Annotated in this window: 203 protein-coding genes and 1 pseudogene (1 of these 204 running past the window's edge); 159 read left to right on the forward strand and 45 right to left on the reverse strand. The window is 46.2% G+C overall.

Translation table 11 applies throughout. The features are described 5' to 3' along the window. Window positions 1–57 precede the first annotated feature (57 nt). From C6P39_RS14900 to C6P39_RS14910, 3 genes are all read left to right on the forward strand, one after another. On the forward strand, window positions 58–540 hold the full coding sequence (locus C6P39_RS14900; RefSeq protein WP_095172043.1) for an RNA polymerase sigma factor: 483 nt from the start codon (window positions 58–60) through the stop codon (window positions 538–540). Beyond that, complete coding sequence (locus C6P39_RS14905; protein ID WP_104804282.1) at window positions 534–1,910, forward strand: DUF4179 domain-containing protein; 1,377 nt, start codon at window positions 534–536, stop codon at window positions 1,908–1,910. Before C6P39_RS14900 ends, C6P39_RS14905 begins: the two co-directional genes overlap by 7 nt. Before the next feature lie 212 nt (window positions 1,911–2,122). Beyond that, on the forward strand, window positions 2,123–3,406 hold the full coding sequence (locus C6P39_RS14910) for an adenylosuccinate synthase (protein ID WP_104804283.1): 1,284 nt from the start codon (window positions 2,123–2,125) through the stop codon (window positions 3,404–3,406). A gap of 95 nt (window positions 3,407–3,501) precedes the next feature. Here the strand turns inward: C6P39_RS14910 and C6P39_RS14915 are convergent, their stop codons facing one another. Next, window positions 3,502–4,335 carry an HAD family hydrolase gene (locus C6P39_RS14915; protein ID WP_104804284.1) on the reverse strand — a complete coding sequence of 278 codons (834 nt, stop codon included), beginning with the start codon at window positions 4,333–4,335 and terminating at the stop codon, window positions 3,502–3,504. A 131-nt stretch (window positions 4,336–4,466) separates the two neighbouring features. Here C6P39_RS14915 and C6P39_RS14920 point away from each other — a divergent pair, with 131 nt between their 5' ends. From C6P39_RS14920 to C6P39_RS14930, 3 genes are all read left to right on the forward strand, one after another. Further along, a complete protein-coding gene (locus tag C6P39_RS14920) occupies window positions 4,467–5,390 on the forward strand; it encodes a M14 family zinc carboxypeptidase (protein ID WP_330407077.1) in 924 nt (307 codons plus the stop codon). 71 nt (window positions 5,391–5,461) lie between these two features. Further along, window positions 5,462–5,818 (forward strand): BlaI/MecI/CopY family transcriptional regulator, encoded by a 357-nt coding sequence (locus C6P39_RS14925; RefSeq protein ID WP_095172030.1) that lies wholly within the window; start codon window positions 5,462–5,464, stop codon window positions 5,816–5,818. Window position 5,819: 1 nt separating this feature from the next. Then, complete coding sequence (locus C6P39_RS14930; protein ID WP_104804286.1) at window positions 5,820–7,094, forward strand: M56 family metallopeptidase; 1,275 nt, start codon at window positions 5,820–5,822, stop codon at window positions 7,092–7,094. Window positions 7,095–7,178: 84 nt separating this feature from the next. Here the strand turns inward: C6P39_RS14930 and C6P39_RS14935 are convergent, their stop codons facing one another. Further along, window positions 7,179–8,069, reverse strand: coding sequence for a LysR family transcriptional regulator (locus C6P39_RS14935; protein WP_158661576.1), 891 nt, complete (start codon window positions 8,067–8,069; stop codon window positions 7,179–7,181). Window positions 8,070–8,278: 209 nt separating this feature from the next. On the opposite strand from C6P39_RS14935, the gene C6P39_RS14940 reads away from it, so the two are divergent. From C6P39_RS14940 to C6P39_RS14995, 12 genes are all read left to right on the forward strand, one after another. After that, window positions 8,279–9,742: an HAL/PAL/TAL family ammonia-lyase gene (locus C6P39_RS14940; protein ID WP_104804288.1), complete on the forward strand. Its 1,464-nt coding sequence runs from the start codon at window positions 8,279–8,281 to the stop codon at window positions 9,740–9,742. Window positions 9,743–9,772: 30 nt separating this feature from the next. Beyond that, window positions 9,773–11,356, forward strand: a complete 1,584-nt coding sequence (locus C6P39_RS14945) for a BCCT family transporter (protein WP_095172022.1) — start codon at window positions 9,773–9,775, stop codon at window positions 11,354–11,356. Between the two features lie 53 nt (window positions 11,357–11,409). Continuing rightward, window positions 11,410–12,402 carry an ornithine cyclodeaminase family protein gene (locus tag C6P39_RS14950; RefSeq protein WP_095172019.1) on the forward strand — a complete coding sequence of 331 codons (993 nt, stop codon included), beginning with the start codon at window positions 11,410–11,412 and terminating at the stop codon, window positions 12,400–12,402. A gap of 184 nt (window positions 12,403–12,586) precedes the next feature. Next, entirely contained in the window at window positions 12,587–12,856 is a 270-nt protein-coding gene (locus C6P39_RS14955) for an acylphosphatase (RefSeq protein WP_095172016.1), read from the forward strand. 145 nt (window positions 12,857–13,001) lie between these two features. Next, window positions 13,002–13,328: a cupin domain-containing protein gene (locus C6P39_RS14960; protein WP_065544801.1), complete on the forward strand. Its 327-nt coding sequence runs from the start codon at window positions 13,002–13,004 to the stop codon at window positions 13,326–13,328. 179 nt (window positions 13,329–13,507) lie between these two features. After that, window positions 13,508–14,536, forward strand: coding sequence for a LacI family DNA-binding transcriptional regulator (locus tag C6P39_RS14965; protein WP_158661577.1), 1,029 nt, complete (start codon window positions 13,508–13,510; stop codon window positions 14,534–14,536). Window positions 14,537–14,651: 115 nt separating this feature from the next. Further along, complete coding sequence (locus C6P39_RS14970; RefSeq protein ID WP_104804289.1) at window positions 14,652–15,923, forward strand: uroporphyrinogen decarboxylase family protein; 1,272 nt, start codon at window positions 14,652–14,654, stop codon at window positions 15,921–15,923. Between the two features lie 27 nt (window positions 15,924–15,950). Then, window positions 15,951–17,288 (forward strand): ABC transporter substrate-binding protein, encoded by a 1,338-nt coding sequence (locus tag C6P39_RS14975; RefSeq protein WP_158661578.1) that lies wholly within the window; start codon window positions 15,951–15,953, stop codon window positions 17,286–17,288. 25 nt (window positions 17,289–17,313) lie between these two features. Then, on the forward strand, window positions 17,314–18,186 hold the full coding sequence (locus C6P39_RS14980) for a carbohydrate ABC transporter permease (protein ID WP_158661579.1): 873 nt from the start codon (window positions 17,314–17,316) through the stop codon (window positions 18,184–18,186). An 11-nt stretch (window positions 18,187–18,197) separates the two neighbouring features. Then, window positions 18,198–19,028, forward strand: coding sequence for a carbohydrate ABC transporter permease (locus tag C6P39_RS14985; protein ID WP_104804292.1), 831 nt, complete (start codon window positions 18,198–18,200; stop codon window positions 19,026–19,028). Window positions 19,029–19,051: 23 nt separating this feature from the next. Next, the gene (locus C6P39_RS14990) at window positions 19,052–21,889 is read left to right on the forward strand and encodes a hypothetical protein (RefSeq protein WP_104804293.1); all 2,838 of its coding nucleotides are present in this window, start codon (window positions 19,052–19,054) and stop codon (window positions 21,887–21,889) included. Between the two features lie 284 nt (window positions 21,890–22,173). After that, complete coding sequence (locus C6P39_RS14995) at window positions 22,174–22,614, forward strand: hypothetical protein (protein WP_104804294.1); 441 nt, start codon at window positions 22,174–22,176, stop codon at window positions 22,612–22,614. Window positions 22,615–22,862: 248 nt separating this feature from the next. On the opposite strand, the gene C6P39_RS15000 is transcribed toward C6P39_RS14995, so the two are convergent. Beyond that, window positions 22,863–23,870 carry a choloylglycine hydrolase family protein gene (locus C6P39_RS15000; RefSeq protein ID WP_104804295.1) on the reverse strand — a complete coding sequence of 336 codons (1,008 nt, stop codon included), beginning with the start codon at window positions 23,868–23,870 and terminating at the stop codon, window positions 22,863–22,865. A 75-nt stretch (window positions 23,871–23,945) separates the two neighbouring features. Then, on the reverse strand, window positions 23,946–24,926 hold the full coding sequence (locus tag C6P39_RS15005) for an AraC family transcriptional regulator (protein ID WP_158661580.1): 981 nt from the start codon (window positions 24,924–24,926) through the stop codon (window positions 23,946–23,948). A gap of 326 nt (window positions 24,927–25,252) precedes the next feature. Between C6P39_RS15005 and C6P39_RS15010 the strand changes: the two genes are divergently transcribed. From C6P39_RS15010 to C6P39_RS15020, 3 genes are all read left to right on the forward strand, one after another. Then, complete coding sequence (locus tag C6P39_RS15010) at window positions 25,253–26,383, forward strand: carbohydrate kinase family protein (RefSeq protein ID WP_242987052.1); 1,131 nt, start codon at window positions 25,253–25,255, stop codon at window positions 26,381–26,383. 3 nt (window positions 26,384–26,386) lie between these two features. Further along, on the forward strand, window positions 26,387–27,259 hold the full coding sequence (locus C6P39_RS15015; protein WP_104804298.1) for a class II fructose-bisphosphate aldolase: 873 nt from the start codon (window positions 26,387–26,389) through the stop codon (window positions 27,257–27,259). Between the two features lie 83 nt (window positions 27,260–27,342). Beyond that, on the forward strand, window positions 27,343–27,768 hold the full coding sequence (locus tag C6P39_RS15020; RefSeq protein WP_095171992.1) for an EamA family transporter: 426 nt from the start codon (window positions 27,343–27,345) through the stop codon (window positions 27,766–27,768). A 61-nt stretch (window positions 27,769–27,829) separates the two neighbouring features. Here the strand turns inward: C6P39_RS15020 and C6P39_RS15025 are convergent, their stop codons facing one another. Both C6P39_RS15025 and C6P39_RS15030 read right to left on the reverse strand, forming a co-directional pair. Next, on the reverse strand, window positions 27,830–28,621 hold the full coding sequence (locus C6P39_RS15025) for a class I SAM-dependent methyltransferase (RefSeq protein ID WP_104804299.1): 792 nt from the start codon (window positions 28,619–28,621) through the stop codon (window positions 27,830–27,832). 28 nt (window positions 28,622–28,649) lie between these two features. Then, window positions 28,650–29,237: a WHG domain-containing protein gene (locus C6P39_RS15030; protein WP_104804300.1), complete on the reverse strand. Its 588-nt coding sequence runs from the start codon at window positions 29,235–29,237 to the stop codon at window positions 28,650–28,652. A 484-nt stretch (window positions 29,238–29,721) separates the two neighbouring features. Between C6P39_RS15030 and C6P39_RS15035 the strand changes: the two genes are divergently transcribed. The 5 genes from C6P39_RS15035 to C6P39_RS15055 all read left to right on the forward strand — a co-directional run bounded on the left by C6P39_RS15035 (window position 29,722) and on the right by C6P39_RS15055 (window position 35,504). Further along, window positions 29,722–30,738: a Gfo/Idh/MocA family protein gene (locus C6P39_RS15035; protein ID WP_104804301.1), complete on the forward strand. Its 1,017-nt coding sequence runs from the start codon at window positions 29,722–29,724 to the stop codon at window positions 30,736–30,738. 85 nt (window positions 30,739–30,823) lie between these two features. Beyond that, complete coding sequence (locus tag C6P39_RS15040; RefSeq protein WP_104804302.1) at window positions 30,824–31,744, forward strand: sugar phosphate isomerase/epimerase family protein; 921 nt, start codon at window positions 30,824–30,826, stop codon at window positions 31,742–31,744. A 20-nt stretch (window positions 31,745–31,764) separates the two neighbouring features. Next, a complete protein-coding gene (locus C6P39_RS15045; RefSeq protein WP_104804303.1) occupies window positions 31,765–32,706 on the forward strand; it encodes a sugar phosphate isomerase/epimerase family protein in 942 nt (313 codons plus the stop codon). A 16-nt stretch (window positions 32,707–32,722) separates the two neighbouring features. Then, the gene (locus C6P39_RS15050) at window positions 32,723–34,135 is read left to right on the forward strand and encodes an MFS transporter (RefSeq protein WP_104804304.1); all 1,413 of its coding nucleotides are present in this window, start codon (window positions 32,723–32,725) and stop codon (window positions 34,133–34,135) included. A 343-nt stretch (window positions 34,136–34,478) separates the two neighbouring features. Then, a complete protein-coding gene (locus tag C6P39_RS15055; protein ID WP_158661581.1) occupies window positions 34,479–35,504 on the forward strand; it encodes a LacI family DNA-binding transcriptional regulator in 1,026 nt (341 codons plus the stop codon). Window positions 35,505–35,540: 36 nt separating this feature from the next. On the opposite strand, the gene C6P39_RS15060 is transcribed toward C6P39_RS15055, so the two are convergent. The 5 genes from C6P39_RS15060 to C6P39_RS15080 form a co-directional block, all read right to left on the reverse strand. Continuing rightward, window positions 35,541–36,776 (reverse strand): sensor histidine kinase, encoded by a 1,236-nt coding sequence (locus C6P39_RS15060; RefSeq protein ID WP_158661582.1) that lies wholly within the window; start codon window positions 36,774–36,776, stop codon window positions 35,541–35,543. A 166-nt stretch (window positions 36,777–36,942) separates the two neighbouring features. After that, window positions 36,943–37,623, reverse strand: a complete 681-nt coding sequence (locus tag C6P39_RS15065; RefSeq protein ID WP_095171969.1) for a response regulator transcription factor — start codon at window positions 37,621–37,623, stop codon at window positions 36,943–36,945. A 99-nt stretch (window positions 37,624–37,722) separates the two neighbouring features. Further along, complete coding sequence (locus C6P39_RS15070; RefSeq protein ID WP_104804307.1) at window positions 37,723–38,352, reverse strand: ABC transporter ATP-binding protein; 630 nt, start codon at window positions 38,350–38,352, stop codon at window positions 37,723–37,725. 12 nt (window positions 38,353–38,364) lie between these two features. Further along, window positions 38,365–39,741: an ABC transporter permease gene (locus C6P39_RS15075; RefSeq protein ID WP_104804308.1), complete on the reverse strand. Its 1,377-nt coding sequence runs from the start codon at window positions 39,739–39,741 to the stop codon at window positions 38,365–38,367. Window positions 39,742–39,752: 11 nt separating this feature from the next. After that, window positions 39,753–41,024, reverse strand: a complete 1,272-nt coding sequence (locus tag C6P39_RS15080; RefSeq protein WP_104804309.1) for an ABC transporter permease — start codon at window positions 41,022–41,024, stop codon at window positions 39,753–39,755. 61 nt (window positions 41,025–41,085) lie between these two features. Between C6P39_RS15080 and C6P39_RS28185 the strand changes: the two genes are divergently transcribed. Beyond that, complete coding sequence (locus tag C6P39_RS28185) at window positions 41,086–41,220, forward strand: hypothetical protein (protein WP_278277974.1); 135 nt, start codon at window positions 41,086–41,088, stop codon at window positions 41,218–41,220. Window positions 41,221–41,330: 110 nt separating this feature from the next. On the opposite strand, the gene C6P39_RS15090 is transcribed toward C6P39_RS28185, so the two are convergent. Then, window positions 41,331–43,547, reverse strand: a complete 2,217-nt coding sequence (locus C6P39_RS15090; RefSeq protein WP_104804311.1) for an alpha-L-rhamnosidase — start codon at window positions 43,545–43,547, stop codon at window positions 41,331–41,333. A 277-nt stretch (window positions 43,548–43,824) separates the two neighbouring features. Here C6P39_RS15090 and C6P39_RS15095 point away from each other — a divergent pair, with 277 nt between their 5' ends. From C6P39_RS15095 to C6P39_RS15140, 10 genes are all read left to right on the forward strand, one after another. Next, a complete protein-coding gene (locus C6P39_RS15095; protein WP_104804312.1) occupies window positions 43,825–44,700 on the forward strand; it encodes an AraC family transcriptional regulator in 876 nt (291 codons plus the stop codon). 596 nt (window positions 44,701–45,296) lie between these two features. Next, complete coding sequence (locus tag C6P39_RS15100) at window positions 45,297–46,574, forward strand: extracellular solute-binding protein (RefSeq protein ID WP_104804313.1); 1,278 nt, start codon at window positions 45,297–45,299, stop codon at window positions 46,572–46,574. Between the two features lie 21 nt (window positions 46,575–46,595). Next, window positions 46,596–47,480 carry a carbohydrate ABC transporter permease gene (locus tag C6P39_RS15105; protein WP_104804314.1) on the forward strand — a complete coding sequence of 295 codons (885 nt, stop codon included), beginning with the start codon at window positions 46,596–46,598 and terminating at the stop codon, window positions 47,478–47,480. 4 nt (window positions 47,481–47,484) lie between these two features. Continuing rightward, entirely contained in the window at window positions 47,485–48,324 is an 840-nt protein-coding gene (locus C6P39_RS15110; protein ID WP_408608513.1) for a carbohydrate ABC transporter permease, read from the forward strand. A 22-nt stretch (window positions 48,325–48,346) separates the two neighbouring features. Next, a complete protein-coding gene (locus C6P39_RS15115; protein ID WP_104804315.1) occupies window positions 48,347–49,522 on the forward strand; it encodes a zinc-dependent alcohol dehydrogenase in 1,176 nt (391 codons plus the stop codon). A gap of 5 nt (window positions 49,523–49,527) precedes the next feature. Further along, window positions 49,528–50,586 carry an alcohol dehydrogenase catalytic domain-containing protein gene (locus C6P39_RS15120; protein ID WP_158661583.1) on the forward strand — a complete coding sequence of 353 codons (1,059 nt, stop codon included), beginning with the start codon at window positions 49,528–49,530 and terminating at the stop codon, window positions 50,584–50,586. Continuing rightward, window positions 50,576–51,616, forward strand: a complete 1,041-nt coding sequence (locus C6P39_RS15125; RefSeq protein ID WP_104804317.1) for an NAD(P)-dependent alcohol dehydrogenase — start codon at window positions 50,576–50,578, stop codon at window positions 51,614–51,616. The genes C6P39_RS15120 and C6P39_RS15125 overlap by 11 nt, the downstream gene beginning before the upstream one ends. Window positions 51,617–51,619: 3 nt before the next feature. Next, the gene (locus C6P39_RS15130) at window positions 51,620–52,576 is read left to right on the forward strand and encodes a carbohydrate kinase family protein (RefSeq protein WP_104804318.1); all 957 of its coding nucleotides are present in this window, start codon (window positions 51,620–51,622) and stop codon (window positions 52,574–52,576) included. A gap of 155 nt (window positions 52,577–52,731) precedes the next feature. After that, window positions 52,732–54,519 (forward strand): sensor histidine kinase, encoded by a 1,788-nt coding sequence (locus C6P39_RS15135; protein WP_104804319.1) that lies wholly within the window; start codon window positions 52,732–52,734, stop codon window positions 54,517–54,519. 15 nt (window positions 54,520–54,534) lie between these two features. Beyond that, window positions 54,535–56,130, forward strand: a complete 1,596-nt coding sequence (locus C6P39_RS15140; RefSeq protein WP_104804320.1) for a response regulator — start codon at window positions 54,535–54,537, stop codon at window positions 56,128–56,130. An 81-nt stretch (window positions 56,131–56,211) separates the two neighbouring features. On the opposite strand, the gene C6P39_RS15145 is transcribed toward C6P39_RS15140, so the two are convergent. Next, window positions 56,212–56,751 (reverse strand): Uma2 family endonuclease, encoded by a 540-nt coding sequence (locus C6P39_RS15145; protein ID WP_104804321.1) that lies wholly within the window; start codon window positions 56,749–56,751, stop codon window positions 56,212–56,214. 231 nt (window positions 56,752–56,982) lie between these two features. Here C6P39_RS15145 and C6P39_RS15150 point away from each other — a divergent pair, with 231 nt between their 5' ends. From C6P39_RS15150 to C6P39_RS15180, 7 genes are all read left to right on the forward strand, one after another. Further along, complete coding sequence (locus tag C6P39_RS15150; RefSeq protein WP_104804322.1) at window positions 56,983–57,873, forward strand: class II fructose-bisphosphate aldolase; 891 nt, start codon at window positions 56,983–56,985, stop codon at window positions 57,871–57,873. A gap of 30 nt (window positions 57,874–57,903) precedes the next feature. Continuing rightward, complete coding sequence (locus C6P39_RS15155; protein WP_104804323.1) at window positions 57,904–58,944, forward strand: 2-hydroxyacid dehydrogenase; 1,041 nt, start codon at window positions 57,904–57,906, stop codon at window positions 58,942–58,944. A 17-nt stretch (window positions 58,945–58,961) separates the two neighbouring features. Continuing rightward, a complete protein-coding gene (locus tag C6P39_RS15160) occupies window positions 58,962–60,449 on the forward strand; it encodes an FGGY-family carbohydrate kinase (RefSeq protein ID WP_104804324.1) in 1,488 nt (495 codons plus the stop codon). Further along, a complete protein-coding gene (locus tag C6P39_RS15165; RefSeq protein WP_104804325.1) occupies window positions 60,419–61,510 on the forward strand; it encodes a mandelate racemase/muconate lactonizing enzyme family protein in 1,092 nt (363 codons plus the stop codon). Before C6P39_RS15160 ends, C6P39_RS15165 begins: the two co-directional genes overlap by 31 nt. A 19-nt stretch (window positions 61,511–61,529) precedes the next feature. Next, window positions 61,530–62,987, forward strand: coding sequence for an aldehyde dehydrogenase family protein (locus tag C6P39_RS15170; protein ID WP_104804326.1), 1,458 nt, complete (start codon window positions 61,530–61,532; stop codon window positions 62,985–62,987). A 23-nt stretch (window positions 62,988–63,010) separates the two neighbouring features. After that, a complete protein-coding gene (locus C6P39_RS15175) occupies window positions 63,011–63,889 on the forward strand; it encodes an N-acetylneuraminate lyase (protein WP_104804327.1) in 879 nt (292 codons plus the stop codon). Window positions 63,890–63,976: 87 nt separating this feature from the next. Then, window positions 63,977–65,575, forward strand: a complete 1,599-nt coding sequence (locus C6P39_RS15180) for a xylulokinase (protein WP_104804328.1) — start codon at window positions 63,977–63,979, stop codon at window positions 65,573–65,575. A 249-nt stretch (window positions 65,576–65,824) separates the two neighbouring features. Here the strand turns inward: C6P39_RS15180 and C6P39_RS15190 are convergent, their stop codons facing one another. Continuing rightward, the gene (locus C6P39_RS15190; protein WP_104804330.1) at window positions 65,825–67,075 is read right to left on the reverse strand and encodes a uroporphyrinogen decarboxylase family protein; all 1,251 of its coding nucleotides are present in this window, start codon (window positions 67,073–67,075) and stop codon (window positions 65,825–65,827) included. A 273-nt stretch (window positions 67,076–67,348) separates the two neighbouring features. Between C6P39_RS15190 and C6P39_RS15195 the strand changes: the two genes are divergently transcribed. Continuing rightward, complete coding sequence (locus tag C6P39_RS15195) at window positions 67,349–67,834, forward strand: GNAT family N-acetyltransferase (protein WP_104804331.1); 486 nt, start codon at window positions 67,349–67,351, stop codon at window positions 67,832–67,834. Window positions 67,835–67,913: 79 nt separating this feature from the next. On the opposite strand, the gene C6P39_RS15200 is transcribed toward C6P39_RS15195, so the two are convergent. Then, the gene (locus C6P39_RS15200) at window positions 67,914–68,864 is read right to left on the reverse strand and encodes an AraC family transcriptional regulator (protein WP_158661584.1); all 951 of its coding nucleotides are present in this window, start codon (window positions 68,862–68,864) and stop codon (window positions 67,914–67,916) included. A gap of 295 nt (window positions 68,865–69,159) precedes the next feature. Between C6P39_RS15200 and C6P39_RS15205 the strand changes: the two genes are divergently transcribed. The 7 genes from C6P39_RS15205 to C6P39_RS15235 all read left to right on the forward strand — a co-directional run bounded on the left by C6P39_RS15205 (window position 69,160) and on the right by C6P39_RS15235 (window position 78,476). Next, entirely contained in the window at window positions 69,160–70,242 is a 1,083-nt protein-coding gene (locus C6P39_RS15205) for a LacI family DNA-binding transcriptional regulator (RefSeq protein WP_104804333.1), read from the forward strand. Window positions 70,243–70,334: 92 nt separating this feature from the next. Beyond that, the gene (locus tag C6P39_RS15210) at window positions 70,335–71,636 is read left to right on the forward strand and encodes an ABC transporter substrate-binding protein (protein WP_158661585.1); all 1,302 of its coding nucleotides are present in this window, start codon (window positions 70,335–70,337) and stop codon (window positions 71,634–71,636) included. A 121-nt stretch (window positions 71,637–71,757) separates the two neighbouring features. Then, window positions 71,758–72,675, forward strand: coding sequence for a carbohydrate ABC transporter permease (locus tag C6P39_RS15215; RefSeq protein ID WP_242987054.1), 918 nt, complete (start codon window positions 71,758–71,760; stop codon window positions 72,673–72,675). A gap of 19 nt (window positions 72,676–72,694) precedes the next feature. After that, window positions 72,695–73,546: a carbohydrate ABC transporter permease gene (locus C6P39_RS15220; protein WP_095171942.1), complete on the forward strand. Its 852-nt coding sequence runs from the start codon at window positions 72,695–72,697 to the stop codon at window positions 73,544–73,546. 51 nt (window positions 73,547–73,597) lie between these two features. Further along, on the forward strand, window positions 73,598–75,133 hold the full coding sequence (locus C6P39_RS15225; protein ID WP_104804335.1) for a glycoside hydrolase family 43 protein: 1,536 nt from the start codon (window positions 73,598–73,600) through the stop codon (window positions 75,131–75,133). A gap of 27 nt (window positions 75,134–75,160) precedes the next feature. Continuing rightward, window positions 75,161–76,663 carry an alpha-N-arabinofuranosidase gene (locus tag C6P39_RS15230; protein ID WP_104804336.1) on the forward strand — a complete coding sequence of 501 codons (1,503 nt, stop codon included), beginning with the start codon at window positions 75,161–75,163 and terminating at the stop codon, window positions 76,661–76,663. Between the two features lie 295 nt (window positions 76,664–76,958). After that, window positions 76,959–78,476 (forward strand): ATP-binding protein, encoded by a 1,518-nt coding sequence (locus C6P39_RS15235; protein ID WP_104804337.1) that lies wholly within the window; start codon window positions 76,959–76,961, stop codon window positions 78,474–78,476. Between the two features lie 216 nt (window positions 78,477–78,692). Here C6P39_RS15235 and C6P39_RS15240 read toward each other — a convergent pair whose 3' ends face one another. From C6P39_RS15240 to C6P39_RS15250, 3 genes are all read right to left on the reverse strand, one after another. Next, complete coding sequence (locus C6P39_RS15240; protein WP_104804338.1) at window positions 78,693–79,124, reverse strand: DUF3788 domain-containing protein; 432 nt, start codon at window positions 79,122–79,124, stop codon at window positions 78,693–78,695. Between the two features lie 374 nt (window positions 79,125–79,498). Next, the gene (locus tag C6P39_RS15245; protein WP_104804339.1) at window positions 79,499–80,248 is read right to left on the reverse strand and encodes a carboxymuconolactone decarboxylase family protein; all 750 of its coding nucleotides are present in this window, start codon (window positions 80,246–80,248) and stop codon (window positions 79,499–79,501) included. Between the two features lie 50 nt (window positions 80,249–80,298). After that, on the reverse strand, window positions 80,299–80,700 hold the full coding sequence (locus tag C6P39_RS15250) for a cupin domain-containing protein (RefSeq protein WP_104804340.1): 402 nt from the start codon (window positions 80,698–80,700) through the stop codon (window positions 80,299–80,301). Window positions 80,701–80,928: 228 nt separating this feature from the next. On the opposite strand from C6P39_RS15250, the gene C6P39_RS15255 reads away from it, so the two are divergent. From C6P39_RS15255 to C6P39_RS27500, 11 genes are all read left to right on the forward strand, one after another. Then, window positions 80,929–81,537, forward strand: coding sequence for a sugar O-acetyltransferase (locus tag C6P39_RS15255; RefSeq protein WP_104804341.1), 609 nt, complete (start codon window positions 80,929–80,931; stop codon window positions 81,535–81,537). A 143-nt stretch (window positions 81,538–81,680) separates the two neighbouring features. Then, on the forward strand, window positions 81,681–82,511 hold the full coding sequence (locus C6P39_RS15260) for an AraC family transcriptional regulator (RefSeq protein ID WP_095171923.1): 831 nt from the start codon (window positions 81,681–81,683) through the stop codon (window positions 82,509–82,511). A 403-nt stretch (window positions 82,512–82,914) separates the two neighbouring features. Next, window positions 82,915–84,300: an ABC transporter substrate-binding protein gene (locus C6P39_RS15265; protein ID WP_104804342.1), complete on the forward strand. Its 1,386-nt coding sequence runs from the start codon at window positions 82,915–82,917 to the stop codon at window positions 84,298–84,300. A gap of 32 nt (window positions 84,301–84,332) precedes the next feature. After that, window positions 84,333–85,232 (forward strand): carbohydrate ABC transporter permease, encoded by a 900-nt coding sequence (locus C6P39_RS15270; RefSeq protein ID WP_104804343.1) that lies wholly within the window; start codon window positions 84,333–84,335, stop codon window positions 85,230–85,232. A gap of 26 nt (window positions 85,233–85,258) precedes the next feature. Continuing rightward, entirely contained in the window at window positions 85,259–86,107 is an 849-nt protein-coding gene (locus C6P39_RS15275) for a carbohydrate ABC transporter permease (protein ID WP_104805944.1), read from the forward strand. 53 nt (window positions 86,108–86,160) lie between these two features. Then, window positions 86,161–87,159, forward strand: coding sequence for a Gfo/Idh/MocA family protein (locus tag C6P39_RS15280; protein WP_104804344.1), 999 nt, complete (start codon window positions 86,161–86,163; stop codon window positions 87,157–87,159). A gap of 15 nt (window positions 87,160–87,174) precedes the next feature. After that, the gene (locus C6P39_RS15285) at window positions 87,175–88,203 is read left to right on the forward strand and encodes a zinc-dependent alcohol dehydrogenase (protein ID WP_104804345.1); all 1,029 of its coding nucleotides are present in this window, start codon (window positions 87,175–87,177) and stop codon (window positions 88,201–88,203) included. A gap of 130 nt (window positions 88,204–88,333) precedes the next feature. Further along, complete coding sequence (locus C6P39_RS15290) at window positions 88,334–88,600, forward strand: type II toxin-antitoxin system Phd/YefM family antitoxin (RefSeq protein WP_104804346.1); 267 nt, start codon at window positions 88,334–88,336, stop codon at window positions 88,598–88,600. A 3-nt stretch (window positions 88,601–88,603) separates the two neighbouring features. Then, window positions 88,604–88,921 carry a type II toxin-antitoxin system RelE/ParE family toxin gene (locus C6P39_RS15295; protein ID WP_104804347.1) on the forward strand — a complete coding sequence of 106 codons (318 nt, stop codon included), beginning with the start codon at window positions 88,604–88,606 and terminating at the stop codon, window positions 88,919–88,921. 75 nt (window positions 88,922–88,996) lie between these two features. After that, window positions 88,997–89,362, forward strand: coding sequence for a PrgI family protein (locus C6P39_RS15300; RefSeq protein WP_104804348.1), 366 nt, complete (start codon window positions 88,997–88,999; stop codon window positions 89,360–89,362). Continuing rightward, entirely contained in the window at window positions 89,355–89,495 is a 141-nt protein-coding gene (locus C6P39_RS27500) for a hypothetical protein (protein WP_158661586.1), read from the forward strand. Before C6P39_RS15300 ends, C6P39_RS27500 begins: the two co-directional genes overlap by 8 nt. A gap of 202 nt (window positions 89,496–89,697) precedes the next feature. Here the strand turns inward: C6P39_RS27500 and C6P39_RS15305 are convergent, their stop codons facing one another. Beyond that, window positions 89,698–90,735, reverse strand: coding sequence for an ROK family protein (locus tag C6P39_RS15305; RefSeq protein WP_104804349.1), 1,038 nt, complete (start codon window positions 90,733–90,735; stop codon window positions 89,698–89,700). A gap of 494 nt (window positions 90,736–91,229) precedes the next feature. Between C6P39_RS15305 and C6P39_RS15310 the strand changes: the two genes are divergently transcribed. The 26 genes and pseudogenes from C6P39_RS15310 to C6P39_RS15440 all read left to right on the forward strand — a co-directional run bounded on the left by C6P39_RS15310 (window position 91,230) and on the right by C6P39_RS15440 (window position 120,355). Beyond that, window positions 91,230–92,285, forward strand: coding sequence for an Ldh family oxidoreductase (locus C6P39_RS15310; RefSeq protein ID WP_158661587.1), 1,056 nt, complete (start codon window positions 91,230–91,232; stop codon window positions 92,283–92,285). 21 nt (window positions 92,286–92,306) lie between these two features. Next, window positions 92,307–93,143: a transketolase gene (locus C6P39_RS15315; RefSeq protein ID WP_104804351.1), complete on the forward strand. Its 837-nt coding sequence runs from the start codon at window positions 92,307–92,309 to the stop codon at window positions 93,141–93,143. 50 nt (window positions 93,144–93,193) lie between these two features. Beyond that, a complete protein-coding gene (locus C6P39_RS15320; RefSeq protein ID WP_158661588.1) occupies window positions 93,194–94,150 on the forward strand; it encodes a transketolase family protein in 957 nt (318 codons plus the stop codon). Window positions 94,151–94,244: 94 nt separating this feature from the next. After that, window positions 94,245–95,213 (forward strand): aldo/keto reductase, encoded by a 969-nt coding sequence (locus tag C6P39_RS15325; protein ID WP_104804353.1) that lies wholly within the window; start codon window positions 94,245–94,247, stop codon window positions 95,211–95,213. A gap of 19 nt (window positions 95,214–95,232) precedes the next feature. After that, on the forward strand, window positions 95,233–96,498 hold the full coding sequence (locus C6P39_RS15330; RefSeq protein WP_158661589.1) for a lactonase family protein: 1,266 nt from the start codon (window positions 95,233–95,235) through the stop codon (window positions 96,496–96,498). Window positions 96,499–96,513: 15 nt separating this feature from the next. Further along, on the forward strand, window positions 96,514–97,392 hold the full coding sequence (locus tag C6P39_RS15335; RefSeq protein WP_104804355.1) for an N-acetylneuraminate lyase: 879 nt from the start codon (window positions 96,514–96,516) through the stop codon (window positions 97,390–97,392). A gap of 33 nt (window positions 97,393–97,425) precedes the next feature. Next, window positions 97,426–98,544: a mandelate racemase/muconate lactonizing enzyme family protein gene (locus C6P39_RS15340; protein WP_104805945.1), complete on the forward strand. Its 1,119-nt coding sequence runs from the start codon at window positions 97,426–97,428 to the stop codon at window positions 98,542–98,544. Between the two features lie 17 nt (window positions 98,545–98,561). Next, the gene (locus tag C6P39_RS15345; protein ID WP_104804356.1) at window positions 98,562–99,632 is read left to right on the forward strand and encodes a zinc-dependent alcohol dehydrogenase; all 1,071 of its coding nucleotides are present in this window, start codon (window positions 98,562–98,564) and stop codon (window positions 99,630–99,632) included. A gap of 22 nt (window positions 99,633–99,654) precedes the next feature. Beyond that, window positions 99,655–100,689 carry a zinc-dependent alcohol dehydrogenase gene (locus tag C6P39_RS15350; RefSeq protein WP_104804357.1) on the forward strand — a complete coding sequence of 345 codons (1,035 nt, stop codon included), beginning with the start codon at window positions 99,655–99,657 and terminating at the stop codon, window positions 100,687–100,689. 54 nt (window positions 100,690–100,743) lie between these two features. Beyond that, window positions 100,744–102,315: an ABC transporter substrate-binding protein gene (locus C6P39_RS15355; RefSeq protein WP_104804358.1), complete on the forward strand. Its 1,572-nt coding sequence runs from the start codon at window positions 100,744–100,746 to the stop codon at window positions 102,313–102,315. A 45-nt stretch (window positions 102,316–102,360) separates the two neighbouring features. After that, window positions 102,361–103,335, forward strand: coding sequence for an ABC transporter permease (locus tag C6P39_RS15360; RefSeq protein ID WP_104804359.1), 975 nt, complete (start codon window positions 102,361–102,363; stop codon window positions 103,333–103,335). Beyond that, on the forward strand, window positions 103,328–104,203 hold the full coding sequence (locus tag C6P39_RS15365; protein WP_104804360.1) for an ABC transporter permease: 876 nt from the start codon (window positions 103,328–103,330) through the stop codon (window positions 104,201–104,203). Before C6P39_RS15360 ends, C6P39_RS15365 begins: the two co-directional genes overlap by 8 nt. Window positions 104,204–104,213: 10 nt before the next feature. After that, window positions 104,214–105,218, forward strand: coding sequence for an ABC transporter ATP-binding protein (locus C6P39_RS15370; protein WP_104804361.1), 1,005 nt, complete (start codon window positions 104,214–104,216; stop codon window positions 105,216–105,218). Continuing rightward, window positions 105,215–106,192, forward strand: coding sequence for an ABC transporter ATP-binding protein (locus C6P39_RS15375; protein WP_104804362.1), 978 nt, complete (start codon window positions 105,215–105,217; stop codon window positions 106,190–106,192). Before C6P39_RS15370 ends, C6P39_RS15375 begins: the two co-directional genes overlap by 4 nt. 23 nt (window positions 106,193–106,215) lie before the next feature. Continuing rightward, on the forward strand, window positions 106,216–106,674 hold the full coding sequence (rpiB, locus tag C6P39_RS15380; RefSeq protein ID WP_104804363.1) for a ribose 5-phosphate isomerase B: 459 nt from the start codon (window positions 106,216–106,218) through the stop codon (window positions 106,672–106,674). Beyond that, window positions 106,671–108,266: a xylulokinase gene (locus C6P39_RS15385; RefSeq protein ID WP_104804364.1), complete on the forward strand. Its 1,596-nt coding sequence runs from the start codon at window positions 106,671–106,673 to the stop codon at window positions 108,264–108,266. The genes rpiB and C6P39_RS15385 overlap by 4 nt, the downstream gene beginning before the upstream one ends. Before the next feature lie 97 nt (window positions 108,267–108,363). Then, window positions 108,364–108,552: pseudogene (fucI, locus tag C6P39_RS28510) on the forward strand (L-fucose isomerase); the annotation flags it as partial. 93 nt (window positions 108,553–108,645) lie between these two features. After that, on the forward strand, window positions 108,646–109,734 hold the full coding sequence (locus tag C6P39_RS15400) for an iron-containing alcohol dehydrogenase family protein (protein ID WP_104804366.1): 1,089 nt from the start codon (window positions 108,646–108,648) through the stop codon (window positions 109,732–109,734). Between the two features lie 23 nt (window positions 109,735–109,757). Then, complete coding sequence (locus tag C6P39_RS15405) at window positions 109,758–109,994, forward strand: polya polymerase (RefSeq protein ID WP_104804367.1); 237 nt, start codon at window positions 109,758–109,760, stop codon at window positions 109,992–109,994. A gap of 532 nt (window positions 109,995–110,526) precedes the next feature. Beyond that, window positions 110,527–111,369 (forward strand): helix-turn-helix domain-containing protein, encoded by an 843-nt coding sequence (locus C6P39_RS15410; RefSeq protein ID WP_104804368.1) that lies wholly within the window; start codon window positions 110,527–110,529, stop codon window positions 111,367–111,369. 160 nt (window positions 111,370–111,529) lie between these two features. Further along, the gene (locus C6P39_RS15415; RefSeq protein WP_104804369.1) at window positions 111,530–112,705 is read left to right on the forward strand and encodes a Gfo/Idh/MocA family protein; all 1,176 of its coding nucleotides are present in this window, start codon (window positions 111,530–111,532) and stop codon (window positions 112,703–112,705) included. 128 nt (window positions 112,706–112,833) lie between these two features. Further along, window positions 112,834–113,340, forward strand: coding sequence for an SEC-C metal-binding domain-containing protein (locus C6P39_RS15420; protein WP_065543013.1), 507 nt, complete (start codon window positions 112,834–112,836; stop codon window positions 113,338–113,340). 194 nt (window positions 113,341–113,534) lie between these two features. Further along, complete coding sequence (locus C6P39_RS15425) at window positions 113,535–114,311, forward strand: YdcF family protein (RefSeq protein ID WP_242987055.1); 777 nt, start codon at window positions 113,535–113,537, stop codon at window positions 114,309–114,311. A gap of 46 nt (window positions 114,312–114,357) precedes the next feature. Next, the gene (locus C6P39_RS15430) at window positions 114,358–117,603 is read left to right on the forward strand and encodes an SNF2 helicase associated domain-containing protein (RefSeq protein ID WP_104804370.1); all 3,246 of its coding nucleotides are present in this window, start codon (window positions 114,358–114,360) and stop codon (window positions 117,601–117,603) included. 419 nt (window positions 117,604–118,022) lie between these two features. Continuing rightward, window positions 118,023–119,954, forward strand: coding sequence for a threonine--tRNA ligase (thrS, locus tag C6P39_RS15435; RefSeq protein ID WP_104804371.1), 1,932 nt, complete (start codon window positions 118,023–118,025; stop codon window positions 119,952–119,954). Between the two features lie 80 nt (window positions 119,955–120,034). Beyond that, on the forward strand, window positions 120,035–120,355 hold the full coding sequence (locus C6P39_RS15440) for a DUF1540 domain-containing protein (RefSeq protein WP_104804372.1): 321 nt from the start codon (window positions 120,035–120,037) through the stop codon (window positions 120,353–120,355). Between the two features lie 54 nt (window positions 120,356–120,409). Here C6P39_RS15440 and C6P39_RS15445 read toward each other — a convergent pair whose 3' ends face one another. Continuing rightward, the gene (locus C6P39_RS15445; protein WP_104804373.1) at window positions 120,410–121,765 is read right to left on the reverse strand and encodes a sodium-dependent transporter; all 1,356 of its coding nucleotides are present in this window, start codon (window positions 121,763–121,765) and stop codon (window positions 120,410–120,412) included. 400 nt (window positions 121,766–122,165) lie between these two features. Between C6P39_RS15445 and infC the strand changes: the two genes are divergently transcribed. From infC to C6P39_RS15470, 5 genes are all read left to right on the forward strand, one after another. Next, window positions 122,166–122,660 (forward strand): translation initiation factor IF-3, encoded by a 495-nt coding sequence (infC, locus tag C6P39_RS15450; RefSeq protein ID WP_104804374.1) that lies wholly within the window; start codon window positions 122,166–122,168, stop codon window positions 122,658–122,660. Window positions 122,661–122,697: 37 nt separating this feature from the next. After that, window positions 122,698–122,895, forward strand: coding sequence for a 50S ribosomal protein L35 (gene rpmI / locus C6P39_RS15455; RefSeq protein WP_033139420.1), 198 nt, complete (start codon window positions 122,698–122,700; stop codon window positions 122,893–122,895). A 36-nt stretch (window positions 122,896–122,931) separates the two neighbouring features. Beyond that, window positions 122,932–123,288, forward strand: coding sequence for a 50S ribosomal protein L20 (gene rplT / locus C6P39_RS15460; protein WP_065543006.1), 357 nt, complete (start codon window positions 122,932–122,934; stop codon window positions 123,286–123,288). A gap of 134 nt (window positions 123,289–123,422) precedes the next feature. After that, window positions 123,423–123,929: a TRAP transporter small permease gene (locus C6P39_RS15465; protein WP_065543005.1), complete on the forward strand. Its 507-nt coding sequence runs from the start codon at window positions 123,423–123,425 to the stop codon at window positions 123,927–123,929. Further along, on the forward strand, window positions 123,930–127,265 hold the full coding sequence (locus C6P39_RS15470) for a TRAP transporter large permease subunit (RefSeq protein ID WP_104804375.1): 3,336 nt from the start codon (window positions 123,930–123,932) through the stop codon (window positions 127,263–127,265). 123 nt (window positions 127,266–127,388) lie between these two features. On the opposite strand, the gene C6P39_RS15475 is transcribed toward C6P39_RS15470, so the two are convergent. Continuing rightward, the gene (locus tag C6P39_RS15475) at window positions 127,389–127,979 is read right to left on the reverse strand and encodes a LysE family transporter (protein ID WP_158661590.1); all 591 of its coding nucleotides are present in this window, start codon (window positions 127,977–127,979) and stop codon (window positions 127,389–127,391) included. A 163-nt stretch (window positions 127,980–128,142) separates the two neighbouring features. Here C6P39_RS15475 and C6P39_RS15480 point away from each other — a divergent pair, with 163 nt between their 5' ends. Together C6P39_RS15480 and C6P39_RS15485 are read left to right on the forward strand one after the other, a co-directional pair. Further along, window positions 128,143–128,829: a polysaccharide deacetylase family protein gene (locus tag C6P39_RS15480; protein ID WP_104804377.1), complete on the forward strand. Its 687-nt coding sequence runs from the start codon at window positions 128,143–128,145 to the stop codon at window positions 128,827–128,829. A 9-nt stretch (window positions 128,830–128,838) separates the two neighbouring features. Then, on the forward strand, window positions 128,839–130,158 hold the full coding sequence (locus tag C6P39_RS15485; RefSeq protein ID WP_104804378.1) for a replication-associated recombination protein A: 1,320 nt from the start codon (window positions 128,839–128,841) through the stop codon (window positions 130,156–130,158). 135 nt (window positions 130,159–130,293) lie between these two features. On the opposite strand, the gene C6P39_RS15490 is transcribed toward C6P39_RS15485, so the two are convergent. Continuing rightward, on the reverse strand, window positions 130,294–130,806 hold the full coding sequence (locus C6P39_RS15490; protein WP_104804379.1) for a DUF4364 family protein: 513 nt from the start codon (window positions 130,804–130,806) through the stop codon (window positions 130,294–130,296). 16 nt (window positions 130,807–130,822) lie between these two features. Next, complete coding sequence (locus tag C6P39_RS15495) at window positions 130,823–131,770, reverse strand: TIGR01212 family radical SAM protein (protein ID WP_095171879.1); 948 nt, start codon at window positions 131,768–131,770, stop codon at window positions 130,823–130,825. Window positions 131,771–132,303: 533 nt separating this feature from the next. Here C6P39_RS15495 and C6P39_RS15505 point away from each other — a divergent pair. From C6P39_RS15505 to C6P39_RS15570, 14 genes are all read left to right on the forward strand, one after another. Continuing rightward, window positions 132,304–132,873 (forward strand): transporter substrate-binding domain-containing protein, encoded by a 570-nt coding sequence (locus C6P39_RS15505; protein WP_158661591.1) that lies wholly within the window; start codon window positions 132,304–132,306, stop codon window positions 132,871–132,873. Window positions 132,874–133,348: 475 nt separating this feature from the next. Next, entirely contained in the window at window positions 133,349–133,972 is a 624-nt protein-coding gene (locus C6P39_RS15510) for a DUF4867 family protein (protein ID WP_104804382.1), read from the forward strand. Between the two features lie 99 nt (window positions 133,973–134,071). Next, window positions 134,072–135,544, forward strand: a complete 1,473-nt coding sequence (locus C6P39_RS15515) for an L-fucose/L-arabinose isomerase family protein (RefSeq protein WP_104804383.1) — start codon at window positions 134,072–134,074, stop codon at window positions 135,542–135,544. A 72-nt stretch (window positions 135,545–135,616) separates the two neighbouring features. Then, a complete protein-coding gene (xylB, locus tag C6P39_RS15520) occupies window positions 135,617–137,086 on the forward strand; it encodes a xylulokinase (RefSeq protein WP_095171870.1) in 1,470 nt (489 codons plus the stop codon). Between the two features lie 268 nt (window positions 137,087–137,354). Continuing rightward, the gene (locus C6P39_RS15525) at window positions 137,355–138,074 is read left to right on the forward strand and encodes a phosphatase (protein ID WP_104804384.1); all 720 of its coding nucleotides are present in this window, start codon (window positions 137,355–137,357) and stop codon (window positions 138,072–138,074) included. Window positions 138,075–138,209: 135 nt separating this feature from the next. Continuing rightward, complete coding sequence (locus C6P39_RS15530; protein WP_095172377.1) at window positions 138,210–138,518, forward strand: YerC/YecD family TrpR-related protein; 309 nt, start codon at window positions 138,210–138,212, stop codon at window positions 138,516–138,518. Between the two features lie 595 nt (window positions 138,519–139,113). Continuing rightward, a complete protein-coding gene (locus C6P39_RS15535) occupies window positions 139,114–139,626 on the forward strand; it encodes a cupin domain-containing protein (protein ID WP_095171866.1) in 513 nt (170 codons plus the stop codon). 17 nt (window positions 139,627–139,643) lie between these two features. Next, window positions 139,644–140,327: a 4Fe-4S dicluster domain-containing protein gene (locus tag C6P39_RS15540; protein WP_095171864.1), complete on the forward strand. Its 684-nt coding sequence runs from the start codon at window positions 139,644–139,646 to the stop codon at window positions 140,325–140,327. Window positions 140,328–140,358: 31 nt separating this feature from the next. After that, entirely contained in the window at window positions 140,359–141,693 is a 1,335-nt protein-coding gene (locus C6P39_RS15545) for an APC family permease (protein ID WP_095171861.1), read from the forward strand. A gap of 38 nt (window positions 141,694–141,731) precedes the next feature. Further along, window positions 141,732–142,433, forward strand: coding sequence for a 4Fe-4S binding protein (locus C6P39_RS15550; RefSeq protein ID WP_104804385.1), 702 nt, complete (start codon window positions 141,732–141,734; stop codon window positions 142,431–142,433). Window positions 142,434–142,699: 266 nt separating this feature from the next. After that, on the forward strand, window positions 142,700–143,413 hold the full coding sequence (locus tag C6P39_RS15555) for a TetR/AcrR family transcriptional regulator (RefSeq protein WP_095171857.1): 714 nt from the start codon (window positions 142,700–142,702) through the stop codon (window positions 143,411–143,413). A gap of 171 nt (window positions 143,414–143,584) precedes the next feature. Beyond that, window positions 143,585–144,049 (forward strand): helix-turn-helix domain-containing protein, encoded by a 465-nt coding sequence (locus tag C6P39_RS15560; protein WP_167388441.1) that lies wholly within the window; start codon window positions 143,585–143,587, stop codon window positions 144,047–144,049. Next, window positions 144,009–144,740 (forward strand): ABC transporter ATP-binding protein, encoded by a 732-nt coding sequence (locus tag C6P39_RS15565; protein WP_104804386.1) that lies wholly within the window; start codon window positions 144,009–144,011, stop codon window positions 144,738–144,740. The genes C6P39_RS15560 and C6P39_RS15565 overlap by 41 nt, the downstream gene beginning before the upstream one ends. Then, entirely contained in the window at window positions 144,737–145,468 is a 732-nt protein-coding gene (locus C6P39_RS15570; protein ID WP_095171851.1) for an ABC transporter permease, read from the forward strand. Before C6P39_RS15565 ends, C6P39_RS15570 begins: the two co-directional genes overlap by 4 nt. A 106-nt stretch (window positions 145,469–145,574) precedes the next feature. Here the strand turns inward: C6P39_RS15570 and C6P39_RS15575 are convergent, their stop codons facing one another. Beyond that, complete coding sequence (locus tag C6P39_RS15575) at window positions 145,575–146,171, reverse strand: DUF1836 domain-containing protein (RefSeq protein ID WP_104804387.1); 597 nt, start codon at window positions 146,169–146,171, stop codon at window positions 145,575–145,577. A 453-nt stretch (window positions 146,172–146,624) separates the two neighbouring features. Between C6P39_RS15575 and pcrA the strand changes: the two genes are divergently transcribed. The 11 genes from pcrA (at window position 146,625) to C6P39_RS27975 (ending at window position 155,679) form a co-directional block, all read left to right on the forward strand. Further along, a complete protein-coding gene (gene pcrA, locus C6P39_RS15585) occupies window positions 146,625–148,838 on the forward strand; it encodes a DNA helicase PcrA (RefSeq protein ID WP_104805947.1) in 2,214 nt (737 codons plus the stop codon). A gap of 448 nt (window positions 148,839–149,286) precedes the next feature. Continuing rightward, entirely contained in the window at window positions 149,287–149,517 is a 231-nt protein-coding gene (locus tag C6P39_RS15590) for a DUF4366 domain-containing protein (protein ID WP_018594181.1), read from the forward strand. Between the two features lie 71 nt (window positions 149,518–149,588). After that, on the forward strand, window positions 149,589–151,037 hold the full coding sequence (gene rlmD, locus C6P39_RS15595) for a 23S rRNA (uracil(1939)-C(5))-methyltransferase RlmD (RefSeq protein WP_104804389.1): 1,449 nt from the start codon (window positions 149,589–149,591) through the stop codon (window positions 151,035–151,037). 246 nt (window positions 151,038–151,283) lie between these two features. After that, entirely contained in the window at window positions 151,284–151,652 is a 369-nt protein-coding gene (locus C6P39_RS28845; RefSeq protein WP_456318617.1) for a DUF7662 domain-containing protein, read from the forward strand. Further along, window positions 151,640–151,984, forward strand: coding sequence for a hypothetical protein (locus C6P39_RS15600; protein WP_104804390.1), 345 nt, complete (start codon window positions 151,640–151,642; stop codon window positions 151,982–151,984). Before C6P39_RS28845 ends, C6P39_RS15600 begins: the two co-directional genes overlap by 13 nt. Window positions 151,985–152,648: 664 nt before the next feature. Then, window positions 152,649–152,867, forward strand: a complete 219-nt coding sequence (cas5, locus tag C6P39_RS28765) for a CRISPR-associated protein Cas5 (RefSeq protein WP_242987188.1) — start codon at window positions 152,649–152,651, stop codon at window positions 152,865–152,867. 348 nt (window positions 152,868–153,215) lie between these two features. Beyond that, entirely contained in the window at window positions 153,216–154,067 is an 852-nt protein-coding gene (locus C6P39_RS15615; RefSeq protein ID WP_104804391.1) for an HNH endonuclease, read from the forward strand. A gap of 28 nt (window positions 154,068–154,095) precedes the next feature. Then, window positions 154,096–154,482: a (deoxy)nucleoside triphosphate pyrophosphohydrolase gene (locus C6P39_RS15620; protein WP_104804392.1), complete on the forward strand. Its 387-nt coding sequence runs from the start codon at window positions 154,096–154,098 to the stop codon at window positions 154,480–154,482. Window positions 154,483–154,763: 281 nt separating this feature from the next. Beyond that, window positions 154,764–154,895: a hypothetical protein gene (locus C6P39_RS28310; RefSeq protein ID WP_330407079.1), complete on the forward strand. Its 132-nt coding sequence runs from the start codon at window positions 154,764–154,766 to the stop codon at window positions 154,893–154,895. A 22-nt stretch (window positions 154,896–154,917) separates the two neighbouring features. Further along, window positions 154,918–155,148 (forward strand): DUF1905 domain-containing protein, encoded by a 231-nt coding sequence (locus tag C6P39_RS28315; protein WP_330407080.1) that lies wholly within the window; start codon window positions 154,918–154,920, stop codon window positions 155,146–155,148. 336 nt (window positions 155,149–155,484) lie between these two features. After that, window positions 155,485–155,679: a hypothetical protein gene (locus tag C6P39_RS27975; RefSeq protein ID WP_242987056.1), complete on the forward strand. Its 195-nt coding sequence runs from the start codon at window positions 155,485–155,487 to the stop codon at window positions 155,677–155,679. Window positions 155,680–155,830: 151 nt separating this feature from the next. Here the strand turns inward: C6P39_RS27975 and C6P39_RS15635 are convergent, their stop codons facing one another. Genes C6P39_RS15635 through C6P39_RS28515 form a run of 5 tightly spaced genes read right to left on the reverse strand, consistent with a single transcriptional unit; the run spans window position 155,831 to window position 158,906 of the window. Next, entirely contained in the window at window positions 155,831–156,250 is a 420-nt protein-coding gene (locus C6P39_RS15635) for a khg/kdpg family aldolase/carbohydrate kinase (RefSeq protein WP_095171834.1), read from the reverse strand. A 34-nt stretch (window positions 156,251–156,284) separates the two neighbouring features. Beyond that, window positions 156,285–156,824 (reverse strand): 2-oxoacid:acceptor oxidoreductase family protein, encoded by a 540-nt coding sequence (locus C6P39_RS15640; RefSeq protein ID WP_104804393.1) that lies wholly within the window; start codon window positions 156,822–156,824, stop codon window positions 156,285–156,287. A 3-nt stretch (window positions 156,825–156,827) separates the two neighbouring features. Then, a complete protein-coding gene (locus C6P39_RS15645; protein ID WP_095171829.1) occupies window positions 156,828–157,577 on the reverse strand; it encodes a thiamine pyrophosphate-dependent enzyme in 750 nt (249 codons plus the stop codon). 1 nt (window position 157,578) lies between these two features. Further along, complete coding sequence (locus C6P39_RS15650; protein WP_104804394.1) at window positions 157,579–158,640, reverse strand: 3-methyl-2-oxobutanoate dehydrogenase subunit beta; 1,062 nt, start codon at window positions 158,638–158,640, stop codon at window positions 157,579–157,581. Then, window positions 158,637–158,906, reverse strand: coding sequence for a 4Fe-4S dicluster domain-containing protein (locus C6P39_RS28515; RefSeq protein ID WP_408608514.1), 270 nt, complete (start codon window positions 158,904–158,906; stop codon window positions 158,637–158,639). Before C6P39_RS28515 ends, C6P39_RS15650 begins: the two co-directional genes overlap by 4 nt. 144 nt (window positions 158,907–159,050) lie before the next feature. Between C6P39_RS28515 and C6P39_RS15660 the strand changes: the two genes are divergently transcribed. The 6 genes from C6P39_RS15660 (at window position 159,051) to C6P39_RS15685 (ending at window position 165,794) form a co-directional block, all read left to right on the forward strand. After that, on the forward strand, window positions 159,051–159,818 hold the full coding sequence (locus C6P39_RS15660; RefSeq protein ID WP_095171821.1) for an IclR family transcriptional regulator: 768 nt from the start codon (window positions 159,051–159,053) through the stop codon (window positions 159,816–159,818). Window positions 159,819–159,989: 171 nt separating this feature from the next. Next, window positions 159,990–161,051, forward strand: coding sequence for a butyrate kinase (gene buk, locus C6P39_RS15665; protein ID WP_104804395.1), 1,062 nt, complete (start codon window positions 159,990–159,992; stop codon window positions 161,049–161,051). 28 nt (window positions 161,052–161,079) lie between these two features. Next, window positions 161,080–162,540, forward strand: coding sequence for a Na+/H+ antiporter NhaC (gene nhaC / locus C6P39_RS15670; protein ID WP_242987057.1), 1,461 nt, complete (start codon window positions 161,080–161,082; stop codon window positions 162,538–162,540). After that, window positions 162,530–163,435: a phosphate acyltransferase gene (locus tag C6P39_RS15675; RefSeq protein WP_104804396.1), complete on the forward strand. Its 906-nt coding sequence runs from the start codon at window positions 162,530–162,532 to the stop codon at window positions 163,433–163,435. Before nhaC (C6P39_RS15670) ends, C6P39_RS15675 begins: the two co-directional genes overlap by 11 nt. A 27-nt stretch (window positions 163,436–163,462) precedes the next feature. Continuing rightward, on the forward strand, window positions 163,463–164,788 hold the full coding sequence (locus tag C6P39_RS15680) for an MFS transporter (protein WP_095171813.1): 1,326 nt from the start codon (window positions 163,463–163,465) through the stop codon (window positions 164,786–164,788). A gap of 16 nt (window positions 164,789–164,804) precedes the next feature. Beyond that, window positions 164,805–165,794 (forward strand): uroporphyrinogen decarboxylase family protein, encoded by a 990-nt coding sequence (locus tag C6P39_RS15685; protein WP_104804397.1) that lies wholly within the window; start codon window positions 164,805–164,807, stop codon window positions 165,792–165,794. 89 nt (window positions 165,795–165,883) lie between these two features. On the opposite strand, the gene C6P39_RS15690 is transcribed toward C6P39_RS15685, so the two are convergent. The 3 genes from C6P39_RS15690 to C6P39_RS15700 all read right to left on the reverse strand — a co-directional run bounded on the left by C6P39_RS15690 (window position 165,884) and on the right by C6P39_RS15700 (window position 170,035). Then, window positions 165,884–167,308: an MATE family efflux transporter gene (locus C6P39_RS15690; protein WP_095171809.1), complete on the reverse strand. Its 1,425-nt coding sequence runs from the start codon at window positions 167,306–167,308 to the stop codon at window positions 165,884–165,886. Between the two features lie 186 nt (window positions 167,309–167,494). Then, window positions 167,495–168,589: a uroporphyrinogen decarboxylase/cobalamine-independent methonine synthase family protein gene (locus C6P39_RS15695; protein WP_104804398.1), complete on the reverse strand. Its 1,095-nt coding sequence runs from the start codon at window positions 168,587–168,589 to the stop codon at window positions 167,495–167,497. Window positions 168,590–168,658: 69 nt separating this feature from the next. Beyond that, window positions 168,659–170,035: an MFS transporter gene (locus tag C6P39_RS15700; protein WP_095171804.1), complete on the reverse strand. Its 1,377-nt coding sequence runs from the start codon at window positions 170,033–170,035 to the stop codon at window positions 168,659–168,661. A 390-nt stretch (window positions 170,036–170,425) separates the two neighbouring features. On the opposite strand from C6P39_RS15700, the gene C6P39_RS15705 reads away from it, so the two are divergent. Together C6P39_RS15705 and C6P39_RS15710 are read left to right on the forward strand one after the other, a co-directional pair. Further along, complete coding sequence (locus tag C6P39_RS15705) at window positions 170,426–171,871, forward strand: DEAD/DEAH box helicase (protein ID WP_104805949.1); 1,446 nt, start codon at window positions 170,426–170,428, stop codon at window positions 171,869–171,871. Between the two features lie 39 nt (window positions 171,872–171,910). Beyond that, window positions 171,911–175,237 carry a hybrid sensor histidine kinase/response regulator gene (locus C6P39_RS15710; protein WP_330407081.1) on the forward strand — a complete coding sequence of 1,109 codons (3,327 nt, stop codon included), beginning with the start codon at window positions 171,911–171,913 and terminating at the stop codon, window positions 175,235–175,237. Here the strand turns inward: C6P39_RS15710 and C6P39_RS15715 are convergent. Next, window positions 175,232–176,131, reverse strand: a complete 900-nt coding sequence (locus tag C6P39_RS15715) for an AraC family transcriptional regulator (protein WP_104804400.1) — start codon at window positions 176,129–176,131, stop codon at window positions 175,232–175,234. The two genes, C6P39_RS15710 and C6P39_RS15715, sit on opposite strands and share 6 nt — an antisense overlap. Before the next feature lie 116 nt (window positions 176,132–176,247). Between C6P39_RS15715 and C6P39_RS15720 the strand changes: the two genes are divergently transcribed. Both C6P39_RS15720 and C6P39_RS15725 read left to right on the forward strand, forming a co-directional pair. Then, complete coding sequence (locus tag C6P39_RS15720) at window positions 176,248–176,883, forward strand: sugar O-acetyltransferase (protein WP_104804401.1); 636 nt, start codon at window positions 176,248–176,250, stop codon at window positions 176,881–176,883. Beyond that, window positions 176,876–178,225: an MATE family efflux transporter gene (locus tag C6P39_RS15725; protein WP_104804402.1), complete on the forward strand. Its 1,350-nt coding sequence runs from the start codon at window positions 176,876–176,878 to the stop codon at window positions 178,223–178,225. The genes C6P39_RS15720 and C6P39_RS15725 overlap by 8 nt, the downstream gene beginning before the upstream one ends. Before the next feature lie 84 nt (window positions 178,226–178,309). On the opposite strand, the gene C6P39_RS15730 is transcribed toward C6P39_RS15725, so the two are convergent. Genes C6P39_RS15730 through C6P39_RS15740 form a run of 3 tightly spaced genes read right to left on the reverse strand, consistent with a single transcriptional unit; the run spans window position 178,310 to window position 182,020 of the window. Further along, window positions 178,310–179,593, reverse strand: coding sequence for a nickel pincer cofactor-dependent isomerase, group 22 (locus C6P39_RS15730; RefSeq protein WP_104804403.1), 1,284 nt, complete (start codon window positions 179,591–179,593; stop codon window positions 178,310–178,312). A 21-nt stretch (window positions 179,594–179,614) separates the two neighbouring features. Next, window positions 179,615–180,979 (reverse strand): GntP family permease, encoded by a 1,365-nt coding sequence (locus C6P39_RS15735; protein WP_104804404.1) that lies wholly within the window; start codon window positions 180,977–180,979, stop codon window positions 179,615–179,617. 21 nt (window positions 180,980–181,000) lie between these two features. After that, window positions 181,001–182,020, reverse strand: coding sequence for a zinc-binding alcohol dehydrogenase family protein (locus C6P39_RS15740; RefSeq protein ID WP_095171789.1), 1,020 nt, complete (start codon window positions 182,018–182,020; stop codon window positions 181,001–181,003). A gap of 371 nt (window positions 182,021–182,391) precedes the next feature. On the opposite strand from C6P39_RS15740, the gene C6P39_RS15745 reads away from it, so the two are divergent. The 10 genes from C6P39_RS15745 (at window position 182,392) to C6P39_RS15790 (ending at window position 194,430) form a co-directional block, all read left to right on the forward strand. Then, complete coding sequence (locus tag C6P39_RS15745) at window positions 182,392–183,048, forward strand: GntR family transcriptional regulator (protein ID WP_095171786.1); 657 nt, start codon at window positions 182,392–182,394, stop codon at window positions 183,046–183,048. A 190-nt stretch (window positions 183,049–183,238) separates the two neighbouring features. Next, window positions 183,239–184,576 carry a tagaturonate reductase gene (locus C6P39_RS15750; protein ID WP_104804405.1) on the forward strand — a complete coding sequence of 446 codons (1,338 nt, stop codon included), beginning with the start codon at window positions 183,239–183,241 and terminating at the stop codon, window positions 184,574–184,576. Between the two features lie 10 nt (window positions 184,577–184,586). Further along, on the forward strand, window positions 184,587–186,071 hold the full coding sequence (locus C6P39_RS15755; protein WP_104804406.1) for a UxaA family hydrolase: 1,485 nt from the start codon (window positions 184,587–184,589) through the stop codon (window positions 186,069–186,071). Window positions 186,072–186,354: 283 nt separating this feature from the next. After that, window positions 186,355–187,038, forward strand: coding sequence for a response regulator transcription factor (locus tag C6P39_RS15760; RefSeq protein WP_104805950.1), 684 nt, complete (start codon window positions 186,355–186,357; stop codon window positions 187,036–187,038). A gap of 1 nt (window position 187,039) precedes the next feature. Continuing rightward, window positions 187,040–188,056 carry a sensor histidine kinase gene (locus C6P39_RS15765; RefSeq protein ID WP_158661592.1) on the forward strand — a complete coding sequence of 339 codons (1,017 nt, stop codon included), beginning with the start codon at window positions 187,040–187,042 and terminating at the stop codon, window positions 188,054–188,056. A gap of 152 nt (window positions 188,057–188,208) precedes the next feature. Further along, window positions 188,209–188,889: an ABC transporter ATP-binding protein gene (locus C6P39_RS15770; RefSeq protein ID WP_104804408.1), complete on the forward strand. Its 681-nt coding sequence runs from the start codon at window positions 188,209–188,211 to the stop codon at window positions 188,887–188,889. Continuing rightward, window positions 188,886–191,273 carry an ABC transporter permease gene (locus tag C6P39_RS15775; protein WP_104804409.1) on the forward strand — a complete coding sequence of 796 codons (2,388 nt, stop codon included), beginning with the start codon at window positions 188,886–188,888 and terminating at the stop codon, window positions 191,271–191,273. The genes C6P39_RS15770 and C6P39_RS15775 overlap by 4 nt, the downstream gene beginning before the upstream one ends. Window positions 191,274–191,422: 149 nt before the next feature. Further along, on the forward strand, window positions 191,423–192,718 hold the full coding sequence (locus C6P39_RS15780; protein ID WP_095171772.1) for an ABC transporter substrate-binding protein: 1,296 nt from the start codon (window positions 191,423–191,425) through the stop codon (window positions 192,716–192,718). A 21-nt stretch (window positions 192,719–192,739) separates the two neighbouring features. Continuing rightward, entirely contained in the window at window positions 192,740–193,531 is a 792-nt protein-coding gene (locus C6P39_RS15785; RefSeq protein WP_104804410.1) for an alpha/beta hydrolase, read from the forward strand. An 8-nt stretch (window positions 193,532–193,539) separates the two neighbouring features. Next, window positions 193,540–194,430 carry an AraC family transcriptional regulator gene (locus C6P39_RS15790; protein ID WP_104804411.1) on the forward strand — a complete coding sequence of 297 codons (891 nt, stop codon included), beginning with the start codon at window positions 193,540–193,542 and terminating at the stop codon, window positions 194,428–194,430. A 53-nt stretch (window positions 194,431–194,483) separates the two neighbouring features. On the opposite strand, the gene C6P39_RS15795 is transcribed toward C6P39_RS15790, so the two are convergent. Further along, window positions 194,484–196,970: a vWA domain-containing protein gene (locus tag C6P39_RS15795; RefSeq protein ID WP_104804412.1), complete on the reverse strand. Its 2,487-nt coding sequence runs from the start codon at window positions 196,968–196,970 to the stop codon at window positions 194,484–194,486. Between the two features lie 157 nt (window positions 196,971–197,127). On the opposite strand from C6P39_RS15795, the gene C6P39_RS15800 reads away from it, so the two are divergent. The 3 genes from C6P39_RS15800 to C6P39_RS15810 all read left to right on the forward strand — a co-directional run bounded on the left by C6P39_RS15800 (window position 197,128) and on the right by C6P39_RS15810 (window position 201,126). Beyond that, window positions 197,128–199,398, forward strand: a complete 2,271-nt coding sequence (locus C6P39_RS15800; protein WP_104804413.1) for an adenosylcobalamin-dependent ribonucleoside-diphosphate reductase — start codon at window positions 197,128–197,130, stop codon at window positions 199,396–199,398. 252 nt (window positions 199,399–199,650) lie between these two features. Further along, window positions 199,651–200,427, forward strand: coding sequence for an EFR1 family ferrodoxin (locus C6P39_RS15805; RefSeq protein ID WP_104804414.1), 777 nt, complete (start codon window positions 199,651–199,653; stop codon window positions 200,425–200,427). 30 nt (window positions 200,428–200,457) lie between these two features. Then, complete coding sequence (locus tag C6P39_RS15810) at window positions 200,458–201,126, forward strand: HAD family hydrolase (RefSeq protein ID WP_104804415.1); 669 nt, start codon at window positions 200,458–200,460, stop codon at window positions 201,124–201,126. Window positions 201,127–201,150: 24 nt separating this feature from the next. Here the strand turns inward: C6P39_RS15810 and C6P39_RS15815 are convergent, their stop codons facing one another. Then, on the reverse strand, window positions 201,151–202,236 hold the full coding sequence (locus C6P39_RS15815) for a CdaR family transcriptional regulator (RefSeq protein ID WP_104804416.1): 1,086 nt from the start codon (window positions 202,234–202,236) through the stop codon (window positions 201,151–201,153). A gap of 291 nt (window positions 202,237–202,527) precedes the next feature. On the opposite strand from C6P39_RS15815, the gene C6P39_RS15820 reads away from it, so the two are divergent. Then, complete coding sequence (locus C6P39_RS15820; RefSeq protein ID WP_104804417.1) at window positions 202,528–203,679, forward strand: glycerate kinase family protein; 1,152 nt, start codon at window positions 202,528–202,530, stop codon at window positions 203,677–203,679. A 335-nt stretch (window positions 203,680–204,014) separates the two neighbouring features. Continuing rightward, on the forward strand, window positions 204,015–204,704 hold the full coding sequence (locus tag C6P39_RS15830) for a FadR/GntR family transcriptional regulator (RefSeq protein WP_104804419.1): 690 nt from the start codon (window positions 204,015–204,017) through the stop codon (window positions 204,702–204,704). A gap of 77 nt (window positions 204,705–204,781) precedes the next feature. On the opposite strand, the gene C6P39_RS15835 is transcribed toward C6P39_RS15830, so the two are convergent. Continuing rightward, a complete protein-coding gene (locus C6P39_RS15835; protein WP_104804420.1) occupies window positions 204,782–207,907 on the reverse strand; it encodes an AAA family ATPase in 3,126 nt (1,041 codons plus the stop codon). A gap of 195 nt (window positions 207,908–208,102) precedes the next feature. Between C6P39_RS15835 and C6P39_RS15840 the strand changes: the two genes are divergently transcribed. The 4 genes from C6P39_RS15840 to nhaC (C6P39_RS15855) are packed head-to-tail and all read left to right on the forward strand — an operon-like array spanning window position 208,103 to window position 213,202. Then, a complete protein-coding gene (locus C6P39_RS15840) occupies window positions 208,103–210,370 on the forward strand; it encodes a xanthine dehydrogenase family protein molybdopterin-binding subunit (protein ID WP_158661593.1) in 2,268 nt (755 codons plus the stop codon). Then, window positions 210,367–210,840, forward strand: coding sequence for a (2Fe-2S)-binding protein (locus C6P39_RS15845; RefSeq protein WP_095171749.1), 474 nt, complete (start codon window positions 210,367–210,369; stop codon window positions 210,838–210,840). Before C6P39_RS15840 ends, C6P39_RS15845 begins: the two co-directional genes overlap by 4 nt. Further along, the gene (locus C6P39_RS15850; RefSeq protein WP_158661594.1) at window positions 210,837–211,778 is read left to right on the forward strand and encodes an FAD binding domain-containing protein; all 942 of its coding nucleotides are present in this window, start codon (window positions 210,837–210,839) and stop codon (window positions 211,776–211,778) included. The genes C6P39_RS15845 and C6P39_RS15850 overlap by 4 nt, the downstream gene beginning before the upstream one ends. After that, on the forward strand, window positions 211,778–213,202 hold the full coding sequence (nhaC, locus tag C6P39_RS15855) for a Na+/H+ antiporter NhaC (protein WP_104804423.1): 1,425 nt from the start codon (window positions 211,778–211,780) through the stop codon (window positions 213,200–213,202). The genes C6P39_RS15850 and nhaC (C6P39_RS15855) overlap by 1 nt, the downstream gene beginning before the upstream one ends. A gap of 67 nt (window positions 213,203–213,269) precedes the next feature. Here nhaC (C6P39_RS15855) and C6P39_RS15860 read toward each other — a convergent pair whose 3' ends face one another. Then, window positions 213,270–213,869 carry a DUF1062 domain-containing protein gene (locus tag C6P39_RS15860; protein WP_104804424.1) on the reverse strand — a complete coding sequence of 200 codons (600 nt, stop codon included), beginning with the start codon at window positions 213,867–213,869 and terminating at the stop codon, window positions 213,270–213,272. A gap of 250 nt (window positions 213,870–214,119) precedes the next feature. Further along, window positions 214,120–215,373 (reverse strand): DUF6076 domain-containing protein, encoded by a 1,254-nt coding sequence (locus tag C6P39_RS15865; RefSeq protein WP_104804425.1) that lies wholly within the window; start codon window positions 215,371–215,373, stop codon window positions 214,120–214,122. Window positions 215,374–215,670: 297 nt separating this feature from the next. Here C6P39_RS15865 and C6P39_RS15870 point away from each other — a divergent pair, with 297 nt between their 5' ends. The 8 genes from C6P39_RS15870 (at window position 215,671) to C6P39_RS15905 (ending at window position 224,541) form a co-directional block, all read left to right on the forward strand. Then, window positions 215,671–216,813, forward strand: coding sequence for a Glu/Leu/Phe/Val dehydrogenase dimerization domain-containing protein (locus C6P39_RS15870; RefSeq protein ID WP_104804426.1), 1,143 nt, complete (start codon window positions 215,671–215,673; stop codon window positions 216,811–216,813). 72 nt (window positions 216,814–216,885) lie between these two features. Beyond that, on the forward strand, window positions 216,886–217,098 hold the full coding sequence (locus C6P39_RS15875; RefSeq protein WP_104804427.1) for a 4Fe-4S dicluster domain-containing protein: 213 nt from the start codon (window positions 216,886–216,888) through the stop codon (window positions 217,096–217,098). Then, window positions 217,095–218,165, forward strand: coding sequence for a 3-methyl-2-oxobutanoate dehydrogenase subunit VorB (gene vorB, locus C6P39_RS15880; RefSeq protein WP_104804428.1), 1,071 nt, complete (start codon window positions 217,095–217,097; stop codon window positions 218,163–218,165). Before C6P39_RS15875 ends, vorB begins: the two co-directional genes overlap by 4 nt. Further along, window positions 218,166–218,906 carry a thiamine pyrophosphate-dependent enzyme gene (locus C6P39_RS15885; RefSeq protein ID WP_104804429.1) on the forward strand — a complete coding sequence of 247 codons (741 nt, stop codon included), beginning with the start codon at window positions 218,166–218,168 and terminating at the stop codon, window positions 218,904–218,906. Beyond that, window positions 218,906–219,445, forward strand: coding sequence for a 2-oxoacid:acceptor oxidoreductase family protein (locus tag C6P39_RS15890; RefSeq protein WP_104804430.1), 540 nt, complete (start codon window positions 218,906–218,908; stop codon window positions 219,443–219,445). Before C6P39_RS15885 ends, C6P39_RS15890 begins: the two co-directional genes overlap by 1 nt. Before the next feature lie 4 nt (window positions 219,446–219,449). Beyond that, entirely contained in the window at window positions 219,450–221,537 is a 2,088-nt protein-coding gene (locus C6P39_RS15895) for an acetate--CoA ligase family protein (RefSeq protein WP_104804431.1), read from the forward strand. 166 nt (window positions 221,538–221,703) lie between these two features. Further along, the gene (locus tag C6P39_RS15900) at window positions 221,704–222,936 is read left to right on the forward strand and encodes an MFS transporter (RefSeq protein WP_104804432.1); all 1,233 of its coding nucleotides are present in this window, start codon (window positions 221,704–221,706) and stop codon (window positions 222,934–222,936) included. Window positions 222,937–223,134: 198 nt separating this feature from the next. Continuing rightward, window positions 223,135–224,541, forward strand: coding sequence for a sodium:solute symporter family protein (locus tag C6P39_RS15905; RefSeq protein WP_104804433.1), 1,407 nt, complete (start codon window positions 223,135–223,137; stop codon window positions 224,539–224,541). Window positions 224,542–224,670: 129 nt separating this feature from the next. Here C6P39_RS15905 and C6P39_RS15910 read toward each other — a convergent pair whose 3' ends face one another. The 4 genes from C6P39_RS15910 to C6P39_RS15925 form a co-directional block, all read right to left on the reverse strand. Continuing rightward, window positions 224,671–224,943: a CD3324 family protein gene (locus C6P39_RS15910; protein WP_095171718.1), complete on the reverse strand. Its 273-nt coding sequence runs from the start codon at window positions 224,941–224,943 to the stop codon at window positions 224,671–224,673. A 192-nt stretch (window positions 224,944–225,135) separates the two neighbouring features. Further along, window positions 225,136–226,098 (reverse strand): acetylxylan esterase, encoded by a 963-nt coding sequence (locus C6P39_RS15915; protein ID WP_104804434.1) that lies wholly within the window; start codon window positions 226,096–226,098, stop codon window positions 225,136–225,138. Window positions 226,099–226,106: 8 nt separating this feature from the next. Then, window positions 226,107–227,453, reverse strand: a complete 1,347-nt coding sequence (locus tag C6P39_RS15920; protein WP_104804435.1) for an ABC transporter substrate-binding protein — start codon at window positions 227,451–227,453, stop codon at window positions 226,107–226,109. Window positions 227,454–227,624: 171 nt separating this feature from the next. After that, window positions 227,625–228,560 carry a helix-turn-helix domain-containing protein gene (locus C6P39_RS15925; RefSeq protein ID WP_158661595.1) on the reverse strand — a complete coding sequence of 312 codons (936 nt, stop codon included), beginning with the start codon at window positions 228,558–228,560 and terminating at the stop codon, window positions 227,625–227,627. Window positions 228,561–228,697: 137 nt separating this feature from the next. On the opposite strand from C6P39_RS15925, the gene C6P39_RS15930 reads away from it, so the two are divergent. After that, window positions 228,698–230,686, forward strand: the 5' portion of a protein-coding gene (locus C6P39_RS15930; RefSeq protein WP_104804437.1) for an ABC transporter permease. It continues 393 nt past the right edge of the window; 1,989 of the gene's 2,382 nt are visible here — the first part of the coding sequence; it begins with the start codon at window positions 228,698–228,700; the stop codon falls past the right edge of the window.

Consider the following 230,686-nt stretch of genomic DNA (forward strand, 5'->3'; position numbering starts at 1 on the left):
CTCACGTTTTTAGAACCGGGGAGAAGGCCCTTTCCGGTACACAAAAAGGAGGAACCCATGCAGCAGCAGAAGTTTATACAAGCCGTCAGGGAAGCAGAAACTACGCTGTATCATGTAGCCATGTCTATTCTGAGAAACGATGCGGACAGTGCGGATGCAGTTCAGGAGGCGCTTCTGAAGGCTTTTGAAAAATTAGATACGTTAAAGGAAGAGAAATATTTCAAAACCTGGCTGACACGTATCCTGATCCATGAGTGTTATCAGATTCAGAGGAAAAAGAAACGTCTGGTTCCTTACGAAGAGTATGTGGAGAGGGAGCCGGGAAACGAAGATAAATTATATACAGACCTTTATACAGCCATCAAAGATCTGCCGGAGGACCTTCGCATTGCGGTGACATTATTCTATATAGAAGGCTTCTCCATCGCGGAGATCGCCCAGATGCTGGGAATTAAAGAAAATACCGTAAAAACACGTCTGTACAGGGGAAGAAATCAGCTCAGGAAAAGTCTTGGTGATAAGGAGGAAGCATTATGTTAGAACAGGGAAAATGGAAGGATGAGGCACCGAAACCTTCAAAGGAGTTTCACGACAGATTCGAGGAGAGTTTGAAGCTGATAGAACAAAGGGCAGAGCATACAGGGGAGAAGGCTTTGGCCGGCGCAGAGATCGTCAGTATGAATAGAAAGGCAAAACGCAAAACAGGACGTTTAAAAAGGACAGCAATGGGCTGTACAGCCGCGGCTGCTGCAATGGCCGTATTTCTGGGTGCATGTTATCAAAATCCGGTGTGGGCATCCAATCTGCCCCTGATCGGTCACATTTTTGAACGGATGGAAGGAAAATTGTCATACGGAGAAAATTATAAAGACTATGCCGAACCTCTGGAGTCTAAAACAGCAGAAGATCAGGACGGCGGCGGACAGGAGGGCCAGGCCGAAGGCGCCTTTACAAAAACAGTGGACGGTACCACGGTTACCATGTCAGAAAGCTACTGCAGCGGTTCCGCTCTGTATCTGTCTGTGCTGATCGAATCAGAGGAAGCCTTTCAGGATACCTTAAAAAATGAGTCCGGGCAGCCTTCCATCTGCATACAGACAACAGAAAATTACAGTTTTAACCCTCAGGAACAGAAGGATCTGGTTTATCTGGAAGGCGAATTTCTGGATGACAATACCTACACAGGGGTTATGCGCATAGACCTGAATATGAAAAATACGGATGCCACAGAGCTGGAGAAAAAACAGGCCGAAGCGGAAGCTGCCGGGGAAGTATTCATGGTTGATGCGGAGGTATTGAAACAATACAGCACAAAATTAGAGATCCCGGAACAGTTCACCCTGAATCTGGATATCAGCCAGATCATAGGACAACTGGCAGAACCGGACGTCTTTGACACCGGATACACTGACGAAGAACTGGAAGCCATGTCAGATGAAGAGTGGGAACAGGTCATGACAGAAGCGGAAAATGAGGGTGGATGGAACAGCTTCCCAAACAGCCATGAAAACTGGTGGATGGATGGCTCCTGGCAGTTTGAGCTGGATATTAAAGCGGACCATTCCAAAATACAGACCGCAGAAGTGAACCAGATGAATGAAGAGGGCGCAGGTATTGCGTCTGTAGTGAAGACACCCTTTGAGCTGACTGTAAACGAGTTATATGAAGATGAGACGAAACGGGCAGATTATTTTCCTGTGATCCTGGATGCCCAGGGCAGAGCCATGGAGGTTATTTCAGGTGATGTCAATACCGTACCGGTGAAAAATTACGATGTCTCCACCGTCTATGTATATTTATGTGATTACATGGAATATATGGATGAGCTGAAAGGGCACAGGCAGGAGGATGGCTATAAGGCTCTTATAGACGAGAAGGCAAAATTCGCCACAGAAGTGCATTTTGACTAACAATTTTTGATAAAAAGCAGGCAGAGGGGAGTAAGTGATTTCCGTTCTGTGATTGGAAGGAGCTGTTTTCAACCGTCAAAACACGGGGAAAACAGCTCCTTTCCCATAAAAATCCACAATTTTTCGTCCGAAAATACAAATTAGAACTTTATTTCTTAAAAGAAATGTAGTATGATACATGAGTACAAAAAGTTCATTAGGAGGAATGAAAAATGGTAAAAGCAGTAGTAGGGGCTAACTGGGGAGATGAAGGTAAGGGCAAAATCACTGACATGCTCGCACAGGAATCCGATATCATAGTAAGATTCCAGGGCGGTGCCAATGCGGGCCATACAATTGTAAACAATTACGGAAAATTTGCGCTCCATACTCTTCCGTCCGGTGTGTTCTACGACCACACAACCAGTGTCATCGGAAACGGTGTTGCGCTTAATATCCCGGTACTGTTTAAAGAGATCCAGTCTATTGTGGACAAGGGTGTACCTGCACCGAAGATCAAAGTTTCTGACCGTGCGCAGATGGTTATGTCCTATCATATTAAATTCGACGAATATGAGGAAGAGCGTCTGGCAGGAAAATCTTTCGGCTCCACCAAGTCTGGGATCGCACCGTTTTATTCTGATAAATATGCAAAGATCGGTTTCCAGGTCAGCGAGCTTTTCGATGACGACGCGGCACTGAGAGAAAAAGTGGAGCGTGTCTGTGAGACGAAGAACGTGACCTTAGAGCACTTATATCACAAACCGCTTCTGGATCCGGATGATATCATGAAAGAGCTGATGGAGTACAAGGAGATGATCGCCCCCTATGTGTGTGATGTCTCTCTGTATTTGTGGAATGCACTGAAAGAGGGCAGAGAAGTGCTTCTGGAAGGACAGCTGGGTTCCCTGAAAGACCCGGATCACGGAATCTATCCAATGGTTACCTCCTCCTCCACTCTGGCTGCTTACGGCGCAGTGGGCGCAGGTATTCCGCCTTACGAGATCAAGAAGATTATTACAGTCTGCAAGGCATACTCAAGCGCAGTAGGCGCCGGTGCATTTGTATCTGAAATCTTCGGTGATGAGGCAGACGAGCTGAGGAGACGCGGCGGAGACGGCGGAGAGTTTGGCGCCACCACGGGACGTCCGAGACGTATGGGATGGTTTGACTGTGTGGCTTCCAAATATGGCTGCCGTATGCAGGGAACGACAGATGTGGCCTTCACGGTCCTGGATGTTCTGGGATATCTGGAGGAGATTCCCGTATGTGTGGCTTACGAGATCGACGGCGAGATCACAACAGATTTCCCAACAACAGGCAGACTGGAAAAGGCAAAACCGGTTCTGGAAACACTTCCGGGCTGGAACTGCGACATCCGCGGCATTAAAGATTACAATGAGCTTCCGGAAAACTGCCGCAGATATATTGAGTTCGTGGAAGAGAAGATCGGATTCCCGATCACCATGGTTTCCAACGGTCCAAGCCGTGAGGATATCATTTACCGCAATAAATAAAAGCAGTGTGAGCAAATGGAAAAAGAGATGTATTGCTGCAGACAAAAACCGATTGGCCAGTGGACCAATCGGTTTTTGTTATGTTTATCCTTGCCTTAAAGCACATCGTATTCTTCCATCAACTTTTGGATCGTCTCTTTCCTGCCTTTAAAATGAACAGCATTGATTCCCTGCAAACGGGCTTCTGCCACATTTTCCAGGACATCGTCAAGAAATACTGCCTTTTCCGGCTTGATATGAAAGTCTTTCAGCAGTTTCTGGTAGAATTCCGGTTCCGGCTTCAGCATTTTTACCTGCCAGGACATGTAGCCGCCGTCCATCAGATCCAGAAATGCCATTTCCTCCTTGCAGCGTTCATACATGGGCTGTGAAAAATTGGATAGATAATAGAGCTTATATCCTCTCTTTTTCAAATATTTCAGCCAGTCCACTGTGTAAGAGTAGGTATGTATGGCACCGCTCATTTTTGCGAATGCCTCACGTATTTCTTTTTCGTATTCCGGGTCATTGTCAATAAAGGCCTGGAGAATTTCTTCTTCATTCCGCACACCTCGGTCAGCATCCGCCCAATCAGGGCTGTCAAATACAGCATCTCCCACGGCCTGTACTGCTTCAGCGCTGAATCTCAAACTTTTTAGATAGGTTTTCCAGTCATAACGGACCAGCACATTTCCAAGGTCAAAGATAAAAGTATCTACAGAGGAGGATGCAGTGTCTATCTGAGGAATATCATTTTTCTGCCTTGTATAGCGGTATACCAGCAGGCAGGCATACAAAAACACGGGAACGAGTACCGTGCAGTAGATTGCGGCCAGCAGCATATTACCGGCATTTGGGTTGTGCGAAAGAGAAAAAATAAAAGCCAGGACGTACATGCCAAGAAGCAGTACGGCTCCAACCAGTGCAGCGATTTGTTTCAGCTTCTTCACTTCTTATTCTCCCTCCCATAGAATATCTTTAATTATAATGAGTTTTGAGGTATCCGTCAATGTGCATAAATGCTCGAAATCAAAGAGAAAATCGACAATTTGTCCAATTTTCAGGCTATACTTACCGAGAAATGGAGAATGATTTGCACATATTTTCCAAAATTTTCAAAGGAATTATGGAAGTTCAGACAGCAGGCGATACGCTGGACGGCAGAAAGCTGTACCATGTGAGAATGGGGGATGAAAATGCCTCTGACAGGGTTTTGATCTTTGCGGGAATACATGGAAGAGAATACATGACCTGCCAGCTTGTCATGGAACAGATGGGGGAATTTGTGGAGAATCTGCTTCACGAGGACAGAACCTACAAGGGATATTCTTACCGTGAGCTGCTGAAAGACCGTGCCATCCATATCATTCCCATGGCAAATCCGGACGGGGTGACGATCAGCCAGTTTGGAGCTGAGGGTATGCAGTCACCCGGGATTCGGGAACAGGTGTGGGAGATCGCGGACCGGGATGGGGCAAGGATGCCGTGGAAATCTTATTTCAGACGTTGGAAATCCAATGCCGAAGGTGTGGATGTGAACCGGAATTTTGATGCCCTGTGGGAGGATTATGTGGATGGGATCGGCAGACCCTCCAGGGAAAAATACAAGGGGACCGCTCCGGAGAGCACCGGGGAGGCCCAGGCATTGGTAAATCTGACAAAAAAGGAAAACTTTGCGCGCACTGTCAGCTATCATTCCTCCGGCGGCGTCATATACTGGGCCTTCGGGCAGCAGGGGGAGCTGGCAGCCAGGACACAGGCCTTTGCAAACCGCATTGCTGCTGTCACGGGATATGAGCCGGACGGCAATTATGAGGAACTGGACCCCGCAGGATATAAGGACTGGGCCTTAATGAAAAGGGGCATTCCAAGCCTGACCATTGAGATCGGCAGGGCGGATTCCCCGCTGCCCCAGTCTGCATACAAAAAAGTTCTGCGGGAAAACAGATATGTGTGGGAAGAAATCCTGCTGGATATCATAGAAGAAAATAAAATAGTAAAATAACCATTGACAAATTCGGACTATTGTAATAGTCTATATGTAGACGATTGCAATAGTCCAAAGGAGTAAAATTTATGAAATTATTTGAATCAGAACAAAAAGTAATGGAAGTGCTGTGGGAAGAAGGTGAGATACCGGCAAAACAAGTTGTGGAAGTGCTAAAAGAACGATATGGCTGGAACAAGAACACCACGTATACGGTAATAAAAAAGTGTATTGAAAAAGGTGCAGTGCTGCGATCAGAGCCTGGTTTTATATGCAGACATCTGATTGACAGACATGAATTTGAAACCTATGAAGTCAATGAATTGATCTCCAGGACATTCAAGGGTTCCAAGAAAAACTTTATCTCTGCATTTTTTGAGGAACAGGATCTGTCCAAAGAGGATCTGGAAGAAATCGAAGAGCTTATTCATAAGAAGCGGAGGTAGCATGATATTTTTAAAGACGAATCTGGTTCTCGCAGGAATGTGCCTTATATACAGCATTATCCGTCTGGCAGTGAAACACTTCTGCAGCAGGGACAAGTATTGGCTGGACCGGCTTTTTATCAGTACAGGGGTTTTGCTCCTGCCGCTAATGCTGGGCGTCCAAAAGTGCGGGATCCGCAGGATTTCTAAAGGGACAGCCGGGATCATATCACAGCTTCCCGCCAAAAGTCTGACACAGAATATCCGCATAGCCCAGTGGGGAATGACCGCAGCCTTTGGAGCGGGTATGGCTATCTTTTTATTCCTATTTCTCCGTTACTGCTATGAAAGCAAGGTGTTACAGGCGGCTGTTCCTGTGGAAAAAGAAGTGTCCGGGGAGCTGTGTTTAGAGGGATCAGGTATTAACAGATACAGGATTTTGCTGAGCGACCGTATAAACGCGCCGGTGACATGGGGATTTGTAAGGCCAAGGATTCTGATACCTTCCTATTTGGAGACTGACTGCCGCGAAAGCTATACGCAGATTGTTTTACATGAATACATTCATGCAAAAAGAAGAGACAACCTGTGGAAATTTCTTGCATTGTTTCTTTTGTGCATGTATTGGCAGCATCCATACCTGTGGTTTTTCTATTTTACGTTTTTAAAAGAAGTAGAGTTATCCTGTGATGAGGAGGTGCTTCTGCGGATCGGGGAAAACGGAAAAGCTGCATACGCAGGCACGCTAGTGGCCTTTGCGGGTCTGTACCGCCGTTTCAGTCAGATGGCATCACCTTTATCATCAGGTAGTTTAAAGAGGAGAGTGACCGCGATAATGAATTATAAAAAATCAAGCAGAAAAGCAGGGTACGCAAGAAAAATATTAATGGGAAGCATAGTATTATCTTTTGCTCTGCTGTTAGGATATTCCAATCAGATCTTTGCAGGGATGCGTGACGGGGGAGCGTTAGAAAATATTGTTGAAGTAAACAAAGATACCGATAAAGAAGGAACGGAAACCCTCAAAGAAATCAGCGGCAATGGAACGGAAACTTTGGTTCCGCAGAAGGATGCGGAGGAAATATCCTATCTGCAGGAAGAGAATGCGAAAGATGCAGCATTGCAAGAAGAGACATTTGCAGAGGAATTGCAGGAAATACCCGCGGCAGAAGCAGAAAAAGCAACGCTGCAGGAGACAAAGGAAGAGGTGGAAAGTCTCAAGGCGGCAGAGTCTGCTTCCTTGCAGCCGGAAGCAGCGGAGGGTGTATTGTTGCCAAGTATGCAGGAAGCAGAGTGAACCGGCAGAAGGATACGGCGGACTAAAGTATAAAAGAACAGAGAAAAAGGGGTTTCAGGCGTTTGCCTGGAACCCTTTTTTCGGTTAACTGTCAGACTGTCTGCCGGAAGTTTCCCGGCACAGGCGTATAAATTCTTTGACATAGGGAAGAAAGGCCCTGTCCTTTCTCTGTACAATATAAAAAACACGCTTTATGGGCAGGTCTGTGACCGGGCAGGCATGGAGTTTGCGGCTGGAAAGTTCTTCCCGGATCAGCATTTTGGAGATAATGGAGATCCCTTCATTTTCAGCTACAGCTTCCTTCAGGGCATCAATGTTATGATACACATGACTTTTAGTAAGGGAAAGGCCCTGTTTGCTCAGGGCCCGCTCCAGAGCTGCACGGGTACTGTTTCCTTCCTCCCGCAGGAGAAACATCTCATTTTCAAAATCCGCAATGGAAAGATTTTCTCTCCGGGCATAGGGATGGTCAGGACTGCATATGACCACAAAGGTATCATCCAAAAAAGGGGTGTAGACAAGGCTGCTGTGGCTTCCCTTTGTCTCAGTCAGCATCACATCCAGTTCCCCTTGGGCCAGCTTTTTCTCCATAAAATAGGAGTCATCAATGGTAAAACGTGTGCTCACATCCGGGCAGATGATATGGTATGCCCGGATAATATCCTGCAGCAGGCAGGAGGCAGCCACCAGCGTGCTTCCAATATGGATCTGTTTCAGATGGAGTCCCAAAAGTGCGGACTCCATTTCTTTATATAGGGAAATGATCCTGGATGCGTAATCCAGGAGCAGCATACCGGCCTCTGTGAGACGGAGATGTTTGCTCAGGCGGTCAAACAGGCGGACCTTGTAGGTCTTTTCAATCTCAGATATGGCCAGACTGACCGTGGATTGTGAAAGATACAGGTTTTGGGCAGCAATACTCATATTGTTGCAGGCTGCAACTTCCAGAAATATGGACATGTGGCGGAGTGTCATGGGGTATCCTCCTTTACTATTGAAAAAACTCATAACATAACCATATTTTAGTATTTTACAAGAGTAAAATCAAGTGCTATTATGACCATAATAAATGAAAATTCGGCCGAATGAAAAAATATGTTATTACAAATATGTTATTACAATAATCAATATGTAAAGGGGATGAGGAAATCATTGTATTAACTGGGGACAGTCTGACACTCCGTATGGTGGAATCCGCTGCATGGGGGGATCAGAGTGTTTCAATAGAAGAGTCCTTATGGGAAAAACTGGAGGATTCCAGGAGACTTGTCTTTGAACTGGCAGACAGGGGGATCCCCATCTATGGATGCAATACCGGAGTCGGTTGGAATAAAGATAAAAAAGTGACCAGGGAATTCATTACAAAATTCAACAGCAGTATGCTGCATTCCCACGCAGTGGGCGTGGGACCTTATGCGCCGGTGGAAGTGGTCAGGGCAGTGATGCTGGTACGGCTCAATGGGCTTTTAAATATGTGTACCGGCATTTCACCCGGAATTGTCAGGATGTATCAGGAGTTTTTGAACAGGAGGATCCATCCGCTGCTGCCTGTACGGGGGTCAGTGGGGCAGGCGGATATAGGAAACCTGTCACACATAGCACTGGCCATGACCGGTGAAGGCCGTGCGGAATATCACGGTGAGATCCTTCCGGTCCGGGAGATATTAAAAAAGGAGGGGCTGGCAGCTGCAGTTCCCGCAGAGAAAGACGGACTTGCAATGATTAGTTCCAATGCCCTCAGTGCCGGATGGGCCAGCCTTGTCCTTTGCAGGGCGGAAAAAATACGGAAGGCAGCAGATGTGATCAGCTGTATGGCCCTGGAGGGATTTGGAGGCAACACTTCACAGCTCAGAATGGAGTCTGCGAAAAAGAGAAAATATGAAGGGCAGATCAAAACAGCGGAGGCTATGAACCGTTATCTGAAAGGCAGTTTTCTTTATAAAGTCAACAGCAACAGACCGCTGCAGGACCCGCTCTGTTACCGGAGTGTTTCCCAGGTACATGGAGCAGTGTCAGATGCGCTCTCTTTTGCGGAGAAAGAACTGACCGTACAGATAAATTCCTCAGATGACAATCCATGTCTTCTGACGGAAGAGCGGGACATTACACCCAGTGCCAATTTTGAACCCCTGGCCTGGGTACTTCCCCTGGAGATGCTTTCCATTGCTTTCTCACATGTTTCAAAGGCATCCTGTCTGCGGGCCATAAAGCTTGCAAACCCGGCATTTACAAGGCTTACCAGGAATTTATCACCACAGGAGAGTGTCATAGCGTTTTCCACCATCCAGAAGACATTCACGGCTCTGGACGCGGAAATCCGCAGTCTGGCAAACCCCGTATCCATGGATACCTTTCCTCTTGCCGGTGAGATTGAGGACAGGAGCACCAACGCGCCTTTGGCTGTGCAGAGGCTGGATAAAATACTGGACGATCTCTGCTATATCCTGGGGATTGAACTGATGCTCGCAGGCCAGGCGATGGATCTGCGGAGAGGGGAAACATTTGGGGAAATAACAGGGAAAGGACTTGCCGTCCTCAGGGAAAAAATACCGTTTTATGATAAGGATGACCGTATACTGACTGAGGATATAGAGGCAGTTTATGAACTGTTGAAAGAGGGAACATTTCTGCGAAAACTAAACATATAAACAGATTGGAGAAGAATTGGGAGGTTAAAGATGAAAGAAACGAAAGAAAAGACAGGTTCTGCCGGACTTGTGCGGAAGGGTGTATTTATTCCTGCTTTTGCTATCATGGCAATTGTTGTAGCAATCGGTTTTATCAATAATGAGGGGCTGGCAAAGGGAGCCAAAGCCTTCTTCGGTTTTTCCCTTGGGAAATTCGGGTGGCTGTATCAGCTTGTGGCAGTTGTTTCAGTTGTGGTCATAGCCATTGTCACATGTTCTAAGCTGGGAGATATGCGGATCGGCGGAGCCAATGCAAAACCCAAGTATCCCTTCGGAACCTGGTTTGCCATGACGCTGACAGGCGGAATTGCAGTGGGAATCGTAAACTGGGGGATCAATGAACCTTTGATCTACTATGGAAATGTGTATGGTGAGCTGGACCAGCTGGGTATTCAGGCGGGAACCCAGGAGGCGGCACGTTTTGCACTTGGCAGATGCTTTTATAACTGGACATTTGTACCTTATGCCATGTATGCGGTATCAGGCCTTCTCATAGCCTACATGTATTTCAACAAGAAAGAAAAACTGTCTGTGATCTCCACCTTAAAGCCTCTTTTCGGAAAAAAGACAGAGAATCCTATATTTATGAATACAGTAGATACGCTGTGCTCCCTTGCGATCACATTGGGAATGGCTTCCGGTCTGGGAACCGGTCTGGCACTTCTTATCTCCGGGCTGAATGTTGTATATAAAATACCAAATAATACATTTATCTGGGTGCTTCTTGGGGGCATTGCCACTCTTATTTTTACAAGCTCCGCTATCCTGGGCGTGGATAAAGGGATCCGCAGACTGGCATCCCTGAACAGTAAGATTTTCTATGGTCTGCTGATCTTCCTGTTCATCACAGGACCAATGGCGATCATTTTAAGCAATTCCGTATCAGGACTGGGAGAGTGGCTGAATAATTTCTTTATCTGGGGACTGGATTCCGGTGATGTGGGCGGCGAGGCGCTGACAAGATGGTGGACCCTGGCCGACTGGTGTTCCTGGATCGCCTATGCTCCCATCATGGGTATTTTCCTTGGTAAGATTGCCTATGGCAGAACCGTGCGTGAATTTATGATCATCAACTGGGTTATGCCATCCTTATTCGGTATCGTATGGTTTTCCGTATGGGGAGGAACAGGACTGAACTGGCAGATGAACGGTGTTGTGGATATGGTTGGAGTCATCAAGGAAAGCGGCGCCACGGCAGGCGTATGGGCCTTTCTGCAGAATCTTCCGCTGGGGCTTGGGATCATCATCATACCCATCGTTATGATCACCCTCATGCTGTCCTTCTCCACGGCGGCGGACTCCATGACCAGCACCATTGCATCCATCTGTACCAAGGGACAGAACATGGAGGAGGAGCCTCCAAAGTCCCAGAAGCTGATCTGGGGTATCCTGATCGGTTCCATTTCCATTATCATGGGAGCCGTAGCAGGCGGTGTACGTGGTATAGACGGCGTAAAACAGTTGGCTTCGGTGGGAGGTTTTCTGGTACTCTTTGTATTCCTGCTGCAGTTGATCGCATTTATAAAAACATTTTTCGTGGATTTAAAGAAAGAAAAGAATGAGAAAAAAGAATAGCAGTGTTTGCAGAAAACGAGCAGAGTAAAATCTATTAAATTTTGGAGGTGCTTATGGATTTATTATACATAAATGCATTTGATATTGAAAAACTGGAACTGACAAATGAAGAAATCCTGGGAGCAGTGGAGAAAAGCCTGGAGGCCCAGGGAAATGGCAAGACAGTCATTGAGCCCCGGGTGCATCTGATCCCCAATCCGGAATTTCACGGACATTTCAATGTACTCAGAGGATATATAGAGCCTATGGATGTGGCAGGCGTGAAAGTTGTGGGAGACTATGTTTATAACTATAAACAGGATCTGCCTTCAGAAATGGCCCTGTTAAATTTGTACGACCCTAAAACGGGGGCGCCGAGAGCCGTGGTTGATGCTACGGAGATCACATCCATGCGTACGGGTGCTCTGACAGCCATCGGAGCAAAGTATCTGGCAAAAAAAGAAAATAAGATCCTGGGGCATCTGGGTTCCAGAGGAACTGCATGGTGGAACGTGGTGCTTCTTGATTCCATTTATGATTTTGAGGAGATCCGTGTGAACAGCCGCAGAAAAGAATCCATGGAGGATTTTGCGGCACGGCTTACCAAAAAACTGGGCAAGCCGGTTAAAGTGACCCGGAACAGCGAAGAGTGCCTGAAAGGGGCGGATATCATGGTGGAGGCCACCCGCCTTATGGAACCCACGCCTCTATTGAAGACAGAGTGGGTACAGCCGGGGAATTTTGTGGTTCCCTATGGGACAGTCAGCGCGGTGGAACTCTCCCTCACAGATGTGATGGACAAGATCGTGGTGGATGACTGGGGACAGTGCAAAGGCGGTATTCTGGGAAGTCTCCGCAGACATGTGGAGACAGGAAAACTAAGCGAGGATACGTTATATGGAGAACTGGGAGAGATCGTGGCAGGAAAAAAACCGGGCAGACAGCGTGAGGATGAGACCATTTTATTCTGGCACAGAGGACTCTCAACAAATGACATTGCACTGGGACAGTTAGTATATGAAAAAGCATTAAAAATGGGAATAGGCACAACACTGAAATATCGATAGAATACCCTCTTAAAACCGTCCTGCAGCCGGGAAATCTTTACGGCTGCAGGATGGTTTTTTTTGGAAAAAAAGGAAAGTTGCGAAAGATAGTTGCAGACATTTTAAAAAGTGGTATAATGCAAACTGTATAGAGAAAATTTCAAATTTCCAGATATACACATTTATGGAGGAATTAATGTAAAAAATGAAGATCAGAAAGCATTTTATACTGACCGGTTTGGTACAGGGAGTAGGGCTTAGGTACCGGGCGCAGCACCTGGCACGGCTTCTGCAGGTGACCGGATGGGTGAAGAACACCTGGGACGGATGCGTGGAAATGGAACTGCAGGGCGGAGAGCAGGAGATATCAAACTTCCTGGAACGGTTGTCCATGGGGAATTTTATACGGATTGAAGGGGTTGATGCCAAGGATATTCCGGTGCGTGAGGAGAATGGGTTCTGTGTGAAAGGTTAAAACAGAAGAATATTTTTATGCAGGAAAATATTGACAAGCCCGTAAAATTGGTCTAAGATATAAAAAAATAAAATGATAAGAAAAAAAGGTTCTCAAAGGCGAAAACCCACCTTTGGGGACCTTTTTGTATGGAGGATGAAGTATGATGAAAACAGAAACAGTAGAAAATATGTGCGGCGGCAAGGGCCATGTGATCATTAAGCATATTTTAGGAGAGAAGGAACTGAATGGAAAGTGCGGTCTGTACGCAGAGGTTGTCATTGAGCCGGGATGTTCCCTTGGATATCATGAACACCACAATGAGAGCGAGACTTACTATATCCTGTCCGGCCAGGGAGACTATGATGACAATGGCACAGTGCGCCCGGTAAAGGCAGGGGATGTAACCTTTACACCGGATGATCACGGGCATGGCCTGGTGAATACCGGGGAGGAAGACTTAGTGTTTATGGCATTGATCATTTTTGACTGATACAGGATATATAGACAAAGGGGAAGCGGCGGCAGGCGCTTCCTTTTTGTGTGCGGAGAAATTTAGCAAATATGACCAATTATAAGAAGAAAAATTCGCACAATTTTGACAATTGCCAGAATGAATTTTATGGAATATAATGTAATCATAAAACGTGCACGGACACGATGGAGGAAATTATGAAAGTTACAATCCGGGAAGTTGCAGAGGCAGCTAACGTGTCGAGGGGGACTGTGGATCGGGCTTTAAACCACAGGCCAGGCGTAAACCAGCAGGTGGCAGAAAGAATCATTAAGATAGCAGAAGAATTAGGATATAAACCGGATATGGCGGCCAGGACACTGGCAAATAAGAAATATACCAAGACCATAGGCGTGCTGCTCTGTTCAGAGGGGAATCCGTTTTTTAAGGAGGTGATCCAGGGGGTAAATAATGGGCTGGAGGAAATGGGGCATTTTGGCATACAGAGCAGTGTGAAGAAGATCAAAGGATTTGATGCGGAGCTGCAGCTTCAAAAAATTGAAGAGTTGCTGGAAGAGAGAATTTCAGGCCTTGTGATCACCCCCGTCAATTCCAAGAGGGTGGCCCAAAAGATACAGGAATTGGAAGATAAGAATATTCCTGTCGTGACGATTAATACAGACATAGCAAGTGTCAAACATTTAGCCTATGTGGGCTGTGATTATGTTACAAGCGGCTGTGTGGCAGGTGAACTGCTGGGGATGATGAGCAATGGGGCAGAGGAACATATTGCCCTGGTGATAGGTTCAAAGATGGTGATGGCGCAGGCGCAGCGCTTGAAAGGAATAAAAAAAACACTGAAACGGGACTACAGCAATATAATCGTAGACGCTGTATTAGAAAATGAAGATGATGACCGGAAGTCTTATGAACAGCTGAGGACATTGCTTCAGAAGAACCCGGACCTGACGACCATCTGTTTTGCGGCAGCAGGTGTTGAAGGAGGGATAAAAGCTGTCCGTGAGACGGATTACGGGCGCAAATTAAGGATCGTCACATATGACCTGACAGATATCGTCAAGGAAAATTTAAGATCAGGCGTGGTATCTGCAACAGTTTGTCAGGAACCATTCCGGCAAGGCTTTATGGGAGTAGAAATCCTGGGACGGTATTTGCTGTATGGTACCCGTCCGGAAGAGTCTACCGTGAAAACGCATATATTTATCGCAACAAAATATAACTTATGACATATTCTCTTTACTCTGGGGTCTTAAGGAGTAAAGAGAAAAAAATTACCTGTATCGTGCGCGGACACGGTTGCATGATACATAAAATAAAATCAGTTAAGAGGAGGTTAACAAAATGGCGAGCAGCAGAGAAAGGCTGAATCAGACTTTAAATCACATTGAGCCTGAGGAAGTGGTAGTGGATATGGGGGCAACTCCGATCACCGGCATCAATGCCAATGCACTGGACCGGCTGAGAAAAGCGCTGGGGCTGGAGGAAAGGAAGGTAAAGATCAATGAGCCTTTGCAGCTTTTGGGGGAGGTGGAGGAGGATGTCAGGCAGGCCCTGCATCTTGACTGTGTGGAGATCTCCACGGGGATGAACATGTTTGGATTTTCCAATGAGGGCCGTAAGCCCTGGACAATGCAGTCCGGCCTGGAGGTGGATGTTCCGGCAGCTTTTCATACCACAGTGGATGGGACAGGCCGTACCTATCTGTATCCACAAGGGGATTTAAGTGTACCGCCCTCCGGTATGATGCCAAAAGGGGGATTCTTTTTTGACAATATAACCAGAGGCAATATTGAGTTTGACGAGGACACAAACAGCGCAAAAGAGGATTTCAAGGACGATTTTGCCGTGATCACGGAGAAGCAGTTAAAAGAACTGGAAAGACAGTGCAGCTATTACTACAGCAATACGGAATACGGCATCGTGTACAGCGGGGCCATTGCCTCGATAGGTGACTTTGCCATTGTTCCCGGACCAAGTGTAAAGCATCCGAAAGGGATCAGAAATTTGCCGGATTTTATGATGGCGCACCATATCTGCCCGGATTATATCCATGAGGTATTTGAGATGCAGGTGGAAACCGGATTAAAAAATGCAGAGTTGATCCGTCAGGCCTGCGGGGACAAGATACAGGCAGTCTATATTTCAGGGACCGATTTTGGTACACAGAACGGACCGTTTATGTCGCTGGATTCTTTCCGGGAATTTTATAAGCCCTATTACAAGAGAATAAACGACTGGGTTCATAAAAATACAAATTGGAAGACTTTTTATCACACCTGCGGAGCTGTCATGTCGTTTCTTCCTGATTTTTATGAGGCGGGAATGGACATACTGAATCCGGTCCAGCTCTCTGCAAAAGGTATGGACGGCAAAAAACTGAAAGAAGAATGGGGGGATAAGTTTGTTTTCTGGGGCGGAGGCATTGATACACAGCATACCCTGCCCTTTGGCACACCGGAGGAGGTGTACCGGGAGGTAACGCAGCGCCTGGAACTGTTTTCAAAAGGGGGCGGGTTTGTGTTTAATACAACCCATAATATACAAAGTCCCACAAGTGCTGAAAATATGATGGCAATGTTCCAGGCAGTCAGAGATTTTAAGAACAGAAGGTAAATGATCAAGGGAAAGTGGGGAAAAACTATGAGAAAAAAAATTGGGATGTTTTTAAGTACAGTATTGTTAGTCACTGCAGTTTTAACCGGATGCGGAAGCAGCGGGGGAACAGAGGAGAAGGAAAAAAACAACGAGCCTGATACAGGCACAAATACAGAGGAACAGGCGGAGGCGAATCCGGAAGATATTGTGATATGGGCATTCACAGAGCCTCATGCGGAATATTTCAGGTGGGTGACAGAGGAATATAAGAAAGAGCATCAGGATGTAAGTTTTACCATAGAAGTCATGGATATCAATGCGCTGTCAGATCGTCTGGCTGTCATTAACGCATCCGGCGGGGAGGGCGCCCCGGATTTGGTGGACCAGGAGCAGGGATATTTCTCCAGATTCATGTCAGAGGAGCAGATGTGCTATTACCCTCTTGATGAGTTTATAGAGAAGGATAAAGTGACAGAGAAAATGGTTAAAAACCGTCTGGACCTGTATGCGTATGATGGTCACTATTATGGACTTGAACATGCGCTGTGTCCGGTAACCATGGCGTACAGGGCCGATCTATTCGAGGAATATAATATCAAGGTTCCAACAACCTGGGAGGAGTACAAAGCGGCTGCAGAGGAATTTGCAAAACATGATATTTACATCTCTGCCACGAAAGACATGTCTCTGGGCGGTGAGATGGATGAAATAGCCCTTATGCTGCGCGGGGCCGGTCTGGACTATGTGGATAAAAACGGAGAGCTGGATATCACAGAGGAATTCAAAAATATTGTTATGGATTATGTGAATATGCAGCAGAAGGGAATGATGTATGCCTGGGAGACACAGGAGGAAGTATGGCCGGTGGTGGCTGAGGATAAGGTGGCAACCTATTTTGCGGCAGACTGGGCAGCGGGATGGTTGAGAGATAATGTACCGGAACAAAGCGGTAAATGGCAGATGGCAGCGCTTCCAAAGCTGACGGAATCGGCAGCACCGGTTTCAGTAAGGGGCGGCACCGGCCTTTGTATGACAAAATACACCGGGAAAGATAAAGAGCAGTTGTGGGATTTTATGAAGTTTGCACAGCTTGACAAGGATAATTGTGTGAAGAAATACGAGATGATCGCTCTGTATCCGCCGGTTTATGAGGCTATGCCCGAATGCAACAGCCCGGTTGCGTATTACAATGATCAAAATCTTGGAGAACTGTACGAGAGCCTGGCAAATGAGATTCCCATCCAGTATCAGGCAGACTGGAGAAATACTTTTATGGAAACATTCAATTCCAATGCCTATGACCTGGTGGAAGGTAATATCAGCATGGATGAGATGGGAGATATATTGACAGAAGCGGTTGAGGAATACAATCAGACAAAATAGCCGATAGAGAGAAAGGTGCATGTATATGAAGAGTAAGAAACGAAAACTAATGCCTTATCTTTTCATATCCCCATTTTTTATCCTGTATGCAGTTTTTGGACTGTACCCTGCAATTTCAGGTTTGATCTTATCATTTCAGACGAAAACGGGAGGATTTACTGTTTCCAATTACGGAACGGTCTTTATGGACCATAGGTTTTGGAAATCCATATTAAATGCCTGTATTTACATGATGGGAAGTATATTTATTATACTTCCCGTGGCATTGCTTGCAGCGTTGATGCTGAACAGTAAATATATGGGGAGGAAAAGCGGCTTTGTTTCCACAGTCTTTTTTATTCCCAATGTGACCTCCGTTATTGTAGTGGGAATTGTCTTCAAATTGATCCTGAGAACCAACAATGGACTGATCAATACGGTTCTGCAGGATGTTGGCGTGGCGGAAAAGGCGGTCAAGTTTTTAAGTGATCCGGCTTGGGCGATCCCCTCCGTTCTGTTGATCGGCTGCTGGAGGTATTTTGGCATCAACAGCCTTTATTTTCTCAGCGGCCTGCAGGGGATACCAACGGAACTTGGGGAAGCGGCAAGGATAGACGGGGCAGGGAAATGGAAGGAATTTTGGTATGTAACGCTGCCTTTATTAAAACCAATTATGACATATATTGTATTTATTGCTATCACAGGTTCCTTTGCCATGTTTGGGGAGGTTCTTACACTGGTACAGAATTCCTCCTCGGTAGGCTCCAGGGATTCCATGCTGTATCCGGTTATATATCTTTATAATACAATGTTTAAAAATAACCAGGTAAGCAGGGCAGCCACCATGGGATATGTGATCGCTTTGATCCTGCTGATAATTACAACCATACAGAGACGTCTGTTTCGGGAAAAGGACTGAGGTGATGCAGTGTGAAAGAAAAGAAAATAATTTCAGGTATTGTGTTTCATTTAATATTGATAATTGCAGTTATATTTATACTGTATCCCTTTGTATTTATGATCTCAGGCGCTCTTAAGACGGACCTGGAGATGAACAGGCACATACTGCGTCTGATCCCGCGGGAGATTACCTTTGATAACTTTAAAACATTGTTCGATACCATACCATTTTGGAAACAGTTTGCGAACAGTATTTTTGTGGCAGCCATTGCCGCGTTTCTGGCTATGGCGGTTGACGCGCTGGTGGCCTATGGATTTACCAGATTTGAATTTAAGGGGAAAGGGATCCTTTTAAGCTTGATTTTGGCTACCATGCTGATACCGCCTCAAGTTCTCATGGTTCCCCAGTTTCAGATGTACAAAAATATGGGGTTGTTTGGCACCTATGTACCTTTGATCATACCTGCTATGATCAATGCATTTGGTATTTTTCTGCTCTGTCAGATCATGGGGCAGGTGCCGAAGGATTTATATGAAAGCGCAATGATCGACGGATATGGGGAACTTAAGATATTTTTTAAAATAGCAGTGCCTCTGAGCAAAGCGGGGATTGGCATTCAGGGAGTCCTGACATTTATGAATGCCTGGAACGATTTTATGACACCCCTTATTTATCTGAATGCGGAGGAGAAGTACACTTTGCCCATCGGTCTGATGAGACTGCAGAATTTTTACAAGATTTCTTACGGCGCACCCCTTGCAGGAGCATTGCTTTCCTGTATTCCTGTGATCCTCATACTGGCAGTAGTAGGGCAGAAATATTTTGTCAAGGGATTAATGGCAGGAGCCATCAAGGGATAACAGACAGAGGAGGGATAATAGGTATGAAAAACTATATAGTGGCAGAGCAGGGGGACCATGCAGTCCTTCTGGCGGCAAAGGAGCTGAGGCGTTACCTCTATGTTCTGGGGGAAGAGCTGCCGGAGATCGTAAGCAGTATTCCGGAAGAGGGAAATTGTATGATCCTGGCGGTGAAAGGGCATGGTCTTTTAGAAAAGTATACATCCGTGCTGGATCATACCGGCCTTGGCGAAGAGGGATACCTGTTGTACGGCAGGGAGAAGGGTGTGAAAATATTTACAGGGAATACCGGGATATCTGTACTTTATGCGGTATATCGTTTCCTGGAATTACAGGGGATTGGCTTTTACCTGCACGGAGATGTGATCCCCGATAAAAAGTGCAGGGAAGATATTTGGGGGACAGTGCCGGATATCCGTGAAACACCTCTGTTCCGTGAGAGAGGCATTCTTCCCTTCCACGATTTTCCGGAGGGGCCGGATTGGTGGAACAAAGATGACTATTTCGCTGTATTAACACAATTAGCAAAAATGAGGGCCAATTTTTTCGCGCTGCATACATACCCTGAGAATCAGGATGCCCCAAAAGCAATGACAGCCGAACCTTTGGTGTGGATTGGAAAAAAAGAGGACTGCAGGGAGGATGGGACTGTAAAAGCCAGTTATCCTGTACAGCATTTTAAAACAAACGGGAACAGTTGGGGATACCATCCCATGGAGACAGGGGATTATCCCTGCGGAACCGGCAATGTATTTGAGACGGACAGCTACGGTGCGGACTATATGAAGGGATACGAGGAGGATATATACAGCACGGAACTTCATGAAAATACGGTACCTGCGGATAAATACAACCAAATGTTTCATGCTTACGGACAGCTTTTACAGGATACTTTTTCCTATGCAAAAGAGATTGGCGTCAAAACCTGTATCGGAACAGAAGCACCACTTACCATTCCCGAGACAGCCAGGCATCATCTGGCCATAGCCGGGGAAGCGGATGAGGATACCGTGGAGGCGTTGTATGAGGGGATTTTTGAGAGGATCAAAAGGCTGCATCCGTTGGATTATTATTGGATGTGGACACCGGAGGACTGGACGTGGCTTGGAAACACAAAGGAGGATACCCATAAGACAATCCGGGATTTTGCCTGTGCGCTGAGGGCAAAAGAGAGGACAGAGGCTCCCTTTGAACTGGCTGTCTGCGGCTGGACGCTGGGTCCCCGGGAGGACAGGGCTGCTTTTGACAATTATCTGCCAAAATCCATGCCGTTTTCCTGCATTAACAGGAATGTGGGGTTTGACCCCATTGAACCCAAGTTTCAGGACCTGAAGGGAAGACCGGCCTGGGCGATCCCGTGGATGGAAGACGACCCGGCAATGATCTCCCCTCAGTTATGGGCAGGAAGAATGAGAAGAGATGCCTTTGACGCAAAAAGGTATCATTGCAGCGGACTACTGGGGATTCATTGGAGGACAAGAAATATAGCGCCCAATGCCAAGGCTCTCATGGAGTCTGCCTGGGAGCAGCCGTGGGGAAAAGAACTGGATGGGGAGATCAGCCTGGAGGGGTATATCGGGAAGGAATCCTATGCGGTACGATATCCGGATGGCGGGAATCTTTCTGCGACAGCCAGAAAAGGTATGTCAGGATATCAACTGAAGATTCCGGCAGGTAATTACACGGTTCAATTGGATTTCCGTCCGGATACGGCAAAATTGGATATAAAGGTCAATCATCTCACATTGAGGGATCTGGAAATAAATGAAGAGCACACCAGGATCCTGGTACCGGGAATGGAAGTGGAGCAGGATACCAGTCTTAGGATTACGTTTTTTACCAAGGAGGGGAGCCTGGCGCTTACAGCCATAGAAATATTAGGCGCCACAAAAAACAATCAACTTTCAGGAAACGATTTTTCCAGAAAGATCAACTGCGGAGGGGAGGCGTGGAAGGACTATGAGGCGGATTTACCGCCACATAAGGAAAATGGCCGTTATGCGCCGGTGCGTGATTTTTATGAACGCTTTTCCGCCATTGAGTTTGGTGACAGGGCAGGAAATGAGGCAGCACGTATTTTAACAGAAATGGATGGACATTTGCCAAGACCCAGCCGATGGGAAGACGGGCCGGGGAATATATACCAAAATGATATACCTTGGGAGGAGATGCAGAGCCAGTACAAGTTTACGGAGCAGTTTGAGCAGTTGGGAAAATATATAAGTGGAGAAGGGGAAAAGGAGCGGTTCGACTATTGGAACCATACGTTTCAGGCAATGAAAAAAACTGCGGAATTAGGATGTCTCTGGGGCAGTTTTGAAAAGCAGTATAAAGTGGGAGCGCAGGATGCAGCACTGGATGTATACAGAAATATAGTAAGAACCATAGAGGTGTTGGACTTCCACCTTTTGATGGCACTGCAGACATATGGGGATATGGGCGTTCTGGCAAATATCCAGCAAAGATCAGTGGTCCCTATATTAAAAGACTGTCAAAGCAAACTGGGGAACCGGTATGGAGAGCTGCCAAAGCTGAAAGAAAATGTACTGGAAGCCGCTTCCAAATTAGTAGTTCCCACAGTAAGGACCTCTTTAAAAAGAGGGGAAAGTTTAAAGCTTAAAGTGATCGTATTGGGAGGAAGTGATAATGCCCCTGCGATATATTTCAGGAAACTGGGGGAAGGGAAATATAAAGAAAAAACCTTTGAAAAACTGGCGAGGTGGGTCTATATCCTGGAAATCCCTGCAGATGAACTGCAGGCAGATTTTGAGTATCATATCTGTTTGGAGCATAAGGGCAAAAGCTTAGAATTCCCCCGCAGTAGTAGGTGTAAGAATCAGACGGTGATCGTTATGGAGTAGAAGATCCGGCCGTTTATATCAGTCGGCAGAACGTTATTGTTTCCTTCTCTCTGTGCAACACACGTTGCCATGCACAGATATGGAGCATCTGTTCCATATCGCGCTGGCAGCCATGGGGATTTTAATGTATCCTCCATGAAAACACTTTGCAGAATAGCAGATATGTGAATAGTGTGGCAAATCCTCTGTAAGTTCATCTGCAGTAATAATTCTTTGACCCGGTACAGTGAATATAGTGTATAATTGAATTAAAATAAGGGTGAAAGTAAAGATGGGGGGATACTTTGATTAAAAAGGGGTTCATAAAAAGGAATAAATCAAATCTATACATTATTATTATTTTAGCCGGGATAGCTGCAGTTATATATTTTGGACTTCTCAAAAGAGGAGAAAGAGTGGTCCATAGTATTCAGGCAGATGAGGTCGAAAGTATATATCTGTACAGCTATACAGGCGGGGCTCCGCCCGATAATACCTCGGAACATGAGTTTAATGAAGAGGAGATCAGGAGATTTGTTGCTTTACTGCATAAGACGAAATTATTGCCCACTACGAGTAACAGCATTTCAGATGGTGCTTCGTCCCACTATGATATAAAATTAAAAGATGGTACTGATATTTCTATTTCACCCGGCCAATTTTTTGATATAAACGATAAAAAATATAGACTGATGAACGAGAGGGCAGTTTGGAGAGAATATGTTAATTTCAATAGTTTAGAATAAAATGGGTCTGAAAATGAAGTTCCGCAAACTGCCGGCCCATTTTGAGGCATATTTTGACACCGCCTTCTTTCGGGGAAAGTCTCCTATAAATGGTACCGCACATCTTGCGGAATTTAATCTTCAGATACGCTATAGAAAAACTGAGGTGTGGTGATAGAATGTCTGAATCGCATGTGTTGTACTTTATATGGGAGGCTGTGACGGTAGGTTTGCTGCGGATAAAGAAATGACAGTCAGAATTTGCTTTGCTAGTTAGCTGTATTCTTCAAACTGTCAAAGATAAGTGGTCTTGCCAATTTTCCCAGAGAAAGTATCTTTGAAGTACAATCACATTGCGCAGGCAATTTAACTGCGGCAATCTGGCTGTTATCATAAGTTCTGAAATAATACCGGGTTTCCGAGAGGTCAATGAAAGCCGTATATTGCGTAAAATCCGCCGTTCCTTTGTCTGTCATAACAACTCCCTTGGGAATGCTGACACTCTCCATTAAATGAAAACAGGTAAGCAAAGCCTCTTCCTTTTTGTCAGGGAGCATGGCATGGCTTTTTTGGAAGGCAGTTCTGACAAATCTGGACGGAGGTGTGTAATCTCCGGGAAGACCAAAGGTGCCGGTACCCTGGCCAAAAGGGGTTAGTTTTACATCATTCCACTCAGCATTTTGTTTCTGGGGCGGTGTGACATTCATATAATTCCGCAGATTTGTCATATGCCACTGGAAGTCAGGGCTGTTGGCAAAGACACCGATTGGATTGTTATACAGATGCAGTCCGTCTGCAGTCTTTTCTACTACCATGCATTTACCGCTTTTATCAGCAAGAATCCAGTGAAGCGGGGCAACAGAATCTGTAACGGAATCTTTTACCCCCACAATCCGAATCATCCGTAGCATGGAGACAGCTCCGGATACGGAATCACACTGACCAAGCAAAAGATTCACCAGTTCGAGAGCTGCAATTGAGATACGGGGAGCATCTTGCGAAACAATAGGATCGTATTGCGCATATCCCGGAAAATACAGCGCTGCCGCAGCAAATCCTTTTTCATTGACCCCATCTGCCAAGATTACAGGTGAAATATTCTGTCCAATGCCCATGATACGATACTGATTGTGGATTTTGTGGGTTTTCATAAGATTGTTCCATGTATAGCCCTTCGGTATGAAATACATTTCCGGGCTGAGTGGATAAGAAAAATCCATGGTTCGCCCGAAAAAAGCGTCTTTCTGAGGTGATTGTATATATAATGCAGTGCACATAGCTGTCTCCTTTGCTCTGCTTTGTGAAGGATATGATTATGTATATTCCGACTTTTCCCGGGGCATACCGGAAACTCACCGGTAAAATTCCCATATAGTGTAACTGCTGTATTTATCCTGATAGTTTTCACGCAGTGTATGCAGAAGCAGTATACTGTCTCCGGGCGTGAAAATATTCTGTGTATTGGAGGATACCTGCCTGTCCGCAGCGGCCGTCAGCCTTGTTTTTCCGCGCAGTTCGGAGGCCGGGCAGCCATAATACTTCTGGCATAGCTGATTCAGGTACCTCACATCCGAAAACCCGCTTTCAATGCTGATGGTAAGCACTTTCTTATCGGTATGCTGCAGAAGACGGCAGGCGTATTCAAACCGTTTCAGGTTCAGATATTCCTGAAAAGACAGGTCCAGTTCGTCGCGAAACAGGTGTGAGAGATAGGTGAGAGACAGATTTTCATGGGCAGCAATATCCCTCAGCAATAGTTTCTGTCTGAAATTTTTTTCTATATGATCCGTGATACGGCTCATGCGCTCCTGTCTGTGCCTGCGAGTGGTGATCTCTGCATCTGTGTATGTCTTCTTGGGAACATAAGTGTGAAGCGCATATAGGATCATGTTCAGAAGACTCATGCATTTATACTCATAGTTGGCAAATTGTCCGAAATAATTATATGCAAGCTCGATCAGCAGACCCTTCATGATCTCATAACGGGTCTCATGCTGAGAGAAAAAGGAACGGACACTGTTTTCAATGAAGCAGGTATTCTCGTCGTGCTGGAAATAAGAGGTGACAAGCTGCCGTGACATTTGTATGGCCAGTATCAGCGCACCGCCGCTCTGTCCATGTATTTCATGCAGTTCCATGGGATTCAACAGATATATGTCACCGCTTTGCAGGTTCCGTATAGTTCCATTGACGGTGAGCTGCGGATTTCCGTCAAGAACAAGCCCTATTTCCATCTCCCTGTGGGTATGGGGAGCACGGGAAAAGAGGCGTACCAATAGGGCACGGAACGCATGTATCTGCGGGTGGGCAACCAGTTCAAATTCTTTTTCCATTTCTGTCACTGCTTTCTTTTTATTTTCTAACTCTATTCTAATATCATCGGATAGATCAGACAAGAACAATCTCAAAATTATCTGCATAATAACAAAATAATCATTAAATATAAACAAATAAATCGTACCAATTACAAGAAAAACTTTACAATATAGAGGTATTTTCAGCTTTTAGACAAACAAAGGACAAAACGCAAGATTATCGCCCGGTTATCACAAATATGGAAATGCAGTTTCACTGGAAATCGGCTAAACTGAAAGGAAAACAGAGCAAGATTTTTCCGTGTTCTGAAGACGGTAAGAAAAAAAGGAAGACAGGTGATCATATGGGAAAAAAGGTGATCGTAGCGGGACATTCCTGCCTGGATATAACGCCCCTCTTTCCGCAGGGGCAGCAGGTATCAAAACTGGGGGAAATTCTCTCGCCGGGAAGGCTGATACAGATGGAAGGTGTAGATATTCATGCGGGCGGAGCGGTCTCCAACACGGGGCTGGCTATGAAAATGCTGGGAGTTGATGTCTGCCTCATGACAAAGACCGGAAATGATAAATTCGGTAAGATCCTTTCCGATATCTATGCTGCCCGGGGTGCAGATTCCGGGATCATTGTTCAGGAGGGGCAGAATACATCTTATTCCGTGGTGCTTGCGGTTCCGGGGATAGACAGGATATTTCTTCATGATTCCGGATGTAATGACACCTTCTGCTTTGAGGATTTGCCGAAAGAGAAGCTTTGCGGCGCGGACCTGTTTCATTTTGGCTATCCTCCCCTGATGAAGAAAATGTACGAAAATACCGGAAGTGAACTGGTGCGTATGATGAAATATATGAAGTCCCAAGGAACAGCAACCTCCCTTGACCTGGCTTTTGTGGATGGAGACTCTACGGCAGGAAAGGCTGACTGGGAAGGGATCTTAAAAAGTGTGCTCCCTTATGTGGATTTCTTTGTACCAAGTATAGAAGAACTCTGTTTCATGCTGGACAGAAGAAGATATGAGGACTGGAAGCGCAGGGCAGGGGATGAAGACATTTCGTTTATTCTGGATGTACAGAAAGATATCCGGCCTTTGGCAGAGCAGTGTATGGAGTTTGGGGCAAAGGTCCTTTTGCTGAAATGCGGGGCACCCGGTTTATATTACAGGACGGCAGAAGGACATGGGCTGGGGGATCTGGAGGCAAAATTGGGGATTTCCGCAGAAGAATGGTCAGACAGGGAAGGATTTGAGGCCAGTTACCGGCCCGGGAAAGTATTGTCAGGAACAGGAGCGGGCGACACCACCATCGCCGCATTTCTGACAGCCATGCTGAGAGGGTATCCTTTTGAAATGTGTGTCCGCCTGGCTGCCGCTGAGGGGGCGTCCTGTGTGGAAGCATATGACGCGCTGAGCGGCATCCGCCCCCTGGAGGAACTGGAAGAGAAAATTAAAAACGGATGGAAAAAGAGAGAAGGAGTGTAAAAAATGTTAGTAAACCTGAATGATGTGCTGCTGCCGGCCAGAAAAAAAGGCTATGGAGTTGGTCTGTTCAATACCGTGAATCTGGAACTTGCAAGAGGTGTGTTAAAAGCAGCGGAAGAACTTAAATCCCCGGTCATTATCGGAACAGCGGAGATTTTACTACCCTGCGGACCGCTGGAGGATTTGGCGGGACTGCTTGTCCCCATGGCAAAAAAAGCATCCGTTCCTGTGGTGGTCCACTATGACCATGGTCTTACTTTTGAAAAATGTATGGAGGCGCTGAAGCTGGGATTTACCTCTATTATGTATGACTGTTCCACGGACAGTTACGAAGAAAATGTGAGAAAAGTCCGTGAGCTGGTGAGGATCGCACATTGTTTCGGGGCAACGGTGGAGGCAGAATTGGGACATGTGGGAGACAATGAGGAACAGACTGCCCATAATGGTGCAGATGTACCGGAATCATATTACACAGACCCCGCGCAGGCAAAAGAGTTTGCAGAAAAAACACAGGCAGATGCCCTGGCTATCGCTGTGGGAACCGCTCACGGTGCTTATAAATTCAAACCGAAACTGGATTTTGACAGGATAAAGAGAATAGCAGAAATGGTGCATGTCCCCCTGGTACTCCACGGAGGTTCCGGGCTTTCAGAAGAAGATTTTAGAAGGTCCATTGCCTGCGGGATCAGCAAAGTGAATATTTTTACTGACATCAATGAGGCTGCAGGCAAAGCGGCAGAACATGCTATCAGGGAAGGCAAAAACTGTCTGACAGATATGATCCCCTGTCAGGTGGAGGCAGTGGCGGAGGCAGTAAAAGCAAAAATACGGATTTTTGGTTCAGAATATAAGGCATTGACGGATATAAGTATATGACGTAAAATAAAAATTGGGTGGACACCTACCGCAAACTAAGGTCATTTAGTTTGCGGCTTTTTTTGTTTATAAGGAGGAAAAGTATGTGGAATTACATCTGGCCGATTCTTTTGGTGATTGGCTCAAATACGGTCTATAATATCTGTGCAAAATCAACCCCGGCAGAGGCAAATGCATTTGTCTCACTTTCCGTGACTTATTTGGTAGGGGCGTTCCTGTCCATTGTGATGTTTTTATTTACATCATCCGAAAAAGCATATCTTACTGAATTAAGAAAACTGAATTGGGCCTCCGTAGTCCTGGGCGCATCTGTGGTTGCACTGGAATTTGGTTATATTGCCATATACAGAGCCGGATGGAAGGTCAGTGTTGGCTCCCTGGTGGCCAATATTGGGCTTGCGGTTATTTTGATCATTGTGGGTGTGATCTTTTATAAGGAACTGATAACTTTTAAACAGATATGCGGGATCATGCTGTGCCTTGGCGGGCTGCTTTTACTTAATACATAAGCAGCCTGGATCCTCACATTTAGCTTTTGTTTGGCCGGAAGAATTTTTGTCTCTGGGATGCTCATTTTCTGAATATGTCAATAGCGTGGCTTGTAATACCCAATAAATCTTCCCGCTCACAAGTGGCAAAGTGGTATTTCAAGAACAGTTCAAAGGTATCTTGGTCCATCTTGTCGATTGCTTCGCGCATAAATAAGGCGCAGCCGTCTGTTGCCGCGTAATGGAGCCGGGTTACGGGAAATGCAGACATCAGATCATCAATGTCTTCCTTTCGGACAAGTTCAAAAACATTCTCTGGATTGGAATTGGCGGCAAATGTCCGGGCGTCAAGCAGGCCTTTTTCTATATATTCGGAGACACTGATATTGCCCCGATGAAATCCTTCGTCCATGAGACAGCCATCGGATATGACGTAGGCGGCAAAAATTATGCCTCCCTGTTTTGTTACACGAATCGCCTCGCGCAGCGCCTGTTTTTTATCTTCCGTATGATAGAGATGGTACAGGGGACCTAATAAAAGGGTAATGTCATATTTTTGATCCGGGAAGGCAGATAGATCCAAAGCGTTCCCCTGGGTGATGGTTATATTTTCGTTTGACTGCGTGTTTTGGCGGAAAACGGTTATATTATGTTCCACCAGCTCTACCGCATCTACCGTATATCCCTGACGGGCCAGCGCGTGGGAATACCGGCCGGTTCCGGTACCGATTTCAAGCACACGGTCCCCGGGTTTCATATATCTGGCAATATAATGCATAGTAGTAAGGAATTCAACTGAGCCGTGCCTTAAGGTCAGCCTGCTGTCCTCATTGTAAGTATTGTAAAAATCAATTAAATATTGGTTTGTATTCATAATGTCCCCTTTCTGTCAATGGAAAATATTAATCGGTCAAATTCCAATCCGGTTTTTCCTGTTTTATAAAAGCAGATAATATATTTGTCACCATTTTTTCAATACTGTTTCTGTCTAATGCTATTTTTTTAGTGGCTGTTAAGACCGCTATGCCATGAGTATAAAGGAACAAGTCTAAAAATATTACCTTTGCTCGTTCTAATCCTATTCCAACAGCATCTGAGAATGATCTGGCCCTTTTTTCATTGTCCGGTTCTTTGTAAAAATCCGTTGTCTCAGCCATGTTCAAATCCATATCGTTTACAAACAGCAGCTTAAATAAATGTGTTTCTTCCTGCGCAAATGCAATGTAAGAGAGGGGAAGGAGCAAATAGGGACTGATATTTTCAGAATTGCTGTATTCATCCACATACTGCAGGTAGTATTCATACGCAAAGGGAAGAAATTCGCTTTTCAATTCCTCCATGTTTTCATAACAAGTAAAGATTGGGCGGGTAGAACATTGTAATTTGTTTGCAATACTTCTTGCATTTACAGTATGAAATCCTGTTTCTCTTGTAATAGTCAGGACAATATTCAAAATCATTTCTTTGTTTATCTTTGCTTTAGGCGGCATATAAGTTTCCTTCCTGTCAGGGGTACGATGGGTAACTGATGTTACACAACTATTGTTGCATATTAAATAAGATATGTCAAGCATGCGTTTTATCATTTGCTGTGTTGTTATCCGTCAGTCAAACAATGACTCGGTTTCCCGCTTTCGTTTTAAAGGCTGATGAAATATAGCCCGGACTGGACAGTTTTGACCGGATGGGCACTGGTTTGAAATACAAGTGGAAGCAGGGAAATTGTGAAAAATGCATAAAAAGCCATTTTAATATTGGGTAATTATGTCAATAGACATAGAAGAAAGAAAGTTGTACTATTAAGTCATCGAAAAGAGCACGAGCTCGTTGCAAGGACAACAGAAAAAAATAAAACAATATCACAAAAGATGAGAAACCTGCGGTGAGGGCCGCAATCTTTTTTACAGAGTTACGAGCACGAGCTCTTGAAGGCAAAAAACAAAACATTCAGGAATGAAGAAAAGGAGATAAGATATGGCTGGTAAAGATTTAAAAGTTGGCGTTGTAGGTACAGGAGCAATCGGAAGAACACATATTGAGAGGATCAACAACAAACTGCAGGGGGCTAAAGTTGTAGCCTGCGCAGACGTGAATGTGGATTTCGGAAAATCCGTAGCGGAAAAATACGGCTGCAAATTCTATGCCGACGGAGAAGAGATGATAGCATCAGACGACATTGATGCAGTGATTGTCACCACTATTGACCCATATCATGAGCAGTATGTAATGGCAGCCATCAAAGCAGGAAAATATGTATTCTGTGAGAAACCACTGGCACCTGAGGCAGAAGCCTGCAAGAGGATCGTGGAAGCGGAAGCCGCAGGAGGGAAGCAGCTAGTGCAGGTTGGGTTTATGAGGAGATATGATACAGGATACCGTCAGTTGAAAGCTGCAATTGAGAACCGTACCTACGGGGAACCCCTGATGCTGCACTGCGCACACAGAAATCCGGCAGTGGACGAGAGCTACGACACACCTATGGCAGTTGAAAATTCCATGATCCATGAAATAGATGTCCTGCGCTGGCTGCTGAATGAGGACTATGCAACCGCAGAGGTGGTATTTGCTAAGAACACCCGCAGGACCCATGCGAACCTTATGGACCCTCAGATCATGATCCTGACAACAAAATCAGGTGTCCGCATTGATGTGGAAGCCTTTGTGAACACAGGACACTGCTATGATATCAAATGTGAGGTGGTATGCGAGGATGCCATTCTGAACCTGCCTGAGCCATCCAACATTGAAGTATGTGCTAATGCCACAAGAGGTCACGCCATCCACAGTGACTGGTCCACCAGATTTGTAGACGCTTATAATACGGAAATCCAGGAATGGATCGACGCCACAAAAGCAGGCAGAGTGGACGGCCCCACAGCCTGGGACGGATATGTAGGGCAGGTGACAGCAAAAGCAGCATCCAAAGCCCGTGATGAGAAAAAAGTCGTGGAGATCATCTTTGATGAAATGCCGGAGTTTTACAAACGGTGATTCAAGAGCCTATACAATTAAAGAGAAGAATTTTAATACCCCAAAAAGAGCACGAGCTCTTAATTTAGTAAGGAGGATACATACCATGAAAATAGCATTTGATGTGGATGTTCTGGCAAAACAGATGGACATCAACCGCATGGTCCATCAGGTAGCTGACTGGGGATACAAATACATTGAACAATCCCCCCATCCGAGGATCAACCCCTTTTATAAACACCCCTTATTCTCAGAGGAATGTGAGAAGGAATACAGAAAAGCCCTGAGGGAGACCGGGGTGGAGATCTCATCTTTTATCGTTGTGTACCGTTGGTCAGGCCCCACAGAGGAGCAGAGACGATTTGCGGTTGCCAACTGGAAACGCATGATAGAGATCGCAGTGGATATGGGGGTAACGGTCATCAATACGGAGTTGTCCGGAGACCCTAACCAGCAGGAAATCTGTAATGGCATGTGGTTCAGATCCATGGAAGAACTTCTTCCTGTTATAGAAAGGGAAGGCATCCGTGTGGAGATCCAATCCCATCCTTATGATTTCTGTGAGCTGAATAACGAGACCTGCGACCTGGTAAAATCCTTCCGCTCAAAGAATCTTGGGTATGTGTACTCCTCCCCTCACGGCTTTTTCTATGACGAGGGCAAGGGAGATGTGCGTTCCATGTTAAGATATGCAGGTGACGAGCTGACACACGTACTGTTTGCGGATACCTTTAATCAGACTCTGGACTGCCGTTACATTGCCAATCCCCCGTGGCTGAACGGCCGGGGCAAAGCAGATGTGACCATTCACCAGCACCTGGCAATGGGGGAAGGGGATGTGGATTTTGAAGGTATTTTTGAAACCCTGCGTCATATGGATTTTGCAGATAAACAGCGGAAAGAAAATGCGCCGAAAGCAGGCGGCGATAATATAGCCTGTGTTTCCATGTTCGGGTTCCCGGAGAAAATGGACAAACAGGCACCGGAGGCCAGAGAGCGGATAGAGAAAGAACTTTTAGGAAAATAAGAAAGAGAGAGGTATAGATCATGAAATTATCCCTTTGTACAGATGTTTTAGGCGATTTATCTTTTACTGTTATGCTGGATAAGGTAAAATCATTAGGTATAGATGCAGTGGAAATGACAGCAGGAGGCTGGGGCGGCTGTAAGCATGTCCCCACACAGGAACTTTTGGCAGATGAAGGAAAATTAAAAGCGTATAAAGCGGAGATTGATAACAGAGGTATGGAAATTGCAGCACTGAACTGTTCCGGTAATCCCCTGTGCCCCGGTGATATGGGAGAACTTCACACAAAGACAATCTACGATACTGCGGTACTGGCTGGCAGGCTGGGTGTGAAGAAACTGGTCATGATGTCAGGACTTCCTGCAGGCGGACCGGATGACAAAACTCCAAACTGGATCACTTCCACAGTTTCATGGCCGGATTACATGGTGGAGACAGTGAGATACCAGTGGGAGGATGTGGCAATCCCCTGGTGGAAAAAATTTGTGGCGCACTGTAAGGAAAACGGTGTGGAGCAGATTGCCATTGAAGAATTCCCTTGTCAGCTTGTATACAATCCGGAAACCCTATGGAAACTGCGAAATGCAGTGGACCCTATGATCGGAATGAATCTGGACCCCTCCCATCTTATGGTCATGGGCGCAGACCCCATTGCAGCGGCAAGAGCATTAAAAGGTGCACTGTATCACATTCACGGCAAGGATGCCCGTATTGAGAGGGGCCTGTGCGATGTGAACGGGCTTCCGGAGTCAAAACCGGTAACAGACTGTGAAAACAGAACATGGAACTATGTGGCAGTGGGATGCGGCAAAGATCTGCAGTGGTGGAAAGAATTCTTCTCGGTATGCCACATGATGGGATATGATGGATATGTTTCCCTGGAAATGGAAGATCTGACCATGAGTGTGGAGGCTGGCCTGAACACTTCCATTGACGCTCTGAATCAGACAATAAGTAAATAAGGAAAGAGGTGCCCGGATGAATCTCAACGGATTTAACAAACTGGTACAGAAAGACAGGGTAACAGGATTTGAAAAATTTGCGTATGGCTGTGGTGAAATCTCCACGAATATTGTATTTACCATTGCAACAAGCCTTCTCGTCATGTTCTATACAGACGTAGCCCATGTTTCTGCAGCCGTAATCGGTATGATCATTGCTATCTCCCAGGTATTCAACGGAGTATCGGACATAGCAGCCGGATTTATCATTGACAGGACACGTTCCAAGTATGGACGCGCCCGTGTCTGGATGCTGCGCATGTCCGTTCCATATGCCATTGCAGCAGTGCTTCTGATAACTGTGCCTCAGATTGGAGCTATGGCGCAGGCTATCTACATTTTCATTACATATAACCTGATGCTGACAGTGGTTTACACCCTGTTCCAGCTTCCGTTTGCCACAACTATGACTTATATGACACGTGACCAGAATGAGAGAGCAAAGATCAATATTATCCGTATGGCAATGAGCCCTATCGGAAATATTCTTGTTACACTTCTCTTTACAAGGATTCTGGATATGATGCCAGGCGGCGGCATGGATTCCCAGAGAAACTGGATCATCCTGACAGCAGTCTACGCAGTTGGTGCAGCAGCCCTGATGCTGTTCTGTTTTGCCACAGTCCGTGAGAGAGTGGTAGTAAAAGACGAGATGGGCGGTGAACAGATTCCGCTGAAAAAAGCTCTGCCTGCCCTGTTTAAAAATAAATACTTTATCATGTTGTTTCTGTTCTTTGTATTTTTCGCTATGTACCAGACCTTCGCAGGTACTATGGCCACCTACTACTGTAAATGGATCGTAGGGGATACAAAAATTATCGGAAATGTAAATACAGCCTGTTTCGGTATTACCATAGTGGCGACACTGCTTTTGGGTAAGGTGATGCACCTGACAAGCAAAAGAAACTGGTGTATCCTGGGAGCACTCTTTATCATTGCCGGTTCTCTGGTTCTTCTGGTGGATCCCACCAGCATTGCGGTTGTTACCTTCGGCGGCCTGCTCCGTGGCATCGGTATGACGCCTATTCTGGGAATGATCTTTACGATGATCGCAGATGCCATAGAATACGGACAGTGGAAGACGGGTCTTCGGACAGCAGGTGCCATCCAGTCCGCAGCCACATCCGGGCAGAAATTCGGCCAGGGTATCGGTTCCGCACTGATTGGTTTTATTATGGAGGCAAACCAATATAACGGTGACCTGGGAACCCAGTCAGCACAGGCGCTGAATACCATATCGAACCTGTTTATTTATGGTGTGACGATTCTGGGTGTGATCATGATAGTATTGCTGTTGTTCTATCACCTGGATAAAGAATATCCCACTGTCATGAAAGAACTTCTGGAAAGAGAAGCGCAGATTGATTTGAAGAAAAAGGCAGAAAAATAAATTAGGAAGAAAAAGAAGCAGCAATAAAATGGTATGTCTCAGTTACTGTACACAGGCCACTGTACCGGGAGGCGTTTTCATGCCGAAAGCATGAAATCCTGAGGCAGCCAGCGCGATATGGGGCAGAATGCTCCATATCTGTGCATCGCGAAGCGTGTTACTGGACACGGAGTGTACAGTAACATGTCTCAGATAACGAGCCTGTGACATGCCATTTTTCTCTTTTCATCGCCCCGATAATGAGGTATACTTAGCCTAAGAGTTCGTTCTCTCCAGAGTGTGTTTGAAATTTATCCCCACAGTCTGCACGCTCCTGGAATCAGACAGGAAAGGGGTTGATAAAGTGGGAGTGACAATTAAGCAGATAGCAGAGATGGCGGGAGTACATCGTTCTACGGTTGATAAGGTACTTCATAAAAGGCCAGGCGTGAGTGATGATGTGCGCAAAAAGGTACAGGAGATTATAGATGAATGCAATTATGAGGCAAACCCTATAGGAAAAGCGTTGAAAATGCAGAACAGGGAGCTGCGTATTGCGGTGCTGCTCTTAAAGGTGGATGCGCTTCCTTACATCAGGGAAGGAATAGAGGAGAAACTGAAGGAATATAATTCCTTTCAGATAGAGTTGGAATTCCAGGTGATTGCTTATTCCGATGTGCAGAAGCAGGCAGATCTGCTGGACAAATACCGTGAGGAGAAAGTGGACGGTATCATTTTAAGCCCTATCAACGCGCATGAGATTGTGGGAGCGATTGACCGCTGCACAGAGGAGCGAATTCCTGTGGTAACGGTCAACTCAGATATCAAAGGCAGCAAGCGTTTTTGCTTTATCGGACAGGATGGCTACAAAGCGGGAAAAGTGGCAGCAAGATTTATGGGAGAATTTCTGAATGGAAAAGGTAAGACCGTAGTCATAACCAGCGATGGGGACGAGCATCAATCCTTCCCCTTTGGTACCCGGGAGGGCGGGTTCCGCACAGTCATCACAGAGGCGTATCCCAAAATTCAGATGCTCCCCAGCGTCACAACGAAAGAGGACCCGGCGATTATGCGGCGGGAGATGCGGAGGATCCTGCAGGAGGAAAAGAACATAGACGGTATATTGATCACCTGCGGATGTGTCCGGGCAGCAGGTGAGGAACTGAAGGCCAGCGGCTGCAGCGGTGTGCGCCTTATCTGCTACGAGGATTACCCGGAGATCCTGGAGCTTATGAGAGAAGATGTGGTGACCCTGACCCTGGGCAGCGGTTTGAATGACCAGGGGAAAAGAAGCATGGAGGTCCTGCTGGACAAGCTTATCTATGACAGGAATCCTTACAGGAAGCATTTGTATTCGGAGATCCATGTGATGGTGAAGGAAAGTTTATGATCGTGTACGGAAAAGCAGCAATAGCCTATATGAAAGCTACTGCTGCTTTTTATCCGCACCCATTAGGTCAGGTCCGTCATAGCATAACGGCATGACGATGGTAAATATCACGCTGTTTTCCTGATTCGCAATACCAAACCGGAATCCGTGATATTTCAAGAACGATTTTACAATATACAGTCCTAAGCCGGTTCCGTTCCCTGTACGTGATTTGTCAACTTTGTAGAAAGGTTCAAACACATGCTGGATTTCATCGTCCGGTATGGTACTGTTTACATTTTTTACAGTCAAAATGCATTCGGTTCCCGATCGTTTGGTTGTGATATAAATAGAAGAATCCTCCGAAGAATGTATGATAGCATTATTGATCACGTTGGCAAGCGCCTTGTTGAACAACTCTTGTTCGAGGATAACAAACAAATCTTTTTCCAGTGCCATATGGATTTGGATGTTTTTTGATCTTGCCAATTCATCTTGATTTTGAATGATATCCACAACTATTTTTCCAATGTCAGCAGATCGCATGACCCCATTATCATTGATCATCTGCGTTCGCGCAGCAGCTAAAATATCTTTGATCATTTTTTCCATTGTTTCTATGACTTGCATGGAATGCAAAAGATATTTATCTCTGTTGTCGAAAGGCGTCAGATTCTGCAGCATACCTTCCGTCTCGCCTTTCAGAATGGTAAGGGGTGTTTTCAACTCATGTGAAATAGACATAAAAAAGTCAGAACGCTGCTTAGCCTGCATCCTTTCTTTTTCCATATCTGATCTCAGCTTCATATTTGCGCCATCCAGTTCTTTCAGCGTTTTGTCCAGCTGTAATGCCATATTATTTAGGCTGCACGCCAGCACGCCAATTTCATCCGTCCTGTCAATCTTGCACTTCCATGTCATATCAAGCTTTTCCATTCGCCGGGCAATATTACTTATTTCTATGATCGGTTTGGCAATATGCTTTGAATAGATGACCGCTATCACAGCAGAAAGGATAAAAGCTATGATTAAAATCAAAGGGTACATTTCCTTTATGACTTCTGTAACCTCTGATCCTTTATTATGGGAGATGGTTATGTCCAGCGTATAATTTTCATCACCGCTTATAAAGGAAGCAGTCAATACCCTGCTATACACCGGGTTTTCCGCCAATATACTTTGGGAGAGATCCACTTTGTAAAGGCTGTTTTTGTTTTTATCAAACAATTCCGCCGCTGTTCCGTTCTGCAAACAAAACGTAAGGATATGATCCTGCATTTCGATTTCCGTCAATGTCTTGCTTTCCAATAACTCTACAAATTTAATTGCCTGCGAATCTAATTCATATTGAATTTTCTCCGTATAACGAACGGGTAAGTAAAATTGCAGGAGTAATACGATCCCGGTGCACATCAAAAACAGTATGGTGAATAATTGTAGAAATAGTTTCAGTCCCAGGTTACTTTGTATTTTTGCTGCTGATTTTGTAACCCATCCCCCAAACGGTTTGAATAAGTTCGCAATCCAGTTTTTTTCTAATGTTTTTGATATGATTGTCGATGATTTTCTCGTTCCCATAATATTCCTCCCCCCATAGGATATCCAGCAGATGGTTTCGCGTGAACACATGGTCTTGATTTTCAAGCATGAACTTGATCAATTCATATTCCTTGGGGGTAAAGTCGATCAGTTCATCACGGAATCGTATTTCACAGCTATTTCTCCGTAATTGTACATCTCCATGCCTGATCATATCAGGCGGGGTGTCCGGTCTGTTTCGCCTCAACACCGCCTCTATCCGTTTGATCAAAATTGTATGCGAGAAGGGTTTTACAATATAATCGTCCGCCAGTAAGTCAAATCCGCGGGCCTGTTCCTGTTCTCGGCCTAAAGCAGTCAGCAGGATAACTGGAGTATCTGATATTTCCCTTATTTTTTTCAGCAGATCATATCCGTTCATGCGGGGCATCATAATGTCAAGGATCACCAATTGGGGTGCCTCCCGAACAAATAGATCATACCCGGCCATGCCATCGGCAGCGGACATAACGAGATATCCATTTTGCTGTATAAATGCCAGCAATATATCACGGATGCTTTCATCATCCTCAACGATCAGTATTTTGATTTTCTTATCCAACCCACTTACCCCCTTGCCCTTTGATTTTTGTCCATGTCAAATATCATTATACAAGAATACCGATAATATGGCAAACCTGCTAACCCTGCACGCATACGGTTACACCATTTCCCTAAGTAAACCGCCCTCCAACTTCAATACAACATCAGCCTTTTGGGCAAGTATGGGCGAATGCGTAACCACAATGACACATCCCTGCAGCGGGCCATGCGCATATTGTATGAGTAGATCGAAAATCGCGCGGGCGTTTTCATCGTCAAGATTTCCTGTAGGCTCGTCCGCCAATAACAGCGAAGAATCGGAAATTAACGCGCGGGCTATGGCAACTCTTTGCTGCTGCCCACCCGACAGCTTAAGGACATTGCGTTTGGCGATCTCACGATTCAAGCCTACTTTTTCTAAAACAGGCAGGGCGCTGAGGGGAGATACCAGTTTTAGGTTTTCTTCCGCTGTCAGGTAGTCAATCAGGTTGTAGCTTTGAAAAATAAAAGATACATCCTTTTTTCGATATTCAGGCAATTCTTTTTTTGTCAGAGTTTTTCCGTTATACAGCACCCGCCCCGAACCGGGCATATCCAGCCCTCCCATAATAGAAAGTAATGTTGACTTTCCGCATCCCGAACTACCCACTATGGCATAAACACGACCCGGACAGAAAGTGGCGTTTAGATCGTTCAATATGGTGGTTTCCGGTTGATATGAATACTTGATATTTTGTAATTCCAGCATTATATGATCCTCCTAACTTATAGATTTTAAGTTTTCCTTTGGTTCTTTTCGTAAAACGGAAAATTCCGCTGTCATAACTGAAACGGGGATCAGCAAGAATCCAAATAGCAGCATGATCTCTGCCGCGTCCGGTGAAACAGAAGCTCCTTTATTTTCAATTTGGGTCTTCCGTGGTCTTTCATGGGTTTCCTCTGTTGCCAACAGTTCTGATCCGTCATTTTGATCAACGGCTGCTGAAATAATATGCTCTCCGGTCCCGTGTACGATTCCTCCGCTTATAGGGAGGGCAATTACCATGGCTATTACGGCAGCAATCAGAACCTCGGCCATATGCTGCATCAAAATATGGCTCTTTGATAGGCCAAAACTCATCATAATGCCGATTTCCCGCTTTCGCTGTTTTACCCCATGGGAAAGTAGGAAATATAACAGGGTGATACATACAACGATAATAACCATCAGTATGATTTTAAGCAGGTTTGATAGAGAAGCAAGCGACCCGATCATACCGGCAAAATAATCTAGATCAGAAGCAATACCGGCCGGCTGCCCCGCAGGCCATTCCAGATTTTTGATTTCATTCGTCACAACAGCTAAATCCGAAGAGGAAGCAGCGCTGAAAGCCGCTTGACAGAAAAAGCGTTGTGATTTCGGATTAAATACCGAAGAATAGGTCTCCAAATCAATATAGCAGTAATTTTCGTATAGCTGGTGGGAAAGATGCAGTCCTGTATTCTGTTCGTTGTCACGGGATTCAAAAATGCCAATGATTTCCCCTTGTATCATATGGGTGTCCATATGGCTGGTATCATAGCCCATACTTTCCATGTCCTGAGTGATCACCTGTGAAAAATGCATCTGTATGGTATCGCCAAGGTGTAGGTCATTCTTATCTGCCAATTCTTTGTGTATTAAGATTTTGCCTTTATCGCTTTCCGTAATATGCCTGCCTGAAAGGATCGTCAGTGTTCCCTCTGAAAACAGTTCATCGGAATCTGACGTCACATTACTGACAAGCGTGCCTGCGTGTTCAAAGCCGGGGCTGACAAAGCAGCTATCACCATCCGTTTTCACAGACAGAGGTGTGCCGTTATCGCTTAAAAATTCCACAGGGACAGCATTTGAGATGGAACGGTAAGCGGCGATGTCATCCCTGGCTGAAATCTCGGCTATTCTGTCCAGCGTCAGTGCTCCCGGGGCGTTATACGCGTTGATGACAAACTCCCTGTTAAAATTATTTTCCATTTGTTCAATGGTGGTGTTTGCTTGCGCGGCAATAGAAACAACAGTCAGTATCAGTATAAATACGGTGGTCAGCAGCAGAATTAGGAGAGTACACCTGTTTTTTTTCCTCATAACGTATCGGCTTGCACATTGGATAAAATTCATAGATATTTTCCTCAATTGTTTTTTTCAAAAATGGCTTTTGGTGTTGTATGCAGAAGCCGGGCACTGGATATCCATATGGATGCCATCAGCAAACATAGATTTATAACAATGATCTGCAAGGTCGTTACCATTTGGATATGAGTTACAGTTATCTGGAATCGCTCACTGGATATTAAGTGATCACCTATAAAATATGCGGCGGCTATGGATATTCCTGCCGGAATCATGACTTCAATAATGTGCTGCAATAGGATTCGGTTTTTTGTAAAACCCAGTGAAAGTAAGATCCCTATTTCGTTTGTACGCATTTTTGTTTGAAGCATTAGGACAAAGGTGATGATCAGGAATCCTGCAAGAATGACCACTGCAGTCAAAACTGAAAACTGATTAGATACGGCCTTGACTGCATCCGCATCTATGACAGACGCATCCGCTTCATCAAACAGATAATATTTGTTCCAATCCATATCCAGCTTTTGTGCTTGCGCGTAAATGGATGCCAACTGATCCGGCTGGTCAACAAAAAATTTTACGCTGATGATTCCCTGGTTCCTATCGTCCAGAGCATGTGCCGTGCTGTAGTCCACATAAATGAAGTTTTCGCTTAATTCTGATGGAGAAAATTCAGTTTCGTCAACGTTATCCGTATTTTCATATATGCCGGACAGAGTAACCTCGATATCGGATGTATGGCCCGGCGTATGGTCCGGCGTTGTAATTGCCAGTTTATCTCCTATATTCAGATCATTTTGCTTTGCGAATTGGACATTGACCATTGCTTCGCGCTTAGAATCGGGCGTTATGTGTCTGCCTGCTGTTAATTTTATTGTTGAGCCTAAATATAGATCAGAATCAGATACTCCCCTTATGGAAGCAGCGTCATCTTTACTCACCGGAATATTGTAAGCAGCCAATTCCAGCGGATTGCCGTTTTTATCGGACAGCATTCCCGATAAAAAGGCATAATGGGATGCATATGCTTTTATTCCATGGATACTCTTTATTTTTTCAATTACTTCGTCTGTTATCTCATGAGGAACGGACAAAAAGCTGATGCTGCTTCCTTCGGCTTTCACGGTTTTCGGGTCTGTCTCATATTGGGATTCAAGATAGAAATAGTCCAGCGGCTTTTGATCCAGCTTCGCTAAAGCGTCATTGGCAGATTCCCGAATGGAAATAATAATGAATGCCATTATATTTATCACAAGAAACACGATCAGAATCAAACATGCACGTGATTTTCTGCGTGTTAAGTATTTGGCCGCTAACGATATTTTGTTCATGGGCCCTCCCTCCCTTTCATATACAAATTTTTATTATGGGATAATATTAACAAGAAAAAGTATGGAAAAAATATGGAAGTGGTATGAATTTAGTATTTTCGCCGCCTTGCGCAGCAGAATTGGTGCCGGCAGCATTGCCGAAAATTGCGGCATTGGTGATGCGCAGGAAAAGAAGATCAGAAAATTAAGCCAATGAGTCAAAGTATAGGAAAGCAGCATATAAAATAAGGCTGTGATCCTATCATTCTTGTATGATCATGGAATCACAGCCTTTATTGTTATGGATAAAATTTATTTCATCCGTTTTTAGGATTGTTCTATTTCGCTATAGAATATATAGGTCCCTTTGCCGACCATCCGTTCCTTCCCTGCGATCATTACAACCGCATCCACCGGAGTCGTGATCTCATAGCGCCACTCATCCCCCGCTTTTTTCCAGGCGGAAACTATTTTTCCGTGGCGTGTATCCAGGGACACAGACAGCCAGTCAAGCCTTTTGTCCGGGGTGGGGGCTATTTTGACTTTTTCATAGCCCGGATATGCAGCAATCCTTTGGATCCCGCCGGCCACACTGTAAATCCAGTCAGCCACAGAGCCGTAAGCGTAGTGGTTGTAAGAGTTCATATCCGCGCTCCAGAAATTCCCGTCAGGCATAATGCCATCCCAGTGTTCCCAGATCGTAGTGGCGCCTTTGGTCACGGGATACAGCCAGGAGGGGTAGTCTTCCTTCAGCAGCAGGCTGTAGGCCAGGTCGGAATAGCCGTATTCGCTCAGGGTATGCAGTATATAAGGCGTTCCCACAAAACCGGTCTGGAGCTGGATCCCGCACTCTTTGACCATGGCGGCAAGCTGATCCGCAGCAGCCTGGCAGTCGTTGGCAAGGCCGAAGCGGGCGGCCAGAATACACTCGGTCTGTGTTTTGTATTCCGGGAAGGCAGTGCGGAAAGCAGATACGATTTCAGTGTAAAGCGTTTCATATTCTGCGATATCTTCTCCCAGTACCTTTCCGGCTTCCATGACCAGCCACGTGGAATATGCATAAAATGCGGAGGCGATAAAATCCTCGCGGGTGGAACCTTTATAACTTCCCGCAGGTGCATCCAGACCAAGCCAGTCTCCGTAGTGCGTGCCTCCGGTCCACAGATATTCTGTTGTGGTATGGGAAGAAATGTAGGAGATCCATTTCTTCATAAGGGTAAACTGTGAGGCCAGCAATTCCTTGTTTCCGTATGCCAGATAGAGTTCCCAGGGGCAGATGGCTGCCGCATCACCCCAGGCAGAGCTGGCGGGTTCTTCGGAAAGCAGGTCGGGGATCACATGGCCTACTCTTCCGTCTTCACCCTGGTCTGCTGCCATATCTGCGAGCCATTTTGTATAAAATTTTTCTGCGTTATAATTCATGCAGGCGGTGCGGATGAACACCTGCGCATCGCCGGTCCATCCAAGACGTTCATCCCTCTGGGGACAGTCTGTGGGAACATCCACAAAATTTCCCTTCTGCCCCCAGATGACATTGTCAAAAAGCTGATTCAAAAGGGGATTGGAGCAGTTAAAATATCCGGTCCGCTGCATTGCGGAATGTATCACCACGGCTGTGAAGTTTTCCGGTTTTGCCGCACAAGGGCCGCCCGGATACTGGTCGATCCGTACATAGCGGAAACCAAAGAATGTAAGTTTTGGCTTATAAGACTGCAGGCCCTCACGGCAGATATACAAATACTGCGCTTTGGCACTTCGGTAATTCTCTGTGTAAAAACATCCTTCTTTATCCAGAACTTCTGCATGGGAGAGCGCTACTTTTTCTCCGGCCTTTGCTGTGAGGCTGATCTCCACATAACCTGTGATATCTTGTCCGAAATCCACCACGGTCTCGCCTTTTGGTGTGGTAAATATCCGAATGGGAGAAAGCCTTTCCTGCTCATGGACTTCCTCACCCTGCTGGGGGATCAAGGTATGTGACGGGCCTTCAAATTCACATACAGGTCTGCCGCATCCACAACCCTGGGGGCTGCTGCATCCGGGTGCACAGTCGTATGCAAGGGAGGCATCATAAATCTCGCCGTCGTATATTTCGGAAAAGCGGACAGGGCTCTCCGTAACCGTCCAGGTCTCGTCCGTTGCCGTATACTCCGTGGTACCGTCCTCATACGTGATCTCCAATTGTGCGAGAAGTCCCGCAGGGCTTTTTTTTAGCTCCTCCTGAACAGATGATCTGCTCCAGCCCGGCATGGGACTTCGGTACCAGCCTTTTCCTACGGTGACGGAGAGTTGATTGTCTTCTTTTATCAGATCTGTAACGTCATAAGCCTGATACTGAAGCCGTTTTTGATAAGAAGTCCACCCTGGGGCAAGTACAAAATCTCCTACCCGGGTCTTGTTCAGTTCCGCTTCGTATGTACCGAGAGCTGTTATATAAAGTGTTGCTGCTTTTACCGGTTTTGTCAGGAAGAAAGATTTTTGGAACAGGGGGCAGATATCACCTGTTTCCGTCTGTGGTTTGATCCATTTTGCATACCATTCCATTTAAAATACCTCCGTTTTTCTTTTCTTGTAACAGTTCAGACAAGCTGAACGGTTACGCATCCAGCCATTAAAAATCGCTTCGCGATGGGCTGGATGCCTGCTGGCACTATTTTTTCATACGGTCAGCGCAGTAAATGCGCAGACCTGTTTGAACTGTTACCTTTTCTTGACGGTAACTGTTCAGAATTCTCACAGTTTCTCTTGACTATCATGATACCAGAGAATAGAATGAAAAAAAACACCTGTATTTAACTAAAATAGGGGGTGAATTTGTCTTATGAATAAATCAATAACGATCCATATCAGGGAAGTATCTAAGGAGGAGCAGGAGAGACTGGTCATGATGCCATATCAGCAGACAGATATGGAGAGCCATAACCATGATTTTTTTGAGTTGGTCTATGTGGTGAAGGGAACCGCAGTGCATACGCTCAATTCTACAGAGGGAATGCTCACAGAGGGGGATTATTTTATTGTGGACTATGGAAGTGTGCACAGCTATTCCAGAAGTTTGGATTTTACACTGATCAACTGTATCTTTCTGCCTGAAGTGATAGATGAGACACTGACAGGGTGCCGTTCTCTGGATGAACTGCTGCACGGCTGCCTGATCCGCTATTATACCTCTATACCGGGTGAGACACCTGTAGACCGCATCTTCCATGATGAGAACGGACGGATCAAACAGTTGATCATGGGCATGCTGGAGGAGTATGAGGAGAAAGAAGAGGGGTATGCAGAGGTATTCCGGTGCAGACTCATCGAACTGCTCATACTCACTCTGCGAAAAGGCATCCATGAGAATCAAAAGCACCCAAAACACAGGGCCGTGCTGGACGTGATTCAGTACGTTGACAGAAATTATCAGAATTATGTCAACCTCGGAGAGTTCTGCCGGCAGTATCATTATACCCTGTCCTATATCAGCAGGATTTTCCGGCAGGAGACAGGGCTTTCCTTTCGGGAATATCTGCAGAAGGTCAGAATAGAGAAGAGCTGCCAGCTGCTGGCGGGCAGCGATATGCGGATTGGGGAGATCGCGCAGGCGGTGGGGTATGAGGATAAGAAGTTTTTTAACAGTGTCTTTAAAAGGATTGTGAAAATGACGCCCAGGGAATATAGAAACCTTTGGGCTGCAAAAGGGAAAAATTGAAATTCTGCGTTACTGTACACAGGCTACTGTACCGGGAGGCGTTTTCATGCCGGAAGCATGAAAATCCCGAGGCAGCCAGCGCGATATGGGGCAGAATGCTCTATATCTGTGCATCGCGAAGCGTGTTACTGGACACGGAGTGGACAGTAACAATTCTTCCTGGCGCTGTTATCGTCAGTCGGTGGAGACTTGAAATAGGCAGGGCTGATGTCCTGCTTTGAGAATTACGGTTTTCTTTAAGAAGGGAAGACTCATGGTATTGTTTACAGACATTGTACGCAAAATTCCATGAGTTTTTTTGTTATAAAAAAAGTTATTCTGACTCGTTTACGTAATAAGCGGAAAATGGGGTTGAGGAGGTATGACAGTGTCAGTTCCTGAGTTAGAATCTGCGCTCTGGGAGGGGGAATTACCCTTTAGGAAAGGACGGCAGTAATTTTGTGAGGGTATGCCGCCTGTCAGGGCGGTAAGTTAGAAAACGTAATATTTTTAAACTTTTTAGTAATCAGAACACATTCAGAACAAACAGAAAGATTGTTATAATTTATCTATCAAAAATAAACAGTATTCACACTGTACGAAAAGGAGAAGAGATTATGTTGAAAAAGAAATTGCTGTCCATGGCAATGGCAGCGTGTATGGTGGCAGCATTGGCGGGGTGTGGAAAAGATGAGGCATCAGGGTCCAGCAAGGAGAAGGCGGACGGAAAACCGGAAATCAATATTTTTACGTTATATTCTGAGACAAACGCAGATTCAGGAGCTGTGAATTTCCTAAAAGCACTGGAAATGGCAAAGGAAGAGTTTCCTGATTACACCATCAACCACGAGACAGCAGATGTGGAGACCTACAAAACAAAGATAAAAACCATGGTTGCCGCCAATGAGACGCCGGATATCTTTTATTCCTGGGGAGGAGGCTTTGTCCAGCCGTTTGTGGAGGCAGGACAGGTGATGGCTCTCGACGAATACCTGGATGACGAGACAAAGGGAAAAATGAAAGACGGCGCTTTCGACGGATACAAATTTGACGACAAGCTTTACGGGCTTCCCTCTTATCTGTGGGTAGGTGTCCTGTACTGCAATGAGGAGCTGTTTAGCCAGTACAATTTGGAAATCCCCACTACATATGACGAATTTGTGGAAGTCTGCAAACGCTTCAAGGCGCAGGGTGTCACACCTCTGGCTGTGGGTATGAAAGATAAATGGACAGGCGCACAGTTCACGAATGCTTATATTGAGCAGATGGCAGGCGCACAGACAGCGGCAAAGATGACCCAGGGAACACAGTCCATTGACAATGAAGCAGTGGTAAAAGCAGTACAGCTAACATTGGATCTGGTGGATGCAGGCGCTTTCCCGGACGGAACCCTGGGACTCACAAGAGATGAGGTGGAGGCTGATTTCACCCAGGGAAAAATTCCAATGGAGTTTATGGGAACATGGCTTTCCGCCACACTGGAGGGCACAGCAGTGGACGGCAAAGTAAAAGCAGTGAAATTCCCATTGGCGGAGGGCACTGTAGATGAGAACCAGTATTTCGGAGGCGACAACGGGGCCCTCTGTGTGGGTGCGGACTGTGCCTATCCCGAGGAGACGGTGGAAGTATGCCAATACCTGTCCGAACAGTGCGCGATCCTGGACGGAGGCCTGGTAGCTTGGGAAGTCCCTGAGGAGGCCACTGAAAATGTGAACGCATTGAATAAACAGGTAATGGAATTTACAGCAGATGCCACAGGGTATGTAGGCGCATGGGATACTATTTTACCTGCAGATGCCACACAGGAATGGCTGGACCTGGTAGCCCAGTTATACGGAAAAACCATTACTGCAGAAGACTTTGCCAAGAATCTGGAAGCGGCAGTGAATAAATAAAGAAAGTTTGGAGGGAAAGCAATGGAACGTGTGTTATCAAATAAGAAGCATATTGCCATTTTCCTGTTACCCGCAGGTTTGATCTTTTTATCAGTTATGGTAGTTCCTATTCTTGCGACGGGATATTACAGCCTTCTGGACTGGAATGGAATTGGTGAAGGCACCTTTGTGGGACTGAAAAATTACGTGGAAATATTCGTTAAAAATGGGCATGATTTCTGGCAGTCATTTGGACACTCCATCATTGTTCTGCTGCTTTCCATTTTAGTGCAGGAGCCCATTGCCCTGCTGTTGGCTCTGCTTCTGGCAAAGGGCGTAAAGGGCGAAAGTTTTTTCAGAACCGCATTTTTTATACCCATGGTGGTATCCACTATTGTCATAGCCCAGTTGTTTATCAAAGTATACAACCCGGATTATGGACTGCTGAATACATTTTTAAGGGCCATTGGTTTGGATTCTGCCGCCAGAGCGTGGCTGGCAGAATCCGGCACTGCACTCTGGGCAGTGATGATTCCGCTGGTGTGGCAGTTTATCGGGTATCATATGCTTCTGTTCTATGGGGCAATCAAATCCATCTCCCCGGATATTATCGAGGCGGCTAAAATTGATGGGGCCAACTATTTTCAGATAAGCCTGAAAATCATATTGCCTCTGATCATGCCTGTGGTTGAGACCTGTATCGTCATCGCCACAGTAGGAAGCCTGAAGACCTTTGATTTCATCTATGTCATGACGAACGGAGGTCCCCTGGGCGCTACAGAAGTACCCAGTACTTTAATGTATGACCTGTTGATGAAGAGAAATGTGTACGGTGAGGGAAGTACAGTGGCAACCTTTATCGTTGTGGAATGTCTGATCATCACGGTGATCCTGCAAAAAGTATTCAAAAAATTAAGAAAGGCGTAAGGAGGTGCGGATTTTGAAAAAGATAAAAGCAAGTAAAGTTTTCCTGTATGCGTTTCTTGGGATCGTGACAGTGGTACAGATATATCCTATCATCTGGATGTTTTTCTTTTCGCTGAAGGATAATGAGGAAATATTCGGAGGAAACGTGGCGGGACTGCCAAAAAACTGGCTGTTCGGAAACTATGTGGAAGCCTGGATAAAAGGAAATATCGGCCAGTATTTTATCAATACCCTGGTTGTAACGGCTTTGACCATTTTAGGCACAGTACTGTTTGCAGCGATGGCGGCTTACGCCATATCAAGAATGAAGTGGAAATTCCAGAAGACAGCACTCACGGTTTTCCTTCTGGGTATGATGATCCCCATACATGCGGCTCTGCTTCCACTGTTTCTGACTTATGTAAAGGTTGGCATCTTAAATACATATGCCTGTCTGGTGCTGCCGTATATAGCTTTTAATATACCTATATCGGTGTACATATACGTGGGATTCATGGAAGGCATTCCCAAGGAGATGGAGGAGAGTGCGTTTCTGGATGGATGTAATATTTTTAAGAGTTTTTTCAGGATCATACTGCCCATGCTGAAACCGGTCATATCCACGATCACAATCTTGACATTTATCAATGCATGGAATGAATTTATGTTTGCGTCAGTCTTCATCACAAAATCAAGTATGAAAACACTTACCGTAGGAATCCAGGAGATGGTGGGTCAGTTCACTACAAGCTGGGGACCCATAGGGGCGGCCCTGGTGCTGGCTTCCTTCCCCACACTGATCATTTATATTTTTATGAGCGACAAGGTACAGAAAGGTTTTATGGCAGGAGCCGTAAAAGGATAATTTAAAATCAGGAGGTAGAAAGATGAGTAACAAAGAAGGAAAGATCGCAGTTTTTAAGGGACCATACCATATTGATATTGAGAATTACCCCATTCCCGACGTGCAGGAGGACGGGATACTAGTTAAGATCGAGGCAGCATCCATCTGTGGTTCAGACGGACATGGTGTGAAGATGACACCGGAAGCGCCCTGTACCATTGGTCATGAGTTTGTGGGAAGAATCGTGAAGATGGGTAAACGTGCCAATGAGACCATTTATGCCTTCGGCGGTCCTTTGAAAGAAGGGGACAGGATCGTTCCGTATCCGTGGATCACCTGCGGAACCTGCCCGGACTGTCTGGAGAACGGCAATGGCGTCTGCATGGTGTGTGAAAATGGTTTCTGCTACGGCGGCAGGGACACCATGGGGGACAGTAAGATCACAGCGGATGTGGCAGATTTCCCTCATTTCAAAGGCGGATTTGCAGAATACACCTATATTTTCCCGGGCACCTATGTATGGAAACTTCCGGAAGATATGCCAAGTACCGTGGCGACTCTGCTTGACCCGCTCTCAGTGTCCATGCGGGCTATTGAGATGGCGCAGACGGAGGCGGGCGTGTGGGGAGAATCCCTGAACACCAGCACAGAAGCGGTTGTCATTGGAGCCGGGGCCGTGGGTATCATGGCTGCCATGGTCCTGAAGATCATGGGATGCAAAAATGTGATCATCACAGACTTTAAAGAGGAAAAATTGAAACTGGCACAGGAAATTTCGGGATGTGATCATGTGGTGGACAGCAGTAAAATGGACAAAGAGACAAGGATCAGGTATATCCGGGAAGAACTGACCTCCAGAGGACCGAATCTGGTCATTCAGTGTGCCAACTCACCCCTGGCATCCTTTGAGGGGCTGGAACTGGTGAAAAAACTTGGAACTTACATTGAGGTGGGCGTTCCCTTTGGTTTTGGGGAGGAGTTCAGTGTGGATTTCTCAAACCTGGTGTTCAGCAAAAACGTGCGGATCAACAGCTTGGTGGCAAATGGTCCCCGGGTATTCAACAAAGCATTTGAACTTTTGAAAAGACATGAGCAGTATCCGTTCCACAAATTATTGACACATAAATTCTACAGTCTGGAAGAGCTGATGGATCATATTAAGAAAATGGGCGAGCCTGATTATATTAAAGGAACACTGGTTCTTGGAGACGAGAGGTGACAAAAATGAAGGCATTGTTATATACAGAAGCCGGCAGAGAAAATGGAAAGGTAACGGATATCCCTTATCCGGAGTGCATGGATGACCAGGTGATCGTGAAGGTCATGTGCTGCGGAATCTGCATCGGCGTGGAGCAGGGGCATGATACCACGGGGACATCCCTCTCAAAATATCCGGTGGTACCCGGACATGAGTTCTCGGGGATTGTCCATGAGGTAGGAAAAAATGTGAAAAACTGCAGAGTGGGGGACAGAGTGACCGTGGACAATACGGTCCCCTGCGGCACCTGCTATTACTGCAAGAAAAATAAGCCCATCCACTGCAGGGACTTTGGATCGCTCGGACATAACATCAATGGCGGCATGGCCGAGTATGTAGTGGTGAGCTCACAGAAGGTATACCATATACCGGAGCATGTTACTTTTGAGGAGGCTAGTATGACAGAGCCGGTTGCCTGCTGTGTCCACGCCATGGACCAGATTGATATTCAGTATGGGGATGACGTGCTGGTAATGGGTGCAGGTCCCCAGGGGCTGATTCTGGCCCAGCTCGCAAAGAATTCCGGTGCAGCCCGGGTGGCAGTGGTGGGTTCCACCCGGAAGAAGCTTGATATTCTGGAAAGACTTGGGATTGAGACGATCTTAATGGACAGAAATGATTATTCCGTACATGAAAATGCCGTGATGGAGAAATTCCCTCTGGGAGTGGACTGTCTGATTGACGCGACGGGGGCAAAAGAACTGGTTTACTCCGTCCCGAAACTTATGAAAATGGGCGGCAGGATCCTGGGATACGGTTATTACCACGGAGGGGAGGAGCTGGCATTTCCATTTTCTGAGTTCTGGGATAGAGAATGCACTTATCTCTCCACTCTGAGCCAGGTGGGAGATTTCGGAAGGGCTGTGGATGCCATTGCCACAGGTAAGGTAAACACAAAAGTCCTCATCAGCAACGAATATGCCCTGGATGACTACTTTGACGCGCTGGATTTTAACATCAACAGCAGAGATGCCATCAAAGTGCTGATCCACCCTTTTGACAGGGAGGATGCCCATGAAAAATAGAGCGGCTTTTGTTACCGGAATAAAGGAAATGGAAGTGGGTTTTACGGAGATGCCTGACTGCGGGGAGAACGAAGTCCTTGTGAAAATCGCATACTGCGGTATCTGCGGTTCTGACGTCCATTTTTATGAGATGGGTGAGGACGGGTTTCGGGATGTGTATCCTTTTATCCTGGGACACGAGTGCTCCGGAATTGTGGAGAAGGCGGGAGGTAAGGTGACGAATCTGCGTCCCGGAGACAGGGTAGCCCTGGAACCGGGAAAGACCTGCGGAAAATGTGAATGGTGCAAATCGGGAAAATATAACCTGTGCCCCAATGTGGAGTTCTTATCAGCTCCCCCATGTCATGGGGCCATGCGGGATTACACAGTCCATCCGGCGGATCTGTGCTTTAAACTTCCGGATACGGTTTCACTCAAAAGCGGGGCACTGATCGAGCCCCTGGCAGTTGGCCTCCACGGAGTCAGGCAGGCGGGAGTCATGCCCGGAAAAACCGTTGTCATCCTTGGAAGCGGCTGTATAGGGCTTGTGACACTATTATCATCTCTCCTTTACCGGGCAGACAGGGTGATCGTGGCAGACCTCTTTGACGTCCGTCTTGAAAGAGCAAAGGAGCTGGGGGCCTGGCAGGTCATCAATACAGGCAGCACAGATGTTATAGATAAAGTCATGGAACTGACAGAGGGCCTGGGAGCTGATATCGTATTTGAGACAGCGGGAAATCCTGTTACCACAGCTCTCACCGGAAAGCTGGCAAAAAGAGGCGGAACTATTACCCTGATCGGAAACACACCGGGAAAGACAGAGTTTGAGTTTCTGGAGATCATGAATAAGGAAGTGGAGATAAAATCCGTATTCCGGTACAGGAATATCTATCCCATGGCAATCCGTGCCCTTGAAAATAAAAGCATTGATATAGAGAAAATAGTATCCGGCATCTTCCCCCTGGAGGAGGCAAAGAAGGCATTCGACACCGCACTATATGAAAAGAAGACCAATGTCAAAGTCATGGTGGAGATGCAGAGAGAATAGCTTATGGATAAAAAAAGAAAAGCAGTCTGCCTTGGCATGTCCACGGCAGATGTGCTGATAAAAGGTATTGATCTAAGCGTTGGAATCAAAGGCGATCATACAGCGGACAGTATGATCATAGAAACGGGAGGGGATGCGTTGAACCAAAGCATCGTCATCTCTAAGCTGGGACATGAAGTGACGCTTATGAGTCTTGTGGGCAATGATGCATTTGGAGAGATGATCCAAAAACAGTGTCAGAGATATCAGGTGGGCAGGGACGGGATTTTCGTCACAGACCAATATCCCACGTCCGTGAGCGTTGTCTGTATACGGGAGGATGGACAGCGCAGTTTCATTACGCACAGGCATGGAACGGTTGATGCATATGCTTTGGAGCATATGGATCTAAAACTGCTTGATAAGACGGTGAAAGTGCTGTCCGTGGGCAGTATGGGAGGCAGCAGGAGGCTGGACGGAAAAAGCTTTGCCGCCATTTTCACCAGGGCAAAAGAAAACGGTACAGTGATCGCAGCGGATATGGTGGATAATCTGGGAAAAGATACACTGGATATCTTAAAGGAGTCACTTCCGTTTGTGGACTATCTGATTCCCAGCCAGGAGGAGATGCTTTGTTTTACCGGAAATTCATCTCCAAAAGAAGGCGCCGCTATCCTGCGCAGTATGGGTGTCAGGAATGTGATCATCAAGCTGGGCGGCAGAGGTGTCTATATAGACTCCGAGACTTTTATCGGCGTGATTCCGGCTTTCCAAGTGCCGGTTGCGGATACTACCGGGGCAGGAGATAATTTTACAGGCGGCTTTGTATCCGGATTGCTGTGCGGGTTAGGTATCAGGGAATGCGCCTTGTATGCCTCCGCAGCGGCAGCACTCTCCATCCAGTGTGTAGGGGCGGTAAAAGGAGTGGAAAGCAGAAGCCAGGTGGAAAGTTTTTTACATCAGAATAAAATTTTGATATAGTAGAGACAGGGTAACAGCTCAGATCAGGAAAAGGCGGTAACAGTTCAGACAAGCTGAACTGTTACGCATCCAGCCATTAAAAATCGCTTCGCGATGGGCTGGATAAAGCTGGCGCGCAGACCTGTCTGAACTGTTAGAAAAGGCGGGCAGAGCATATGAAAAATATTCGTAATTCCTTCTTGTTGAACAAGTTTAATCAGGTGTCCTTTGGAAAACAGATCATGGGGTATTATATCATACTGTTTATAATTACGGTCTCTGTCTGTGCGTCTGCCTATTTTTATATTATGAGGACTAACATCTCCGAGTCCGAGAATACGACGCTTGATTTTAATCTGAGAGACATAGAAATCAATTTTGAAGCGCTTTTATCCCGTACCAATGAGTATTCAAAGATAATCGGTTTCAGTGAAAACGTCCAGAATGTGCTGCGCAGCGCCGGTGCGGGAGACCATAGTTATCTCTCCATTGACACCTCCAGCATCCAACTGGTCACAGGGAGTACGTTCATTGCCTCCGCCTATGTGTTTGACAATTACGGCAATATGTATATTGCCGCCAACGAATATGTGAGAACCCCAACTTCAAAGAACGTAAAAGAGGCTTCCTGGTATCAGGAGGCCTTGGATGCTAAGGGGGGATATATATTAAAGCGGAATGCAGGAAACTTTCTGAAAGGACAGTTGACGGAGGACAATTACATATCATTTATCCGTGTCATCAATGATATCAATACCATCAAACCCATCGGTGTGGTAATACTGAATATACCGCTCACGGAAATAAGCAAGATATGCCGTTTTGCACAGACAGAGCATGATATGGATGTGATGCTGCTGGATGAAAACAGGGTTCCGGTCATGGAGAGTTTTGATGAGGATAAGTACAGCGCTGCGGAAATCATAGAGGATTCCCTGAAAGCCGCAGAGGATGTGGATGATCCATATGCGGTGATGAAAGAGCGGGGGAAAAATTATAAATTATCTGTAATGACTCTGGAGGAGAATGCCTGGTCTGTAATTGGTATCCTGCCAAGGGCGAAAAGTGGTGAGGAGGCCAGAGGCTTTACGGTGCTCACCATTGTCATGCTTGTAATAAACGGAGCTTTTCTGTGTGCCGGGGCACTGGTGATCACCAGGTTTTTGGCAATGCCAATCGCAAAAATGCTGGCTTCCATGAAAAAAGTGGAGAGAAAAGAGTTTGAGGAGATAGAAACAATTCCAGCCAATGCGGAGATGAACCAACTGCAGAAGGGATACAACATGATGATCCGTGAGGTCAACGCACTCTTTAAACAGGTGGTGAAAGAACAGAAACTAAAGCGCAAATATGAGCTGGAGGTCCTGCACGCACAGATCAAGCCCCATTTTTTGTATAATACCTTTGATTCCATAGGAGCCCTGGCCCTTATGGACCGTTCACAGGATGTGTTCGTTATGATGCAGGCATTGGGCACTTATTACAGGACTAGCCTGCACAAAGGGCAGGAAGTTATCACTGTGGACGAGGAATTTAAGATTGTATATAATTATCTGATCATACAGAAATACCGGTATGAGGATGTGTTTGAGGTATCCTATGATTTGGAGGAGAGTGTAAAGCAGTGCAAGACCCTGAAACTGGTGCTTCAGCCTTTCGTGGAAAATGCCATTTATCATGGGTTAAAAACCATTGCTGACGGGGGGAATATAGTGGTGAGCGGCCATGATGCAGGTGACTATGTGCTGCTGCAGGTGGAGGATGACGGAGCGGGAATGACCCGGGAACGCCTTGACGAAGTGATAGAAGGCCGGGAGAGTCAGGCAGGAAAGAGTTTCGGTGTATATGGAACCATAGAGCGTATACATCTGTTTTATGACAGGGATGATCTGGTGACCATTGAAAGTGTCAAGGGGAAGGGAACGAAGGTAATGATCAGAATCCCGAAGAATTCGGAACAATAATGTGGGAGGGCAGACATGCTTAAAATTTTGATTGTTGATGACGAACGGCTGGTACGTCAGATGATAATCCGGTGTATTGACTGGAATGAGCTTGGACTTGAGATCGCGGGGGAAGCATCAGGGGCAGAGGCGGGACTGGAACTGGTGGAAAAACTGGCCCCTGACATTGTGATAACAGATATCCGGATGCCTGTTATAGATGGTCTGGAGTTTGGACGCAGGGTGGTGGAACGCCACCCCAAAATAAAAATCGTGATACTGTCAGGACATGATGAATTTGCATATGCCAGAGAGGGCTTGAAAATCGGTGTCTTTGACTATCTGTTGAAACCTATTAACCGCGAGGAGCTGACTGAGGCGGCAGTCAAGGTCAGGGATGCAGTCCTGGAGGAGAGGGGCAGGGAGGAGAAGGTAGAGAATCTGCGGAGTAAATTCAAAGAAAACTCTAAATACATGATCGAGAATCAGCTCTCCACCTTGATTCAGGATAAGGATCCTGAACAGGCCTTGGAGAATCTGGAATACCTGGGACTGAAAGTGCAGGGGGAAGTCTTTCAGATTGCACTGGTAGAAGTGGAATACGCCCATGACAGGAATTCCCGCGGGAATGGGGAAGAAAAACTGGATATAGAAAGCCGGTGTAGGGGGCTGATCGAGGAATTTTTCAGGGATATTCCCTCTGTCTATGTGTTTGGCGGGGCAATACTTGGAACTGTTATTTTCAATAATGCAGATGAGGCCGGATTTATCAGGCTGTGCGGGAGCTTAAGAGAACGTCTTTTGGCATTGATGGATGCGAAAATATGTATCGGCATTGGTGAAGTCTACCACAGGCCAGGTGATCTGAACCTGTCCTACAGGGAAGCAAGAGAGGCTCTGAAATACCGGTTCGCAGTCGGCCCGGATCAGATCATTCGGTTTGGGGATGTATGTCAGAAGTATGGAATTTCCAGAAATATAGGTGAGGAGAATATACATAAATTTGGTTCCCTTATCCGTACGGGAAATATGCAGGAGATACTGGAACTGCTGGAGCTTACATATGAAAACATGAGGGACTCCAACTATTCCAGGGAGCAGACCGTCCAGTTTGCATTCCGCTTTGTCATGGAGATGATGACAGTGCTGGTGGAGCTGAAGATCAGTCTGTCCAATATGCCGAGATCCCAGAAGGAAATCATGGAAGAGATCTTCCGGTTGGAAAGTCTGGATGAGGTACGGGCATGTCTGAGGGAGATCATAATTATGACCTCAAAAGTCATTATGCAGGAGCTGGGGGATAAAGAAAAGAATCTGGTGGGAAACGTGAAGGAGTATCTGGAGGACCATTTCCAGGAGGAAGAAATTTCCCTGGTCTCTGTGGCAGAGCTGTTTTTCACCAACTCCAGTTATCTCAGCCGCACGTTTAAGGAAAAGACAGGTAAGACCTTCAGCGGGTATCTGTTTGAGCTTAGGCTGGAGAAGGCCATCCTGTTTGTAAAACAGTCCGATTTGAAGGCTTACGAGATTGCAGAGCGAGTGGGAATCAAGGACCCTCATTACTTCAGCGCTTGTTTTAAGAAATATACGGGTATGTCAGTGAGTCAATTTAGAAAAGCAAATAGGAAATAAAAAGTGAGAACTCCATCGTTTGATGGGGTTCTCGTGCATTTTGTCATTTCAGAGAGTCATTTAAAACGGTACGAAGGGATATTACAGATTCAATTGCGAAAAATCAATGGAGAAGTCCTTATAAATCCCCACCTTCACTACATCTTGAAAAGTATAATCTTTGGTATCCTCATTTTCAAAGTCATATATCATAATTCTATTTTTCTCATGATCCACGATCCAGTATTCCCGCACGCCAGCAGAACGATATTTAAATAACTTTATGTGGTAATCCATGCGGCGGCTGCTCTGGGATACAATTTCTATGATCCAGTCAGGGGCACCCTTACACCCCTTATTGTTCAATTTGTCTTTATCACAGATAACAGAAATATCAGGTTCCACGTATTTCGCATCTGTATTGTTTAAAAAAACTGCAAAAGGGGCTGAAAATACCTCACAGGAACCATTTTTCTGCCGAAGATAATTTGCGATTATCCGTGAGAGCTCCATGGAAATCCGCTGGTGTTTCAGATTGGGAGGAGCCATATAATAAATATTTCCGTCAATGAGTTCAGCTCTTGTACCTTCTGGCAGAGCATAGATATCATCGATGGTGTGATTTTTCTCTTGGGGCAGCATGTCAGCACATCCTTTCTCAAATGTAGATTTCTTTTTTCTAATACGAATTATAACATTGAAACCAATCGTGCGCAAGGCGGAGGAGAGATAGTAAAATATTTTAACCTTTTGGAAATCTCAGCACATTCAATTCCGACAGGCTGCTTGCTATAATTGTGCCATACCTAAAGGGAATACCGAATCCAACCCCCTTCCGGGCGGACAGATAAAAGAATTTAAGGAGGAAAAGAAATGTCATTAGTAAGCTTGAAGGAAATTACAAAATACGGAATTGAAGAGAGGTACGCAGTCGCAGCCGTTACGGTTTTTGACCCTATGTTTGCAGAAGGCGTGCTGTGCGCAGCAGAGGATAAAAAGACTCCGATTATTATGATGTTCGGAAAAACAGATGTGGTGGACAGACCTGACTATTATCCAAATCTTTATCAATACCTGGCAAACCGCTGCAGAAATTCATCTGTACCTGTCTGCCTCCATCTGGACCATGGCCCAAGCTTTGAGGCCTGTGCATATGCCATCCGCGCCGGTGCCACCAGTGTCATGATCGACGGCTCTATGCTGCCTTATGAGGAAAATGTGAAAGTTACAAGAAAAGTTGTGGAGATGGCCCATGCCTGTGGTGTGGATGTGGAGGCTGAGATCGGCCATGTGGGAGCCAATACCACTTCCCATGAAGCTTTGGGCGATGATGACAATTCCATCTACACAGAACCTTACATGGCAAGAAAATTCGTGGAGGACACCAACTGCGACGCACTGGCTATTGCCATTGGGACTGCCCATGGAATCTATAAAGAAAAGCCGGTTCTGAACATTGAAGTGTTAAAACAGATTCGCAAAGAATTAAATATCCCTTTGGTTCTCCACGGGGCCTCCGGCCTGACACAAGAAGATTTCTCAAAGGTAGTGGACGGAGGAATCAATAAGATCAATATCTGTACCGCTTTGGTAGTAAAAACAGCCCAGGATATGCTGAAAACAGCCCAGTCACTTCCGGAAAACACCCCTCATTTTGCCATCGCAGCAACGAATTTCCAGACTGCCTATGAGGAGACTGCAAAACATATTGAATGGTTCAAGACAAAACCGATCATTCCGGCTATGGATATCATGCGTTATTGATTTACAGGAACAGGAGAGGAGAGGGAAAAAATGAGTAAAACAAAAATATTGTTCGCTGCAGACTTTTCCATAACAGCTGAGGATATATTGGCTGAAAAACATGTATTCAGCAAGTATGATGCCGATGTGGATGTAGTGGAAGTAAGTCTTGGCGACACAAAAGAAGAACGTGCGGCTTATATTTTAAAAACAGAAAAAGAAGGAACCGAATGGACAAAAGCCCCGGAGGAACTGCTTGAGAAAGCAGCGGACGCGGAAATCATCATCACAGATTTTGCCGCCATCGGCAAAGATGTGATCGACGCTGCTAAGAGCTTAAAATTGATCGGTGTGCTGCGAAGCGGTGTGGAGAATGTAAACCTGGAGGAAGCGGCGGGAAGAGGCATAGACGTGATCTGCTCGCCCGGCAGGGTTGCGGCTCCTGTTGCAGACTACACGGTGGCAATGATGATCGCGGAGACGAGAAATATTGTCAGAAGCAATCTGGTATCCAGCAAAGGTGACTGGAAGATCCGGTTTCAGAACTTCCCTTATTCTCACAATATGGCGGGAAAGACAGTGGGAATCATTGGATTTGGGGCAATCGGCCAGATGGTGGCAGCCAGGCTGAAGCCTTTTGGAGTGAACATTGTGGCCTATGAAGAATACATGTCACCGGAAAAGGTAAGGGAACTGGGTGCAGAGCCTGTGACTTTGGATGAATTGCTGGTAACCTCTGACTATGTGACCATACATGCCAGACTCTGTGAAACCACAAAACATATGCTCGGCCGGGAACAGTTCAAAAAAATGAAAAAGACAGCTATTTTTGTCAACACAGCCCGTGCGGGACTGGTAGATGAGGATGCACTTGTAAAGGCACTGCAAAACAATGAGATCGGTGGTGCGGCACTGGATGTGTTTGCCCAGGAGCCTATTGCCAAAGACAACCCGCTTCTCCAGTTAGAGAACGTCACGCTCACCCCTCATCTGGCAGGTACCACAAGCAATGTGGGGAGCAATTCTATTGCGGTGATCCTGCAGGATCTGGACCGTTATTTTACCGGGCAGCCTTTAAAAAATAAGAGATAGCAGGTGGTGGTGCAGGTATGAAAGAAAAAACTGTTCTGATACTGGACTTTGGGACGTCCAACGTAAGAGCTGTTCTGATGTCTGCAGATTCCGGCAGCATCATAGATAAGGTATCTATAAAAAGCGGCTGGATCAGGACAAAAGAAGGGCAGTCAGAGATGGATGCGCTGTCTCTGTGGGAACATGCACAGAGTGCGGTGGAGTACATCATAAGGCAGGCAAAAGACAGGTATTCCATTCTTGGAATAGGATTTTCCTATTTCGGAGACAGCCTGATCGCTGTGGATGAGGCGATGGATCCTTTGTATAACATGATCATGGCATTTGACACCAGAGCCCAGGAGGAAGCGGCTTATCTGGAGGGGAAGATTGGAAGAGAACACTTCCGGCAGATGATTGGAGGACCCTGTCTGTCCATGCTGGTGTGCTCTAAAATCCTGTGGTTAAAAAATCATGAACCGGAGGTGTTCAGAAAGACAGCGTATTTTCTGAATATACAGGAATTTATTTTGGGAAAATTGAATCTGGGACTGTGTACGGACTACACCCTGGCAAACAGGAAGACCATGCTGGATATCAGAAAGAAAACATGGGCAGAGGAGCTGATCCGGGAAATCGGCATACAGAGAGAACAGCTTGGTGGTGCTGTCTGTGATTCCACCTGTGTGGTGGGCCATATCACACAGTTCGGAAGAGTAAAACTTCCCTATGAGATACCGGTTGTCCTGGGAGCTCATGACTCGGAATGTGGATTTTTGGGATTGGGTATCAGCCCGGATAACAACGATATTGCAGGTAATGTGTCAGGTACATATGAGATGATCGGCAGCTTTTCAAAGGAATATATAGCAGGTGCCATGAAACCTGTCGTGGAACTGGGATGCGGCCTTCTGCAGGACAGCATGGTAGTAAACGGCTCCAGTATTGCCGGCTCCTATGTAAAATGGTTCCAGAAAGAAATTTATAAAAGTCCTGACACCCTGTTTGATGACATGGAAAACAGCCTGTGCTATGACGGAACCAGCCCGATCTTCTTTTTGACGGACAATGATAAACGAAGCTGCAGACTGGATGGTTTTGACACATTAGCTGGTCCGGAACAGATTTATAAGGCCATTATAGAGGGTATTACCTTTAAATTGAAAGAGATCATAGATGAGATGGAACGGATCAATGAAAAGCCCTTCTGCTGCATCATCAGCGGCGGTGGAGGTTCCGCCTCAGACAAATGGCTGCAGTTTAAAGCCGATCTATTCCAAAAAGAGGTCAGGAGAGTCAAAAACTTTGAGGTTTCAGCCGTGGGTGCAGCCATTATTGCCGCCGTGGGTGTAGGTTACTACAAAAGTTTTGATGAAGCGGTGGATAAGATGATAGAGGTAGATAAAGTATTTGCGCCAAACAGGAAGGTATCTGATCGGTATCAGGATCAATACGCAGTATATATGAGAAAAAGAGATTCCTATAAGGAGGAAATATGCAGCACGCGATCAAAGAAGTCAAGGTGAATCTTCTGGCAGCACCTGTGCAGTATGGGTTTCAGGATGCAACCAGAAAAGTGGAAACGGTTGGAATGTGTGTGGTACAGGTGACCACAGACCAGGGAATGACAGGAATCGGGGTCACGTACCATGAGGTAGGTGGCGAGGCAATCAAAGAGCTCATTGAAAAATATTATGCACCGAAATTAGTGGGAAGGACACCATTTGAGACAGAGGATATCTGGGAGGAATTATTCCATTATGCCAGGGGGGTGGGGAGGAAAGGACTTTCCTTCTGTGCGCTGAGTGCAGTCGATATTGCTCTGTGGGATCTGAAAGGTAAAATTCTGGAAATGCCCCTGTATAAACTGCTGGGCGGAACCAAAAAAGAAGTACCCATCTATGCCAGCGGCGGCTGGACATCCCACGATGATGACGCACTTGTGGCTGAGGCAGAGGATATGGTGGCAAGAGGATATAAAAATATCAAGTTGAAGGTGGGATACAACGGCGGAAAAGACATTGCAGCCGATGTGCGCCGCTGCCGTAAGGTCAGGGAGGCTATTGGACCTGACATTGGTTTTATGGTGGATGCCAATAATGCATTCCATGCTGCAGATGCGGTGCGCCTGGCAAACCAGATCCGGGAATATGACATTACGCTCTTTGAGGAACCCGTATTTGCAGATGATATTCCGGGTCTCAGAAGATTTAAGCAGGGCACGGATATTCCCCTTGGAACCGGTGAGCACGAATATACAAAATTTGGAGCCAGGGATTTAGTGATGGCAGAGGCAGTGGATTATCTCCAGATGGATGCTACCAGATGCGGCGGATATACAGAGATGGTCAAAGTGGCAGCCCTGTCACAGAGTTTTAATCTGGCGCTGGCACCCCACGCCATGGAGCATATCCATATGCATTTGGTAAGTGCTGCTCCTAACGGTGCCTTTCTGGAAAGGCTGTTCTTATTTGAGGATATCACCCGTATGGTCTACAAAAATCCACCGGAACCAAAAGAGGGAATCCTTACCATTCCGGACAAACCCGGCCTTGGCCTGGAAGTGAATCCGGATTATATAAGATAAAAAATGAGGAGGTAGAATCATGAAAATGTTAATAAACGGAAACTGGACAGATGCAGAAAACAAAGAAACCATAGATGTCACAAATCCCTATGACGGGGGCCTGCTGGAGAGCATTCCCTCAGCTACAAAAAAAGATGTGGATCACGCGATCGAGAGTGCTGCCATTGGACAGAAAGTATGGTACAGAAAAATTGTCAGGGAGCGGGCAGAGATCCTGCGCAGATTCCTGGAGTTATTGAAACGGGACAAAGACGAGCTTGCCAAAACCCTTACTCTGGAAACAGGCAAACCCATTTTTGATTCCTACGGGGAAATCGACTCTGTGTATATGACCTTTGAAAGCTCCATTGAAATTGTTAAACACCAGTATGGAAAGACCATGCCCATGGGTATTGAAGGCGGGTATGATGATGACCTGCAGGTGACGGTCCACGAACCTCTGGGTGTCATTGCCTGTATTGTACCATTTAATTTCCCTGCAGCTTTGTGGGCGTTCAAAGCCGGCCCGGCACTCATGGCAGGAAACGCCATTGTGGTGAAACCTGCAACTTCAAATCCTCTCTGCGTTTTAAAACTCATGGGACTGCTGGTGGAAGCAGGTGTCACACCGGAAGCAGTTCAGTGTATCACAGGCCGCGGCTCCAAGGTGGGCAACTGGATCGTGGAGAATCCATTGATCGCCCAGGTAAACCTTACAGGCGGCGTGGAAGCGGGAAAAGAGATTGCCAGAAGGGCAGCCGAGAACCTGACAGACTACAAATTTGAGCTGGGCGGCAACGACCCGCTGATTATCTGCGCGGACTGCGATATGGATCTGGCAGTCAACGAAGCAGGAGATAAAACCAGGAATGCCGGTCAGTGCTGTTCCGGGGCAAAACGCTTTATTGTACATAAATCCGTCAAGGAAGAATTTATGAACCGCTTGATCGAAGAACGCCTGAAAACCGTAAAGATAGGGGATCTTCTGGATATGGAGACTGATTATGGTACTTTGATCAGTGAAAAAGCAGCCATTGAGGTAGAAAAACAGGTGGAGAAGACCATATCCCAGGGGGCTAGACTGGTGTACGGCGGGGCCAGAAAAGGCGCGTTCTATGAACCGACCGTTCTGGACCAGGTGACAGTGGATATGGATATTGCCAGGGATATGGAGGTATTCGGCCCCTTGTTCCCAATTATTGAGTTTGAGACGCTGGATGAGGCCATCGACATTGCAGAAGCTTCCAGCTACGGACTCAGCGCAGGTGTCATCACAAATAATCTGCAGGATGCCATGAAAGTAGCAGGTTCCCTCAAATCAGGAATGGTGGCTGTGAACGGCTCCGGCGGATTCCGCGCTCAGGAACTGCCTTTTGGCGGCGGCAAAAAAATGAGCGGAAACAGCAGGGAGTGTATGTCCTCTGTCCTGGAAGAGGTGACACAGGAAAAATCCATTATCTTCCGGTATGCTATGAAAAAATACAACGAGAGCAAATAACAGCAGGGACAGGAGTTGTAAGAATGAAAAAATTTAAAGGGATCTATACGGCTCTGGTAACCCCTTTTGATGCGGACGGCAGGATTCATGCACCTGCACTTCAAAAACTGGTGGAATCTAATCTGCAGATGGGTGTAAACGGGTTTTATGTGGCCGGAAGCACAGGGGAATCCTATCTGCTCTCTGTGGAAGAGAGAAAATATCTGTTAGAGGCAGTGATGGAAGCAGTAAACGGCAGGGCAGATGTCATCGTGAATATTGGCATGTTTGCAACAGAACACAGCATAGCGCTTGCAAGACATGCTAAGAAACAACAGGTGTCGGCCATATCCTCTGTCCCGCCCTTTTATTTTCCTTTTACTATGGATGAGTATATACAGTATTATACGGATCTGGCGGAGGCCGCGGAAATTCCGGTCATAATCTATAATATACCGGCCATGTCATCTGTTACTTTTACCATGGAGGACATCACAAGACTTTTCTCAAATGACGGTATCATCGGGGTAAAGCATACAAGTTATGACCTTTTCCAGCTTCAGCAGGTGGTGAAACAATATCCTGAGAAAAGTGTCTTTATCGGACACGATGAAATCTATCTGAGTGCACTGGCAGCCGGTGCAGAGGCCGGAATAGGCAGCACCTACAATATCATGGCCGACAAGTTTGTAAAGATCAGCCGGCTTTTTGGCGAAAAACACCTGGAACAAGCATTGGAGGTACAGAACGAGGTAAACGAAATCGTTACGGCGCTCTGTAACGTAGGAGTCTTTAAGGGAATCAAGGAAATCCTGAAGATGCAGGGAACAGACTGCGGCGTTTGCAGAAAGCCATTCCAGCCGTTAAAGGAAGAACAGATAAGATATTTAAGGGATGTTGCACAGAAGAACCATATTTTGTGACTTCGCTATGGATGAAGAGTCCCGGGATTACCATGAGGCAGACCCTTATTCGTAAGGGTCTGTTTGACTATAAGGGGAGGATTATTGATGAAAGATAAAATCAGAGAGGAAATCATGGCAGGAAAAACGATCCTGGGAATAGAATTGGGTTCCACCAGGATCAAAGGGGTACTGGTAAACCGTGAAAACAATCCCATTGCGTCCGGGAGCTATGACTGGGAGAACCGTTTTGTAGAGGGTGTGTGGACATATCACCTGGAGGATGTGTGGACAGGAATCCGGAAGTGTTACAGAAATCTGGCAGAGAATGTGAGAAGGCGGTATGATACAGAAATCTACCGGCTGGGGGCCATCGGCGTCAGCGGAATGATGCATGGATATATCCCCATTGACAAGGAGGGAAAGTGGCTGACCCCATTTCGCACATGGAGGAACACAGCCACAGAGCAGGCGTCTGAGGAATTGACGGACCTGTTTCATTACCATATTCCCCAACGTTTCAGTATTGCACATCTTAGACAGGCTATCTTAAAAAAAGAAGAACATGTGAAAGACATTGATTTTCTTACAACCCTGGCAGGCTATGTGCACTGGAGGCTTACAGGTCAAAAAGTGCTGGGGATTGGGGAAGCCTCAGGGATGTTTCCCATTGATACAGTAAAAAAGGACTATAATCCTGTCATGGTAAAGCAGTTTGATGAACTGGTGGAGCCTATGCAGTATCCGTGGAAACTAAAAGATATTCTGCCTGAAGTTCTGACTGCCGGTGACATGGCAGGCTGTCTTACAGAGGAGGGGGCCGGACTTCTGGATGTGAGCGGGCACCTTTTGGTAGGGATTCCCATGTGCCCGCCGGAAGGTGATGCGGGTACAGGCATGGCAGCTACAAACAGTGTGGCGAAAAGAACCGGAAATGTGTCTGCCGGAACCTCCGTCTTTGCAATGATCGTTCTGGAAAAAGAGCTGGAGAAAGTATACCCTGAGCTGGACCTTGTAACAACTCCATCCGGGGATTTGACAGCTATGGTCCACTGCAATAACTGTACGTCAGATATAAACGCCTGGGCCGGCATTTTCAAGGAGTATTCAGAAGCCATAGGTGCCAAGATCAATATCAATGAATTGTACACAACACTGTTCAAAAAAGCACTGGAAGGAGACAAAGACGGAGGGGGCCTGCTGCCGTTTTGTTATTTGTCAGGGGAGCATATAACCGGATTTGAGGAGGGACGTCCTTTATTTGTCAGGACCCCGGACAGCAGATTTACACTGTCTAATTTTATGCGGGCCAATCTTATGACAACTTTGGGGGCGATCAGGATTGGCATGGATATCCTGTATGAACAGGAAAAGATAGAGATTGACAAGATATACGGACACGGCGGCTTTTTCAAGACACCGGAAGTGGGGCAGAGGCTGCTGGCAGCAGCAGTGAAGACGCCCGTATCCGTTATGGAGACAGCAGGGGAGGGCGGAGCCTGGGGGATTGCACTTCTGGCTTCCTATATGAGAAACAAAGAGGAAGGGGAAACGCTGGAACAATTTTTACAGGCGCATGTCTTCGGAGATAAGATGGATTCCATTCTGGAACCGGAACAAGAGGATATGGCGGGGTTTGACACATTTATGGAGCGATATAAGAGAGGTCTTGTCATTGAAAGAACGGCTGTGGAAGCCCTGAGATGAAAAAAATAAGGAAAGGGGCGGCCGCTGTAAAATGGCACGTCCCTTTCCAATATTTTCCTTTACTATTTTATGAGAAATACATTATAGGTAACTGTTCAGTACCATCACAGTTACAGGTAAAAATCCTTGCAGAATCGCCTTTGGCGATGGGAATTTTGCTTGGCCGTGGTACATTCTTACTGTCAGCGCAGTGAATGCGCAGACCTACTGAATAGTTACCATTATAGTTCTTTTGTGATATCTTACACATCAGTATTTTCCATAAGTCTTCACAGCGTCAAACATAGCAAGTACATTCTCATGCTTCACCCCATAATCAATGGTTGTATTGACATCAAAGATATAACCGCCCCCCGGAGCGCAGATATCAAGAATACGCTTCACCGCCTCTGTTACCTGTTGGGGTGTTCCTGTTTCCAGGATTCTTCCGTCAAATCCTCCGGAGATACAGCAATTCTTTCCGACGATCCGTTTTGCCTCTTTCATATCGCAGTTCTCAAAGTGGACCAGACACTTTCCGGCAGGGAGATCGGATAAAAATTCAAGCCGGGAATCATATTTTCCTTCTGTGTAGACATAGGGGATCTGCCCTGCGGCGGCCAGATCATTTACCAGTGCCTTTAAGGTAGGCCAGTAAAACTCACCGTACTGTTCATTTCCCATGAAACCGTCAAGACCTTTGTGGAGTGGGATAAACACAACTTTTCCCTTAGAGTGTTCTGTCTGGGAGAGAGCGCCATAGAGTGTGCCGGGATAGAAAAAATCAATGGCTTTATGGACATTTTCCGGCTGCTCGTATAAGTCAGCCATGGTATCCAGGGTGCCCCTGAGGCAGTCGCTCAACATATCAAAGGCACAGGTAGTGGTGGCCTTGAAAAAGAGGGGATAGCCGGCCTCTATCATTTCCATATCAAAAGTATGGGCTTCCCCATAATACCGGGAGATCATTTTGGCAGCCTCCCCCAGTTTTACAAACATCTCCGCAATCGCAGGATCTGCAAACTGCATCATCCCGGGAAGTGCGCCGTATCCCAGCATACTCCCAAAGGACATCTGTGCCATGGGTTCCAGCAGTTTGAAGTTTCTGGGAAGGTATTTCTTCATGATCCATCCGGTCAAATCTGTCAGAAGTTCAGCATATTCATCATCACCTAAATACGCCTTCTCCACAAATTGATGGATGGAATTTTCGGTACAGACTCCGCCCTCTTGCCCCGCCCACTGCAGGAAAGAGATTCCTGTCAGTTCAAAACAGCGTCCAAGTCCGCAGAAAAACGGGGAGTAACCATAATTGGCATCCGGCTCGTAATCCTTCAGATATTGGCGGAGCGCATTCTGCATAACAGCAGAATCATACATGGCCTCCGCCATAGTGTGTCCGGAATGGGTGACAGAGTAGGTCTGGACAAAAGGAATTACGGGTACACGGTCAGGTTCATTCCCCGCAAGAGCTTCGTCAATACGTTTCATCCTGGTCTGGTACTGTTCTTTCGTGCTCATATACAATCCTCCTTTGTATAGCACAAACAATTGGTCATGCTTTTATTATATCACAAAAGAAATAGATTGACTATTCTGTAATGGAACTATAATTAAATGAATATTCTTGAAACGAGAACCCCGGAAATCTGTTTTTTGGCAAAATAATTGGACGGACCTTCTGAACAATTAAAAAAATATTCTTATACAGAAATATGTGTGATATGATAAACATGTAAGACACCTGCAGTTCTTCAGCAGCGTGTCATGTGTAAAGAAAAAGGGGGTTAAACCATGGCTGATATGCTGGTAAAACTATTTCAGACAGCATCTTCACAGGAAACAGAAAAGGATTTATCAGACAGCGGCATCAGAATAAAAAGAGCGCTGGCACCTGACAGAAGAAAAATAATAGAGTTTTCCAAAACATGTGCAGAGGAAGATTATTCAGACGAAGTGACAGCTGCGTTTGCCAATAATCCAATCACATGTTATGTGGCGACAAAGGACAAAAAACCAGTCGGCTTTGCTTGTTTCGAGGCAACTGCAAAAAACTTTTTCGGCCCGATGGCAGTAGTAAAAGAGGAGAGGAAAAAGGGGATTGGGAAAGCACTGCTTCTGAGATCCCTCCAATCCATGGAGGAAATGGGCTATGCCTATGCAATAATCGGCTGGCCGTCCAGAACAGCAATTCCCTTTTATGAAAAATGTGTCCAAGCAGAAATGATTCCTGAAAAGTCATCAGGGGTTTACACACGGATGGTTGAGATTGATGAATAATAGTGACCATTCAGCAGTATGATTTTTAACCAAGCAAAAAGTCCATCCTCAAAGGCGATGGACTTTTTGCTTCTAAAACCTACCATCCGTTTTCCAGATAAATATCAAAATCTTTCAGCCGGCATTCCTTTCCGGCATATTTTTCTTTCCATTGTCTTGGAGACATTCCCGTATATTTTTTGAAATTCCTGTTAAAGGTAGACTCGGAAATGAATCCTGTTTTAGATATGATCTCATGCAGCGGATCATCTGTTTTCTGCATCAGCTCTGCCGCGTTCATGATCCGCACCTTATTGATATAATCCAGCGCGGAAACCCCCATCATTTTTTTGAACAGCTTACGGAAATACGTCTCACTGATACTGCAGATATCGGCCAGGTCTTGAATTTTGATGGAAGAAGTATACTGTTTTCGGATCATTTCCAGCGCTGGCCGTATCTGGCTTACGTTTTCCAGGTTGAGGGGTCTTTTATAGGATAGGATCTCATGATCTTCCTCGGAAGTAGTCATGCGGGCAATCCGCATAAGCAGCCAGAAAACCATCCCCTTTACCATGGTGTTGCTGTATTCTTTCTGCACCAGCATTTCATGCAGTATGATACGAAATGCGGAAGCAATGTCAGGATATTCTTTGGCATGTATATAACGGGCCTTTTGTGTGATCAGCTGCTTCATATAGTTAAACTTATGTTCATCATTCCCATAGACAGACTGCAGACAACTGTCCACATCAATAAATAGATACTCCCAGGTTATGACACTGTCAGGAATACTGTCGGTGGAGTGGGGATAATTGGGAGGAATAATGGAAATCATATTCGCTTCTGTTTTGCATGCATGTTCACCAAGAAGCATATTTCCATTTCCGCTATAACAATACCCTATTTCCATCAGATTATGAAAATGAAGGCAGACGGTCCGGGTTCCCCGGCAGTTCAGCCATCCGTCCCCCGTTAAAAAATATATGGGAAGCTGGGGCAGGGTGGAATAATACCGGAATTCAACTTTGGGTTTTTGACTTTTATCCATGATATGCTTCTTTCTATCTGTAATTATTGAGCATCTTTGCAGGAAATTATAGCATATTTGTGGCTTGATGTTCAAGACATGGAAAAAGTATTTTGTATAGGAACCGGACACTGTTTGGCGAGGGGAGCAAATGAGAGGCCGTGAGGCGTTTTGGGGAGAACAGAGTGAGCGGTAACCAACATGCCTATGTGGACGCGTGACCATATTTCTCCGTATTGAAGATTTCGGCATTATCATATAGTATAGTGACTATACAAATAGTGCATATTACACAAAAGGAATAAGAAAGTAAATAATGGAAAAAAATGTTACCAGGAAGGATATAGCGATAGAGGCAGGTGTTTCGGTATCTGTGGTCTCGAGAGCACTTAACAACAGCGGATATGTAGACAACGAAAAAAAGAAAAGGATTTTGGAGATCGCTAACCGTGTAGGGTATATGCCCAACCCCGTAGCCATGGCATTGCAGCAGAAGAAGACGTACCAGCTGTTGTTTTTCTGCGGAGACCTTACCGGAACGTATTATAACCAGATGTACCATGGCATGGCCAGGGAAGCTGAGAAAAAAGGCTATCATGTTCTGGCTATCATGAATGAACGGGATTTCGAGATGGTGAAAAAGACATTGGCAGACGGTGCGCTTTTCCCTACGGAGTCGGTGGCGCAGGCATATGCGGAAAGTATTGGAAAAAATTATTATTTGCCAACCGTCACGGCAAGTTTTGATCCGTCAGCGGTTTTTGCGAAACCCATGCCGGCAGTTATCATTGATAATAGAAAAGTTATCAATACGGCCATTGACTATCTCCGGAAAAAGGGCCATCGAAAGATCGGTATGGCGCTTCCGTTTAATGAAGGCTACGCAAATCTCCGTTACCGTTACTGGAAGGAACGGATGATGCTGGAAATAGGGAAAGAATACAAAAAATATATCCTGGATGTACAGGGGGATCTGGACAAGACGGAAACGCCAAAGAACAGCAGTCAACAGGATTTCAGCTGTGAGGCGGAAGGGTTTGTTTACTTGGATCTGTTTTTTATAGGAAGAAGGGCAGCGAGGATGTATCAGGAGTCTGCGCATAAGCCCACAGCCATCATCTGTTTTAATGATGATATGGCATTTGGAATGATGGAAGAATTAAAAGCTCTGGGATTCAGGGTGCCTGAAGATGTTTCCGTTATAGGGATTGACGGGATTTTTACAAGAGAAAGATATGAGCCGAAACTGACAACAATCGCCATCTACCCGGAACGCCAGGGAGCGGAATGTGTAGATGTTTTGATAGATGTATTAGAAGGAAACAAATATAAATACATGAATTACTCTCCTTTTGAAATCCTGGAAGGGGAGACCGTAAAAAATATGGCATCTGTTTAGCAAGTCTTTACATAATTAGGAACATATATCAAAGTACCGCGCGCAGCTTTGGTGTATATATAAATTTATCTTAAATGGATGGAGGAAGAAAGATGAAATTAAAAAAATTGGCAGCAGTGGGTATGGTTGGAGTTATGCTTGCAGGTTTGACTGCTTGTGGAGGCAATTCAGATAAGGAAGCCGCAAAAACAGCGGACGGCAAGGAAAAAGAAAAACTGGTGATCTGGTCCTGGGGAGCAGATGAGGAGAAGAAATCAAGAGAGACCATGGTGGAGGCATTTCAGAAAGCACATCCGGAAATTGAGGTTGAACATTCTGTGATCCCCACAGCTGACCATGTATGGGATCAGAAGATGACAGCAGCATTGTCTGCAGGCACCGGCCCGGATGTTATCCAGATGTCCCCGGATTATTACGGTTTATATACGGAATATTATGAGGACCTTAATCCTTATGTGGAAAAAGAAGGCGTTGATCTCAAATCCGTGATAACAGAGGGAATGATCGAGCCGTATTACCGCCCGGATGGTAAGCTGGAGGCTATGCCTTTATTGGAGAATGTTTTTGTCCTGGCCTATAACAAGGACATGTTTGATAAGTTTGGTGTAGAATATCCTACCGATGACTGGACCTGGGATGACCTGGCAGAAACCGCTAAAAAGTTTGCCGGAGGAGAAGGGGCGGATGCCACTTATGGAATGGTAAACCATTGGATTGACGCAGGCTTGTCTGTGATCTGCAAAGGCGGAAGTGCATACTCAGATGATCTGAAGACATGTGAAGTCAACAGCCAGGAAGTAAAAGACGGACTGGATCTATTCGGCGATTTGGTTCAGAGCAAGGCAATGCCGGATGACACAGCAGCAAAAAGCCTTCCGAAGGAACAGTTATTTGTATCTGGACACGCGGCCATGTATACACTGGGCGGATTTGAGACAAAGCTGATCGCAGAGGAAGTGGGAGATAATTTTGCATGGGATGCTGTTTCCATGCCGAAAGTGGAAAACGGAAAGAACAACCTTATGTACGCAACCGGCTATGCTATGCTGAAAACTTCAAAGAACAAGGATGCAGCCTGGACTTTCTTAAAAGAAGCAGCGTATGCAAATGAAGACATGGCAAAAGAAACCAGTAAGATCGGACTTACATCCTGCAAAAATATCGCAGAGACATATTATAAGGATTTAGAGTATGGACCGATCAAAAACAGCGCATTCCTTGACGGACTGGCTGATGCAAAACTGAATATATGGGGCGGTGCATTTTCAGCAGCCGGTGATGTGTATACACAGATATGGCAGTCAGTGACCATTGACGGCAAGACGGCGGAGGAAGCCATGGAGGAATATTATCCGGCTTTGGAGAAAGCATTTAACGAGGCAAACGGCAACTGACAGTAAGGATGGCAGAGGAGCGGAGGTTATCAGCCGGGTCATTTTGGCCCGGCGGGCGGCCGCTGATAGTTCATGACAATAGAAGGTCCGCAGCGCGTACGTTCTATCGTCGATTGGAGGCATGGGAATTTTGAGGAAACCGGGAAAACAAAAAAAATATACAACCATGAAAAAAAGAGAAGCCAGGAATTTTTATATTTACACAGCCCCCTGGCTGATCGGATTCCTTGTACTTACATTGTATCCGATTTTGTATTCTTTTTATCTGATGTTTACGAATATGAATCTAACAGGGATCGGGGAATTTGTGGGGCTGGATAACTGGAAATATGCATTTACGGATGACACATTATTCAGGAGAGCTTTTCTGAATACCCTGAAATATGTATTTATGTTCGTACCGTGCAGCATTATACTTGCCTTTTTTGTTGCACTTCTCTTGAGCAAGAAAGTAAAAGGTCTGGGATTTTTCCGTACCGCATTTTATATACCGTATATTACCTCAGGGGTTGCGGTGACGATCCTTTGGGGATGGATCTTCCAGAAAGATTTTGGGATCATCAATTACATACTGTCCCTTGTGGGGATCAAGGGGCCGAACTGGCTGGGTGATAAAAACGTAGCCATGATCTCCATAGTGATCTTGTCCCTGTGGACCATAGGAAATAATATTATCATCATGCTGGCCGGCATACAGGATATTCCCCGGTCTTATTATGAAAGCGCACAGATTGACGGGGCAGGCTCTCTGCGGCAGACATTCTATATCACACTGCCTTTGTGTACGCCTACCATATATTTCAATCTTATTGTCACAGTGATCGCAGCGTTCCAGGTATTCCAGCAGCCATTGATCCTCACCAACGGGGGGCCTCTGAACAGTACCTACACGGCGGCTATGCATTTGTATAATAATGGATTTTTATACGGAAAGATGGGCTATGCATCCATGATGGCCTGGAGCATGTTCGCGGTGATCATGCTGATCACAATTGTAGTTGTATCCACATCTAAATTCTGGGTGTTTTATGATGATTAAGGAGAAGGAGAGATAAAATATGCGTACGAGATCACAAAAAAAGACAAAACTTATGGCAAGGATACTGACATATTTTGTGCTGGTCATTGCTGCGGTTATCTGCCTTTTCCCGTTTATCTGGATGGTTTCCACATCCTTTAAGCCAATGTCGGATATCTACAGTATGCCACCCACTCTCATTCCAAAGCAAAGTACCCTTGAGAACTTTGTGGAAGGATGGAAAGGAGCCAATTTCCAGCTTTATTTTAAAAACACTGCGGTGATCACCTTTCTTGCCACAGTGGGGACCGTACTGTCATCCTCTGTGGTTGCCTATGGGTTTGCACGGTTCCAGTCCAGATTATCAAAGATCCTGTTCATGGTGCTCTTAGGCACTATGATGCTTCCGACTCAGGTTACACTGATCCCCCAGTACCTGCTTTATTATAAACTGGGAATGGTGGACACCATATGGCCTCTTATCATACCAAGCTGGCTTGGAGGAGGCGCGTTCAATATATTCTTGTTTATCCAGTTTTTCCGGACACTGCCCAAGGAACTGGATGAGGCAGCTAAGATTGATGGTGCCAATTCCCTGCAGGTATTCACCAGGATTCTTCTTCCGGCAGTAAAACCGGTCATGCTGGCTGTTCTGGTGATGGCACTGGTGTTTAACTGGAATGATTTTTTCAATCCTTTAATTTACCTTAATTCCAATGATAAGTTTACAATTGCCATTGGACTGCAGTTTTTCAAAGGTTCTCAGGGGAATGTCCAGGTAGGACAGATGATGTCCATGGCACTGATCTCCCTATTGCCCGTGCTGGTGATATTTGCCACCTGCCAGAAGTATTTTATTCAGGGAATAAAAATGTCCGGTCTGAAAGGCTGAGGCATTCCCTGACATTTATAACCATAATATGACAAAATGGAGGACAACTTAATGAAATACAGAAACCCGATTATTTCCGGATACAATCCTGACCCGTCAATCTGCCGGGTGGGAGAGGATTACTATATTGTCAATTCGTCTTTTGAATTTTATCCGGGAGTCCCTGTTTACCACAGCAGGAATCTTGTGAACTGGGAACTTGAGGGGTATTGCCTTACAGAGGAATCTCAGCTTGACTTACATGGGTGCAGGCCGTCGGGAGGAATCTATGCGCCTACGATCCGTTATCATCAGGGAACTTTTTTTATGACAACGACCAACACATCAGGCAAAGGGAATTTTATCGTACATACCACGGATATGAAAAACGGATGGTCACAGCCTGCCTGGGTGGACCAGGGGGGGATTGACCCGTCTCTGCTGTTTGACGATGACGGAACTGTGTATTTTGCATCCACCAGCATGGACAGTGAAGGAAACACGGGAATTTTCCTCTGCCAGGTAAATCCTTATACAGGGGAGCGGCTCACAGAAAGCGTGGTGATCAGCAGAGGATGCGGCGGCAGATATGCGGAAGGCCCACATCTTTATAAGTGGTTTGGAAAATATTATCTCATGCTGGCTGAGGGCGGTACGGAATACGGACATATGGAAACTATACTGCGGTCAGACAGCCCTTACGGACCATTTGAGGCGTGTCCCCATAATCCGATACTCACTCACAGGGATGATATGAGGGAGGAGATTTATTGTACCGGTCATGCGGATATGATAGAGGATCATAATGGTAACTGGTGGATGGTCTGTCTGGCGATCCGCCCGTGTCAGGAGAAAAAAGACAGGGTGCTGCTTCATAATCTGGGCCGTGAGACTTTCCTGACGCCGGTTGTGTGGACCGAAGACGGCTGGCCCGTTGTAGGGGAAAAAGGTCTGATCTCACCGGAGATGGACGGTCCCCTTCCCGGAGAGAGCCCGGTACCGGTCAACCGGGACTTTGCAGACGATTTTTCCAAGGATAGGTTCAGTCCGCATTATAATTTTCTGAGAAATCCGTCTATGGAAAATTATGTGAGGGATACTGCGGAGGGAAAACTGATCCTGAAAGGAACCGGTACAACCATCAATGAAATGGCAAGCCCCACCTGGATCGGGGTGCGGCAGAAAGGCTTTGAGACAGTATCCACGGCGGTTGTTTCGCTGCTGGATGCAGTGCAGGGAATGCGGGCAGGCCTTACTGCTTATTATAATGATTCCTATCACTATGAAATTTATCTGAGCCGAGAACTGGACAGATGGAAGGTTTGTCTTGCGAAACATGTTCATGATATCTTTACAGTTACAGCAAGTGCGGAACTTCCTGCTGCAGAAAATGTTATGCTGCGGATCGTATCCGATAAGACATATTACAGATTTTCTTACAGCCTGGACGGGGAAACCTTTGTGGAACTGGGAAGCGGGCTGGTGGTTGGCCTTTGTACGGAGAGTACGAGAAATATGACATTTACAGGAACTTACCTGGGTATGTTTGCGGAAAATGGCTGTGCTGCCTTTGAAAACTTTCATGTAAAGGTACTGGATCATGAATAACAGATTTGGAAGCAGAGGAATGGGAAAATGGATAGATTAAGGATTCATCCGAATAAGATAACAGGAAAGATCAACAGAGAAATCTACGGGCATTTTTCAGAGCATCTGGGGCGCTGTATCTATGGGGGCATTTACGTGGGGGAAGATTCGCCTATTGAAAATGTAAATGGAATGAGAACAGATGTGATTCGTGCTTTGAAGGAAATAAATGTGCCTGTTTTGAGATGGCCGGGCGGATGTTTTGCAGATGAATATCATTGGATGGACGGGATCGGCCCGAAAGAGAAACGCAAGAAAATGATCAATACACACTGGGGAGGCGTGGTGGAGGATAATAGCTTTGGGACACACGAGTATTTTGAACTCTGCCGCCAGCTTGGGTGCAGTGCGTATGTCAACGGGAACCTTGGAAGCGGCACCGTGAGGGAGATGTCAGAGTGGGTAGAGTATATTACCTTTGAGGGGCTGTCACCTATGGCACAGCTTCGGGAGGCAAATGGTTCCGGGGAAGCCTGGAATGTGAAGTATTGGGGTGTGGGGAATGAAAACTGGGGATGCGGCGGCAATATGAACCCGGAGTATTATGCAAATGAATACAGACGTTATCAGACCTATATCCGGGACTATAGAAATGACGGAGGCATCCACAAAATCTGCTGCGGGCCAAACGCAGATGATTATACATGGACCAGAACCGTTCTGGACACCTGTTACCGCAACGCCGCACCGGAACATCATGGGTTTATGGATGGCCTGTCACTTCATTATTATACCGTTCCCGGGGACTGGAAGGAGAAGGGAAGCGCTGTTTGGTTCAATGAAAAGGACTGGTACAGAACACTGAGCAAAACGTTATATATGGAAGAACTGATCGAGCGGCATGGCAAAATTATGGATGAGTACGATCCGGATAAGAGGATTGGACTGATCATAGATGAATGGGGAACCTGGTACGACTGCGAACCGGGCACAAATCCGGGATTTCTGTATCAGCAGAACACCATGCGTGATGCCCTTGTTGCGGGAATTAACCTTAATTTATTTAACAGACACTGTGACAGAGTTAAAATGGCTAATCTGGCCCAGATTGTAAATGTGCTGCAGGCTGTTCTGCTGACGGATGGGGAGCAGATGGTGAAAACACCTACTTACTATGTATTTCAGATGTATAAGAGCCATCAGGGAGCTTCCCTTGTGGATAGCACGCTGGAAACTTCAGGAATCGGACTGGAGGAGGCATTTATGGTTCCAAATCTCACGCATTCCGTATCCGTTGACACGAACGGGCAGATACATATAACCATTACCAATTTATCGGCGGATGAATCCAGTGAGATTGAGGCTGAGATCACGGAGAGGGAAGTAAAAGAGGTAACGGGTGAGTTACTGGCCGGAGATATCCATGCGAAGAATACTTTTGAGGAGCCGTCAAATGTGCAGCCGGTTCCCCTTCAAAATATCATTTTAGACAATGGTACCTTTCAGTTTAAACTGCCGCCGTCCAGTGTGGCACATCTTGTTGTGAAATAAGAAGGATGAGAGATCAGGCAGTACAGTGGCAAAAATGATCATAAAAAGAGAATAATGAAAAAGCAGACCGCCGGGAGAAATCCCGGTGGTTTTCATTTGTACTGTATGTAAAAAGCTGCTGTGATCCTTAGCTGTTTATAAAAATAATTGGGAATTGCAAAAAATAAACCAGATTTACAAAAAAATATTGAAACAGATTCAATATTTGCAAAATAAACTTGAAAGACGGTTTGTGATGTGTTAGTATATATCTATAAATAAGAACAAATGTTCTTTCTGCGAAAGAGGGGATCAGATGTTAGCAGATGAGTTAAGAGAACTGGCAGCGAGAGTTCAGATACAGAGGGCAGAAGCGCAGTATATAGAAGTAAAAACCGCGAAGGACGGATGTCCCAAGAGACTTTATGACACGTTATCCAGCTTTTCCAACCAGGACAGCGGAGGAATCCTGATTTTTGGCCTTGATGAGAGAGCCGCCTTTCAGGCGGTGGGCGTGTACGACCTGCATGATCTTCAGAAGAAAGTGACAGAGCAGTGCAATCAGATGGATCCTCCGGTACGGGCAGTGTTCACTTTTACAGAATATGAGGGTGTCAATATCTGCTCTGCCGAGATTCCGGCCATCGACCTGGCGGAGCGGCCCTGCTACTATAAGGGGGCAGGTAAAGTGAAGGGAGCATATGTCCGGGTAGGAGATGCGGATCTGCCTATGACAGACTATGAAATCTACAGCTACGAGGTGTATCGCAAACATGTGCATGATGATGAACGGATCGTTGAGAGGATTCCTGTTTCCATGCTGGAGAGAACAAGGCTCGAACGCTTCCTGAACGATAAAAAAGCGGAGCGTCCGCAGTTTTCCATGCTTCAGGAGTCACAGATGCTGGAAATGCTTAATGTGACCAGGGGCGGGGTTCCAACTCTGGCGGGTATTATGAATTTCTGTATCTATCCCCAGGGGATCTTTCCCCAGTACAGCATAACAGCGGTTGTAGTTCCGGGTTATGAGATTGGGGATGTGGGAGAAGATATGGAGCGATTCATGGATAATAAAAGGATCTGCGGAACAATATCCGAGATGGTAGAGGAGGCTGTAGGATTCTGCAAGCGCAATATGAAGATTAAGACAATTATCGACCCGGATACCGGCAGGCGGAGGGACAAGACCGAATATCCGCTGAATGCAGTCAGAGAGGCTGTTCTGAATGCGCTGATCCACCGTGACTATAGTGAGCATACGGAGGGGACACCTGTGCAGATTGACTTTTTTAAAGACAGGCTGGAGATACACAGTCCGGGAAACCTTTACGGCAGGATGACAGTAGAGCAGCTTGGAGTTGCCCGTCCGGATCTGCGTAATCCGGCACTGGCAGTCATGGCAGAGAGTCTGACCGGAGCGGAGAACCGTTATTCCGGTATCCCCACAATCCGCAAGGAGATGGCGGATGCCGGCCTCCCGGAACCGGTTTTTGAGAACAGGAGAAATGAATTTGTGGTAGTGCTCTATAATGCAATGGTCAGCTATCGGAGTATTGCAAAAAGGCCGCCGGTACTGAGAGAAAGTGCGCTGTATGCTGTGAGCAGCGGTGAGATAGAGGAGATGCCGGAAGATAAAGGAATACAGGATTTGCTGGAATTCTGTGCACAGCCAAGGACTAAAATAGAAATTGCGGAGTATATGGGAGTAAAAACGTTGTATTACATCATGAAGAAATATGTGAATCCGCTGCTGCAGAGCGGGAAACTGGCAATGACTTTACCGGAAAAGCCGCAGAGTAAGCTGCAGAGGTACTATACAATAGGAATACGCTGACTGCCTGCTTATTTACGGGACAAGGATGGCAAGTATTTATAAGAATTCTGCTTTTGATTAAGAGTACAGAATGGATGGGATGGAGACTGCCCTGAAAAAAGGGTGGGTATGTGGTGGGAATTTGTGGTTTATTCGGAACAGGAGCCGGAGACTCTGTGGATTTTTCAGTCAGGAAAACGGACAGCCTTCCATGGAGGGCTGTCCAATCTCCCTTTTTTAGTTAAGAACAGCGGGTTTCCGGAGGTTAATAAGAGTGAAAACATCACTCATGATTGGTTCCTCCCGCACTTCCAGCATCAGCCACTTCTGGCCATTACCGGTTTTGGTATTCCTGAAAACGTTCTGTACATAGTCAGAACATAGAGGCATCAGTAATTCTGCTTCTGTGAGTTCCCTGCTTCCGATAACAACCATGGCAATAAAATAACCTTGCATGGGATACAGTGTGCAAAGTGATCTTCCGCTTTTTTTGTATTTGATATTCCAGCCGGCCTGCATGGAGCAGCGGCTGTATTCCAGGCGGGGGGCACTGTGGTAAGCTGATTGGATACGCTGGTTGAACACTGTCCAGAGCGGATCGTTGATATATTCGGCGATTTGTACCCAAGAGGGTGTTTCTTTTTCTGAGTAAAGCAAATTCCAATCCATCCTGTCCTTCTCCTTTTTTATATCGGATACCGAATCGGGCTTCCATCTGGAAACCAAAAGTCCGGTTCATGTAGTCAGTATACTATACACGGCCGGAGTTCTTCAATATATGTATGGGAAACGGTTTTCGTAACGGAGAACGTAAGTCACTGTTCACAGGCCACTGTACCGGGAGGCCTTTTCATACCGGAAGCATGAAAATCCCGGGGCGGCCAGCGCGATATGGGGCAGAATGCCCCACATCTGTGCATCGCGAAGCGTGTTGCCGGACACGGAGTAAACCGTAACGAACGTAAACCACCGCCATGACTCAGCAGGTTTTGGCATTTGCGGTGCTGACCGCAAGTGAGGATTCAGCAGCCAGACAATATCTATTAAAAAAGGGGTCTTAGACTGTTCAGTGCGTTCAACATTCTGGGAAATCCCATATATGGCATGGCGTGGAGCAGAGAAGCGAGAAGCTCCTCTTTGGAGCAGCCGGCTTTTAAGGCACCAGCAGCATGGCTGTAAACCTGCAAGTCAGCGCTGCCCAATGCTGAGAGCAGAACAAAGATCAGTAATTCCCGCTCTTTTTTATCAAGACCTTCCCTGGTATAAAAATCACCAAAGCAGAATTCGGTCAGGAACCTGGGGACAGCCTCAGCAAAAGGTTCAGGCAGGTAAGCATATTTTTCGCGGATTTCTGAGCCGTACAGAGGTTCCTGGATCGTAAGCCCGGCCCGGTATCGTTCCTCATCCGGTATAGTCTCCTGATTTTCAAGCGGCAGCGAAATATTCTCCGCCGTAAAAACTTCGTTCATGGCGGCAATGGCATTCAATGTTTTGGGAAAACCTATAAACGGGGCACACTGGTAGATCACCTCACGGATCTCAACTGGTGTACAGCCTACATGCAGACAGGCCTTTACATGTGATTTTAACTGCGGGAGAGTCTGGTTCACGGAAAGAACGGTAATGGTGATCAGTTCTCTGATACGGTTGTCCAGTTCACCTGTGTAACAGACCTGTCCGAAAATAAAACGCTGTAGTATCCTCATGAATTCCGGGTCAGTCCCCTCATTTTTAACAGGTGTGGTTCCGAATAATTCCATAAATTTTTCTTCGCATTGCTGGATTCTGTTCAATGTTATATCCTCCAATTGTTATAAACGGCAGCAGAGATTGGTCATAGAACCTATAGCTGCGCATATTCCTCCTCTGATACCGGCTCCAGCCATTCATTGGAAGCGCCGGGAGCAGGAACCTCCACTGCAAGGTGTGTAAACCAGCTGTCAGGAGCCGCCCCGTGCCAATGTTTCACTTCCGGCGGGATATTGACCACATCGCCGGGATGCAGTTTTTGGACAGGTTTTCCCCACTCCTGGTAATAGCCCCTGCCGTCTGTGCAGAGTAAAATCTGACCGCCTTTGTGATGGATGTGCCAGTTGTTGCGGCATCCGGGTTCAAAAGTAACATTTCCGATTGAAAGACGTTCTGTTGTCAGCATTTTCAGATAGCTTTGCCCTATAAAATATTGGGCAAAAGCGTCATTCTTTCCTCCTGTGGGAAAAAGGGATTTAAATTCATTCTTTTCCATGGGAATCCTCCTCATTAGACAGGCATGTTTGCCTGCAGAACAGTGGGTTTTACACGGCCGGGGTGCGTTGGGCATCCGAACATACCATTTGACTATTTTTGAATTTATTATAGAAGAAATCCCGTTGACGGGGAATCTCCAAAATGTTAGTATCGTATTAACTGTTAGTTAATACGTTGATGAAAAATATGATCACAATCTTACTATTATCAATCCGGAGGAAAGAATATGGACAATGTTTCCAGAAAACAAAAAGGCCTGCCCTATCGTTATGATGACCCTGCATTACTTGGAGATCAGCATATGTATCAGGATAAAATGATAAAATATAACCGGACAATGCCCACTGAAACAGAGAAAAGGCAGCGGCTCCTCAAAGAGGTGTTTGCTGAGATTGGGGTAGGGTGTACAGTGGAAACCCCGTTAAATGCCAATTGGGGCTGCAGGCATGTTCACTTGGGGAATGGGGTGTATCTGAATTCCAATATTACTTTTGTGGATGATGAACATATTTATATTGGTGATAACTGTCTGATCGCGCCAAATGTTGTGTTCTCAACATCCGGTCATCCCATACTGCCTATTCTCCGTGAACACCACTATGTCTACAATCTTCCGATCCATGTGGGGAAAAATGTTTGGATAGGCTCTGCCGTTCAGATAATGCCGGGAATCACCATAGGGGACAATACGGTTGTGGGTGCCGGAAGTGTAGTCACAAGCGACCTTCCGGCAAATGTAGTTGCTTTTGGCGTTCCGTGTAAAGTGGTACGGGAAATTGGGGAAAAGGATAGGGAGTTTTATGCGAAAGGAAAGAAGCTTGATGTTTGGGAATGAATCTGCTGACAAGAAGGGGGTGGAAAGCTGGTCATGAGACTGAAATATACGGTCACCATCAAAAGGCATTTGGCAGACGGGTAGAAGTTTAGCCCTTATTATGCTAAAATGAATATGAAAAGATGATAAGGTAAGGTGATATCATGCAGCAATGCCTGGAACAGATTATGCAGATGGCGAATCTGGAAATAGAAGCTTATGATGTAGAAACCAGAAGAGAGATGAAGACTTATAACCGTAGAATGGGATGCTATGTTATGTCATATTTGAAATCCGGCAGTGCGGTACTGGAGATAAATGGTAAAACATATGAAACCGGACCTGGAAGTATAGTGATAATCCCGGAGAACGTGTTGCACAGTCATTATAAACTGGACTGCAAACCAGCTACCTTTTTGTGGTGGCATTTCTGCTTCAGGATTCAGCATACAGTGGACGCATTAAAACTCTTAAATTTTCCGGTGCTGTCGTATTTGAAAGACAGAGAGGGATTTGAGAATATTTTTTATCGTTTCTATGACAGCAGCAGGCAGATGAATAAGCTGTCAGAGCTTCTTATGCATAGAGCCTGCGGTTTGGAGCTGATGGCATATCTGGTGGAGGAGTTGATTGCTGATAAGAAGATTGAGCTGAATGCCAGGATTCCGGAAGCCTTCTGGCAGATTTTTCAAGAGATTAACAGTGAGGAAAATCAAAAACTTTCGTTGGAGATTCTTTCTGTAAAATATCATATGAGTTCTGTATATATATCTAATCGCTTCAAATATTATTTTGGAACGTCACCCATGGTGATGAAAAATCAGATTATCTTAGAACGGGCAAAGCTTATGCTCCAGGATAGCGACATGACAGTCAGTGAAATAGCGGAAAAATCAGGTTTTGAGAGTATTCCCGGCTTTACTCATTTTTTTACGCGGTGTGCACAGCAAAGTCCCAGCAGATTCAGGGAAGAAAATAGAAGGTTAAAGGCATGAATAAAATTTTACGAAAAGCAGTCACGGTATAGAGACCGGGCTGTTTTTTTTATATGATATGGTAAAATTTACCACATATTAACATGAAAAAAAAGGACAAATACCAGTACTGGACATAATAAAGCGGTTTTAGAATAAATTTTATGATACCAGAAAAATAGAAGGATATAACCGTGATAATGCACTATAAATTATATAATAATTTGTAAAAATATGCTAAATAACTAATGGATTGATAAAAATTATGATTGCTATGCACATATGAAATGAAATCTGGAAAAGAGAAATGATATGTAAAATGGACAAATACAGAGTAAGAACAGGCATTCCATAGTAAAGGGAAAATATCTATAATGAAGATACCAGGTAAAACAAGTGAGAAATTATGTGAAAGGAGAAAGGCATGAAGAAAAAACAGTTGTTATCAGTATTGGCGGTTTTACTGACTGCATCCATGGCCTGTACGGGATGTATGAGCAGTACAGTGAAGAAGAATGCCCAGGCAGGAAAGGGAGAGAAATCTGAAGAGGAGAGCAAAACAGAAAACCAGAATCAGACTTCGGGGACAGAGGGGAATTATACAGATATTACTCTTTGGGATGACTCTACAGAAGGGGAAGGCAATCTATTATTTCAGGAATTTGCAGATGGATTTGGGGAAGCACATGGAATCAAGGTGGAACGAGTAGTTATGAAGATGGATGATCTGAGAACTACGATTAAGGCTGCAATCAATGCAGGTGAGGGGCCTGATATCTTTACATATGAAATTGGGTCTGGTTATCTGGGAGTGCTGGCAAATGGGGGGCTGGCTTATGATTTGACAGAGATCGCGAAGCAGGACGGATGGAACGAGCTGTTTAAAGAAAATGCACTTACATCCTGTCAGTTTAATGATGGATTATACGGAGTAGGTAATCAGTTAGAGTCTGTGGGTGTTTACTATAATAAAGGAATCTTTGAGAAATACAATCTTCAGGAACCTGAGACTTACGAAGAATTTGAGGAGATGTGCAGGACCTTAAAGGAGAACGGGGAAACACCTCTGATGCTGGATGATCTGGACCAGTGGCCTGGCTATCACTATGAAAGTATCTGGCTGAACGCTTTTGCAGGCTGTGATAAAATTTCTGATATACTGGCTCTTAAGGATAAGTTCAGCCAGGAAGACTGTGCCAAAGGTCTGGATAAGATTCAGGAGGCAGTACAGAACGGATGGACTATTGACGCTCCCAATGCGATGGGACATGACGATGCCAGAAAGATGTTCCTGTCCGGTAAGATTGCCATGTATCCCACAGGAACCTGGGAAGTAAGTGCCTTTGGAGGCGAAGAAGGTTTAGGGGAAGACTGTGGTTTCTTCTTCCTGCCGGCGCCAGAGGGAAAAGAGACATCAGGGGTATTTGGTCTGGGTCAGGCATTGGTGATCAATGGGAAAGCAGACGCAGATAAAACCTTTACAGCGATCAAGTTTCTGGAATATATGTTTGACGAGGAACATGTAAATAGGTGGCTTGATGCAGGACTCATTCCCGCAACTAATAATGCGAATGTGGATGAGGCAGAGGTAACCCCGCTCTTTAAAGATGCTGCAGATACCATATTAACTGCAACCAAGATGGGAAGCAATCTGGATGTACTTATGCCCACAAAGGTAAACGAAGCCACAGCCAACTATATGCAGGAACTGCTAGCAGGCAAAAAGACTGGTATGGAGTGTATGGAAGAAAAACAGAAGGTTCTTGACCAGGAAACAGAAGAAGGAAATTATAAAGCTGTTGTGAAGTAGTTATAGAAAGATAAGGAAAGGGGGTATCCGGAATGAATCGTGCTGCCAGACGTAAGCGGGCAGTGGGCAGATGGTGTAAAGCTATGGTGTTCGTGGCTCCTGCTTTGATTTGTTATATTATTTTTGCTATTATACCAATTTTAAATACCGTGGAACTGAGCTTTTATGAATGGGACGGGGCAGCTCCTATTATGGAGTTTGTGGGTCTGGAAAATTATAAAGCGATTTTTCAGAACGGAATTTTCTGGAAAGCCCTCGGACATAATATTTTCTGGATTTTATTTACCATATTCGTTCCCACGGTGTTTGGTGTGGTTCTGGCAGTTATGCTGAGTCAGAAATTCGTCAGGGGAAGACTGCTGTTTCGGGTAGTGTTCTATATGCCATCTATTGTCTCCATGGTGGCGGTGAGTGTGGTGTGGAATTGGATTCTGAATCCTGAGTTTGGAATATTGAACAGAGTTCTTAAATTCATTGGTCTGGATTTTCTGGCCTTTAACTGGCTGGGGGATGAAAAGACAGTGATGTGGGCGCTTTTAATTGCAGGAAGCTGGGTTCATTATGGATTCTGTATGGTTATCACCATGGCTGCCCTCTCAGGTATAGACACATGTTATGTGGAGGTAGCAAGGCTTGAAGGGGCAAATCCGGTTCAGACATTTTTCTATGTGACACTTCCTTTGCTGAAGAATACGTTTACTTTGCTTGTGCTGAACTCACTGATAGGTTCTTTTAAAGTGTTTGAGATAGTTTACATAATGACAAAAGGGGGACCTTACTATTCCTCAGAGGTTATCTCTAACCTGATGTACAGGACGGCCTTCAAAGACAGTGAATTTGGCATGGGATCGGCTATTGCGGTGGTACTTTCCGCCATGATAGCAGTCTGCTCTGCACTCTATATGAAATATTCAGAAAAAGAGGACGGATAATGCCGGGAAGGAAGGGGACAAGTCATATGAAAAAAATATACAAGGGGTCAGGAGCAGGTCTTGTAAAGAAGATAGTGACTTATGGAGTTTTGATTGTCACCCTGCTTATTTCCATACTTCCGCTGTATTGGATGTGGCAGGCTGCGCTGGTTCCGTCGGAAAAATTGAACATAGATCCCTTTGCGGTTCCTGACAGACTGACACTGGATAATATTATCAATGCCTGGACAGTGGGCAAAATGAGCACATATCTGCTGAACAGTATTTTGGTGGCTGTGCCAAGAGTGCTCGGTGTACTTGCTTTGTCGTCACTTGCGGGATACGCATTTGGAAAATTGAAGTTTCGGTGGAGGGACAAGATTTTTTCTTTCATGCTGTTTGGAATGATGATACCTGTTCAGGCGATGGTCATTCCGCTCTACTACAATCTGCAGAATCTGGGACTTATCAATACCAGATGGGCCATGGTTATTCCATATTTCGGATTGTCTATGCCCTTTGCAGTGTTTATGATGCGGGCTTTCTTTAAAGATTTGCCGGATGCTTTGATAGAGTCAGCCACCATAGACGGGTGTAATGAATTTACCACATTTGCTTATATTATGGCGCCTCTTATCAAGCCGGCATTATCAGCGCTTTTGGTTTTTGAATTTATGTGGTCATGGAACGATATGTTTATTCCTATGCTGGTGGTGTATAAAGACACAGCCAGAACACTTCCACTGGGTCTGATGTTTTTCTTCGGAAAATATACAGCAGATCATTCTCTGATTGCAGCAGGTGTTACAATCTGTACATTGCCTATTGTAGTGGTATATACGTTATTCCAAAAAAGTTTTATTTCCGGAATAACAGCCGGGGCAGTTAAGGGGTGAGTACAGCCGGCATACGTTTTAACAGATAAATCTAATATGGGAGGTAGGAAAGAGTGAGAAAAGTAAAGACAGGGATTCTGGGGGCTGGGGGAATGGGCCATGTTCATGTTGGCAATCTGATTCAGCTTGAAGAAGTACAGATTGTTGCAATATGTGATACCAATCTGGAAAAAGCCCAGGAATTGTGTGGGAAGACAGGAGCGGCAGCTTATTCAGATTTTGACATAATGCTGGAAGAGGCAGAGATGGAGGTACTGTATATCCTCCTGCCTCCCTTTGCCCAGAATGGCCAGTTTGAAAAAGCTGCGGAGAAAGGAATCCATATATTTATTGAGAAACCCATTGCGATTACCAGCAGCAGAGGGAAAAGCATGGTAGATGCAGCCAGAAAAAGCGGGATTAAGACGCAGGTGGGATTTCATATGCGCTATGGTTCAGCGGTTCAGAAATTACGTGATATGGTAGAACGAAAAAAGGCAGGCAGACCTGTACTTTTTAACGGTAGATACCAGTGTAATGCCCTCCATGCGCCGTGGTGGAGAGATGTAAATCTGTGCGGGGGACAGATATTTGAACAGGCAATCCATGTGTACGATATTTGTAGATATCTGTACGGGCATCCTAAAGCTGTCTCTGCATTTGTGGGAAATGTATGTCACGGAGATGTACCGGGTTATACAGTGGAGGATGTCAGTGTTTCTGCCAGCACGTTTACTACAGGAGCACAAGCTGCCATTACGGCTAATAACTGTTCTGTGCCGGGCAGGTGGGACGCCTTGTTTGATGCGGTGTTTGAGAATGTAAGCGTATTTTTCAGAAGTCCTGATGAAGCGGAATTTCATTATATTGAGAATGGCGGAGAACGAGTGGAATATTTTAATCAACCCACAGATCATAAGTTGGAAGAAGACAGAGATTTTATACGAAGAGTGAAGGAGAATCTGGACAGCTTTTGTTCCGTGGAGGAAGGGCTTCGCAGTCTTCTTTATGTAGAAGCTGCCTTGTTCTCGGCAAAGATGGACGGAGAAAAGACACGGGTGGAAAATTATTAGGAAGAGGAATAAACAATGAAACAATTACTTGCAAATGAAAATTATACGCCGCAGCTTTTTGAGTATGAAGAACAACCCCTGAAGGCGGATGAAGTAAGGGTAAAATGCATATATGGTGCACCTAAGCATGGAACGGAAATGACAGGAATCAAAGCAATGCCTTTTGAAGAACAATATTATGATGAAGAACTGAAAATATTCAGGAAACGGGAGCAGAGGGAGAGTTCTGTTTTTGGCGGTCTTGGAAATATGTGGGTGGGTATTATAACAGAAGTGGGGGATGAGGCAGTGGGTTATACGGTAGGAGCGCAGGTGGCCGGATACGGACATCTGGCGGAAACCCATACAGTGAAGGCCTGTGAGATTCTGAATATGCCGGAGGGGATGACTTGGAAACAGGTTATGTGTTATGACCCTATGCAGTTTGCCTTGGGCGGACTTAGGGACGCTGATTTAAGAATAGGTGATACGGTTCTGATATCAGGCCTTGGAGCTATCGGGCAGATGGCAGCTCAGGCAGCAAAAGCAGCGGGAGCTTCCTTTGTAGCGGTATCTGACCCCATCGAACTTCGCAGAAAGACAGCCCTGGAAAATGGTGCAGATATTGCTTTTAATCCTCTGGAGCAGGATATGGGAATGGAACTTCGGAAACTGACAGATGGGATGGGCGTAGATGTGGTTATAGAGACAAGTGGGAACTACAAGGCTTTGGAACATGGACTTCGCGCTCTCTCTTATAACGGCAATATGGCTTTATGCGGCTGGTTTAAGGAATGTTATATTCCTATTCATCTGGGAAGAGAGGGACACTTTAACCAGCAGAATATATTCTTTTCAAGAGCCTGCAGTAATCCCAACCGGGACTATCCCAGATGGAGCTTTGAGCGGATTTGCAGAGAAAGCTGGAAACTCATGGCATCAGGAAAAATAAATTGTGAAAATGTTGTATTTCCTGTTGTAAAGTTTGCAGAGTGTGACAAAGAATATACCCACTATATTATAGAACATCCCGAAGAAAGTATAAAGATGGGAGTTGAATTTTAACATAAGAATAAGGGTTGGGTATAGGAAAATAGGATTGTGATCCCAGCTTTTGGGATATGTTGACTTCATTGCATGAAATGGGTATAATATAGGTAGAATAATGCTATCAATGATCATAGGAGGTATTGTTATGAATATCCGCCCATCCGCAGCAATCCGTCAAAACTACAACGAGATCGCCGATATGTGCAGAAAGACTGCAGAACCTGTTTTCCTTACCAAGAATGGTGAGGGAGATTTGGTCGTCATGGACATTGAAACTTATAACAGACGGGAAAAGATGCTGAGATTAAGAGAGGAGCTGCTTGCTGTTGAGGAAGACAGGATCGCGGGAAGAAGCGGCTGCACGCTTGATGAACTGGAAGCTTACCTGGATGATGTGATCGCAGAGGGATAGTGTATGGCAGATAATAAGAGATACAAAGTGATCATTTCCGATAGGGCGAAGAGACTGCTGGGAATGCATATCCGTTTTATGGCGCAGGTCAGCAAAGAAGCAGCGGCGGCAAAAAAGAAAGAGATCATGACTGCCATGCGTTCCCTCACCCAGATGCCGCAGCGTTTTCCTTTTTTTGAGGGATCGTACATCACGCCGAATAAATATCACAGGATGTTTATTGAGAAATGGTATCTTGTCCTTTACCAGATCCAGGATGATACGGTATATGTGGAGTATATCCTTGACTGCCGCAAGGAGTATGGTTGGCTCATTCGGTAACAATAAAATAATCAAAATAAGATCGTCACCTTACAGTAGGTGGCGGTTTTTTATGTCCAAAAGGAGGTCACAGATTTGGAAGTAAAGATAAACAAGGAGATCTGGGAGTACACAGAGAACATGTTCTTTGGACTGTCCATGCGGCAGTTCTTTTTTTCTGTCCTGGCATGTCTGGCAGCGGTTGGGCTCTACTTTATGGCAGAACCGTATTTAGGGAGTGAACTTGTGAGCTGGGTATGTATTTTTGGGGCCGTGCCCTTTGCGGTCCTTGGGTTCTTCAGATATAACGGGATGACAGCAGAACAATATTTATGGGCGTGGGTGAAGACAGAACTTTTGATACCCAGAAGATTAGTCTTTCATTCCGAGAACCTGTACTATGATATTTTAAAGGATGCGATAAGGAATCGAGAGAAGGAGGGGGATAAGACGCATGATTAAGACGCTGAAGCAGGCAGTCCGGCAGGAGAAAGAACCCTTCTCCATCCCCAGGAGTGTCCAGCAGCTGATACCGGTCAGGCGTATCTGGAAGGATGGTATCTTTCTTGTGGGGAAGAAGTACACCATGATGTAGGCGAAACGGCTGCGCATCCTCCATGATTTTTACCGGGCCGGGGAGAAGAAAGTAAAAGGATAGGGGCTTTTTCACAGCCCCTTTTGGTGCTGGCTTCTCATGTTAATCGGATACCCAGGTAATTATTATGACCTCGTTTAAGCACATTAATTGATTTATGCTGAATTAATATTTTATAAATGAAACCAATTTGACATAGCTTTTACCATTCAGGCGCATTCAAAACGGAATTAATAGCAATCTGGTAAAGTCCTTCGATAAAATAATTCTGATAATGATCAATATAGACAATCTCAGGTAATACATTTTCAGGAATCTTTTTATAATCATATGTGCGAATTTTCTCTGCTACTTCATCATTCATATATTCTCCAATAAGAAATAGAGTGGCAGGATTTAAAAGGGTGGTAATATTCTCAACAATCTGTGCCACATAACTTATAATCTGTTCGGACTGTTCGTCCAGAAGTTCATCCATATATTTCCCGTTCATATTCAAATAACCAATCTCGCCGGCGAAATTCTGATAGCCATGTAGAATCTTACCCTTATAAATAATACCAGCTCCGGTGCCCTTTTTGTTAAAGAAGGCAACGGTGATCATAGAAGACATATCATATTTGTTTTTTAGTGTACTATTATAGATTCCATAAGAAATTGCGTTCAGGTCATTTTCCACAATTATTTTTCTATTAAGATGAGAAGTAAGATCCTTTTGGATATCTTTGCCGTTTAGCATGGAAAAAATGCGGTCATTTGCCCATTTGGAATTATTTGAGAATCCTGAAGTTCCAAAGCAGATGGTGTCAATTTTGGGATAACGGATTACAAGCTGCTGTAAAAGATTTTCTATCTCACTGTAAGAAATATCGGAACAATCAATATTATCCTCTTCCACAATGTTTTCCAGAAGATCCATGATAATATAGTGGAAAAATGTGGTATTTGTTTCATTGCGCCAGGAGGCATTCAGACAGCATATGTATTTAAAATCACCATTAAATACATATGCGTTGGCCGGCCTGCCGATGGAGCGGGTATTGGCCTGCTCTATACTGGTAACTTCTCCGGTCTCCAGTAACTCATTTAATATATTGTTGCAAGTTGATACGCTTAACCCTGTCAAGCGGGAAAGAGTCTGCTTTGTCCCGCTTTCGACCTGGCGTAAGGCTGACTTGATCAAAAATACATTTTGATCCTTTATCTGTGTTACAGAATAGTTATTATTTGTTATGTTCATTATGATCACCCTCACATAAATAAAATTTATATTTATCTTAATTAAAAATTTAATTATGAAAAAAAATAAGACTTTAAATATCCTTGACTTATTCAGTATAGCCCCTTTTGTGTAAATTGTAAATTAGATATTAAAAATTTATTGTTGATACATGAATCATACATGAACGTGACCGTCGGGATACTCCTGATCTTATGACAGCAGTGAAGATATAAAATAGTTACATATTCACAAACTATGAAGTGACTATAATTATAAATAATTAAAATAATAGTTAATTTAATTATAATATTAAAAGCTGTATTTGTATATAATCAATAATTAACAAAAATTATACATGGGTTTTGTTGACATCTAATAAAAAAAACAATATTTAAAATAATAATAAAATTAATAGTTGACGAAATTAAAATACGGTGATATGATGCAGCTATACAAAACAAAATAGAAACAAAGTCAATGGCGATCCGATCATTGCAAAGGAGAGAATGGTAATGAAAGTAAGCTATGAAAAAATGGTTGAATGCCTTCAGATGATTTACGAGAAGGCGGGGGTTACAGAAGAGCATGCAAGATATCAGGCGGAGAACCTGGTATCCAGTGAGGCAAAAGGTATCTGGTCTCATGGGATTGGACTGGCAAAGAGACATCTGGAAGATGTGATCGCCGGAAAAATCAATCTTAGCCCTAATATCAGAATTGAGCGTATTGCCCCATCATCTATAAAGGTTGATGGAGACAATGCCCTTGGAGCAGCGGTGGCTGTGGAAGCGGTTAAAGCAGCCGTTGAGGCGGCAAAAGAAAGCGGATGCGTGGCAGTGACGGTAACAGGAGGCAATCATTATGGTGCAGGTCAGTATTTTGTAGAACTGGCAACCAGCCAGAATATGATCATTTATATGTGTGCCAACGGTGATGCTACAATGGCACCATGGGGAGGAAAAAGAAAGTATCTGGGAACAAATCCATATACTTACGGTGCACCGGCTGGGAAGTATCCCACCTATCTGCTGGATATGGCAACTACAGTAGGAGCTGCCAGAAAAGTTCAGCAGTGTAAGATGGATGGTGTTCCGGCTCCGGAAGGCTGGGGAATTGATGCGGACGGAAATGCTACAACAGATCCGGTGAGGATTCTTGATGGAGGTTCTATGCTTCCTTTTGGAGGACCAAAAGGATATGGGCTGGCTGGAATGGTAGACATTATGGCCGGTGTACTGACAGGAGGTGCCTATCAGGATGATATATGCTGTATGCCCATCGGAGACAGTAAAGTAAACAATGGTTTTTATATTCAGGTAATTAATATAGAGAACTTTATGCCGGCAGCTGAGTTTAATAAACGTATGGAGACACTGATCGAGGACATCACGTCAATTCCTGCAGCACCGGGCTTTAAAGAGGTTTTGTATCCCGGAGAGCTGGAGGGGCGCAAATTAAAAGCAGCCAGAGAGAGTGCTCTGGAGTTAAGCGGGGAAACCGTTAGCTGTATTAAGGAAATGGCCGATATGGTCGGTCTGGATGTAAAACAAATTTTAACTACATTATAACAAGGAAGGAGTTAGTTAATTATGCTGAAATCTAGTGAAAGAGAAAGACTTGTGGAAGTAACAAAAAATGTGCGTAAAGATATTCTGGAGATGGGACCCCGTTCCGGATGCAGTGTACATATTGGAGGCAGCCTGTCCTGTGTGGAAATCCTCACAACGCTTTACTACAAAATTATGCGGATCGATCCTGAAAATCCAAAGTGGGAGGACAGGGACAGATTCATTCTTTCTAAAGGACACAGCTGTGCGGCATTATATGCAGTTCTGTCACGCAAAGGATTTTTTGACAGAGAATTACTTTGGAAATATCACCACATCAACAGCAAACTTCAGGGGCATCCGGATATGAAAAAGACACCGGGTATAGATATGACATCCGGTTCGTTAGGAAATGGGCTTTCTCTGGGGCTTGGTATGGCAAAAGGCCTGAAAAAACAGAAAAAGACCAGTCAGGTATATGTGGTACTGGGGGATGGTGAAATCCAGGAAGGTATGGTTTGGGAAGCAGCACTCGCAGCAGGAGATATGCATATGGACAATCTGACAGCGGTTGTGGATTATAACCATATTCAGAGTGGTACAGATTTGAACATTGTAATGCCCCTTCATCCTCTGGTAGAAAAATGGAAAGCCTTTGGCTGGAATGTGCTGGAAGCAAATGGTCATGATCTGGATGATCTATATAGTAAGCTGGATATTGCAAGGAATTATACTGGCCGTCCAACAGTGATCATTGCCAATACAGTGAAAGGGAAGGGCGTAAGCTTCATTGAACATAATGGTTTGTGGCACAACAGAATGATCACAGAGGAAGAGATGAAAAATGCGTTTGCAGAGATTGATGCTGCTGACTTATAAAAATTAAGAAAATAGATTGGAATTTATTTATAGAAAGAGAGGCAATGAATATGTTTGAACTTGATGAAAAACTCCGCAAAGACGGCTTTGGTGAAGTTCTTGTAGAACTGGCACAAGAAGATGATAAATTAATTGCAATTAGTGGTGACAGCCATAACTCCACAGGATTAAGACCGCTTGAGGCAGCAGATCCGGCCAAGGTTGTGAATATTGGTATTCAGGAGCAGAACGGCATGGCTTTCGCGGCGGGACTTGCTGCTGTCGGAATGAAACCTTTTATGTGCGGTTTCGCACCATTCGTAACGCTCCGCTGCGTTGAGCAGTTCCGTACATTTGTAGCATATCCCAACCTTAATGTGAAGGTGTTATGTGCATTCAGCGGCCTTTTGGGATGCCCTGATGGTGGTGTTACCCATATGGGATTGGAAGATTACAATGTTATGAGGCTGTTTCCTAATACGGTAATCGTAGTTCCGGCAGATTACGAATCTTCAAAGGTTATCACCCGCGAGATTTATAAGCATGAAGGACCGGCTATGATCACCATCGGTATCAAAGCGCATAAGATTTTCGATGAAAACTATCATTTTGAGATTGGCAAGGCTAATCCAATGATTGACGGTGATGACGTGACTATTATCTCCTGCGGTGAAATGCTCTACCGCGCACTGGAAGTAAGCGAAGAGATGAAGGAAGAAGGCGTCTCCGTAAGAGTGATTGAAATGCCATGCATCAAGCCAATTGATGAAGCGGCAATCATTAAGGCTGCTAAAGAAACAGGAGCAATCGTTACGGTTGAGGACCATCAGATCATGGGCGGTCTGGGGACCGCAGTGGCAGAAGTATTATCCGAAAATTGTCCGGCAGTCCTGAAACGCGTGGGACTTAAAGATACATTCGCAGAGAGCGGCGATTATCAAGGGCTTATTGAAAAATATGGCCTGACAAAAGAAGATGTGAAGAGCGCGGTTCGTGAAGTGATCGCAAAGAAAAAAGACTGCCGGTAATTCTCCTATAAGTTACGATGGCCGGTAGAAAAACTGTTATTCAATCTGCCGGCCATACAACAAAGAGTTGATTTGAGAAAGGAAGAAATAGAAAATGAAATATTCCTGTTTGGGAAGTTCGGGAACCAGGATCAGCAGACTTACTTTAGGGACCATGATGTTCGGCAGCCATACCAGTGAGGAAGACAGCCTGAAAATTATGGATTGTGCGGTGGACAATGGAATCAATGTTTTTGATACTGCAGATGTTTATAATGGCGGGGAGTCAGAGCGAATTGTAGGAAAAGGCCTGAAAGGCAGAAGAGATCAGATAATCCTTGCGACAAAGGTGTTTTACCCCGTTACAGAGGGCATCAATAATTCCGGATTAAGCCGTGGACATATTATACAAGGTGTGGAAGACAGTCTGAAAAGACTGGAGACAGATTATATTGATATTTATTATATGCATTCTCCGGATTATAACACTTCACTGGAGGAATCCTTAGAAGCCATGGATTCGCTGGTCAAATCCGGAAAGATTCGCTATATCGGTGTCAGTAATTATGCTGCTTGGCAGATTTCCGATATATTGGCTGTCTGCGATAAGCATAATTTTGTGGCCCCTGTAATTACTGAAAATGTATACAATCTGCTTACCAGAGGGATAGAGGAAGAACTTCTTCCATGCACCAGAACACATAAGATTGCCATGACTGCTTATAATCCTCTGGCCGCAGGTCTGCTTTCCGGAAAATATAATGACGGAAATATCAATGCAGGAGAACGCTTCTCCCAGCATGCAGATTATCGTCAGCGTTATTGGATGGATTCTAATCTTAAGGCTGTTAAGAATCTGGCGGATCTTGCTGGTGATCATGGCATGACATTGATTGAGCTTGCAATGAAATGGATTGATGCACAGGAGGGGATCACCAGCATTATTACCGGTGTAAGCAAGTTGAGCCATATGGAGCAAAATGCAAAACTTCTGGATGGGGATTCTCTGCCGGAAGAGGTTCTGCAGGAATGTGACGCAATTTGGAAAGAAATCTCCGGAAGCAGGTACAGTTATAACAGATAGACATTTGAGGGAAGTCCATATGAAAAAATGTGAAAATACGATGCCATATAGGGCTTGTTCTATAAGTGTAATATATGTAGGCTCCTGGGGAAACCGGGAACAAAGGGGGCATGGCAATGGTATTTCAGCCTTTGTATTTCATGAAGAGACAGGTGGATTTACATATATAGATACACTCGAAGGTGTAGAGGAACCGGGGACGCTGACTGTGTCCCCGGATAATAAGTATCTATATTGCGCAAATGAGATGACCAAATTTCCAAAGGGAGAATATGCTGCTGGAGGTGGAATCTCCGCTATGCACATAGAGCAGGAGACAGGCAGACTGCAGCTTATCAATCAGACTTCTTCTCTAGGTTCTCTTCCGGCGTATGTTTGTATGGATACATCGGGGAAATATGTATGCTGTAGCAACCATGCATCGTTTGCAGTTATTTCCACGTATTCACGTAATAATAATGGAGAATTTACATGCCAGAAAAAGTATGACAGTTCGGGCATTGCACTTTTTAAAGTTGGAGGACAGGGTGAGATACAGCCTGGAAGTGATTTGATTATTTTCCAGGAACCAGGCAGCTACCATATTTACAAAGAAAATATGGAGATGGCGGACCATCATTTTCCAGGAAACTGGATTGAATCCCCCCAGATATTTCAATCCAGTTCACATGCGCATTCCATTAATTTTGATAAAAATGGGGTAGGAATTGTATGCGACAGAGGAACAGATATGCTTCATATGGTTCGCATAGACGAGAAGAAGAACTGTTTTATAGAAGGATTTACCTGTCATACGCGTCTGGGATCTGCCCCCAGGCATCTAGTGTTCCATCCAAAACTACCTTGCTTTTACGTGGTAAATGAGCTGGAATCAACGGTGTCTGTCTATGAATTTAATGAGGACAGAAGCAGGTTTGGGGAGGTTCAGGTGATATCTACATTGGTGGAAGGTAATATTACGAGAAATGCCCCCTCAGATATCCGTATTCATCCGTCAGGGAAATTCGTGTATGCGAGTAATCACGGAGATAACAGTATTGCTGTCTATCAGGTTCACAATAAGACAGGCCGGCTTTTAAGGGTACAGGTTTTAGAGATGGAAGGGATTTATCCGAGGGGGATTGGTGTATCTCCCAAAGGGAATTATCTGGTAGTGGGAAATATGGATAGTGATTCGATTACTTCTTATAAAATTGATGAAGTAGAGGGAACACTGTTGTGGAGTGGCCACACAGCGAAAGTGGATACACCAACATCTATTCAATTTGCGCAGTTAAAGCAGTGACGAGGAGAAAAATGCATGAAAAAATTTGAAGGGTTATATACAGCCCTTGTAACACCTTTCGATCAGGATGGCAAAATTAACGATGCAGTGCTTCAGAAGTTGATTGAGAAAAACCAGGCACAGGGTGTAAAAGGGTTTTATGTGTCAGGCAGTACCGGAGAATCCTATCTTCTTTCTACGGATGAAAGAAAATATCTGATTGACTCCGTGACAGAAGCAGTTGGGGGAAAAGGGGAAGTCATTGTCAATATTGGAATGTTTGCAACCAAACATAGTATAGAGCTGGCCCGCCATGCATACAGCAGAAATGTATCGGCAATCTCTTCGGTTCCTCCCTTTTATTTTCCTTTTACGAAAAATGAATTGGTAACTTATTATGAGGATTTGGCAAATGCTGTGGATACACCTGTCATTGTATATAACATTCCCAAAATGTCAGGGATAGAGTTTACGCTGGATGACTTTGACAGGCTGTTGGCAAATGAGAAGATTCTTGGGATAAAGCATACCAGTTATGATTTGTTTCAGTTTCAGCAGTTGATTGAAGCATATCCGGATAAGAGTATCTTTATCGGCCATGATGAAATTTATCTCAGTGCCCTTGCAGCAGGAGCCAAAGCCGGTATTGGAAGTACCTATAATATTATGGCAGATAAATTTGTGAAACTGGATCAGTGCTTTGCCGGGAATAAAAAAGAAGAGGCACTGAAAATACAGGGAGAGATAAATTGTGTAGTGCAGGCACTCTGTAAAGTAGGTGTCTTTAAAGGTGTCAAAGAAATTCTGAAAATGCAGGGATTGGACTGTGGATCATGCAGAAAGCCGTTTTTACCACTGAATGAATCTCAGAAGATTTTCTTGAGAGAAACAGCGGAAAAGAACGGTCTTTTATAAAAGTTAAAAAATGGACAGAGAAGGGATATGGCTATGAAAGAACATAAAATTGCCAAAATAGAAGTGCATCTGGTGTCCTCAGCAGTGGAAGGTGGCTTTGCTGATGCAACCAGAAAAGTGGAAATGATTGGCTATACTGTGGTCAGGGTGACAACGGATACAGGAATCGAAGGGTTTGGAGTTACTTATCATGAAGTTGGTGGAGAGGCAACAAAGCTTTTGATTGAAAAGAATATAGCACCTAAACTCATGGGAAGAAATCCTTTTGAGACTGAAGTGATCTGGCAGGAAATGTTTGGTTATTTAAGAGGTGTGGGCAGAAAGGGCATGATGTTCTGCGCTTTGAGTGCGGTGGATATTGCACTTTGGGATTTAAAAGGTAAGATACTGGACATTCCTTTGTATAAACTCATGGGCGGCGATCAGACTAAAGTACCTGTGTATGGAAGCGGTGGATGGACTTCTTATACAGATGATGAACTGGTAGCGGAGATGAAGAGTCTGGTAGAGGACGAACATTATAACATGATCAAGTTCAAAGTGGGCGTTGAGGGTGGCAATAATTTGAGAAGAGATGTGGAAAGAGTCCGTAAAGTCCGTGAAGCAGTGGGACCGGAAATCGGGATCATGCTCGATGCAAATAACTGCTGGGATGCTGCCACAGGTGCCAGATTTGCCAACAGAGTCAAGGATTATGACATTATGTTCCTGGAAGAGCCGGTATTTGCTGATGATATCCCGGGACTTAAAAAATATAAGATGTCCACAGACTTGCCGCTGGCAACCGGCGAGCATGAATACACCAAATTTGGAGCCAGGGATTTAGTATTACATAGTGGTGCAGATATACTTCAATTGGACGGAACACGTGCAGGCGGATTTACGGAAATGCTGAAAATAGCTGCCATCACGCAGGCGTGGAACGTGAAATTTGCACCACATGCCATGGAGAATATCCATATTCATCTCATCAGTGCCTGCCCTAATGCCCTCTTCCTGGAACGTCTGAAATTATTTGAGGGAATTACGAAGAGTCTTTATAAAGATGCACCGCTTCCCCTAGATGGTTATATGTATATTCCTGATAAACCAGGTTTGGGTCTGACTCTGGACATGGACTTTATCAAAGAAAATGATGAGAAGTTATTTTAAAGAGGAGGAAAACGAAAGTGAAAGCATTGGTCAAAACAGGAAAAAATGTAGGTTATGCCTATAAAGAAATTCCGAAACCGGTACCGGGTCCGGGAGAGATACTGGTTAAAGTAAAAGCTGCCGCTGTTTGCGGTTCTGATATTCATTCTTACCTGTGGGATGAAAATGCTGAAAATTTTGCAGCCGGAAGCAGTGTTAGTTTTCCTTATGTGGTGGGACACGAATATGCAGGTATTGTAGAAGAACTTGGGGAAGGGGTCACGGAGTTTTCTGCAGGTGACCGTGTTTCCATGGAGACGCATATTTTCTGTGGTAAATGTTATCACTGCCAAAATGGTATGGCCCATAACTGCACAGAACTTGGAGGATATGGTGCCGGATATGGGGGATGCTTTGCGGAATACTGTGTTGCGCCTACACGTGTGGTTTATAAGCTGCCGGATGGAGTTTCTTTTGAAGAAGGTGCTATTTTTGAACCCTCCGGAGTTGCTATGCATGCGGTGGATGAAGCCCAAGTATCTCCGGGAGATACTATCGTGGTATATGGTGCTGGTCCGGTGGGATTGGTGGCAATCCAGATTTTAAATGTCTGTGGAGCAGGCAGAGTAATTGCGGTTGATATGAATGAATACAGACTGAAAATGGCAGAAGAATTTGGTGCCGTTACCTTAAATCCTGCGGATACGGATGTTGTTGAAGAAGTGAGAAGACTGACAGCCACCCGGGGTGGTGCGGATGCTGTGCTTGAGATGACGGGCTCTCCACGAGTGTACCAGAATATGTTTGAGATGCTGCGCAAAGAAGGAAGAATCGTTACAGTCGGTCACCCCGGTACGGATGTACCAGTAAATGTGACACGGTATATCAATCAGAAAGGTATCTCATGGAAGGGTATCTATGGCAGAAAGGTATGGAAGACCTGGACGCAATTGGCCTCTCTGGTAGATACTAAGAAAATCAATCTTCCTGCCATCATCACGCACAGGTTTGCGCTGGAGCAGTGTGAGGAGGCTTTTGAACAGATGAAAAATGGCGCAGGAAAAGTCTTGTTTATTCCAGAGATGACAGAGACTAAACCGGAGAAATAAAAGAAATTTTGGAGGATTGAAAATGAAAGCGTTTGTTATTGATGACAGAGAACGTGTAGATGGAAGACCGAAGGTATATTTTGAAGAACGTCCTATGCCGATACTGAAAAATGAGAGATCCGTTTTGGTAAAGGTGAAGGCAGCAGGTATCTGCGGTTCTGATATCCATATCTTTGAGGGAAGACATGGTATGTGTATTGGCCTGAAAATTGTACCGGGACATGAATTTACAGGAGAGGTTGTGGAAGTCGGAAGCGCTGTGACAAAATTTAAAGCAGGTGACCGGGTTGTACACGAACCCACAAGTTCCTGCGGCGAGTGCTATGCCTGCCGTGTGGGACAGGAAAATGTTTGTACAAACCTTACAGTCAGCGGCTGCGGCAGTGATGGCGGTTGGCAGGAATATGTGGTTTACGATGAAAAACAGTGGCACCATATTCCGGACTGGGTTAGTTACGTGCAGGCTGCACTGATCGAGCCATATACCATTGCGGCACAGGCTTGCAGCCGGGCAGAACTTTTCCCGGGGGATGTAGTCCTGATCCACGGAGCTGGTCCTATTGGCCTTATGACAGGTCAGACAGCAAAAAGCTTTGGCGCAACGGTTATTATGTCTGAAATTATGGAGGGCAGAATCAATCTGGCCCGTGAGATGGGCATGGATTATGTGATCAATCCCAAAGAGACCAATTTGGTGAAAGAAGTTATGAAGATTACAAATGGCGAGGGACCAAATGTGGTGATTGACTGTGCGGGAATTCCAAATGCTTCTCAGCAGGCAGGGGAAATCCTATCTCCAGCTGGCCGCTATGTTGTTGTTGCATCTGGACCGGTACATATTGATGGTGATCTGGTTCGCTTGAAGGCCCTGCGTGTTCTTGGTTCCAGGCAGCAGAAGGAGCAGTTTGAACCGGTGATCTCCAAGCTGCCCATTTATGTAAAGGATATCGACAGAATTATTTCATCCATTTATCCATTTGAGATGTCGAAGGAGGCTTTTGCATTTGCTTCTGAACGTCATCCCGAGACAGGAAAAATAGTTGTTAAATTTGATTAATAGATAGGATTGCTGATGTGTCTTTTAAAATATTAGATTAATTGGGGGTAAGACATGGAAAATAAAAGAAAAAAATCACGTATCACAAAGAAAATCATGAGTATGGCATTGGCTGCGACCATGGTAATAGGCGTATTATCGGGCTGCGGAAATTCAGATGCCAAGACAACAGAAACTTCAAAGAAAAGCAGTTCAGACAGAGAAGATATCATTGTGGGATATCATATGGAACCGGCTACACTGGACCCGAATAATATGGGGGATGGCGGCTCCTTTATGGTCACAGCGCAGATTTATGAAGGTCTTTTATGGCTTACGGATGACTTGGAAGTGGAGCCCATGCTTGCGAAGAGCTGGGATATAACAGAAGATGGTCTGAAATACACTTTTCATCTTGAGGAGGATGTACAATTCCACAACGGAGAACCGTTGACAGCAGATGATGTGCTATTTTCTTACCAGAGAGCCATGGATGGCGGTTATGCGGGTTCTGTAACAGATATTATAGATACCATGCAGGCAATTGATGAGCACACGTTTGAAGTGACACTAAAATATGCATATGAGCCGGCACTGGAATGTTTTGCTTCTCATTTCCTGCGTGTTGTCAGTAAGAAAGCGGTTGAGGAATGTGGCGATTCTTTCAGCTACAATCCTGTTGATGCAGGTACTGGCCCTTATAAATTCGTGTCCTGGGACAGCGGAAATAATATTGTTTTAGAAGCCAACGAGGGATATTGGCGGGAGGAAGCATCTATCAAGAAGATGGAAATCCGTTTTCTGGCGGATCAGACAACTCTCAGTTCAGCTTTAGAGGCCGGTGATCTTGATGTGGCTCCTATATCTGTGACGGATGTACTTAAATATGAAGATAATCCTGACATGGGATATCTCTCAAAAGCATCTACTACGCTGAATTTTGTCGGCTTTAACAATGCTGAGACACCCTTTGACAATAAATTGGTAAGACAGGCGATCGCTTATTGCTGTGATACAGATGAATTGATCCTCTGTGCATTTGATTCGGAAATGGGAGGAACAGCAACTGCCGGTGCAGTGCCTTCTGATGGCTTTGGCTACAATAAAGAACTTAAGCTTTATCCAAAAGATGTTGAGAAGGCGAAAGAACTGTTGGCAGAGGCCGGTTATGCGAATGGTTTTACAACAACTATTTACACACCCAATAATACACCTAGAAAGAATATTGCTACTTACCTGCAGTCTTGTCTGGCAGAAATCGGTATTACTGCAGATATCGAGGTGATGGAACAGGCAGCAGTTTTGGATGAAATACGCGCAGGAAACTGTCCGATTTTTATCATGGGATTCAGTGGAGTAGCCGGAGATGCGGACTTCTTCTATTATGGCAACTTCCATTCCGGACAGACCTACAATTACAGCAATTATTATAATGAAGAAATTGATGAAAAACTGGATAAGGCAAAACAGTCTACAGATTCCGCTGAGAGGGAAAGTCTTTACAAAGAAATATCAGAGACAATCTATGAAGATGTGCCGGTTCTGCCTACATACTTCCAGAATGGTTTGTGGGGATTTAAATCAAATCTGAACTGCTCCATCTCTGCAACCGGCAGGTTCTATGTTTATGACTGGTCCTGGAAATAAGAAGTAACCGTAAATCTGCGCTTTGTAAGATGGAGTTAAAAAATTATGGTTAAGTATACAATTAAGAGAATTTTGCTGCTGATTCCTATACTTGTGGCAGTCATCTTCATAGTTTATTTTCTTATGGACCTGACACCAGGTGACCCGGCAAGAATTATATTAGGTGAGACGGCTACCAATGAGGATATTGAGGCATTAAATGAAGAAATGGGATTTGATGATCCGTTTATTGTACGCTTCGGACGATATGCATATGAGCTTATTGTGCATCAGGATTTTGGTGATTCCTGGCGTACCGGCAGAGATGTAATGGGAGAAGTGATCCATCGTTTCCCTACGAGTTTTAAACTGGCGGTCTTTGGAATTCTGCTGGCTGCATTACTGGGAATCCCTTTGGGAGTGGTATCTGCGGTAAAGCAGTATTCGGCATTGGATAATATATCACGAGTATCAGCTATGCTTTTGGCAGCGTTTCCGCCTTTTTGGCTGGGCATGATCCTTGTGCTCACCTTTTCGTTGAAACTGGGATGGCTCCCGGCAAGTGGCGTGACCTCCATGAAAAGTTATATATTGCCCGTGGTTACCATAGCAGTGCCTCAGGCGGCATCCCTGATGCGTTTTACCCGCTCTACCATGCTGGAAACAATCCGGCAGGACTACATAAGGACAGCCCGTGCAAAGGGGCTGTCCGAGTGGAAGGTTACGGTTTTCCACGCACTGAAAAATGCACTTTTGCCGATTATTACTGTACTGGGAACTGCTTTTGGATGGATGATAAGTGGTGTGGTTGTTATTGAGAATGTGTTTGGTATTGCAGGTATGGGACAGTTTGCATTAAATGCAATTCAGCAGAAGGATGTACCACAGGTTATGGCTGCAGTTATATTCCTCTCTGTCATTTTTTGCTTGATCATGCTTGTGGTTGATATTATGTATGCCTTTGTTGACCCGCGGATCAGGAGTTCTTATTCATCCGTAAAACGTAAAACAAAAAAGCTGGGGAGGAAGCAGTATGCCTAGAAAAAGTAAGAAAAAAGCGGCCTCCAAATCTATGACTGTTGATATTATACGGCGTTTTGCCAGCAACAAAACAGCAATGGCCGCATTTGTTTTTTTGATACTGGTTGCTTTGGTCGCGATTTTTGCTGATGTTATTGTAGATTATAATGTGTCGATCACACAGAATATAACCGAGCGTTTCAAGGCACCGGGGAAGGCACATATTCTGGGAACAGATGCCTTTGGACGTGATGTTCTTGCAAGGATCATTCATGGATCCCGTATATCCCTGCTGATAGGACTTGGGACAACATCTGTTTCATTGATTATTGCCTGCATCCTGGGTTCAGCGGCTGCGTATTATGGAAACATGGTAGATAATGTAATTATGAGATGCATTGATGTGTTGATTAGTATTCCAAGTATTCTGCTGACAATCTGCCTGGTTTCCATTCTTGGCTCTAATGCGTTTAATCTGGGGGTGGCTCTGATGATAGGACAGATTCCCAGCTTTACGAAAATAGTCCGCTCAACGGTGCTGAATGTGAAGGGGTCTGACTATATTGAAGCAGCAAGGGCCTGCGGTTCATCGGATGCCAGAATTATTGCTACTCACATTCTGCCCAATGCGTTAGGTCCCATTATTGTACAGGGTACTATGAATATTTCCGGAGCCATTCTGACTGCATCTGGTTTGAGCTTTATCGGTCTTGGATGCCAGCCCCCCGCACCGGAATGGGGTGTCATGCTCTCAGAGGCAAAAGAAAAAATGCTTATGTATCCATATCTGGCAATTATACCGGGTATAGCAATTGTTTTAACTGCTCTTGGCTTCAACCTTATGGGAGATGGTCTGCGGGATGCACTGGATCCCAAACTGAAAGATTGAGGTGGAACGTATGATAGAGAAACAGAAATTATTGGAAATAAAAAATCTAAACGTAGAATACCATTCAGACGGAAAGGTTGCCCATGCAGTTAATGGCATAGACTTCACTCTAAATAAAGGGGAAACACTTGGTCTTGTGGGAGAAACAGGTGCGGGTAAGACTACCACAGCCCTGTCTATTCTGAAACTGCTTCCCAACATGGGACGGGTATCCCATATGTCTGCAGATTGTATGGCTTTTAGAAATATAGACCTTCTCCATACTTCAGAAGTGGAAATGAGAGCTGTCCGCGGCGCCTTTATCTCTATGATTTTTCAGGACCCTATGACCAGTCTGAACCCGGTCATGAGTGTGGGAGAACAGATCGCAGAGGTGATCAGGACGCATAATCCGAAATTTTCAAAAGAAGAGGTGGATAAAGAAGTAGAACGTATGTTGAAGATGGTGGGAATTCCTCCGGAAAGAAAGGTGGAGTATCCTCATGAATTTTCAGGTGGTATGAAGCAGCGTATTGTAATTGCAATTGCCCTTTCCTGTACCCCGGCGCTGTTGATTGCCGATGAACCCACAACAGCACTTGATGTGACTATTCAGGCTCAGGTTCTTGATATGATGAAAGATTTAAAGGATAAGCTGGATACAGCCATGTTGCTGATCACCCATGATCTTGGTGTTGTAGCCGAGACTTGTGACAATGTCGCAGTCATCTATGCGGGAGAGATTATTGAAATCGGTACAGCGGAGGATATCTTCGAGGGGAAATTTCATCACCCTTATACCATAGGACTTTTTGGTTCAATCCCCGATATCAAAACGGAAACAGAACGGCTTTCTCCGATTCCCGGTCTAATGCCTAATCCGTTTCATCTGCCCAGTGGATGTAAATTTCATCCGAGATGTCCGCACTGTACAGAAAAATGTAAAACAGAAAGTCCGAAAGTCCAGGAGTATAACGGTCATCAGATCCGCTGCCATTACCCTGTGAAGGAAGAAGGAAAGGGGGCTGTCTTATGAGTGAGATAACTGCCACTCCATTGATTCAGACGGTGGGATTAAAAAAATACTTTAATGTAGCTGCCGGAGAGCTGCACGCGGTCGATGATGTGAACATCACAATTCCTAAAGGAAAGACATTGGGAATCGTAGGAGAATCAGGATGCGGAAAATCTACACTGGGACGTGTGATCCTTCGGCTTTTGGAAGCATCAGAAGGCCAGGTCTTATATGATGGAGAGGACATTCTGAAATATGACCGGAATAAGATGAAAGAAATGCGCAAAAAAATGCAGATTATTTTTCAAGACCCTTATGGCAGTCTTGATCCGAGAATGTCTGTCTTTGAACTGATCGCGGAACCACTCAAAATTAATAAAATCACAAAGAATAAACGGGAAATCGAAGAAAAAGTGATGAGCGTTATGAAGACTGTAGGCCTGGCAGAACGTCTCAGAAACACGTATCCTCATGAATTGGATGGTGGACGCCGCCAGAGAATTGGAATTGCCAGAGCATTGGTTCTGGACCCGGAATTTATTGTGTGTGATGAACCGGTTTCTGCACTTGATGTTTCCATTCAGGCACAAATATTGAATCTTTTGATGGACCTTCAGGAAGAGAGGGGTATCACCTACGTGTTCATTACCCATGATTTATCGGTTGTCAAGCATATTGCAGACGAAATCTGTGTTATGTATCTTGGGCAGTGTATAGAAAAAGCACCATCTAAGGAGCTTTTTGCAAATCCTCTGCATCCATATACACAGGCATTGCTGAATGCAGTTCCGATTCCTGAAATTCGCCGTAATAAGGAGCGAGAATTGATTTACGGTGAACTTGTGAGCCCGATCAATCCAAAGCCAGGATGCAGATTTGCAGCAAGATGTAAATACGCCAGAGACGGTGCCTGCAAGTCAGCGCAGGATCAGATGGTGTTCAAGGAAGTGCAGGAAGATCATTACATCATGTGTTCTTATTTTCAGACACAGTAAAGGCTTGGAAGGAGAAATGAACAATGAAAATTGGTATTGGAAATGACCATTCTGCCGTGGAAATGAAAAAGAATATTTCAGTATATCTTAAAGAGCTTGGCCATGAAGTGATAAATTATGGTACAGACAGCAGTGAGTCCTGCAATTATCCGGTTTATGGAGAAAAAGTTGCCGCCGCTGTGCAGGATGGAGAGGTGGACTGTGGGGTTTTGATTTGCGGAACTGGTGTGGGAATTTCCCTGGCTGCAAATAAGGTGCGGGGAATCCGTGCGGTGGTATGCAGTGAACCATGTTCAGCGAGGCTTTCCAAGGAGCATAATAACACCAATATACTCGCTTTTGGTGCCCGAATTGTGGGAATTGAGATGGCTAAAATGATTGTGGATGCATGGCTGGAAGCAGAATTTCAGGGAGGACGCCACGCCGACCGTGTAAATATGGTGATGGATATTGAAAACAGAAAAGGAAATGCAATAGAATGAAAAGGGAAGAAACAGCCACATTTATTAAAGAGGGAAAAGCTTCTCTAGGCATAGAACTCGGTTCCACCAGGATCAAAGGAGTGTTGATAGGAAAGGGATATATGCCTGTAGCTTTAGGTGAGTATAGCTGGGAAAATAAATATGAAAATGGTATCTGGACCTATGATTTGGAGGAGGTTTGGACCGGCCTTCAGACATGTTATGCAAGGCTTGTAAAGGATGTAGCCGGGAAATACGGTGTACAGTTAAAACGTGTCGCTTCTGTTGGTATATCTGCCATGATGCATGGATATCTTCCTTTTGATAAAGAAGGAACTTTGCTGACACCATTCAGAACCTGGCGAAATACCATGACTGGACAGGCTGCGGAAGAACTAACAAAACTTCTGGATTTTAATATACCACAGAGGTGGTCTTTGGCACATCTTTATCAGGCTCTCCTGAACAAGGAAGAGCATACACAGAAAATTGACTTTATCACAACTCTCTCGGGATATGTGCATTGGAAACTTACAGGAAAAAAGGTGATTGGTATTGGTGATGCCTCCGGTATGTTCCCTATAGATACATTAAAACATGATTTTGATAAGTCTATGCTGGAAAAATTTCAGCAGGCTGCATCAAAACTTGGCTGGAAGGGAATAGTAGACGAAATTCTGCCAAAAGTTATGACCGCGGGGGAAATTGCCGGGACACTTACGGAGGAAGGAGCGGCTCTTTTAGACCCTGCAGGTGTACTGCGTGCAGGTATTCCCTTCGCAGCCCCGGAAGGTGACGCTGGAACTGGAATGGTGGCTACCAATTCTGTTGCTGTCAGAACTGGAAATATCTCTGCCGGGACATCTGTTTTCTCTATGGTAGTTCTGGAAAAACAACTGTCCAGTATGTATGAAGAGATTGATATGGTTACTACGCCTGCCGGAAATCCGGTCGCCATGGTGCACTGCAATAACTGCACAAATGAAATTAATGCTTGGGCAAGGGTTTTAAAAGAATTTCTTGAGGCATTGGGACAGACAACGGATATGAATCAGATATTTACTGCCATGTTTACTTCCGCAGTGCAGGCAGAAACCGACTGCGGGGGATTATTAATATACAATTATCTCTCCGGTGAACCGCTGACCGGACTGTCAGCTGGTCGCCCGCTTCTGGTCCGAAGCCCTCAGGCAAGGCTTACTTTCTCTAATTTTATGTTGTCTCAGCTCTATTCCGCAGTGGCATCTCTCAATATTGGGATGGAAATACTTGAAAGAGAGCAGGTTAAGATTGATAAACTTTATGGTCACGGCGGCTTTTTTAAGACACCTGTCATTGGACAGAGGGTAATGGCAGCAGCGCTTAATGCACCGGTTTCTGTTATGGATACTGCGGGGGAAGGGGGAGCATGGGGAATGGCTCTTTTGGCTGCCTATATGACAGATAAAGAGGAGGAAGAAAAACTGGAAGATTTCCTGGAGAAGAGAGTTTTTGCCAATCAGACAGCAGTCAGCCAGTCTCCTGATACCAATCTTCAGAAAGGCTTTGAGCGATTTATGGAACAGTATAAAAAAGGACTTTATATTGAGATAGAGGCAGTGGAAAGGATTTAGAGGAGGAGGTATTATGGCAGGAACGGAGCCAGAGAACCTTTTGTTCTTGCTACAGAGAATGACGCTTTGAATGGTATCAGCATGCTTTTTATGAAGCTCTTATGGCCATATCGGTGCAGATTTGATTACGATGGCCTCTATGCTGAGAATTCCCGTATGTCTGCATAATGTACCTGAAAAGGATATCTACAGGCCAGCTGCATGGAACGCATTTGGAGCGGATAAAGAAGGACAGGATTACAGGGCATGTGCGGCTTACGGTCCGCTGTACAAGGCTATCCGATAGTTGTAAAAGGGCAGGGCGGCCGCATAAAATGTGGCAGCTCTGCTCTTTTATATAAAAGGCTCATAGGAAAACAAAAATCAGGAGAAAAGTAGTATGTTTTTTAAAATGCCGGTATTGGTATACCAGGAAAAAAACTGTGTTAATAACCATAAAGAAGATTTAAAAGAACTGGGGAAAAAGGCGTTGATTGTTACAGGACGTCATGGGGCAAAAGTATGCGGCGCTCTTTTGGATGTGCAGAGCGCATTGGAGTCTGCTGAAATACCCAACATTTTATTTGATGAAATAGAAGAAAATCCGTCGGTGGAAACCATCATGAAGGCAAGAGAAACAGGCCTGAGAGCACAGGTGGATTTCGTGATTGGAATTGGCGGCGGCTCACCAATGGATGCGGCAAAAGCAATTGCTCTTATGCTTGCTAATCCAGGTAAAGGAGAGGAGTTCCTTTATGAAAAGACAGAAGGAGCTAAAGCATATCCTGTTGTGGCGATTCCAACAACTTGCGGTACCGGTTCAGAAGTTACAGGGGTGGCTGTTTTGACTAGGCATGCGATATGTAAAAAAGCTTCAATGACGCATACGGTTTTCCCTGTATTGGCACTTGTGGATGGGAAATATTTGGCAGCTGCACCGAAAAATGTGCTGTGCAATACGGCGGCAGATGCTTTGGCCCATTTGATAGAAAGCTATTTGAATACCAATGCTACTGACTGCAGCCGGATGTTTGTACGCGAAGGTATGCGCTTATGGTGCCTGAGTAAAGATATTTTGCTGGGAGAGAGAGCTGCAAAATACGAGGATTACTGTAATATGATAAATGCATCTGTTTGTGCCGGGATGGCCATTTCCCATACAGGAACATCACTGCCACATGGACTTAGCTATTATGTAACATATGAATTAGGCGTTCCACATGGCAAGGCTTGCGGGTATTTCCTGGCAGGATATTTAAAGGAAGCCCCGGAAAAAGAAAGAAATTATATATTGGAGCTTTCAGGATTTTCTTGTATGCATGATTTTGAAAATTTTATAAAGACGGTATGTGATTTAACTATATTGCCGCAGGAATTATTAAAAAGAGCTGCAGCTGGTATCGGAAACGATAATGCTAAGCTTAAAAATTGTCCTTTTAAAACAGATGCAAGTCTGCTGAAGAGGATAGCTGGTGTTTTTGAAGTATAATAAATTTAAGGAAGGTACAGGATATGAAGCTTACGAATATTGAAAATCCTAAGGGATTAATGGAAGTTATTGATACGTGCGAGGGAACTGTTGAGATTGTTACTTCTGAAGGTGATAGGCTGAATCTAAAATCTAAATTATGCCAGTATATCTCTCTTGCAAGTATTTTTACGGTGGCTTCCAAAATTCCGGAACTCGAAATTATAGCACATGAGCCGGATGATTTGAATAAAATTTTGAAATATATTATGAAAGAATAGCTGCGAATCAGTTAGCCGCAATACCAATTACCTGTTTTAAAGCAGGTTGTTGAATCCAGCATTGCATCGGTTATGCGGCAGAGATTATATTTGTCCGAATCAAGATAAAATTTATATGGCGGAGGTTGTCTTTTTATGTAAAGATTATTTTAGGAACTTGTGAACCCCGCAGAAATAAGTGACAGAACAGCGTTTTTGATTTGGATAAACTACCCCCAGTATTTTGATCGTGATCAAAAGGCTATACTCTAAAGGATAGCTTGGATGGCCCGCTTCAACACTTCACATTATGTAAAACCCCTGTAACCGGTGGGCTTCTTCCGGTTACAGAGGCTTCAAAGGGGAGGATAAGTATTTCTACTTTTTCTTTTGTGATCCTCGAAGAGCGTCACATCTTTGTGCCTTCCCTCCGTGGACTACTTATAGTATGACCGGAAACAAACATCCTATACAAAAGAAATAAAAAAAGTTAAAATAATTTTATAAACCAGTTTTACCACTTACAATATCAGGATGTTTAAGGAGAAAAACCATGAAAAGATATTTTCAGGGATGCGCGGTCAGCAAATATATCAGTATCACATCACTCTTTACCATTTTTGAGGAAACCTTTGATAAAAGCTACTATTTTGAGGGAGAGTCCCATGACTTTTGGGAATTCGTCTGTGTGCTGGACGGGACACTGGGAGTGACGGCAGGGGAAGACATACTGATCCTGGAAAAAGGACAGTCTGTGCTGCACCGCCCCATGGAATTTCACCGCCTTTGGTCTGAAGGAAGGACGGAGCCCCATATTTTTGTGATATCCTTTGCAGCGGATGCCATGCCTCAGATCAAAGACAAGCAGTTCCAATTGACAGAGGAGAATCATAATACTATTACATTTCTGAGAGAAATGGCGACAAAAGTGTTTGACAGGGAGGAAGAGACCCTGATAAAAAGTGTGCGCACAGGCAGAGAAGCGGAGGCGCAGATCTTTATCAATACAGTGGAAAATCTTCTTTTGTCTGTGCTGAACGGAAAAAAGCAGAAAATGGATTATTATGAATCCGTCAGCGCTGACAATTACAGACGCATTGTCCGCACATTGGAAGAACATATCAAGGAGAGGCTGACCCAGGCGGACATAGCCAGATTATGCAGCATGAGTGAGGCTTCCCTGAAAAAGACGTTTTCAAAATATACCGGGATTGGGATCATGACATATTTTACACAGATGAAGATCCGGCATGCTATGGAAATGCTGGAAAGCGGAACGGGGATCAATGAGACGGCAGAGTGTCTGGGATTCTGTGACAGGAATTATTTCAGCACTGTTTTTAAACGGGTCACAGGCAAATCCCCCGCATCCTTTCTCCGGTGGCCGGGACCATGACGGGGGTTAATCCGTTTTTTTAAACGGGCAGGCAGCTGATAGTTATCCATATTCAAATATTTTATCCCCAAATCCACATAGAAATCTGTATACGGGTATGTTACAACTATTATATAGAAAGTTCAAAACATAAAATACATAAGGAAAAGGAGCCGTTCAGATGGAAAAACTTAGAGTAGGGGTAATAGGTCTTGGATGCAGGGGATACAGCCTTTTAAAAGACGTCATGCTGCATAGGATGGATGTGGAAATCACAGCCGTCTGCGATGAATATAAGGACAGGGCGCAGGCAGCGGCAGAGCTCACCAAGAATATGACCGGAAAAAAGCCTCTTATCACGGTAGATGCCCAGGAGGTACTGGACAACAGTCAGGTTGACGCAGTTGTCATATCTTCCGCCTGGGAGAGTCACATTCCCCTTGCAGTAAAAGCCATGCACGCCGGCAAAGCCGTAGGCATGGAAGTGGGAGGCGCCTACAGTATAAAACAGTGCTGGGACCTGGTTGATGCCTGGGAGGCTGCAAAAACCCCGTTTATGCTTTTGGAGAACTGCTGCTACGGCAGGCGGGAGATGATGGTCATGAATATGGCCGGACAAGGTGTTTTGGGGAAGATCATCCACTGCAAAGGCGGTTATCTCCATGACCTGCGCAGCGAGGTTGCCGGAGGAAAAGAAAACCGCCATTACCGTCTCCGAAATTATATACACAGAAATACAGAGAACTACCCGACCCACGAATTAGGTCCTATTGCCCAGATCCTGAACATCAACAGGGGCAACCGGATGCTGACTCTGAGCTCCATGGCATCGAAAGCAGAGGGGCTTTCGGAGTATCTGGCAGAATACGGCCAGGAAATCCCGGGATTTTCTCAGGGCGATGTGGTGAACACCACCATAAAATGCGCGGGAGGAGAAACCATCCTTCTCACCCTGAACACCACACTTCCCAGATTTTACAGCCGGGACTTTACGGTGTGGGGAACAAAGGGCATGTATGAGGAGGCAACCGATTCTGTATTTTTGAACGGAAAGGACGCGGCGTATGACTTTAAATGGAAAGAACAGTGGGGCAATGCTGTACGGTATGAGGCAGAGTATGAACATCCGGTCTGGAAAAAATTCCTGAATGACGGTATCCAGGGCGGACATGACGGAATGGACTGGCTGGTGTTTGATGCATTCTTTGAAAGTGTGAAAAATCATAAACCCTGTCCGATCGACGTTTACGATGCCGCTTCCTGGATGTGCATAAGCGCCCTGTCTGAGGATTCTATTGCCCTTGGGGGACAGCCGGTGGCGATTCCTGATTTTACAAATGGCAGATGGATTCTTTAAGGATTGTTAAGGAAATTTATCAGAAAAAAGTAAGGATTGAAAAAATCGGTCATATCGTATATACTATATCTGTCAGGCGTTTCGGGACGCCTCAAAATACGATAATAAATAAAAGGTGGTAAAGATACATGGCATTATTACAGGAATGGAGAGATGTTGCCTATTCTCAGGAAGCAGACAAAGCGCAGCTGCAGAAATTCTGGACCAACTATTTTCTGATCGAAAAAGGGATCTATGAAAAACTTCTTGCCAACCCGGACGAAGTAGTTCGCGGCACAGTGAAAGACCTGGCAGATAAATTTGAAGTAGAAGTTATGACTATGGTTGGATTCCTGGATGGTATTAATGACAGTCTGAAAGTTCAGAACCCCATTGAGGAGATGGACGAGAATACAGAAGTCAATCTGGGATTTGACAAAGAACTGCTCTATAAGAACATGGTGGATGCGAAAGCAGACTGGCTGTATGAACTTCCCCAGTGGGATGAGATTTTCCCGGAGGAGAAGAAAAAAGAGCTTTATAAAGAGCAGAAAAAATCCGGCACGATCGTAAAAGGTGCAAAGATCGGACGTAATGATCCGTGTCCATGCGGAAGCGGCAAAAAATATAAACACTGCTGTGGCAGAAATAAATAATTTTTAAGAGGGGCGGTGGAGAACCGCCCCTCTTTGTTTAGAAAGGATGTAACTGTTCAGCACCCTCACAGTTACAGGCATAAATCCATGCAGAATCGCCTTTGGCGATGGGATTTTTGCTTGGCCGCGGTACACTTTCTTAGGGGCTGCGCAGTGAATGCGCAGACCTGCTGAATCGTTACGGAAGGATACATATGAAGATTTTATGCATTATCTTGGGGAGCCTCTGTACTTTTTATTTTATAGGCATTGCCGTCTATGCGGGGCTTTCCTCTTTGTTTCCATGTATATGGGCGGCAGGAGGCGTGTTATTTTACGGAATCGCGCTATTTCTGCATTTAAGCAGTAAGCACGGAATGCTGTCCGGGTTTGCACTCCCTGTGGCCTTGAAAAACGGTCTTTTGGTTCTGGCAGCGCTTTGTATACTTATTTTTGTGGCAGTGGAAGCCTTGATCTTTACAGGAATGTTTCACCGGCCGTCCGAAGATTTGGATTATATCATTGTATTGGGTGCCCAGGTGAACGGCACAAAACTGAGCAATTCTCTGAGACTGCGTGTGGAGCGGGCCAGGGGGTACCTGGAGGAAAATCCTGAGACCTGTGCAGTTCTCTCGGGAGGAAAAGGAACAGGGGAGGATATCACAGAAGCGGAGGCAATGTACCGCTATCTTGAGAAAAAAGGCATCTCCCCCAAGCGGCTTCTGAAAGAGGAGCATTCCACAAATACCAGTGAAAATCTGAAATTTTCTCTGGAGATCATTGACACAAAGGAAGATGGGAAAGGGAAAGAGGCATCCATCGGCGTAGTGACCAATAATTTTCACGTGTACCGGGGCGTGGCCCTGGGGAAAAAACTGGGGTGCACTCATATAGAAGGGATCCCTTCCGAAAGCAATAAATTTTTACAAGTCAATTACCTTGTGAGAGAATTTTTCGGAGTGGTGAAGGACAAAGCAGCAGGAAACATGTGACCGCTGGAGGGAAAATACAATAATTTTGTAAATCGGAGAGGGTAAAATGTTAAAAATCAGCACGATCAAAGAAAATTGCTTTCCGGCAATGTATCAGCGGGGAAAATTGCTTGCCGAGAAAAAGGGATACAAAAGTTTCCTGATCGAGGAAGGTGGGGAGGGCATAAAAGAGGTAAGTGCCCAGGTAAAAGGCAGCGGCAGCAAATGGTATGATGTGACGGTTACTTTTGACTCTCATGATGATATTATGGACTATGTCTGCAGTTGTCCGGCGTATGGAAATTATTTTGGTATGTGCAAGCACTGCGTGGCTCTGGCACTTGCCTACAGGGACACCCAAACGCCGCGGGATTCCCAGAGGATGGTGGATTTTCCTGTGAGAGGCCCGAGAAAACGGGAGACATCGGACACACTGAAAAATACCATTGCTAAGTACGCTGTGCGCAATAACGCGTATCTGCTGGGGGAATATTATGGTCAGGTCCGCCTGGAGCCGGTCATCACAACCTCATATAACTCCTTCCACATAGAATTTAAAATAGGCACGCGCAAACTGTATATCCTGAGAAATATCTGTAAAATGCTGGACAGCGTGGAATATGGCAAATATGATTCTTACGGAAAAAATCTGGGTTTTATCCATGACCGTTCTGCTTTTACCCCGGAGGCCCTTTCCTGGATCGATCTTCTGTCTGATTACTTGAAGATCCAGTATAATAATATGGAATTCAGTTCCCAGATATACAGCTCTAATTTCCGAAATCTTTCACTGAACGGTTATGGGATAGACAAGGTCCTGCAAAAATATATGGATCAGACCATAGAAATAGACGGAACCCCCTATCAGGTCAGACGCGGCAATCCGGAGATCAAAATGGAGATCGTCAAAACAGAGGAGCAGGGGGCCAATATTTATCTGCATTCACCAAAGTGGATAAAAGGAAATGTCCACGACTATCTGCAGAAAGACGGCATCATTTACCAGTGCACATCTGATTTTTCAAGAGATATGATGCCGATTGTGAAAGCTTTGAATACGGACAACGTACAATATTATACATTCCAATCCAGGGACCGTTCGATATTTCTCAACCGGGAAGACTACACAGCATTCTGCGGAACACTGCTTCCTATTCTGGAGCAGTATGCGGATATTCAGATGAACGATATTGATTTTGACGAGTACCAGCCAAAAGAGGCGGAGTGCAATGTGTACCTGAGTATGGATGAAAAGTATGGGGATGCCATTCGGATGCGGGCGGAAGCCATCTATGGAAATACAGTCTACAATCTGTTTGCCGAGATAGACCCGGCCAGCCAGTACCGTGACATGCAGAGGGAAGGGGCCCTGAAAAAATGCCTGGAAGCGTATTTTGATATAGAAGAAAGACCAGGGGAGATCTATGGGCTCTGTACAAAGGAAGATAAGATATATGATCTTCTGGAACAGGGATTTCCCAAGATCCGGGAACTGGCAGCCCTATTTGTGGATGACAAGATCAAGGGGATGCTGATCCTTCCCACCCCAAAAGTCAATATCGGAATCGGTATGTCCGGGGATTTGCTGGATCTGGATATTCAGGTGGAAGATATGGATTTGAGAGAGATGGAGCAGATACTTTCGGGATACCGCAGACGGAGAAAGTATTACCGTCTGAAAAACGGTGATTTTATCAGCCTTGAGGACAACGGCTTTTCCCTCATATCAGAACTGTCCCAGGGACTTGGATTTGATAAAGATGATTTTGCAAAAGGCAGTTTTTCCGCACCGAAATACCGGGCTTCCTACATAGCCGAAACTTTAAAAGCGCAGCCGGGCAAGGCGGATACCAGAAGAAGCCCGGAATTCAAACGGCTCATCCGTGAGATGAACAGCTATCAGGACAATGATTTTGAGATTCCGGAGGAACTTAATGCAGAACTCAGGGAATATCAAAAAAACGGGTTCCGTTGGCTTGCCATGCTGTCCCAGTGGGGCTTTGGCGGGATTCTGGCAGATGATATGGGACTGGGAAAGACACTTCAGGTCATTGCACTGCTGGAAATGAAGAAAGAGGGCGCCCTGATCGTGTGTCCGGCTTCCCTGGTCTATAACTGGGAGAGTGAGATCTGTCGGTTCGCGCCGGACCTTCCGGTCACAGTGGCCGTTGGCAGCAGCCAGCAGAGGGAGGAGATCATAAAAAGCGCATCCGGCACGGAAATACTTGTGACTTCCTATGACCTGCTGAAACGGGATACAGAGTTGTATAGAGAGAAGGTCTTCCCTTACATGGTCATAGATGAAGCCCAGTACATTAAAAATGCGGGCACACAGACGGCAAAAGCAGTGAAGGAAGTACAGGCGGTCCATCGTCTGGCACTGACAGGTACCCCCATAGAGAACCGTCTCAGTGATCTGTGGAGTATTTTTGATTTCGTAATGCCCGGGTATCTTTACAGCTACAAAAAGTTCAGAGAAGAGCTGGAACAGCCTATTGTACAGAATGAGGACAAAAATGCCATGGAACGGCTGAAGCATATGGTAAATCCATTTATTCTGCGCAGAAAAAAACAAGATGTGCTCAAAGACCTGCCGGACAAGTTGGAGAAGACCATCTATGTGAAGATGGAGGAGGAACAGAAGAAGATCTACGATGCCAGAGTCGCCAGGCTGCAGATGGAATTAAACAGTCAGAGCGAGGAGGATTATCAGGCCCAGAAGATCAAGTACCTGGCGGAACTGACAGGACTGCGGCAGATCTGCTGTTCTCCAGAGCTTTGCTACGAAAATTACAGGGGAGGTTCCGCGAAACAGGAGAGCTGCGTGGAACTGGTCCGGGATCTGGTACAGGCAGAGCACAGGATACTGCTTTTTTCCCAATTTACCACCATGCTGGAACTGCTGGGCGGAGAGTTTGACAAGGCGGGGATTTCCTATCTCTATCTTTCGGGAAAGAACACCAAAGAACAGCGCCGGGAGATGGTGAAAAACTTCCAGAATGGGGAAACCCAGGTCTTCCTTATTTCTCTGAAAGCAGGCGGCACGGGGCTGAACCTGACAAAGGCGGATGTTGTCATACACTATGATCCATGGTGGAATGTGGCTGCCCAGAATCAGGCCACAGACCGTACCCACCGTATCGGACAGGAGAATATAGTCACTGTCATAAAGATGGTGGTGAAGAACACCATAGAAGAGAAGATCCTGGCCCTCCAGGAAAAGAAGGCCCGCCTGGCCGAAAATGTCATGGAAGGGCAGGCCGTGGCGGACCACAGGATCAGCAGGGATGAGCTGTTGGAACTGATAAAATAGTTGACAAAAATATTTCTGCGGCTATAATGAAAGATAGATTCATACAGAAAACGCGATGACAAGACGAGTAAAATGCGGAGGTTCCCAGAGAGGGCGGCATATGCTGGAAGCAGCCTGTTCAGGAAGCATTTGAAAACTACCTTGGAGCGGCCCTGATCCGGCCCGGTGATTCCGTTACCATCAAATGAGTGGTGAACCGGTCCTTCATAAAAGGACAGTGTACAACAAGGGTGGAACCGCGAGTAATGACAGTTACCCGTCCCTTGCAGTCAGAAATGGCTGCATGGGACGGGTTTTTTGCGGTTTCCGGTCTGCCGCGTGTGAGAAGTACCGAATTACACAAGAAATATGCCTAGTACAGCGTTGCATAAGTTCCAGTGATATAGGCTGTACTAGAGAAAAGGAGAAGCAGAGGAATTATGATTATTACATTAAAAGACGGGTCAAAAAAGGAATACGATCACGCTGTGTCTGTCCTTGATATCGCTTCCGATATCAGTGAAGGCCTGGCAAGAATGGCCTGCGCAGGGGAAGTAGACGGCCAGATCGTGGATTTGAGAACAGTAGTGGACAGCGATTGTGAGCTGAGTATCCTGACTTTCAATGATGAAGGCGGCAAGGCGGCTTTCCGCCACACCGCATCCCATATTATGGCCCAGGCGGTCAAGCGCCTGTATCCGGATGCAAAGCTGGCGATCGGACCATCCGTTTCTGATGGCTTCTATTATGATATTGACAGGGAGATTCCCCTGACAGCGGAAGACCTGGAAAAAATCGAGGCGGAGATGAAGAAAATTGTGAAGGAATCCCTTCCCATTGAACGCTTCGAGCTTCCGAGAGAGGAAGCCATAGCGTTTATGAAAGAAAAAGAGGAGCCTTATAAAGTGGAGCTGATCCAGGACCTGCCGGAAGATGCGGTGATCAGTTTCTATAAACAGGGAGAGTTCACGGACCTCTGTGCAGGTCCTCATCTGATGACCACAAAACCGGTGAAAGCCTTCAAACTCACAAGCATTGCAGGTGCTTACTGGAGAGGCAGTGAGAAGAATAAAATGCTTACCAGGATCTATGGCACGGCTTTCACAAAGAAAGCAGACCTGGAGGAACACCTGGCAAGGATTGAGGAAGCGAAGAAGCGTGACCACAGAAAACTGGGCAGAGAGCTGGGCCTGTTCATGATGCGCGACGAGGGACCAGGATTCCCGTTCTTCCTGCCAAAGGGCATGGTGCTGAAAAATACCCTGCTGGATTACTGGAGGGAGATCCATACAAAAGCCGGCTACGTGGAAATTTCCACCCCGGTCATGTTAAGCCGCCATCTGTGGGAGACATCAGGCCACTGGGACCACTATAAAGAAAATATGTACACAACCGTTATTGACGAGCAAGATTTTGCCATCAAGCCCATGAACTGTCCGGGTGGCATCCTGGCATACCAGTCTGAGCCGCGTTCTTATCGGGACCTGCCGCTGCGTATGGGGGAACTGGGACTGGTGCACCGCCATGAAAAATCAGGACAGCTCCACGGACTGATGCGTGTGCGCTGTTTCACACAGGATGATGCCCATATATTCATGACGCCGGACCAGATCCGTGATGAGATCAAAGGCGTTGCCAGCCTTATAGACCGGGTTTACAGCCTGTTTGGTTTCAAATACCATGTGGAGCTGTCCACACGCCCGGAGGATTCCATGGGAAGTGATGAGGACTGGGAAATGGCTACAGAAGCCCTGCGCGGCGCATTGGATGACCTGGGACTTGATTATGTGGTCAATGAAGGGGATGGTGCGTTCTACGGTCCTAAGATTGACTTCCATCTGGAGGACTCCATCGGCAGGACCTGGCAGTGCGGAACCATACAGCTTGACTTCCAGCTTCCCCTCCGTTTTGAATTGGAATATATTGGGGCTGACGGGGAAAAGCACCGTCCGATCATGATCCACAGGGTGGCATTTGGCTCCATTGAGCGTTTCATCGGCATTTTGATCGAGCACTTTGCAGGTGCATTTCCGACCTGGTTATCCCCGGTCCAGGTGCGTGTCCTGGCTATCTCTGACAAATATATGGATTACGGCAAAAAGGTCCTGGCACAGCTTCAGGAGGCGGGAATCCGCGCGGATATGGATACAAGAGCTGAGAAGATCGGTTACAAGATCCGCGAGGCCAGACTGGAGAAAATACCTTATATGGTAGTGGTAGGCGCAAAAGAAGAGGAGGGGGGTCTTGTGTCCGTGAGAAGCCGATTCCTGGGCGATGAGGGGCAAAAAGACCTGGGTGAGTTTATCACTTCCGTCAAAGAGGAGATAAAAAGCAGGGAGATCCGTGAAGTAAAGGCAGAAGAGCAAAAATAAATTTATGAAAAAATCCGTGGTATAAAATCCAGCGGCCGGACGCATACTATTTCCGACGAAATTATAAGGAGGAAATGACTATGCCATTATTAAGCTGTACTGCAAGAACCTGTATTTATAACAAAGATGAATACTGCTCCAAAGGAGATATCCTGGTAGACGGAACCGAAGCAAGAGTTGCGGACGAGACCTGCTGCCGCAGCTTTCAGGAAAGAGGAGAATCCGCGTCAAATAAAGCCGCTGCTGACAGCTGCGGATGCCGTACCATTGATGTGGACTGCCGTGCATGTACCTGTACTTTCAACAAAGAAGAGAAATGCCATGCGGACAAGATCACGATCACAGGCGGAAGTGCCTGTCACTGTGAAGAGACAAAATGCGGAAGCTTTGAAAAACGATAAAATATGAAAAAAGAGCCATACCTGTAACCGAAATTACAGATATGGCTCTTTTACTCAGACTTTGATCCAACCCATTGCCTCAGATACTGCGAAAACCAGAATCATGATCAGGCAGATAGGGGCGATCCATTTAAGCATGATCGTATAGAACTTTTTCATCTTAAAAGGCCCGTTCAGCTCCACTTCGTCATACACTGCTTTTGGCTTGATGAAGAAGCCGATGCTGATACAAGTCAGGATAGCAACGATCGGCATCAGCACACTGTTGCTCAGGAAGTCGAAGAAATCCAGAAGTCCCAGTCCGATGATCTGGATGAAATCCAGAGGTCCGAATCCGAGGGATACCAGTGCACCCAGTAGTAATACATATATGGTGACGGTAATGGTTGTTTTCTTTCTGCTCCAGCCCAGTTTGTCACGGATAATAGACACATTGGTCTCCATCAGTGAGATGGAGGATGTCAGTGCCGCGAACAGGACCAGAAGGAAGAAGACCGCACCGATGACGCCGCCCAGTGTCATATTGTCAAATACCTTTGGCAGAGTGATGAACATCAGGGATGGTCCCTTGCCCAGGGCCTCCTCGTTGCCGCCGGAGAATACGAATACGGACGGGATGATCATAAGGCCAGCCAGAAAAGCGATTCCGGTATCGAAGATTTCGATCTGACGGACAGATTTTTCCAGGCTGTTGTCTTTCTTCATATAGGAACCGTATGTGATCATAATACCCATAGCCAGTGACATTGAGTAGAACAGCTGTCCCATGGCAGCCAGCACAGTGGTGGCTGAGAAACGGCTGAAATCAGGCAGCAGATAATACTTCACACCTTCCGCGGCACCTGGTCTTGTGATACAGAAGATAGAGATGCCCAGTGTAAGTACGATCAGTACCGGCATTAAGATCCTGCTGGCTTTTTCGATCCCTTTTTCCACACCGGCGATCACGACGATGGAAGTCAGCAGAACGAAAACCGCAAACCACAGCACCGGTGAACCGGCCTGGGAAATAAAACCTGTAAAATAGTCATCTCCGGCAGCCGCAGATACGTTGCCGCTGACAAAGGTAATCAGGTATTTGATCACCCATCCGCCGATAACACAGTAATATGGGGTGATGATAAAAGGAACGATACAGGCCAGATATCCAACGAAGCCAAATCGTTTGTCCAGCTTTCTGAAAGCACCTACTGCGCTGAGGCCTGTTTTTCGGCCTATGGCAATCTCTGTTATCATCAGGGTAAACCCAAGTGTTACGGCGAGAATTAGATAGACGAGTAAGAAAATGCCGCCTCCGTATTTTGCTGCAAGGTACGGGAAGCGCCAGAGATTTCCAAGACCAACCGCGGAACCCGCAGCGGCAAGGACAAATCCCATCTTGTTAGAAAATGCTCCTCTTTTTTTCTCCATGATTCTCTCCCTTTTTTCGATGCTTTTCGCATCTTTTGTTGTATTGAAACATTATGCCATTTTTTCAGAAAAAAGACAAGAATTTTCTTATAAAATTATAAACAAATTTATATTTTATACTTGACTCGGTGAAATAGCTGTGTTAAACTTACCTAGTCTGAAGAAAAAGAAAGCAGAGTATCCACTCTCACCCTAGCACAATCGCGTGACTATGGTTAATACGGTAATAAACGAAGCGCCTTCAGCGTTTTCTTTATGCGGATATGTGTGGATAGTCGATTGTCGTCTATCCATTTTTTTCTTGTTTCTTTCAGGATGTTTTATGAGGTGGGGCCGCCTGATCGGCCAATAACAGAGTGTTTTATCAATATTATGGAGGTGCACTACAATTAGCGATTTAATGATCAATGAACAAATCAGAGACAAAGAGATACGTCTGATCGGCGCAAATGGAGAACAGCTTGGAATCATGTCTGCCAGAGATGCGCAGAAACAGGCAATGGAGGCAGGGCTTGACCTTGTTAAGATTGCTCCGACTGCAAAACCGCCCGTTTGCAAAATTATCGATTATGGTAAGTACAGATACGAATTAGCGCAGAAAGAAAAGGAAGCTAAGAGGAAACAGAAAACCATAGAGATTAAGGAAGTGCGTTTGTCCCCTAATATTGAGGAAAACGACCTGAACACCAAGGTCAATAATGCCAGAAAATTTTTAACCAAGGGAAATAAAGTCAAAGTGACATTACGTTTCCGCGGAAGAGAGATGGCACATATGTATAAGAGTAAACACATCCTTGATGAGTTTGCAGAGTCTGTAGCCGATATCGCGGTGATTGAGAAAGCACCTAAGGTGGAAGGCCGGACAATGACCATGTATTTGACAGAAAAACGTTAAACACGTTCACGAAAAGAGTCTAAGGAGGAATACAAACATGCCAAAAATGAAAACAACGAAAGCTGCTGCTAAGCGCTTCAAAAAAACAGGTACAGGATTATTAAAGAGAAACAAAGCCTATAAGAGCCATATCTTAACAAAGAAATCTCAGAAGAGAAAAAGAAACCTGAGAAAAGCAGCTATCACAGATGCAAGCAATGTAAAAGCAATCAAGAAAATTTTACCGTACATCTAATTACTGGATAGGTTCTAAAATAGGAGGAAATTAAGAATGGCAAGAATTAAAGGCGGATTAAACGCTAAGAAAAAACACAATAGAGTATTAAAGCTGGCGAAAGGTTACAGAGGAGCGCGTTCCAAACAGTACAGAGTTGCAAAACAGTCTGTTATGAGAGCACTGGCTAGCTCCTATGCAGGAAGAAAGCAGAAAAAACGTCAGTTCAGACAGTTATGGATCGCACGTATCAACGCTGCAGCAAGAATGAATGGTCTGTCCTACAGCAAATTCATGTACGGCTTAAAGCTGGCTAACATTGACCTGAACAGAAAAGTTTTGGCTGATATGGCTATCAACGATGCAGAAGGCTTTGCAACACTGGCAGAGCTGGCTAAATCCAAAATTGCCTAACTCGTATGGAACATATGGCCGCTGCCCAAAGGTCTAATCCCGAGGCAGCGGTTTTTCTATGCGCTGAATGTACGCGCTGCACGGGCAGATGTGTGCCGGGTTTTTGTGTCTGTTATAAAAGAGGAGGAAAAGGGATGAAAGTCTACAAAAAAATCATGGATGTTCTGGCTTCCGCTGAGAAGCTGATACTGGCTGCATCCACACTGCTGATTCTGGTCCTGACTGTGGGAAATGTATTTTCCAGGAAAGTGATACACCGCTCATGGTCATTTACGGAAGAGCTGGTGGTGGCAGTCTTTGTACTGATCACACTCATGGCGGCCGCTCTGGCCAGCCGAGAAGGAGAGCTGGTAAGCCTGACGCTGGTTACGGACAGGCTGCCGAAGAAAACAAAGAAACCCATGGTCATTCTTGTGACAGTGCTCTCTGTGGTATTTACGGTAATACTGTTTCGGTACGGTATGGACAAGGTGCTGACACAGCTTGCCAATGGAAAGAGGACCTATGTGCTGAACTGGCCGGAATGGATCTTCTGGTCTTTTGTACCTATTGGCGCAGTCTTCATGATACTGCATTTTGTGGAATACTGTATTGATTTCTGCACGGATTTTAAGTTTGTTAAGAGAAAGGGGGAGGCATAAGTGGTAAGTGCGGTTTTATTTATATCTTTTTTTATTTTCTTGATCCTCAATGTTCCGATCGCTATCTGTCTGGGCCTGTCCTCTGTGTGTGCGATCCTGTACTCAGGCACATCCCTGACGATCGTGGCTACCAATATGTATTCCGGTATCAGCAAATTCCTGCTGCTGGCAATCCCGTTTTTTGTCTTGTCGGGAAATATCATGGCCAAGGCCGGAATCTCCAAACGTCTCATTAAGTTTGTCAATACCTGTGTGGGACACAGAAGAGGCGGCATCGCTATTGTGTGCGTTATTGTAGCCTGTTTCTTCGGCGCTATTTCCGGTTCCGGTCCCGCTACGGTGGCGGCACTGGGCGCAGTCTTAATTCCTGCTATGGTGGAGGAGGGAGGGTTTTCCGCACCGTTTTCCACGGCTATGATGGCAACGTCCAGTTCCATAGCCATAGTCATACCGCCCAGTATTGCATTTGTGGTATATGCGTCCATAACAGGTGTGTCTATTGCGGATATGTTCGCAGGGGGGATTCTGCCGGGTATCCTCATGGGCCTTGCTCTGATTCTTGTCATCATGATAGAGGTCCGCAAAAAAGGCATACAGCCGACTACAAAAAAGGCGACCTGGGGGGAGAGGCTCCGCGCGTTTGGCGATGCGTTCTGGGGCTTCTTGATGCCGGTCATCATTCTCGGCGGTATCTACGGCGGTATATTCACGCCAACGGAGGCGGCGGCTGTCTCTGTGGTATACGGTCTTTTTGTGGGGATGGTCATTTACAGGGAAGTAAAATTCAGGGATCTGATCAACATTTTCGTGGAATCAGCCAAGACTACCGGCGGTATCATGCTTATCGTGGCTTGTGCGTCCCTGTTTTCCTTTGTCTGCACAAAGTTCGGCATCTCCCAGGCGGCATCCGAGCTGCTGGGCAGTGTGGCCCACAATCAGTTTATTTTCCTTCTGATCGTGAACGTGATCTTCCTTATTGCGGGATGCTTTATTGACGCCAATTCCGCTATGTACATATTTATTCCCATTATGCTGCCGGTCTGCAAGGCTCTGGGATATGATCTGGTAGCTTTCGGTATACTGGCAACAGTCAACCTGGCTATCGGACAGGTAACGCCGCCTGTGGGTGTCAATCTGTTTGTCGCTATCAGTATTAAGATAAAAAAAGGACTGGAAGTCAGTCTGCAGCAGATCTCCAGGGCGGTTGTGCCTATGATAGCTGCCAGTGTAGCTGTGCTGCTGCTGGTCACATACATTCCGCAGATATCTGTGTGTCTGCCGAAAGCCTTTGCCGGAAGCTCTTATACGGGAACCTCCAAGTTGAACGACAATACAGGCAGCACAGCGGGAGACAACAGCTCTGAGGATTACAATGAGATCGGTGACTACAGTGACTTGGGATGGGAAGAACAGACCTGGAACTTTGCCTGCTCTACCACAGAGACGAGCACATGGGCAAAAGCCGGGGAACAGTTCGGAAAGCTGATGGAAAAAGCAACAGGCGGAAAAGTACATGTGAATGTCTACGCTGCCGACCAGCTTACCAATGGAAACCAGTCAGAGGGCATCCAGGCTTTGATGAACGGCGACCCGGTACAGATTTCCATGCATTCCAATCTGATCTATTCTGCTTTTGACCCGCGGTTTAATGTGGTATCCCTGCCCTTCATCTTTGATTCTGTGGAGGATGCGGATGCCAAGCTGGACGGTGAGGCAGGAGAGAAGCTGAATGCCCTTCTGGAAGAATACGGGCTGCACTGCATGGGTATGGCGGAGAACGGTTTCCGCCAGCTAACCAACTCTGTCAGGGAAGTGAAAACCGCAGATGATATGAAAAATCTGAAGATCCGCGTGGCAGGTTCCAATCTGCTGATGGAATGCTACAAGAGATGGGGCGCTGACGCCACCAATATGAACTGGTCCGAGACCTATACGGCTCTACAGCAGAACACTGTGGAAGGCCAGGAGAATCCGCTTCCGGCAATTGATGCGGCCAGTGTCCAGGAGGTACAAAAATACTGCTCCATGTGGAATGCCAACTATGACTGCCTGTTCTTCTGTATCAACGAGGAACTCTACAGCAGTCTGACACCCAAACAGCAGAAGGTAGTGGATGAGGCAGGTAAAAAGGCGGTTGATTATGAGCGCCATATTAACCGCTCCGGCGATGATGAGATCAAAGAGCGCTGGACAGAGCAGAACGGTGTGGAGATCACAGCGTATGAGGACCTTGATATTGACTCCTTTAAAGAAGCCGTAGCGGACATTCCGCAGTGGTATCAGGAGGAACTGGTAAGGGAAGGATATGAGGAAGCGGAGGTGAAAGAGCTGATCGAAGCCTTTGCCGCCAAAACATCAGACGCCTATCAGGTGGAGGACAGAAGTGATCTTGCCTGGGAAGAGCAGACCTGGAACTTTGCCTGCTCCACCACAGAGACCAGCACCTGGGCCGAGGCGGGACGCAAATTCGGTGAAATGATGGAAGAGGCCACAGGCGGCAAGATCCATGTGAATGTCTACGCAGCTGACCAGCTCACCAATGGAAACCAGTCAGAGGGTATACAGGCCCTGATGAACGGTGATCCGGTACAGATATCCATGCACTCCAACCTGATCTATTCTGCCTTTGACCCGCGCTTCAATGTGGTGTCCCTGCCCTTCCTTTTCGATTCTGTGGAGGATGCGGATGCCAAGCTGGACGGGGCAGCCGGTGAGAAGATGAAGGAAATCCTGGAGGGGTACGGTGTACATTGCATGGGCATGGCGGAGAACGGATTCCGCCAGCTCACCAACTCTGTCAGGGAAGTAAGATCTGTGGATGATATGAAGGGCCTGAAGATCCGTGTGGCAGGTTCAAACCTGCTGATGGAGTGCTACAAGCGGTGGGGGGCTGACGCCACCAATATGAACTGGTCTGAGACTTACACAGCCCTGCAGCAGAACACGGTGGAGGGACAGGAAAATCCCCTTCCGGCCATCGACGCGGCCAGTGTCCAGGAGGTACAGAAATACGGTTCCCTGTGGAACGCCAACTATGACTGCCTGTTCTTTGGCATCAACCAGGAAGTCTATGACAAACTGACTCCCCAGCAGCAGGAGGTTGTGGACGAGATCGGACAGAAGGCTGTCCGGTATGAGCGTGAGATCAACCGCGCCGGGGATGATGAGATCCTGAACCGCTGGCAGACAGAAAACGGTATGGATGTGACTGCTTATGATGATCTGGATATTGATTCCTTCAAAAAAGCAGTTGACGGGATTGATGCGTGGTTTATCAAAGAACTGAGATCACAGGGATATGATGACGGCGAAGATTTGGTCAATGCTTTTAAATAACGAAAAATAAGAACTGCCGCTGGTGCCTGCATCCCGGAAAGGGAAGCCGCACCTGCGGCAGTTTTACTCTGTCATGAAAAGGAAGGGGATGCCGGCAGAGATAAAATGTTTTGATAAATTGTTTTACAGAATCAGCTTTACAGAGCAGCGGACAAGCAGCAAAGCTATGACAATATTAAATGCCATATAATATTTGTTGTACCATTTTTGGAAGATACTTCCGATCAAGGCCCAGACCAGATTTCCCGTGGCACCGAAAAAGGTCAGAAAAAAAGCAAAGAAAATCAGCGCCGGGACACTGCTCTCGTATGGAAGAACATAACTGCTCAGGGCAGAGATGCCGTACAGGATGACTTTCACATTGATAAACTGCAGCAGGAAGCCGGAGACGAAGGAAGGGTCTTTTCCCGTGCCGTCATCAGCACGCACAGGCTTTCTTTTGAGAACGGTAAACGCCAGATACAGGATATAAGCTGCGCCTATGTATTTCAGATAGGGAACCACTCCGGGCAGCAGCCGGCCAAGCCCTACGCTGAAGACTGCACACAGAAGCATAATGGTCAAAAAACCGGTCCATATACCCGTGATCAGTTTCATACTCCGTTTCAGTCCGAATTGTCCGGTGGTACTCAGCAGCAGTACATTATTAGGTCCGGGCGACCAGCCTGTCACCAGGGCGTAGACAGCCAGTGAAGATAATACGTCAAATGTCATGTCAAAGATCCCTCCCTCGGCCTGAATAAACGTTTCTTTGGCCTTCATGAACGTGATAAAATCATTATTTGGATATTTTATCATATTGACCTGGGAAGAGAAAGTCTTTTCACCAAATTCTATACATATAAATAGAAGGAACAGTATGGCCGGAGTTTGTAATATGAGCAAAAATAAAATATGGCTCTGCCTGGCAGTCCTTCTGGTTCTGACAGCAGCGGCAGCACTGAAATACAGCACAGATTCTTTTTCAGAGCTGAATATACAGACAGTGGGGGAACTGTCGGATGAGGAGCACCCGAAGATTGCGCTGACTTTTGACGACGGACCGCATCCGGTCTATACCCCGAAGCTTCTGGACGGTCTGAAAGAACGTGGTATCCATGCCACCTTTTTTTTGATTGGAAAAAATATAGAAGGAAATGAGGCGCTGGTCAACCGGATCCAGGAGGAGGGACATCTGATCGGCAGCCACACCTACAATCATGTGCAGCTTAATAAATTATCCGAATCCAAGGCCAGGGATGAGGTGTTAAAAGGCTGCAATAAGATATATGAAACCACAGGCACCTATTCCTCCTTTGTCCGCCCGCCCTATGGTTCGTGGAAAAAGAACCTGGATTTCTGTATCACCATGATTCCAGTATCCTGGAATGTGGACTCCCTGGACTGGAAAACGCAAAATACTGAAAAAATTGTAAAAAGGGTAGTGAAAGATGTGGGGGAAGGTGATATTATTTTAATGCACGATATATTTGACACCTCTGTGGAAGCCGCTCTGCAGATAGTGGATACGCTTACAGAGGAAGGGTACCAATTTGTGACAGTGGATGAACTGTTGCTGGAATAGGAGAAAATAATGGATCTATTTGATTATATGAAAGAACAGACTTTGGAGAATGAGTCTCCCCTGGCCTCCAGGATGCGCCCCACAACGCTGGAAGAGGTGGTGGGGCAGGAGCATATCATCGGTAAAGGGAAACTGCTTTACCGTGCCATAAAGGCGGACAAACTGGGAAGTGTACTTTTCTACGGACCTCCGGGTACGGGAAAGACAACACTGGCAAAGGTCATTGCCAACACCACCAGCGCCCAGTTCCAGCAGATGAACGCAACGGTTGCGGGAAAAAAGGACATGGAGGAAGTAGTGAAAAAAGCCCAGGACTATCTGGGCATGTACGGGAAGAAGACCATTCTCTTTATTGACGAGATACACCGCTTCAATAAAGGACAGCAGGATTACCTTCTGCCTTTTGTGGAGGACGGAACTCTGATACTCATAGGCGCAACCACGGAAAATCCCTATTTTGAGGTCAACAGTGCCCTGATTTCCAGGTCCATTGTCTTTGAACTGAAGCCCCTGGAGCGGGAGGATATCAGCAGGCTGCTGGTCCGGGCTGCAACAGATGTGGAAAAAGGGATGGGGAGCTATGACGTGGAGCTGGAGGAAGATGCCCGGGAATTTCTGGCGGATATAGCAGGCGGGGATGCGCGGGCGGCCCTGAATGCCCTGGAGCTGGCTGTGCTGACCACCGAAAAGGCAGCAGACGGAAAGATCCATGTGACCCTTGATGTGGCTTCCCAGTGTATCCAGAAGCGGGTGGTGCGCTATGACAAGACCGGGGACAACCACTATGACACCGTTTCCGCATTCATAAAAAGTATGCGTGGCTCTGACCCGGATGCGGCAGTCTATTATCTGGCTAAAATGCTGTACGCAGGGGAGGATATTAAATTCATTGCCAGGAGGATCATGATATGCGCTTCAGAGGACGTGGGAAATGCAGACCCCCAGGCACTGGTAGTGGCAGTGGCAGCATCCCAGGCCGTGGAACGCCTTGGGATGCCTGAGGCACAGATCACCCTCTCCCAGGCCGTGACCTATGTAGCCAGTGCACCGAAAAGCAATGCTGCCTGTATGGCGGTTTTCAATGCTTCAGAGTCCGTGAAGTCTGTACGCACAACCGTGCCCCCGCCTCTCCAGGATTCTCATTACAAAGGGGCAGCCAAGCTGGGACACGGGGGGGGCTATAAATACGCCCATGATTATCCCAACCACTATGTGGAACAGCAGTACCTTCCTACGGAGATACTGGGCAGCCGGTTTTATGAGCCTACGGAAAATGGGTATGAGAAGAATATCAGGGATCATCTGGACAGGATCCGCAGAGGCCGGTGACGGGTATACCTCAGGTTATAGCCTGGCGGACGCCGCTCCTACTGGTTCGGACCCGGAAAGAAAAGCCTTCCGGACATGCCCGGCGGGCATTGTGTAACTTATGGCACAGTCAATATGCCATAAGCCACGCAATGCTCACAGGAGCATATCCAGCAGGCTTTCATATACCTGTTTACTTTTATTTTTCCATGCCGCGCACAGAGCCTCTGCGGCTTCTTTTGTGGGCACGGTCAGTGTCATATCTATGAGAGGGATATCACGTTCCTTTGCCTGACAGCGGACAAGATAACCCTCCTTATCACTTTTGTAGTAGTCAGCCATGGCGGAGCGTTCCTCCTTCAGTTCCATGGAGTTCTCCCGGAAGAATTCCCTGATATCCTTTTTTATATCAGCGGAAACCTCCTCCCCAAAGTATTCCAATGTCTGATTCCCCGAATCTGTAATCTTCAGATAAGAGGCGTTGCGCACAGTCTCGGAGCGCACCAGACCCGACTCGATCAGCTCAGAGATTGCCTGCTGGAGATGAAAGTAGTTGGTATATCCTTTGTCCAGTATAAATCCGGATATCTGTGCGTTGCTCAGTGGGAAATCCACTTTTTGCAGCATGTACAGTATTATCAGTTTGTATAAAGTGAGTGGTTCAGCCATAAAGAATCCTCCTTTTTCATGCCCTCTTGTGTACATTGGAATCTGTGTAAAGCCGTCCCTGGTAAGCGCCCCGGACCTTGCACTCATGATGCAGGGTGTTGAGGACTGTCTTCTTGGCGCTGCTCCAAAGCGGCGCTAAAAGAAGTTCTTTGGGCCCATCCCCGGTAAGTCTGTGAATGACAATGCGAGGGGACAGGTGTTCCAGGCAGGCTATGACAAGATCTATATATTCCTCCATTGTATATACAGAGAATCTGCCGTTCTCATAATCCTCTGCCAAATCTGTGCCTTTCAGGACATGCAGAAGCTGCAGCTTGATTCCCTGGATATCCTGTGTATTCAGATAGGAGATGGTCTCCAGAATATCATCCTTAGTTTCGCCGGGAAGTCCCAGAATGGTGTGCACGATCACTTCCAGATCCCGTGCCCTCAGCTTTTGTACTGCATCCTCAAAAACAGAGAGGGGATAGCCCCTTCGGATATAAGCCGCAGTGCTGTCATGCATGGTCTGCAGTCCAAGCTCCACCCATACAGGCTTCTGCTCATTCAGATCAGCCAGCAGATCCAGCACATCCTCACCCAGACAGTCAGGCCGGGTCCCAATGGACAGTGCCACAATATCGGGATGGGAAACTGCCTCCGTAAAAATTTTCCGGAGATATTCCACGGGTGCGTAAGTATTGGTGTACGCCTGAAAGTATGCAATAAAGTGGCCGGCATTCCTTTTGCTGCGTATTTTAGCGGCCTGTTCATCAATCTGCTGAGTGACAGACAAATCCCTGTCGCCGGCAAAATCCCCGGAACCTCCCGCGCTGCAGAAGATACAGCCCCGGCTGCCCAGAGAACCGTCACGGTTAGGACAGGTCATCCCTCCGTTCAGAGCTACCTTATATACTTTCTCCGAAAACCGTTCCTTCAGCATATGATCAAAAGAGTGATAGGGTTTTCCATTCCATGCATTCATATCCAGAGACCTTTCCGTTGTTAGCTGTAACAGTTCTATATTTTCACAGTTACTGTTTGCTTTCTATTATCATACCAAAAGGAAAAATCTTTTACAAGTAAAAAAACAAACGTTCGTATTTCGGTATCTGATATCCGGCCACTGTACACAGGCCACTGTACCGGGAGGCGTTTTCATGCCGGAAGCATGAAAATCCCGAGGCAGCCAGCGCGATATGGGGCAGAATGCTCCATATCTGTGCATCGAGAAGCGTGTTACTGGACACGGAGTGAACAGTAACTGATATCCGGTTACTGTTCATAGTATCCTCCCGGGACATTGGATCGTGAACTATAACGATATCCGGCTCCAGCCCCATTTTCTTAAAATTTCCACAGCCATTTGACAAAAAGAAGCAGGCATGTTATGTTTTTTTACGTGGATATGTTAAAATGCCGGGCAAAAGCAGACTGCCTCCGGACAGCCGCAGAGCCTGCACAAACCTACCATTTATGATATTTTTATAGAAAGCAAAGAAAATGAGGTGGTTATCATTGAAGAAAAATAAATTTCGCCGTATCATCTGTGTTCTGGCCGCAGCCATCCTGACAGCCGCAGCCCTGACCGGATGCGGAACCCCAAAAGACTGTGAAGGCGAGGGAAAGATCACAACCATAGAAAAAGGCGTCCTGAAAGTAGGCATACATTTAGACGACGGTTCCATGGGTTATGTAGAAGAAAGCACAGCGAAACCGGCAGGCTTCGCCCCGGAAACAGCTGCCAAGATAGCAGAAAAACTGGGCCTGACCCTGGAAATCATAGACACAACAGAAGAAAACCTCTTAAATTCCTTAGATGCTGACCTATATGACTGCGTCATTACCGTAGGCACCACGGACTGGAACCAGGAACACTATTCCGCCACCAAACCCTACGCCGACGTCTCCGGCATCCAGGACAAACTGGGCAAAAAAGCCGCTTACCCCAAACTTGCCATATTCGGCAAAAAAGGCACCTGCCTAATCCCCGCCATCCAAAACCAGGCTCTAACCCCCCTGATAAAAGACGGCACCCTAACAGAAATCTCAAAAAAATACTTTGAAAAAGACATCATATTAAAATAACCGGACAAGACAGAACTCAGAGGACTGAATTCTGTCTTGTTTTTTGCCCTTTATCCCACTTACAAAAGTGATATGCTTTTCACTACCGGCAGAGAACGTCAGGGAGGAGGGGCGGGGTGTGGATATTTGTGGCAGCGAGGTTAAGTGGAAGGATCTGTGAGATCCACCAATTACGGAGACTTAGGCGTGAGCCCCACTGGGCGAACGTCTTAGCCGCAGTTATTGGTTAGCTCTTCTACACCTTTGACGCTGCCGACGATCTACCGCGTGCATATCTCATAATGCACGATCTAGTTCAAACTTGTCTTCAATTATCGGTTCAACCCACCCTTCATTTNNCCGCCCCTCCTCCCGTCCCCCCCCCTCCAAAAAAACATTCATTTTTTTAAAAAAACATCTTGATTTTTCCCTCCGTCAATGGTAGCATAAACATATAGTTTAATGGATAAACTAATTCCCAAGGAGGTCAATTCCCATGAAAATCTTAAACGTCAGGGATGCCCGGTTCAAGGCCTATGGTAAGGTCGTGGAAGGTCTTGATGTGAGCAGTCTTCTGAAAGCACTGGAGGAAACTCCGAAGCCGGACGATGTCATCTACGTTGCATCAGATGAGAAGCTGGAAGCCTGTGACTGTGCTGAGAAAATTGCTTATAGCCTGTTCGGTGGAATGCCCATTCAGATTGGCTACTGCAATGGCAGCAACTACCTGCTGAACGCTGTGGAATACCACAGAGACAGTGAAGTGAACGCAGCGCTGACAGATTTGATCCTGATCCTCGGAAAAGAGCAGGACATCGAAGCAGACAATACATACGACACATCGAAAATGGAAGCATTTTTAGTACCCGCAGGAACCGTGATCGAAGTTTACGCAACCACCCTGCACTATGCCCCATGCAATGTAAACGGAAATAAATTCTGTACTGCTGTGATCCTTCCAAAGGGGACCAACACAGACGCACCTGCCGTGCAGAACAACACCGTTGAGGATAAACTCCTCTTTGCCAGAAATAAATGGCTGATCGCCCACAAGGACGCCAAGATCGAAGGCGCGTTCGAGGGACTGATCGGTGAGAATCTGTCTGTAAAAGACTGTTAATCTCGCTTCATCATATGAGCAGACAGCGGAGCGGATCGCGGATATCCGTTTTGACTTGAAAGAAAAATCAACCAATATAAAATCAGGAGGATTAAGATTATGAATTTAACAAACATGCCGGAATTAAAACTTGGTATAGTGGCTGTAAGCCGTGACTGTTTCCCCATGTCTCTGTCTGAGAACAGAAGAAAAGCGGTAGCAGCCGCTTACAAGGGTGAAATCTATGAATGTCCCACCGTTGTAGAGAGCGAGACTGACATGCAGAAAGCTTTAAAAGAACTGCGTGAGGCCGGATGTAATGCACTTGTTGTATACCTGGGCAACTTCGGACCTGAGACAGAAGAGACTCTCCTGGTAAAATATTTCCACGGACCGTCTATGGTAGTAGCCGCTGCTGAGGAGAGAGGCGACAACCTGGTTCAGGGCCGCGGAGATGCATACTGCGGAATGCTGAACGCAAGCTATAATCTGAAACTGCGTAACTTAAAAGCATATATTCCGGAATATCCGGTAGGAACACCGGAAGAAGTAGCGGAGATGATCGCTGAGTTCGCACCTATCGCCCGTGCGCTGGTAGCTGTGAAAAACCTGAAGATCATCAGCTTCGGACCCCGTCCCACAAACTTCCTGGCATGTAACGCACCTATCAAACGTCTCTATGACCTGGGTGTAGAGATTGAAGAGAACTCTGAATTAGACCTGTTCGAGGCTTTCAATAACCATGCAGACGACCCGAGAATCGCAGATGTTGTGAAAGAAATGGAAGCAGAACTGGGCGAAGGCAATATGAAACCGGAGATTCTGCCTAAACTGGCTCAGTACGAGATCACTCTCCTTGACTGGGTTGAAGCTCACAAGGGCAGCAGAAAATACGTGACACTGACCACAAAATGCTGGCCTGCATTCCAGACTCAGTTTGGATTCGTGCCCTGCTATGTAAACAGCCGTCTGACAGGCCGCGGTATTCCCGTATCCTGTGAAGTAGATATCTGGGGAACCTTAAGCGAGTACCTGGGAACTGTTATCAGCCAGGATGCCGTTACTCTTCTGGACATCAACAATACCGTTCCGGCTGATATGTATGAGACAGAAATCAAAGAAAAACACAACTATACACATAAAGATACTTTTATGGGCTTCCACTGCGGCAACACAGCATCAGGAAAACTTTCCTTCTGCTCCATGAAATATCAGATGATCATGGCAAGAACCCTGCCGGAAGAAGTGACACAGGGAACACTGGAAGGAGATATCACGCCCGGTGATATCACATTCTACCGTCTCCAGAGCACAGCAGACTGTAAACTGCGCGCTTATATCGCACAGGGTGAGGTTCTGCCGGTTGCAACCCGTTCCTTCGGAGCCATCGGTATCTTCGCAATTCCGGAGATGGGACGTTTCTACCGTCACGTGCTGGTAGAGAAGAATTACCCGCATCACGGCGCTGTAGCTTTCGGACACTTCGGAAAAGCACTGTATGAAGTATTCAAATACTTAGGCGTAGAAGTGGAAGAGATCAACTATAATCAGCCAAAGGGTGTTCTGTATCCTACAGAAAATCCATTTGCTTAAACCATAGAGCTATTTACTGACAAAATTCAGGAGGCTGCCCGAAAGAGCAGCCTCTAATAAGGAGAATATAGCATGTTATACATTGGCGTGGATTTAGGAACTTCTGCCGTAAAGCTGCTTTTGATGAACGGCGAAGGCAAAATAGAAAAGATCGTTTCCAGGGAATACCCTCTTTCCTTCCCTCATCCCGGCTGGTCTGAGCAGAAGCCGGAGGACTGGTGGAAAGAGAGCCTGGAAGGAATCAGGGAACTGACTGCAGACTGTGACAAGAGCCAGGTGGCAGGCATCAGCTTTGGCGGACAGATGCACGGTCTGGTTATTTTAGATGAGCAGGACAATGTGATCCGTCCGGCTATCCTGTGGAATGACGGAAGAACAGGCAGGGAGACAGACTATCTGAACCAGGTGATCGGAAAGGATAAACTGTCCCAGTATACAGCAAACATTGCATTTGCCGGATTTACCGCACCTAAGATACTTTGGGTAAAGGAAAATGAACCGGAAAACTTTAATAAGATTAAAAAAATCATGCTTCCAAAAGACTATCTGGCATACAAACTGTCCGGTACACACTGCTGTGACATGTCAGATGCCTCCGGTATGCTGCTTCTGGATGTAAAGAACCGCTGCTGGTCAAAAGAGATGCTGGATATCTGCGGAATCACAGAAGAACAGATGCCAAAGCTTTTTGAAAGCTATGAGACAGTAGGCACACTGAAGCCCGAACTTGCAAAGGACCTGGGCATCCCGGCTTCCTGCAAGATCGTGGCAGGGGCAGGCGACAATGCAGCCGCAGCGGTAGGTACAGGAACCGTAGGGGACGGCATGTGCAATATTTCCCTTGGGACCAGCGGTACAATCTTTATCTCCAGCAAAGAGTTCGGCGTGGACCCTAACAATGCCCTTCATGCCTTTGCCCATGCAGACGGATGCTATCACCTGATGGGCTGTATGCTCAGCGCCGCGTCCTGTAACAAATGGTGGATGGATGAGATCATCGGAACTAAGGACTATGCAGAAGAGCAGGCAAAGATCCAGAAACTTGGCGAGAATAATGTATATTTCCTGCCATACCTGATGGGAGAGCGTTCTCCGCACAACAATCCAAATGCCAGAGGTACTTTCATTGGTCTTACTATGGACAGCACAAGAGCGGATATGACGCAGGCCGTACTGGAAGGTGTTGCTTTTGCCATCCGTGATTCTTTTGAAGTCGCAAAATCCCTTGGCATTAAAATTGAGCGCACAAAAATCTGCGGCGGCGGAGCAAAGAGCCCGCTGTGGAAAAAGATGATCGCCAATATTTTAAATATCAAGGTGGATGTCATCGAATCCGAGGAAGGCCCGGCTCTGGGCGGCGCCATGCTGGCCGCTGTGGCAAACGGGGAATTTGCTTCTGTTGAGGATGCAGCCGCTAAGATCGTGAAGGTTACAGGCACCGTGGAGCCGGAACCGGAACTGGCAGCAAAATATGAGGAAAAATACCGCAAGTTTGCAAAGATTTACCCTACCGTAAAAGATCTTTTCAGTGAGATCATTTAGACAGATCCAATTAAATAGCCAGGCGGGCAGGAAACAGCCGTTTGGCGAGACACAGCGATAACTGTTGTCACAGGGCATGACAAGTCCGTGACAGCAGTTTATTTTTGCCTTAAAATGCCTCCGCCTTTCCTCTGTATAGCAAACAATCCTATTCTTATTGCTTTTCCACGGCAAAGTGTGATATACTGTCACAGTGAAATTGTGTGACGGATCTTTTACATAGAAAACCGGTATTATATGTTTTCTATTCAAATATGAGGTGAAGAAAATGAAATACGTTCTGGATGTACATACTCATACCCTTGCCAGCGGACACGCATACAATACGATCCGCGAGATGGCAATGGCTGCTTCCGAAAAGGGGCTGGAACTGCTGGGGATCACAGAGCATGGGATTGCCATGCCTGGCACCTGTAATGCATTTTACTTTGATAACACAAAAATGCTGAACCGCAGCATGTTCGGAGTGGAGATGCTGTTTGGTGTTGAAGCGAACATTATGGATCATGACGGGAAACTGGATATGGAAGAACGTCTTATAAAGCGGATGGATGTGGTCATTGCCAGTATGCATATCCCCACGATCAAACCGGGAAGCAGAGATGAGAATACCCATGCCTATCTGGGAGCTATGAAGAATCCTTATGTGGATATTATCGGGCACCCTGATGACGGGCGTTATCCCGTAGATTTCCTGGCACTTGTGCAGGCCGCCAAAGAGCATCATGTCCTGCTGGAGCTGAACAACAATTCCCTGGACCCCCGCTGCAGCAGGGAAAACGGGGAGGAGAACGTGAGGACCATGCTCCGTTACTGTATGGAATATCAAGTTCCCATTGTCATGAACAGCGATGCCCATGTGGATGAACTGATTGGCTGCCGCTGTTATTCAGAAAAGATTGTGGAGGCCATGGAGTTTCCGGAGGAGCTGATCGTGAACCGTTCTGTAGAAGAATGGAAGAAATATGTGCACAAATACAAAAATTAATAAAAATTTAATAGTTTAGTGCAAAAAAATCGCACAAGACTGCTTTACTTTAAAATTTTAGTGTGCTACTATATATACGGGTGATGTGTTACTACACTTGGGGTGAAAACTAAACAATAAGGAGAATGTATGTATATGAGCAAGAAAATTCATACGGAGGCAGTAGACTCCCTGTTTGATGCTGTCCTCAGTTTAAAGAACAGAGAAGAGTGTTATCTCTTTTTTGAGGATGTGTGTACAATAAATGAGATCCTTTCCCTTTCACAGCGCTTTGAGGTTGCCAAGATGCTGAAGGATAAGAGAACATATCTGGATATCTCTGAGAAGACAGGAGCTTCCACAGCTACGATCAGCCGTGTAAACAGAAGCCTGAATTATGGCAATGACGGTTATGAGATGGTCTTTGAGAGATTAGCCAACAAAAAAGATGAAACAGAAGAATAAAAAGATGAGGCCGGAACTTTGAAAAAAGTTCCGGCCTTTCTGCATTCAGCTATAAAAAAAACTCCGCCGGGGACGGGAGGCACCATATATGTTACTGTTCACAGTATACTAAAAACGTAGCTCTTTGCACAGTACCGCGCTTCGCGATGTATAGATATGGAGCATTCTGCCCCATATCGCGCTGGCTAACTCGGGATTTTCATGCTTTTGGCATGAAAACACCTCCCGGTACAGCAGCCTGTGAACAATAACCCATATATGTTACTGTTCATCTCGTGTCCAACAACGCGCTTCGCGATGCACAGTTCTGCCCTTTAGGGTACAAAATGCAATAAATTGCATTTTGGCGCTGGTTAACTCGGGATTTTCATGCTTCCGATATGAAAACGCCTCCCGGTACAGTGGCCTGTGATTAGTAACCCATATATACTTTAGTGAAATAAAAAGGCAGTGTTTTACTTGACACCACTGAACATGTTCAGTATAATATAGACAAGATTCGACTGAACGCGTACAGTGAAAGAGAAGGCAATTAAATTCCAGCTCTTTTCCGGAAGTGCACACCGGAAAAGCGCTGTATATGGGAGGTAAAAAAATGGGTAATAGGAAATGGGAGCATCTGATCATCTCTCCGGATTATGTACCGCCGGTCATGGACGATGTAAGGGACGACAAAGGAGATATCAAGACGGGAAGAACACTGGGGCAGACATACAGCTCTTCGGATCTGTTTCCGGATTGTAAGGTGAACATGAGCCTGTCTTGGTTCTATGAGATTCCAAATAAGAATCCTTATGTGGATGAACATGTTCATGATGTGGATGAGCTGGTATTTTTCATGCCGAATTACAACGGCGTGGGGGATGACATCAACGCAGTGTGGGGGGAAGCGGATTTTTATATTGACGGAGAACCCTACACCATTACGAAAAACACATGTATCTACTGTCCGGCAGGGGTAAAACACTGTCCGATCGTTTATAAAAAGATCATCCGTCCTCACTGCTTTATGACCATTCTGCTTACCAGTGAATATGTGAGAGAGCAGGCCGGCAAGATCGTAAAGAATATTGGCGGAAAGTTTATTGAGGTAGGAGAGGGAAAGTAGACAAGGGGAACATGCGTATGGAAGAAAAAGAGATTTTATGGGGCCTTACGGATGCTGATTCCATGGAGGAAATAAGGGAGAAGGCATTTGCACTTATTGGAAAGATTCGTTTTATGCCTGCGGCAACGGTGAATGAGGGACAGCCTGAAAACAGGATCCTGGATTTTAACCGTTTGAGCGATGGAAATCTGTATTTTATGACATCCAAGGGAAAACCCACATATGAACAGCTTTGCAGACGTCCTCAGCTTGTGATGAATACGCTGATCGACGAGCGGTATTCCCTGCGTCTGAGTGCCTGGGTCAGCGAGACAAAAGACCAGGCGGTATGGGATGAATTTTTTACATTAAATCCCGGCACAAAAGAAATGTACCGGAAAAATTTTGATATCGTGGCACTTTATAAAATAGACAGAGGGGAAGGGGAAATCTTTCACCTGTATGCCAACGAGAGAATACGCCGCCTGCGTTTTGCGTTTGGCGGGGAAGAGATAAGGCCTATGACCTACCGCATTACAGAGGAATGTGTGGGCTGCGGGGTCTGTCAGGAAAACTGTGTAGAGCGTGCCATCCATCAGAAGGAAGACGGGAAATATTACATAAAAGAGATGGACTGCGACGACTGCGGTATCTGTTACACCAAATGTCCGCAGGCAGACACGGCACTGATCTGCCGTTTGAAGGAAAAAGGGGAAACTTGAGGTTTGGGATGCGTGTGAGAGGTGAAAAATTATGGCTAAAACAAATGCTGATGGTTCAAAAAGTTTAGGCCGCGGTGATCTGCTTGCGATTGCGATCGGCAACGTGATTGGCGGCGGTGTTATGACAATGACAGGCCTTGCCATTGGAATTACGGGACGTTCTATTGTCCTGTCTTATATTATCTGTGCGGTTATGGTGACCATTGTGGCGCTGCCGCAGTTCTTCTTATCAGGAACGATCCGTATGAACGGCGGTTTTTATACGCAGGCGGCTATGTTCGGCGGCAAGTGGTTTGCTGGCTTGTATTCTGTGGTATTTGTCAGTTATTTCTTCGGTGCGACTATGTATTCCGCATCTTTTGCAGACTACGTGCTCTCTGCATTTCCGGAGATTAACGGCAAGCTGGTTGCTTTTGCGATCCTGACCATATTTGTGGTTTTGAATCTCTGCGGTATCCAGGTGGCGGCAAAAGTACAGTATGCATTGGTGATCATTCTGGTTATCGCACTGCTTGTGTTTACAGGGTTTGGTATTATCCATCTGGAACCGGGTTATTTTGATGAGAACCAGTTCTTTACAAGCGGATTTACAGGTGTGATGTCCGCAGCAGCACTGTTGTCCATGGCGACCAGCGGCGCAACCTTTATTATCAATATGAGCCGCGAGGCAAAGAATCCGAAAAAAGATATTCCGTTTTGTATTGTTGTGGGTACTGTGATCGTTACACTTCTGTACATCGGTGTCGGTGTAGTTGCAGCAGGTGTGTTCCCGGTTGAACATGTAGCCGGTCAGAACCTTTCTAAGGTGGCAAGGGAAATCCTGCCTACCCCGCTGTACATATTCTTCATCGTGGGCGGTGCCATGGTGGCTTTGGTCACATCCCTGAACGCGAACCTGGGATGGCTGCAGGCGCCTATCGCACAGGCTGCAGAGGACGGCTGGTGGCCTAAGATCTTTGCGAAACGTAATGAAAAATTCGGTACGCCTCATTATATCATCCTGACCATTTATGTGCTCTGCTCTGTTATTATATTGAGCGGCATGAATGTGGGAGACATTGCAAATATCGGAAATACTTTGGCTAACTGTGTACAGGTTATCCTGTGTCTGGCAATTATCACTATGCCTAAGAAAATACCGGAGATTTGGAAGCGCTCTCAGTTCCATATCAATGACAAGTTATACACATTTTTATGTGTGATGGGTGCCATTGTCAGCGCAGCATTTGTATACTATGAATGTCTGGAGATCCACATGAATTATGTGATCGGAATTTTAGTTTATCTGGCTGTTGCATGTATTTACCCGTTGATCCGCCAGAAGTTCCATAAGGTGGAGATTGAGGTAAGCTACGAGGAAGCATAGAGGATACCAAAGATAAAACGTGATTGGGAGGAATTATAATGTCAGATTTTAATCCGGCTCCGGCTTTGGGGCTGACAGAAGAAAGTTCCAATGAAGAAATAAAAAACGCAGCCTTTCAGTTTGTACATGAAGTGGGCTATATGGTGTTCGGCACAACTGCGATCGATGGGAAAATGCCTACAGCCAGAGGTCTGGAGGTGCACTATCTGGATGATGCAGACAACTTTTATATCGGTATTGCAAAGGGAAAACCCGTGTATTATGAGCTTCAGAAAAATCCTTACGTGGTGGGGACCATTATCCGCGACACGGTGAAACGCTTATCTGCAAGTGTCAGGCTGAGTGCCCATGTGACAGAGATTGACCCTGAAAAACATCCGGAGATTTATACAAAATACTGGGAGCTGAATCCCGGGACCAAGGCACTGTATAGAAAAGACTTGGATATGTTCCGCATATTCATACTGGACAGCGGGGAAGGCGAGATCTTCCACCTTCCGGATGATGATATTGTCTGCCGCCTGCGCTTCTGTTTCGGCGGTGCGGAAGTACGTCCCTGGGCTTATGTGATCGATCAGGAGCGCTGTGTGGGATGTGGTACCTGCGAGGAGGCCTGTATGGAAGATGTGATCCATCCTACGGCTGACGGCAAATATGAAATCAAACATTTTGGATGCCTGGAGTGCGGACGCTGTGCCATGAACTGTCCGAATGATGCCATAGACTGCACCTGCAGGTAAGAGAATACAAGCATTTGGCTGAAATAAAGGATCAAGCGGGAATCTCTCTGCCGAGGCAGGGAGATTTTCCGATTCACGGCAGAAAAAACAGTTGTTGCCCGGTCTTTTGTGCGTTTGTGGGGGATGCGCAGCTGCGGTAGATCCCCTTAAGGAATCTAACCATGAAATTTAACTAAATGACATTGCGGAGTGAACAGTAACGCAGGGGCAGTAAAGAGGTGGAAAGTGGACAATAATGGTTGACTTCTAAAAACAGGACTGCTATTATGGGAGTGCTGGAATATTTAAGAAAAGTCGAGGAAATATTTATGGGAGCAGCTGCAGGGGAAGGGAAAAAACAGGAAAACAAGAAAGAAGAGATTCTGAACGTATCCCGGAAATTTTTTATAGAGCAAGGATATGAAAAGACAAGTATGCGGCAGATTGCGGCTGCCGCGGATGTGAGTCTGGGGCTGGTAGCCTATCACTTTAAGACAAAACGTGACATTGCGCTGGAGATCGTACAGCGGATGTACCACCGGTTTGCTGCCTTTGCAAAAATGTATGTGAACCGGCATAGAAACCCCATCTTATACTCCGGGCTTCTGGTCAATCTGAATTACATGGTGTTATCCTCAGAAAAATATGAGGCCTTCTACAGAGATATACTGCGCAATGACATACTGCTTGATGTGATAGCTAAGTCAGGCGTGGAGACTTATATGAGTATCCGTGACAATTACAGACAGGATCTGTCTGATGAGGAAGCGGAGAAGATGGGATGGTACGGCAATTTTATTTCCGTCAGTATGGAGCGGACACTGGTGCTCTATGATGACAGCCTGGAGATGATGGAGGGAAGCATACCGGACGTGATCTTTAAGTCCTATATGGGCTTGTGGAGATTTCCCGATGTGGATAGGATCATGGATGAGGTCTGTATTGAGAGCCAGAAACTGGCAGAAAAGATCCTGAGAGAGCATCCGGAGATATACGGGTAGATTTAGGGATATGGGAGAGGCATGGAGAGGCTGCTGAGATTGTGGGCAGTCTTCCCATACCTTTCCTTTTTTTGTTAAAAAGGCAACTGAAAATAACAGGAACTGTTAAGACAGATTGGTAGAACTATATGGATTCAGGGATTATACTGGATAGAAAGGAGTGTGAAAAATATGATTTCTGCGAATTTGAATACACTGCGCAAACAGAGGGGTTACTCCCAGGAGGAGGTAGCCGAGAAAATAGGAGTTTCCCGCCAGGCAGTGGCGAAATGGGAGAGCGGGGAGACGATGCCGGATTTGGATAATACCATGGCGCTTGCCGAGCTGTATGGGGTAAGTTTAGATAATCTGGTGAATTACCAGGCAAAAAAAGAGGGACTTCAGATACCGCCAAAGGGAAAACATGTATTTGGTTCTGTAAATGTTGGGGAGCGGGGACAGATCGTCATACCTAAAAAAGCGAGAGATATTTTTCGGATCAAACCCGGGGACAGTCTTCTGATACTTGGGGATGAAGAACAGGGGCTTGCCATGGTGAAGACGGAAGTTTTTATGACGCTGGCAAAAGAGATCCTGGAAAAGGGAGGAAGATTTGATGAAGGCTATCGAGACGAATCATTTGACAAAGAAATATAAGGACGTGACCGCTGTGGACGCCCTGTGTCTTTCTGTGGAACAGGGAGAGTTATTTGCACTTCTGGGTGTCAATGGAGCGGGAAAAACAACCACCATCAAAATGTTATCCTGCCTCACTGCGCCCAGCGGGGGAGACGCTCATCTTTTGGGGGACAGTGTGGTGACTGCACCTATGAAGGTGAAGGAAAAAATCAATCTTTCCCCCCAGGAGACAGCAGTGGCCCCCAATCTGACCGTGCGGGAAAATCTGGAGTTTGTCTGCGGTATTTACGGGATCGGAAAAGCGGAGGCTGGTGCTAAGGCAAAGGATATGATAGAGAGGTGCAGTCTTGGGGAAATTGCGGAAAAAAAGGCCAGGATGCTTTCCGGAGGATGGCAGAGACGGCTTTCTATTGCTATGGCGCTTATCTCAGAACCGGAAATTCTCTTTCTGGATGAACCTACACTGGGGCTTGACGTGCTGGCAAGAAGGGAACTGTGGGACATGATTGAAAAATTGAAGGGGAAAGTGACAGTGGTGCTAACCACCCATTATCTGGAGGAGGCGGAGAATCTTTCCGACAGGATCGGTATTATGGCCGGGGGCAGGCTTTTTGCTGTGGGGACAGCAGAAGAACTGACAAAAAAGGCGGGTAAGGAAACATTTGAGGAAGCGTTTGTTGTGTTGTGCAGAGGAGGTGGTATATCATGAAAACAATGGCATTTGCGTCACGTAACGCGAAGGAGATCCTGAGGGATAAAACGAGCCTGGGATTCGGCATTGGGTTTCCTGTGATCCTGCTGCTGCTTTTGTCCCTAATTGGGGCAAATGCTCCGGTGGATATGTTTCAGATAGATAAGCTGACGCCGGGGATCGCTGTGTTTGGGATGTCATTTATATCGCTGTTTTCCGGTATGATCATTGCAAAAGACAGAACGAGTTCCTTTATTATGCGGCTGTTTGCCTCACCAATGGGGGCAGGGGATTTCATTGCGGGTTATACGCTGCCGCTGATCCCAATGACAGTAGTACAGGTATTGATATGTTTTGCGGCTGCAATGATCCTCGGACTTTCCCCCAGTTTCAATATTCTGCTGACTGTGTTGGTCTCCATACCGGCAGCACTGTTGTTTATTGGAATAGGCCTGTTGTGCGGCAGTGTGTTTAATGATAAACAGGTGGGCGGTGCCTGCGGCGCACTGCTCACCAACCTGAGTGCATGGCTTTCCGGGACCTGGTTTGATCCGGCTATGGTTGGCGGTGTGTTTGAAAAGCTGGCTGAATGCCTTCCGTTTCTGCACGCTGTGGACGCGGGAAGATATGCGCTTGCAGGGGAATACAGCAGGATCATGCCGGAACTTACATGGGTGCTGGCCTATGCGGCTGTGGTGGACGTGATAGCTGTGCTGGTGTTCAGACATAAGATGAAAAGTGAATAGCAGATAAAAATGCTGCTTGGGGGCCTGTCCCCTAAAGCAGCATTTTGATTGTCTGTGACGTTGGAAAGCACTGAAGCCACAGCAGGTGTGCGGAGCGTGCTTTTTACTATTTTTTTGGTTCGGCCATGTCATCAATGAGTTTTTCAATCACTTGTTTTTTCAGATATACGTCAAAGCTGAGCATACAGATAAACGCGAATTTTTTTAGAAAATCCTGGTTTTCTTCCTCTGCATTTTCGTAGGAATCACAGGCCATCTTGTATTTGCGGACAATGTCCTTTGTCAAAGGGTCTATCTGCTTCAGCTCCAGGTGCATGATCTCTTCATATATGTCCGTCAGGCTCAGCTCACCGTTATGATTGAAGTATTTTTCGGTGAGCGGCCCCAGAAGAACCTGGATATCGCTGATAGACAGAATGTTTTTAAAATAATAAATAAAGGTCAGCATCAGCAAATGTTCTTTTGTGTATTTCTTCTTCACCGGCGGGGGGAGAAGGTCGTTCTTGGCATAGTTGTTTATCATGGTTTTGGTCAGGATCTTGTCGTCCGTGTGGCGCTTGGAAGCGGCCAGTTGACTCTCCATGAATGTGGTTACCTGATCCATATATAAATCAATGCCCGGAATTTCCTCAGGCTTTATATAGTCAATGCGGGAAATACTAGCCAGAATACTGTTCAGCATGTCTTTTGTATCAATTGTCATCTCATCACCTCTACGCTCTATTATATAGTTTTAAATACTATTTGTAAATGGATTTTTCTGAAAACGGCAGAAATCCCCGGCAAATGCTTGCCTGCCCCGGAGAGCTGTGTTATATTGTAGGAACAGGTGTTTTGATGTTACTGCCAAACTATGAAGCCAGTAACACATTTTGCGGTGCACAGCTCTGCCTTTTAGGACAGTTCACCTTTCAGGGTGAAAATGCAGGAAACGGCATTTGGGTGCTGGCTGTTGCGGGATTTTGCCAGGTATGGCGGAGCATCCCCGCGGGGAAAATGCCACCCGGGATAGCGGCCTGTGAACAGTAAGGGTTTGATCTTCGGAGACAGAAAGTTCAGAGTATGCTGCTGCTATTCACAGCCCTGCCAAAAGTGCAGGTCTGTGAACAGTAACAGTGTGCTTTTTATCGTTATGGATTATGGAGGGACATTTTTTATGAGTATATATGATACGTTGAATCCCCAGCAGAAGGAAGCTGTCCTTCACACAGAGGGACCGGTGCTGATTCTGGCAGGGGCAGGTTCGGGAAAGACCAGGGTGCTGACCCACAGAATTGCTTATTTGATCGAGGAAAAGGGTGTAAATCCGTGGAATATCATGGCAATCACATTTACCAATAAGGCAGCAGGTGAGATGCGTGAACGTGTGGACAAGATTGTGGGATTTGGAGCGGAGAGCATCTGGGTTTCCACTTTTCATTCAAGCTGCGTGCGTATTTTGAGAAGATACATAGACAGACTGGGATTTGACCACAATTTTACCATTTACGATACGGATGACCAGAAAAGCTTGATGAAAGACATCTGCAAACGTCTGCAGATTGATACAAAGGTACACAAAGAGAGGGCAATCCTGTCCGCCATTTCCTCGGCAAAGGATGAACTGGTGACTCCGGAGGAGTACGAGCTGAATAATATGTCTGATTTCAGCAAGAAAAAAATTGCCCAGGCTTATAAGGAATATCAGAAAGAACTGAGAAAAAACAATGCGCTTGATTTTGATGATCTGATCGTGAAGACAGTGGAATTGTTTCAGGCATGCCCGGATGTGCTGGATTATTACCAGGAGCGTTTCCGTTACATCATGGTGGATGAGTATCAGGATACCAACACTGCGCAGTTTAAGTTTGTGAGTCTTTTGGCAAGCAAGTATAAGAATCTGTGCGTGGTAGGTGATGATGACCAGTCGATCTATAAATTCAGGGGGGCGAATATTGGTAATATCCTCGGATTTGAGAAAGTATTTTCTAATGCAATGGTGATCAAGCTGGAGCAGAATTACCGTTCTACCCAGAATATCCTGAATTCCGCCAATGAGGTGATACATAATAATATCGGAAGAAAAGAGAAATCTCTGTGGACAGATAATGAGGAAGGTTCCCTGGTGCATTACAGGCAGTTCATGAATGCATATGAGGAAGCGGAATTTATTACAGGGGATATCAGCAGAAGGGTGCGGGAAGAGGACTGTCAGTATAAGGACTGCGCTATTTTGTACAGGACCAATGCCCAGTCACGTCTTTTCGAGGAGAAATTCCTTATGGCAAATATTCCTTACAAGCTGGTGGGGGGTGTGAACTTCTATGCCAGAAAGGAAATCAAGGATCTGCTGGCCTACTTAAAAACTGTGGATAATGCAAGAGATGACCTGGCTGTGCGCCGTATCATCAATGTGCCGAAACGGGGAATCGGGGCAACTACACTTGCGAAGGTGCAGGATTATGCGTCTGCGCATGATATGAGTTTTTATGATGCATTGAAAGAGGCGGAAAGTATTCCTACGCTTGGAAGGGCGGCCGGTAAGATTGAGCCGTTTGTCACATTTATCCAGAGCCTGAGGAGTAAAACAGAGTATTATTCTCCCTCAGAACTGCTCAATGACATTATTGAAGAGACAGGATATGTGATGGAACTGAAGGCAGAGGGGACCGAGGAAGCTGACGCCAGAATTGAAAATATTGACGAGCTGATCACAAAAATTGTTTCCTATGAAGAGGAAAATGAGGACCCAACGCTCAGCGGATTTTTGGAGGAGGTTGCCCTGATCGCAGATATTGATACTGTGGACGGAGATGGAAACCAGGTGCTCTTGATGACGCTTCACAGCGCTAAGGGGCTGGAATTTCCTTTTGTTTATCTGGCTGGTATGGAGGACGGGATTTTCCCAAGTTATATGACCATCACCGCGGATGATCCGACAGAGATTGAGGAGGAGCGCAGGCTTTGTTATGTGGGCATCACAAGGGCCATGAAGGATTTGACGCTGACCTGTGCGCAGCAGAGAATGATCCGTGGAGAGACGCAGTATAATAAGCCGTCTCGTTTTATCAGGGAGATTCCAAGGGAACTGGTAGATTTGGGAAGAGATTTTAAAGAGCAGAAGATTAAAGAAATTCCCCTTCCCAATACCATGAAACAGATGAAGCAGGCATTTAAGCAGCCGGCATTTATACCGAAGCAGTTTGAGGTGAAGAAATCAGCGGGACTGTCCTATGATGTGGGCGATACGGTGAAGCATATTAAATTTGGTGTGGGCGTTGTGAAAGGCATTGTGGAGGGCGGCCGGGACTATGAGGTAACGGTGGATTTCGACAAGGCGGGGACCAAGAAAATGTTTGCATCTTTTGCGAAGCTGAAAAAAGTGGAATAAGGATCTAGGGATTTGCAGAAGCTGTAGAGAGTGGGGGATGATTTCAGGAACTTGCAGAAGCTGTAGAGAGTGGAAGATGATTTCAGGGATTTGCAGAAGCTGTAGAGAGTGGGCGATGATCTCAGGGATTTGCAGAGGGATCATAAGTCCAAGATTTGCCTAAGCGGAATCATAACAGAACTTTTTTGGTGGGTCTGTGAGCAGATGAAATTGAGATTACAATTTATATTCCCGGAAATCAATATGAAAATATTGAATAAAGGATAGTAAAATTTTGCCTATCGTGATATAATATTAAAAACAAGCCGAATGAAATTTTTTTTATTAGGAAACCATAATAGAGAAATTAGAATCACATTCGGCACAGATTGACAGACAGCCGGCAGCAACTCCGGATAGGCGGGGCAGCAGTGCAGGATGTCATATGTAAGAGAGGATGGTGCAGGCTATGAATCGTATTGAGGATTTAATCACAGCATTACAGAAGAAAGAAGAAGAAAAAAATAAGAATACCGTCTTATGGATTCTGGCTATCATCGGAGCAGTAGCTGCTGTTGCCGGAATAGCATATGCAGTATACCGTTTCTTCACTCCGGATTATCTGGAAGATTTTGAAGAGGACTTCGACGATGACTTCGATGATTATTTTGAAGACGATGACGAGGATGAAGACAAATAAAAAAAGAGTAATAGGGAGCTTCGGGAAACCGGAGCTTCTTTTTCTGTTAAATAATATCGGGAGGGATAGTTTTGAAAAAAGGAGAAATTTACGAAGGAATTATCGAAAAAGTGGACTTCCCCAACAAGGGACGAGTTGTGATAGATGGAAAGACCGTGATTGTGAAAAATGGAATTCCGGGCCAGAAGGTACGGTTTCTGATAAATAAAAAGAGAGGAGACCGCCTGGAGGGAAGGCTTCTGGAAGTGCTGGAGAAATCTCCAATGGAAAAACGCGGACCGGTATGCAGTATTTTTCCGGACTGCGGAGGCTGTATGTATCAGACTATGGAGTATGAAGAACAGCTGAAAATGAAGGCAGAGCAGGTTAAGAATATGCTGGATAAGGCCATAGCAGATGCAGGGCAGGTGGACGATGACGGGAACCCGGATTACGTGTTCGAGGGGATTAAGGGAAGTCCTATGGAGTTTGCATACAGGAATAAGATGGAGTTTTCCTTTGGGGACGAATATAAGGACGGACCGCTGGCCTTGGGGCTGCATAAGAAGGGAAGCACGTATGATGTGCTGAATGCTTTTGACTGCAAGCTGGTGCATGAGGATATGACAAAGATCCTGGGGTGTGTGGGCGAGTATTTCAGGAGCAGAGGTGTAAGTTTTTATAAGAAAATGCAGCATGTGGGGTATCTGCGGCATTTGCTTTTGAGGAGGGCGAATACTACCGGAGAGATTTTGGTGAATCTGGTCACTACAAGCCAGGAGGCGCATGATCTGGATATGCTGAAGGAAGAACTGCTGGCGCTGCCCTTGGAGGGGGAGATTGTGGGCTTTCTTCATATTATCAATGATTCGCTGTCAGATATGGTGCAGAGTGATGAGACGCGGATCTTGTATGGGAAGGATTATTTTTATGAGGAGATTCTTGGGCTGAAATTTAAAGTGACGCCGTTTTCATTTTTCCAGCCGAATTCATATGGGGCAGAGGTGCTTTATAATACGGCCAGAGCGTATATTGGGGATACGAAGGATATGACGGTGTTTGACTTGTACAGCGGGACGGGAACGATTTCACAGATTCTTTCCCCGGTGGCGAAAAAGGTGATCGGGGTTGAGATCGTGGAGGAGGCTGTGCAGGCGGCGAAGGAGAATGCGGAGCTGAATGGGATCACAAACTGCAGGTTTATTGCGGGGGATGTGCTGAAGGTGATTGATGAGATTGAGGAAAGGCCGGATTTCATTGTGCTGGATCCGCCCAGGGATGGGATCCATCCGAAGGCACTGCCGAAGATCGTGGGGTATGGGGTGGATAAGATGGTTTATATATCCTGTAAGCCTAGTAGTTTGGCTAGGGATTTGGATTTGTTTTTGAGGGAAGGGTATCGGGTGGAGAGGGTTTGTTGTGTGGATCAGTTTTGTCAGACGGTGCATGTTGAAACGATTGCGCTCTTAACCCGTAAAATGGATGTTGAGAGAATTGACATTGAAATGGCTGTGGATAAGGAAGATGTGACGGAAAGATGATAACTTCCAAATCCAAAGTAATGATACACATCAATCTGATCAGAATGAGGACGATGAATATTATATTCAATGAAACAAGGTTTTTAAATTTGGAATTTTAGAGAACATAATATATATCTTGAGGGGGCTAGATATTTATCCTTATAGATAGGTACAGGAAAGATAGATGATATGAGAGGGAATGCTATGGGAAAATACACTCCATTGACAGAGTGGCTACTTAGATAGAATTTTGATAGAATAAGCTTGTCATTTAGTGAAATTGAAAGAATTATTGGAGGAGATTTACCTCCTAGCGCCTATAAGCATAACTTATGGTGGCTGAATGACATAAATCACTCCCAAGGTAAAAGCTGGATTAACGCCGGATATACTGCAACAAATTATACTAGAATATACAAAGATGGTAAGGTGCTCTTTGAAAAAATGTCTTCGATATGCAAAGGATATGATACGTATTATGCAAAGAGCTATTGGTATAATTCGGAAAGTGTATATAATGATTTAGTAGATTTGTTTTTAAGTGCAAATAGCAATATGATGGAAAAAATTCTGCTCTGTTTTACTCGGGCTCATCGGAGAGGTCTATCTGCGGTGCACTTATGCTCAGTGTGAATGATTATTTGTGTAATACTCCATTTCATGAATATTATGTAGATGTAGAATATAATAGGAACAGAGGCGGACTTGTAAAAACAATTATTGATAAAGATGAAGTTATAACTAGTGATACTTGTGACTTGATTTTACATAGCAGAGGTACATTTTATGAGCAGGACAACCTAATTGCAGTAGAAATGAAAAAGGCGACACGTTCTGATGAGGATAAAGAATCAGACAAAAAACGACTTATTGCTTTAACACAGTGCGAAAATAGTGTATGGAGTTATGGAGGAGAATCTTTACCGGAACATGTTTGTCGATATATTCTGGGGGGGCTATTATGAGATTAGTAAAGAACGTGATTCCACCTATTTAGAATTTTATCGTCAAGGTCAGAAAGTAGATACACTGAAAAGAAAGCTTCCTCAAATGCATTAATTAGTTGGAAATAGTTGTATAAATGACGTCTAAAACTTCAATTTGGGATTCTTTGTTATAAAAGACATTATATTTTCCAAGGTAGACTGTATGATACCGGATAAAGTAGCGAGCTTATCTATAGTGATATTTTTTCTTTATAAAGCTGTGTAAGCCTTAAAATGATAACATCTGAATAGGTCATTACAATCTTCCTTCAGAGTTAATCTTATTAAAAAAATGTATGAGCAACAGAAAGCAAGAATAACGGTGCAACATTAAAAATGAACATAATTTAGTGATATACAGATATGTTACACCTCTCCAAAAGCAGTCTCATTCAATTCAGGAAAATCCAATAATTCAGAAACAGTTGTGTTCGGTTCCAGTGTAAGATTAATTTATGAATTTTCAAAAGTTCTGTGGGAATTACCATACTAAATAAAAAGTGAAAAACCCCTAAATCATTTTAAAACTATTATGAATAATACTTACTATTTCAACCTAAATAGGATATATTTAAATTATTAATCTAATGGAGATCAATGAAAGGGGGGATAAAAAGTGAAACACTACAAATACCCTGTTGCAATGGAAATTGCGGGGGCAACTGCAATCTGGACTCGGCCGGATACTGGTGACGCTCCGGTTAGTTATCCAGTACCAACGGCTTCAGCTGTCAGACGGATTTTTGAATCGATTCTGTGGGGACCTGACATCAGGATTGTACCAACGGCAGTGGAAATCTGCGCACCGATACAGTACCAATCCTATGTGACCAATTATGGCGGTCTTTTGCGTGCAGGATAATCAATTCAGAAAGGCAATAATTATCAGCTATATGCAACGGTACTGGTGGATGTCTGCTATTGGCTCTATGTAGACGCTATGCCAAATTGTTACAAGAAGAACTTACCGAAGAAAGCGCTGGAATGGGACGGCACAACATCAGCCCCCGGTCATGCATATCAGATAACTTTAATTGGCGACTGGAATGCGGGCAGTCATTTTCAACACCGGTACTGGGATGGAAAAAATTCACACCATCCTATATTGATCCGTATCGTCAGGAGACAGAGGTATGCGTAGAAGAAGTAATTTGAACATAGATTCTTGGAATTTAATTGAACTTTACATAGTTTCAAGTTTGGAGGAGAAATGGAATTTAATCCAGAGATCAACATAGGAGATAATCTGACAAATAATGAGTTATGTCACCTATTTAAATGTGGAAATATGGGAGGCATGCGCAGGTCAAAAAAGACAGGAACTTTAATCATTGTTTCTGATCACACGAAGAATTTTTACTATGATGAATGGAAAAATGGTATTTTACATTATACGGGTATGGGAAAGAATGGAGATCAGGTTTTAGAAGGAAATCAAAATGGAACGCTTTATAATTCTGATACAAATGGAATAAAAGTGCATTTATTTGAAGTATTTATAAAATCTGTTTATACATACATGGGGATAGTGAAGCTTGCAGGTCAACCATATCAAACAGATCAAAAAACGTCTGATGGGAAAATAAGACGTGTTTGGATATTTCCAGTGATCCCCATTTCAAATAAGAATGATGGCGTGATAGAGGCTTTGGAGAAAGAAGTTGTAAAACTTTCTAGTACAGAATTAGTAAGAAGGCACAAGGAAAATTGTAAAAATAAAAAAACGCGGATTATACAGACCATTGAGTATTATAGAGATCCGTACTTAAAGGAGATAGTTAAACGTATTGCAAAAGGAAATTGCCAATGTTGTGGTCAAGCAGCCCCTTTTATTGATAAGAATGGAGAACCGTATTTAGAGGAACACCACGTCACATGGCTTGCTAAGGGAGGAAGGGATACCATCGAAAATGTCGTTGCGATCTGTTCGAATTGCCATTCAAAAGCACATGTATTAGATGATGATATAACTAGAAGTACACTAGAAGAGGTAGCTAAGCAAAATGTTAAGCGATTTAAGCGATTGCTTGCATATGAAAAGAAAATAAGCGACAGTTTGTAAGGGCTACATCAAGTAGGGAAGGAAAACGATGAATACAATTAATGTAGTGGCTGCGGTAATAAAACGTGATAACAAGATTTTTGCGACGCAACGTGGATATGGTGAATTTAAAGGTGGCTGGGAATTTCCGGGCGGCAAGGTAGAGCCAGGAGAAGCCCCTAAAGCAGCACTGATACGCGAGATACGAGAAGAACTGAACACAGTAATACAAGTCCACGATATGATTGGTACGATAGAATATTATTACCCTTCATTTCATTTGAACCTATGCTGTTACTGGTGCAGTCTTGTCAGCGGAAAACTTGAATTACTAGAACATGAGGCGGCAAGGTGGCTGAGACGTGATGAACTTCATAGCGTGCTTTGGTTGCCCGCAGATATACAATTTCTGGAAAAAATACAGAGAGAATTGTAAGGGATAAGCCGAACTCAGAAGGCCGGGAAGTTTTAAATCTATTTTTACATCCACCAATCAAAGAAGTTATAGTATGTGGAGACGGTTGCGTTGCTGACCTGGAAAGCTTGATTCTAAGGGCGTTTGTGGGATTTTAATTGGTAAATGGAGTTGTGTTTTAACGAAAAGTGAGATGGATAAGTTTCCCCGGAGGCAAGGTGGGGTAAATATATAGAGAGGGTTTTGCCGTGTGGTTTTCAGAAAATGATATCACGGGGCAAAACCCTTACTAAGGAGAGAAAATGAAGAAAAAACTTGAATCTGACGCAGTTCTAATTAAAAATCCAGATATGGATGCTGTATATGTAGAGGTGCCTTTCGATATAAAAAGCCGTTTTTGGAAGATCACGACTTCCGGTACACGCAACTTTTGACGGCGAGCCTTATCATGGACAGGTGGTAAAGATGGGTAAACCATGTAATATCATCGGTGTCCGAAAAGATATTCGCACAAAGATTGGCAAACAGCCGGGAGATATAGTGCATGTGACCCTGGAAGAACGGGAAAAGCCAAAGTCGGCGTTTTCTACTGTAGATGAATATATTGCTAGCTACAGCGGTGATGTGCGACAGCGTATGGAAACGTTACAGCAGATTATTTTAGAGTGTTCACCGGATATCACCTAGAAGATTTCCTGGGGTATGGCTACTTTTGTGCTTAACGGTAATCTTGTCCATTTTTCAGGGGAAAAGAGACATTATGCTTTTCCCTCTGTGGCCTAAACTGCGGACTATGCCATATGAAGCTGGACGGCCATTGTCCGGGCTGCGGAGGTGAGAGTGGAACCAGTTAGGCGGGATGTAAACTGAGGCTTGACGGGAAGCTGGCAGGGACTTACATATCCTTCTGTCCAGCTTTATATGTGCAGATGAGCATTTCAAATGTATGGTAAAAACAATCCACCATGAAGTTTTCAGAAGGGGGAAAAGCGGCAAGAACAGCGGCTGGTTTCAGAACACTTTATGCAGAGTGAGATACTATTTTCAGCGAAGGAAAAGGATTCCCTTGACTGGAATACGATAAAACGGCTTGTGGATGACAACCGGAATTTTAAAACGCTTCTGGATGAGATGCCGAAGGGAATCAGGCACAATGCTATGTTTGATGTGGATGTGTCGGTTCTGATTTGGAAAAAATATTTAAGAGTAAGGGTATAATATAAAAAACCTCCCTAGATGAAAGATTATAATAAAATCATCAGGGAGGTGCTTGGAGTGAGGAGAATCTGTCAGAAAACAGGTTGTGCGAATCGTCAGTGCAGTTTAGGCATTCCTGGAAGTTGTCGTGGATGTCCAAAATTTTTCTGATTTACTTTTGAATCAAATGAACCGCAAACCCTCCAATCTCATCCTGCATATAAACAAGAAATGGAACCCCATCCTTGTAACAAATAGAATCCTCCACAAATCTGCATCCCTGATTTTCCAGATATCTTTTTGCCAAAGGCAAAGAATTTGTACCAATAGCAATATGCCCATTAACACCGCGGGCAGACCTCTTCATGATTTCTATTGCATCACCGGCAAATATAGAAATATCGGTATCCCGCTCCATAAATCCAAATAAGCTTTTAAAAACCATCGCAGTTGAGATCGCAGCGGCCTCATCCGGGCAGTTAATACCTACATGCATAAGTTCAAAGCCAAACATATCCTGCACTTTTTCCGGTGTCATGTCTCTAAAATTTGTCGTATCATTAAAATCTGTCATATCATTAAAATCCGTCATCTTTTCTATTCCTTACCCTTTCCCTCCGTATGGATTACCTGTCAACTGCCTCATATCCGGCATTAAAAGCCTCCATATTAGCTTTCTGAAATTTGGATTTTCCCTTTTTCTCAAACATAAGATTCATTGCGTTAATCGCAGCCTCCTTGGTAAAGTCCCCTAAGAGTTTAACCACCGCTCCGGTCATCACGATATTAGCACTTTTAGGGTTCCCTAATTGCGCCGCGATCCCGGCGGATGCAATACGGATATAATGCACGTCACTCCTGCAGTCATTCGATATATCGACCAGGTCGTTTACTACCACGATCCCACCATGAGCTGCCAGAGGAAGAAATTTCTGAAGGGAGAGATCATTCATGACCAGTAGTATATCCGGGTGTTCCTGTGATGGGTTATAGATAATCTCCTTTCCATACTTTACCGTACAGTTAGCAGTACCGCCCCGCATGGCGGAGCCATAGGAGGGAACCCAGGTAACATGGTAACCAGCAGTGGCTGCAATATCAGAAATGATCAGGCCGGATGTCAAAATTCCCTGCCCGCCTGAACCGGCAAATACGATCTCCTTCATAATCTAGCGCCCCTTTCTTCCCTTGAATTCCCCAATTGGATAATAAGGGATGATCTCTTTTTCAATTCGTTCCATAGCATCCAGAGGAGAGAGTCCCCAATTCACCGGGCACGGTGACAACACCTCCACCGCTGAATACCCTTCATGGTCCATCTGCGCTTCCAGAGCATTTTTTATATATTTCTTCAGTTGGTTAACTCTTTTAGGACTTGTCACAGTACCCCTTGCTATATAAGCGGCATCTGGAAACTGGCTGGCAGCCATCTCCGGGAAGCGGATGGGGTATCCTGTGACGGCACAGTCCCGTCCGCTGACGCTGGTCGAGGTTTTCTGGCCTTCCAGTGTGGTGAGGCTCATCTGTCCGCCTGTCATTCCAAAGTTAGTATTGTTTATAATGATCACGGTGATATTCTCATTTCGATAGGCAGCATTAAAAGTTTCAGAAAGACCAATGCTGTAAGCATCACCGTCACCCTGGTAAGAGACTACAAGGACATCCGGGTTTACGCGCTTTATGCCCGTTGCCACGGCTCCGGCGCGTCCGTGTGAACAATGGAGACGGTCACATTCCAGGCCGGCCCCAAGATTTGAGGAACAACCTACTCCGATCGCAAAAATAATATTGTTATTCTGATTTAATTCATCCAGACATTCCATGATTAAACGGCTGACGATGCCGTGCCCGCATCCCGGACAGAAATCCATTGGTTTATCTGCCAGTGCCGGGACTTTTCTCTCCTGGATAATTGCCATATCAGTAGACCTCCTTTCGTTCACCTGCTTTTATCTTGAAATATTCTTCCTCAATGCTTTGGAGTGTAGGAGTGCCAAAGACACAGGCCATATCATAGACCGGTACATTCCTTTCTTTCAGTGCCTTTTTGGTGTAAAGGGCAGCATCGTCCACAAGCTGCCCCGTGGCATTGGCTTCCACGGTGATGATTCCCTTTACTTTGGGATTGATGTGGTAAAATGCTTTTTCAGGGAATGGCCATGCGGTTATGGGACGTATGATTCCGACTTTCTCCCCCTGTGCGCGGAGGGCACGGACTGCACCCAAAGTACTCCGTCCCGGTACACCGTATGAGATGAAGACATAATCGCTGTCCTGCAGGGATTCCTCCTCCCAGCGTTGTTCATTTTCTTTTATGCGGTTATATTTTTCTACCAACTCGACTGCTTCCTTACGGGAATCCCTTTGAAAGATCCCCACTTTTTTGTATGTATAATGGCCGTTCAGTGCCCAGGGCAGCCTTTTAGGTTCTACAAAGTCTGGCAGGGTTACCGGTTCCATCATCTGTCCTAAAGTTGCCTCACCCATCATGACTGTGACTACCCGGTATTTTTCCGCCAATTCATAGGCCGTAAGCGTTAAATCCACAAATTCCTGCACGGAAGCCGGACACAGCACAATGCATCGATAATCTCCGTGTCCTCCACCCCGGGTCTCACGGTTGTAATCACACTGTGCGGATATGAGGGTCCCAAGCCCATTTCCGTATCTGACCTGGGTTATTACCACTGCGGAAAGGCCTTCGTCTGACAAAGTGGAGATACCTTCCTGCATCAGAGATATACCCGGCCCTGAGGAGGCCGTCAATGCCCGCACACCACTGGCTGCCGCACCGATCACCATATTGATTCCCGCCAGTTCGCTTTCGGATTGTATAAAGCTGCCGCCTTCCTGCGGGAGTCTCCAGGACAGGTATTCCATGATCTCACTGGAAGGGGTGATAGGATAACCTGCATAAAATCTTACACCGGCGCGGACTGCTGCCTCTGCAATTGCCTCATTTCCTTTCATCATTTCCGTCATGAGAGATCACGCTCCTTTCTATCTTGACTGCCCGGTATGTAAAACACCCCGTCAGGACAAATGGTGTAACACATGCCACAGGCGATGCACGCTTCATCGTTTACCTGTACAGGATGGTACCCATTTGCATTTAACATACCCGACTTGCTGATGGCCTGTCGCGGACAGTGATAAATGCAGAGGCCGCATTCCTTGCAGCGTTCTTGTTTTACGTTCACTTTCACAATAATACCCTCCAATCTCCAATAAATATTTGTTCCACTCACTGGAATACTGTTCTATTTTTAAATTATAACGCCTATCTTTTCCGGATGTCAAGTGGCAACATGGAATTTTCACGCTCTTGACATAATGTTGGAAATGTAATTTAATGAGATTAATCATAAATTTTTAAGTAACGGAGGTCTAACATGTCAGATGTGATTCAGGCGGTGGATCGTGCACTGGAAGTGCTGATCTACTTGAATAAAGAGGGTGTAGAAACCAGTGTGACAAAGATTGCATCGGATTTGGGCGTTTATAAAAGCACCATATTCCGTACACTTGCCACATTGGAAGCCAGGGGGTTTGTACAGAAAAACCCGGAGACAGGGAAGTATTGGTTAGGGAGCCGCCTTTTTACCATGGGAAAAAGCGTAGAGAATAAGATGGGTATCCGGGAAATGATACGCCCTTATGCGAAAAGGCTGCATGAGCGTTATCATGAAGTGGTAAATGTCTCCATCCTGGAACGTAATCCGGGGGAGGTGTACCATAGTGTCATTATCCTGAAAGAGGAAAGCACACAGCAGATGCTTACAGTAAATCCGCCGGTAGGCTCCAGCTGTGAATGCTACTGTTCGGCTGTGGGCAAGTGCCTGCTGGCATTCAGCGAGGGCATTGACCTGTCTGTTTATGAGGAGCATCCGTTTTTCCGGTTTACCGGAAATACCATTCACTCTGTGGATGTGCTTCGTGATGAATTAATAAAGGTATGTGAAAATGGTTATGCCATTGACAAAGAGGAGCAGGAGGTAGGGCTCTTTTGTATTGGCGCACCAATTTTGGACAGGAAAGGAATTGCGGTCGCGGCAATTAGTCTTTCAGGTCCAACCAGCCGTATGTTGTCATCAGATATAGACGAGCGAATCCAGGCAGTTTGTAGTATTGCACATGAAATTTCGGAAAATTTTGTATAATATTAAGATTGACAGCTAAATGTGGCTGTGATATATATTAATCATGTTAATATTCGTAAAAAAGAAAAGATTGTGCCATTCTTTTCTTTTTTAACCTCTTAAAATTGGAACATTGTTCCAGTGAATAGAACAAAATCAGCGAAAGCAAAAAGAAAGAGAGGGGAATAAGGGATGAAGATCATGGTGATCAATCCTGGTGGAACATCCACAAAGACTGCAGTTTTTGAAGATGAGCATGTGCTGTTTAAAAAGACCATCATCCATGCAGCAGATGAACTTAGGAGGTTCCCCCATGTAGAGGATCAGTTGGACTATCGCAGGAATATTATCCTGGACACATTAAGTGAGGCCGGTTTTGTACCTGGGGATTTCTCTTGTGTGGTGGGAAGGGGCGGTCTGCTGGCGCCGCTGCAGGGTGGTACCTATGGAGTGAATGAACGGATGACAAAAGACTTAAAGAAGGCTGTCCATGGCGAGCACCCTTCTAATCTGGGCCCTATATTGGCAAAAGAGATTGCCGATGAGGTGAATATCCCTTCTTTTATTGTTGATCCGGTCTCCGTGGATGAGTTGATGCCGATTGCCCGTATCAGCGGCCTTGCTGAGCTGGAGCGGCCCAGTTGGTTCCATGCATTGAACCATAAAGCAGTGGCCCGTTTTATAGCGAAGCGGATAGATAGGGAGTATGAAGATTGCAATTTTATCATTGCACATCTGGGTTCCGGCAATTCTATTGTGGCTCACAAGGAGGGCAGGATGATAGATGGAAGCGGGGGACGCAGCAATGGACCATTTTCCCCGGAAAGGAGCGGCGGGCTGCCTACATACCCGTTGGTTGAATTATGCTATTCCGGTAAATACAGCCATGAAGAAATGGTGGATAAAATCAGCAGCGGGGGAGGGATATATGATCATCTGGGTACGAAAGATGCCAGGGAGGTGGAAGAAAGGATAAAGAAAGGAGATGAAAAAGCAAGGACGGTTTATCAGGCATTTGTATATTCTGTGGCAAAAGAAATCTGTTCCTATGCGGCAGTATTTGAAGGGAAGGTTGATTGCATTATCCTGACAGGCGGTCTTGCCCATTCCGGTTATGTAACGGAGGAGATTACCAGAATGACAGGTTTTCTGGCTCCTGTGGAAATCGTTCCGGGGGAATTTGAATTAGAGGCATTGGCATATGGAGCACTGAGAGTGCTTAGAAAAGAAGAGGAGCCAAAGTGCTACGGATAACAGACATTTCCTTTAGAGAGAAGGTGGCATGATAGAGATGGAGGATAAGCCGAAACGGGAGCCAAGTACAAAAATGTCCATTTTAGTCTTTACGGCAGCGATCATGATGATATTGACCGGCGTCATTGTTCTTCAATTTGATATGCATATTGTCCTGTTGATCACCCTGGGTTTTGTCTGCCTGGTGTCGGTGCCGCTGGGATATCATCTGGATGACCTTATTGAATGTATGAAAAAACCATTAGGGCGTGCCCTGTCAGCTATGATAATCTTTATTTTTATTGGGATCATTATTGCGTCCCTGATTTTTGCAGGGACAATGCCCGCATTGATCTACTATGGGTTACAGTATATCACACCAAAGTTTTTTCTGCCCGTAGGTCTGGTCCTGTGCAGCCTGACCGCCCTGTCCATAGGGACATCCTGGGGCGCCATAGGCACAATGGGACTTGCGATGATGGGAATTGGTGCCGGCCTGGGGGTACCTGCTCCGGTAACTGCAGGCATGGTTATCTCAGGCGCTTTTTTCGGGGATAAGATGTCATCAATCTCTGACAGTACAAATTTGGCGCCGGCTGCTTCCGGGTCCACATTGTATACACATATCAGCGCCATGTGGCAGACAACCTTCCCGTCATATCTTATTACACTGGCGGCATTTACCATGATTGGATTTTCATATCAGGGAGGAACCATTGACCACAGCACAATTGATTTGTTCCTGGATACTTTGAGGGGGCAGTTTGATATGAATCCTGTTGTGCTGGTGCCCTTGGCAGTGCTTTTAATTTTAAACCTCATGAAGTTCCCGGCACTTCCCAGTATGTCCATTGGCAGTATATTGGCAGTGATCGTGGCAGTGTTTCTGCAAGGTTATCCGGTGAAGGAAGTGATTGAAGGGCTGAATTATGGATATGTAATGCCTACGGGAGTTGATATGGTGGATCAGCTTTTGCTGCGGGGAGGCATTCAGAGCATGATGTATACGTTCTCCTTGTCCTGCATTGCCATTGCTTTTGGCGGTGTGATGGAAAATGTGGGATATCTCCGTAAAATAGTTGCCTTGGTGGTCAGTAAGGTAAAAAGTGACCGCATGATGGTGCCGCTTGTGATCGTCAGCACTACCATAGGGACACTTACCATGGGAGAAGTTTTCCTTTCCATCATCGTAATTGGCAGTCTGTACAAAGATACATTCAAACAGCGGGGGCTGCGGCCGGAGATGCTTTCAAGGCTCATTGAGGAAGGAGGGACGCTGACGCAGCCGTTCATTCCGTGGTCCACCAGCGGGGTATTTATTACAGCGACCCTTGGTGTCACGGTGGGAGAATATTGGAAATATTCCATTATGAATTATGTCAACCCATTGCTTTCCATTGTACTTGCCATGTTTGGTGTTTTTATCCTGCGGGAGGGTGATAAGAAGGAAACTATATTTGCTAAGATCATAAAGATGAAAAAGAAGGGGATAGAGAAAAATGATTCGTAATTTTGACCAGCTGCTGGAAAAAGTGCAGTCATTAGGGCGTGTTACGGTGAGCGTTGCAGCGGCGGATGATGGGGAAGTGCTCCTGGCTGTGAAAAAGGCTGCGTCACTGGGGCTTATCCGTCCGATACTGACTGGTGATGCGGATAAGATAGCATCCGGTTGTAAACGTATGGGGTTCATGCCGTTAGATATCATAAACACCCACAGCGATGAGGAGGCTGTGCGGGCGGCCATAAAGGAGGTAAGGGATGGAAGGGCGTCTGTTCTAATGAAAGGGATGGTGAACACCAGTGTTTATATGCGGGGGATTCTGAACAGGGAATGGGGGCTGCGGACAGAGCGTCTTCTCTCCATGATGGCTGTCTATGAACCGCCTAATTACCACAAGCTGCTCTTCTGTTCGGACAGCGGTATAAATGTGGCACCTAATCTGCGGCAGAAAGAAGAGATCCTGCAGAATATCCTCATCGCTGTAAAGAATATTGGCATTACACACCCGAAAGTGGCGGTACTTACAGCTAATGAATTGACAGACCCTAAGATTCCGGCAACTGTGGACGCCGCAGCACTGGCAGCAAAGGTTCCGGGAGATGACAGGTTTCTTCCATGTACCATTGAGGGTCCAATATCTTTTGATGTGGCCTTTGACCCTCAGGCAGCTGCCCAGAAAGGAATTAACAGTAAAATCAGCGGGGACCCGGATATTGTGATTTTCCCCAATATTGAGGCTGGGAATATCATGGGGAAATCATGGATTCACCTGTGCCGCTGTAACTGGGCAGGTATTGTGCTTGGAGCGGCCTGTCCCGTCATCATGGGGTCCCGGGCGGACACTGCGGATATTAAACTGAATTCTATCGCATTGGCATGTCTTGCGGCAGAAGGAAAAAATTGATCGTCTGACAAAGGAGGGGTTTTTCAAATGCAAAAAACAAAGGTATCTATTTCACCCAGACAAATATTTATACTTTTTTTAATGGGGTTTGCCTATTCTATCATTTATGCGACTCCATTCATCCAGTATGTATTTTATGATGATCTGGCATCAGCATTGAATGCTACAAATACACAGCTTGGGGTTCTGATCGCCATTTTTGGTGTGGGCAATTTGATCGCACCTATTGGCGGTGTCATAAGTGATAAATTTAATGCAAAGACGGTTTATCTCATTGGTATGTATGCCACCTGTCTGTTGAGCTTTATTTTTGCCATGAATATGAATTATAAATTTGCTGTATTTATCTGGTCAGCACTGGCAGTTGCCGCATTATTTTTATTCTTTCCGGCCCATACAAAGCTGGTCCGGCTTTTGGGGGATGAAAAGAGCCAGGGGACGCTTTTTGGAACTGCTGACGCCTTATATGGCCTGGCCAGTGTGGTCATTAATTTTATTGCTCTGGCTGTTTACGCAAAATTTGCTATTAAGGCTTTTGGAGGCGGTATTGGCGGTCTGCGGGCTGTTATTATCAGCTATGGGGTAGTTGGATTGATCGTTACCACGGTCCTTATCTTTTTACTTCCGAATCCGGATAAGGCGCTCAGAAGTGCTGCAGCTGAAGAGGGCAAGACTAAAATAAGCAGGGCGGAATGGATTGGTGTTTTCAAAGATCCGCGCACCTGGCTTTCCGGCATTACCGTATTTTCTTGCTATTCCGTAGGACTTGCCGTAACCTATTTTACACCATATATGACGAATGTGCTGGGGATCACGGTAGTAAGTTCCGGTGTTATTGCTGTTATCAGGACTTATGGTATCCGTGTGATCGGTGCTCCGCTGGGAGGGTTTCTGGGTGACAAAATCAATTCCGTATCAAGAGTCATCGGCATAACATTGGGATTAGGCGGTATTGTTACGGTTATATTCATGACTATGACAGGGCATGCTTCTGCAGGAGCAGTGACAGCGATCACCCTGCTCATCGGATTCCTGATCCAGATATCGCGGGGCGGTATGATGTCAATCCCGTCAGAGATGAAGATTCCAAGAAAATATGCCGCAACTGCTGCGGGTATTGTCTGCGCGGTTGGTTTCTGCCCGGATTTATTCTTATATACGCTATATGGACATTGGCTGGATACTTACGGCAATGCAGGTTATACACGGATATTTATTTACACTATATGTATGATGGTTTTGGGAGTGGTCAACAGTATTGTGATACACTTTTATAAAAAGAAGTATGTGGAAACAGGACGTGTGGAAATAGAAGGCGGCAATGATGAAATAGAAAAGATAAGCCAAATATAATAGGAAAGGATAGGATATGATGAATTTAAAGAAAGAAATCACAGAAAAAGAAAATCTTGAATTAGTATTTGCGGGGAAGGAGCCGGCATGGATTCCCTATCATGAGGATGCATTTTCTTTCATGCTGAATGTCACGCTAAAAAGGGAGTATAACCCTTCCACAGGCTATTATGTGGACCCGTTTGGCGTTTCCTTTATCAATACCCCCGATGGAGGGATTCCTGCAAACACTCATAGTCATGTGTTCGAGCTGGAGGATATCACCCGCTGGCGGGATATTATACCTAAAATTGATCTGGATCAGATTGATTGGGAGACAGAGGCCAAGAGGCTTAGGGCCACTATGGTGAAAGACGGGCAGATGATCGACTATTACGCCGGATTCGTCTGGGACGAGCTCCACTATATGATGGGGTTTGAGAACGCGCTTTTATCACTGGCATTGGAGCCGGAGGAGACAGGCAAAGCCCTTAACGCTATCGCGGATTTTTGGATTGATGTTATGCGTCACCAATGTAAATACCTGAAACCGGAAATGATCACCTTTATGGAACATATCGCCACAAATAAAGGGCTGCTCATGTCTCCGGATACATATCGGGAGATTTTGAAGCCAATACATAAAAAAATGTTTGATGCAGTCCATGAACTTGGGGCAATACCAACCATGCACGTGGACGGGGATATATCAGCCATTATTGAGGATATTGTTGAGGTTGGGGTGAAAGCGATAGAACCGCTCCAGATTTATAATGATATTAATCTATATAAAGAAAAGTATGGCCTGGTAGCGATCGGAGGCTGGGATTCATTCGGCAGGGGAAATCAGGCGGACTCAACGGAGGAAGAAGTGAGGGATTCTGTGCGTTTGGCCATGGATACTTACGGACCGGGAGGACGGTATATCTTCTGGGAGAGCGGAATCACTCCGAGATTTCAGGAGCAGGGGGAATACCTGGCCGATGAGGCAAGGAAGTATGGATCATCCTTTTACCAAAAGCGCTAAAATTACACATGGAAACTGAAACATATCCAGCCAATCTTTGCAAAAGCCAAAGATTGGCTGGCTTATTTTTAAGGCGCAGTCAAAAATATTTACACGTCAGCTTCCGGGGCCAGCGGAAACCGGATCAGCCGGTTGAGTTTCCGCATCTCTGTGGTGAGCATGACTGCTGCCATAGCCACTGAAAAAACATCGGATACCGGAAAAGACCACATGAGACCAATGATCCCAAAGAAGTGGGGAAGGAGCAGCATACAGGGGATCATGAACAATACCTGGCGCGACAGGGAGAGTACCGTAGCTCCCATTGCCTTTCCCACTGCCTGAAAGTATACACTGGCTACCATCTGAACGCCCATAACAAAGATAAATATAGTCATGTTCTTCAGGCACATAACGGCAAATTCATTATACAGAGCATTTTCTTGTCCAAACAGGGAAATGATCTGCTGGGGAAAGATCTGCAGGCAGAGCATACCGAGAAAACCGATGGTGACACACACAATAAGACAGGTTTTCGCCAGCTTTTTTACGCGGGTAAATAATTTAGCGCCGTAATTATAGCTGAACAAGGGCTGTGAGCCTACGGAGATGCCCATGATCAGGGACATCATCAGGCCGTTTACTTTATTGACGATTCCGAATACGGTCAGAGGAATGTCAGCGCCGTATTGGGAGAGGGCACCATATTTGATGGTCTGCTGATTCATGATGATCTGCATGACAAGTGCCGCGCATTGCGTGAGGAAGGAGGAAAGACCAAGGGTCAGGATGCTTTTTACAACAGATAACCGAAGCTTCATGTTTTCCTTCTTCATTGTCAGGGTGCGGAATTTTTTTAGGTAGAGCAGACAGAAGATAAGTGTGCCGAATTGTCCGATGATAGTGGCAAAGGCGGCGCCCTTAACACCCCAGTGGAAGACAAAGATAAACAGGGGGTCCAGCACACAGTTCAGTACAGCGCCGATCAGCATGGAGTTCATGGCATAGCCAGGGTTGCCGTCAGCACGGATCTCATCACTGATCATAATGCCCACGCTGGTGAACATGGTGCCCAGAAGATAAATACGGCCATAGTCAATGGCATAGGGCAGTACCGTGTCCGTGGCACCGAAGAGGCGCAGCAGGGGGACCATGAAGAGTTCACCTAAAATGCAGAGGAGGATGCCGCTTGACAGGGCAAGCGTAAGGCCGTTGCCAAGGGTGAGATTGGCACAGTCCTGATCCTTTCCCCCAAGATTCAGTCCCACATTGGCAGCGGTGCCCACGGAGATCATCAGTGAAACTGCCATAGCGATGGTGACAAAAGGAAATACCACGTTGGTGGCAGCATTTCCAAGATACCCCACACCCTGGCCGATAAAGATTTGATCCACAAGATTATAGATAGAGTTTACCAGCATGGAAATGACGGAGGGGATGGCGAATTTTGCAAGTAGTTTTGGAATGGGAGCAGTACCCATGATATTATTTTCTTCCGGCAGAACTGCCGCTGAAGACGGATTTTTGTTTGACATTTGTGTTCCTCACTTTCAAAAAGCAAAATGGTTAGAAGTATATGTACAGCCATTCTGTAAGCTGGGTCCGCACACACAGGATTACAGTAAAATACAGGCATGCCATGAACGAACAGCGCCCAAAAGAGATACATCTTTCGGGCGCTGTTGATGAAAAGAAAAAGGGTATCAGATCAGTCTGTGGAATCAGAGGCTGCTTACCGCCTGCTGTCTGGATGCACGGTACATGCCTCTGCGGAACGCCGGTGTCATCTTCTGAGGAAAGTACATATAGTTGGGGATGCAGTATTTGCCGGGTTTGAAATAGTTCTTTACGAACTCGCCGCCTGCTTTTTCCTGCTCCTCTTCGGAGGCACCTTCGGGCAGGTCAGGTTCCACGTGGAGCAGGATCTTATCGCCGTATTCTTCATACATCTTCTGGGTGGGGTTCATTGGCATGGGACACCAGGACTGCCAGCCGGCTTTTATGAAGTTTGGAAGCTGCATCTCCAGGCTGCCGCAGCTATGCAGGTCGGCGATCAGCCCTTTGGACTTGATGTGGTCCGTCAGTTCTCTCATGTAGGGGACGATCATTTCCTCCCCCACCGCAGGGGAGAAGAAAGGTGCTCTCTGGGAACCCCAGTCATCATGAACCGTAAAGCCCGAGATACCGTCCCCGTAAGTCTCGGCGCAGCGGTCAACAAGTTTACAGTACAGCGCAGTTGTCTCTGCGAACAGTTCTTTTAAGGCATCTTTTTGTTCCTCGTCGATCAAGGCGACCACAGCACCTTCAAAATCCATGAAGGAAACCAGTCTCTCATACCAGCATCCGTTTAAGAACCAAAGCATATTTGCTTTTCCGTTATGGAGATAGTCATAGTTTTCTCTGCCGCTGGCATCCCAGTCCCAGGCATCAATGTTGGGGAATTTCAGCATTTTGCGCCAGTCGTTGGCATCCTCAAGAAAGGGGGTGCCGGGGCGGACCATGGAGCCTCCTGCTACGGGAACATATTCCCATTCGATACCGAACATATCAGGACCGCCGTAGTCTGCCATATCGAAGGGGCTGCCCTCAATGACAAAGCCGCGGGCGATGTTGTCCGGGATTACGGAAGGGGCAAAAAGACCAGTCTCCAAACCGGAGAGACACCAGGTTGGTGTTCCCGCATACAGTTCTTTTACCGCGTCCTTTTCGGACTGTGGATAAGTCCAGGCAGGACTCTCGGGGATGGTAGGGTCGAGTAAATTTGGAACAGTATAAGCAACATTCATTTCTTTTTCATCAAAGGGAATTTTTGACATAATAGTATCTCCTGTTCTGAGTGTATTTTTATATCATGGCAATAGGAAGTGCGCAAAATGTACTTTCTATTATTTACCTTGTTTCATCTTCTCAGCGTTTGCCTGGGCATATTTGGCGGCATCCTTGTCGCTGATCTTGTAAAAGAGCAGCATGATAACAGCAGCGGCCAGATAGATAAAACCGGGGAGCATGAAGGTAACACGCATGAAATTGGCAATCCATGTAACGCTTATTTCAAAAGCACCTCCGGAGACGAATCCGATGGCTGACAGCAGAGCCAGTCCAAGGGTGTTGCCAACGGTCATGCCAATCTTCATAGGCGGAGAGGCCAGGCCGGCGGCGATAGCGCGGGTATCTTTTCCGGTTTTATACAGGAAATATTCACCTGCATCCAGGAAGAGAACAACCATGTAAGGCATCCAGGTATAAGTTCCGGCCATCAGCAGAGACATAATGATAATGTAAGCGGTCAGATTCGGAACACCGTTTGGAGCCCCGAAAAATGATACCAGGATCAGAGCAAGGCTCATCATGGCAAATCCGGTCACACAGGACATTTTCTTTCCCAGTTTTGCCCCCAGTTTTGGCATTACCATGGCTGCCAGAAATCCTACAAAGGCATTGATCAAAGTGGCAAGGGTCATCTTCGTAAAATCGCCCACAACATAAATAAAATAATAGGTATAGTTAGCCTGGTAGGTGAACTGGGCAATGTAGAGGATGGTAAATACCAGGAAGAGGACCAGCATCTGAGGATTTTTAAGCAGCGTGCCGAACATATCACCGATGCCCACCTGATTGACGGAAGCGGTAGCCCCCACCGGGACATCCTTGCCGTCCGCACATTTGGCGATGGCTCCCAAAGCAAAAGGCATAGGGATCATGAATACGAAAGCCACGATAAAATAGTTCCAGTTTCCGAAAGGAAGAATCGTAACAAAAGTTGGAATGAAGGAACTGATGATGGTGATAACGGTGCTTTGGCGGGTCATATTGATGGTCATGGCATTTCGGTTGGCCATGTTGGGACCGGCAACGGCTGCAAGGACGCCGTAATATGCAGTCTGCAGAATGTTCATCAGACAGTTCAGGACCGTATAGGATACGGACAAGACTGCCACACGGACGATCATGGGGGCGGAACTGGTGTTGCAGACCTCAGCCATGATGGAAACTGCGAGGATCCAGCGGCCAAGATAGAGCCAGGACTGGTTCTTGCCGGTTCTGCCGATTTTTACTTTCTCGATGATCGCACCGGCAAACAGGCTGAAGCAGAAATCCAGCAGTTTTGCCACACCCAGTGCCAGCGCAAGAGTGCCTGCGGGAATTACCAGAACCTCGGTAGCAAATGTGTTCAGGTACATGAATCCAACCATGATTGCCAGGGTCAGCAAAGAATAACTTCCCATTGTCCAGATTTCTTTTTTACTGCTGGTTACTTCCATAGAGATCCCTCACTTTCTTTCGTATAGCGGATGCTGTTCGGCGTAAATGGCACACCTGTGAATGAGATAGGTTTATAAAATTTCACGAAATATTTTATAAAATCATTATAACGAAATGCAGATTTGATTGATACGTGCAAGCAATCCAATTTTATTGGAGGATTTGTCTGGAATTTTGGTTATGGAGTATGTATTTTTCAGCTTGAAAGTCAGGTAGAATTATGATATACGGGAGAGATTGGGCATTTAGAAGGGGAGGAGAATAATGTCTGGCAATTCCGCCTGTATTTTGTTAAAATAGATGTTGTGATGGGGCTTTCGCTGCCGTTCGCAAATATGGGCGGTGTCCACACAAGACGGGCGTCTGAGATAAAGAAAGGTAATAAAAGAATGAGAAACGAATTTAACCGATACGCACTTTCAGAAGAAATTCTGGAGGCACTGAAGGGGCTGGGATACAAAGAACCCACAAGTATACAGCGGGAGGTCATTTTACCCATGCTTGCGGGAAAAAATGTAGTGGTGAAAGCACCTACAGGCAGCGGGAAGACAGCGGCATTTGCCATACCGATCTGTGAAGGCGTCCGGTGGGAAGAGAATGCGCCCCAGGCACTGGTGCTGGAACCTACCAGGGAGCTGGCAGTCCAGGTCAGTGAGGAGATGTTCCATATAGGCAGAAAAAAGCGTTTGAAAGTACCCGCAGTATTCGGCGGATTCCCTATTGACAAGCAGATCCAGACACTGCGGCAGAAATCTCATATTGTGACAGGTACACCGGGCCGTATTATGGACCATCTGGGCAGAGAGAGCCTGAAGCTGGATAAGGTAAAATGGCTGGTCATTGACGAAGCGGACTTGATGCTGGACATGGGATTTATTGAGGAAGTGAAAAACATTCTTTCCCTGGTTCCTGAAAACAGCAGGATATGCCTGTTTTCCGCCACGCTGAGACCGGAGATACAGGAATTGGCCAATGAATATATTCCGGATAACATACTTGTGCTGCAGGAGCCGACAGATGAACAGGCGGCAGCCATTACGGAAAAGTTATATTTTACGGACCAGGAGAATAAATACAATGCTTTTCTTAGGGTCCTCACGGATGAGGATCCTCAAAGCTGTATGATCTTCTGCGGGACCAGGGAGATGACCAATGTCCTGTTTCAGAAGCTGCGCAGAAGACGGATATTTTGCGGGATGCTGCACGGTGAGATGGAGCAGAGGGAACGGCTGAAGACCGTGGATGCGTTCAGGAGAGGCTGTTTTCGGTTCCTGATCGCAACAGATGTGGCGGCAAGAGGGATTGATTTTGAGCAGATCACGCATGTGGTGAATTATGATTTTCCCACGGGAAAGGAAACCTATGTCCACCGGATCGGAAGGACAGGGAGAAACGGAAAATGCGGTACAGCAGTGAGCCTGGTAACAGAGGAAGACAAAAAGATGTTGGCGCAGGTGGAGGAATTTGTGGGACGGAAGCTGCCTTGCATGGAACTTCCGGCTGCGGATGAAGAGAAGGAAAAGGCATTCTGGAAATCCCAGCGCATTAAAATAGAAGCAAAGCCCAAAAAAGGGGCAGCATTAAACCGGGGTATTACCCGTCTGTCCATCGGCGGCGGACGGAAATCAAAAATGCGGGCAGGCGATATTGTAGGGACTATCTGCAGCATAGAAGGACTGGAAGCCTCTGATATAGGCATTGTGGATATCAGGGACAGCTTAAGCTATGTGGAAGTGTTGAATGATAAAGGGAATCAGGTAATAGAGTGTCTCCGGACAAAACCCATAAAGGGAAAGGTTCGTAAAGTCAGGAGAACGAAGGGGCAGAGGGATTAGGCTTGAGCCAAGGGATTCGGGAAAGCAGGTTGAATGGGCATGAGATTAAGAGCAGAGATGGGATACGAACAACGGATCGAGGAAGTAAAAAAAATGGCAGGGCTCATCATGCATAAGCATTACTGCGAACATGATGCAGAATGGATCACTTCTCATTTTGCGCCTCAGTTTTCCTGGCTGGGGACAGGGGAGGCGGAATATCTGTCCGGGCGGGAAGCCTGTGTGAACCAGTTTATTCAGTTCAGAGATCTTATTCCGGATTGTATCATACGGGATGAAGAGTATGACGTGATATGTCCCAATGAGGATATGTATGTGGTAATGGGCAGGATGTGGATCGCCACAGACCAGAGTGTGGAGATGTATTTGAAGGTACATCAGAGAGTGACTTTTGTATTTCAGGATACGGAAATGGGTCTGAAGTGCTGCCACATCCACTGTTCCAACCCTTACCAGGAGATGATGGACGGGGAGCATTTTCCTGACAGGATCGGCAGGCAGTCCTATGAGTATGTGCAGGAACGGCTGGAAGCACTGGAGGAGGAGATCAAACAGCGAAACAGACAATTGGAGGTTATCATGTCCTCCATAGCGGGAGGTTTGAAGATCAGCAATGATGATGACACCTATTCTTTTGCATTTGTCAGCAAAGAGGCAGCAGCGCTGTTCGGTTATACCGTGGAGGAATTTATGGAAGTTACAGGCGGCAGTGCAGTGGGCACTGTGTATCCTCCGGATTTACCTAAGGCATTGGCTGACTGTGAAGAAGCTTTCCGGGACGGAAATCTTACATATTCCACCCGCTACCGGGTGCGCTGCAGGGACGGCAGTCTGAAATGGGTCATTGACAGTGGAAAAAAGGCACAGGATGTGGACGGCAACTGGATGGTGAACAGTCTGTATCTGGATGTCACCCGCTCGGAGGAGGATGCGCAGCGGCTGAGAGAGCAGACACAGCTTCTCACAAGCATCTACGATACAGTTCCCTGCGGCATTATCCGCTTTATGGAGTGCCGGGATGGAAAGTACCGGCTTATTTCCCTGAATAAAGCAGCTCTTTCTCTGATGGGATACGGCAGTATGGAGGAAGGTCTGCATGATTGGAGGGAGGGCGTCATGGGGGCAGTGGTGCCGGAAGACAGAAAGGTCATCCAGGACACCTATCATAAAATGACATGCCGGGGAGATTTTCAGGAGCTGGAATACCGGGTACAGTGGAAGGACGGCTCTATCCATTGGCTGAACGGAACCAGCATGGTGGTGGATTTTACACCGGACGGGGAAAAGATCCTTCAGAGGACAGTGGTGGATATCACCCAGAGGAAGGTGCTTCAGGAGCGCCTGGACAGAGAACAGGAAATGTACCGGGTTGCCATGGAGGCCGGCTCATCTGTCATGTTTGAATATCTTATTGATGAGGATGTATTCATCAGCTATGAACCCAGAAAAGGAAAGGGCGTGCTGCGGCATGAACTGCGGGATTACTCCAAAAGACTGTTGAAAGACCAGCTTGTGCATCCGGACGATGTTCCCACAGTGATAGATAATATCTGCAACGGGCGTACAGAAGTGTTTGAGATGCGCTGTTCCGTTCCGGACGGGATAAAAGGACAGTATTTCTGGTACAGGGCTAACAGCAGGCTTATGATGGAAAATGGAAAACCCAGCCGGGTGGTGGGGGCGCTCCACGATATCCACAGCATGAAAGCAAAACTTTCGGAGAGCAGCGAACGCCTGTATATGAGCCAGTCCGCGCTTCAGGCGATCAATGATGTGTATGTGAGTATATTCTATGTGGACCTGCTAAAAGACAGTTATTACGCGGTGCGTCTCCCGGAGGCGGACAAAGGTTTGAATCTGCCCCGGACGGGCAGATATTCTTCCGTGCTTCGCAGCCATATCCTGGAGGATGTGGATAGTAAGGATTTGGATAAGATGGCTGATATCTGCAGCAGGGAGAGGCTTCTTGGGGAACTGACAGGCAAAAAGGAACATCTGGAGGTGGAGTTCAGGCACAGGGATTCTGTCCTGTGGCTGAGAATGGAAATCCATCTGACGGCAGCGGACAACGGCAGGCCTAAGACGATCATCATAGCCTTCCGCAATATCAGTGAGGAAAAACAAAAAGAACTGGAATATTACGAGGAGGAGAAAAAGGCAAAGCGCGCTCTGGAGGAGGCATACGATTCGGTGAACCGGGCGAATCAGGCGAAATCGGATTTCTTATCCAGAATGAGCCATGATATCAGGACACCGATGAACGCCATCATGGGCATGACAGCCATAGCGGAAAAAAGCCTGGGGGATAAGGAAAAGACCGCGGACTGCCTGGAAAAGATCAATCTCTCAGGCGTACACCTGCTGGAGCTGATCAATGAAGTGCTGGATATGTCTAAGATTGAGTCGGGAAATGTGAGTCTGAGTGAGGATGCATTCTGCCTCAGGGATGTTTTGAAGGATGCCTCTCAGATCATCCGGCCGGATGCAGACGGGAAGAAGCAGCATCTGTCTGTAAATGTAAAAGAGGTGGAGCATGACTCCGTATACGGAGACCCGGTCAGAATCCGGCAGATCCTCCTCAATCTGCTGTCCAACGCAGTGAAATATACCCATGAAAACGGGCATATTGCCGTTTATCTGGAAGAGAAGCTTTCCAGTGAGGGCGGAGTGGGATGTTTTGAATTTATTGTGGAGGATGACGGTATCGGCATGTCTGAAAATTTTCAGAAGAAGCTGTTTCTGCCTTTTGAGCGGGCAGAGGATTCACGGGTGAGCCATATACAGGGAACCGGCCTGGGACTTGCCATTACCCGGAATCTGGTGCAGATGATGAACGGCACGATCACGGTCAAGAGCCGGTTGGATCAGGGGACCAGATTTATTGTGACCATATATTTAAAGCTTGCTCAGGCTGGGGAGGTCCCTGTGGAGCAAAGGTCTGTGAAGGGCTCCGGCCCATCTGATACATTTCCACCGGATACCTGTGTGCTTCTCGCTGAAGATAATGTTCTCAATCAGGAGATCGTCCGTGAGCTGCTGGAGCTTTCCGGTATCAAAACAGTGTGTACGTCCAATGGCCGGGAGGCGGTGGAACGGTTTCTGGCCGACCCGCCGGGAACTTATGCCCTGATCCTCATGGATATTCAAATGCCGGTGCTGGACGGATATGGGGCAGCCAGAGCTATCCGCAGGCTGGGAAAGACGGGACAGAGGCCTGATGCGGCAGATATCCCCATAATTGCCCTTACAGCCAACGCTTTTGCTGATGACGCCTACCAGGCGAAGCAGGCGGGGATGGATGAACATGTGACAAAACCGCTGGAGATTGGGCATCTGCTGAAGATCATGAAGAGATGGATATCATGATCCAAACCCGTTTGCCTGGCGGATCCGGTAGTGGCTGGGCGTGCAGCCCTTATGCTGCCGGAAAAGCTCAGCGTAGTAGCTGGGGCTTTGAAATCCGCAGGACAGGGCGATCTCTGTGATGTTCATGGAAGTATCCGTCAGAAGCCGCATACTGACTTCCAGGCGATAGGCATTTAGGAAATCAATAGGTGTTTTGTTCAGATATTTTTTAAAGATCCTGCAGCACTTGCTGCGGCAAGTATTGCCCGCAGCAGCAATGTCATTGAGGGACAGCTTCATGGCATAGTTCTTGTATATGAAGGATACCATGTTTCGCTGTACAGACAGATCTTCCTCAAAAACAGTGCTGCAGGACAGCAGCTCCGGACGTAATAGACGGTAAAGCTCCACCCAGGCCGCTGTGAGCCGGCTGATCATCATCAGCTCATATCCCCCATATTGTCCGCGGCAGTCTTCACATGCCGCATCGAAGAGACGGATGATCTCCGCCTCAGCGGGATTGTCTGCACGGAGATAAATATAAGGAAGATTGGGATGTCCGGCGATGGGCTGGATGAACTTTTCCGTAAGCTCAGGGTTCGTGCACAGCAGATGAAGGCGAAAGACAATACACGCAAAATAGCAGTCCGTTTTATCTTCTGAAAAACCATAGTGCATCTGCCTGGCGTTTACGATCAGGGCATCCTTTTCGCTGATCTGCAGTTTTTCCCCATTTACATAATAGACCATATGCCCTTTCAGGGCTTTCACATACTCGATATCCTCATGCCAGTGGCAGAGAGCTTCCATGTTGGTGTAGGAGGACAGCCATCGTTCTTTCAGGTACACAGGAATATTCGGGTTATTGTAGTGGACAATTTCCGAGGCATCTTTTAAAATACTTACTCCGTTCATAAAATCCTCCTCCTTAGATACGATTGTTATGATATAAAGGCATATTTTGATAGAATATACCGGATTAATACACTATTATTATACATGAAAATACTTGTTTGTGAAGGAGCAAAGAGATGGATAATATTACACGCAGGGATGCCGGGCTTCCCTACATATCAGATGATGCGGTATTTGACCAGCAGAAGATCACAAGAAGACTTTTGAGAGAGTTTAATACCACAGACCCCTCAGATTTTGAGACCCTGGGCAGGCTGGCGGGCAGGATCGTGAGCAGTCCGGAGGAGAATGTTTCTATCATGCCGCCGTTTTACTGTGATTATGGGTTTCATATCCATGTGGGAAGGGGATTTTTTGCAAATTATAATTGTACCATACTGGATGTGGCAACAGTGACCATAGGGGAAAATGTTTTATTTGCGCCTAATGTGTCTATCTATACCGCAGGGCACCCCGTACATCCTGTGTCCAGGCAGTCGGGATATGAGTATGGGATCCCTGTGACCATCGGCGACAATGTATGGGTTGGGGGAAATGTGATCATCACCCCGGGTGTGACCATTGGAGACAATGTGGTGATCGGCGCGGGCAGCGTGGTGACAAAAGATATACCCGCCAATGTGGTGGCAGCGGGAAATCCCTGCCGTGTTATCCGTAAGATAACGGAGGAAGATAAAAAATACTATTATAAAGACAGAGAATTTGACCCGGAATCCTGGGCGGTGATAGAGGCAATGGAAAAAGGTGAGTGATAAGAAGATTTTTTATAAAAAGCTGTTTACCCTGGTCCTGCCTATTGCGTTCCAGAATTTTATGACAGCGGCTGTGAGCGCCTCCGATGCCATTATGCTGGGCGTGATCAGCCAGGAGGCGTTGTCTGCAGTCTCCCTGGCAGGGCAGATACAGTTTGTCCTAAGCCTGTTTTTGGCAGCTCTGACCATTGGCACTACGATTCTGGCAGCTCAGTATTGGGGAAAAGGGGATAAGGTGTCTGTGGAGAAGATCCTTGCCATCGCGCTGAAATTCTCCTCCGTTATATCCCTGGTATTCTTTTTGGGAACCTTGTTTATACCGGAAACGCTTATGCGGATTTTTACCCCGGACGCAGACCTGATCAGACAGGGCGCCCAGTATCTGCGGATCGTGGGAGTATCTTATCTGCTGATGGGGATTTCCCAGATTTATCTGTGTATCATGAAAAACAGCGGATATACCTTGAAGAGCACGGTGATAGGCTCTGTCTCCATGGTGACGAATATTGTGCTGAACGGGGTTTTTATTTTCGGCGTATGGAAAATTCCAGCCATGGGGATTGCCGGAGCTGCGCTGGCAACCGTGCTTTCCAGAGTGCTGGATCTTATCTGGGCGTTTCTGGAATCCATGCGGCGTGGCCGGATAAAGCTGCATGTGAAATATGTGTTTCGCGCTGACCGGGATTTGAGACGGGATTTCTTTCACTATACCCTCCCGGTACTTGGAAATGAGCTGATATGGGGATGCGGATTTACCATGTATTCGGTCATCATGGGACATCTTGGCAGTGATGCGGTGGCAGCCAACTCCATTGCCAATATTGTGAAAAACCTGATAGCCTGCCTGTGTCTTGGCCTTGCCAGCGGCGGCGGGATCATTGTGGGAAATGAACTGGGAAAGGGAAATCTGTCCGGCGCAAAGGATTATGGGAACAGGCTGTGCCGGCTCTCCATTGTTCTGGGTGCCCTGTCAGGCATTCTGCTTCTGGGATTAAGCCCTTTGATTCTGGGCTTTTCCAATTTGAGTCCAACTGCCCACGGATATTTGAGGGGAATGCTTGTGATGTGTTCTTACTATATGATAGGAAAGTCCGTGAATTCCACTGTGATCGCAGGCATTTTCTGTGCGGGAGGGGATTCCAAGTTCGGACTTTTTTGTGACGCGGTCACCATGTGGGCAGTGACAGTGCCTCTTGGGCTGCTGACGGCTTTTTATTTCAAGATACCCATTCTGGCCGTGTATTTTATCATCAATTTGGATGAGATCGTAAAGCTTCCGGCGGTGTATATGCATTATAAAAAATATAACTGGGTCAGGGATATTACCAGAGACAGCCAATAAGAAAAGATGCCGGCCGGGATAGATTTCCGGTCGGCATCTTTTCTTTCTTCCGGCTTTTCAGGTGGAGCCGGGAGGGTATTTCATTTACCAAAGGTTTCCGTCCTCATCAAAAGGAAGATACTCCGGTTCACTTTCGATTATCAGGTTCGGGTTGTTTTTGGCCTCTTCATAGTAGGATTCCGACAGCATAATATGTTCTATGTGAAGGCTGTTTGGTATCCGTACAACCTGGGGATTCTTTTTATCAATCTCATTACAGGTTCTTATACAGACCTGGATCGCTTCCTTATCACTCTCCATCACAATGGGGATGCGTACACCGCCTAAAACGGTGCATGTGATCGCATTCGGGTACATGGAAGATAGATCAAGCTGGTTGAATACACGCTTGGTGGTTGCGCTGGAATATCCCAGTCCAATACCGTTTCCATGTGTTTCAGGGCTTAGATCCAAAACGCATACCCGCTGGGATTTGATCCCGCCTGTTGCATATGGGGTACAGAAGGTTCCGGTAATGTTAGGGTCCATGCCGTCTCCGCTGAAATTCTTTCCAATCCGGTCAACCACTAATACATCACATGCATCAACCAGGATCCTTGGCATGTTTGCAAAGGCTTCCTGCAGAAGAGGCGGTTCTTTTTCAATGATCTCCTCCGCATTTACGGCTGTGATCTTACAGGTTTCATCATAGGCATTTTCAATCGTTGGAACTGCAAATAAAATAGGAGCATTTTTAATGATCGCGCGGCCGAACATGGGGACATATTTTGCCATGTTTTTAAATCCCGCTTCGTGGCAGACTTCAGCGCCATGCTGTTTTCCAAGACCAATGGCCATCATTTTCATGATCCCGCTCTCGTATGGTCCGCGAAATGCCGTATGGGGTTTGATGCGGCATCCTAAGATTATGCCGTCGGATTCCGCAGCATTTTTATCAATGAATACATCCATGCCTTCCTCATTCACCCCTATTTTTTTGACTTCCATGGAAGAAATGATAGGACACCCCACATAGTCTTCCGTGATGCCGTAGCCTTCTAAGATTGCCCGCTGGCCGTCGGCGGTGGCGCCTCCATGGCTGCCCATGGCAGGAACAATAAATGGATGTGCGCCTTTTGATCTGACAAAATCAGCAATGCATTTAGTTGTGAGCGCTACATTTGCGATGCCGCGGGAACCGGCAGTGATGGCAATGTGCATCCCCGGCTTTACTTTGGAGGAGAACTTTTCCTCGGAAAGCAGAGTGTGTATTATTTGGGGGATTTCTTCCGGCTTAATCTGTGGCCGGGGAAATACCTGTTTTACTTTAAACATTTTAGGTATTGTTTGGTCACTGACCAGGTTTGCTACAAAGGGTCTTTCTCTCATGATTGGAACCTCCTGTTGTCATTAAAATATTATCATATATCCGCCGGCTGCGATCAATAGTAAAATAAGGAAGAAAACGGATTCTAACATTTCAGATACGGTATATGTCTTAATGCCTCCTTTGATAGACAGCCCGCTGATGTTTGTTACGATCCAGAATCCGCTGTCGTTTACGGTTGCTCCGAAAAGGGTCCCGGATAAACAGGCCATTGCCACAAATACAGGCGGCAGTGCAATAGAGGCAGCTACGCCGGACATAATGGTCATACTGGTAAGGGCAGATACCGTGCCGGACCCAGTCACCTGTTTGATCAGCAGACCAACCAGATAGGACAAGATCAGAACAATAAATACATTATGTGCAAATCCGCTTACAATATCGGCAATGGCATCACTGACACCTGTAATTGTAATAATGTTAGAGAAGGCACCGCCTGCACCTGTGATCAGGAATACGATTCCCGCAGAAGAAAGCGAGTCAGTGGCAGCCTTTTCCGCCTTTTCTTTGCCCATGCATTTTACACCGATCAGATAAGCGGCAATAGCGCCTGCTAACAGGGCAACTGTTTTATCACCTAAGAAAAGAAAAATACTTGGCTGTGCGTCACCCATGGCGCTGTTTGTAACCGTGTTTAAAAGAATCAAAATTATGGGTACAAAAATAGGCAGCAAAGCAAAGCCGAAAGACGGCGGTGTGATAGAACTGTCTTCCTGGGCATCAATATGGACACCTGCGGAAGATTCGTCGGTTTCAGGATTCCAGAAGGTGGTCTTTGTGTCTAAAAATTTTGTATAGATAAATATAACAAGGAATACGCCGATCAACCCGAAAACCGTGCCAAAGGCGATCATGATACCGGTATCAAATCCGAAAATCTCGCCTGCAGCTAAAGGGGCCGGTGTAGGAGGCACCATGGTGTGGGCAGCAGCAGCCCCGATCGTGATAGCCCCCACAATATGTGCAATGGATTTATTGATCTCTTTCATCAGGGCAATGCCAATGGGAATCAGAATGACAAAAGTTACATCGAAATATACCGGGATGGCTAAAATAAAAGCAGCCAGACCGATGGCATATATGGCTTTTGTTTTTGGAAATGCTTTTACGATTTTAGATGCAATGATCTGAGCACCGCCGGACCTGCTCACAAGCTCACCCAGAATAATGCCGAAACCGATAGGAAGTCCCATGCCTTTCAGCATATTGCCAAAGCCCACGTTTATACCGTCTATGGTCTCAACCAGGGAGATGCCGGATAAAGCGCCCATTAAAATACTTCCTAATACTAATGAAATGGCTGCGTTCAATTTAACCTTCAGAATTAAAAATAAAATAACGATCATGGAAATGATCAAAGACATAAATAACCATGCGGAATGTGACATAACAAATACCTCCGTTTGTTTTTAGAATTCAAAAATGACTTTTAACATGGACGCCGCATTCTGATCAAAATCAGCAAAAGCAGCGGCCGCATCATCAAATTTGTATGTATTGGTGACAATTTTATCAAGGTCAACCCTTCCCTCTTTAACAAGGTCGATCAACTGTAAGAAATCTTTTTTCAGGGCATTTCTGGAACCGAAAATGTTAAGCTCTTTTTTCTGGATCAAAGTAAAGTTGAAATCCAGATTTTGTTTCCCCACACCGATCAAGACAACACGCCCGCCAAAGGCAGCGGCATCAATACAGTTCTGGAACGTAGAGGGAAGACCAACCGCCTCAATTGCCACGTCAAATCCATTTCCATCTGTGGCTTCCCTGACCTTGTCCATAAAAGTATCCGGATCATCGTTTAATAAGATGTGGTCGATGCCGAAAGTCTCCTGAGCGTATGCGAGTTTTTTGGGGGCTACGTCACAGATGGTAACCTCAGCGCCCAGGGACTTTGCCGCTACGGCTGCCAGAACGCCGATCGTGCCGGCGCCGATAATGAGAACCTTATCGCCTTTTGTTGTGTTTGCTCTTGTCACACCATGGTAACTGATGCAGAAAGGTTCGATCAGTGCCAGTGTCTTTGGTGAAAGGCCCTTGCCATCATATATTCTTTCAATTGGCATTGTAATATATTCTGCGAAAGCGCCTTCTCTCTGAACTCCCATAGTCTGGTTCGTGGTGCAGCAGTTCACCAGGCCTCTTTGACAGGAGTAGCATTGGGTACAGTTGAAATATGGGTTACAGGTTACTATCATTCCCTTTTCCAGACCTCTGTCATTCGGCTCGATTTCTATGATCTCAGCTGAAAATTCGTGGCCCGGTGTTCTTGGGTAAGAAAAATAGGCAAAAGTACCACGGTAAGAACCTAAATCGCTGCCGCAGATGCCGCCGTATAATACTTTTAACAGGGCTTCGCCCCTTTTGGGCACTGGCATAGGAAGTTCTTTAATAGAGACTTGTCCGGGGTTGTCAATAAACATTGCTTTCATAATTGTTGTTCCTCCAAAAATGTTATAGGAAATTGCTTGTTGTATACAAGAGATAATAGGGTAAGGTGGGGGAAATGTCAATAGAAAAAAGATAAAAATGCAGTATAAATCAATAAATTGTCAACTATACACAAATAAACACATGATGAAATGTGCAATATGGCCAAAAATAGAAAATGCCTTCGGATTAATATAGCTGATAATGTATACAACGATGAAAAAACTAAGAATGGATAGGCTTTTCAATCTCACCTGAATGTGGTAAAATATGTAACAGGTTATGAATTGGGAGAGTGTAAAAACTGCAGCGATTAAGAGACCAATCCGCTGCAAAAGTGATCATACGGAAATAACCTCAGAAAGGCGGCAATATGCAAAAAGAGAGTTTAAAACAACAGGCATATAATGCCATAAAAGCAAAAATATTAAATTGTGAATATGCACCGAATACTTTTATCAATGAAGAATTGCTGCGGGAGGAGGTATCGGCCAGCAGGACGCCGGTGCGGGATGCCATCAGCAGACTGGAGCAGGAAGGCCTGGTAAAAATTCTTCCCAAGAAAGGGATCATGGTTTCTGACTTGTCCCTGAGTCAGATCAATATGATATATGAGACAAGGCTTATGCTGGAGCCATATGCCATCTCCCACTATGGAAACCGGATAGAGCAGGACATCTACATGAATTATTATCAGGATTATCAGGCATATTTAAAGGGCGGAGATCTCCCTTATTCCTATGATGATATGGATGATCTTTTTCATCAGATGTTCATGGACGCCACATCCAATATTTATTTTTTGAAAACCTATGAGCTGATCAACAGCCAGATAAAACGAATGCGGATCATGAGCGGAGAGTGTTCCGAAAAGCGCCGCAAAGAAACCATTCAGGAACATTTAAAGATTACAAAATGTGCGCTGAAACAGGATTGGGACGGCGCGGCTGACGCCATGAATGAGCATCTGCATTATTCTAAGAATGCCATATTTGATTTATTGTTTAAAGGAAATGACTGGTCTTTATAAATAGGAAGACCGGTCATTTCCTTTTTTATGAAATCCGCACAAAAAGAAAAAACATTTTTTATGGAAAGGCACGAAAGTAAAAAAATATATAATATGTTGTATACAACATGGGATATATGAAGTATAATAGGGGAAACCGAAAAGGAAATTGTTTGTTGTAAATAAGATATGACCGAAAGGGGCTTCTGTTATGCGTACACAGAGGAAAGAAACAGTAATACAGTTTGGAGAAGGAGGATTTCTCCGTGGATTCGTAGATTATTTTTTTCAGAAATTAAAAGAAAAAGATATGTTTGACGGTTCCGTTGTGGTGGTACAGCCAATAGAAAAAGGTATGATTGAAGAATTGAAGAAACAAGATTGTAGGTATCATCTCTTTTTAAGAGGGATTGATAAGGGAAGAGTCGTGGATGAGCACACGCATATTGATATTATATCCAGATGTATCAACCCTTATACAGAACACGAAGCGTATGAAGCGTTGGCCAAAAACCCTGACTTCCGATTTATTGTATCGAATACAACGGAGGCGGGCATTGAGTTTGTCCCGGACAACAGACCGGATGATAAGCCGGCAAAATCTTTTCCGGGCAAGCTGACCCAATTATTGTACAGACGTTTTTTACTGGGCTTAAAAGGGTTTATCATTTTATCTTGTGAACTGATCGACCATAACGGGGAAGAATTGAAAAAATGCTGTATGCAGTATGCGGATCTGTGGGGGTTTGGAGAAGATTTTAAGAACTGGATGGAGAAAGAGAATGATTTCTGTTCCACATTAGTTGACCGTATCGTGACCGGATTTCCGAGGGACGAGCATAAGGCTTTGTGTGAAAGGATCAAAGAGCAGGACAATATGATGGATACGGCGGAGATCTTTCATCTGTGGGTTATCCAGGGAAACCACGAGGACGAGCTGCCGCTTTTGAAGGCCGGTTATAATGTCATCTGGACAGACAATGTAGATCCCTATAAAAAGAGAAAGGTCAGAATTTTAAATGGTGCCCATACATCTATGGTGCTGGGAGCATATCTCTATGGTCTGGAGACAGTAGGGGAATGCCTGAAAGATGAAAAAGTATCCGCACTTCTCAAAAAATGTATTTTTGAGGAGATCATTCCTACTATCGGGGATTCACAGGACAACAGAAACTTCGGGCAGGCAGTTTTAGAGCGCTTTGCAAATCCGTTTATCAGGCATTTGCTTTTATCCATTGCTTTAAACTCTGTGTCCAAGTTTAAGGCAAGAGTCCTGCCTACGATCCTGGAATATAAAGAAAAATACGGCACCTACCCCCAGGGGCTTACTTTTTCATTTGCTGCCCTCATAGCATTTTACCACACAGATGCGGCAAACGACGGGGAAGAAATCCTGGCATTTATGAAAGAGGCTTCTGTTGCTGACGTTTTAAAGAAGGAAGAGTATTGGGGACAGGATCTAAGTCCAATGCTGGAGGCGGTTCAGAAATGGTATGACTGTATTGAGACAGAGGGTATGGAGAACGCTTACAGCGCTGTACTGGGGTAAAGGAGAGAGTATGCAGGATTTTATTAAGATAAACAGGGAAGATATGGCAGCAGTTGCTTTGAAACCGCTGGAAAAAGGGACATCCATAACCGTGGACCATACGGAGATCACACTTCTTGAAGATATTCCCCAGGGGCATAAATTTGCCCTCTGTGATATTGTAAAGGGAACTCCTGTGGTTAAATACGGCGCCACCATAGGTTACGCAAAAGAAGATATTTTGAAGGGGAACTGGATTCATGTCCACAATCTGAAAACTTCACTGGGTGAGGTGCTGGAGTATCGGTACGAACCGGTTCCGCTCAAAGGGCTGACGGGTAAAAAAGCTTCTTTTATGGGATACAGGCGTGCCGACGGCACCGTGGGGGTACGGAATGAACTTTGGATCCTTCCTACAGTGGGATGTGTCTCGTCTGTAGCAAAGGCCATAGAGCAGGAAGCCAAAAAGCGGTTCCCTCTTGGGAATGTGGAGGAAATTGTGGCATTTGCCCATCCTTACGGCTGCTCCCAGATGGGGGATGATCAGGAAAATACAAGAAAAGTTCTGGCTGATATGATCCATCATCCAAATGCGGGAGGAGTTCTTGTACTGGGGCTTGGCTGTGAAAACTGTAACATTCCTGTTTTAAAAGAATATATCGGCGCGTATGATGAGGACCGGGTGAAATTTTTACAATGCCAGGATACGGAGGATGAGATAGAGGAAGCACTGGCTTTGCTTGGAGATCTCTACAAAAATGCAGATAAATGTGTCAGAGAAGAATGTGATGCAGGGGAATTGATCATCGGCATGAAATGCGGCGGTTCAGACGGCCTGTCAGGCATCACGGCAAATCCGGTGGTGGGAGCTTTTTCTGACCTTCTCATCTCAAAAGGGGGAACAACCATACTCACGGAGGTTCCGGAGATGTTTGGAGCGGAAACCATCCTTATGAACCGATGCGAAAACAGAGAAGTATTTGAAAAGACCGTTCATCTCATCAATGATTTCAAGGACTATTTCACAAGCCATAACCAGACGATCTATGAAAATCCGTCCCCTGGAAATAAAAAAGGAGGAATCTCCACACTGGAAGACAAGTCTCTTGGCTGTACCCAGAAATCCGGCTCTGCACCTGTGACGGATGTATTAAAATACACTGAGCGGGTCAGGAAAAAAGGGCTGAACCTTTTGTCAGCACCGGGGAATGATCTGGTTGCATCCACCGCATTGGCGGTTTCAGGAGCGCAGATCGTATTGTTCACGACCGGAAGAGGAACACCGTTTGCATCTCTTGTTCCCACTGTAAAGATTTCTTCTAATTCTGGATTGTCTGCTTACAAAACAAACTGGATTGATTTTAATGCGGGCAGGATGGTGGAGGATAAGACGAAAGAGGAACTGGCAGAAGAATTATTCCGTTATATTATAGAGGTGGCATCCGGAAAAAAAGTCAAAGCGGAAACAGCAGGGTATCATGACATTGCAATCTTCAAACAGGGTGTAACTCTGTAGTAAGAATATCGTAACTATTCAGTAGGTCTGCGCATTCACTGCGCTGACCGTAAGAAAGTGTACCACGGCCAAGCAAAAATCCCATCGCCAAAGGCGATTCTGCATGGATTTTTGCCTGTAACTGTGAGGGTACTGAACAGTTACAGAATATCTATGTACATAAGAAAAAAGATAGTGTATACTTTTCAGTAAAACAGCGGCAGCAGAAGCGTATTGTGCAGAGGATCGGAATCGGCAGATGATCCTGCATGCCGGAAAAGAAAGAACAGGACAGTGGACAGATATGAGCAAGGTATTGATCATTGAGGATGACGAAATATTAAATGCGGGCCTCTGCTTTCACCTTCAAAGAAAGGATATTGAAGTGGAACCTGCGTATACACTGACAGAGGCGGAGGAATATTTAAAAGGACATGAGCCGGATCTGATCCTTTTGGATGTGAATCTGCCGGATGGGAACGGGTTTGAGTTTGCCAGGAAAGTGCTCACAAAACAGTCCGCTGCCTTTGTTTTTTTGACAGCCCACAATCTGGATGATGATGTGATCCAGGGACTGCAGCTTGGAGCGGATGATTATATCACCAAGCCATTCAGCATCCGAGTGGTGGTGGAGAAGATACAGACTATTTTGCGGCGGTGTACCAAGGCGGAGGAGACTTCCCGTGTATATACCTGCAAAAACCTGGAGGTGGATTTTGAGAAAAGAACAGTCAGCAGGGACGGACAGATACTGACACTGACGCCCACGGAATTCAGTCTGCTGGAGCTTTTCTGCAGAAATCCAAACCGAATCTTGTCAAAGGAGATACTGCTTGAAAAGATCTGGGATGACAGGGGGAATTATGTGAATGACCACGCACTGACATTAAATATCAGCAGACTGAGAGGTAAGCTGGAGGATGGGGAGAACAGCTACATAAAAACCGTGTACGGCATGGGCTATGAATGGATGGGAGGCTGCAGATAATATGAAAAAAATCGTCGGGGCTGTTCTCATAGCGATCCATTTTCTGGCGGTGTGCGGGGGGAGCTTTTTTCTCTTCCTGCAGCCGGTTCCGTTTGAAACAAAGCTGGTTCTGTGGGCGGTGCTGTGGGGATTGTGGGCTGCCGGAATGGGCAGCTTTCTTTACTATAGAAAGCAGTATGTGGATCATTGCAGGCAGGTGTGTTTTTATGCCCGGGAAATTATGAAAGGGAATCCTTGCGCCGGTGTGCAGAATCAGGAGACTCTGACCTCCAAAATGGTCATGGAGATTCAGAAAACGGGGGAGATCCTGGAAGCCAGGGCCAGTATAGCGGAAAAGGAGATAGCAGAGACCCAGCAGATGGTATCTGACATCACCCACCAGTTGAAAACCCCCATAACCAACATAAAGATGTACGGGGATACCCTCTGTGAGGAGACGCTGTCCGGGGAAGAGGAACGTCAGTTTATTCAGATCATTGGGCAGCAGATCAAAAAACTGGAATTTCTCATTGACTCTCTGGCTAAGATGTCACGCCTTGAGAGCAAAATGATGCATATGCATCCTGATAACTGCAAGATGATCCATACCGTAACACAGGCTGTAAATACAGTAAGATCCAGGGCAGAGGAGAAGGGGATCGAACTGCAGGTAAACGTCAGGCCAACGCTGGAGGTCAGCCATGACAGTAAATGGACCGCAGAAGCTTTGGGCAATATCCTGGACAATGCAGTGAAATATACGGACAGCGGCGGGAAAATATCCGTAAATGCCCAAAACCTGGAAATGTATGTTGTGATCTCTGTAAGTGACAATGGAATGGGCATAGATCCCAGACATTACAACCAGGTTTTTCAGAGGTTTTACCGGGAGGCAAAGGCAGCGAAAACAGAGGGACTGGGTATCGGATTATACCTGGCCAGGCAGATCATCACTTTGCAGGGCGGATACATCAAAGTAAGATCAAATGAGGGACAAGGCACAAAATTCCAGATATTTCTTCCGAAAAAGGCGGCGTGAGGCCGCCTTTTCTGTATGGGCGGGCGGAGTTTCGACGGATACATATGGGATCAGAAAGATATCAATATTGGTACTATTGATACAGGATATTGATACCGGATTGAGAGAATAGACGGCTATAATGGATTTATAAGAAGAAAGGGGAACGGATTATGAATATATTACAGACAAGAAATCTCACAAAGTATTACGGAAAAGAGCCGCTCTTGGTAAAAGCTCTTGACGGTATCAATATGGAAATCGAGCAGGGGAGTTTTACTGCCATTGTAGGCCGGTCCGGTTCAGGCAAGAGTACACTTCTGCATATGCTGGGAGGGCTGGACTGCCCCACAGGAGGCAGTGTGATGGTGGACGGACAGGAGTTAAGCGGGCTTGACAGCAATGAACTGACCATTTTCAGGCGCCGTAAGATTGGATTTGTTTTTCAGAATTTTAATCTGATGCCGAATCTGAATGTGTATGACAATATCGTCCTGCCCATAGAGCTGGACGGACGCGGTGCGGATGAAGATTACGTGAAGGAGATCGTAACGGTCCTGGGACTTGAGGATAAACTGAAGAGAAAACCGGGAAAGCTCTCCGGCGGGCAGCAGCAGAGGGTGGCCATTGCCAGGGCATTGATCACAAAGCCGGCTATCATACTGGCAGATGAGCCAACAGGAAACCTGGATACCCAGACAAGCCAGGAGGTGCTGGGGCTGTTTCAGGCAGCCGGTAAAAAATTCCATCAGACACTTGTCATGATCACTCACAATGAGGAGATCGCCCAGGTGGCGGACAGGACCATCCGGATCGAGGATGGAAAGATTGTTGAGAGTGGGTGGTCTTCATGAGCATTGACAAAAATAATAACAGAGGTGTGGTGTGGAGAGTTGCCGGGAGTAACTTAATGGGGAATAAACTCCACAGTTTTTTTACGGTCCTGACCATTATCCTGGCCGTGAGTCTCATAAGCGGTCTGGCTATGGTCCAGAAATCAGGCGAGAAAGAGAAACAGCGGATACTGGATACCATGCAGCAGGTCATGTATATGAATATCACGGACCGGCAGATGGAGGGTCTGGCCGGTGACCGGCAGACAGAGCTGCTGGTGCCCTATAAAGAGGGCAGTGAGATCAAGGAAAGCGGAGTAAAGATGTATCCGTTCTATATAGAGAGCCGCAGCAGCGGAATTGTCACTTTCACTCCCCAGGATGGGAAAGTGCCGGAACAGGAAAATGAGATTGCTGTGGATATCCAGCTTTTAAAAGCCCTGGGAAAAGAGGTGAAAATAGGGACAGAGCTGGAACTGTCCTTTACGGAGGGAGAGCAGGAGACCTTTGTAGTCTGCGGTCTCATGGACCGGGGCAGTGAGATGAGCAAATATCCTGTCTACGTGTCAAAAGCATATGCAGACAGAGGCGCAGGGCTTTGGGATATCCCGTATACAGCCCTGGTTAAGATAGTCGGTGCAGGTGATATGCAGATATCCGAGTTCGCAGGGGCGGTGGATGCCCTTGCTGTCAGATATGGAATCGAGAGAAACCAGATCAATGTAAACGGGAACTTTGAATACTCCCTTCAGAAAAGCAGCATGACGCTTTTGATCGTCATGGTAGGGATCATCGTATTGTTTGCCGCTGCAGTGGTTATCTACAGTATTTTCTATCTGTCTGTGACAGGCCGGATTCAGCAGATTGGGCAGCTCAGAACCATAGGTATGACTAAAAAACAGATCAACCGGATGATCCGCAGGGAGGGGCTTATGCTCAGCGCCATTGCCATTCCTGTGGGGATAGGGATAGGAAATGTGTTCGCATATTTTATCAAGCCTGATGGCTGGGATGTGAAAAACTGTCTGCTCACTGCCTGTGCCTGTGCCGCCTTTGGAATACTCTCGGTTCTCTTTTCCGTAGGAAAGCCCGCGAAGATGGCAGGAAGTGTTTCCCCTGTGGAAGCGGTAAGATACGCTGGGGATGACCGTGATACAGAGGGGAAGGACAGACCGCACAAGAGACTGTCAGCGTGGACGCTGGCAAAGAGCAGCCGGAACAGCAACAGGAAAAAGGGTGTCCTGACCACCGTGTCGCTGGCAATAGGAGGCGTATTGTTCATGGTGGGCGCAGCTTACATGGCAGCATGGGATACGGATGAATATTCCAGATTGGGAGAATTTGAGGACTGGGAATATATTGTGGACTATGCATACGATGCCCATGGCAATGCGCAGAAGTATGGAATCACGGACCTGCAGAGACAGGGAACCCTGGATGACCGGCTAAAGGAGCAGCTGGAACACATCCCCCATGTAAGAGCAGTTCTGAGAGAGATCACTACCCAGGCAATTATCCGGGATGGAGACAAAGAGGTCCTGGTAAATGTATATCCTGTGACAGAGGAAAATAAAGAAAGGCTGGACTCCCTGCTGGATGAAGGAAGCACAGACACGCTAAAGGATGATGCTGTCATTATAGTGAATAACAAAATGATGAGATCCATCTTTGATATATCTCTGGATATGGGGAAGAAAGTAGGGGTAGAGTGGTATAACGGCAGTGTTCAGCAGCGTGAAGTGCAGATTACAGGTGTACGGGAAAGCAGTGACGTGGACAGAAAGCTGGAAGACGGCATATATATTACGGAACAAGCCATGGATGAAATGTGGTCCGGTATGAACAAGACTTCCTCCTTTCTTGTAACCGCAGAGGATTTCCGGAAAAACGGGGAAACCATCGAAGCCAACATACTGGACATCCTGGATGAGCATAAAAACTTGAGACTTCGGACTCTAAGAGAGAAAAAGATTGATGATGAAGCACAGATAAAAAATCTGAATACACAGATTTACGGCCTTACCGTTTTTATCATCATATTCAGTATTTTTAATATGATCAACACCAACATCAGCAGTATTACGGCCAGAAGGAGAGAATTTGCCATGCTGGAATCCATCGGGATGGAGAAACGGCAGATCATGAAAATGCTCTGTATTGAAAATATTTACCTGGCAATACCGAATATTCTGATCACGTTTGCTGCCGGCGGACTGGCTGGGTTTGGCACGGTGTGGGCATTCAGAAAATTTGTGGGGGCCGCCTATATGCATTATCAGTTTCCCGTGGCAGAATACTGCATTTATGCGGTGTGTATGCTGCTGGTGCCCATGCTGATCACGGCCATCTGCCTGAGCATGCAGAACAAAGATCCTCTGGTTACGAGGATCAATTACACAGATTGACATAGACAAATGAAAAGAAAATGACACATTAGGTTATGAGCCTCATACATTACTCTATTTTATCGCCGCCTGGGATTTCTTATAATAGTAACAAACAGAGGGTTCCGGAACGCCGCCTGTAAGTCCATAGCAAATAAAGGAGATAAGGTATGAGGTTAAAAAGAATAAGTGCGGTTTTACTGGCAGCGGCTGCAGCGGCAGCACTGGCGGCCTGTGGGCAGGATGCTGACAGTCAGAAGAAAGAGAGCAGCGGCAAAGCAGAGGAAAAAAGTGACAAAGTGCTGTCAGTTATGACATGGGATGACAATCAGGCAAAAGGCCTTCAGAAGATCTTGGATGATTTTACGAAAGAGACGGGGATCAAGGCGGAGACAGGCGTAGTTAAATGGGATGAATACTGGACCATGCTGGATGCAGGAGCCAGGGGAGGCACACTCCCGGATGTGTTCTGGATGCACTCCAATGAGGCGGAACGGTATATGACCAATGGGCTGCTTCTGGATCTGACAGACAAGATAGAAGGCAGCGACAAGATTGACCTTGCCAACTACCCGGAGGATATTGTAGAATTATATAACAATGATGATAAGCAGTACGCAGTGCCAAAGGATGTGGATACCATTGCCCTGTGGTATAACAAAAAAATGTTTGACGAGGCAGGGGTGGAGTATCCCACGGCTGAGTGGACCTGGGATGATGTGTTTGAAGCAGCGAAAAAGCTCACAAAAGAGGACGGCAGCCAATACGGCCTTGCCATGCGAAATGACAACAATCAGGCAGGCTATTACAATATGATCTATGACAATGACGGCTATATTATCTCTGAGGATAAGAAGAAATCAGGCTGGGATGACCCAAAGACCATTGAGGCTATGGAGATGCTGGAGAGCTGGATCCAGGCAGGTGTCATGCCATCTCTGGAAACCATGTCGGAAAATGGGGAGGACGTATTGTTCCAATCCGGTAAAATTGCCATGACCTTCCAGGGTTCCTGGATGCTTGCTTATTTCAAGGACAATGAATATACAGCCGAAAATTGTGACTGTGTGGAACTTCCCATGGATGCGGAGACCGGAAAAAGAGTGTCCATCTATAACGGACTGGGCTGGGCAGCCGCCGCAAACGGAGAAAACACAGAGGATGCCTGGAAACTGATCGAGTACCTGGGATCAAAAGAAGCCCAGATCAAACAGGCAGAGCTTGGAGTCACCATGTCCGCCTATAAAGGAACCTCAGATGCATGGGCAAACTCCGCTGATTTTAATCTGGAGGCTTATCTGCATATGATGGATGATATGGTCATCCGTCCATACTCCAAGACTACAGTGGCCTGGGAGAATAAGGCGAATGAGATCTTAAAGGAAGTTTACGCAGGAGACAAAACCATGGCAGATGCCTGCAGGGAAATCGCGGGATTTATGAATGAGTCCCTGGCAGAAGAATAAGTATAGAAAGAGGTAAGAGGCATGGCTTTGCTTCAAGTTGATTTTTTTTCCGAGGTGCTGGGAATGTGCACAAAGATGTCCGTGATCCTTCCGCAGAGGACCAGCAGGCAGATTGGCATGACAGGTGCAGTGAAGGATGGGAAATATCCCGCCGTTTTCCTGCTGCACGGTATGACCGATGATCATACCACATGGTGCAGGCGGACTTCCATAGAGCGCTATGTCAGTGAACTGGGAGTTGCCGTTATCATGCCCGAAGTACAGTTGGGCTGGTATACGGATACAAAGTACGGAATGCGGTACCAGACTTTTATATCCAGAGAGCTTCCCGGCATCTGCCGGGAATTTTTCCCTAATATCTCTGACAGAAAAGAAGACATCCTGGCAGCAGGTGTGTCCATGGGCGGTTATGGGGCGTGGAAAGCAGCTCTTGAGGGCAATGAGAATTTTGGAGCGGCAGCAGCTCTGTCCGGTGCTTTGGATATTGCGGCCAGCCTGGAAAGACACAGGAAGGAAAATCCCAGGGAGCAGGAGTTCTGGAATGGGATTTTCGGAAGCCGGGAGTCTGTGAAAGGTTCCTCCAATGACCTGTGGGAACTGGCAGGCAGAAGAAAAGCATCCGGCAGCCCCATGCCAAGGCTCTATGCGTGGTGCGGCAGGCAGGATTTTCTCTATGAGGACAATCTGCATACCTGGGCGCACATGAGAGATCTGGGAATTGAGGTGACCGCCAGGGAGTCGGAGGGGAACCATACCTGGGACTGCTGGGACATGCAGATTCAGGATGTACTGCAATGGTGGCTTGACAGATAGGAGGAATTATGGAGCATGATCCGGGGACGAATTTAAGGTTTAAAGCTTTTTTGGATAATGAAAGCCAGGATTCCGTGGAGCTGGCACTGAATTACTGCGGCATTGAGGAGTGCAGGCCGGGTTATCACCACAGTCCCCCAAAACGCTCCATTTATCTGATCCACATTATCCTGAAAGGGAAGGGGACACTGGAGATCGGGGACCAGACCTTTCAGCTTGGGGCAAATGACGCGTTTTTGATACCGCCATACATAAAAGGCAGCTACAAGGCAGACAGAGAGGAGCCATGGGTTTACATGTGGATAGGCTTCTCCGGTCTGAAAGCCTATGAATGTCTCACACAGGCAGGATTTGGACAGCAGAGGTTAGTCAGACAGGTGACATGTACAAAACACCTTCATGAGATCATCCGAAAGATGCTGGAAATACCGCAGCTTACCCTGGTCAATGAACTGAGAAGAAACAGCATGATGCAGTGGTTTTTGTCTGAACTGATCCAGGAGTACCAGACGCTCCACAAAACTCCGGACACATATCCCTATTCCATGGGGGCGTACGTCAGCTACGCAAAGGGGTTTCTGGTGGAGAATTACAACAAGAAAGTCAGGGTAAATGAGCTGGCGGACCAGATAGGCATCAACAGAAGCTATCTGGCAAAGAGTTTTAAGAAAATGCTGGGCTGTTCCCCTCAGCAGTTCCTTGTAAACCTGCGCATGGAGAAAGCGGTGGCTATGCTGAAGAACACAGAGTTTCCCGTGAATCAGATCGCGGCGGAGGTGGGATATGAAAATCCCCTGACATTTTCCAAAATATTTAAGCAGAGATACGGGATCAGCCCGAAAAATTACAGGGCATCCGCCGCCACCTTTCCAACGGCACAGGATGATCGTGTGGAATAAGCAGAAGACAGGACTGCGCATAAACGGAAAGGTTTATGCGCAGTTCTTTTCGTCTATCTGTGTACATAGTATAGTTTCAAAACATTGTCGCCTTTACATAGATCAAGGCAGCAGGCAGAGGCACCCACATATCTCCAGCAGGGGATACGCCGGACGCACCGGCATACAGGGATCTTTGTGCAGGCACTGACATTTTCCACCAATTTGTCAGGGCAGATGCGTCTGCCCGTACGGCGGTCCAGGTACTGGATCACATAACTTGCAAAACCGTCTTGTACTTCAATGGATGCATTGTCATGGAGAAGACCGCTTGGGGTTTCCAGAACGGCAAAATCAGGAATGATGTGGTCACAGCAGTCTGTTTTATACTGGAAAGTAAATTCTCGGACGCTGTTGGCAGGGACGGTCAGGTTTTCTGCCAGAATCCGCCGGTCTGTGCTGTGTATGGCTTCTTCCAAAGTGGCCGCGCCTGCCGCCTCGTAGAGCAGAGGGAAGGCGGCCTCAGAATCTGTGTGGTTTCCCACTGCAACGCGATAGAAAGCTGTTTGGCAGGCAGGGATCTTCAGAGATTTATATTTGGTATTTTCCGGGGAAATGCCCACGAATTTTTCCACTGTATAGGCAGGGCAGCAGGATACAACAGGGGTCTGGAAATAGAGGCTGTGGGGCGGATCGCTGTAGGTAAGGTCACTGTTGTCCGCTGTGAGATGGCTGGGCTCTGAATAGGAAGCATAGGTTTCCTCGTCATTGTCTGTATGCAGATGGGTTCCGTACGCGGAACCTTTGCCTTTTATCTCATACATTAAGCGTACTTTGGCCTGGCTGTCAGAGGATGCAATGGGGAAGGGCACTGCCCCCAGGTCAACAGTGATGACACCGCCTGCCACATTTCCATCGCTGACATCCGGCAGAAGCGCCGGTTTTTGATATACGGTATAATCCGGGGCTGAGGGGTCTGTAATGTCAGGGGCACTTTTGGATTTCAGCTTTATGCCGTCCTGTGTGCCGCTGATGCGGAGCGAACCCGGGACATAGTCAAAAAGAGCGGTATTGATGGTATCCGTGATCGTGACGCGAAGGCTTCCGGTCAGGACCAGAAGATTTTTAACAAGACGCTCCAGCTCCTCAATGATGGGATTTTCGGAACCGTTCTCCGCTGCCTCATGCAGATAGGAGCCTGTGGTGGCAATGGTGCGCATGATATCCAGAACGTCCTCCTTTGTATACGGACCGGGGGTCTGTGCGCCGATTTCTATACCCAGTACGAATACGGATGCATTGCCGTCTTTTGAGTCCTTGAGTTTTTCTGATATCTGCCAGGCGCGCTGAAGGGCAAGTATCAATTCATCGTAAGTGGCGGAACGGTTTCCAATCTCAGAGATCAGATTCGGCAGTGTCTGCTGCAGATACATAAAGTATCTCCAGGGGCCGCCGGGAATGTCAGGGAAAAAGTCGCTGTCCACGCTGTCAGGCTGTGCGTAGATTTGGGAATATGCAGGGTTTACGGAACGGTTGGCCTGGCCGTCCGTTATGAGGATCACAGCCCTTCTCAGAATATCCTCCGACTGGGCAAAGCCCGGTGTCTTAAAAAAGTTGTAGGCCTCCCTGAGCCCTGCTTCCGTGTTGGTATCCTCGCCGTATGGGATTGCCCAGATCAGGTTATCCAGGATCGTATTGTTTTGGTACCCATTGTCATGCATGCTGTAGGGGAGCTGGGCCGGGGTCAGTTCTCTATTGTCTGCCACGGCTTCTATAAAATTCCCGGTATAAGCCTGAGGGTCCTGCGCATATACGGAGGCCAGATAATCCTCCAGAACGGTGTCCGGTTTTGGGCTGCCGTCAGCATTATAAATATCAGAATACCGGATCTTATAATAATTGTAATAATTATAAAGGCTCAGTTCCACACTGGCAGCGATCGGTCCAGAACTCTGCATGTAAGCCGGGATATCTGTGGCAGACACATAGCTGCCGTTCCGGTAGCCCAGAATCTGTCCGATCATGTTGCCGCCGGTAGTGGAGCGTCTCCAGGTGAACAAGGTGCCCAGATAATTATAGGAAAGGCCGCCCTCCGGTTGGGGAATGTAGGCATCCCGGGCGAAGGGGATGATAGTGATCACCGTTTCCCTGTTTTTTTGCCAGAGCATTTCTATGGTCTGTATCAGCGCTCTTTTGGCAAGTGCCATTTTCCGGCTCCCCCCTGACATCATGCTGGCTGTCACGTCCAGCACAAATATAATATCCAGGGAGTGAGGCGGATAGTAAGAATACATCAGCGGGTTTCCCTCTATATCAAGGGTGACCGTGCCGGTACAGCCGGCCACGGCACCTTTTGAAATGCTAAGCCGGTCAGAAAAGTGTAGATTTCCACCGGAACCCATATTTTCGCCTGCATCGTATACGACAGTTTCTCCGGAGGAGATCCAGTAATCGGATTCCCGGGGATCATCGGTAGGACGGATCATGTCATATCCGCCTATAAATTCAGGGTTTTGTTGTCCCGGCCCCTGGAAGGGACAGGGAATTTTGTTTTCAGACATAGCAATACCTCCAATCAATTTAGTATATTAGAGCAAAAGGAGTTATGTACCAAAATTTAAAGACAACCGTGTAAAACTTATGGTTCAAACCTTGATTTACCCTATATATTGTGGTAATATAAAAATCGTTGACTAAATCTGGATAAGGAGCGATGTTATGACAATAGAAGAGTGGCTAGGTGAGGAGAACCAGCTTGGAATGGATATCTGGGCAAAGAAATACTGCTGTGAAAACGAGGATTTCGAGGCCTGGCTTACAAGGATCAGTGGGGGAAATGAAGAGATTGGAGCGTATATCAGACAGAAGAAATTCCTGTTTGGCGGAAGGATCCTCTCAAACAGAGGTCTTCAAAAACAGAACAGAAAAGTGACATACTCTAACTGTTATGTTATTGCACCCCCTGAGGATGAGATAGAAAGTATTTTTGACTGTGCAAAAAAACTGGCGCGCACCTACAGTTATGGCGGCGGATGCGGCATTGATATATCAAAGTTAAGTCCCAGGGGAGCAAAGATCAACAATGCGGCCAAGGAGACCAGCGGCTCTGTGTCTTTTATGGAGCTGTATTCTTTGGTCACTTCTCTGATCGGGCAGAACGGAAGGCGCGGGGCGCTGATGATCTCCATTGACTGTTCCCACCCGGATGTGCAAGAGTTCATTGATCTGAAGACAGACCTGGACAAAGTGACAAAGGCCAATATCTCCATCCGTATCCATGAGGATTTTATGGAAGCGGTAAAGGAAAATAAGGATTATCTTCTGCACTACACCAGGGAAGTGACGGGGGAAGTGATCGAGAAGACTGTAAATGCCAGGGAGCTGTTCAGAAGGATCGCGGAGACGAACTGGGATTATGCAGAGCCGGGTGCGCTATTCTGGGACCGCATCACAGGCTGGAATCTGTTAAGTAATACGGAGGATTTTGTCTATGCCGGTGTAAATCCATGTGCCGAGGAACCGCTCCCGGCAGGGGGAAGCTGTCTGCTGGGAAGTGTGAATCTGGCAGAATTTGTTGAGAATGCATTTACAGATACAGCCTTCTTTGATTTTGACAGCTTTAAGAATTGTGTTCGGGCATCTGTAAATGCGCTGAATGAGGTTCTGGAAGAAGGTCTGCCCCTGCATCCTTTGGACGAGCAGAGAAAGAGCGTGGAAAAATGGCGCCAGATTGGGCTTGGCATCATGGGGCTTGCGGATGCGCTTATTAAGCTGGGTATCACCTATGGGGAGGCCGAAGCTGTGGAAATGTGTGACAAGATTGGATTTGCCATGGCAGATGCAGCCATTGCAGCCTCCGCGAAGCTTGCCAGGGACAAGGGCGCTTTTCCCGCCTGCTGTGTGGACGAGATCATGGAGACGCCGTATTTTACGGCGAACACCACAGAGAAGACAAGAGGCCTTGTGAGCAAATACGGCCTGCGTAATTCACAGCTTCTGACCATAGCCCCAACGGGAACCCTGTCCACCATGCTGGGGATTTCCGGGGGGATTGAACCTGTGTATGCCAATTACTATGAGCGGAAAACAGAATCCCTGCACGGAACGGATGTCTATTACAAGGTGTACACTAAGATTGTGGAAAACTATATGAAGAGGTTTGAAATAAAGGATGACAAATCCCTGCCGGAATATTTTGTCACAGCCATGACACTGGATTACCGTCAGAGGATTGATATGCAGTCTGTATGGCAGAAGCATATTGACGCGTCCATAAGCTCCACGGTGAATGTGCCGGGCAGCTTTACTGTGGAGGAGACGGAGAGCCTGTATCTTTACGCCTATGAGAGCGGGTTAAAAGGAATCACCATCTTCCGTGACGGCTGCAGGCGGACCGGGATCCTGAACACCAAGGAGACCAAGAAAGTGACTGCTGGAGAAGGGCTGAAGAGAGGCGATATCATCCTGGTCACAGACGACGTGGTGGGCAAAAAGCGCAAACTCATTACCGGATGCGGAAGCCTTCACTGCATCGCGCTGTTTGACCCCCATACAGGCGCGCTTTTGGAAACTTATCTGAGCAAAGGCTCCACAGGAGGCTGCAACAACTTCATGGTTGGGCTTTCCAGAATGATCTCCATCAGTGCCAGAGGCGGGATTGATATTGAGACCATTGTGGACCAGCTCAATTCCAGCGGTTCCTGCCCCTCCTACACAGCGCGCAGGGTGACCAGAAAGGATACCAGCAAAGGAGCGTGTTGTCCAATGGCGGTGGGAAATGCCTTGATGGATATGTATAATGAAATGCAGGCAGAACTTGCCCAGAGGAAAAAAGAGGAAGGCAGCCATTCACACAAGAAGGCCCCAAAAGCCAAAGCTGTGACCGAAGCGGAGACAGAGAGAATGTACTGCCCGGAGTGCGGGGAACCCCTCGTCTTTGAGGAGGGCTGCAATATCTGTAAGAGCTGCGGATGGAGTAAATGCCATTAAGTATTTACGGGTTATGATCCAGAGGACTGCCGTACAGTTTGCAAACAGACTGTGCGGCGTTTTTAAGGTGAAGGATCAGGACTGCCGTACAGTTTGCAATTAGATTGTGTTGCGTTTTTAAGGTGAAGGATCAGGACTGCCGTACAGTTTGCAATTAGATTGTATTGCGTTTTTAAGGTGAAGGATCAGGACTGCCGTACAGTTTGCAAACAGACTGTGATGCGGTTTTTTAGGTGAAGGAGAGGACAGAAGATGAAAATATATAATATTTATTTCAGCCCTACAGGGGGAACGAAAAAGGTAACGGATATTCTGTGCAGCGTCTGGGAAGAAGAAAAGCAGGAGATAGATCTGGCAGTTTTCGGAGCCGACTACAAGAGGTATACCTTTGAAAAAGAGGATATCTGCATTGTGGGAGTCCCCTCTTATGGGGGAAGAGTGCCGAAGGCAGCCCTGGACGCGCTTGGACAGATGAACGGCCGGGGCGCGCAGGCTGTTCTCGCTGCGGTATATGGAAACAGAGCTTATGATGACACATTGCTGGAACTAAGGGAGGCACTTACAGGTGCCGGATTTCACTGCACAGCGGCAATAGCGGCTGTGGCGGAACATTCTGTTATGAGGCAGTTTGGTGCAGGAAGACCGGATGAAGCAGACAGAGCAGAGCTGCAGGGATTTGCAGGAAGTATAAAAGAGAAGCTTGAGAGACAGGATAGAGAAGGGGAGGTAAAGGTACCGGGAAATAAACCCTACAGAAGCTACAACGGAATCCCCTTAAAGCCCAAAGCCAATAGATCCTGTACAAAATGCGGAGTCTGTGCGGAAAAATGTCCGGTGGGGGCAATTTCCCGGCTGAACCCGTCAGAGACGGACAAGGAAACATGTATATCCTGTATGCGCTGTATTTCCGTCTGCCCGCAGAAGGCCAGAGGGGTAAACAACATTATGCTGAAGGCTGCCGCTGCAAAAATGAAAAAGACTTGTTCCGGCAGAAAAGAGAATGAAATTTTTCCGGCAAAAAGGATATAGTATCGAATTGAAAAGACAAGGAGCAGAGAGATGATAAAAGCAGTATTCTTGGATTATACAGGCACCATCATTGAGGAGGGCGGCCCGGACGGCATGGAGATGCTGAGACGGTGTTACGAAAACAGCGACATTGAGAGCATGGAGGCCATGCTGGCCTACTGGTGGAAGCTGATAAAAACTTTTGAGGCTGTCAGTTATAAAGAAAACTATATCACAGAGGATGAGATCGTGGACAAAGCGCTGGAGGAATGTGCGGCAAAAATCCATCTGAAAGAAGATTTCGAGGACCTGCACCGGCTCTGCCAGCGTTTCTGGGCGTACGCCCCGGCATTTCCCGACACAAAGGAGTTCTTTGAAAGATGCAGTGTTCCGATCTACGTTATCAGCAACAACGGTCTCTCCTACGTGGAGGAGGGCATGCGTGACAAGAACCTGCACCCTGCGGGAATAATCTGCGGAGACATGGTTAGGGCATATAAGCCCCACAAAGAGATCTTTTTGAAAGCGCTGGAGGTAAGCGGCCTTCACCCAGAGGAGGTCATCCATATCGGAGATTCCCTTACCTCAGATGTGGAAGGGGCTTTGGGAGCAGGGATTACCCCTGTACTGCTGGACAGAAAAGGCGGTAAGACCTGCCATGGGATCACAGTGATACACTCACTGCCGGAGGCACTTCCTATCATAGAAAAACGGGAGTGACAGCCGCCATGGGACCGAAGGCTGTCAGGTGAGCTTCCATGCCAGATACAGAACCACTGCGTCCCGAAATTTTCGGGGATTCAGTCCGCACTTTTTGTAAATACGGTCCAGCTTATATTGGAGTGTATTCTTATGCAGGAACAGCCTGCTGCTGGTATGTCCAAGAGACATATCCTCCTCAAAATATACAGAAAGCAGGGAAATATCTTCTGCATCCAGGGTATCCAGTGTTTTCCGGAGATATTCCGCTTTGCAGCCCTCCTCCACGGAGGAGAGGATCAGTTCCAGGGTGAGGTCATCAAAGACTGCATAATGCCGGGCGGCGGAGGAGACAATACTTTTTTGTGCAGCAGCCCCCGTTTCATAAGACTCTGACAACTGAAAGACAGGGCAGCTTTTTCCCACAGAGATTTTCAGCCGTCCCTCCTGTTGGCAGGCAAACTCTGCGAGAACAGGCGAAATCAACGGAAATCTGCGGCTGTCCACAACAGCCAGATATTCACTGGGATAATGAAACGTGCAGAGCGTAATACCGGTTTTGGCAAACATCTGCTGAATCTTTTGCTCTGCTTCAGTAGTATTCATAGGTGCTCTGCCGGAGCGGATATGAATGAGAAGCATCCTGTAACTGCCATTTTTGTTCATTTGAAATTGTTCCAGTGTATCCAGAAGATAAGCCTGAGACAGATTTTCCCGGTTGATAAGAGAGTGGATCACATAATTCATTTTCTCCGCCTGGGTACGGCTGAAAGTATTCAGCTCCCTTTCCCGAATCAAAAGGCCGGTGATACGTTCCGCCAGATAAGCATATTTGCGCACCTGATCCGGCGGTCCGCTGATACCGATGACAGCCACAAAAGAGCCATTATAAAAGACCGGCAGGTTGACACCCTTCTGCGTCCCGGCAAACAGGCTGTCTGTATCCACCTCCAGCATTTCCCCCTTCTGCGCCGCCTGCTTTCCGATTTCATGAAAACTCCCGATTCTTCTTTCATCCGTACTGGCATAAATCATCCCTGTATGATCAATAAAATTCACATTCTGCCCGCATACATCCTTTACCGTGGCCACAATCTGCTGCGCCAGCTTTTTATCAATAGAATTTTCCACTCTATATATTCCCCCATAATCATTCAAACCACAGTTCCATCATAACATTTCCACTAAAAGTCTGCACCGCAGTACACATCAAAACATTTCCTCTATATACAAAACCGATTTCTTCCAACCCAAACCTCATTTTACCCCTTCCCCCGCCTCTATTACTGAACACAGTATAACAATATTTTAGTACAAATACCATAAATACTAAAAAAAAACTCTAAAAAATATTACACATAACATTTCCCAAACACTCGATTTTTGCTATATTAAAGAAAAAAGACACGGGAGGAAATAAAAATGAGAGTAGTCACAGCCATAGATTCATTAAAAGGAAGCCTTTCATCCATGGAGGCAGGCAGAGCCGTCCGTGAAGGCATACTCCGTGCAGACCCAGAGGCAGAAGTGGAAGTCAGGCCGCTGGCAGACGGTGGTGAGGGGACCGTGGAGGCCCTGGTTGGAGGAATGAATGGAAAGACCCAGCAGGTCACCGTGACAGGCCCTCTTGGTAAGCCCGTAACATGCCAATACGGAATCATAGAGGACACCGGGACAGCCATTATTGAGATGTCAGGAGCAGCGGGGATCACCCTTCTGACCCCAAAAGAGAGAAATCCCCTTCATACCACCACATTCGGTGTAGGCGAAGTAATAAAAGACGCCATAGAAAAGGGGTGCAGAAGATTCATTGTAGGCATCGGAGGCAGTGCTACCAACGACGGCGGCATTGGCATGCTGCAGGCATTAGGATACGGTTTCCTAAATACGGCGGGGGGACAAGTCCGGGACGGCGCAGAGGGGCTTTTCGAACTTACATCCATCACCACAGACAACGTCATCCCCGGGCTGGCCGAATGCGAATTCAAAATCGCCTGCGACGTGACCAATATACTATGCGGGGAGCAGGGCTGCAGCGCAGTATACGGCCCCCAAAAAGGAGCCACCCCATCCATGATCATCCAAATGGACGAGTGGTTTGGCAAATACGCCGCACTGGCGCAGAAAAACTTCCCCAAAGCGGACCCCAAGCAGCCCGGAACAGGAGCAGCCGGAGGCCTGGGTTTCGCATTCCTCACATTCACCAACGCAGTTTTAGAATCCGGCATCCGCATTGTCCTGGAAGAAACCAGACTGGAGGACCACATAAGACAAGCTGACCTGGTCATCACCGGAGAAGGCCGTCTGGACGGCCAGACCGCCATGGGAAAAGCCCCTGTAGGTGTAGCAGAGCTAGCCAAAAAACACGGAAAACCGGTCATCGCCTTTGCAGGAAGCGTAACAAAAGATGCCAAAGCCTGCAACGAAAAAGGAATAGACGCCTTCTTCCCCATCCTGCGCAGCATCACCACACTGGAAGAAGCCATGACCCCCAAAACCGCCCAAGCCAACCTCACAGACACCACAGAACAAGTATTCCGCCTGCTAAAGACCGCTACCACCCTTAAAAGATAATCCTATAAATTTTTCCACAACTCGCCGTACCAACACACACTAGCGGTCCATGAGAAACAGGAAGGGGCGGAGGAGGGGCGGGATATGCCTGTGTGCGATGTTCCAGTGGAGCGCCAGGGAGATCCACCTGCCCCAGTTACTTAATGAAGAGGCCATTGCCGATGAATTTAGGAACTGGGAGCAGGTTAGCTCCCTGGCAGCGGAACGCTTCGCTCACAGGCATATCCCGCCCCTCCTCCGCCCCTTCCGTCCGCATTCACTCTCTAAGCATCCCACAGTTGCCCCCACCCCCCAAACATGCTAAAATAAAACCAAAAACCAGGGAGAACAAAAAAATGTCACAAAAAAGGCTGTCAGACACAGTAGCAGACACGATCCTGTCCATGATCGTAGTAGACAAAAAATACAAACCGGGCGAAAAACTTCCAAATGAAAACGAATTCTCCGAAATACTTAAAGTCAGCCGCACCACCCTGAGAGAAGCCTTCCGCATTCTGGCTGCTGGCCAGGTAGTGGAGATCAGGCGGGGAAGAGGCACATATGTCAGGGAAGACTTTGCAGACCCTTCCATGGATGCCCTGTCCGATTTGACAGCAGCCAGGGTAGATGCAGGAGACCTGTACGAGATGCGTCTGATCTTCGAGCCGGAGGCTGCCTACTATGCGGCAAAACGTGCTACAGACAGAGAGCTGGAACGGATTTTAGAGCTGGGAGAACAGATAGAAGAGCGCATCAGGGAAGGCAAAGACAGAAAAGCCGTGGAGCAGGAGTTTCACAAAGCTATAGCCAGAGCCACCCACAACGAGTTCATGAACCGTCTTATGCCCATTCTCTTTACTGCCATTGACAAGGGCGTGACACTTTCCAGGGAAAAAAGGGAAGCGGAGACCAACACGGTATCAGACCACAGGATGCTCATGCAGTTCCTGCAAAACAGAAATGCCGAGGGTGCCAGATATGCCATGAAGATCCACATGATACATGCGATCGAGCAACTGGAAATCCCGAAGGACGCACTCCGTTAAACACCGGGCGGAGCATGAAAGGAAAACTTCCGGACAGCACACAACAACTGTCCGGAGAAGGATTTCCAACCGGATTTTCAGACATACTCCCGGATATTTTCTGCGATTGCAGCCAGATATCTTTCATCCACAGGAGAATAAACACCTTGGAGCAGTTCACGCGCCTTGCCATAATAATACGCCGTATCACCGGGCAGCGCATTGACCGGATATCCCCCGGTCTTTATCTGTGCATAAATACGGTAAATGATCCCCATCTCATAAGGATTTTCCAGTTTCTCTGCGTAACCCAGCGCAGTTTCCAGATTCTTCAGCGCCTCCTCATATTCTCCCTGTCTGAGAAGTATCTGGGCATAATAAGAATACGGAAGGCTGCGCCCCCACATAAGGTTTCCCTGTTCATAACGGGCAATAGATTCTGTCAGATACTCCTTGGCAGAACACAGATCCCCGCTGTCATAGGCAGCCATTCCCGCATAGGCGTAGAATACCGAAACACCGCTGACCAGAAAGTTGCTTCCCCCGATTTCCAGAGCCTTATGATAATACTCCATAGCTTTTTCATACTTCATGGAATGCCGGAAAGCCTCACCGATCCAGGAGTAGGCAGCAGCCAGATTGTACAGATGTTCATCTCTTGCAGGAGAACTGCTGAAGGTTTTTATGGCATCCTGCAGATGGGAAATCCCCTCCTTTAGACTGCCCTTCATGATATCCCCAAGACCCTGCAAACGTTTCCAGATAGCCACCTCATCGGTGAAATCAGCGGCCTCCAAAAGCCCCAGGGATTCCCATACGATCTCTTCCATTTTGTCCGGTTCATAGCGGTTGATATATACACAGATCAACTGGCGGTTTGCCTGCAGGAGTTTGGTGAGCCGGAAGGGGGAGGGTGTGTTTTGGTTCAGCTCTTTTAATTTGAGGATATAATACAACCCCTTCTCATAGCTGCAGATGCGGATATAATGCCGCCCTATCATATGCAGATAATCGGAGAGGATTTCCAATTGCTCCTCCCTGGAATTCTCATGGTCAAAAAATTCAAAAGAAGATTCGTTCACTTTATTTTCCACAGTATAAAGCAGTTCTTCTATACTGCTTAAGTCATCGGAAAGCCGCTCGCTTGTCTCCTCCCTCATATCCAGAGTAAATAAAGTTAGATTATTTCCGATGATCGGGAAAAATTCATGGGTCACATTCAGGTAATTATAAAGGTATTTGACGGCGTATTTCAGGTATTTCTGCCGGTTGGCGCCCCTCTCAAAATGAAAGATCAGCTTTGGATACAAGGCCATATCGGCCGGACCTTTGCAGAGCCGGCTCTCCAGATAGCGGCCTGCTTTATTGTGGAGGATCCGTTTTTTTGTCCATGACATTTCATCATACACATACTCCATGATCTTTTGGTGGGAGAAGGAGAAAAAGGTATTATCCCGATCCATATTTTCCTTGAGCAGATCCTTATTCAGCAGATATTCAAGGATCTCCACCAGCTCGTAATCCTCTTTCCGGGACAGGGAGGAGAGGCAGTCATAAGATACCCCGTCAAAAAATATGGAGACCAGATTGAGGATCTGACGGTATTCCCCGGGAATAGGTGCTACACGCTGCTTGATGATATTGCGCATATTTGGAGTGATATCATCGGGGGAACCGTGGTATTTTATTGTATTTACCGCCTCAGTGATAAAAAGCGCGTTGCCTTCCGTCTCATGAAATAACTGCTCCTTCACGCTGTCTGTGAACACATAGCCGGGGAGCAGGCGGGAAGCCAGGGAGACGGTTTCATGATAGTCAAAACGGTTAACAGTGATACATTTTAATTGTCCGATGGAACACATATCCTCTGTAAAACGTTCTGCCTCCCCCTCCAGTGCGCTGCGGGCAGTGAAGAGAAAAATAAGATTCTGCAGGCTGTAATCTCTCAGGCTGGTAATGATGTCCCGCATGAGAGATAAGCTGACCTTGTCAGCCCACTGTATATCATCAAAAAAGAAGATCAGCGGCACCTGGGAGGACAGACGTATCAGTCCGTTGACAAAAATACTCTGTATGCTCTTGTAATCCAGGGTGGAGATATCGTCGGCATCCGGCATGGGATGGCACTGTTCCTGGGTAAACGGAAAAAGTGCCTGTATACTCTGCATAAGAGAGACATAGTGGGAGGCAGTCCCCGTATCAGCCAGATACTGGAGCAGTTCCCGGGCAGGCTTTTGCCAGGGCTTTAATATGTATTTTTCTTCCGCACAATAGCAGCGGGAGGAGAGCACAAAAGCATCCGCCGGCAGGTCTTGGAGGGAGAGGGCCTGCTGCATAAGCCTTGTCTTTCCAACTCCGGCCTCACCTAAAAGCAGAAGATGCTGTACCGGATCTTCCTGCCGGAGTGAGGCCAGGTTCTTTTTGATGCATTCTAATTCTGTATCTCTTCCATAGAAGACAGAAGAGATACGCTTTGGTGCTTTCAACTCTTTTCTGCCCTCCAGAATCTTATTTACCTCCTCGTTCCAGGTCTGCTCAATGACCAGAGCCAAATCCTGTATTTCCTTTGCCGGGGTCTCGAAGAGTTCCTGCTCCAGCAGGGATTCCAGACGGTTATAGATGTGCAGAGCCTGGGTGTATTCCTTTCTGGAAAGATAAATCTGCATCAGATATTTGTATGCGGTCTCATCAAATTCATTGATCTGCATCTGTTTATGGCAGAGGGATTCGCAAAGCTCAAAATTTCCGGAGTCAAAGTGAGCAGAGATGGCACGGTGCAGTTTTTTTAAATAGTGTGCTTTAAAGACCTGACGGGTATTTGTGACCCATTCGTTGAAGGAGACATTATTTTTTAAATAAAACCCCTCCAGAAGATTACCCCGGTACAGTGACAGATTTTGCTCCTCCCTCAAAAACTGTTCGGTGTCCAGTGTAAAGGAAAAGGCAGGGTTGATCTTGACCATATCCCCCGATCCTTTTACAAGAAAATCCTTTCCGAGATTTTTCCGGATGATATAAAATGCATTTCTTAAGTTGGAGTTGGTTTTCTCCTCCGTACATTTGTCCTCCCATATGAGGTCAGCCAGCGTATATTTATTCACTGATTGATTCAGGAAAAGGTAATACAGAATTGCTTCTGCCTGCCGATAGGGAAAAACAAGGGGTGCCCCGTCCAGCTCCATGGAAGGGCTGCCAAGCATAGATACCGCCAATTGCTGACTCATAAGATTCCTCCTGAAATATAAGGCTTAACTGTTCAATACTTTCGCAGTTACAGGCTTTTACACTCATTATAATACAGCGTCAAAAGATTACAATAAAAAATAAATTTTTTTGACATTTCTTTTTTGATATTTTTTTGATGCTCTGCCTGTATGCTTGGAAAAAATAGAAAACGGAAGTCAAGGGAAGGTGGAATCATGGAAAATTACAAAGTGATCGGAAAGGAACTTTCAAATGACCAGGCTTACGGCAAAGTGACCGGGCGGGTCAAATACTGCAGTGATATGCAGTCTTTGGGCATGCTCCATATGCGTCTCAAGGCAGGAACCGTTCCCCATGGAAGGATACGCCGCGTGGACGCCGGCAAAGCGCTGGCAATCCCGGGAGTCGTGGCAGTGTTTTCCTGTGAGAACACACCGGATCTCTGTTACGACAGAGGCAGGGTGGAGGCCTGGGAAAATGTGCCCAACCAGGAAAAACTGTTTGACAGGCATATTCGCTTTCTGGGGGAAAGGGTGGCAGCAGTTGTGGCAGTCTCCGAAGAGACAGCGGCAAAAGCCTGTGAACAGATCGTTGTGGAGTATGAGGATATGCCGGCAGCTATATCTGTGGAGGAAGCTGCCGCACCGTTTGCCCTGCCCCTGCATCCGGGCGGAAATGTCTATGAGGTCCCTGCCTTTGAGTACGGGAACTATGAGGAGGCCGAGGGGGATTTTTTTCATGAGAGCAGTTCCCATATTGGAAGGATGACACATCTGGCTATGGAGACCCAGTCCTGCAGAGCAGCTTATGATGCTGCCGCCCAAAAGCTCACCATATGGTCAGGCTGCCAGTCTGTGTTCGGGGTCAGGAGCACGGTTGCGGAATATCTGGGAATGCCTTACGCCAGAGTCCGGGTCATAAAAGCTCCCATGGGAGGTTCTTTTGGCGTCAGACAGGAGACTCTGCTGGAGCCGCTGACGGCATATGCGGCCAGAATGCTGGAGGCAGATGTAAAGCTGGTGTATACAAGAGAAGAGCAGATCGTGAATACCATGATGAAACACAGTCTGGACGGAACGGTGAAGAGCAAGATCAGGAAAGACGGAACCATAGTAGGGCTTTCCATGTCCTGCACACTGGACGCAGGGGCTTATCTCACGGTATCCAGGGGATATGCCTCCACCATTGGAGAAAAAATAGCAAAAGTGTACCGTATGCCTAACATACATTTTGACAGTCAGGTGGTCTGTACCAACACGCCCATAAACGGAAGTTTTCGGAGCTGGGGTTCCTGTGAGGAGGCTTTGCTTTTAGAGAACCACTGGAATATGGTGTGCAGGGAGATGGATATGGACCCTGTGGAGTTCCGGCTGAAGAATATCCTGTACCCCTATGAGACAGAGGCCGTACATAAAATCCCGGTGGGAAATGTACATTTTCAGGAATGCCTGCAGAAGGGCCGGGAAGCTTTTGAATGGAAAAAAAGGAAGGAAGCGTGCAGAAAAAGAAACAGGGAGCAGAGAAGATACCGTTACGGAGTGGGCATGGCGCTGGCCTCCCATACCAGTTCCTTTTATCCCTACAGGGTGGATGTGGCCTCCGCAGCCGCCAGGATCCAGGAGGACGGCAGCCTGATCCTCCATGTGGGCATTCACGACCACGGCTGCGGGACTGTTATGGCAATGAAAAAAATCGCGTCGGAGATTATGGAGATCGGTCTGGATAACATTGAGCTGAACGAGGCGGATACCCAGAACAGTCTCTATGATTATGGCTGTTATGCCAGCAGGACCGTATATTCCCTGGGGCAGTCTGTCAAACAGTGCTGTGAACACATTCTGGAAATGGCAAGAGAGACGGCAGCGGCAGCCCTTGGATGCAGCAGGAGTTTTCTTTGCTACCGATCAGGGGAATTTTTTAAGGAGATGGATGAGTCGGTGAGGATATCCCTGAGGGAGGTCATCCGTTATTCCATACAGACCATGGGGCAGGATATCTACTATGCGAATACCACCAATGCCGGAGCAAATCCGGGTGTGGCGGCAGCTCATTTTACGGAAGTAAGGGTGGATACCTATACCGGCATGACAAAGATCATGGACTGCCTCTCTGTACACGATATCGGCAAAGCCATCAATCCTGATCTGTGCAAAGGGCAGGTTGGAAGCGGCATACAGCAGGGAATGGGAATGGCACTCTGCGAGGAGATAAAAATACATCCAAAGACCGGGCAGACACTTATAACCAACTTAAAGAACTATGAGGTGGCTAATGCCTGTGACCTGCCGGATTACCGGACTCTTCTGATCGAGGAGCCTGAGAACAGCGGTCCGTTCGGGGCAAAATCCATAGGGGAAGTGGTGGTGGTACCCGTGGCACCTGCCATAGTGGCGGGAGTCAACGACGCACTGGGCACCAACCTGACCAGACTCCCCCTGACCCCGGCAGTCATTATGGAAGCATTGGAGGAAAGAAACGTATGATACTGCATTTTACATTGAACGGGGAAGAGAAGACCATGGAGGTTCCGGGAGAAAAGCGGCTTCTGGATTTTATCAGAGAAGACCTGCACCTGACAGGGACCAAGGAAGGATGCGGGGAGGGAGAGTGCGGTGCCTGCACCGTAGTTTTAAACGGACAGGCCATTCACTCTTGTCTCACAGTTGCAGGGCAGTTGGAGGACAGTGAACTGCTGACTATCGAAGGGCTGGAAAAGAACGGTGAGATGGACGCCATCCAGAAAGCGTTTATTAAAAAAAGTGCGATCCAGTGCGGATTCTGCACCAGCGGAATGGTGATGTCAGCAAAGGCGCTTCTCCTTCATAATCCAAACCCAACCCAGGAGGAGATCAAACGTGCAATTGCCGGAAACATCTGCAGATGTTCCGGATACCGGGAGATCAGGGAGGCCATACAGGAGGCAGCCGAAAGCGGAAGGGGAGGTGCCACATGAGTGCAGAATACTTGCAGCCGAAGAGCTTTGAGGAACTGGAGAGCAGTCTGCTGAGGCTGACGGACAAATCGGTTATTATAGCCGGCGGTACAGACCTGCTTCCTAAGATCCGCTCAGGAAAGAAGGAGCCGGATATTTATTTAAGCCTGTGCCGGTTAGAAAAGCTGGGAAACATAGAAAGAGAGGGGAATTGGCTGAAGATCGGTGCTATGGCAACCCATGAACAGGCTGCAGACAACCCTCTTATCAAAGAGTATTTTACCGGGCTTGCCATGGCCTGCAGCCGGGTGGGGTCCCGGCAGATACGCAACAAGGGAACGCTGGGAGGAAGCCTGGCAAACGCTTCACCGGCGGGTGACATTATGCCCTGTGTTTTTCTGTATGGAGGAAAGATAGAGATTTTAGGGAGAGAGGGAATCCGCTTTGTGGAAGCAAAAGAATTCCTCACAGAAAACGGACGGACCGTTCTTGGCAGAAATGAACTCCTCACATCCATCTGGCTTCCTGTGGAGGAGGGGCGGAAAAGCTGTTTTACCAAACTGGGAAGCAGAAGAGAAGTGACCATTGCCCAGATTTCCCTATGCATATCCTGGAAAGAACAGGACCTTGCATGCAGAGATATGAAGGGGTTCATAGGGGCAGTGGATGTAAGACCTGTGGAGTTTGAATGTGTCAGTCTTCTGGGTGAGAGGTCCGAGGCGAAAATAGAGGAAGCTGCCCAATGGCTGTCCGGGAAAATAAAATCTATACGGACAAGCAGGACCAGGGAATCCAAATTAAAGATAACAGAGGCGGAAAAGCGGTACAAAGAAAGAGCGGTAAAAGGAATCGTTTTTGATGCTGCAGAGATGATAGAGAGAGAAAGAAAATCCCCGGTGCCGGAAACGGCCAAGAGGGGCAGCACATTCCATACAGAGGAAAAAGGAGAGGGAAAATAATGAGCGGCGGGAAAAAAGAACGGCAGAAAAATATGACATTTTCAAAATCGGTATTTGTATTTGCATTTGTAGTTGCTGCACTTCTCACGGTGACCGTCGGTCTTGGCGGACCGGCCCATGTGGCAATGCTCATCGCGGCTGTTGTGGCCGGAATTGTGGCTGTGAGTTCCGGTTATGCCTGGGACGAACTGCAGGAGGGAATCGGTGACACCATCAAGGCAGCCGTGCCGGCAATCCTGATCCTGCTGGCGATTGGTGTGATCATCGGTGTCTGGCTGCTGGGCGGTATTGTGCCCACCATGATTTACTATGGGCTGAAAATCTTATCCCCATCGGTTTTTCTGCTGGCAAGCTGTCTGATCTGCGCGGTGATCGCCACAGCCACCGGAAGTTCCTGGTCCACAGTGGGGACCATCGGTGTGGCACTTATGGGGATTGGCAGCGGGCTGGGGGTTCCTGCCGGTATGACAGCGGGCGCTATTATATCAGGAGCATACTTTGGTGATAAAATGTCCCCTCTGTCCGACACTACCAATCTGGCACCCGCTATGGCCGGGACGGATATCTTCACCCACATAAGACATATGATCTACACAACAGGACCCAGTTTTATAATAGCGCTTATCATATATGGAATTATTGGTATCAAATTTGCAGGAAATAATTTTGATTCCTCTTTGGTGGAGCTTTATACGTCCACGCTGAAAGATATTTTTTACATCTCTCCCATTATGCTCATACCGCCTGTGCTGGTGATCCTCATGGTGATCAAAAAGATACCGGCACTGCCGGGACTGATCGCAGTGGCATTTCTGGGCTGTGTATTTGCGCTGGTGTTCCAGGGGGCTGACCTGCAGTCTGTGATCTCCTCCGCTTTTTCCGGATTTTCTATTGAGACAGGAGTGGCAGAGGTGGATAAACTGCTGAACAGGGGCGGTATGACCAGTATGATGGAGATTATCTGTCTGATCCTTATCTCACTCTCCTTTGCGGGGATCGTGGAGAAAAGCGGCATGGTGAGCACTGTCATAGAGCGGGCGCTTAAGAACGCCAAGAAGGATTCCACGGTCATAACAGCAACGCTTCTGTCCACGATCTTCACTAATTTTGCCACAGGTGTGCAGTATGTGGCACTGATCATCCCGGGAAGAATGTTCAAAGACATATACAAGGAGCGGGGACTGCATCCGAAGAACCTGTCGAGGGCTTTGGAGGATACCGGAACGCTGTGTGCTCCCTTTGTTCCATGGGGGACGGATGCAGCATTTCTGTCAGGCGTCCTGGGGGTGACAACAGGTATTTATGCACCGTTTTGTTTCCTGAATTTTATCAATCCCATTGTGTCCCTGATATGTGCCCAGACGGGATGGACCATAGAGAAAATACAGAAGGACACTGTGCCTGCGGAGGAAAATGCAGGATAAAAAACGTACGAATAACGGCAGGGAAAGCACAGTAAAATGGCTTTCCCTGCCGTTTTTTGGCATCCGCTCAAACAGTGGTTTTAAGAAGGATGAGCAAACTGCTGCCGAGATGGATCTTTTCCAGATCTTCCCTCTGACTTCCCTGCAGCAAACCGTCTGCTATCAAATGTTTTACTTTTGACCGGGAGATGGAAAGCTGCTCCGCCAGGAACTTGTCGACCCTGATCTTCAGGCCGTTGGGGTTTTGGATGCAGATGATACGGCAGTTTCCCTCCAAAGCTTGTAAAGAAACAGGTATTTCTGTATGCTCTTTGGTTACAATGTATGAGATGGATTCTTCCTTTACAACAGCTCTGTTTTTCTCGAATATTTCTTTGGCTGTTCCGATCTCCAGGGCAAGGGCGCTGTTGTTTTCCTGGAACTTTTTATAGGATCCTTCCGGCAGTTTTTTGGGGCTGACGCGCTCAAAGATGGTGAGATTATAGGTGGATCTGCACTTTTCACACTGGTAGATCAGCCAGATATCCACACATTTTTTGTTGGCATTGATGCGGAAATTCCCGGTACTTTGAAAGAGGGATCTTGTGCCGCATTTTGGACAGTTTCTGATAATTTTATACGAAGAGACAGGGGTAAGAGTCCAAGTCTCCCCTTTTAAATAGCTCATATGCATATTCCTTTCGGTCTTTTATTGGCTCAGGATATGCAAAGGCTATTTCACTATAGAATTGTTATAATGCAATAGCCTCTGCTATGCATTTTTATTGGGTTCGGACATGAAGGGCGCTCCTCCTTTTTTCAGTATAGGGATAGTATATCAGGGGGAGAATACGGTTTCTACCTCAACTTTTTTTCTAAAATACAATGAGGAAAGGGGTAAAATTTTTATAAAAAAAGGGCGATCATTAAATGAATGATCACCCTTCACGGTCCAGTATTTTTTTGAATTCATCAAAAGACAAATCTCCTTTTTTGGCTTTTTCCAAAGCTTTTTTTGCCTTTTTTGCCCACTGTGCAAACTCTTTTTCAGAGGATGGTTTGTTGATGATATTTCTTTGTTTTCTTGCATTTTCCCTTTTGTATGCAGTGCGGTAATAGCGGATCAATTCATCTGCATGGATCTGTTTGTCATAGTAATCTTCCCGGCAGGTTTTGGAGTTGGCCTGGATCCTGGAGCAGTAAAGCTCATCTTTCCTGTTATATGGGGAAAAGAGCCTGCCGCAGTTCTTACAGGGGCGTACATGTACATTGTTGGAGACCAGAAGAGAGAAAGTATAGAGACAGATCGTTTTTATATCCTCCAGGGTAGTTATATCCAGGTTCGTGGTGGTCTCAATGGATGTCTTCTCTAAAGATGCTGCTAGTGCAGAGAAATCCAGGGATGTTTTGGTCTTCTTGATCAGCTCATAATAGTTGGCATTGGAGATAATGCTGCTCACCATCACATCATTGTTGTTAGAAAAGTGAATCTTTCTGTCCGGATTTAGAGCGCGGGTGCGGTCACTTAAGTTAAATATATTTTGGATGGGCTGGTTCCGCATAAAATTAGAGTCAAAATGTGACTGATACAGATAAGCCCTCTGCTGTGTATGGAGCTTAGAAAATTCAGGAAAACTGGAATAATCCAGGCAAAAGGTAACTGCATTTCTCATGGAGGATATGAAATTCTGGAACTCCTCCAGTTCTTTTAATTCATGCATGATGTTTTTTCGGACTTGTTCCCAATAATGCTGCATCTTATCATCACGGTCCGCCTCTGTAATGTCCGAGGCATCAAAATTCATATACTCCCGGAGATAATAAAACTCATACCATTTGTAGCTTGTGAGAACAGGATTCAGGTTAAAAGTGGACCTCCAAAATGGATGTACCCCGGATAAATTTTCGTAAATTTTAACGATAAAATCCATGGTAGTATGTATCTTCGTTTGATCCAAATAATCTTTATCCAGATATTTAAATACTTTGTTGTAATGCTCAACAATTGGGTGGAGTGCCTCTTCACTGTTTTCCAGGAAATCCAGAAAATGCTGCCCGAGAGCTGTCTGGGTACGCTCCAGACACCGGTACTGATTGCTGTCAGGAGAAATTTTTTTGTATATTTCAAAGTATTCCCGGCCCTGGGTGGAATTTACTATAAATCGGCCAAAAATCACGGGTTCATTCAGCATTTCGTGCTTCCTCCTCATAGACAGTACGTTTTTAATTTAGATACTATCCACAAAAATGAGACAAAAATTGTTGAAAAAAGGGTGGAAATTGATATAATGTCTCACATGGGATAGATGTTAGAAAAAAGTTTTCTTATTACTGCTATTTTCTAATATTATAGCTCGAAATCGCTTCTTTTGCAATAGAATTGGCCAATACATGCAATGGAACAGTAAAAAGAATGTTACTGTTCACTCCGTGTCCAGTAACACGCTTCGCGATGCACAGATATGAAAAAAACATTGGGAGGAACATTTATGAGACCTTATATTTTAATTGAGTGGAACGATACAAAAACAGAGGCAAAGGGTTGGTTATGTGTATTTAATCTGGCAAAAGGATATTCCGGCGGGGGAATCCGGATGCATCCCACTGTGACAAGAGAAGAGGTTATCCGTCTGGCGGAGGCAATGGCTTACAAGAGGAAAGCCTGTGAGAATACCTGGCAGGGCGGTGCCAAGGCGGGAATCGTTTATGATTACAAGGCACCGGACGCTGTGGATGTGTTGAAGAGATTTATCATTGCCATGAGACCCTATATTGACGCGGGATTAGCCATGGGTTCGGATCTGGGAACCAAGTATGAGGATGTATACCGAATCTTTGATGAGCTGGGAATGGGACGTCCAATGACAAAATCCATGAAGAATAACCCGATCATCGCAAAAGGCCAGGAGAATGTAAGAAAACTCCTGAAAAGTGAATACGACGGGTTCCTGTTAAATGACCTGACCACAGGATATGGTGTTGCTGTCTCGGCGGACGAGGCCTGGAAACAGATGGACGGTGCGCCGGGCGCTTCCGTGGTGATCCAGGGATTCGGATGTGTGGGACTGAGCTGCACTCACAGACTGCATAAACTGGGTTATAAGATTGTCGGTATCGCAGATGCGAATTGTTTTGTTTACTGTGAGGACGGCCTGGATGTGGAGAGTCTTGTGTCCAATGTTCTGCCAAGAGGAGAGATGGACCAGTCAAAATTTGACCCTTCCTGGGAAGTGATGCCCAACTCCGGATGGCTGGATGTACCATGTGATATCCTGGTTCCGGTAGCGCTGGAAGATGTGATCAATGGGGGCAATGTGGACAAAGTGAAGGCAAAACTTATCTGTGAGGGCGCAAATATACCTGTGGCAGCTTCCGCAGACCCGGGACTTTATGAGAGGGGAATCCAGATCGTACCCGACTTTATTACAAACCTGGGTGCTGTCCGCTTTTTCTATACCATCACCTTTGGCGTCATCGAGCCTACAGCCGAGAATGTCATCCACGATATTGATGCCCTGTGCAGAAGGAATGTGGCGAAAATATTTGAGATATCCAAAGCCACAGGCAGATATCAAAGAGACATTGCCCTTGAGATCTTTGAACCGGATACCCAGGACGAGCCTGAGTGCTAAACCCCAGTTATCATACAGCAGCCTGCCGGCCGTACAGCGGCGGGCAGGGCTGCGGGAAAGGAGAAGGTATATATGGTTGTCATAAAAAAAGAGAACTGCAAATCCTGCGGTTACTGCATCCGGGCATGTAAGCAGGGGGCTCTGTCCGTATCAGGGGAGATGAACAGCAAAGGGTATGCAGTGGTTGAAGCGGATCAGGAAAAATGCATCGGATGCGGAATCTGTTACACCGTCTGTCCGGATTATGTGATCACAATAAAAGATGAGGAGGTGCAGCCTGCATGAGAACATTGATGAAGGGAAATAATGCGTTGGCTGAAGCCGCGATCCTGGCCGGATGCCGTTTTTTTGCCGGTTATCCCATTACACCTCAGACAGAAATACTGGAATATCTGTCTTCCAGACTGCCGGAAGTGGGGGGACATTTTGTCCAGACAGAATCAGAGCTGGCGGGAATCAACATGGTCCTGGGCGCTGCAGCCACCGGGTTTAGGGCAATGACAAGTTCTTCGGGGCCGGGATTCAGCCTGAAGCAGGAAGGAATCTCCTACATATCCTCCATGGAACTGCCCGCGGTGATCGTGGATGTTATGCGCTACGGCATTGGCCTTGGTAATATCACATTGGGACAGGCGGATTATTTCCAGGCGGTAAAGGGAGGCGGACACGGGGGATATAAAACACTGGTATATGCACCATCCTCCGTACAGGAAAATGTGGATCATACCATACTGGCCTTTGACAAAGCGGAAGAATACCGTACCCCGGTCATTCTTTTGAGTGACGGAGCCATTGGCCAGATGGCAGAGTCCGTGAAACTGCCCAAGGGCAGAGAGCATGACCCCGATAAATTTCAGTGGACACTGAAAGGAAAAGATGAGGCACACCCCAACGGCAGAAAAATGACAGACAGAATTTATTATGATTTTAAATATAACGAGTATGATCCCCATATCCGTGAGCGCTATTCTGTGATGGAAGAGAAGGAACAGATGTGGGAAGAAGTTGATACGGAGGATGCGGAAATTATCCTTGTGGCTTACGGGATCACCTCCAGAGTATGCAGGGGAGCTGTAAAAGCAGCCAGGGCAAAAGGGATAAAACTGGGATTGATCCGGCCCATTACGCTGTGGCCGTTCCCGAAGAAAGCACTTCACAAAGCCAACAAAAAGGTAAAGGCATATCTTGCAGTGGAGATGAATGCCTGCGGCCAGATGGTGGAGGATGTGGCCCTTTACGCACAGGGTACCCCGGTATATGCTTATCCGTCGGGAAGAGTCATTGCAGATATGGATGAAATTCTGAGGATTGTGGACGAGATTCGCGCCGGTACAAGAAGGGAGGCATTCTAAATGGCAGTAAAAGTTAGGGAAATACCGAGAAGTATATATGCGGCAAACAGTTTCTGCCCGGGATGCGGACATGGACTTGTATTACGGCTGATAGCTGAAGTGTTGGATGAGATGGACATTGACAGGAATACGATCGGTGTTTTGGCAGTGGGATGCAGCTGTCTTACAAACCGTACGCTGGCTATTGACCTGCTTCAGGCACCTCATGGGAGAGCAACTGCGGCGGCAGCGGCCATCAAACGCTGCAGGCCTGAAAAGCTGGTACTGACCTATCAAGGTGACGGGGATGCTGCCTCCATTGGTATTGCGGAGACGGTTTACACAGCGCAGAGAAAAGAAAATATCACACAGATAGTAGTCAATAACGGCGTCTATGGCATGACAGGGGGACAGATGTCACCTACTACTTTGGTAGGCCAGAAGACAACCACTTCTGTGAAGGGAAGGGACCCGGAAGTGTCCGGTATGCCGCTGAACCTTATGGAGGTCCTGAAAAGCTTTGAGCCTGCTTATATGGCAAGGGGCTCCATTCATGACGCAGCTCATATCAACAAAGCAAAATCTTATATTAAGAAGGCCTTTATGTCCCAGATGGCAGGGGAAGGATACAGTTGTGTGGAGATTTTATCCCCATGTCCAACGAATTGGCATATGTCACCGGAGGAATCCATGAGAAGGATCGGTGAAGAGGTGGTTTCGTATTATCCTCTGGGAGAATTTGCAAAGGGAGGTGACCGGTAATGGAGAAACAATTTGTATTTGCGGGCTTCGGCGGTCAGGGGATCCTGACTACAGGACTGATCATTGCCCATATCGGGGCAATGCAGGATAAAGAGGTCACCTGGATTCCTTCATACGGCGCAGAGATGCGCGGGGGAACTGCCAACTGTACGGTTAAGATCAGTGATGACCTGATCGGAAGTCCGTTTGTGAAGAAGATAGATATCCTCATTGCCATGAATCAGCCCTCCATTGATAAGTTTCTGCCGCAGATAAGTGATAACGGACTTATTCTGGTAAATTCTTCTATTATAAAGGAGGTTCCCCAAAAGGGACATATAAAAGTAGTGGAGATTCCTGCAGCGGAAGTGTGCGAAAAGATTTCCTATGCCAGAGGAACCAACATCTGTATCATCGGGGCACTGGCAGCCTGTACCGATCTATTTGATAAAGAGTGTTACGAAGAGGGGATCAGGCATTATTTTGCAAAGAAACCGCAGTTCCATGAAAACAACCTGGCAGCCTTTCGGGCAGGCTATGAGTATGTAGCAAAGGGGTGAGCCTATGGATCTGAATAAATTACTGCGTCCAAAAAGTATTGCGGTGGTGGGAGCAACGGACAAGCCCGGTTTCGGGCTGTCCACCTGCACCAATCTCCTGAAGTCCGGGATGAGAGAACACGTATATTTTGTTCATCCCAAGAGGAGCGAGGTTCTGGGAAAGGAATGCTACAGATGCATTGCGGACATTCCTGAGAGGATCGACATGTGCGTGCTGATCGTCAATAAGAAAGTAGTGCCCCAAGCGCTGGCGGAGGCAGCAGAATGCGGGTGTAAGGCAGCAGTTGTCTATGCCAGCGGATATGGGGAGACTGGGGATAAGGAGAGCGAAAGTGAGCTGCGCCTGCTCTGCCAAAAGCTGGATATGGCTGTTATGGGAGTAAACTGTGCGGGGTTTATCAACAATCTGGATGATATCTTTGCCTTTGGTATGCTGGTGCCCGGTGAGGCCCGTAAGGGAAATGTTGCTGTTATTTCCCAGTCCGGTAAGATATGTCTGAATATGATGCAGGTTACATATATGAATTTTTCCTATCTGATCTCCAGCGGAAACAGCACTTGTATCCGGATCGAGGACTATCTGGAGTATCTGATACAGGATAGGGAGACAAAGGTGATCGGCCTTTATATGGAAGGGATCAAAGACCCTGTTAAATTTAAGGAGGTATTGAAGCAGGCAGCCCTGGTGCGCAAACCGGTGGTGATCCTGAAAGTGGGGAAAACCTCAAAAGGAAGCGCTCTGGCAGCTTCCCACACAGGGAGTCTTGCGGGATCTGACAAAGCATTTGATGCAGTCGCCAAAAAATTCGGTGTTATCCGGGTGGATGATATTGAAGAACTGGTACAGATGTGCCATATGCTCAGTGTCCTGCCCATGATACCGGAAAATACAGGACTTTCGGCTATGTGTCTCTCAGGAGGAGAGACAGGCGTGTGCGCGGATACGGGAACACTGCTGGGACTTCAATATCCTGATCTTGCCCCTGAGACCATGGATAAGCTGAAAGCGCTCCTGCCGGACTATGCCACACCGGCCAACCCTCTGGATATGTCAGCAACCCTTGCCCATGACGGAGAAAAATATGCTGCAGTGATCCAGGCTATTATGGAAGACCCGTCCATAGGAATGGTCTTGTGCGGACAGACCATATTGCCAAAACACGGTCCGAAGGATGTAATTTGGCCCATGTCAGATGGTATGGTGATCGCAGCGGGCAGGAAGAAAAAGCCCGTGGCGGTCATGAGCTTCTTCAATTCCTCCAGAGATGAGAGGGTGCGTGAAAAGCTGGAAGGTGCAGGTGTTCCCATATTGCCGGCAACAGGGTGTGGATTTAAGCTTTTGAAATATCTCATGGATTTTGTGAAGTATGATCCGAAAGAACATATTCTGGATCTGGCAGTCATGGAAGTTCAGAAAAAGGAGAAAGTCAGGACAGCTCTCAGCGAACATGAGAGCAAGCGGGAGCTGGCGGCAGCAGGGGTGCCTGTACCGCCGGAAGCCATTGTAAGTTCTCCGGAGGAATTAAAAGAATTCGCAAAAACCATGACTTTCCCGGCTGTGGCTAAGATCGCATCCCCTGATATTCTGCATAAAAGTGATGTGGGCGGGGTGAAGCTGAATCTTATGGATGCCGGTCAGGTGGAAACGGCTTACAGGGAGATCATGGAAAGTGTAAAAGAGAAATGTCCGGATGCAAAGATCGACGGTGTGCTGATTCAGTCCATGCTTCCCCAGGGGGTGGAGATGATCATCGGAGTGAATGCAGATCCCCAGTTTGGCCCCATGATACTGTGTGGACTGGGCGGAGTGTTTGTGGAGGTGTTTAAAGATGTGAGCCTTTACCCTGCGCCTTTAAATAAGCGGGAGGCCAGAGAAATGATCGGGTCTCTGAAAGGCTGTAAGCTTTTAACCGGCTATCGGGGCAGCAGACCCTGCGATGTGGATGCCCTGGCAGAATTTATTGTTAAGATTTCCGAATATGCTGTTGCACACAAAGAGACTTTAAAGGAATTAGATATAAATCCTCTGTTTGTATACCCCCAGGGGGAAGGGGCAGCATTGGCGGACGCACTGATCATAAAAGAGCAGTAGGTAACTATTCAGCAGGTCTGCGCATTCACTGCGCTGACCGTAAGAAAGTGTACCATGGCCAAGCAAAAATCTCATCGCCAAAGGCGATTCTGCATGGATTTTTGCCTGTAACTGTGAGGGTACTGAACAGTTACAGCAGTAGTATAAAAACCAGGGAGGTATGTAGATGGGAAATACAAATAAGCAGCATAAATGGATCGCGTTTTTTGTGGTCACCATATCAGCGGGTCTGATATACCGTGTTCCATATTTAAAAACTGTATTTTATGATGCATTGGTGGAAGAGTTTCAGCTGACCAACACGCAGGTGGGCACTATTATGAGTGTCTATTCCATAACAAAAATGATTATTTATATCCCGGGAGGTATTCTTGCGGACCGGTTTGACAACCGCAAGATGCTGGTGGGCTCTAACTTGATGCTGGCACTGCTGACTTTCTGGTATGCCACCATTCCATCTCTGACGGGGCTTATGGCAATTCAGTTCTTACTGGCATTTTCCAATGTGGTATTCTGGGTTTCTGCTGTGAAGGCCATCCGTATCCTGGCAGATGACAATGAGCAGGGGTCTATATTCGGGTATAGTGAGGGAATCCGTGCATTGGCGGGCGCATTGATCAACTTTGCAGCCCTTGCGGTGGTTAACCACTTTGTCCTTACAGAACAGCCGTTGCGCTATGTTTTGATCTTTTACGGTATTGTTTATACTATACTTACTGCTGCCATGTGGCTGCTCCTTCCTAAAAAGAGTAAAGACGAAGCCCCTTCAACGGCAACGCTGGCAGATTATTTGAAAGTTTTAAAGATTCCCGGGATCTGGATCGTAGCATTCCTTGTTATGTGTGCATACAGTGCCCAGGTGGCATCCGAGTACACAACTACATATCTGACTACTATATTTGGTATGACTACCGTGACGGCTGGTATCATTGCCACCATCAGAAGTTATGGGATCGGAATCTTCAGTGCACCTATCATGGGAAAAATAGCAGACAAGACCAGCTCCTATTCAAAGATGGTCATGGGACTGTTTGTGGTGGAGATCATTTTTGCCGCTCTGCTTTTGTTCATTCCCGGAAAACCAAACATGCTGATACCTGCAATTGTAACCGTGATCGCTTTTGCTACTGTTATGTATGCCATTAGGGGAATTTATTTTGCGACTATGGGGGAAGCCGGGGTTCCCAAGGAATTTACGGGTACAGCCACAGGTATTATCTGTGCCATTGGGTTCCTTCCGGACGCGTATATGAACCTGATACTTGGAAAACTGATTGACAATAATCCGGGGGCGGCGGGATTTAAGTTTGTATTTGGGGCAATTATCCTGTTCGCTCTTCTGGGAATTGTATTTGCTCTGATCATTAACCGGATGGGGAAGAAAAACAGAGCCGCATAAAGGGCCAAGACAGCAGCGGCATAAAAAGAATTTGAACTGTTCAGTACACTCACGGTTACAGGCAAAAATCCACGCAGAATGGCCTTCGGCGATGGGATTTTTGCTTGGCCGCGGCATACTTTCTTACGGTCAGCGCAGTGAATGCGCAGACTTACTGAATAGTTACAAGAATTTTAACAAAAGGTCAGGTGAAAATATATGGTTCTTGTACTTATAGTGTTAATAATCTATTTTGCGGCAACAGCGGTCATCAGTATTGTGCTGCAGAAAAAATCGAAAAATCTGGAAGGTTATTATCTTGGACAGAGGAATCTTCCCTGGCCTGTGATCATGCTGACTTTTGCGGCTACCTGGATTGGTGCGTCCTCCACCCTGGGAAAATCAGGCCTGGCTTATGAAATCGGGATGTCAGCCGTGCTGCCCACCTTTGCAACGGTGTTTGCGTTTGCCGTGTTCTGCCTTTTTGCCGGGCGGATCCAGAGGATTGGGCAGAAATATCATATTTTATCCATTCCGCATCTGATCACCAAGAGATTCGGCCGTCTGCCGGCCCTGATCGCCTCTGCCATTATCGGATGGACGGTGATCGGGACTGCAGGTACCCAGATGGTTGCCTCCTCCAAAATCCTTCAGATGGTCATGGCAGATGACTGGGAGATCTCTTATCGGACAGCCCTTGTTGTCACCACTGTGATCGTGATCGCTTATACCACCTTGTCTGGGTTTTACGGGGTGGCTTACACGGATACCCTTCAGGGGATCCTGCTGATCGTAGTCATTGGGGTGGCGCTTCCGGCGGCGGCTTTGGCAAAGGTAGGAGGACCGGCTGAACTGGCGGCAAGCCTTCCGAAACATTATTTTGAACTGAAGTTTGATAAATCCATTGTGTCTTATATGGTTGTATATCTGCTGTATTTTTTGGCCGGGCCTCCATACTGGCAGCGTTCCTTCGCGGCTTCGTCTTCCAAGGTGGCGAGCAAAGGGGCCATAGGGGGAAATGTGATCATCCTGTTTTACAGTTTTGCAGTCACCATCATAGGTGTCTGCGCACTGGTGCTGTATCCCTCTTTTCCTAAAGGGGTATCCCACGAGATGCTGATTCCTCTACTTGTAAAAGAATCCTTTCCTCCTATCTTATATGCGCTGGTGATCACGTCCTTGATTGCTATTGTTATGTCAACCATTGACAGCTATCTGCTGCTGGCGTCCCAGACATTATGTACTGATCTTCTGCTGGCAGTCCATCCCGGGATTAAGCCGGAGACTCAGCTAAAGCTGTCAAAATATTCGGTGGTAGTGATTGGCCTGCTTGCTCTGGTGTTTGCACTGCGGATGGAAAATATCCTGGAAGCGCTGGTGTTGTCTATGTCCTATTTTGCTTCAGCGATCGCGATTCCTGCTATGGCGGCTCTGCTGTCAAAAAAAGCGAAAAAACTGGGAATTACTATGGGAATGATGGGGGGATTTATTTCTTCTGTCGTGTGGAAATCCCTGCTGGGAAATCCTTTCGGTGTTCCGGAGGTGATCGTGGGAAGCCTTATGTCACTGGCTCTTTTGATCGTGGGGTCTGTGATAGATAAAAGAGAGACGGTTTTTCTGGATTAAAAGACCGGCCGCAATTCAGCCGGAAGATAAGTCAATATAAAAAAGGTCAGCATAACGCATTCGTGTAGGTTATGCTGGCCATTTGTATTTGCTGCTGTTTTTATAACTGTAATCTTAATAAACAGTTACCTATTTCCTTTTTTCCTGTAATAAGATCCTCTGTACGCTTTTCAAAGACAGGCAGTATTTATCTGCCAGTCCCGCGGGATCTGCACCGTCCCGGTAATCACGGTACAGCATGGAATTGCGAGCTGCGATCTCCTGCCGGATGCCTGTGCCGTCTCCCCAGGAACGTCTGTGTTCTGTCCTCCTGGGAATATAGATGCTCTCACCCTCCACGTACTGCTGTATCATTTCCAGCAATTCTTTTGGAAGGATCTTATCAGCCTTTTTGTAGCTCATCCTGTCCTCCTCGGTTATTTTAGTTCCAGGATTCGCAAAGGCTATTTTATATTTGGTCATGATCCGCAATAGCCTCTGCTACGCGAACATTACATATCGTTTCATAAAGAAAATGCCTCCTTTTGGTGTTTGAAAAATGGTTTTGCCTACGGTATGATTATACTTTATAGCGGCGGATTTGTATAGGGGAAGTTAAAGCAGTTCAGCCATAAACTGAATCATTTTATCCTGAAAACCGGGAAAGGTTTCGTGTCCGTATTCCGGGTAGATAATCATTTTTTTTGTTGAAGTGAGGGCATTATAGGCGGCAAACTGGGTGGACGGGGGACAGGCGGTATCCTCCAGCCCGATTCCCCATAAAACATCAGCTTTGACCCAGGGAGCCAGGTGTCTGATATCTATATATTGAAGATGCTCAAAAAAATCTTTTTCGTGCTCATGGCAGGGGTCCTGGATACGGAAGTATTCCCACAGTTCCAGATAGGCTCCCTGGCATTCCTGATGGCGGCAGGCACCCTCAAAATCAGATAAAAAGGGGCTGCAGGGAGCTATTTTTTGGATATCCGGTGTTAGGGCAGCGCAGGCGACTGCCAGAGCACCACCCTGGGAGGTTCCGAACGCGCCTATCCGTTCACGGTCTACTTCTTCAAAATCCATTAAGATTCTGGCGAGAAGGGCAGCATCCAGAAAAATCTGTCGATAAAGCAGTTTGTTTTTATGGTCTGTGACTCCCCGGATCACATGGCCGGTCACTGTAGTTCCGTGTACACATCCCAAATCTTCCGACAGGCCGCCCTGGCCTCTGCAGTCCATGGAGGCCACGGCAAATCCCATATCTGTGTACGCCATTTTCTCACACCAGTCCCCGGCGTTCCAGCGGTATCCGTGAAACTGCAGCAGGGCAGGAATGGGATGGGAGCGGTATTTGGGCCTTAAATACTGGGCATGGATCCGACTCCCGTCAACCCCTGTAAAATATAGGTGGAAGCATTCCGTATGCGTTCCCTGAAATTCCGCTTTCTCAAGGCTGACCCGGGGGTCTGTGAGGCTCATCTCCTCTATGGCATCCCTCCAGTAATCCGAAAAATCAGCAGGCCTTTCCCCTATCCCTGTGTAGGTTTCCAGCTCTTTTAATAAAGTTTGGTAGGTTTTCATATATCCCCTTAGTTGTTCATATTAAATTCAACGGTATCCTGTGCCTGTTTCAGCTCTGACTCAAAATCGGCACCTGTCTGGATAATGTTGGAGACTGCAACACCCACAGCATCCACAGCATCATAATAATAGGTGCCTCTGACGCTGACCGGAACTTTTTCCGCGTAGCCTACTATATCCGCGTAAACGGCCTGGCTCCCGTAATATTCCTGGCCTTCGTTGTAAACTTTGCTGTCTTTCATAGGCAGCCAAGTGGATAAGGCTCCTGATTTGGGAAGAATGGTTTCATATAATTCCTCACTGCCGGCAAAAGTCTTATGAAGGAAATCTATAGCCAGTTCCGGGTTTTTTGAAGTGCCGGAAACAGCCCAACTGGAACCGCCGTTGCTGGAATAGTTGGTGGCACCTTCTATCTTGTCAAGTGCAGGCATATTGGTAATGCCCCATTTTCCTGACTGATCTTCTGCGCCCTGGATACTGCCTGAAATCCAGCAGCCGTTGATGGCACAGGCTGCACTGCCGCTGTTCAGAGAACCCACATACTGATCCCAGTCCGTCACTTCACGGAGAATGCCTTTTTTGACAAGCTCTATGTAGACATTCATAGCCGCACGCAGGGACTCGTTCTCCACCATATTGGCACTGCCGTCATCATGAAAGGCAGTGGCCCCTGTGGAACGCATCATCATCATGACAAGTTCCGGGCTGCCGCCGTTTCCTGAGAGCAGGGACACGCCGGTTTTTTCTTTTACCTGTTCTCCCAATTCCATGAACCTGCTCCAGGTGATGTCAGTGAAATCCTCCAGGGTCAGCCCGGCGTCAGAAAGGATATCCGTCCGATAGGCTGCCACGCACGCTCCGTTGTCAAAGGGTACCGCATAGTTTTTGCCGTCTTTCATGGATTCAGCAACCTTTGATTCACTGAACTGGTCAAATGGAATACCTGAATCGCTCAAATCGGTAAAGATATCGGGATAGCTTTCTAAAAACTTTTGATAGGTATGATCCTGGAGCAGGAAGATATCAGGCAGAATGCTGGTGTCACCGGCCAGTGCGGCTGTGGCGATCTTTGTCTCCACATCACCTGAGGTCAGTTCCACAATGTCCAGTTTAAAATCCGAATGGTCTTTTTGATAGATTTTTTCTGCCTCTTTCATAGCATAAATATTGAAATTCTGGTCCCAGGCCCAGACCGTAAGTGTATTCTCATCTCCGTTTGCGGATTGGGGTTCTTGAGTTTCGGAAGCTGTGCTCACTTCTTTTTTATCTGCACCGGTGTTCTCTGTTTTGCCGCATGCACCCATGGAGAATGCCATAACGCCTGCCAACAGTAAAGTTATCATTTTTTTCTTCATAATATTTCCTCTCATTTCTTGAATTTCACAGGACGGGCCCTTTTCCGTTCCGTGTCAGTACGGAAATACTCTGTGATTCACTGTGGTCACATTATAGTATAGTGCAGAGCTTCGATGTCATCAATTCCGGTTAAAAACTGTGCAATTTCACTCATTTTTGTAGGAGGAGGGCTACCAGCCCTCCTCTGTCTGAATATTGTATTCCAGAAGTTTGCGCTCATAGTTTTCAGGATGGTTTCTCCATTCTCTGGGGGAGATACCCAGAATTTTTTTGAAATTGCGGTTAAAGGTGGTCAGGGTTTCAAAGCCTGTTTTATAGGCAATATCAGCAATCGAATCATTACTGATCTGTAAAAGGTCGCATGCCATCTGTATTCTTACCAGATTGATGTAGCGGACAGGAGATATCTTCATGTAAGCAGTAAAAACTTTGCGAAAATGATTCTCTGTAATAAAACAACGGTCCGCCAGTTCTTTAACGGAAATGTTATCAGGATAGTGAATGCTGATAAAATCGACCGCATTTAATAAAAGCGCTGTGAGTTTGTCAGTTTCATGTTCTCCCGGAGCTGGAGCATCCTTCTGATTCATCCGGGCAATCTCCATCATAAGTCCTAACAGAAGTCCGTCTGCCTCCTCCCTGTAGTAGGCAGGATGTTCTTTTGCCAGAGTCAGCAAACGGCGGATAAGCTGTCCTGCAAAAGGAAATTCTTTCTCAGTGAGAAAAAGGGCCTTCTTGTTTATCTGCCGGATTATTTTATCCGATAATAAGGGATTTCCCTGATAGAACTGACTGATAACAGAGGAAACATCCAGAAACAGGTACTCCCAACTGCTTATGGTGTTTAATTTGCTGTTGGTTGTGTGTGGGAAATTTCTGGGTATGATGGAGAACATGCCGCCCTTGAATGCATGTTTTTCATTTTCCAGGGATAAAGTACCTTCACCGAAATAGCAATAGCCGATTTCCATATGATTATGAAAGTGCAGATAGTCCACTTCCACACCATAGCATTGCTTTAAATTTTCCCCCGTCAAGGGGAGCATATGGCTGTCCGCAGGTATTTTGTAATACCGGAATTCCATTTTGGGCTTTTTCTTTTTCATTTGCGTTCTTCCTCTTTTTGTGGTATTAAGTAAGGTTACTTTCATTATATCAGAAAAATCATATCCGAATTTAAGGATTTTTTCATAATTGCCAGGTTATAATCAACTCAGAAAACAGGAAAGGGAAGGATAGCCAAATGCTTTACAGAATATTAAAAAAGGATTTGCTGAGGAGAAAAGGAGTCAATGTGATACTGTTTCTGTTTATCACCATCGCAACTATTTTCCTGGCCAGCAGTGTAAATAATATCCTGGTTGTGAGTTCAGCCATTGATTATTACACAAACTATTCAAAGATCCCCAGTGTGAACTTCATTATGCGGGGAGAAACAGAGAGTGAAAAAGCGGAAAAATGGCTGGACAGCCAGGATGGGAAGATTACGGAATACGGAAAGAGCAGTCTGATCGCCCTCAATGACCAGGATATAAAAATTGTAAGAAACCAAAAGAAAAAGGAATATGATACCGCAGGGACCACGGTATATATAAGTGCTGTGGGAATGGAATACTGCAAGGTTTTTGATATGGACGGAAAAGCTTTCTCCCTGAGGGCCGGGCAGGCTGCCATGACCAGGGATGCTATGGAGAGAAATCATCTGAAGACAGGGGATAAGATTGTGGTTTCCGTGGGTGACACAGAGAAGGAAATGACGGTTTCCCTGCAGATGAAGGATGCGGCGTTTGGGAATGACATGACCGGAATGAACCGCATTATTTTAAGCAGGCAGGACTATGATGCGCTCCATAAAGACCAACATGCAGAAGATATCAATATGTATCTGGTCATGACAGACGATGAGACAGAGTTCGTGAGAACTTTAAATGACCAGGATTTTACAACGGTTTTAAGCACAGTCACAAAGGGCACATACGACATGATCTATTCCTTTGATATGATCATGGCCGCTCTTTTGATCCTGGTAGGTATCTGTCTGATCCTCATTGCACTTCTGGTACTACGCTTTACTCTGGTGTTCACCATGGAGGAAGAATACCGGGAGATCGGAATCATGAAGGCCGTGGGATTCCGGAATTTTATTGTGAAAAAGGTGTATCTCATCAAGTATCTGGTTCTGGTGTCAGCGGGCAGTGTGATCGGATTTGCAGCCAGCGTCCCGGTCAGTCGGTTCATGGTGAAGAGTGTCAGTCGGAATATGATCATGGAGGACAGCAGTTCCAACCTGTGGGTGAATTTCGTCTGCTCAGGGTGTATCGTCTTTCTGGTCATGCTTTTTTGTTACATCTGCACCGGGAAGCTGGATAAGATATCAGCGATCGCTGCTATCCGGAGCGGAAAGTCAGGGGAGAGATACGGCAGAAGGGCCGGGATCAGGCTGAACCGGAGGGGGAAAATGTCTGTGTCCATGTTCCTGGGACTTAACGATATGCTCACCCATATGAGGCGGTATCTGGTACTTATGATCACGTTCTGCATCAGCTTTGTGCTGATCACTATTCCCCTGAATACCATCAATACCATGCGGAGCCGGGAGATGGTAGTCAAGTTCGCCCTGGATCCTGAAAGCGCGGTATATGTGAGAAGGATTGAGCAGCCAAGTGAGGGGAATTATAAAAATAAAGAGGAACTTACAAAAGGAATGCGGCGTGTAGAACAGGAAATGAAAGAAAAGGGATACGATGCAGAACTTACGGGGATTCCGTTTTACTTTCTGAAGATTTCAAAGGATGGAACGGCCGCAGACCAAAAGCTTTTGGTTCTTCAAAATCTGGGACCGGACAATGATTATCTGATTTATGACAAAGGTGAGGCCCCGAGGCTGGAAAATGAGATCGCACTCTCAGAAACGGTATTGGAACAGAATGAATGGAAGATTGGTGACTGGGTGGATATTATGATCGGCAGCAAAAACAAAAAGTTTATCATAACCGGCACATACTCTGACTATATGCAGTTAGGACAGTCCGGCAGACTGAATCCGGTCATTGATATGAAGGATGAAATGCTAGCGGATTACTGGAATATCCTGGTGGATATGGATACGGATAAGACACAGAAAGAGCTGGCCGAAGAACTTCAGGAGAAGCTTCCCGGCTATGAATGGACGGACGCACAGACCTTGGTTGACCAGAATGTGGGCGGTATCCAGGATTCCTTATCGGACCTT

It is taken from the genome of Blautia marasmi (genome assembly GCF_900258535.1).
Taxonomy (GTDB): Bacteria; Bacillota; Clostridia; order Lachnospirales; family Lachnospiraceae; genus Blautia; species Blautia hominis.

Coding starts and splice junctions, on each gene's coding strand:
- C6P39_RS14900 (WP_095172043.1), top strand. CDS start 58: ATGCAGCAGCAGAAGTTTATACAAGCCGTCAGGGAAGCAGAAACTACG.
- C6P39_RS14905 (WP_104804282.1), top strand. CDS start 534: ATGTTAGAACAGGGAAAATGGAAGGATGAGGCACCGAAACCTTCAAAG.
- C6P39_RS14910 (WP_104804283.1), top strand. CDS start 2,123: ATGGTAAAAGCAGTAGTAGGGGCTAACTGGGGAGATGAAGGTAAGGGC.
- C6P39_RS14920 (WP_330407077.1), top strand. CDS start 4,467: ATGGAGAATGATTTGCACATATTTTCCAAAATTTTCAAAGGAATTATG.
- C6P39_RS14925 (WP_095172030.1), top strand. CDS start 5,462: ATGAAATTATTTGAATCAGAACAAAAAGTAATGGAAGTGCTGTGGGAA.
- C6P39_RS14930 (WP_104804286.1), top strand. CDS start 5,820: ATGATATTTTTAAAGACGAATCTGGTTCTCGCAGGAATGTGCCTTATA.
- C6P39_RS14935 (WP_158661576.1), bottom strand. CDS start 8,069: ATGACACTCCGCCACATGTCCATATTTCTGGAAGTTGCAGCCTGCAAC.
- C6P39_RS14940 (WP_104804288.1), top strand. CDS start 8,279: ATGGTGGAATCCGCTGCATGGGGGGATCAGAGTGTTTCAATAGAAGAG.
- C6P39_RS14945 (WP_095172022.1), top strand. CDS start 9,773: ATGAAAGAAACGAAAGAAAAGACAGGTTCTGCCGGACTTGTGCGGAAG.
- C6P39_RS14950 (WP_095172019.1), top strand. CDS start 11,410: ATGGATTTATTATACATAAATGCATTTGATATTGAAAAACTGGAACTG.
- C6P39_RS14955 (WP_095172016.1), top strand. CDS start 12,587: ATGAAGATCAGAAAGCATTTTATACTGACCGGTTTGGTACAGGGAGTA.
- C6P39_RS14960 (WP_065544801.1), top strand. CDS start 13,002: ATGAAAACAGAAACAGTAGAAAATATGTGCGGCGGCAAGGGCCATGTG.
- C6P39_RS14965 (WP_158661577.1), top strand. CDS start 13,508: ATGAAAGTTACAATCCGGGAAGTTGCAGAGGCAGCTAACGTGTCGAGG.
- C6P39_RS14970 (WP_104804289.1), top strand. CDS start 14,652: ATGGCGAGCAGCAGAGAAAGGCTGAATCAGACTTTAAATCACATTGAG.
- C6P39_RS14975 (WP_158661578.1), top strand. CDS start 15,951: ATGAGAAAAAAAATTGGGATGTTTTTAAGTACAGTATTGTTAGTCACT.
- C6P39_RS14980 (WP_158661579.1), top strand. CDS start 17,314: ATGAAGAGTAAGAAACGAAAACTAATGCCTTATCTTTTCATATCCCCA.
- C6P39_RS14990 (WP_104804293.1), top strand. CDS start 19,052: ATGAAAAACTATATAGTGGCAGAGCAGGGGGACCATGCAGTCCTTCTG.
- C6P39_RS15000 (WP_104804295.1), bottom strand. CDS start 23,870: ATGTGCACTGCATTATATATACAATCACCTCAGAAAGACGCTTTTTTC.
- C6P39_RS15005 (WP_158661580.1), bottom strand. CDS start 24,926: ATGGAAAAAGAATTTGAACTGGTTGCCCACCCGCAGATACATGCGTTC.
- C6P39_RS15010 (WP_242987052.1), top strand. CDS start 25,253: ATGGGAAAAAAGGTGATCGTAGCGGGACATTCCTGCCTGGATATAACG.
- C6P39_RS15015 (WP_104804298.1), top strand. CDS start 26,387: ATGTTAGTAAACCTGAATGATGTGCTGCTGCCGGCCAGAAAAAAAGGC.
- C6P39_RS15020 (WP_095171992.1), top strand. CDS start 27,343: ATGTGGAATTACATCTGGCCGATTCTTTTGGTGATTGGCTCAAATACG.
- C6P39_RS15025 (WP_104804299.1), bottom strand. CDS start 28,621: ATGAATACAAACCAATATTTAATTGATTTTTACAATACTTACAATGAG.
- C6P39_RS15030 (WP_104804300.1), bottom strand. CDS start 29,237: ATGCCGCCTAAAGCAAAGATAAACAAAGAAATGATTTTGAATATTGTC.
- C6P39_RS15035 (WP_104804301.1), top strand. CDS start 29,722: ATGGCTGGTAAAGATTTAAAAGTTGGCGTTGTAGGTACAGGAGCAATC.
- C6P39_RS15040 (WP_104804302.1), top strand. CDS start 30,824: ATGAAAATAGCATTTGATGTGGATGTTCTGGCAAAACAGATGGACATC.
- C6P39_RS15045 (WP_104804303.1), top strand. CDS start 31,765: ATGAAATTATCCCTTTGTACAGATGTTTTAGGCGATTTATCTTTTACT.
- C6P39_RS15050 (WP_104804304.1), top strand. CDS start 32,723: ATGAATCTCAACGGATTTAACAAACTGGTACAGAAAGACAGGGTAACA.
- C6P39_RS15070 (WP_104804307.1), bottom strand. CDS start 38,352: ATGCTGGAATTACAAAATATCAAGTATTCATATCAACCGGAAACCACC.
- C6P39_RS15075 (WP_104804308.1), bottom strand. CDS start 39,741: ATGAATTTTATCCAATGTGCAAGCCGATACGTTATGAGGAAAAAAAAC.
- C6P39_RS15080 (WP_104804309.1), bottom strand. CDS start 41,024: ATGAACAAAATATCGTTAGCGGCCAAATACTTAACACGCAGAAAATCA.
- C6P39_RS28185 (WP_278277974.1), top strand. CDS start 41,086: ATGGAAAAAATATGGAAGTGGTATGAATTTAGTATTTTCGCCGCCTTG.
- C6P39_RS15090 (WP_104804311.1), bottom strand. CDS start 43,547: ATGGAATGGTATGCAAAATGGATCAAACCACAGACGGAAACAGGTGAT.
- C6P39_RS15095 (WP_104804312.1), top strand. CDS start 43,825: ATGAATAAATCAATAACGATCCATATCAGGGAAGTATCTAAGGAGGAG.
- C6P39_RS15100 (WP_104804313.1), top strand. CDS start 45,297: ATGTTGAAAAAGAAATTGCTGTCCATGGCAATGGCAGCGTGTATGGTG.
- C6P39_RS15105 (WP_104804314.1), top strand. CDS start 46,596: ATGGAACGTGTGTTATCAAATAAGAAGCATATTGCCATTTTCCTGTTA.
- C6P39_RS15115 (WP_104804315.1), top strand. CDS start 48,347: ATGAGTAACAAAGAAGGAAAGATCGCAGTTTTTAAGGGACCATACCAT.
- C6P39_RS15120 (WP_158661583.1), top strand. CDS start 49,528: ATGAAGGCATTGTTATATACAGAAGCCGGCAGAGAAAATGGAAAGGTA.
- C6P39_RS15125 (WP_104804317.1), top strand. CDS start 50,576: ATGAAAAATAGAGCGGCTTTTGTTACCGGAATAAAGGAAATGGAAGTG.
- C6P39_RS15130 (WP_104804318.1), top strand. CDS start 51,620: ATGGATAAAAAAAGAAAAGCAGTCTGCCTTGGCATGTCCACGGCAGAT.
- C6P39_RS15135 (WP_104804319.1), top strand. CDS start 52,732: ATGAAAAATATTCGTAATTCCTTCTTGTTGAACAAGTTTAATCAGGTG.
- C6P39_RS15140 (WP_104804320.1), top strand. CDS start 54,535: ATGCTTAAAATTTTGATTGTTGATGACGAACGGCTGGTACGTCAGATG.
- C6P39_RS15145 (WP_104804321.1), bottom strand. CDS start 56,751: ATGCTGCCCCAAGAGAAAAATCACACCATCGATGATATCTATGCTCTG.
- C6P39_RS15150 (WP_104804322.1), top strand. CDS start 56,983: ATGTCATTAGTAAGCTTGAAGGAAATTACAAAATACGGAATTGAAGAG.
- C6P39_RS15155 (WP_104804323.1), top strand. CDS start 57,904: ATGAGTAAAACAAAAATATTGTTCGCTGCAGACTTTTCCATAACAGCT.
- C6P39_RS15160 (WP_104804324.1), top strand. CDS start 58,962: ATGAAAGAAAAAACTGTTCTGATACTGGACTTTGGGACGTCCAACGTA.
- C6P39_RS15165 (WP_104804325.1), top strand. CDS start 60,419: ATGCAGCACGCGATCAAAGAAGTCAAGGTGAATCTTCTGGCAGCACCT.
- C6P39_RS15170 (WP_104804326.1), top strand. CDS start 61,530: ATGAAAATGTTAATAAACGGAAACTGGACAGATGCAGAAAACAAAGAA.
- C6P39_RS15175 (WP_104804327.1), top strand. CDS start 63,011: ATGAAAAAATTTAAAGGGATCTATACGGCTCTGGTAACCCCTTTTGAT.
- C6P39_RS15180 (WP_104804328.1), top strand. CDS start 63,977: ATGAAAGATAAAATCAGAGAGGAAATCATGGCAGGAAAAACGATCCTG.
- C6P39_RS15190 (WP_104804330.1), bottom strand. CDS start 67,075: ATGAGCACGAAAGAACAGTACCAGACCAGGATGAAACGTATTGACGAA.
- C6P39_RS15195 (WP_104804331.1), top strand. CDS start 67,349: ATGGCTGATATGCTGGTAAAACTATTTCAGACAGCATCTTCACAGGAA.
- C6P39_RS15200 (WP_158661584.1), bottom strand. CDS start 68,864: ATGGATAAAAGTCAAAAACCCAAAGTTGAATTCCGGTATTATTCCACC.
- C6P39_RS15205 (WP_104804333.1), top strand. CDS start 69,160: ATGGAAAAAAATGTTACCAGGAAGGATATAGCGATAGAGGCAGGTGTT.
- C6P39_RS15210 (WP_158661585.1), top strand. CDS start 70,335: ATGAAATTAAAAAAATTGGCAGCAGTGGGTATGGTTGGAGTTATGCTT.
- C6P39_RS15215 (WP_242987054.1), top strand. CDS start 71,758: ATGGGAATTTTGAGGAAACCGGGAAAACAAAAAAAATATACAACCATG.
- C6P39_RS15220 (WP_095171942.1), top strand. CDS start 72,695: ATGCGTACGAGATCACAAAAAAAGACAAAACTTATGGCAAGGATACTG.
- C6P39_RS15225 (WP_104804335.1), top strand. CDS start 73,598: ATGAAATACAGAAACCCGATTATTTCCGGATACAATCCTGACCCGTCA.
- C6P39_RS15230 (WP_104804336.1), top strand. CDS start 75,161: ATGGATAGATTAAGGATTCATCCGAATAAGATAACAGGAAAGATCAAC.
- C6P39_RS15235 (WP_104804337.1), top strand. CDS start 76,959: ATGTTAGCAGATGAGTTAAGAGAACTGGCAGCGAGAGTTCAGATACAG.
- C6P39_RS15240 (WP_104804338.1), bottom strand. CDS start 79,124: ATGGATTGGAATTTGCTTTACTCAGAAAAAGAAACACCCTCTTGGGTA.
- C6P39_RS15250 (WP_104804340.1), bottom strand. CDS start 80,700: ATGGAAAAGAATGAATTTAAATCCCTTTTTCCCACAGGAGGAAAGAAT.
- C6P39_RS15255 (WP_104804341.1), top strand. CDS start 80,929: ATGGACAATGTTTCCAGAAAACAAAAAGGCCTGCCCTATCGTTATGAT.
- C6P39_RS15260 (WP_095171923.1), top strand. CDS start 81,681: ATGCAGCAATGCCTGGAACAGATTATGCAGATGGCGAATCTGGAAATA.
- C6P39_RS15265 (WP_104804342.1), top strand. CDS start 82,915: ATGAAGAAAAAACAGTTGTTATCAGTATTGGCGGTTTTACTGACTGCA.
- C6P39_RS15270 (WP_104804343.1), top strand. CDS start 84,333: ATGAATCGTGCTGCCAGACGTAAGCGGGCAGTGGGCAGATGGTGTAAA.
- C6P39_RS15275 (WP_104805944.1), top strand. CDS start 85,259: ATGAAAAAAATATACAAGGGGTCAGGAGCAGGTCTTGTAAAGAAGATA.
- C6P39_RS15285 (WP_104804345.1), top strand. CDS start 87,175: ATGAAACAATTACTTGCAAATGAAAATTATACGCCGCAGCTTTTTGAG.
- C6P39_RS15290 (WP_104804346.1), top strand. CDS start 88,334: ATGAATATCCGCCCATCCGCAGCAATCCGTCAAAACTACAACGAGATC.
- C6P39_RS15295 (WP_104804347.1), top strand. CDS start 88,604: ATGGCAGATAATAAGAGATACAAAGTGATCATTTCCGATAGGGCGAAG.
- C6P39_RS27500 (WP_158661586.1), top strand. CDS start 89,355: ATGATTAAGACGCTGAAGCAGGCAGTCCGGCAGGAGAAAGAACCCTTC.
- C6P39_RS15305 (WP_104804349.1), bottom strand. CDS start 90,735: ATGAACATAACAAATAATAACTATTCTGTAACACAGATAAAGGATCAA.
- C6P39_RS15310 (WP_158661587.1), top strand. CDS start 91,230: ATGAAAGTAAGCTATGAAAAAATGGTTGAATGCCTTCAGATGATTTAC.
- C6P39_RS15315 (WP_104804351.1), top strand. CDS start 92,307: ATGCTGAAATCTAGTGAAAGAGAAAGACTTGTGGAAGTAACAAAAAAT.
- C6P39_RS15320 (WP_158661588.1), top strand. CDS start 93,194: ATGTTTGAACTTGATGAAAAACTCCGCAAAGACGGCTTTGGTGAAGTT.
- C6P39_RS15325 (WP_104804353.1), top strand. CDS start 94,245: ATGAAATATTCCTGTTTGGGAAGTTCGGGAACCAGGATCAGCAGACTT.
- C6P39_RS15330 (WP_158661589.1), top strand. CDS start 95,233: ATGAAAAAATGTGAAAATACGATGCCATATAGGGCTTGTTCTATAAGT.
- C6P39_RS15335 (WP_104804355.1), top strand. CDS start 96,514: ATGAAAAAATTTGAAGGGTTATATACAGCCCTTGTAACACCTTTCGAT.
- C6P39_RS15340 (WP_104805945.1), top strand. CDS start 97,426: ATGAAAGAACATAAAATTGCCAAAATAGAAGTGCATCTGGTGTCCTCA.
- C6P39_RS15350 (WP_104804357.1), top strand. CDS start 99,655: ATGAAAGCGTTTGTTATTGATGACAGAGAACGTGTAGATGGAAGACCG.
- C6P39_RS15355 (WP_104804358.1), top strand. CDS start 100,744: ATGGAAAATAAAAGAAAAAAATCACGTATCACAAAGAAAATCATGAGT.
- C6P39_RS15360 (WP_104804359.1), top strand. CDS start 102,361: ATGGTTAAGTATACAATTAAGAGAATTTTGCTGCTGATTCCTATACTT.
- C6P39_RS15365 (WP_104804360.1), top strand. CDS start 103,328: ATGCCTAGAAAAAGTAAGAAAAAAGCGGCCTCCAAATCTATGACTGTT.
- C6P39_RS15370 (WP_104804361.1), top strand. CDS start 104,214: ATGATAGAGAAACAGAAATTATTGGAAATAAAAAATCTAAACGTAGAA.
- C6P39_RS15375 (WP_104804362.1), top strand. CDS start 105,215: ATGAGTGAGATAACTGCCACTCCATTGATTCAGACGGTGGGATTAAAA.
- rpiB (WP_104804363.1), top strand. CDS start 106,216: ATGAAAATTGGTATTGGAAATGACCATTCTGCCGTGGAAATGAAAAAG.
- C6P39_RS15385 (WP_104804364.1), top strand. CDS start 106,671: ATGAAAAGGGAAGAAACAGCCACATTTATTAAAGAGGGAAAAGCTTCT.
- C6P39_RS15400 (WP_104804366.1), top strand. CDS start 108,646: ATGTTTTTTAAAATGCCGGTATTGGTATACCAGGAAAAAAACTGTGTT.
- C6P39_RS15405 (WP_104804367.1), top strand. CDS start 109,758: ATGAAGCTTACGAATATTGAAAATCCTAAGGGATTAATGGAAGTTATT.
- C6P39_RS15410 (WP_104804368.1), top strand. CDS start 110,527: ATGAAAAGATATTTTCAGGGATGCGCGGTCAGCAAATATATCAGTATC.
- C6P39_RS15415 (WP_104804369.1), top strand. CDS start 111,530: ATGGAAAAACTTAGAGTAGGGGTAATAGGTCTTGGATGCAGGGGATAC.
- C6P39_RS15420 (WP_065543013.1), top strand. CDS start 112,834: ATGGCATTATTACAGGAATGGAGAGATGTTGCCTATTCTCAGGAAGCA.
- C6P39_RS15425 (WP_242987055.1), top strand. CDS start 113,535: ATGAAGATTTTATGCATTATCTTGGGGAGCCTCTGTACTTTTTATTTT.
- C6P39_RS15430 (WP_104804370.1), top strand. CDS start 114,358: ATGTTAAAAATCAGCACGATCAAAGAAAATTGCTTTCCGGCAATGTAT.
- thrS (WP_104804371.1), top strand. CDS start 118,023: ATGATTATTACATTAAAAGACGGGTCAAAAAAGGAATACGATCACGCT.
- C6P39_RS15440 (WP_104804372.1), top strand. CDS start 120,035: ATGCCATTATTAAGCTGTACTGCAAGAACCTGTATTTATAACAAAGAT.
- C6P39_RS15445 (WP_104804373.1), bottom strand. CDS start 121,765: ATGGAGAAAAAAAGAGGAGCATTTTCTAACAAGATGGGATTTGTCCTT.
- infC (WP_104804374.1), top strand. CDS start 122,166: ATGATCAATGAACAAATCAGAGACAAAGAGATACGTCTGATCGGCGCA.
- rpmI (WP_033139420.1), top strand. CDS start 122,698: ATGCCAAAAATGAAAACAACGAAAGCTGCTGCTAAGCGCTTCAAAAAA.
- rplT (WP_065543006.1), top strand. CDS start 122,932: ATGGCAAGAATTAAAGGCGGATTAAACGCTAAGAAAAAACACAATAGA.
- C6P39_RS15465 (WP_065543005.1), top strand. CDS start 123,423: ATGAAAGTCTACAAAAAAATCATGGATGTTCTGGCTTCCGCTGAGAAG.
- C6P39_RS15475 (WP_158661590.1), bottom strand. CDS start 127,979: ATGACATTTGACGTATTATCTTCACTGGCTGTCTACGCCCTGGTGACA.
- C6P39_RS15480 (WP_104804377.1), top strand. CDS start 128,143: ATGAGCAAAAATAAAATATGGCTCTGCCTGGCAGTCCTTCTGGTTCTG.
- C6P39_RS15485 (WP_104804378.1), top strand. CDS start 128,839: ATGGATCTATTTGATTATATGAAAGAACAGACTTTGGAGAATGAGTCT.
- C6P39_RS15490 (WP_104804379.1), bottom strand. CDS start 130,806: ATGGCTGAACCACTCACTTTATACAAACTGATAATACTGTACATGCTG.
- C6P39_RS15495 (WP_095171879.1), bottom strand. CDS start 131,770: ATGAATGCATGGAATGGAAAACCCTATCACTCTTTTGATCATATGCTG.
- C6P39_RS15510 (WP_104804382.1), top strand. CDS start 133,349: ATGAAAATCTTAAACGTCAGGGATGCCCGGTTCAAGGCCTATGGTAAG.
- C6P39_RS15515 (WP_104804383.1), top strand. CDS start 134,072: ATGAATTTAACAAACATGCCGGAATTAAAACTTGGTATAGTGGCTGTA.
- xylB (WP_095171870.1), top strand. CDS start 135,617: ATGTTATACATTGGCGTGGATTTAGGAACTTCTGCCGTAAAGCTGCTT.
- C6P39_RS15525 (WP_104804384.1), top strand. CDS start 137,355: ATGAAATACGTTCTGGATGTACATACTCATACCCTTGCCAGCGGACAC.
- C6P39_RS15530 (WP_095172377.1), top strand. CDS start 138,210: ATGAGCAAGAAAATTCATACGGAGGCAGTAGACTCCCTGTTTGATGCT.
- C6P39_RS15535 (WP_095171866.1), top strand. CDS start 139,114: ATGGGTAATAGGAAATGGGAGCATCTGATCATCTCTCCGGATTATGTA.
- C6P39_RS15540 (WP_095171864.1), top strand. CDS start 139,644: ATGGAAGAAAAAGAGATTTTATGGGGCCTTACGGATGCTGATTCCATG.
- C6P39_RS15545 (WP_095171861.1), top strand. CDS start 140,359: ATGGCTAAAACAAATGCTGATGGTTCAAAAAGTTTAGGCCGCGGTGAT.
- C6P39_RS15550 (WP_104804385.1), top strand. CDS start 141,732: ATGTCAGATTTTAATCCGGCTCCGGCTTTGGGGCTGACAGAAGAAAGT.
- C6P39_RS15555 (WP_095171857.1), top strand. CDS start 142,700: ATGGGAGTGCTGGAATATTTAAGAAAAGTCGAGGAAATATTTATGGGA.
- C6P39_RS15560 (WP_167388441.1), top strand. CDS start 143,585: ATGATTTCTGCGAATTTGAATACACTGCGCAAACAGAGGGGTTACTCC.
- C6P39_RS15565 (WP_104804386.1), top strand. CDS start 144,009: ATGAAGGCTATCGAGACGAATCATTTGACAAAGAAATATAAGGACGTG.
- C6P39_RS15570 (WP_095171851.1), top strand. CDS start 144,737: ATGAAAACAATGGCATTTGCGTCACGTAACGCGAAGGAGATCCTGAGG.
- C6P39_RS15575 (WP_104804387.1), bottom strand. CDS start 146,171: ATGACAATTGATACAAAAGACATGCTGAACAGTATTCTGGCTAGTATT.
- pcrA (WP_104805947.1), top strand. CDS start 146,625: ATGAGTATATATGATACGTTGAATCCCCAGCAGAAGGAAGCTGTCCTT.
- C6P39_RS15590 (WP_018594181.1), top strand. CDS start 149,287: ATGAATCGTATTGAGGATTTAATCACAGCATTACAGAAGAAAGAAGAA.
- C6P39_RS15600 (WP_104804390.1), top strand. CDS start 151,640: ATGCTCAGTGTGAATGATTATTTGTGTAATACTCCATTTCATGAATAT.
- cas5 (WP_242987188.1), top strand. CDS start 152,649: ATGGAAATTGCGGGGGCAACTGCAATCTGGACTCGGCCGGATACTGGT.
- C6P39_RS15615 (WP_104804391.1), top strand. CDS start 153,216: ATGGAATTTAATCCAGAGATCAACATAGGAGATAATCTGACAAATAAT.
- C6P39_RS15620 (WP_104804392.1), top strand. CDS start 154,096: ATGAATACAATTAATGTAGTGGCTGCGGTAATAAAACGTGATAACAAG.
- C6P39_RS28310 (WP_330407079.1), top strand. CDS start 154,764: ATGAAGAAAAAACTTGAATCTGACGCAGTTCTAATTAAAAATCCAGAT.
- C6P39_RS27975 (WP_242987056.1), top strand. CDS start 155,485: ATGCAGAGTGAGATACTATTTTCAGCGAAGGAAAAGGATTCCCTTGAC.
- C6P39_RS15635 (WP_095171834.1), bottom strand. CDS start 156,250: ATGACGGATTTTAATGATATGACAGATTTTAATGATACGACAAATTTT.
- C6P39_RS15640 (WP_104804393.1), bottom strand. CDS start 156,824: ATGAAGGAGATCGTATTTGCCGGTTCAGGCGGGCAGGGAATTTTGACA.
- C6P39_RS15645 (WP_095171829.1), bottom strand. CDS start 157,577: ATGGCAATTATCCAGGAGAGAAAAGTCCCGGCACTGGCAGATAAACCA.
- C6P39_RS15650 (WP_104804394.1), bottom strand. CDS start 158,640: ATGACGGAAATGATGAAAGGAAATGAGGCAATTGCAGAGGCAGCAGTC.
- C6P39_RS15660 (WP_095171821.1), top strand. CDS start 159,051: ATGTCAGATGTGATTCAGGCGGTGGATCGTGCACTGGAAGTGCTGATC.
- buk (WP_104804395.1), top strand. CDS start 159,990: ATGAAGATCATGGTGATCAATCCTGGTGGAACATCCACAAAGACTGCA.
- nhaC (WP_242987057.1), top strand. CDS start 161,080: ATGATAGAGATGGAGGATAAGCCGAAACGGGAGCCAAGTACAAAAATG.
- C6P39_RS15675 (WP_104804396.1), top strand. CDS start 162,530: ATGATTCGTAATTTTGACCAGCTGCTGGAAAAAGTGCAGTCATTAGGG.
- C6P39_RS15680 (WP_095171813.1), top strand. CDS start 163,463: ATGCAAAAAACAAAGGTATCTATTTCACCCAGACAAATATTTATACTT.
- C6P39_RS15685 (WP_104804397.1), top strand. CDS start 164,805: ATGATGAATTTAAAGAAAGAAATCACAGAAAAAGAAAATCTTGAATTA.
- C6P39_RS15690 (WP_095171809.1), bottom strand. CDS start 167,308: ATGTCAAACAAAAATCCGTCTTCAGCGGCAGTTCTGCCGGAAGAAAAT.
- C6P39_RS15695 (WP_104804398.1), bottom strand. CDS start 168,589: ATGTCAAAAATTCCCTTTGATGAAAAAGAAATGAATGTTGCTTATACT.
- C6P39_RS15700 (WP_095171804.1), bottom strand. CDS start 170,035: ATGGAAGTAACCAGCAGTAAAAAAGAAATCTGGACAATGGGAAGTTAT.
- C6P39_RS15705 (WP_104805949.1), top strand. CDS start 170,426: ATGAGAAACGAATTTAACCGATACGCACTTTCAGAAGAAATTCTGGAG.
- C6P39_RS15710 (WP_330407081.1), top strand. CDS start 171,911: ATGAGATTAAGAGCAGAGATGGGATACGAACAACGGATCGAGGAAGTA.
- C6P39_RS15715 (WP_104804400.1), bottom strand. CDS start 176,131: ATGAACGGAGTAAGTATTTTAAAAGATGCCTCGGAAATTGTCCACTAC.
- C6P39_RS15720 (WP_104804401.1), top strand. CDS start 176,248: ATGGATAATATTACACGCAGGGATGCCGGGCTTCCCTACATATCAGAT.
- C6P39_RS15730 (WP_104804403.1), bottom strand. CDS start 179,593: ATGAGAGAAAGACCCTTTGTAGCAAACCTGGTCAGTGACCAAACAATA.
- C6P39_RS15735 (WP_104804404.1), bottom strand. CDS start 180,979: ATGTCACATTCCGCATGGTTATTTATGTCTTTGATCATTTCCATGATC.
- C6P39_RS15740 (WP_095171789.1), bottom strand. CDS start 182,020: ATGAAAGCAATGTTTATTGACAACCCCGGACAAGTCTCTATTAAAGAA.
- C6P39_RS15745 (WP_095171786.1), top strand. CDS start 182,392: ATGCAAAAAGAGAGTTTAAAACAACAGGCATATAATGCCATAAAAGCA.
- C6P39_RS15750 (WP_104804405.1), top strand. CDS start 183,239: ATGCGTACACAGAGGAAAGAAACAGTAATACAGTTTGGAGAAGGAGGA.
- C6P39_RS15755 (WP_104804406.1), top strand. CDS start 184,587: ATGCAGGATTTTATTAAGATAAACAGGGAAGATATGGCAGCAGTTGCT.
- C6P39_RS15760 (WP_104805950.1), top strand. CDS start 186,355: ATGAGCAAGGTATTGATCATTGAGGATGACGAAATATTAAATGCGGGC.
- C6P39_RS15765 (WP_158661592.1), top strand. CDS start 187,040: ATGAAAAAAATCGTCGGGGCTGTTCTCATAGCGATCCATTTTCTGGCG.
- C6P39_RS15770 (WP_104804408.1), top strand. CDS start 188,209: ATGAATATATTACAGACAAGAAATCTCACAAAGTATTACGGAAAAGAG.
- C6P39_RS15775 (WP_104804409.1), top strand. CDS start 188,886: ATGAGCATTGACAAAAATAATAACAGAGGTGTGGTGTGGAGAGTTGCC.
- C6P39_RS15780 (WP_095171772.1), top strand. CDS start 191,423: ATGAGGTTAAAAAGAATAAGTGCGGTTTTACTGGCAGCGGCTGCAGCG.
- C6P39_RS15785 (WP_104804410.1), top strand. CDS start 192,740: ATGGCTTTGCTTCAAGTTGATTTTTTTTCCGAGGTGCTGGGAATGTGC.
- C6P39_RS15790 (WP_104804411.1), top strand. CDS start 193,540: ATGGAGCATGATCCGGGGACGAATTTAAGGTTTAAAGCTTTTTTGGAT.
- C6P39_RS15795 (WP_104804412.1), bottom strand. CDS start 196,970: ATGTCTGAAAACAAAATTCCCTGTCCCTTCCAGGGGCCGGGACAACAA.
- C6P39_RS15800 (WP_104804413.1), top strand. CDS start 197,128: ATGACAATAGAAGAGTGGCTAGGTGAGGAGAACCAGCTTGGAATGGAT.
- C6P39_RS15805 (WP_104804414.1), top strand. CDS start 199,651: ATGAAAATATATAATATTTATTTCAGCCCTACAGGGGGAACGAAAAAG.
- C6P39_RS15810 (WP_104804415.1), top strand. CDS start 200,458: ATGATAAAAGCAGTATTCTTGGATTATACAGGCACCATCATTGAGGAG.
- C6P39_RS15820 (WP_104804417.1), top strand. CDS start 202,528: ATGAGAGTAGTCACAGCCATAGATTCATTAAAAGGAAGCCTTTCATCC.
- C6P39_RS15830 (WP_104804419.1), top strand. CDS start 204,015: ATGTCACAAAAAAGGCTGTCAGACACAGTAGCAGACACGATCCTGTCC.
- C6P39_RS15835 (WP_104804420.1), bottom strand. CDS start 207,907: ATGAGTCAGCAATTGGCGGTATCTATGCTTGGCAGCCCTTCCATGGAG.
- C6P39_RS15840 (WP_158661593.1), top strand. CDS start 208,103: ATGGAAAATTACAAAGTGATCGGAAAGGAACTTTCAAATGACCAGGCT.
- C6P39_RS15845 (WP_095171749.1), top strand. CDS start 210,367: ATGATACTGCATTTTACATTGAACGGGGAAGAGAAGACCATGGAGGTT.
- C6P39_RS15850 (WP_158661594.1), top strand. CDS start 210,837: ATGAGTGCAGAATACTTGCAGCCGAAGAGCTTTGAGGAACTGGAGAGC.
- nhaC (WP_104804423.1), top strand. CDS start 211,778: ATGAGCGGCGGGAAAAAAGAACGGCAGAAAAATATGACATTTTCAAAA.
- C6P39_RS15860 (WP_104804424.1), bottom strand. CDS start 213,869: ATGAGCTATTTAAAAGGGGAGACTTGGACTCTTACCCCTGTCTCTTCG.
- C6P39_RS15865 (WP_104804425.1), bottom strand. CDS start 215,373: ATGCTGAATGAACCCGTGATTTTTGGCCGATTTATAGTAAATTCCACC.
- C6P39_RS15870 (WP_104804426.1), top strand. CDS start 215,671: ATGAGACCTTATATTTTAATTGAGTGGAACGATACAAAAACAGAGGCA.
- C6P39_RS15875 (WP_104804427.1), top strand. CDS start 216,886: ATGGTTGTCATAAAAAAAGAGAACTGCAAATCCTGCGGTTACTGCATC.
- vorB (WP_104804428.1), top strand. CDS start 217,095: ATGAGAACATTGATGAAGGGAAATAATGCGTTGGCTGAAGCCGCGATC.
- C6P39_RS15885 (WP_104804429.1), top strand. CDS start 218,166: ATGGCAGTAAAAGTTAGGGAAATACCGAGAAGTATATATGCGGCAAAC.
- C6P39_RS15890 (WP_104804430.1), top strand. CDS start 218,906: ATGGAGAAACAATTTGTATTTGCGGGCTTCGGCGGTCAGGGGATCCTG.
- C6P39_RS15895 (WP_104804431.1), top strand. CDS start 219,450: ATGGATCTGAATAAATTACTGCGTCCAAAAAGTATTGCGGTGGTGGGA.
- C6P39_RS15900 (WP_104804432.1), top strand. CDS start 221,704: ATGGGAAATACAAATAAGCAGCATAAATGGATCGCGTTTTTTGTGGTC.
- C6P39_RS15905 (WP_104804433.1), top strand. CDS start 223,135: ATGGTTCTTGTACTTATAGTGTTAATAATCTATTTTGCGGCAACAGCG.
- C6P39_RS15910 (WP_095171718.1), bottom strand. CDS start 224,943: ATGAGCTACAAAAAGGCTGATAAGATCCTTCCAAAAGAATTGCTGGAA.
- C6P39_RS15915 (WP_104804434.1), bottom strand. CDS start 226,098: ATGAAAACCTACCAAACTTTATTAAAAGAGCTGGAAACCTACACAGGG.
- C6P39_RS15920 (WP_104804435.1), bottom strand. CDS start 227,453: ATGAAGAAAAAAATGATAACTTTACTGTTGGCAGGCGTTATGGCATTC.
- C6P39_RS15925 (WP_158661595.1), bottom strand. CDS start 228,560: ATGAAAAAGAAAAAGCCCAAAATGGAATTCCGGTATTACAAAATACCT.